This window comes from Streptomyces sp. M92, assembly GCF_028473745.1.
Classification (GTDB): domain Bacteria; phylum Actinomycetota; class Actinomycetes; order Streptomycetales; family Streptomycetaceae; genus Streptomyces.
Genome location: NZ_CP101137.1, coordinates 5,408,074 through 5,633,865, shown reverse-complemented (window position 1 = coordinate 5,633,865; position 225,792 = coordinate 5,408,074). Strand labels below are relative to the sequence as shown.

Annotated in this window: 201 protein-coding genes and 26 pseudogenes (2 of these 227 cut by a window edge); 120 read left to right on the top strand and 107 right to left on the bottom strand. The window is 70.1% G+C overall.

Annotation, left to right across the window (positions count from 1 at the left end):
- The 7 genes from M6G08_RS25465 to M6G08_RS25435 form a co-directional block, all read right to left on the bottom strand.
- Positions 1-183, bottom strand: the 5' portion of a protein-coding gene (locus tag M6G08_RS25465; RefSeq protein WP_272589476.1) for a hypothetical protein. Its footprint begins 54 nt before the window's first position; the window shows 183 of its 237 coding nt (coding positions 1-183); it begins with the start codon at positions 181-183; its stop codon lies beyond the left edge, outside the window.
- A gap of 183 nt (positions 184-366) precedes the next feature.
- Positions 367-2,160, bottom strand: coding sequence for a carbohydrate-binding protein (locus tag M6G08_RS25460; RefSeq protein WP_272589475.1), 1,794 nt, complete (start codon positions 2,158-2,160; stop codon positions 367-369).
- Positions 2,161-2,415: 255 nt separating this feature from the next.
- Positions 2,416-3,441 carry a LacI family DNA-binding transcriptional regulator gene (locus M6G08_RS25455; protein ID WP_272589474.1) on the bottom strand — a complete coding sequence of 342 codons (1,026 nt, stop codon included), beginning with the start codon at positions 3,439-3,441 and terminating at the stop codon, positions 2,416-2,418.
- Positions 3,442-3,615: 174 nt separating this feature from the next.
- Positions 3,616-4,434, bottom strand: coding sequence for a carbohydrate ABC transporter permease (locus M6G08_RS25450; RefSeq protein WP_272589473.1), 819 nt, complete (start codon positions 4,432-4,434; stop codon positions 3,616-3,618).
- Entirely contained in the window at positions 4,431-5,408 is a 978-nt protein-coding gene (locus M6G08_RS25445) for a carbohydrate ABC transporter permease (protein WP_272589472.1), read from the bottom strand. The genes M6G08_RS25450 and M6G08_RS25445 overlap by 4 nt, the downstream gene beginning before the upstream one ends.
- Before the next feature lie 86 nt (positions 5,409-5,494).
- Positions 5,495-6,742: a sugar ABC transporter substrate-binding protein gene (locus M6G08_RS25440; RefSeq protein WP_272589471.1), complete on the bottom strand. Its 1,248-nt coding sequence runs from the start codon at positions 6,740-6,742 to the stop codon at positions 5,495-5,497.
- Between the two features lie 96 nt (positions 6,743-6,838).
- Complete coding sequence (locus M6G08_RS25435) at positions 6,839-8,815, bottom strand: glycoside hydrolase family 127 protein (protein WP_272589470.1); 1,977 nt, start codon at positions 8,813-8,815, stop codon at positions 6,839-6,841.
- Between the two features lie 310 nt (positions 8,816-9,125).
- Here M6G08_RS25435 and M6G08_RS25430 point away from each other — a divergent pair, with 310 nt between their 5' ends.
- From M6G08_RS25430 to M6G08_RS25405, 6 genes are all read left to right on the top strand, one after another.
- Positions 9,126-10,145 carry a LacI family DNA-binding transcriptional regulator gene (locus M6G08_RS25430; protein WP_272589469.1) on the top strand — a complete coding sequence of 340 codons (1,020 nt, stop codon included), beginning with the start codon at positions 9,126-9,128 and terminating at the stop codon, positions 10,143-10,145.
- 1,332 nt (positions 10,146-11,477) lie between these two features.
- Complete coding sequence (locus M6G08_RS25425) at positions 11,478-13,295, top strand: sensor histidine kinase (RefSeq protein WP_272589468.1); 1,818 nt, start codon at positions 11,478-11,480, stop codon at positions 13,293-13,295.
- On the top strand, positions 13,286-13,930 hold the full coding sequence (locus tag M6G08_RS25420) for a response regulator transcription factor (RefSeq protein WP_272589467.1): 645 nt from the start codon (positions 13,286-13,288) through the stop codon (positions 13,928-13,930). Before M6G08_RS25425 ends, M6G08_RS25420 begins: the two co-directional genes overlap by 10 nt.
- 442 nt (positions 13,931-14,372) lie before the next feature.
- The gene (locus tag M6G08_RS25415; RefSeq protein ID WP_272589466.1) at positions 14,373-14,801 is read left to right on the top strand and encodes a hypothetical protein; all 429 of its coding nucleotides are present in this window, start codon (positions 14,373-14,375) and stop codon (positions 14,799-14,801) included.
- 85 nt (positions 14,802-14,886) lie between these two features.
- Positions 14,887-15,336 (top strand): hypothetical protein, encoded by a 450-nt coding sequence (locus M6G08_RS25410; protein ID WP_272589465.1) that lies wholly within the window; start codon positions 14,887-14,889, stop codon positions 15,334-15,336.
- Positions 15,337-15,479: 143 nt separating this feature from the next.
- Complete coding sequence (locus tag M6G08_RS25405) at positions 15,480-16,238, top strand: transposase family protein (protein WP_272589464.1); 759 nt, start codon at positions 15,480-15,482, stop codon at positions 16,236-16,238.
- Positions 16,239-16,281: 43 nt separating this feature from the next.
- Here the strand turns inward: M6G08_RS25405 and M6G08_RS25400 are convergent, their stop codons facing one another.
- Complete coding sequence (locus tag M6G08_RS25400; RefSeq protein WP_272589463.1) at positions 16,282-17,352, bottom strand: methyltransferase; 1,071 nt, start codon at positions 17,350-17,352, stop codon at positions 16,282-16,284.
- Positions 17,353-17,670: 318 nt separating this feature from the next.
- Here M6G08_RS25400 and M6G08_RS25395 point away from each other — a divergent pair, with 318 nt between their 5' ends.
- The 3 genes from M6G08_RS25395 to M6G08_RS25385 all read left to right on the top strand — a co-directional run bounded on the left by M6G08_RS25395 (position 17,671) and on the right by M6G08_RS25385 (position 19,996).
- On the top strand, positions 17,671-18,204 hold the full coding sequence (locus M6G08_RS25395; protein ID WP_272589462.1) for a hypothetical protein: 534 nt from the start codon (positions 17,671-17,673) through the stop codon (positions 18,202-18,204).
- A 2-nt stretch (positions 18,205-18,206) separates the two neighbouring features.
- Positions 18,207-19,316 (top strand): LuxR family transcriptional regulator, encoded by a 1,110-nt coding sequence (locus tag M6G08_RS25390; RefSeq protein ID WP_272589461.1) that lies wholly within the window; start codon positions 18,207-18,209, stop codon positions 19,314-19,316.
- A gap of 134 nt (positions 19,317-19,450) precedes the next feature.
- Entirely contained in the window at positions 19,451-19,996 is a 546-nt protein-coding gene (locus tag M6G08_RS25385; protein WP_272589460.1) for an alpha/beta fold hydrolase, read from the top strand.
- 95 nt (positions 19,997-20,091) lie between these two features.
- Here the strand turns inward: M6G08_RS25385 and M6G08_RS25380 are convergent, their stop codons facing one another.
- Entirely contained in the window at positions 20,092-20,721 is a 630-nt protein-coding gene (locus tag M6G08_RS25380) for a class I SAM-dependent methyltransferase (protein WP_272589459.1), read from the bottom strand.
- 36 nt (positions 20,722-20,757) lie between these two features.
- Between M6G08_RS25380 and M6G08_RS25375 the strand changes: the two are divergent.
- The 4 genes and pseudogenes from M6G08_RS25375 (at position 20,758) to M6G08_RS25365 (ending at position 25,162) form a co-directional block, all read left to right on the top strand.
- A pseudogene (locus M6G08_RS25375) lies at positions 20,758-21,669 on the top strand (IS5 family transposase).
- A 63-nt stretch (positions 21,670-21,732) separates the two neighbouring features.
- The gene (locus M6G08_RS25370) at positions 21,733-22,401 is read left to right on the top strand and encodes a phosphotransferase (protein WP_272589457.1); all 669 of its coding nucleotides are present in this window, start codon (positions 21,733-21,735) and stop codon (positions 22,399-22,401) included.
- Positions 22,402-22,425: 24 nt separating this feature from the next.
- Positions 22,426-22,685 (top strand): annotated as a pseudogene (locus tag M6G08_RS35895) (helix-turn-helix domain-containing protein); the annotation flags it as partial.
- A gap of 791 nt (positions 22,686-23,476) precedes the next feature.
- On the top strand, positions 23,477-25,162 hold the full coding sequence (locus tag M6G08_RS25365; protein ID WP_272589456.1) for an ISAzo13 family transposase: 1,686 nt from the start codon (positions 23,477-23,479) through the stop codon (positions 25,160-25,162).
- A 27-nt stretch (positions 25,163-25,189) separates the two neighbouring features.
- On the opposite strand, the gene M6G08_RS25360 is transcribed toward M6G08_RS25365, so the two are convergent.
- The 10 genes and pseudogenes from M6G08_RS25360 to M6G08_RS25315 all read right to left on the bottom strand — a co-directional run bounded on the left by M6G08_RS25360 (position 25,190) and on the right by M6G08_RS25315 (position 33,250).
- Positions 25,190-26,052 (bottom strand): IS5 family transposase gene (locus tag M6G08_RS25360; RefSeq protein WP_272589455.1). Its coding sequence is split into 2 segments (ribosomal slippage): positions 25,190-25,693 and positions 25,696-26,052, totalling 861 coding nucleotides; the frame shifts between segments, so codons are not numbered across the junction.
- A gap of 656 nt (positions 26,053-26,708) precedes the next feature.
- Entirely contained in the window at positions 26,709-26,861 is a 153-nt protein-coding gene (locus M6G08_RS25355) for a hypothetical protein (protein ID WP_272589454.1), read from the bottom strand.
- Positions 26,862-27,210: 349 nt separating this feature from the next.
- Positions 27,211-28,325, bottom strand: a pseudogene (locus M6G08_RS25350) (IS110 family RNA-guided transposase).
- A gap of 453 nt (positions 28,326-28,778) precedes the next feature.
- Positions 28,779-29,912, bottom strand: coding sequence for a phosphoenolpyruvate carboxykinase (ATP) (locus tag M6G08_RS25345; RefSeq protein WP_272589453.1), 1,134 nt, complete (start codon positions 29,910-29,912; stop codon positions 28,779-28,781).
- Positions 29,909-30,409: a Rossmann-fold NAD(P)-binding domain-containing protein gene (locus M6G08_RS25340; RefSeq protein ID WP_336299015.1), complete on the bottom strand. Its 501-nt coding sequence runs from the start codon at positions 30,407-30,409 to the stop codon at positions 29,909-29,911. Before M6G08_RS25340 ends, M6G08_RS25345 begins: the two co-directional genes overlap by 4 nt.
- Positions 30,313-30,834, bottom strand: a complete 522-nt coding sequence (locus M6G08_RS25335) for a lactate/malate family dehydrogenase (RefSeq protein WP_272589451.1) — start codon at positions 30,832-30,834, stop codon at positions 30,313-30,315. Before M6G08_RS25335 ends, M6G08_RS25340 begins: the two co-directional genes overlap by 97 nt.
- Complete coding sequence (locus M6G08_RS25330) at positions 30,831-31,031, bottom strand: hypothetical protein (protein WP_272589450.1); 201 nt, start codon at positions 31,029-31,031, stop codon at positions 30,831-30,833. The genes M6G08_RS25335 and M6G08_RS25330 overlap by 4 nt, the downstream gene beginning before the upstream one ends.
- Positions 31,028-31,651 (bottom strand): type I-E CRISPR-associated protein Cse2/CasB, encoded by a 624-nt coding sequence (casB, locus tag M6G08_RS25325; protein WP_272589449.1) that lies wholly within the window; start codon positions 31,649-31,651, stop codon positions 31,028-31,030. Before casB ends, M6G08_RS25330 begins: the two co-directional genes overlap by 4 nt.
- A gap of 193 nt (positions 31,652-31,844) precedes the next feature.
- On the bottom strand, positions 31,845-32,888 hold the full coding sequence (casA, locus tag M6G08_RS25320; RefSeq protein WP_272589448.1) for a type I-E CRISPR-associated protein Cse1/CasA: 1,044 nt from the start codon (positions 32,886-32,888) through the stop codon (positions 31,845-31,847).
- Complete coding sequence (locus M6G08_RS25315) at positions 32,885-33,250, bottom strand: type I-E CRISPR-associated protein Cse1/CasA (RefSeq protein WP_272589447.1); 366 nt, start codon at positions 33,248-33,250, stop codon at positions 32,885-32,887. Before M6G08_RS25315 ends, casA begins: the two co-directional genes overlap by 4 nt.
- Positions 33,251-33,254: 4 nt before the next feature.
- Here M6G08_RS25315 and M6G08_RS25310 point away from each other — a divergent pair.
- Positions 33,255-33,431: pseudogene (locus tag M6G08_RS25310) on the top strand (IS110 family transposase); the annotation flags it as partial.
- Positions 33,432-33,469: 38 nt separating this feature from the next.
- On the opposite strand, the gene M6G08_RS25305 reads toward M6G08_RS25310, so the two are convergent.
- A complete protein-coding gene (locus tag M6G08_RS25305; RefSeq protein WP_272589446.1) occupies positions 33,470-34,594 on the bottom strand; it encodes a hypothetical protein in 1,125 nt (374 codons plus the stop codon).
- Positions 34,575-34,865 (bottom strand): annotated as a pseudogene (locus M6G08_RS25300) (hypothetical protein); the annotation flags it as partial. The gene M6G08_RS25305 and the pseudogene M6G08_RS25300, both read right to left, overlap by 20 nt.
- A gap of 780 nt (positions 34,866-35,645) precedes the next feature.
- Between M6G08_RS25300 and uppS the strand changes: the two are divergent.
- A complete protein-coding gene (gene uppS, locus M6G08_RS25295) occupies positions 35,646-36,356 on the top strand; it encodes a polyprenyl diphosphate synthase (protein ID WP_272591424.1) in 711 nt (236 codons plus the stop codon).
- The gene (locus tag M6G08_RS25290) at positions 36,353-37,828 is read left to right on the top strand and encodes an oxygenase MpaB family protein (RefSeq protein WP_272589445.1); all 1,476 of its coding nucleotides are present in this window, start codon (positions 36,353-36,355) and stop codon (positions 37,826-37,828) included. Before uppS ends, M6G08_RS25290 begins: the two co-directional genes overlap by 4 nt.
- A 14-nt stretch (positions 37,829-37,842) precedes the next feature.
- Here the strand turns inward: M6G08_RS25290 and M6G08_RS25285 are convergent, their stop codons facing one another.
- Positions 37,843-39,528 carry an ISAzo13 family transposase gene (locus M6G08_RS25285; protein ID WP_272589444.1) on the bottom strand — a complete coding sequence of 562 codons (1,686 nt, stop codon included), beginning with the start codon at positions 39,526-39,528 and terminating at the stop codon, positions 37,843-37,845.
- A gap of 150 nt (positions 39,529-39,678) precedes the next feature.
- On the opposite strand from M6G08_RS25285, the gene M6G08_RS25280 reads away from it, so the two are divergent.
- From M6G08_RS25280 to M6G08_RS25270, 3 genes are all read left to right on the top strand, one after another.
- Positions 39,679-40,269: a hypothetical protein gene (locus M6G08_RS25280; protein ID WP_272589443.1), complete on the top strand. Its 591-nt coding sequence runs from the start codon at positions 39,679-39,681 to the stop codon at positions 40,267-40,269.
- Positions 40,270-40,324: 55 nt separating this feature from the next.
- Positions 40,325-41,095 carry a transposase gene (locus M6G08_RS25275; protein ID WP_272589442.1) on the top strand — a complete coding sequence of 257 codons (771 nt, stop codon included), beginning with the start codon at positions 40,325-40,327 and terminating at the stop codon, positions 41,093-41,095.
- A 504-nt stretch (positions 41,096-41,599) separates the two neighbouring features.
- Entirely contained in the window at positions 41,600-41,860 is a 261-nt protein-coding gene (locus tag M6G08_RS25270; protein WP_272589441.1) for a hypothetical protein, read from the top strand.
- 8 nt (positions 41,861-41,868) lie between these two features.
- Here M6G08_RS25270 and M6G08_RS25265 read toward each other — a convergent pair.
- Positions 41,869-42,240, bottom strand: a pseudogene (locus M6G08_RS25265) (DUF6233 domain-containing protein); the annotation flags it as partial.
- 164 nt (positions 42,241-42,404) lie between these two features.
- On the opposite strand from M6G08_RS25265, the gene M6G08_RS25260 reads away from it, so the two are divergent.
- Positions 42,405-43,100, top strand: a complete 696-nt coding sequence (locus M6G08_RS25260) for a hypothetical protein (protein ID WP_272589440.1) — start codon at positions 42,405-42,407, stop codon at positions 43,098-43,100.
- Positions 43,101-43,416: 316 nt separating this feature from the next.
- Here M6G08_RS25260 and M6G08_RS25255 read toward each other — a convergent pair whose 3' ends face one another.
- The gene (locus M6G08_RS25255) at positions 43,417-43,914 is read right to left on the bottom strand and encodes a peptidylprolyl isomerase (protein WP_272589439.1); all 498 of its coding nucleotides are present in this window, start codon (positions 43,912-43,914) and stop codon (positions 43,417-43,419) included.
- A 265-nt stretch (positions 43,915-44,179) separates the two neighbouring features.
- Positions 44,180-45,532, bottom strand: coding sequence for a DUF2254 domain-containing protein (locus tag M6G08_RS25250; RefSeq protein ID WP_272589438.1), 1,353 nt, complete (start codon positions 45,530-45,532; stop codon positions 44,180-44,182).
- A gap of 356 nt (positions 45,533-45,888) precedes the next feature.
- Here M6G08_RS25250 and M6G08_RS25245 point away from each other — a divergent pair, with 356 nt between their 5' ends.
- Complete coding sequence (locus M6G08_RS25245; protein ID WP_272589437.1) at positions 45,889-46,422, top strand: PepSY domain-containing protein; 534 nt, start codon at positions 45,889-45,891, stop codon at positions 46,420-46,422.
- A gap of 124 nt (positions 46,423-46,546) precedes the next feature.
- Here the strand turns inward: M6G08_RS25245 and M6G08_RS25240 are convergent, their stop codons facing one another.
- On the bottom strand, positions 46,547-46,792 hold the full coding sequence (locus tag M6G08_RS25240; RefSeq protein WP_272589436.1) for a YrhK family protein: 246 nt from the start codon (positions 46,790-46,792) through the stop codon (positions 46,547-46,549).
- Between the two features lie 291 nt (positions 46,793-47,083).
- On the opposite strand from M6G08_RS25240, the gene M6G08_RS25235 reads away from it, so the two are divergent.
- Entirely contained in the window at positions 47,084-47,650 is a 567-nt protein-coding gene (locus M6G08_RS25235; RefSeq protein ID WP_272589435.1) for a DUF2238 domain-containing protein, read from the top strand.
- Positions 47,651-47,803: 153 nt separating this feature from the next.
- On the opposite strand, the gene M6G08_RS25230 is transcribed toward M6G08_RS25235, so the two are convergent.
- The 3 genes and pseudogenes from M6G08_RS25230 to M6G08_RS25220 form a co-directional block, all read right to left on the bottom strand.
- Entirely contained in the window at positions 47,804-48,331 is a 528-nt protein-coding gene (locus M6G08_RS25230; RefSeq protein ID WP_272589434.1) for a copper chaperone PCu(A)C, read from the bottom strand.
- A 224-nt stretch (positions 48,332-48,555) separates the two neighbouring features.
- Positions 48,556-49,522 (bottom strand): annotated as a pseudogene (locus M6G08_RS25225) (MMPL family transporter); the annotation flags it as partial.
- Between the two features lie 40 nt (positions 49,523-49,562).
- A pseudogene (locus M6G08_RS25220) lies at positions 49,563-50,376 on the bottom strand (IS3 family transposase); the annotation flags it as partial.
- 205 nt (positions 50,377-50,581) lie between these two features.
- Between M6G08_RS25220 and M6G08_RS25215 the strand changes: the two are divergent.
- On the top strand, positions 50,582-51,364 hold the full coding sequence (locus M6G08_RS25215; RefSeq protein ID WP_272589433.1) for a transposase family protein: 783 nt from the start codon (positions 50,582-50,584) through the stop codon (positions 51,362-51,364).
- A 118-nt stretch (positions 51,365-51,482) separates the two neighbouring features.
- Here the strand turns inward: M6G08_RS25215 and M6G08_RS25210 are convergent, their stop codons facing one another.
- Positions 51,483-51,698 (bottom strand): hypothetical protein, encoded by a 216-nt coding sequence (locus tag M6G08_RS25210; RefSeq protein ID WP_272589432.1) that lies wholly within the window; start codon positions 51,696-51,698, stop codon positions 51,483-51,485.
- Positions 51,699-51,789: 91 nt separating this feature from the next.
- On the opposite strand from M6G08_RS25210, the gene M6G08_RS25205 reads away from it, so the two are divergent.
- The gene (locus M6G08_RS25205; RefSeq protein WP_272589431.1) at positions 51,790-52,881 is read left to right on the top strand and encodes an IS630 family transposase; all 1,092 of its coding nucleotides are present in this window, start codon (positions 51,790-51,792) and stop codon (positions 52,879-52,881) included.
- A 4-nt stretch (positions 52,882-52,885) separates the two neighbouring features.
- Here M6G08_RS25205 and M6G08_RS25200 read toward each other — a convergent pair whose 3' ends face one another.
- Positions 52,886-53,743 (bottom strand): nucleotidyltransferase domain-containing protein, encoded by an 858-nt coding sequence (locus M6G08_RS25200; protein WP_272589430.1) that lies wholly within the window; start codon positions 53,741-53,743, stop codon positions 52,886-52,888.
- 456 nt (positions 53,744-54,199) lie between these two features.
- On the opposite strand from M6G08_RS25200, the gene M6G08_RS25195 reads away from it, so the two are divergent.
- The 3 genes from M6G08_RS25195 to M6G08_RS25185 all read left to right on the top strand — a co-directional run bounded on the left by M6G08_RS25195 (position 54,200) and on the right by M6G08_RS25185 (position 56,742).
- Positions 54,200-55,159 carry an SEC-C metal-binding domain-containing protein gene (locus M6G08_RS25195; RefSeq protein ID WP_272589429.1) on the top strand — a complete coding sequence of 320 codons (960 nt, stop codon included), beginning with the start codon at positions 54,200-54,202 and terminating at the stop codon, positions 55,157-55,159.
- Between the two features lie 178 nt (positions 55,160-55,337).
- Entirely contained in the window at positions 55,338-55,694 is a 357-nt protein-coding gene (locus tag M6G08_RS25190) for a hypothetical protein (protein ID WP_272589428.1), read from the top strand.
- Between the two features lie 142 nt (positions 55,695-55,836).
- Positions 55,837-56,742, top strand: coding sequence for a hypothetical protein (locus M6G08_RS25185; protein ID WP_272589427.1), 906 nt, complete (start codon positions 55,837-55,839; stop codon positions 56,740-56,742).
- 670 nt (positions 56,743-57,412) lie between these two features.
- On the opposite strand, the gene M6G08_RS25180 is transcribed toward M6G08_RS25185, so the two are convergent.
- From M6G08_RS25180 to M6G08_RS25145, 7 genes and pseudogenes are all read right to left on the bottom strand, one after another.
- Complete coding sequence (locus M6G08_RS25180; RefSeq protein WP_272589426.1) at positions 57,413-57,931, bottom strand: hypothetical protein; 519 nt, start codon at positions 57,929-57,931, stop codon at positions 57,413-57,415.
- Between the two features lie 68 nt (positions 57,932-57,999).
- Positions 58,000-58,509, bottom strand: coding sequence for a hypothetical protein (locus M6G08_RS25175; RefSeq protein ID WP_272589425.1), 510 nt, complete (start codon positions 58,507-58,509; stop codon positions 58,000-58,002).
- A gap of 280 nt (positions 58,510-58,789) precedes the next feature.
- The gene (locus tag M6G08_RS25170) at positions 58,790-59,635 is read right to left on the bottom strand and encodes a hypothetical protein (protein ID WP_272589424.1); all 846 of its coding nucleotides are present in this window, start codon (positions 59,633-59,635) and stop codon (positions 58,790-58,792) included.
- A 138-nt stretch (positions 59,636-59,773) separates the two neighbouring features.
- Positions 59,774-60,858 (bottom strand): IS630 family transposase gene (locus M6G08_RS36055; protein ID WP_443048936.1). Its coding sequence is split into 2 segments (ribosomal slippage): positions 59,774-60,411 and positions 60,411-60,858, totalling 1,086 coding nucleotides; the frame shifts between segments, so codons are not numbered across the junction.
- A gap of 55 nt (positions 60,859-60,913) precedes the next feature.
- Positions 60,914-61,770, bottom strand: a protein-coding gene (locus M6G08_RS25155) for an IS5 family transposase (RefSeq protein ID WP_272589422.1) whose coding sequence is annotated in 2 segments (ribosomal slippage) — positions 60,914-61,402 and positions 61,405-61,770 — 855 coding nt in all. Because the reading frame shifts where the segments join, the coding sequence is not laid out codon by codon here.
- A 385-nt stretch (positions 61,771-62,155) separates the two neighbouring features.
- A complete protein-coding gene (locus M6G08_RS25150) occupies positions 62,156-62,524 on the bottom strand; it encodes an RHS repeat-associated core domain-containing protein (protein ID WP_272589421.1) in 369 nt (122 codons plus the stop codon).
- An 851-nt stretch (positions 62,525-63,375) separates the two neighbouring features.
- Positions 63,376-66,328 (bottom strand): annotated as a pseudogene (locus M6G08_RS25145) (RHS repeat-associated core domain-containing protein).
- Positions 66,329-66,947: 619 nt separating this feature from the next.
- Between M6G08_RS25145 and M6G08_RS25140 the strand changes: the two are divergent.
- From M6G08_RS25140 to M6G08_RS25120, 5 genes are all read left to right on the top strand, one after another.
- The gene (locus M6G08_RS25140; protein WP_272589420.1) at positions 66,948-68,507 is read left to right on the top strand and encodes a PH domain-containing protein; all 1,560 of its coding nucleotides are present in this window, start codon (positions 66,948-66,950) and stop codon (positions 68,505-68,507) included.
- Between the two features lie 104 nt (positions 68,508-68,611).
- Complete coding sequence (locus tag M6G08_RS25135; protein ID WP_272589419.1) at positions 68,612-68,980, top strand: hypothetical protein; 369 nt, start codon at positions 68,612-68,614, stop codon at positions 68,978-68,980.
- A 3-nt stretch (positions 68,981-68,983) separates the two neighbouring features.
- A complete protein-coding gene (locus tag M6G08_RS25130) occupies positions 68,984-69,226 on the top strand; it encodes a hypothetical protein (RefSeq protein ID WP_272589418.1) in 243 nt (80 codons plus the stop codon).
- 294 nt (positions 69,227-69,520) lie between these two features.
- Positions 69,521-72,208 (top strand): DNRLRE domain-containing protein, encoded by a 2,688-nt coding sequence (locus M6G08_RS25125; RefSeq protein WP_272589417.1) that lies wholly within the window; start codon positions 69,521-69,523, stop codon positions 72,206-72,208.
- A gap of 13 nt (positions 72,209-72,221) precedes the next feature.
- Positions 72,222-72,551, top strand: coding sequence for a hypothetical protein (locus M6G08_RS25120; RefSeq protein WP_272589416.1), 330 nt, complete (start codon positions 72,222-72,224; stop codon positions 72,549-72,551).
- A gap of 649 nt (positions 72,552-73,200) precedes the next feature.
- On the opposite strand, the gene M6G08_RS25115 is transcribed toward M6G08_RS25120, so the two are convergent.
- Both M6G08_RS25115 and M6G08_RS25110 read right to left on the bottom strand, forming a co-directional pair.
- Entirely contained in the window at positions 73,201-74,247 is a 1,047-nt protein-coding gene (locus tag M6G08_RS25115) for a methyltransferase (RefSeq protein WP_383147286.1), read from the bottom strand.
- A 78-nt stretch (positions 74,248-74,325) separates the two neighbouring features.
- Positions 74,326-75,186 carry a helix-turn-helix domain-containing protein gene (locus tag M6G08_RS25110; RefSeq protein ID WP_272589415.1) on the bottom strand — a complete coding sequence of 287 codons (861 nt, stop codon included), beginning with the start codon at positions 75,184-75,186 and terminating at the stop codon, positions 74,326-74,328.
- Positions 75,187-75,307: 121 nt separating this feature from the next.
- Between M6G08_RS25110 and M6G08_RS25105 the strand changes: the two are divergent.
- The 3 genes and pseudogenes from M6G08_RS25105 to M6G08_RS25095 form a co-directional block, all read left to right on the top strand.
- Positions 75,308-75,742: pseudogene (locus M6G08_RS25105) on the top strand (IS5 family transposase); the annotation flags it as partial.
- A gap of 367 nt (positions 75,743-76,109) precedes the next feature.
- Entirely contained in the window at positions 76,110-76,343 is a 234-nt protein-coding gene (locus tag M6G08_RS25100; RefSeq protein WP_272589414.1) for a DUF5133 domain-containing protein, read from the top strand.
- 51 nt (positions 76,344-76,394) lie between these two features.
- Positions 76,395-76,574 (top strand): hypothetical protein, encoded by a 180-nt coding sequence (locus tag M6G08_RS25095; protein WP_272589413.1) that lies wholly within the window; start codon positions 76,395-76,397, stop codon positions 76,572-76,574.
- A gap of 25 nt (positions 76,575-76,599) precedes the next feature.
- On the opposite strand, the gene M6G08_RS25090 is transcribed toward M6G08_RS25095, so the two are convergent.
- The 5 genes and pseudogenes from M6G08_RS25090 to M6G08_RS25065 form a co-directional block, all read right to left on the bottom strand.
- Entirely contained in the window at positions 76,600-76,845 is a 246-nt protein-coding gene (locus tag M6G08_RS25090) for an ANTAR domain-containing protein (RefSeq protein ID WP_272589412.1), read from the bottom strand.
- Positions 76,846-77,091: 246 nt separating this feature from the next.
- Positions 77,092-77,295 (bottom strand): cold-shock protein, encoded by a 204-nt coding sequence (locus M6G08_RS25085; RefSeq protein ID WP_272589411.1) that lies wholly within the window; start codon positions 77,293-77,295, stop codon positions 77,092-77,094.
- 762 nt (positions 77,296-78,057) lie between these two features.
- Positions 78,058-78,231, bottom strand: a pseudogene (locus M6G08_RS25080) (telomere-protecting terminal protein Tpg); the annotation flags it as partial.
- Positions 78,232-79,316, bottom strand: a protein-coding gene (locus M6G08_RS36050) for an IS630 family transposase (protein WP_443048933.1) whose coding sequence is annotated in 2 segments (ribosomal slippage) — positions 78,232-78,869 and positions 78,869-79,316 — 1,086 coding nt in all. Because the reading frame shifts where the segments join, the coding sequence is not laid out codon by codon here.
- A 276-nt stretch (positions 79,317-79,592) separates the two neighbouring features.
- Positions 79,593-80,408 carry an alpha/beta fold hydrolase gene (locus tag M6G08_RS25065; protein WP_272589408.1) on the bottom strand — a complete coding sequence of 272 codons (816 nt, stop codon included), beginning with the start codon at positions 80,406-80,408 and terminating at the stop codon, positions 79,593-79,595.
- 153 nt (positions 80,409-80,561) lie between these two features.
- Between M6G08_RS25065 and M6G08_RS25060 the strand changes: the two genes are divergently transcribed.
- Positions 80,562-81,017, top strand: a complete 456-nt coding sequence (locus M6G08_RS25060) for a MarR family winged helix-turn-helix transcriptional regulator (RefSeq protein WP_272589407.1) — start codon at positions 80,562-80,564, stop codon at positions 81,015-81,017.
- 28 nt (positions 81,018-81,045) lie between these two features.
- Entirely contained in the window at positions 81,046-81,810 is a 765-nt protein-coding gene (locus tag M6G08_RS25055; RefSeq protein ID WP_272589406.1) for a class I SAM-dependent methyltransferase, read from the top strand.
- Here the strand turns inward: M6G08_RS25055 and M6G08_RS25050 are convergent.
- On the bottom strand, positions 81,726-82,124 hold the full coding sequence (locus M6G08_RS25050; RefSeq protein ID WP_272589405.1) for an Lrp/AsnC ligand binding domain-containing protein: 399 nt from the start codon (positions 82,122-82,124) through the stop codon (positions 81,726-81,728). The genes M6G08_RS25055 and M6G08_RS25050 overlap by 85 nt on opposite strands.
- 161 nt (positions 82,125-82,285) lie before the next feature.
- On the opposite strand from M6G08_RS25050, the gene M6G08_RS25045 reads away from it, so the two are divergent.
- The 3 genes from M6G08_RS25045 to M6G08_RS25035 all read left to right on the top strand — a co-directional run bounded on the left by M6G08_RS25045 (position 82,286) and on the right by M6G08_RS25035 (position 84,853).
- Entirely contained in the window at positions 82,286-83,869 is a 1,584-nt protein-coding gene (locus M6G08_RS25045; RefSeq protein ID WP_272589404.1) for an ISL3 family transposase, read from the top strand.
- Positions 83,870-83,951: 82 nt separating this feature from the next.
- Complete coding sequence (locus tag M6G08_RS25040; RefSeq protein WP_272589403.1) at positions 83,952-84,368, top strand: DUF4259 domain-containing protein; 417 nt, start codon at positions 83,952-83,954, stop codon at positions 84,366-84,368.
- A 335-nt stretch (positions 84,369-84,703) separates the two neighbouring features.
- Positions 84,704-84,853 carry a hypothetical protein gene (locus M6G08_RS25035; RefSeq protein WP_272589402.1) on the top strand — a complete coding sequence of 50 codons (150 nt, stop codon included), beginning with the start codon at positions 84,704-84,706 and terminating at the stop codon, positions 84,851-84,853.
- 189 nt (positions 84,854-85,042) lie between these two features.
- On the opposite strand, the gene M6G08_RS25030 is transcribed toward M6G08_RS25035, so the two are convergent.
- Complete coding sequence (locus M6G08_RS25030) at positions 85,043-85,651, bottom strand: GNAT family N-acetyltransferase (protein WP_272589401.1); 609 nt, start codon at positions 85,649-85,651, stop codon at positions 85,043-85,045.
- A gap of 159 nt (positions 85,652-85,810) precedes the next feature.
- Positions 85,811-86,581 (bottom strand): methyltransferase domain-containing protein, encoded by a 771-nt coding sequence (locus M6G08_RS25025; RefSeq protein WP_272589400.1) that lies wholly within the window; start codon positions 86,579-86,581, stop codon positions 85,811-85,813.
- 28 nt (positions 86,582-86,609) lie between these two features.
- On the opposite strand from M6G08_RS25025, the gene M6G08_RS25020 reads away from it, so the two are divergent.
- The 3 genes and pseudogenes from M6G08_RS25020 to M6G08_RS25010 form a co-directional block, all read left to right on the top strand.
- Complete coding sequence (locus tag M6G08_RS25020; RefSeq protein ID WP_272591422.1) at positions 86,610-87,080, top strand: MerR family transcriptional regulator; 471 nt, start codon at positions 86,610-86,612, stop codon at positions 87,078-87,080.
- 435 nt (positions 87,081-87,515) lie between these two features.
- On the top strand, positions 87,516-88,031 hold the full coding sequence (locus M6G08_RS25015) for a hypothetical protein (RefSeq protein ID WP_272589399.1): 516 nt from the start codon (positions 87,516-87,518) through the stop codon (positions 88,029-88,031).
- An 18-nt stretch (positions 88,032-88,049) separates the two neighbouring features.
- Positions 88,050-88,426 (top strand): annotated as a pseudogene (locus tag M6G08_RS25010) (transposase); the annotation flags it as partial.
- Here the strand turns inward: M6G08_RS25010 and M6G08_RS36045 are convergent.
- Positions 88,307-88,621: a hypothetical protein gene (locus M6G08_RS36045; protein WP_443048931.1), complete on the bottom strand. Its 315-nt coding sequence runs from the start codon at positions 88,619-88,621 to the stop codon at positions 88,307-88,309. The pseudogene M6G08_RS25010 and the gene M6G08_RS36045 sit on opposite strands and share 120 nt — an antisense overlap.
- Positions 88,622-88,894: 273 nt before the next feature.
- Here M6G08_RS36045 and M6G08_RS25005 point away from each other — a divergent pair, with 273 nt between their 5' ends.
- A complete protein-coding gene (locus tag M6G08_RS25005; protein ID WP_272589398.1) occupies positions 88,895-89,518 on the top strand; it encodes a hypothetical protein in 624 nt (207 codons plus the stop codon).
- Between the two features lie 22 nt (positions 89,519-89,540).
- On the opposite strand, the pseudogene M6G08_RS25000 reads toward M6G08_RS25005, so the two are convergent.
- A pseudogene (locus tag M6G08_RS25000) lies at positions 89,541-89,738 on the bottom strand (IS630 family transposase); the annotation flags it as partial.
- Between M6G08_RS25000 and M6G08_RS24995 the strand changes: the two are divergent.
- On the top strand, positions 89,716-90,144 hold the full coding sequence (locus M6G08_RS24995; RefSeq protein WP_272589397.1) for an Imm49 family immunity protein: 429 nt from the start codon (positions 89,716-89,718) through the stop codon (positions 90,142-90,144). The pseudogene M6G08_RS25000 and the gene M6G08_RS24995 sit on opposite strands and share 23 nt — an antisense overlap.
- 214 nt (positions 90,145-90,358) lie before the next feature.
- Here M6G08_RS24995 and M6G08_RS24990 read toward each other — a convergent pair whose 3' ends face one another.
- Complete coding sequence (locus tag M6G08_RS24990) at positions 90,359-91,060, bottom strand: class I SAM-dependent methyltransferase (protein ID WP_272589396.1); 702 nt, start codon at positions 91,058-91,060, stop codon at positions 90,359-90,361.
- A 119-nt stretch (positions 91,061-91,179) separates the two neighbouring features.
- Entirely contained in the window at positions 91,180-91,722 is a 543-nt protein-coding gene (locus M6G08_RS24985; RefSeq protein WP_336299014.1) for a glycine-rich domain-containing protein, read from the bottom strand.
- 635 nt (positions 91,723-92,357) lie between these two features.
- Between M6G08_RS24985 and M6G08_RS35890 the strand changes: the two genes are divergently transcribed.
- The 4 genes and pseudogenes from M6G08_RS35890 to M6G08_RS24970 all read left to right on the top strand — a co-directional run.
- Positions 92,358-92,864, top strand: coding sequence for a hypothetical protein (locus tag M6G08_RS35890; RefSeq protein ID WP_336299013.1), 507 nt, complete (start codon positions 92,358-92,360; stop codon positions 92,862-92,864).
- Positions 92,865-92,960: 96 nt separating this feature from the next.
- The gene (locus M6G08_RS35885; RefSeq protein WP_336299012.1) at positions 92,961-93,152 is read left to right on the top strand and encodes a hypothetical protein; all 192 of its coding nucleotides are present in this window, start codon (positions 92,961-92,963) and stop codon (positions 93,150-93,152) included.
- An 84-nt stretch (positions 93,153-93,236) separates the two neighbouring features.
- Entirely contained in the window at positions 93,237-93,650 is a 414-nt protein-coding gene (locus M6G08_RS24975) for a hypothetical protein (RefSeq protein WP_272589395.1), read from the top strand.
- Between the two features lie 127 nt (positions 93,651-93,777).
- A pseudogene (locus M6G08_RS24970) lies at positions 93,778-94,260 on the top strand (DUF4158 domain-containing protein); the annotation flags it as partial.
- A 181-nt stretch (positions 94,261-94,441) separates the two neighbouring features.
- Here the strand turns inward: M6G08_RS24970 and M6G08_RS24965 are convergent.
- Positions 94,442-95,965, bottom strand: a complete 1,524-nt coding sequence (locus M6G08_RS24965) for an MFS transporter (RefSeq protein ID WP_272589393.1) — start codon at positions 95,963-95,965, stop codon at positions 94,442-94,444.
- Between the two features lie 103 nt (positions 95,966-96,068).
- Between M6G08_RS24965 and M6G08_RS24960 the strand changes: the two genes are divergently transcribed.
- The 3 genes from M6G08_RS24960 to M6G08_RS24950 all read left to right on the top strand — a co-directional run bounded on the left by M6G08_RS24960 (position 96,069) and on the right by M6G08_RS24950 (position 98,263).
- Complete coding sequence (locus M6G08_RS24960) at positions 96,069-96,941, top strand: helix-turn-helix transcriptional regulator (protein WP_272589392.1); 873 nt, start codon at positions 96,069-96,071, stop codon at positions 96,939-96,941.
- A 415-nt stretch (positions 96,942-97,356) separates the two neighbouring features.
- Complete coding sequence (locus tag M6G08_RS24955) at positions 97,357-97,713, top strand: SUKH-4 family immunity protein (protein WP_272589391.1); 357 nt, start codon at positions 97,357-97,359, stop codon at positions 97,711-97,713.
- A gap of 154 nt (positions 97,714-97,867) precedes the next feature.
- Positions 97,868-98,263, top strand: a complete 396-nt coding sequence (locus tag M6G08_RS24950; protein WP_272589390.1) for a VOC family protein — start codon at positions 97,868-97,870, stop codon at positions 98,261-98,263.
- Between the two features lie 122 nt (positions 98,264-98,385).
- Here the strand turns inward: M6G08_RS24950 and M6G08_RS24945 are convergent, their stop codons facing one another.
- Positions 98,386-99,375, bottom strand: a complete 990-nt coding sequence (locus tag M6G08_RS24945) for a tyrosine-type recombinase/integrase (protein ID WP_272589389.1) — start codon at positions 99,373-99,375, stop codon at positions 98,386-98,388.
- Between the two features lie 3 nt (positions 99,376-99,378).
- Between M6G08_RS24945 and M6G08_RS24940 the strand changes: the two genes are divergently transcribed.
- From M6G08_RS24940 to M6G08_RS24930, 3 genes are all read left to right on the top strand, one after another.
- Complete coding sequence (locus M6G08_RS24940; RefSeq protein WP_272589388.1) at positions 99,379-99,945, top strand: hypothetical protein; 567 nt, start codon at positions 99,379-99,381, stop codon at positions 99,943-99,945.
- 176 nt (positions 99,946-100,121) lie between these two features.
- On the top strand, positions 100,122-100,400 hold the full coding sequence (locus M6G08_RS24935; protein ID WP_272589387.1) for a hypothetical protein: 279 nt from the start codon (positions 100,122-100,124) through the stop codon (positions 100,398-100,400).
- A 179-nt stretch (positions 100,401-100,579) separates the two neighbouring features.
- Positions 100,580-101,095 carry a GNAT family N-acetyltransferase gene (locus M6G08_RS24930; RefSeq protein ID WP_272589386.1) on the top strand — a complete coding sequence of 172 codons (516 nt, stop codon included), beginning with the start codon at positions 100,580-100,582 and terminating at the stop codon, positions 101,093-101,095.
- Between the two features lie 232 nt (positions 101,096-101,327).
- Here the strand turns inward: M6G08_RS24930 and M6G08_RS24925 are convergent, their stop codons facing one another.
- Positions 101,328-101,870, bottom strand: a complete 543-nt coding sequence (locus M6G08_RS24925; RefSeq protein ID WP_272589385.1) for an MOSC domain-containing protein — start codon at positions 101,868-101,870, stop codon at positions 101,328-101,330.
- A 352-nt stretch (positions 101,871-102,222) separates the two neighbouring features.
- Between M6G08_RS24925 and M6G08_RS24920 the strand changes: the two genes are divergently transcribed.
- Both M6G08_RS24920 and M6G08_RS24915 read left to right on the top strand, forming a co-directional pair.
- Positions 102,223-102,462 (top strand): antitoxin MazE7, encoded by a 240-nt coding sequence (locus tag M6G08_RS24920; RefSeq protein ID WP_073732278.1) that lies wholly within the window; start codon positions 102,223-102,225, stop codon positions 102,460-102,462.
- 3 nt (positions 102,463-102,465) lie between these two features.
- A complete protein-coding gene (locus M6G08_RS24915; protein WP_272589384.1) occupies positions 102,466-102,852 on the top strand; it encodes a toxin Doc in 387 nt (128 codons plus the stop codon).
- 344 nt (positions 102,853-103,196) lie between these two features.
- Here M6G08_RS24915 and M6G08_RS24910 read toward each other — a convergent pair whose 3' ends face one another.
- The 3 genes from M6G08_RS24910 to M6G08_RS24900 form a co-directional block, all read right to left on the bottom strand.
- Positions 103,197-103,334: a hypothetical protein gene (locus tag M6G08_RS24910; protein WP_272589383.1), complete on the bottom strand. Its 138-nt coding sequence runs from the start codon at positions 103,332-103,334 to the stop codon at positions 103,197-103,199.
- A gap of 241 nt (positions 103,335-103,575) precedes the next feature.
- A complete protein-coding gene (locus M6G08_RS24905) occupies positions 103,576-103,770 on the bottom strand; it encodes a hypothetical protein (protein WP_272589382.1) in 195 nt (64 codons plus the stop codon).
- 287 nt (positions 103,771-104,057) lie between these two features.
- Entirely contained in the window at positions 104,058-104,432 is a 375-nt protein-coding gene (locus M6G08_RS24900) for an RHS repeat-associated core domain-containing protein (protein WP_443048924.1), read from the bottom strand.
- On the opposite strand from M6G08_RS24900, the gene M6G08_RS24895 reads away from it, so the two are divergent.
- The gene (locus tag M6G08_RS24895; protein WP_272589381.1) at positions 104,431-105,051 is read left to right on the top strand and encodes a hypothetical protein; all 621 of its coding nucleotides are present in this window, start codon (positions 104,431-104,433) and stop codon (positions 105,049-105,051) included. The two genes, M6G08_RS24900 and M6G08_RS24895, sit on opposite strands and share 2 nt — an antisense overlap.
- Here the strand turns inward: M6G08_RS24895 and M6G08_RS24890 are convergent.
- Both M6G08_RS24890 and M6G08_RS24885 read right to left on the bottom strand, forming a co-directional pair.
- Positions 105,023-105,277, bottom strand: a complete 255-nt coding sequence (locus M6G08_RS24890; protein ID WP_272589380.1) for a site-specific integrase — start codon at positions 105,275-105,277, stop codon at positions 105,023-105,025. The two genes, M6G08_RS24895 and M6G08_RS24890, sit on opposite strands and share 29 nt — an antisense overlap.
- Before the next feature lie 75 nt (positions 105,278-105,352).
- A complete protein-coding gene (locus M6G08_RS24885) occupies positions 105,353-105,520 on the bottom strand; it encodes a hypothetical protein (RefSeq protein ID WP_272589379.1) in 168 nt (55 codons plus the stop codon).
- 65 nt (positions 105,521-105,585) lie between these two features.
- Here M6G08_RS24885 and M6G08_RS35880 point away from each other — a divergent pair, with 65 nt between their 5' ends.
- Positions 105,586-105,831 (top strand): hypothetical protein, encoded by a 246-nt coding sequence (locus tag M6G08_RS35880; protein ID WP_336299011.1) that lies wholly within the window; start codon positions 105,586-105,588, stop codon positions 105,829-105,831.
- A 394-nt stretch (positions 105,832-106,225) separates the two neighbouring features.
- Here the strand turns inward: M6G08_RS35880 and M6G08_RS24875 are convergent, their stop codons facing one another.
- The gene (locus tag M6G08_RS24875; RefSeq protein WP_272589378.1) at positions 106,226-106,960 is read right to left on the bottom strand and encodes a dienelactone hydrolase family protein; all 735 of its coding nucleotides are present in this window, start codon (positions 106,958-106,960) and stop codon (positions 106,226-106,228) included.
- Positions 106,961-107,333: 373 nt separating this feature from the next.
- Between M6G08_RS24875 and M6G08_RS24870 the strand changes: the two are divergent.
- The 3 genes and pseudogenes from M6G08_RS24870 to M6G08_RS24860 form a co-directional block, all read left to right on the top strand.
- A pseudogene (locus M6G08_RS24870) lies at positions 107,334-107,510 on the top strand (murein biosynthesis integral membrane protein MurJ); the annotation flags it as partial.
- A 407-nt stretch (positions 107,511-107,917) separates the two neighbouring features.
- Positions 107,918-108,118 (top strand): hypothetical protein, encoded by a 201-nt coding sequence (locus tag M6G08_RS24865; protein ID WP_272589377.1) that lies wholly within the window; start codon positions 107,918-107,920, stop codon positions 108,116-108,118.
- A 93-nt stretch (positions 108,119-108,211) separates the two neighbouring features.
- A protein-coding gene (locus tag M6G08_RS24860) for an IS630 family transposase (RefSeq protein ID WP_443048923.1) occupies positions 108,212-109,308 on the top strand; the annotation gives its coding sequence in 2 pieces (ribosomal slippage) (positions 108,212-108,242 and positions 108,242-109,308; 1,098 coding nt in all).
- Here the strand turns inward: M6G08_RS24860 and M6G08_RS24855 are convergent.
- Positions 109,285-109,836 (bottom strand): hypothetical protein, encoded by a 552-nt coding sequence (locus M6G08_RS24855; protein ID WP_272589376.1) that lies wholly within the window; start codon positions 109,834-109,836, stop codon positions 109,285-109,287. The genes M6G08_RS24860 and M6G08_RS24855 overlap by 24 nt on opposite strands.
- A gap of 540 nt (positions 109,837-110,376) precedes the next feature.
- Between M6G08_RS24855 and M6G08_RS24850 the strand changes: the two genes are divergently transcribed.
- Complete coding sequence (locus M6G08_RS24850) at positions 110,377-110,904, top strand: hypothetical protein (protein WP_272589375.1); 528 nt, start codon at positions 110,377-110,379, stop codon at positions 110,902-110,904.
- 478 nt (positions 110,905-111,382) lie between these two features.
- Here the strand turns inward: M6G08_RS24850 and M6G08_RS24845 are convergent, their stop codons facing one another.
- Together M6G08_RS24845 and M6G08_RS24840 are read right to left on the bottom strand one after the other, a co-directional pair.
- Positions 111,383-111,598: a 3'-5' exonuclease family protein gene (locus M6G08_RS24845; protein ID WP_272589374.1), complete on the bottom strand. Its 216-nt coding sequence runs from the start codon at positions 111,596-111,598 to the stop codon at positions 111,383-111,385.
- A 369-nt stretch (positions 111,599-111,967) separates the two neighbouring features.
- A complete protein-coding gene (locus tag M6G08_RS24840; RefSeq protein WP_272589373.1) occupies positions 111,968-112,594 on the bottom strand; it encodes a TetR/AcrR family transcriptional regulator in 627 nt (208 codons plus the stop codon).
- A gap of 99 nt (positions 112,595-112,693) precedes the next feature.
- On the opposite strand from M6G08_RS24840, the gene M6G08_RS24835 reads away from it, so the two are divergent.
- Positions 112,694-113,347: a CatB-related O-acetyltransferase gene (locus M6G08_RS24835; protein WP_272589372.1), complete on the top strand. Its 654-nt coding sequence runs from the start codon at positions 112,694-112,696 to the stop codon at positions 113,345-113,347.
- 54 nt (positions 113,348-113,401) lie between these two features.
- Positions 113,402-114,593, top strand: a pseudogene (locus M6G08_RS24830) (macrolide family glycosyltransferase).
- Positions 114,594-114,881: 288 nt separating this feature from the next.
- On the opposite strand, the pseudogene M6G08_RS24825 reads toward M6G08_RS24830, so the two are convergent.
- Positions 114,882-115,318: pseudogene (locus M6G08_RS24825) on the bottom strand (Tn3 family transposase).
- A gap of 191 nt (positions 115,319-115,509) precedes the next feature.
- Entirely contained in the window at positions 115,510-116,439 is a 930-nt protein-coding gene (locus M6G08_RS24820; RefSeq protein ID WP_272589371.1) for an ADP-ribosylglycohydrolase family protein, read from the bottom strand.
- 419 nt (positions 116,440-116,858) lie between these two features.
- Between M6G08_RS24820 and M6G08_RS24815 the strand changes: the two genes are divergently transcribed.
- The 3 genes from M6G08_RS24815 (at position 116,859) to M6G08_RS24805 (ending at position 118,663) form a co-directional block, all read left to right on the top strand.
- Entirely contained in the window at positions 116,859-117,167 is a 309-nt protein-coding gene (locus M6G08_RS24815; protein WP_272589370.1) for a hypothetical protein, read from the top strand.
- A 5-nt stretch (positions 117,168-117,172) separates the two neighbouring features.
- Positions 117,173-117,463, top strand: coding sequence for a hypothetical protein (locus tag M6G08_RS24810; protein ID WP_272589369.1), 291 nt, complete (start codon positions 117,173-117,175; stop codon positions 117,461-117,463).
- An 816-nt stretch (positions 117,464-118,279) separates the two neighbouring features.
- Positions 118,280-118,663 carry a hypothetical protein gene (locus M6G08_RS24805; RefSeq protein ID WP_272589368.1) on the top strand — a complete coding sequence of 128 codons (384 nt, stop codon included), beginning with the start codon at positions 118,280-118,282 and terminating at the stop codon, positions 118,661-118,663.
- 122 nt (positions 118,664-118,785) lie between these two features.
- Here M6G08_RS24805 and M6G08_RS24800 read toward each other — a convergent pair whose 3' ends face one another.
- Both M6G08_RS24800 and M6G08_RS24790 read right to left on the bottom strand, forming a co-directional pair.
- Positions 118,786-119,349 carry a TlpA family protein disulfide reductase gene (locus M6G08_RS24800; protein ID WP_272589367.1) on the bottom strand — a complete coding sequence of 188 codons (564 nt, stop codon included), beginning with the start codon at positions 119,347-119,349 and terminating at the stop codon, positions 118,786-118,788.
- 1,135 nt (positions 119,350-120,484) lie between these two features.
- Positions 120,485-123,454: an nSTAND1 domain-containing NTPase gene (locus tag M6G08_RS24790; RefSeq protein WP_336299033.1), complete on the bottom strand. Its 2,970-nt coding sequence runs from the start codon at positions 123,452-123,454 to the stop codon at positions 120,485-120,487.
- A 202-nt stretch (positions 123,455-123,656) separates the two neighbouring features.
- On the opposite strand from M6G08_RS24790, the gene M6G08_RS24785 reads away from it, so the two are divergent.
- On the top strand, positions 123,657-124,055 hold the full coding sequence (locus M6G08_RS24785) for a peptidase inhibitor family I36 protein (RefSeq protein ID WP_272589365.1): 399 nt from the start codon (positions 123,657-123,659) through the stop codon (positions 124,053-124,055).
- Positions 124,056-124,613: 558 nt separating this feature from the next.
- A complete protein-coding gene (locus M6G08_RS24780) occupies positions 124,614-125,741 on the top strand; it encodes a glycoside hydrolase family 183 protein (RefSeq protein WP_272589364.1) in 1,128 nt (375 codons plus the stop codon).
- A 587-nt stretch (positions 125,742-126,328) separates the two neighbouring features.
- On the opposite strand, the pseudogene M6G08_RS24775 reads toward M6G08_RS24780, so the two are convergent.
- Positions 126,329-127,187 (bottom strand): annotated as a pseudogene (locus M6G08_RS24775) (IS5 family transposase).
- 92 nt (positions 127,188-127,279) lie between these two features.
- Here M6G08_RS24775 and M6G08_RS24770 point away from each other — a divergent pair.
- The 3 genes and pseudogenes from M6G08_RS24770 to M6G08_RS24760 all read left to right on the top strand — a co-directional run bounded on the left by M6G08_RS24770 (position 127,280) and on the right by M6G08_RS24760 (position 130,724).
- On the top strand, positions 127,280-128,371 hold the full coding sequence (locus M6G08_RS24770) for an IS630 family transposase (protein ID WP_272589363.1): 1,092 nt from the start codon (positions 127,280-127,282) through the stop codon (positions 128,369-128,371).
- A gap of 38 nt (positions 128,372-128,409) precedes the next feature.
- Positions 128,410-128,770 (top strand): annotated as a pseudogene (locus M6G08_RS24765) (helix-turn-helix domain-containing protein); the annotation flags it as partial.
- A gap of 1,261 nt (positions 128,771-130,031) precedes the next feature.
- Positions 130,032-130,724 (top strand): DUF4097 family beta strand repeat-containing protein, encoded by a 693-nt coding sequence (locus M6G08_RS24760; RefSeq protein ID WP_272589362.1) that lies wholly within the window; start codon positions 130,032-130,034, stop codon positions 130,722-130,724.
- Positions 130,725-131,148: 424 nt separating this feature from the next.
- On the opposite strand, the gene M6G08_RS24755 is transcribed toward M6G08_RS24760, so the two are convergent.
- From M6G08_RS24755 to M6G08_RS24745, 3 genes and pseudogenes are all read right to left on the bottom strand, one after another.
- Positions 131,149-132,150 carry a Gfo/Idh/MocA family protein gene (locus M6G08_RS24755; RefSeq protein WP_272589361.1) on the bottom strand — a complete coding sequence of 334 codons (1,002 nt, stop codon included), beginning with the start codon at positions 132,148-132,150 and terminating at the stop codon, positions 131,149-131,151.
- Between the two features lie 308 nt (positions 132,151-132,458).
- Entirely contained in the window at positions 132,459-134,258 is a 1,800-nt protein-coding gene (locus M6G08_RS24750; RefSeq protein ID WP_443049007.1) for an IS481 family transposase, read from the bottom strand.
- A gap of 708 nt (positions 134,259-134,966) precedes the next feature.
- Positions 134,967-135,304: pseudogene (locus M6G08_RS24745) on the bottom strand (transposase); the annotation flags it as partial.
- On the opposite strand from M6G08_RS24745, the pseudogene M6G08_RS24740 reads away from it, so the two are divergent.
- Both M6G08_RS24740 and M6G08_RS24735 read left to right on the top strand, forming a co-directional pair.
- Positions 135,292-135,792: pseudogene (locus tag M6G08_RS24740) on the top strand (IS5 family transposase); the annotation flags it as partial. The pseudogenes M6G08_RS24745 and M6G08_RS24740 overlap by 13 nt on opposite strands.
- A gap of 71 nt (positions 135,793-135,863) precedes the next feature.
- A complete protein-coding gene (locus M6G08_RS24735) occupies positions 135,864-136,160 on the top strand; it encodes a hypothetical protein (RefSeq protein ID WP_272589360.1) in 297 nt (98 codons plus the stop codon).
- Between the two features lie 615 nt (positions 136,161-136,775).
- Here the strand turns inward: M6G08_RS24735 and M6G08_RS24730 are convergent.
- From M6G08_RS24730 to M6G08_RS24715, 4 genes are read right to left on the bottom strand one after another with little or no spacing between them, the layout of a single operon-like run.
- The gene (locus M6G08_RS24730; protein ID WP_272589359.1) at positions 136,776-138,173 is read right to left on the bottom strand and encodes an NAD(P)/FAD-dependent oxidoreductase; all 1,398 of its coding nucleotides are present in this window, start codon (positions 138,171-138,173) and stop codon (positions 136,776-136,778) included.
- Positions 138,166-139,368 carry an MAB_1171c family putative transporter gene (locus tag M6G08_RS24725; protein WP_272589358.1) on the bottom strand — a complete coding sequence of 401 codons (1,203 nt, stop codon included), beginning with the start codon at positions 139,366-139,368 and terminating at the stop codon, positions 138,166-138,168. Before M6G08_RS24725 ends, M6G08_RS24730 begins: the two co-directional genes overlap by 8 nt.
- Positions 139,365-139,973 carry a toxin gene (locus M6G08_RS24720; protein WP_272589357.1) on the bottom strand — a complete coding sequence of 203 codons (609 nt, stop codon included), beginning with the start codon at positions 139,971-139,973 and terminating at the stop codon, positions 139,365-139,367. Before M6G08_RS24720 ends, M6G08_RS24725 begins: the two co-directional genes overlap by 4 nt.
- A complete protein-coding gene (locus M6G08_RS24715; RefSeq protein ID WP_272589356.1) occupies positions 139,970-140,575 on the bottom strand; it encodes a hypothetical protein in 606 nt (201 codons plus the stop codon). Before M6G08_RS24715 ends, M6G08_RS24720 begins: the two co-directional genes overlap by 4 nt.
- 659 nt (positions 140,576-141,234) lie before the next feature.
- Between M6G08_RS24715 and M6G08_RS24710 the strand changes: the two genes are divergently transcribed.
- The 3 genes and pseudogenes from M6G08_RS24710 to M6G08_RS24700 form a co-directional block, all read left to right on the top strand.
- Positions 141,235-141,525, top strand: coding sequence for a hypothetical protein (locus M6G08_RS24710; protein ID WP_272589355.1), 291 nt, complete (start codon positions 141,235-141,237; stop codon positions 141,523-141,525).
- An 83-nt stretch (positions 141,526-141,608) separates the two neighbouring features.
- Positions 141,609-142,438: pseudogene (locus M6G08_RS24705) on the top strand (IS5 family transposase).
- Between the two features lie 49 nt (positions 142,439-142,487).
- Positions 142,488-142,894, top strand: a pseudogene (locus tag M6G08_RS24700) (transposase family protein); the annotation flags it as partial.
- Between the two features lie 61 nt (positions 142,895-142,955).
- Here M6G08_RS24700 and M6G08_RS24695 read toward each other — a convergent pair.
- The 3 genes and pseudogenes from M6G08_RS24695 to M6G08_RS24685 all read right to left on the bottom strand — a co-directional run bounded on the left by M6G08_RS24695 (position 142,956) and on the right by M6G08_RS24685 (position 144,335).
- The gene (locus M6G08_RS24695; RefSeq protein WP_272589354.1) at positions 142,956-143,591 is read right to left on the bottom strand and encodes an HAD-IA family hydrolase; all 636 of its coding nucleotides are present in this window, start codon (positions 143,589-143,591) and stop codon (positions 142,956-142,958) included.
- Between the two features lie 74 nt (positions 143,592-143,665).
- A pseudogene (locus M6G08_RS24690) lies at positions 143,666-143,764 on the bottom strand (alpha/beta hydrolase); the annotation flags it as partial.
- A 157-nt stretch (positions 143,765-143,921) separates the two neighbouring features.
- Positions 143,922-144,335, bottom strand: a complete 414-nt coding sequence (locus M6G08_RS24685) for a MerR family transcriptional regulator (protein ID WP_272589353.1) — start codon at positions 144,333-144,335, stop codon at positions 143,922-143,924.
- 409 nt (positions 144,336-144,744) lie between these two features.
- Between M6G08_RS24685 and M6G08_RS24680 the strand changes: the two genes are divergently transcribed.
- A complete protein-coding gene (locus M6G08_RS24680) occupies positions 144,745-146,250 on the top strand; it encodes a SulP family inorganic anion transporter (protein ID WP_272589352.1) in 1,506 nt (501 codons plus the stop codon).
- Positions 146,251-146,402: 152 nt separating this feature from the next.
- Here the strand turns inward: M6G08_RS24680 and M6G08_RS24675 are convergent, their stop codons facing one another.
- Positions 146,403-147,176: a polysaccharide deacetylase family protein gene (locus tag M6G08_RS24675; RefSeq protein WP_272589351.1), complete on the bottom strand. Its 774-nt coding sequence runs from the start codon at positions 147,174-147,176 to the stop codon at positions 146,403-146,405.
- A gap of 261 nt (positions 147,177-147,437) precedes the next feature.
- Here M6G08_RS24675 and M6G08_RS24670 point away from each other — a divergent pair, with 261 nt between their 5' ends.
- The 4 genes from M6G08_RS24670 to M6G08_RS24655 all read left to right on the top strand — a co-directional run bounded on the left by M6G08_RS24670 (position 147,438) and on the right by M6G08_RS24655 (position 150,453).
- A complete protein-coding gene (locus M6G08_RS24670; RefSeq protein WP_272589350.1) occupies positions 147,438-147,944 on the top strand; it encodes a DUF2617 family protein in 507 nt (168 codons plus the stop codon).
- Positions 147,941-148,342, top strand: a complete 402-nt coding sequence (locus tag M6G08_RS24665) for a DUF4247 domain-containing protein (RefSeq protein WP_272589349.1) — start codon at positions 147,941-147,943, stop codon at positions 148,340-148,342. Before M6G08_RS24670 ends, M6G08_RS24665 begins: the two co-directional genes overlap by 4 nt.
- A gap of 64 nt (positions 148,343-148,406) precedes the next feature.
- Entirely contained in the window at positions 148,407-148,844 is a 438-nt protein-coding gene (locus M6G08_RS24660; protein ID WP_272589348.1) for a DUF350 domain-containing protein, read from the top strand.
- Positions 148,845-148,854: 10 nt separating this feature from the next.
- Positions 148,855-150,453, top strand: coding sequence for a polyamine aminopropyltransferase (locus M6G08_RS24655; protein ID WP_336299009.1), 1,599 nt, complete (start codon positions 148,855-148,857; stop codon positions 150,451-150,453).
- Here M6G08_RS24655 and M6G08_RS24650 read toward each other — a convergent pair.
- From M6G08_RS24650 to M6G08_RS24635, 3 genes are all read right to left on the bottom strand, one after another.
- Positions 150,447-151,232 (bottom strand): formylglycine-generating enzyme family protein, encoded by a 786-nt coding sequence (locus M6G08_RS24650; protein WP_272589347.1) that lies wholly within the window; start codon positions 151,230-151,232, stop codon positions 150,447-150,449. The two genes, M6G08_RS24655 and M6G08_RS24650, sit on opposite strands and share 7 nt — an antisense overlap.
- 982 nt (positions 151,233-152,214) lie before the next feature.
- Positions 152,215-152,880: a maleylpyruvate isomerase family mycothiol-dependent enzyme gene (locus M6G08_RS24640; RefSeq protein WP_272589346.1), complete on the bottom strand. Its 666-nt coding sequence runs from the start codon at positions 152,878-152,880 to the stop codon at positions 152,215-152,217.
- A 190-nt stretch (positions 152,881-153,070) separates the two neighbouring features.
- Complete coding sequence (locus M6G08_RS24635) at positions 153,071-154,720, bottom strand: family 20 glycosylhydrolase (protein ID WP_272589345.1); 1,650 nt, start codon at positions 154,718-154,720, stop codon at positions 153,071-153,073.
- A gap of 289 nt (positions 154,721-155,009) precedes the next feature.
- Here M6G08_RS24635 and M6G08_RS24630 point away from each other — a divergent pair, with 289 nt between their 5' ends.
- Positions 155,010-156,278 carry a glycoside hydrolase family 1 protein gene (locus M6G08_RS24630; RefSeq protein WP_272589344.1) on the top strand — a complete coding sequence of 423 codons (1,269 nt, stop codon included), beginning with the start codon at positions 155,010-155,012 and terminating at the stop codon, positions 156,276-156,278.
- 10 nt (positions 156,279-156,288) lie between these two features.
- Positions 156,289-156,867 carry a TetR/AcrR family transcriptional regulator gene (locus tag M6G08_RS24625; protein ID WP_272589343.1) on the top strand — a complete coding sequence of 193 codons (579 nt, stop codon included), beginning with the start codon at positions 156,289-156,291 and terminating at the stop codon, positions 156,865-156,867.
- Positions 156,868-156,913: 46 nt separating this feature from the next.
- Here the strand turns inward: M6G08_RS24625 and M6G08_RS24620 are convergent, their stop codons facing one another.
- Both M6G08_RS24620 and M6G08_RS24615 read right to left on the bottom strand, forming a co-directional pair.
- Positions 156,914-158,134, bottom strand: a complete 1,221-nt coding sequence (locus M6G08_RS24620; protein ID WP_272589342.1) for a serine hydrolase domain-containing protein — start codon at positions 158,132-158,134, stop codon at positions 156,914-156,916.
- The gene (locus M6G08_RS24615; protein WP_272589341.1) at positions 158,131-160,461 is read right to left on the bottom strand and encodes a glycoside hydrolase family 3 C-terminal domain-containing protein; all 2,331 of its coding nucleotides are present in this window, start codon (positions 160,459-160,461) and stop codon (positions 158,131-158,133) included. Before M6G08_RS24615 ends, M6G08_RS24620 begins: the two co-directional genes overlap by 4 nt.
- Positions 160,462-160,695: 234 nt before the next feature.
- Between M6G08_RS24615 and M6G08_RS24610 the strand changes: the two genes are divergently transcribed.
- Positions 160,696-161,613 carry an SGNH/GDSL hydrolase family protein gene (locus M6G08_RS24610; RefSeq protein ID WP_272589340.1) on the top strand — a complete coding sequence of 306 codons (918 nt, stop codon included), beginning with the start codon at positions 160,696-160,698 and terminating at the stop codon, positions 161,611-161,613.
- Here the strand turns inward: M6G08_RS24610 and M6G08_RS24605 are convergent.
- The gene (locus M6G08_RS24605; protein ID WP_272589339.1) at positions 161,603-162,262 is read right to left on the bottom strand and encodes a TetR/AcrR family transcriptional regulator; all 660 of its coding nucleotides are present in this window, start codon (positions 162,260-162,262) and stop codon (positions 161,603-161,605) included. The genes M6G08_RS24610 and M6G08_RS24605 overlap by 11 nt on opposite strands.
- 203 nt (positions 162,263-162,465) lie before the next feature.
- Here M6G08_RS24605 and M6G08_RS24600 point away from each other — a divergent pair, with 203 nt between their 5' ends.
- Genes M6G08_RS24600 through M6G08_RS24585 form a run of 4 tightly spaced genes read left to right on the top strand, consistent with a single transcriptional unit; the run spans position 162,466 to position 167,651 of the window.
- Positions 162,466-163,995: an ABC transporter substrate-binding protein gene (locus tag M6G08_RS24600; protein ID WP_272589338.1), complete on the top strand. Its 1,530-nt coding sequence runs from the start codon at positions 162,466-162,468 to the stop codon at positions 163,993-163,995.
- Positions 163,996-164,029: 34 nt separating this feature from the next.
- On the top strand, positions 164,030-164,971 hold the full coding sequence (locus M6G08_RS24595; protein ID WP_272589337.1) for an ABC transporter permease: 942 nt from the start codon (positions 164,030-164,032) through the stop codon (positions 164,969-164,971).
- Positions 164,968-166,797, top strand: a complete 1,830-nt coding sequence (locus M6G08_RS24590; RefSeq protein WP_272589336.1) for a dipeptide/oligopeptide/nickel ABC transporter permease/ATP-binding protein — start codon at positions 164,968-164,970, stop codon at positions 166,795-166,797. Before M6G08_RS24595 ends, M6G08_RS24590 begins: the two co-directional genes overlap by 4 nt.
- Positions 166,794-167,651, top strand: a complete 858-nt coding sequence (locus M6G08_RS24585) for an ABC transporter ATP-binding protein (protein WP_272589335.1) — start codon at positions 166,794-166,796, stop codon at positions 167,649-167,651. The genes M6G08_RS24590 and M6G08_RS24585 overlap by 4 nt, the downstream gene beginning before the upstream one ends.
- 32 nt (positions 167,652-167,683) lie before the next feature.
- Here the strand turns inward: M6G08_RS24585 and M6G08_RS24580 are convergent, their stop codons facing one another.
- Entirely contained in the window at positions 167,684-168,799 is a 1,116-nt protein-coding gene (locus M6G08_RS24580) for a MerR family transcriptional regulator (RefSeq protein WP_272589334.1), read from the bottom strand.
- Between the two features lie 197 nt (positions 168,800-168,996).
- Here M6G08_RS24580 and M6G08_RS24575 point away from each other — a divergent pair, with 197 nt between their 5' ends.
- A complete protein-coding gene (locus tag M6G08_RS24575; RefSeq protein ID WP_272589333.1) occupies positions 168,997-169,971 on the top strand; it encodes an aldo/keto reductase in 975 nt (324 codons plus the stop codon).
- A gap of 22 nt (positions 169,972-169,993) precedes the next feature.
- Here the strand turns inward: M6G08_RS24575 and M6G08_RS24570 are convergent, their stop codons facing one another.
- Positions 169,994-170,284, bottom strand: a complete 291-nt coding sequence (locus M6G08_RS24570; protein WP_272589332.1) for a hypothetical protein — start codon at positions 170,282-170,284, stop codon at positions 169,994-169,996.
- Positions 170,285-170,503: 219 nt separating this feature from the next.
- On the opposite strand from M6G08_RS24570, the gene M6G08_RS24565 reads away from it, so the two are divergent.
- Positions 170,504-170,968, top strand: coding sequence for a GNAT family N-acetyltransferase (locus M6G08_RS24565; protein WP_272589331.1), 465 nt, complete (start codon positions 170,504-170,506; stop codon positions 170,966-170,968).
- On the opposite strand, the gene M6G08_RS24560 is transcribed toward M6G08_RS24565, so the two are convergent.
- The 3 genes from M6G08_RS24560 to M6G08_RS24550 are packed head-to-tail and all read right to left on the bottom strand — an operon-like array spanning position 170,936 to position 172,765.
- A complete protein-coding gene (locus M6G08_RS24560) occupies positions 170,936-171,550 on the bottom strand; it encodes an O-methyltransferase (protein WP_272589330.1) in 615 nt (204 codons plus the stop codon). The two genes, M6G08_RS24565 and M6G08_RS24560, sit on opposite strands and share 33 nt — an antisense overlap.
- Before the next feature lie 48 nt (positions 171,551-171,598).
- Entirely contained in the window at positions 171,599-172,168 is a 570-nt protein-coding gene (locus tag M6G08_RS24555) for a chloramphenicol phosphotransferase CPT family protein (protein WP_272589329.1), read from the bottom strand.
- A 33-nt stretch (positions 172,169-172,201) separates the two neighbouring features.
- The gene (locus M6G08_RS24550; RefSeq protein WP_336299008.1) at positions 172,202-172,765 is read right to left on the bottom strand and encodes a DUF6215 domain-containing protein; all 564 of its coding nucleotides are present in this window, start codon (positions 172,763-172,765) and stop codon (positions 172,202-172,204) included.
- Between M6G08_RS24550 and M6G08_RS24545 the strand changes: the two are divergent.
- The 5 genes and pseudogenes from M6G08_RS24545 to M6G08_RS24525 form a co-directional block, all read left to right on the top strand.
- Positions 172,734-172,961, top strand: a pseudogene (locus M6G08_RS24545) (MmyB family transcriptional regulator); the annotation flags it as partial. The gene M6G08_RS24550 and the pseudogene M6G08_RS24545 sit on opposite strands and share 32 nt — an antisense overlap.
- Before the next feature lie 180 nt (positions 172,962-173,141).
- On the top strand, positions 173,142-175,724 hold the full coding sequence (lanKC, locus tag M6G08_RS24540; protein ID WP_272589327.1) for a class III lanthionine synthetase LanKC: 2,583 nt from the start codon (positions 173,142-173,144) through the stop codon (positions 175,722-175,724).
- A 56-nt stretch (positions 175,725-175,780) separates the two neighbouring features.
- Complete coding sequence (gene ramS / locus M6G08_RS24535) at positions 175,781-175,909, top strand: mycelium formation morphogenetic lantipeptide SapB (protein WP_018849360.1); 129 nt, start codon at positions 175,781-175,783, stop codon at positions 175,907-175,909.
- Positions 175,910-176,069: 160 nt separating this feature from the next.
- Positions 176,070-177,782, top strand: a complete 1,713-nt coding sequence (locus tag M6G08_RS24530; RefSeq protein WP_272589326.1) for an ATP-binding cassette domain-containing protein — start codon at positions 176,070-176,072, stop codon at positions 177,780-177,782.
- A complete protein-coding gene (locus tag M6G08_RS24525; protein WP_272589325.1) occupies positions 177,779-179,575 on the top strand; it encodes an ATP-binding cassette domain-containing protein in 1,797 nt (598 codons plus the stop codon). Before M6G08_RS24530 ends, M6G08_RS24525 begins: the two co-directional genes overlap by 4 nt.
- A gap of 45 nt (positions 179,576-179,620) precedes the next feature.
- On the opposite strand, the gene M6G08_RS24520 is transcribed toward M6G08_RS24525, so the two are convergent.
- A complete protein-coding gene (locus M6G08_RS24520; RefSeq protein WP_272589324.1) occupies positions 179,621-180,220 on the bottom strand; it encodes a response regulator transcription factor in 600 nt (199 codons plus the stop codon).
- 410 nt (positions 180,221-180,630) lie between these two features.
- Complete coding sequence (locus tag M6G08_RS24515) at positions 180,631-181,167, bottom strand: hypothetical protein (RefSeq protein ID WP_272589323.1); 537 nt, start codon at positions 181,165-181,167, stop codon at positions 180,631-180,633.
- A 508-nt stretch (positions 181,168-181,675) separates the two neighbouring features.
- Here M6G08_RS24515 and M6G08_RS24510 point away from each other — a divergent pair.
- The 3 genes from M6G08_RS24510 to M6G08_RS24500 are packed head-to-tail and all read left to right on the top strand — an operon-like array spanning position 181,676 to position 185,093.
- A complete protein-coding gene (locus M6G08_RS24510; RefSeq protein WP_383139136.1) occupies positions 181,676-182,968 on the top strand; it encodes a uracil-xanthine permease family protein in 1,293 nt (430 codons plus the stop codon).
- Positions 182,965-184,386, top strand: coding sequence for an amidohydrolase family protein (locus tag M6G08_RS24505; RefSeq protein ID WP_272589321.1), 1,422 nt, complete (start codon positions 182,965-182,967; stop codon positions 184,384-184,386). The genes M6G08_RS24510 and M6G08_RS24505 overlap by 4 nt, the downstream gene beginning before the upstream one ends.
- Positions 184,383-185,093, top strand: a complete 711-nt coding sequence (locus M6G08_RS24500) for a sulfite exporter TauE/SafE family protein (RefSeq protein ID WP_272589320.1) — start codon at positions 184,383-184,385, stop codon at positions 185,091-185,093. Before M6G08_RS24505 ends, M6G08_RS24500 begins: the two co-directional genes overlap by 4 nt.
- Positions 185,094-185,113: 20 nt before the next feature.
- On the opposite strand, the gene M6G08_RS24495 is transcribed toward M6G08_RS24500, so the two are convergent.
- On the bottom strand, positions 185,114-186,154 hold the full coding sequence (locus M6G08_RS24495; RefSeq protein WP_272589319.1) for a LacI family DNA-binding transcriptional regulator: 1,041 nt from the start codon (positions 186,152-186,154) through the stop codon (positions 185,114-185,116).
- Between the two features lie 433 nt (positions 186,155-186,587).
- Here M6G08_RS24495 and M6G08_RS24490 point away from each other — a divergent pair, with 433 nt between their 5' ends.
- The 8 genes from M6G08_RS24490 to M6G08_RS24455 all read left to right on the top strand — a co-directional run bounded on the left by M6G08_RS24490 (position 186,588) and on the right by M6G08_RS24455 (position 196,359).
- Positions 186,588-186,857 (top strand): beta-N-acetylhexosaminidase family protein, encoded by a 270-nt coding sequence (locus M6G08_RS24490; RefSeq protein ID WP_272589318.1) that lies wholly within the window; start codon positions 186,588-186,590, stop codon positions 186,855-186,857.
- On the top strand, positions 186,829-187,944 hold the full coding sequence (locus M6G08_RS24485; RefSeq protein WP_272591419.1) for a beta-N-acetylglucosaminidase domain-containing protein: 1,116 nt from the start codon (positions 186,829-186,831) through the stop codon (positions 187,942-187,944). The genes M6G08_RS24490 and M6G08_RS24485 overlap by 29 nt, the downstream gene beginning before the upstream one ends.
- Positions 187,945-188,230: 286 nt before the next feature.
- Positions 188,231-189,472: a sensor histidine kinase gene (locus M6G08_RS24480; protein ID WP_272589317.1), complete on the top strand. Its 1,242-nt coding sequence runs from the start codon at positions 188,231-188,233 to the stop codon at positions 189,470-189,472.
- A complete protein-coding gene (locus M6G08_RS24475) occupies positions 189,469-190,158 on the top strand; it encodes a response regulator (RefSeq protein ID WP_272589316.1) in 690 nt (229 codons plus the stop codon). Before M6G08_RS24480 ends, M6G08_RS24475 begins: the two co-directional genes overlap by 4 nt.
- A 138-nt stretch (positions 190,159-190,296) precedes the next feature.
- Complete coding sequence (locus tag M6G08_RS24470; protein ID WP_272589315.1) at positions 190,297-191,118, top strand: ABC transporter ATP-binding protein; 822 nt, start codon at positions 190,297-190,299, stop codon at positions 191,116-191,118.
- Complete coding sequence (locus tag M6G08_RS24465; protein ID WP_272589314.1) at positions 191,115-193,634, top strand: ABC transporter permease; 2,520 nt, start codon at positions 191,115-191,117, stop codon at positions 193,632-193,634. Before M6G08_RS24470 ends, M6G08_RS24465 begins: the two co-directional genes overlap by 4 nt.
- Before the next feature lie 37 nt (positions 193,635-193,671).
- The gene (locus M6G08_RS24460) at positions 193,672-195,141 is read left to right on the top strand and encodes an MFS transporter (protein WP_272589313.1); all 1,470 of its coding nucleotides are present in this window, start codon (positions 193,672-193,674) and stop codon (positions 195,139-195,141) included.
- 3 nt (positions 195,142-195,144) lie between these two features.
- Entirely contained in the window at positions 195,145-196,359 is a 1,215-nt protein-coding gene (locus M6G08_RS24455) for an FAD-dependent monooxygenase (RefSeq protein WP_272589312.1), read from the top strand.
- A gap of 8 nt (positions 196,360-196,367) precedes the next feature.
- Here M6G08_RS24455 and M6G08_RS24450 read toward each other — a convergent pair whose 3' ends face one another.
- Positions 196,368-196,907, bottom strand: a complete 540-nt coding sequence (locus M6G08_RS24450; RefSeq protein WP_272589311.1) for a VOC family protein — start codon at positions 196,905-196,907, stop codon at positions 196,368-196,370.
- Between the two features lie 314 nt (positions 196,908-197,221).
- Between M6G08_RS24450 and M6G08_RS24445 the strand changes: the two are divergent.
- Positions 197,222-198,502: pseudogene (locus M6G08_RS24445) on the top strand (MFS transporter); the annotation flags it as partial.
- 416 nt (positions 198,503-198,918) lie between these two features.
- The gene (locus M6G08_RS24435; protein ID WP_272589310.1) at positions 198,919-200,703 is read left to right on the top strand and encodes a beta-ketoacyl-[acyl-carrier-protein] synthase family protein; all 1,785 of its coding nucleotides are present in this window, start codon (positions 198,919-198,921) and stop codon (positions 200,701-200,703) included.
- A 34-nt stretch (positions 200,704-200,737) separates the two neighbouring features.
- On the opposite strand, the gene M6G08_RS24430 is transcribed toward M6G08_RS24435, so the two are convergent.
- A complete protein-coding gene (locus M6G08_RS24430) occupies positions 200,738-201,349 on the bottom strand; it encodes a TetR/AcrR family transcriptional regulator (RefSeq protein WP_272589309.1) in 612 nt (203 codons plus the stop codon).
- Positions 201,350-201,467: 118 nt separating this feature from the next.
- On the opposite strand from M6G08_RS24430, the gene M6G08_RS24425 reads away from it, so the two are divergent.
- Entirely contained in the window at positions 201,468-202,421 is a 954-nt protein-coding gene (locus tag M6G08_RS24425; RefSeq protein ID WP_272589308.1) for an NAD(P)-dependent alcohol dehydrogenase, read from the top strand.
- Between the two features lie 424 nt (positions 202,422-202,845).
- Positions 202,846-203,772 carry an NAD-dependent protein deacetylase gene (locus M6G08_RS24420; protein WP_272589307.1) on the top strand — a complete coding sequence of 309 codons (927 nt, stop codon included), beginning with the start codon at positions 202,846-202,848 and terminating at the stop codon, positions 203,770-203,772.
- Between the two features lie 12 nt (positions 203,773-203,784).
- Here M6G08_RS24420 and M6G08_RS24415 read toward each other — a convergent pair whose 3' ends face one another.
- From M6G08_RS24415 to M6G08_RS24395, 5 genes are all read right to left on the bottom strand, one after another.
- Positions 203,785-204,669: an endonuclease/exonuclease/phosphatase family protein gene (locus M6G08_RS24415; RefSeq protein WP_383139131.1), complete on the bottom strand. Its 885-nt coding sequence runs from the start codon at positions 204,667-204,669 to the stop codon at positions 203,785-203,787.
- Between the two features lie 91 nt (positions 204,670-204,760).
- Complete coding sequence (locus M6G08_RS24410) at positions 204,761-205,774, bottom strand: DUF2891 domain-containing protein (protein ID WP_272589306.1); 1,014 nt, start codon at positions 205,772-205,774, stop codon at positions 204,761-204,763.
- Complete coding sequence (pcp, locus tag M6G08_RS24405; protein WP_272589305.1) at positions 205,774-206,424, bottom strand: pyroglutamyl-peptidase I; 651 nt, start codon at positions 206,422-206,424, stop codon at positions 205,774-205,776. Before pcp ends, M6G08_RS24410 begins: the two co-directional genes overlap by 1 nt.
- A 14-nt stretch (positions 206,425-206,438) precedes the next feature.
- Positions 206,439-207,413, bottom strand: a complete 975-nt coding sequence (locus M6G08_RS24400; protein ID WP_272589304.1) for a DUF979 domain-containing protein — start codon at positions 207,411-207,413, stop codon at positions 206,439-206,441.
- On the bottom strand, positions 207,410-208,129 hold the full coding sequence (locus M6G08_RS24395; RefSeq protein WP_073727601.1) for a DUF969 domain-containing protein: 720 nt from the start codon (positions 208,127-208,129) through the stop codon (positions 207,410-207,412). The genes M6G08_RS24400 and M6G08_RS24395 overlap by 4 nt, the downstream gene beginning before the upstream one ends.
- A 194-nt stretch (positions 208,130-208,323) precedes the next feature.
- On the opposite strand from M6G08_RS24395, the gene M6G08_RS24390 reads away from it, so the two are divergent.
- From M6G08_RS24390 to M6G08_RS24360, 7 genes are all read left to right on the top strand, one after another.
- Positions 208,324-209,076, top strand: coding sequence for a LamB/YcsF family protein (locus M6G08_RS24390; protein ID WP_272589303.1), 753 nt, complete (start codon positions 208,324-208,326; stop codon positions 209,074-209,076).
- Positions 209,073-209,735, top strand: a complete 663-nt coding sequence (locus tag M6G08_RS24385; RefSeq protein ID WP_272589302.1) for a 5-oxoprolinase subunit B family protein — start codon at positions 209,073-209,075, stop codon at positions 209,733-209,735. The genes M6G08_RS24390 and M6G08_RS24385 overlap by 4 nt, the downstream gene beginning before the upstream one ends.
- Positions 209,732-210,589: a 5-oxoprolinase subunit C family protein gene (locus tag M6G08_RS24380; RefSeq protein WP_272589301.1), complete on the top strand. Its 858-nt coding sequence runs from the start codon at positions 209,732-209,734 to the stop codon at positions 210,587-210,589. The genes M6G08_RS24385 and M6G08_RS24380 overlap by 4 nt, the downstream gene beginning before the upstream one ends.
- Positions 210,590-210,689: 100 nt before the next feature.
- Positions 210,690-211,067 (top strand): TraR/DksA family transcriptional regulator, encoded by a 378-nt coding sequence (locus tag M6G08_RS24375; RefSeq protein ID WP_272589300.1) that lies wholly within the window; start codon positions 210,690-210,692, stop codon positions 211,065-211,067.
- Positions 211,068-211,110: 43 nt separating this feature from the next.
- Positions 211,111-212,172: a P1 family peptidase gene (locus M6G08_RS24370; protein WP_272589299.1), complete on the top strand. Its 1,062-nt coding sequence runs from the start codon at positions 211,111-211,113 to the stop codon at positions 212,170-212,172.
- Between the two features lie 145 nt (positions 212,173-212,317).
- Positions 212,318-213,232 carry an AurF N-oxygenase family protein gene (locus M6G08_RS24365; RefSeq protein WP_272589298.1) on the top strand — a complete coding sequence of 305 codons (915 nt, stop codon included), beginning with the start codon at positions 212,318-212,320 and terminating at the stop codon, positions 213,230-213,232.
- A 23-nt stretch (positions 213,233-213,255) separates the two neighbouring features.
- Entirely contained in the window at positions 213,256-214,779 is a 1,524-nt protein-coding gene (locus tag M6G08_RS24360) for an FAD-dependent oxidoreductase (protein WP_272589297.1), read from the top strand.
- Between the two features lie 7 nt (positions 214,780-214,786).
- On the opposite strand, the gene M6G08_RS24355 is transcribed toward M6G08_RS24360, so the two are convergent.
- The 5 genes from M6G08_RS24355 to M6G08_RS24335 all read right to left on the bottom strand — a co-directional run bounded on the left by M6G08_RS24355 (position 214,787) and on the right by M6G08_RS24335 (position 221,355).
- A complete protein-coding gene (locus tag M6G08_RS24355) occupies positions 214,787-215,608 on the bottom strand; it encodes a siderophore-interacting protein (RefSeq protein ID WP_272589296.1) in 822 nt (273 codons plus the stop codon).
- Between the two features lie 23 nt (positions 215,609-215,631).
- Positions 215,632-217,191, bottom strand: coding sequence for an APC family permease (locus M6G08_RS24350; RefSeq protein WP_272589295.1), 1,560 nt, complete (start codon positions 217,189-217,191; stop codon positions 215,632-215,634).
- Between the two features lie 280 nt (positions 217,192-217,471).
- Positions 217,472-218,482, bottom strand: coding sequence for an MASE1 domain-containing protein (locus M6G08_RS24345; RefSeq protein ID WP_272589294.1), 1,011 nt, complete (start codon positions 218,480-218,482; stop codon positions 217,472-217,474).
- 52 nt (positions 218,483-218,534) lie between these two features.
- On the bottom strand, positions 218,535-219,365 hold the full coding sequence (locus tag M6G08_RS24340; protein WP_272589293.1) for a PP2C family protein-serine/threonine phosphatase: 831 nt from the start codon (positions 219,363-219,365) through the stop codon (positions 218,535-218,537).
- 172 nt (positions 219,366-219,537) lie between these two features.
- A complete protein-coding gene (locus M6G08_RS24335) occupies positions 219,538-221,355 on the bottom strand; it encodes a glycoside hydrolase family 35 protein (RefSeq protein ID WP_272589292.1) in 1,818 nt (605 codons plus the stop codon).
- A gap of 167 nt (positions 221,356-221,522) precedes the next feature.
- Between M6G08_RS24335 and M6G08_RS24330 the strand changes: the two genes are divergently transcribed.
- Positions 221,523-222,563, top strand: coding sequence for a LacI family DNA-binding transcriptional regulator (locus M6G08_RS24330; RefSeq protein ID WP_272589291.1), 1,041 nt, complete (start codon positions 221,523-221,525; stop codon positions 222,561-222,563).
- 282 nt (positions 222,564-222,845) lie between these two features.
- Here the strand turns inward: M6G08_RS24330 and M6G08_RS24325 are convergent, their stop codons facing one another.
- Positions 222,846-225,792, bottom strand: the 3' portion of a protein-coding gene (locus tag M6G08_RS24325; RefSeq protein ID WP_272589290.1) for an endo-alpha-N-acetylgalactosaminidase family protein. 1,046 nt of this gene lie beyond the right edge of the window; 2,947 of the gene's 3,993 nt are visible here — the last part of the coding sequence; the start codon falls outside the window, past its right edge; its stop codon occupies positions 222,846-222,848.

The window sequence follows — 225,792 nt, the reverse complement described above, 5'->3', positions numbered from 1 at the left end:
GCCGGCGGCGAGCAGCTTGTGGGCGAGTTCGGTGACGTCGTCGCCGAACGCCGCGTACAGGCCCTCGTTCTCCACGGCGTATGCCGTGTGGGGAATCGGAGGAGCGATCGCGTCGACCGCGGCCTTGGTGATGGAGACGACCTCCGGTCGCAGGCCGGCGATCCGCCGGGCCAGGGTGCTCACGAATGCGCGTTCCTGGGCTCTGTGGGGGACCCGGGGCGCGGCATCAGATGCCAGAAACCTCAGTTACCTCATATGACTTAAGTCACTCCTGTGGTGGTCGGCGGGAAGAGGCCGTGAAGCGTCTCCCCGCCGGCTCGTGAACCGGCGGGGAGACGCTTCACGGACATGGCCGGGCGTTCGGGGTCACTGGAGGGTGATGTTGTCCAGTTCGGCGTAGCCGATGCCGCCCGCGAAGCCCGGGGAGCCCTTGGCCAGCCGGATCATGTTGTAGCCCGCGCGCAGGTTGACGTTCACGGTGGCGGTCCCGGTGGGCTTGCCCCAGCCGGAGCTCGTCGGCGGGTAGGTGACGGTGGACCAGGCGCCGCCGTTGTACGCGAGTCCGTGCGTGGCGTTGGCGCCGGTGGCGTTGGCGTACTTGATGCTCATCGAGTACGTGCGCGCGGTCGGCACGTGCACGAGGAAGTCGACGAAGCTCTGGTCGCGCATGTCGGCGGAGTTGTCGATCTGCCCGACGTAGCTGCCGTTCGACGCGGAGCTGGAGCTGTGGGTGTTGGCGTTGACGACGGTGGCGTTCTCCGCCTCGTAGGTCTGCTGCCAGGTGGGCGTGCCGGAGGTGGGGGTGACCAGCAACTGGTACGCCACGACCGCGTTCATGCCGCTGACGGGGACGGTGATGCTGCCGTCGGAGGCCACGGTGTACGTCTGGGTGGAGACGGTGACCGGTGCGGACTGGTTGGTGTGGCGGCCGGTGTCGTTGGTACGGGACAGCGTCACGTTCACCTGGGATCCGAGGGCGCCGACGCCGTTGATTTTCACCGTGTTGTCACCGCTGTCGCCACCGAAGACGACGTTGACCTGCTTGCGGCTGGCGTCGTAGGAGGCCACTCCGTCGAGCCAGGACTGCGGCACGGTCTCGACGATGTTGCCGGACTGGTCGCCGTACCACTTGTAGGCCCAGTAGGACGCCGTGGGCTGGTCGTTGTGGAGCAGACCGTTCATGGTGCCGGCCTCGTACCAGTAGGCCCGCTCGGCGTCGTGCACGCCCGCGCGTTCGAACTCGGCCATGTAGTGCACGGCCACGCTGGGCTGGTCGACCTGGCTGGGCGAGGCGTACTCGTTGATGGAGATGGGGCGGTGCGACAGGCCGAGGGAGGATTCGACGGCCCGGAAGTCGTCGACGTTGGCCTGGACGGTCTGCCAGCCGCTGTTGGTGCCGAGCTGGTGCCACACCATGACGTCGGGCAGGGTGCCGGTGTCCCTGGCGTGCTTCATGAAGGCGTACATCCAGTCGTGGTCGTACTCGGCGGTGCCGGGACCCGCGATGGGCGTCTTGGTGTCGATGCCGCGGATGATCTCGTAGCTGCGGGTCCACATGTCGTGGAAGGAGCCCTCGGTGTCGTCGAGTCTGCCCTCCCAGGTCCAGTCCGGCTCGTTCCAGATCTCGTAGCCGGCGATGTTGGTGGTCGTGGTGGCCGCCATCCGCTCCTGGATCATGGTGGTGAGCTTGGACTCCCAGTCCGCCCAGCTGACCCAGTTGTAGGGGAAGGCGCTGAAGATGTCGGAGAGTCGCAGGTACTGCTGACCGCCGGCGGAGGTGACCTTGTCCGCGACCTCGAGTCCGTCGCAGCACGGGGTGGTGGCGCCGTTGCCGAGCTGCTGGTTGCCGGGCGGAGGCTGCGTGAGGGTGTTCAGGTGCAGGGGGTAGAGCCGGCTCAGTGAGGGCGCGGTGGCTCCTTCGTCGACGCCGTAGAGGCCGCCCGCGGCGACGTGGGTGACCGGGCGGACGGTCGTGCCCACGTTCACGGTGAGGGTGTTGCCGGCCGCGTGAGCGGGGGCTGCCACCACGCTGCCGGCGGCGATGACGGCGATCCCGACGGTGGCGTGTGCGACGGCGCGACGCAGACGGGAGGATCTGCCGGTGGTCGGAGTGGACTCACGGAAGGGGCCGGAAGACAACCGGCGGTGTGGCCAGAACATGGCGGGCCTTTCGGGTGGGGGGCCGATATGAGGAAGCGCTTCCTCACCAGGGCGCGTCCCACGTCTGAGGGGAAGGGGTGTGGGACGCAGCTGTGCGTGGCGCGGGCTCACGGAGGAGCATGCCGGGAATCGCGTTGCGGAAGCGCTGTGTTGCGCCGATGTTTCACCCGGCGTCCGAGTCGCGTCAACAGGTCGGGTGCGGTGAATTGCCAAAAAATTCGCGGGAGTTGAGGAAGCGCTTCCTCGACTGGGCGGTCAGGCCCCGGCCGACGCGGCCGCGGTGGAGCTCCTGACCAGGACCGCGCACCGGTGCAGCCGGACGCCGCCGCCGACCGGCCTGCCGTCGATCATGTCGAAGAGGTCGCGGACCGCCGCGGCTCCCAGGGTGTGCAGGTTCATGTCGACGGTGGTGAGCGGCGGGTCGCTCTCCAGGGCGAAGATGGGCCAGTTGTCGAAGCCCGTGATCGCGACGTCCTGCGGGACCCGCAGGCCGGCGCCACGCAGTGCCTCGGCGACACCCGTGGCGATCTGGTCGGAACCGCAGACGATCGCGTCCACGTCGGGAGCCTTCGCGAGCAGCCGTTCGGCGAGCACCCTGCCGGACCGCTGGGACCACTGCCCGTGCAGCACCTCGTGCGCGAGGGGCAGCCCGGCCTCACGCAGCGCAGCCGCGATGCCCCGGCCGCGTTCCCGGACCGCCCGTGCCTCCTCGGGACCGGTGATGACGGCGATCCGGCGCCGGCCGCCGGCCAGGGCGTGCTCGGCGACCTCGCGGGCCCCGCCCTGGTCGTCCGGGACGTGGACGACGTCCGCGGCGACGCCGGTCTCCCCGTAGACGTAGACCACCGGCTGCTCCAGGAGCCGTGCGACCCGCGGGGTCGGGGTGTTGTTGTCGCCCACGACGAGGACGCCGTCGACCTGCCGCTCCGCGAAGCGCTCGACGATCCGGCGCAGTCTGGCCCGGTCGCCCCGCGCATCACTGACGGTCATGCTCAGGTCGATCTCGCTCAGCGCCTCCTCCGCGCCCAGCAGGATGGGCAGCACGAAACGCTGCGCGTCACTGTCCACCACGACCAGCCCGACCGTCCCGGTACGTCCGCTCATCAGGCTGCGCGCGATCCGGTTGGGCGTGTACGCGAGTTCGCGGGCGGCCTGGAGTACCCGGGCACGTGCCTCATCGGAGACCCGGGCCTGGCCGTTGATCGCCTTGGAGGCCGTCGTCAGGGACACCCCGGCGCGGCGAGCCACTTCGGACAGAGTCGTCGAACGCCCAGACTGCATGCGCTGATTCTGGCAGCCGTCCGGGCACATCGGTGTGCCGGGTGACCGCGCGGCCGCGTTGCGGTTCGGCGTGGGACGTCGCCGGTCCGTCGTTGAGCGGCCCCGCGGCAGGTCATGGGGGCCGGCCCCGAGGCAGGTCCCGCGTGAGCGGCACAGTTGGCGACAGTACGGGTATCAGTCCTTGACCGCCCCCGCGGTCACGCCCGCCGCCACATAGCGCTGCGCCAGGACGAGCAGGACCGCGGCGGGCACGGACGCGACGACCGCGGTGGCCATGATGGCGTTCCACTCCTGGTTGTTGTTGCCGATGTACTGGTAGATGCCGAGGGTGATCGGGCGCATCTCACCGCCGCCGTCGAGCGTGCTCGCGAAGACGAAGTCGGACCAGGCCCACAGGAAGCTGAAGAGTGAGACCGTGACGACGGCGTTGCGGCTGACGGGCAGGACCACCGACCAGAAGGTGCGCCAGGTGCCGGCTCCGTCGACGCGGGCGGCGGCGAGGAGTTCACCGGGCAGTCCCGACATGAACGCGGTGAAGATCATCACGCCGAACGGGACGGAGATGGTCGAGTCGGCGATGATCAGCCCCCACCAGGAGTTGAGCAGACCGAGGTCGAGGAAGACGCCGTAGAAGCCCATCGCCATGACGATGCCCGGGATCATCTGCGCGATCAGCAGGGCGAGGCCGAGCACTCCGCTGCCCGGGGGACGCAGCTTGGCCAGCGCGAAGCCCGCCGGGGCGGCCAGGACCAGGGTCAGCGCGACCGTGCCGAGACCGATGAGCAGGCTGGTGCCGAGGTAGGGCAGCTGGTCGTCGAGGACGGCACGGTAGCCCTCGAAGGTGGGGCGCAGGGGCAGCAGGTCGGGCGGTGACTTGCGCATGTCGCTCTGCGGAGTGAGGGAGACGTTGACCATCCAGTACACCGGGAAGAGCATCACTGCGGTGAGCAGGAGGCCGACGACGGTGCGGTGGCGGGAGCGGCGGGCGGTCATGCTTCCTGCTTCCTCTGGACGCGGATGTAGAGCAGACCGAAGACGAGGGCGATCAGGATGAGCAGGTTGCCCACCGCCGCGCCGGCCCCGAACTTCGGCATCAGGGTGCCGAAGCCGAGCTGGTACGACCAGGTGGCCAGGGTGGACGAGGAGTCGCCCGGGCCACCCTTGGTCATGATCCAGATCAGGTCGAACACCTTGAGCGTGTAGACGAGTCCCAGCAACAGGGTGATCGCCGAGACCGGACGCAGCAGCGGAAAGGTGATGCGCCAGAACTGCTGCCAGCCGCTCGCGCCGTCCAGGGCGGCGGCCTCGTACAGCTCGGCGGGGATGTTCTGCAGGCCGCTGTAGAGGATGACCAGGTTGAACGGGATGCCGATCCAGATGTTGGCGATGATGACCGAGGCCAGCGACCAGTCCGGAGAGGCGAGCCAGTCCACCGGACCGACGCCCACCAGGCTCAGCGCGTAGTTGGTCACGCCCGACTCGCTGTTGAACATCCACGACCAGGTCGACGCCGACACGATCAGCGGCAGCAGCCACGGGATCAGGAACAGCGCCCGCAGAGTGCCGGACAGCCGGAACCCGCGGTTGAAGAAGACCGCGAGGGCGAGGCCCGCGGTGTACTGGCAGGCGATCGACACGAGGGTGAACACCATGGTGTGCGTGAGCGCCGGCCCGAAGGTCGGGTCGTCCAGCACGGTGCGGAAGTTGTCCAGCCCGGAGAACGGGGCGTCACCGGAGACGAACGATCTGACGGTGTAGTCCCGCAGGCTCAGGTCGAGGTTGCGGTACAGGGGATACAGGTAGAACGCGGCGAGGTAGAGCGCCAGCGGTGCGAGGAAGGCCAGCGCGGTGAGCCGGCTCGTGCGGCGCTGCCGCCGCTGTTGTGCCGAACCGGTCGTCACGGGACCGGTGGCGGTCGTCCCGGTTCGGGGCCACCGGTGGGGGCGGTCGGCGCGGGTGATGGTCATGCGGTCTCCTGAGTACGGGGGCCGGCCGGGGCACCGTGGTCACGGGAGGCGGCGCCCCGGAGGCGTTGCCGTGCGCCCTGTCGGTGTCAGCCCTGGCCCTTGCCCGCGGCCTCCTGTGCCTGCGACAGCGCTTCCTTCGGGCCTTGACCGCCGGAGAGGGCGCTCTGCACGGCCGTCCACATCGCTTCGGAGATGACCGGGTACTCGGTGCCGAGTCCGTCACTGGTGCGGCCGCGGGCCGCGGCCACCGCGGTGACCCACGGCTCCAGCTTGGCGTCGGCCTCGACCTGCTGCTTCTGCGCCTCCTCGGTCGGCGCGACGTACGTCAGGGTGGTGTCCGTCTTCAGCAGGTTGGCGGAGCTGGTCAGACAGGTGACGATCTTGCTGCTGGTCTCGTAGCGCGCCGTGTCCTCCTGCACGGGGACGGTGACGAACTCACCGCCGGTCGGCACGGGCGCCGAGCCGCCGTGCCGGCCAGGGATGCTGATGACCCCGTACTCGAAGCCGGCCTTCTCCGCGTTGCCGAGCTGCCAGGTGCCGTTCTCGGCGAACGCGTAGTCACCGGTGGCGAACTCCTGCCAGCTGGTGGTCTGGGTGTTCTGCAGGACACTCTTCGGCGCGTACCCGCTGTCGACCCACTGCTTCCACAGGGACAGCGCCGCCTCGCCCTCCGGGGAGTCCAGCTCGGTCAGGTCACCGCCGGCGCCCCAGAACCACGGCAGGAACTGGAAGCTGCCCTCCTCGGTGTTGATGGCGGAGAAGGTGATGCCCTTCATGCCCTTGTCCTTGACCTTCTTCAGCGCCGCCGTCAGCGAGTCCCAGTCCTTGACCGAGGCCGGGTCGACACCGGCCGCGTCCAGGACCTCCTTGTTGTAGTACAGCGCGAGAGTGTTGGCGCCGATCGGAGTGCCGTAGGCGGCTCCGTCGATGGTGCCGGCGCCCAGGATGTTCTCCTGGACCGCCCCGGTCTCCAGGCCGACGTCGGTGACCTTGTTGAGGATCCCCGCCTCCACCAGCGTCGACACGACCGGGTTGTCCACCAGCATGACGTCCGGGGCGTTGCCCTGCTGCGCGGCGAGCAGCGCCTTGTTGCCGAGGTCCGTGGTGTCGTACGCGGTGCGCTCGACCTCGACCCCGACCTCCTTGCCGCACTGCTCGACGAGCTTTCCCCACTGGGAGGAGGTATCGAACTGGGGATACGGGTCCCAGAACGTGTAGGTTCCGGAGCCGCCGGATTCGGCGTCGGAGGAGCCGGCCCCGCCTCCGCAGGCGGCGACGGTGCCGAGCGCCGCGATGACGGCGACAGCGATCGGAAGGCGGCGGGTCTTTCTCATGGTGACCTCGTTGTCTTGGCGGAGGAGCTGGCGAAGGAGCGACGTGCTGAGACAAGAGCGGTGCGGGCAAGCGCCAGGTTCGAAGCGACGGGCGGCTCAGAGCGTGGGGATCCACACGCGCATGGAGCTGTCCTGGCGGTTGGCCCAGGCGTAGTAGGGCACGGCGGTGAGTTCGACCGGTTCGTCGCTGTGACCGGGGTCGGCACCGTCGGCGTTCACGTACGGCCACCAGCCCGGGTCGCCGATGGTCCGGCGCCGGCCCGCGGCCACGACCGTGGTGACGCCGCCGAGCAGGTCGGGTCGGTGCTTGACGGCGAGCGGCCGGGTGGTGTCGAGGACGATGTCGTCCAGGACGCCACCGGGGTGGTCGACTCCTTCCAGGCAGTACACGAGAGGCCCGCGTTCGATCGCGACGCATCCCCGGACGGCGTCCACGCGCGGGTCGGCCACCGTCAGCCGGGCTTCCAGGGTGAGTTCGAGGACCACCCGGTCACCGGGGGACCACGTGCGTTCCAGCCGCAGCCAGCCGTCGGTGACGGATGCGTCGGTCGCGTCGAGGACCGTGTCCCCGCAGCGCACGCGGTACTCGGCGCACCACTGCGGAACGCGCAGCGAAAGGGTCCAGGGCTCGTCGGCCGGCGTCTCCTCGACGGTGAGGGTGACCGTGCCCTGCCACGGATAGTCGGTCTCCGAGCGCACCACGACCGGCGCGCCCCGCACCTCGCCGGCGTAGCTGCCGGTGACGTACTGGTGGATCTGCAGGCCGCGGTCGTCGCTGGAGGCGAGGTAGTGCTCCAGGGAGGCGAGCAACCGCATCACGTTCGGCGGGCAGCAGGCGCAGCGGAACCAGCGTGTGCGGCGGGCGGACTGGTCTCCGCCGGTGTCGGTGTGGCCGTCGCGGACCTGGAGCGGGTTGACGTACAGCCAGCGCTCGCCGTCCAGCGCGACGCCGGCCAGGAAGCCGTTGTAGAGCGTGCGCTCGACGAGGTCGGAGTAGCGGGCCTCGCCCGTGAGCAGGGCCATCCGCCAGCTCCACTGGACGGAGGCGATGGCGGCGCAGGTCTCGCAGTAGGCGCGCTCGTTGGGCAGCTCATAGGGGTCGCCGAAGTCCTCCTCGTCGTGGTGGGCACCCAGTCCGCCGGTGATGTGGGTCTTGGTGCGGGTCATGGCGTCCCACAGCCGCCGCGCGGCGACACGCAGTCCTTCGTCGCCTGTTTCCGTCGCCAGGTCGGTGACGGCGGCCAGCAGGTAGAGCTGGCGCACGGCATGGCCTTCCACATCGGTGGCCTCACGGACCGGGACGCGGTCCTGGCAGTACGCCTCGCCGCCGAGCAGACCGTGGCCGAAGCGGTCGACGAAGTATCCGGCGAGGTCGAGGTAGCGGCGTTCGCCGGTCTCGCGGTACAGCTCGACCAGGGCGGTCTCGATCTCGGGGTGGCCGTCGACGCCGTCGATGGGCTTGCCGCTGCCGGGCGGACCGAAGACGGTGTCGATGTGGTCGGCGAACTTCACCGCTACCGCGAGGAGATCGGGACGACCGGTGCTCCGGTGGTGGGCCACGGCCGCCTGGATCAAGTGTCCGGCGCAGTAGAGTTCGTGGCCCCAGCGGAGGTCCTGGTAGCGCTGGCCGCCTTCGAGCAGCTCGAACCAGGTGTTCAGGTAGCCGTCGGGCTGCTGGGCCTCGGCGACGAGGGAGACGATGCGCTCCACGTCGTCCGCGAGCCGGTCGTCGTCGGCGGAGCTGGGCTGGGCGAGCTGCCAGGAAGCGGCCTCCAGCCACTTGTAGACGTCCGAGTCCACGAACGGATAGGCGCCCTGGAACCTGCCGTCGGCCAGGCCCGCCACGATCCGGAGATTGCGCAGATTGCCCGCCGACTCCAGCAGGGCAGGACCCTGGGGGATCGAGGTGCGGGCGTTCACCTGACGGCGGGTGTGCCAGAAACCGGCGAGGACCCGGGCGTCGGCGGGGGTGAGCAGGGCCCTGGCGCCCGGACCGGGACGTATCGGGCCGACGGGGACTGCGGCCCGTTCGAAAGGGCGGGACGGGGGTGCGACACGACCAGGGCTGGGCATGGCTCTCCGGAAAGTAGTGAGGAAAAGATCTCCGGCATGCTCGGTGTGTACGGCGTCCCGGAGAGGGGCTGACGGGCTGTGGCGGGCTGAGTTCGGCAGAGCCCGGCGACCGTCTCGACCTGTCCCGGGCAAACCTGAGCAATCGTTTTCCTAGCGGAAACCTAGGAAGGGCATGCGGCAGAGTCAAGGGGTGTGCAGCGAGTATCGTGGGGATTGGCAGGAGACTGGCCAGGGATTACAGGAGGCTGGCCAGGGATTAATGGCCGTGTCAGGATGCTGGAGCACAGGTCAGGAAGGAAAAGGTTTGCGCGTGACCGCTGAAGCAGATTCCCCACCGGCCGGGAGAGCGCGGCTCGCAGACGTGGCCAAGCTCGCGGGCGTGAGTGTCGGGACGGCGTCGAAGGCCCTGAGCGGAAGCGGCCGGATGCGGCCCGAGACCCGCCAGCGGGTCCTGGACGCCGTCGCGACGCTCGGCTTCCGGCCCAACCCGCAGGCACAGAGCCTGCACACGGGCCGCAGCTGGACGGTCGGCCTGATGACCACGGACGGCATCGGCCGCTTCAGTACACCGGTGCTACTCGGGGCGGAGGACGCCCTCGGCGCGGGCAAGATCTCCGTGCTGCTGTGCGACACCCGCGGTGACGGCATCCGCGAGCAGCATCACCTGCGCAACCTCGTGGACCGCCGGGTCGACGGCATCATCGTGACCGGCCGGCGAACCGACCCCCGCCCGCCGCTGAAGGGAGTGGCACCCATCCCGACCGTCTACGCCCTCTCTCCCTCCACCGACCCGGAGGACATCTCCGTCGTCTCCGACGAGCTCAGCGGGGTGACCCTGGCCATCGAGCACCTGCTGGCGACCGGCCGTACCCGCATCGCCCACCTCACCGGGCCGGCCCATCACGCCGCCGCGCAGAACCGGGCCCGGCACGCCAGTGAACTGCTCGCGGCCGCCGGTCTCGAACTGTCGACGACCCGCGTGCACTTCGGCGAGTGGAGCGAGGCGTGGGGGAGACGCGCCGCCGAGGCGGTCCTGCGCACCGCGCCCGACACGGACGCCTTCTTCTGCGGCAACGACCAGATCGCCCGGGGCGTGACGGACACCTTGCGCGAAGGCGGTGTGGATGTCCCCCGCGAGGTCGCCGTCGCCGGTTACGACAACTGGGACACCATGGCGCTGGCCAGCCGACCGCCCCTCACCACGATCGACACCAACCTCGCCGAAATCGGCAGACAGGCAGCACTGCGGCTACTGAGTGCCATCGACTCCGAGCGCGAGTCAGGCGTGCACACGGTTCCGTGCCGGCTCGTGGTCCGCGATTCGACCTGAGTGGCCGTTCTCGATGGCCCGAAGAGAGAGTGGGACTCGTCGGCGCCCACTCACTTCGGTCCAGCTTCCGATGCGGTGGTCCGGGCTGCCATGCCTGGCCTTCTCGACCAGCGTGCAGCCGCTCTTGTGATGGAACGGAGCAAGCTGCCCCGCATGTACGCAAGAGCTGAATCCCGCGGCGCCGGGCACGGTGGCTTCGCGACCGTTCTTGCGACGGCCGTGGAAGAGTCCTCAACGCCGGTCACGAGTGCGCAAGGAGCGACTCCGTGCAGCCCGTCCAGGTTGAGCTGAGCGCCGGTTCGGACGAAGTCGTCCGGCTGTGTTCGGGTCATGCAGGTGCGAGGGACTGGTGGCACGGTTGTGCGGTGCCATCCCGGACGGGGGGCTCACTCGTGAGATTGTCGACCGAAGTGTCCAGTCACAGGCATGGCGACCGCCGTTGCGGGATGCTGCCTGCCACCGAGCTACAGGATGTGTCCCCACAGGGAACCTTGCCGCCGATCAGGCGCCATCACAGTTCAGACCGCCCGAGCAGCCCGGTGCCATCCACTCAGCACGTCACCACGTGGGAGGCGAACCATCATGACGACCCGACAGAGCAGTACCTCCTGCGGCACGGATCCGCCGGTTCGGCGCGAGGTCGTCCTGGGCGTGGAGGCCCACGGCGAGGTTCACGTCGCCGCCGTGGTCTCCTCGCTCGGGAAGATCTTAGGCACAGAGCCCTTTCCGGCCACGGCGGCTGGCTACCCGCGCTTGCTCGTCTGGCCCGAAAGCGGGGGACGGCGCGCCGGTCGGCGTGGAGGGCACTGGTTCATTCGGAGCGGGCCAGTCCCGGTACCTGCTGGTTCAGCACGTCCAGGTACTTGAAGGGAACCGGTCCGACCGCACGGCCCGCCGTCGGCTCGGCAAGTCGGACCCGCTCGGCGCTCAGGCCGCAGCGCGAGCCGTGCTCAGCGGTCGCGCCCAGGCCCGGGTGTGTGCAGCGCCTGGAACGAACACCACATCCCAGGAGAAAACTTGCATTCACCTGGCGTTTTTGACTTGTTTCCGTACGGGCGGCGTGATTCGGCATGTTTCGGAGGGGCATGAAGGATGGCGAACCGGAGACAATCGCCGCGGTGACGGCCGCGACGGCCCGCTGGTGCGCCGGTTCCCTGTCGGCCCGACCACCCCCGGGTCACCGCGACGACCCCACCGTATGCAGCGGTGCACGGGGCGGCATCAGGGCCAGCCCTCAGTTCGCGGGACCCGAGTCCGGGGCCGGCAAGGCGGTCGTGCGTGCCCGGCCTGATATGAGCCACGGCGGCTGACGCGCTGCCTATGGTCGTGGCCGTGGAGGGGAGCCGGAGGGGAACCGACTTCCGCTTGCCGCTGCTGGGCTGGGCGACGGTCGCGTTCGCGGTGGGCGGCTGCGGGGCGTGGGCCTACGGGAAGGCCGGGGCGTCGGGGGCGGATCTCGTACGTGATGTGGCGGTGGGGTGGTCGTACGCGGGGGCTGGGCTGGTCGCCTGGTGGCGGCGGCCCGCCAATCCGACCGGGCGGCTCATGCTGGCCGAAGGGCTGACCTGGTTCTGCGGCAATCTGCAGGGCTCCGGGGTGCCGCTGCTGTTCGCTCTTGGTTCCTGGGGAGAGGCGCTGAACCTGGCGGTGCTGGGGCACTTGCTACTCGCCTTTCCCGACGGGCGGCTCGCCGCGACCCTGGACCGGTTCGTGGTCGCGGCCGGATACGGGCTGGTAGCCGTCGGCGGGCTGGTGCGGGTGACCTTGTACGACCCGGCCGTCAGCGGCTCCGCCACCTATCTTTCCTGTGCTGACTGCGGGCCGGACGCCAACGCCCTGCTCCTGCGCTCTGATCCGGGGCTGTTCCACGCCGTCGACCTCGGCTACCGCTGGGCGGGGGCGCTTCTCACCGTCGTATGCCTCGGAGCGCTCGTACGCCGCTGGCGGCTGAGCTGCCCGGCGCGGCGCCGCGTCCTCGTACCGGCCTGGGCGGCGATCGTCGTCGCCGTGGCCTTCTTTGCCTGGGAGGTGCTCTACGTCCTGGCCCCGAACGCCCTGGGCTCCGCCAACGCGGTGCTGACCTGGCCGTCGGACGCGAGTCAGATCGCCGTGCCGTTCGCCTTCCTCACCGGTCTGCTGCACATGCGGCTGAGGCGCGCTTTCGTCGGAAATCTCGTCATCGAGGTCGGTACGGACCCGACACCGCGGCAGATGCAGGACGCACTCGCACGGGTGCTCGGCGATCCTGCGCTGCGGCTGGGTTTGCGTCGCTCGCCGGACAGCCTGGTGAGCGAGGACGCGCCGGTCGGGTATCTCGATCCCGAGGGGCGGCCGGTGCCGTTGCCGCGTCCCGGCAGCGGGCTGAGTGCCACTTGGGTCGGGGATGCGGCGGGCGCACCGGCGGCCGTGCTGGTGCATGATGCCGCGCTCGACGAGGACGAGACGTTGATGTCCGCCATCAGCGGCACGGTCCGGCTGTGGCTGCTCGGCAGCCGTCTCCGCTCGGAGGTCGCCACCCGCGCGGAGGAGGCCAGAGCCTTCCAAACCCGTCTGCTGCGGGCTGCGTACGACGAGCGGCAGCGGCTGGAACGCGATCTGCACGACGGCGCCCAGACGCGGCTGCTCTTCGGCCTGATGGCGCTGCGCCGGCTGGACGCCGGACTGTCCCGGGGGCGGGGGCCCGACCCCGCCCTGCGCCAGACGGTGGCCGAGGCCGACCGGGCGCTCAGGCAGGCGCTCGACGAGCTGCGCGACCTGGCCCGCGGCATTCACCCTGCCGTCCTCACCCGTGAGGGGCTGGGCCCGGCCGTGACCGCCCTCGCCGAACAGGCGGAGATTCCGGTCCTCGTGATGGTGGAACCCGGCCGGTTCGCACCGCTGACGGAGTCCACTGCCTACTTTGTCGTCGCCGAGGCCGTCGCCAACGCGGCGAAGCATGCGAAGGCCGACGTCGTGAGCGTTTCCGGACGGCGGGACGGGGACCGGCTGGTGGTCGAGGTTGCCGACGACGGGGTCGGCGGGGCCGCTCCGGCGGGCGGCACGGGGCTGCGCGGTCTCGCCGACCGGGTCGCCGCGGCCGGCGGCACGCTGGAGGTGACCAGCTCTCCCGGCAGGGGGACGCGGGTACGGGCGGAGCTGCCGTGCGAGTGATCGTGGCCGATGACTCCCTGCTCTTGCGCGAGGGCCTCGTACGGCTGCTGCGGGAAGCCGGCCTCGGCGTTGTCGGCCAGGCGGGCAACCCGGACGACCTGGTCGCCCTGGTAGCCGACGCGCGCCCCGACGTGGCACTCGTGGACATTCGGATGCCGCCCACCCACACCGACGAGGGAGTCCGGGCCGCGGCGCGGATACGTGCCCGCTTCCCGGATGTCGGAGTGTTGCTGCTCTCCCAATACGTGGACACCAGCGGCGTGGTCCGGGCGCTGTCCCGGGAGCCGGAAAGCTTTGGATATCTCCTCAAGGACCGCATCGCCGACCTGGATGAACTCACCGAAGCCGTCAAACGGGTGGCGGCGGGAGAGCCCTTCATCGACCCGGAAGTAGTTCAGCGCCTCCTCGGCCGACGACGCACGGCCGATGCCCTGGAGACACTCACCCGGCGCGAGCGGGAGGTGCTGGCGCTGATGGCGGAGGGACGCTCCAACGAGTCGATCACCCAGCGGCTGGGCGTCGGCGACAAGACCGTAGAGACGCACGTCCGCAACATTTTCATCAAACTCGGCCTGGAACCCGATCCCGAGGGCCACCGGCGCGTTCTGGCCGTGCTCGCTTATCTCCAGGCGTAACGCCCGGACCGCTCCATGAGGCCGGGCGTAAGTCGGTTTTCCCTTTTCCTCGGTGTGCCCTCCACGGCCACGACGACGGGAGCGCCGTCGGACGGCCTCGGCCGTCGCCACGCGGAACCGGCCGAGCGTGCGGGTCGGTCGTCCTGGGTCGGTGGCTGGTGGCTGGTGGCCGGTGGCCGGTGGCCGGTTTGTTCTCAGGGCCAGCCATGATGTGGTCCGGGCTGTCGTTGCGTACGTTGTGGTCGTCGCGGTGCACAGGGCCCGTCCGGGCCGGAAGCGAGTCCGGCGGCCGGCTCGGCGTCGCTTCTCCCGCCGTGGCCTATGCGCCGAATCATCGCTTCCAATCAGTCCGGATTCTCAGCCAGCCCCTGGCATGTGCACGCAACTGCAAGCCCAAAGCAAGCTCAGAGCCAAGAATCGTCAACAGACAGAGGAGTCAGGCATGACCGAGCGCGTACGCGCAACCGTGGTCACGATTGCCGCCCTGCTGGGACTGACCGCCGGTATCACCGTGACCGCCGAGGCCGCCGCCGACGCTCCGGCTGCGGCCGACAGCACCCGGCCCATCGGCATCAGCACCAACTACGCCTGGCTGCGGGGCGAGATCTTCTGGGACGGCACCGCGCAGGCGGCGGTGTATCTCAAGATCCACGACACCCCCCAGCTCACCTCCAACTCCTGGGCCCGCGTCGCCTACAAGTCGTACTACAACGGTGCCTGGCACCAGAAGTACGCCGACGATCCGTTCCTGTCGGTGGGCAACGGGGGCACCGACGACCGGGCCTACCAGATCCCCGGCCCGGTCAAGGACGTCTGGGTGGACCTCTGCTCCAAGCGCAACGGCACGACGTACTGCACCGGCTGGAAGTAACGCCGCCGGGCGGCGCCCCGTCCGCTCCGACGGGGCGCCGCCCGGCGTCTTCGCCCTTACGCCCGAAACCCGAGAGGAGTCGCTCATGTACAAGCGTCTGCGTGCGGCGGCGGTCGCCACCGGCGTCCTGCTCGCTCTGGCCACCGGCACTGCCGCGGCCGCCCAAGCGGCCTCCCCGGCACCCACGGCAGCGTCGGCGTCCGCGTCCGCAGCCGGCGCCCGGAACGTCGCCATCAGCACCAACTACGCATGGCTGCGGGGCACCATAACCTGGGACTCCCGCAGAGCCGTATTTGACGGCACCATCCACGACACCCCCCAGCTCGCGTCACATTCCTGGTTCCGGATCGCCTTCAAGGAGTACGTCAGCGGTACCTGGCGCCAGCGGTACTTCGACGACCCCTCCATGGCGGTGAGCAACGGCGGTTCCCGCACCGACAGCTGGGGTGTCGTCACTCACCAGGGCGTGAAGGATTTCTGGCTCGACCTGTGCTCCAAGCGCAACGGCGAGACCTACTGCACTGGCTGGAAGTGACGTCCACGCAGAGCATCGTTGCGGCGCGAACGACACCAGGCCGAGCTGGCGTCCCGTCCGCGGAAGCGCGCCACGACGTGCACACCTGCTGGTTCGGTGTCGACCGCTCCACAATCACTCGTGCCATCGCAGAGGTGCGGCCCTTGCTCGCCGAGCGAGGGTGTACGGTCAGCCAGGGTGTGCGGCTGCGGACCCTGGCCGAGGTCATCGACCATGTCGGTGCCGACGTGAAGAAGACCGGGATCATCGACGGCACCGAGGTTCGCGTCCGCCGCCCGGCCGCCGGACGCGAGGACCGCGACAAGTTCATCTCCGGCAAGAACAAGCAGAACGCGGTCAAGATCATGGTCGTCACGGACGGGGACGGCCGCGTGCTCTTCTGCGGCCCGGCCAAGCCCGGCAGCTGCGTAGACATCACCCGCGCCCGCCAGTCGTGTCTGGTCAGGCTTCTGGCCGACGGACCCGCGGTGGAGATCCTCGCCGACGTCGGCTACCAGGGCCTGGGCGCCCAGACCGGCGGCCGGGTGATCACACCACACCGTAAGTTCGAGAAGAACGCCCCCGACTGGTACGAGGAGATGTACGAGCGCGAGCGCAAGGCGCACTCATCACGGCGTATCCGCGTCGAGCACGGCATCGCCCACCTCAAGAACCGGCGGGCACTGGCCCGCCACCTCGGAGGCCGCGAGCACATGAGCGACACTATCGAAGCCATCACCAGCTTGCTGTCCCACCAGCAGACAGCCGATGAGTCCCAATCACCGCGGCCCCGTCGGGCCCGGGCGGTGCGGTGCTCGTCCTCGGCGCCAGCGTCGGCGTCGTGTTCGTCGCCCACCGCCGCAAGACGGGCGCCGAGGCCTGACCGATCCGGCGAGATACGACCGGAGTCCCTTTGTCTGTAGCTCACGGGCACAGGCTCTTGCGCGCCCCCGGATCCGGGGGCGCCTACGGCTTGGCGGCGTACAGAACGTTGAACGGGTCCTCCGCCGAGGACCGGACCACGCTGCTGAAACCCGCCTCGGCGCACAGCCCGCGAACGACCGCCTCGGGCATGCCGCACGTTCCGAGGCCGACTCCGCCGTTCGAGAGAGACGTGGTCATGCAGTAGAAGACGCTGAGTCCGTAGAACATCGATGCAACAGGACCCACATTGTCCTGAGGGCGGTCGTGGCAGTTGATCTCGAGCATCAGGTAGTCGCCGTCATCCTTGACCGCGGCCCTGACAGCGGCAAGGAGTCGCTTCGGTTCCGCCGAGTCGTGAATGACGTCGAAGGTGGTGACGAGGTCGTAGCGCTCGGGTAGTCCCTGGGTGGCATCGACCGTCTCGAAGGTCACGCGGTCGGCGACACCGGCCTCGGCCGCGTCCGTCCGGGCACGTTCCACCTGGGCCGGGAAGATGTCGAACCCCGTGAAACGCGAACGGGGAAACGCCTTGGCGAGCACGATCAAGGCACGGCCCGCACCGCACCCCACGTCCGCAACGTCGATTCCCCGTTCCAGCCTCTCGATGATGTGCGGAAAGGTGCTGAGCCAGTCGTCGACCATCACGCTCTCGAACCAGCTGCCCGTGAAACGGCTCATGCCGTCCCACAGGATGTCCGGATATTCGCTCTGCCGTACGCCTCCTCCATCCCGGAACGCCTCGGTCAGTCGTTCGTACGGTGCCAGGGCGGCGGGCATCATCTGGTAGACGCCGCCGAGGAACATGGGCCCTGACTCGTCGGCCAGGGCGGGGGCGTGCTCGGCGGGGAGGGCGAAGCGCCCGGACTCCGGTTCTTCCAGATACCCTGCGGCGGTGAGGCCTCGCAGCCACTCGCGTACGTAGCGTTCATTGAGGTCGAGACGGTCCGCGAGCTCCTGGCTGCCTGCGGGGCCGTTTGCTGCCAGATTCTTGAACAGGCCCAACCGGTCGCCCAGATGGCACAAACCGGTGGTCAAGGCCCCGCTGAGGTCTCCGAGCGCCTTTTCCATGAAGGCTTCGGCCTTCGCGTCGTTCCATTCGCTCTGTGCCGCCACGATGCCCCTTATGAAATGACCGCGACCGCGGAGTGCGACCGGCCGGAAAAGCAAAGCACTGGGGCTCTCCCTTGCGGTGCCGCCACAACGGGAGGGGACAGCCGGGCCGGATCACCTCACCCGATCCGAGCAATGACGTGCAGGAACCCAGGGCTCGTCCGTGCCCAGCGACCCCGCAGCGGTGTCCTGAGACAGCCAAGAGGTACGCAGTCCGCCGGAAGACCCTGGCCGGGTGGCTCGGCGCAGGGCTCCGGCGCGACCTGCGCTCAGCGCAGCGCGTACGCTGCCCACAGGGACTCGTTGCTCGCGGGAGTACTCATGACCGCCGTTGATCCACGTGTGCAGGGGAGAGAGGCGTACGAGCGGCTGGCGTGGCGGGACGCGTATGAGCAGCTGTCGGCCGCCGAGCAGCAGGCCCCGCTGACGGCCGATGATCTGGTCCGGATGGCGCGGGCGGCATACCTGATCGGGTCCGTCGACGCTGCGACCGAGACTTGGGAGGGTGCCCACCACGCATTCCTGGCCCAGGGGGACGCGGCACCGGCCGTACGGTGTGCCTTCTGGATCGGGCTCACGCTCGTCCTCCAAGGCGAGCGGACATGCGGCGGTGGATGGCTGGCACGGGCGCGGCACATGCTTGAGGACACGTCGCTGGACTGCGTGGAGCAGGGGTATCTGCGCATCCCTGCGGCCCTTCGGACGCTGGATGGTGGCGAGCCCGAGGCCGCGCGCCGCTTGTTCGCGGAGGTCACCGAGATCGCCGACCGGTTCGACGACGCCGATCTCCGGGCGTTCGGAGGGTTGGGCAGGGCCAGGCGCTGGTCGCGCAGGGCCGGGCGGCGGAGGGCCTGACGATGCTGGACGAGACGATGGTGGCGGTGACAACCGGGGAGGTGTCGCCGGTGGCCGCCGGAATCATCTACTGTGCCGTGATCCTCGCCTGCCGCGGGCTCTTCGACCTGCGTCGCATGCAGGAGTGGACGTCCGCGCTGAGCCGTTGGTGCGCCACGCAGCAGGACCTCAAGCCATACCGTGGCCAGTGCCTGGTGCACCGTTCGGAGATCATGCAGTTGCGCGGCGAATGGGCCGACGCGATGGACGAGGCCCGGCAGGCGTGTGAGCACCTGTCCAGCCTGCCTGGAGACCCGGTGATGGGCATGGCGCTCTACCAGCGTGCCGAGCTGTTCCGGTTGCGCGGTGACTTCTCCCGGGCCGAAGGCTGCTACCGAGAGGCCATCGACCGGGGACACGCGGTGCAGCCGGGTCTGGCGCTGCTCCGGCTGGCGCAGGGCCGCCTCGCAGACGCCGCCGCCGCGATCCGCCGGGCGGTCGGGGAGACCGAGGGGGCGGAGGAGCGACCCAGGTTGCTGGCCGGCTGTGTGGAGATCGAGCTCGCTGCCGGAGCCGTCGCGGACGCCGAGACCGCGGTGGTCGAGCTCGAAGGGATTTCCGCCGGGTTCGACTCGCCGTATCTGCGGGCGGTGGTCGCCTACGCGCGCGGGTCCGTCCTCCTTGCCGCCGGTGAACCGGAGGCCGCGTGCGTCCTCCTGCGCCGTGCGCGGGCCGACTGGCATGAAGTCGGCGCCTCGTACGAAGGGGCACGGGTGCGGGTGCGGATGGCGCACGCGTGCCGTCGGATCGGCGACCACGACACGGCCGGGATGGAGCTGGAAGCCGCCCGCCGAGTCTTCGAGCGGCTGGGCGCGCTACCGGAGCTGGAACAGGTGAGGCAGCTCATGGCTCGGGCGGCAAGAGCCCCCTGTCCGAGTCCTGGAGGCTTGACCCCTCGCGAGGTCGAGGTACTGCGCCTGGTCGCGACCGGTGCGTCGAACCATGAGATCGCGGACAGGCTGGTCATCAGCGACAAGACGGTCGCCCGGCACGTGAGCAACATGTTCGCCAAGCTGGGCGTCTCCTCGCGGGCGGCCGCCACGGCGTACGCCTACGAGCACGACCTCGTGTAGGCCCTGGCCGCCTGCACAGAAATACCCACACGGAGAGTGCCGGCCGAGTTGGTCGACGTGACCGATGCGGACGCCCTCGCCGGGAGCGGACTCTTACCCCATGGACTTGGCAGGCCATGAGGAAGGAGACCGTCATGAGCACCCGACACAGGACGGCACGACCAGAGCGGTCCGCCGGTCAGCAGGCGCGCGACCTGCTCGTCGCCGCCATGCCGCTCACGGAGCGACGCCTTCAACTGACCACGGTGTCCACCGCGGTCCTGGAAGGCGGCGACGGTTCGTCCGTGGTGCTGCTGCACGGCCAGGGTGAGTTCGGCGCTGTCTGGATCAGGGTGATCACCGACCTCGCCAGGAGTCACAGGGTGATCGTTCCCGACCTGCCCGGCCACGGTGAATCGGTCGTGAACGACGGCCGGATCGACAACGAAACGGTTCTGACCTGGCTCGGTGAACTGATCGACCAGACCTGCCCTGGAGAGCCGCCCGTATTGGTCGGCCACCTGCTGGGTGGCGCGATCGCCGCGCGGTACGCGGTGCGCCACGGCGATCACCTCTCCCACCTGGTAAGGGCTTCCGCGGCATCGCCACCAGATACGAGAAGACCGCCACTTCCTACGAAGCGGCGGTCACCCTCGCATCGTTCCTGCTCTGGGCAAGATCCGTTTGAAGACGGACCCTAAGGCCTGTCTGACAATTCCCGTCGTGTCAGCAAGTGTCCGCCGAGCTGGCAGTCCGGAGGTGCGCCGACCGTCTGGCGGGTAGCGCCAGGCAGGACCTACGAGTGGCGGGCCAGCAGGTGGGCGTCGAGGAAGCCCCGTTCGGAGGCCGGATCGTGAAGCAGCCGGGCGAAGGGAACGAGCCCGGCATCGGCCAGCAGTTCGGCGAGGCGATCCGTCGGCCAGCTGTAGGCAGGTGCCACCTTGTGGTCGAACCGGATCGGCTCCGGTCCGTCGGTCCCGAAGAAGGAGACCAGGAGCAGGCCACCCGGCGCCAGGACGCGTACCTGCTCGGCGAGCAGCTCCGGCAGTTCTGCCGGAGGGGTATGGATCGTCGAGTAGTGGGCCAGTACGCCACCGAGCGCGCCGTCCTCGATCGGCAGGGATTCCATCCGCGCCTCCTGGAAGCGCAGCGCCGGATGGGCCCGCCGGGCGTGGTCGACCATGCCGGGGGAGAGGTCGAGTCCAAAGGCGTCCAGGCCCAGTTCGTGCAGCATGGCCGTCAGATGTCCGGGCCCGCACCCGACGTCCGCTGCCCGCAGGTTGCCCGTCGCGCGCACCAGTTCGGCGAAGGTGCCGATCATGGCCCGGGCGAACGGCTGAGTCTCCAGCCGGCCTGCGAACAGCGATGCGTACAGCTCGACGACTCCGTCGTAGGCCGCCCTGATCTCGTCCTGATGATTCGCCACGGGCAGGACTCTATAGCCGGTCTGATAATTGATCTTGTGGCAGGTCGAGGTGAGTTGACGGATGCGGCATGGGGGCGAATGGAGCCCCTGTTGCCGCAGGTGGACGGACGCGGCCGTCCGTGGCGTGATCACCGGCAGGTGGTCAACGGGGTGCTGTGGAGGCTGCGGACCGGGGCTCCTTGGCGCGACCTGCCCGAGCGGTACGGGCCGTGGCAGACCGTCTACGAGCGGTTCGCCCGCTGGGAGGCTGATGGCACCTGGGCGAAGCTGCTGGAGCACGTCCAGGTCCGTGACGACGCGGTGGGCCGGGTGGGGTGGACCGTCGCTGTCGACTCCACGGTAAACCGGGCCCACCAGCACGCCGCGGGCGCCCGTAAAAGGGGGACACGGACGGGGATGAACTGGAAGATCCGGGCCGCTCGCAGACGCGCCAGGCCCTCGGCCGGTCCCGGGGCGGGCTGACCACCAAGGTCCACCTCGCCGTCGACGGCCGGGGTCTGCCGCTGTCGATCGTGCTCACACCCGGAAACGCCAACGACGCCACTGCGTTCGCCGAGGTCCTCGACAAGATCCGCACCCCGCGCGCTGGCACGGGCCGCCCGCGCACGACACCGGACCGCGTGCTGGGTGACAAGGCCTACTCCAGCAGGGCCATCCGCCATCTGCTGCGGCGTCGGGGTATCGCCGCCACGATCCCCGAGCGCCGCGACCAGGTGGCCAACCGCCGACGCCGGGGGCGCCTCGGTGGCCGGCCACCCGCCTTCGACAAGGAGATCTACCGCGACCGCAACGTGGTCGAACGATGCTTCGCCCGCCTCAAGCAGTTCCGTGCGATCGCAACCAGGTTCGACAAGCTCGCAGACCACTACCGCGCGGGGGTTGTCCTGGCCTCCCTGATCCTCTGGCTCCGTGAAGCGGCCAGGTGATCATTTGTCAGACAGGCTCTAGTGCCGCGTCAGGCAACGTTTGCCCTGTTGGCTAGGGCCGGACCGTCAATGCAGACTGCACCGCATGGAGTTGATCGCGCAGGGCCGGGATGCTGATGTGTATGCGCTGGATGAGTCCAGGGTGCTGCGGCGGTACCGGCGCGGGGGGCCCACTGGTCTGGAGTCACGCTTGATGACGCATCTTGCGGCATGTGGGTATCCGGTGCCGCGGGTATACGAGAGTACCGACACGGACATGGTTCTTGAGCGGCTGGCCGGGCCGACGATGCTGGACGTGCTGGTCCGGTGTCCGTGGCGGGTGGGCTCTCTCGGCCGGGAGCTGGGCCGTCTGCATGATCGGCTGCACGCGGTGCCGGCACCGGAGTGGCTGCCCAAGCGGTTCGGCACGGCGGATGGCGACCGGGTGCTGCATTTGGACCTGCATCCAGGCAACGTCATTGTGACCCGGAGGGGACCGGTAGTGATCGACTGGCGCAATGCGGGCGCTGGTGATCCGGCTGCCGATGTGGCGATGACCATGGTGACCGTGGGCAGTGCGGACGTGCCGGGATTCGTTGCTCGTCTCGGGCGGGGGCTGTTGCTGCGCGGTATCCGCAGTGGCTGCCGGACCGACCCGGCCGGACGGACGCAGGAGGTGGTCCGGGTGAAGCTGGATGACCCGAATCTGACGCCAACGGAGGCGGCGTGGTTGCGGCGGCATGCCGGTGTCGGCGATGGACCTGGTGTGGGCTGAACGGATAGGTCAGGCTGCTGATCTGTGGCGGAGCGGGTGCGGGTACGCGAGATCGACGATGACGAGGGCGGACGGCTGCTGCGGACCATCCGCCGGGTACTGGGTCGGCGGTGACCTGGCGGCGGGCCCAGATGGTCCTGCTGTCCGCGCAGGGCATGCCGGTGGTGAAGATTGCCGAGGTGTCGTTCACCAGCGCGGACCAGGTCCAGGTCCGGGATGTGATCCACAACTTCAACGCCGACGGCTTCGAGCCGCTGTATCCGAAGTACGAGGGCGGCCGTCCGACTTGGAGAGGCAGCCGGGTACTACGGGGCAGAAATCATCACCTACGGATAACGTATTTATGCCGTAGGTCGTCACTCCGTAATCTTGCTGTGGATTCGGAAACGGCTTCCCGGCTCCACAGCTTTCCTTCATGGCAATTACGCCGATGAATGGATGACGTTAATGGGCGAGGCAGTAAGAGGAGTGCGCATCTTTTCCGCGATCCTGAGCGGAGGAGGGGTATGCGCGTGTATCAGGAACATTGACGGGCGACGCTGCACCAGTCGTGCTGGGCGCGATCGCCGCAGCGAGCGGGCTGGTCCTGGCGGTATTCGCCTTTAAGGCACACCGGAAGACGCGCTCCTGAAATCTGGGTGCGACCAGCATGGAGGAAAAAAATCGCTCCGTCACCGGACTCTCTGCAGCAAGGTGACTAAATTACTGCGAGATCTCAATGGTGTCTTTCTAGGGTTCCTCATAGTTGCGGCGCTGTTCCTGATCATCTTCTCGCTCAATTCCCTCGACGTAATGCCCGTCTGGTGGAGCGCCTCGTGTCGTCTGGTGCACGACATGGCAGTGCCCTGCAACGTGGTGAGGCTGGGCAGCGGATTAAGGTCTGCCCGCGCGCCGGAGGGCCGTCCGGCAGATCACGATCGTCGCGTACGTCGAGGTGTAGGCCTCCCGATCACCGATGCGGCGCCCCGGAACACCTGGTGGTTCGGGGCGCTGCGGCATCGCGTCCCACGGGACCCACTGAGGGCTTGCAGAGAATCAAGGTGTTGCTTCCCGTTATGCAGCTCGTTGTTGCGGTATGAGCGTCTCCGACGAGGTTCGCGGTCAACTCGCTGCGAGGTTCGAAGTATTGTTCCCGCACCTCGACGAGCGGCAGCGGCGGCTGATGATGGGGGCCGAGGCCCGGATCCTGGGTCACGGCGGTATCCGGGCGGTCGCGCGGGCGGCCCGGGTCAGCGAGACGACGGTGCGTAAGGGAGTGGACGAGCTGGAGGCCGGCGAGGAACCCCTGGGCCGGGTACGCAGGCCCGGTGGTGGCCGGAAGAGGTCCGCGGATCTTGATCCGGGACTGCGGACTGCGCTGCTGGCACTGGTGGAACCCGACGAGCGGGGCGATCCCATGTCGCCGCTGCGCTGGACGGTGAAGCCGACCAGGAGCCTGGCGGCCGCGCTCACCGGTCAGGGGCACCAAGTGAGCGCGGACACGGTCGGTGACCTGCTGCGGGAAGAGGGCTTCAGCCTGCAGGCCGGCGCCAAGACCATCGAGGGCAGACAGCACCCGGACCGCGACGCCCAGTTCCGCTACATCAACGAGCAGGCCAGAGGGCACATGGGGGCCGGCCGGCCGGTGATCAGCGTGGATTCGAAGAAGAAGGAACTCATCGGCGACTACAAGAACTCGGGCCGCCGGTGGCGGCCTGCCAGTGAGCCGGTGCTGGTCAAGACGCACGACTTCCTGGACCGGCAGGGACCGGGCAAGGCGATTCCCTACGGGATCTATGACATCGCCGCGAACACCGGCTGGGTCACCGTGGGCACTGATCATGACACCGCCGCGTTTGCTGTCGCCTCCGTCCGCCGCTGGTGGCAGGCCCGGGGGCGGCACGACTATCCGGCCGCCACCCGACTGCTGATCACCGCGGACGCGGGCGGGTCCAACGGCTATCGCACCCGCGCCTGGAAGACCGAACTTGCCGCCCTGGCCGCCCAGACGGGCATGGCCATCACGGTCTGCCACATGCCGCCGGGCACCTCAAAGTGGAACAAGATCGAGCACCGGCTGTTCTCCGACATCTCCATGAACTGGGGCGGCCGACCGCTGACCAGCCACGACGTTGTCGTGAACAGCATCGCGGCGACCACCACCCGCACCGGGCTGACCGTCCACGCCGAACTCGACCCGGGCACTTATGACACCGGCATCAAGGTCACCGACAGCGATATCGACGCTCTGCCCATGCACCGGCACCGTTTCCACGGCGACTGGAACTACACCCTCCATCCCCCACCTCGCGATACCACCAGCGCAGCCGAGTCCCCGCAGCCGGCTGGCGGCCCGTCCCCGCAGCCTTGCACCGGGTGCCTACGCGACTCGGAGCTGACCGGCATGCCCGAACCTGCGCTGGACGAACTTGTCGACCAACTGACCCAGAAACTAGACGAGTCACGTGAGCAAGGACGGCTCCGGCAGCGAGGAGGCGAACGCATCCGTTCTCGGGGCGCTGGGGCCAAAGACAAGCTGACCACCGCCGACAGAGTCCTGGCCACCGTGCTCTACCTGCGCAAACTCGGCACCCGCGACCTGCTTGCCCAGCTCTTCGGAGTCAACCCCAGCACCCTCACCAGGGCCGTTCACCAAGTCCAGCCCCTCCTGGCCGGACACGGCTGCACCATTCCGCCCTCCACGGCCAGGTTCCGGACGCCTGCTGACGTCACCGCGTTCCTCGCCAACAGCAGCACCACGAAGATCAAACCAGCATGTTGATTCTCTGCGAGCCCTTAGGGTCCGTCTTCAAACGGATCTTGCCCAGAGCAGGAACGATGCGAGGGTGACCGCCGCTTCGTAGGAAGTGGCGGTCTTCTCGTATCTGGTGGCGATGCCGCGGAAGCCCTTGAGCCGGTTGAAGCAGCGCTCGATCACGTTGCGCCGCCGGTAGGTCTCCCGGGCGAACCCTGGCGGTCGGCCGCCGCGGCTCCCGCGCCTCAGCCGGTGCCGTCGCTGGTCGATCTTCTCGGGGATGGTGTTCGCGATGCCGCGTTTCCGCAGGTAGGCACGGAAGCCGCGGGAGCTGTAAGCCTCCTCTGCGATGACCTGGTCGGTCCTGCACCGCGGCCGGCCCGGGCCGGTGCGGGGAACACGGATCCGTTCCAGCAGAGGACGTGCGCAGACGCTGTCGTGGCGTTGGCCGGGCGTCACCAGGACCGCGAGTGGTCGGCCCTTGCCGTCACAGGCGAGGTGGATCTTGGTGGTCAGTCCGCCTCGGGATCGGCCGAGGGCGTGATCGTCCGGTTCGTCCTGCTGATGCCGCCCCCTTTTCGGCCGGTGGCGGCGGCGTGCTGGTGGGCGCGGACGATGGTGGAGTCGATCTGGACCAGCCAGTCGATGTCGCCGGCCGCATCGGCGTGGGCTTGGATCTGCTGCGGGGCCCGTGTGAAGACTCCGTCGAGGGCGTAGCGGCGGAAGCGGGTGTACACGGTCTTCCACGGCCCGTAGCGTTCCGGCAGGTCACGCCAGGAGATCCCAGTGCGGATCTTGTAGACCATCCCGTTGATGACCTGCCGGTCCTCCACGCGGGGCCGACCCGTCGCGGCCCGGGGTATCAGCGGAGCGAGTAACTCCCACTCCTGGTCAGTGAGTTCATGACGACGTACCACGACACCATGATCCACCACCCGGCTGATCTCTGAAGACGGACCCTAGCTATAGGTAGAGCGCATACCCGGTGCCCCTCTTGTAGGACGACCCCACGGTGGAGCAGTACGCGTACGACCAGCTGTAGTTGCTTGCGTAGGCTCCCATGACCCACTGGCCGTTGTTGCACTGGGCCACTGCCGCGTAGGGGCCTCCGGAACACCGAACGCCGTAGGTGTTCACGTCCGACCAGGGGGCACTACATGCCTGCGCGGCTGCGCTTGCTGTACCCCCACCGGCCACCAGTGCGCCGGTTGTCAGCATCGCGGCGCTGAAGGTCATGGCCAGAAAGCGTTTCATGTTTCCCCCTTGGTTCACAGTCAGCGAAGCCTTCCTCCGCAGACCTGCACGAGTGTGCTGGACTACGCAGGAAGGAGTGAGCCACTTATCAGCCAGTCTGTCCCGGCTCGGCAGGACCCTCGCTTCCCGCCGACGGCAGCACGGTGCCGCGCAGGCGGAGACGTCCTCAGATACGCGTGCCCCGGGAGAACTTGACCGGCTGTGCCAGCGTGCGGCATGGGCGCTGGTGACGGCAGTGGACGGCGTGCGCGGCTTACCGTGCCCACCACGGCAGCGGCCCTGCGGCGGGCACTTCTCGCACCTGTCGCACCCGGTGCCGTTACTGCTGCCGGCTGACCCGCTGTTCCACGGCGGGCAGGTGCTCGAGCGCGACGTCGACCAGGGCGGCCAGGACGACGTGCTTGGGCTGCCGGGTGGGTAAGTACAGTTCCTCGAGGGCCGCGGCGAGCGCGTCGGCGGACTTCTTCGTCATGCAGGAGGGCCGCAGGTCCATCGGCGTGCCTTGGCCCGCCCAGGCCAGCAGGGACGGGTCCCGCGTTGCTCGCTCTACATCCACAGGGCGCCTTCCTGGCCGGGCTCGAAGTGCTCCAGGTCCTCGGAACGAACTCGTAGACGTTACGGCTGCGGAAGTGGTCCTCGAACAGACCTTGGTGCACCGGGCGCCGCCGCAAGGTGATCAGCGCGATCGGCCAGTTCGTTGAGCCTTTTGCGGCGGGTTTCGTCACTCAGGTCGTAGCGCTCCCGGCCGATCCGGGGGGTGCCTCTATGTCGTTCGTCAAGGCATCCCTGTCGGGTCTCGGGTAGTTCGGGGTTGCTGGGGGTTATGCGGCGAGCTCGACGTCCTTTGGTGTCCGGGGTTCGTAGAAGGTGCCGTCGCGGAGCACGGCGAACAGGACGCTGATGCGCTGGCGGGCGAGGCGGAGGAGGGCCTGAGTGTGGGTCTTGCCGCGGGCTCGCTGGCGGTCGTAGTAGGTGCGAGAGGCAGGGTCGGCGTTCATGCAGGCGAAGGTGGACAGGAACATTGCCCGTTTGAGCTGCCGATTGCCGCCTCGGAGTGCGTGTTCGCCGTGGATCGAGGTTCCCGACTGCTTCGTGGTGGGGGCGAGGCCGGCGTAGGAGGCGAGGTGGGCGGGGAAGCTGGTGCCATCGCCGACGGTGACCAGCAGGACTGCGGCGGTCCTGACGCCGACGCCGGGCATCGATGTCAGGACCTGGGAAAGAGGGTGAGCCTCCAGCAGGGTGTTCATCTGGGCTTCCATCGCCCGGCGCTGGGTGTGGACGGCGGCGAGCGAGGCGGCCAGGGAGGGCACGACGATGTCGAGGGTGCCGGTGCCGGGGACGACGACAGTCTGCTCGTCGAGCGCGTCGAAGACGTCGTCGATCAGCCGGGTTGCCATGCGGGGGCTTTCGGGCGGATCAGTTCCACGAGTCTGCGGCGGCCGGCTTTGCGGAGGGCGGCCGGGGAACCGTAGCGCTCCAGGAGCCAGGTGACGGCCTGGTGGTCGAGGCGTGGGCCCAGGACGCGTTCCAGGCTGGCATGGAACTGGGTGAGCAGGCCGCGTATCCGGTTGGACGTGCGGGTGGCCTCGGAGACGAGGTCCTGGTCGAAGCCGACGAGGACCGTGAGTTCGGCGGTGATCTCGTCGGGCAGCTCCAGGGATCGCAGGGGGTGTGCGGCATGGCCCGGGCAGGTAGGCGACCTGGCAGCCCGCGTCCCGGGCGACGGTCAGTGGCAGGGCGCCGATCGAGGCGGGCTGGTCGACGATCGACGATCACCAGGACGGTGCCGAACTTCGCGGCCAGTTTGTCGAAGACGGCCCGCAGCTTCGGCTCGCTGTTGGGCAGCTGCTTGTCGAAGACCTTCTTCCCGGCCGGGGTGAGCACTCTTGCCGACGTCCAGGCCCAGGAACACGCCCACGTCTTCGGTGTCGGACATCGCGCCCTTCCCAGGGGTGTCGAACGTGCCGGCCTCGGCATCGGTGTCGTACTCGCGCATCCACGTTATGTAAGACCTACCGCCCGGGAGCTGTCCGGCATTGCGCCGGACCGGACGGTGGCCGGACCTCTGATCAGCGACTCCGACGGCGCCTCCCGGGCCCGGTGACACCACCCCCCAGGTCATCGACTTCGACAGGGGGACACAGTCATGCCGGACCCGGAGGCCAGCGGCCCTCTTGCAGGACCGCGAAGAACATAACGGGGGCCAGACCACCCGGTCATCTCCCCGACGCTCGTGCAGCAGCACCAGGGATATGGCGATCGCCGCGCCGGACAGTTCCCTCACCCACCCCTTGGTCCACAGTCCCGCCGACAACTGGACGTACAGGTAGCCCCGGCGGCTGCAGGCTCAGCCGCCGGGGCTACCGGTGCGATAGCGGGAGTGGTCAGGTCACAGGTCCCCCGCCAGCTTGGCGAGGAAGTCGGCGTTTGCCTGGATGTCGTGGCTCAGCGTGATCTGGTGGTGCGGGAGGGCGGCGAGCCGGTCGGCGACGGTGGCGCGGGCCAGGTCGCTGCCGCCGCCGTTGATGCCCGAGGCGAGGCCGAAGTGGTCGGGGTAGCGGTCCTCGGTGGCCCCGCTCATGAAGTCGTCCTCGCCGAGGGTGCGGTCGCCGTCGATCACGGCCGGGTCCGACGCGGGGTCGATGCGGGGGAACAGCAGGGCTGCCGCGCGTCCGCCGGTGGCGAGCTGCATGCCGAACCAGGTGGCGAACTGGTCGGGGAAGACCTGGACTTTCTGCTCCCGCTTGCCTCCCGGCTCCCACAGGGGCTCGCGGCGGCCGGCCAGGAGAGCGTCGGTGACGTCCTGGTGCTGGGTCGGGTGGAGCTGCTCCCCGGCCTGGAGCCGGTCGCGGACGATGTCGTACAGGCCGAGGGCGTCGAGCAGGCCGAGGCCGATGGCTGCTGCCGACGGCCAGGGCAGGACGCGCAGGTCGTCGCTGATGGCCTTGACGAACACCCGGTCGTTGGCGAGGAGCTGGGCGCCGCGGCTGGCCAGCAGCAGGGCCGTGGTGGTCTTGCCTGCGCCCTTGGAGCCGAAGGTGAGCAGGGCCCGCTCGCCCTGGACGACGGCGGAGGCGTGCAGGAGGGTCCAGCCGTCGCGCAGCAGGGCCGCGCGGATCATCTCCCGGGCGATCCGGGCGGTGGCCAGTGCCAGCGGTTCGGCGGTGCGGCCGGAGAAGGCGGCGTGGCCGCCGAGCTGCTCGGAGCGGTAGGTCAGCCCTTCGTCCTGGCAGACGCCGGTGATGGTGCCGGTGCTGTCCCGGGCGAGCAGCAGCCGGACCTTGGCGTAGGTGACCTCGTCGTGGGGGCAGGAGCCGACCAGCGCGCCGAGGTCCGTGTACGCCTTCTCGTCGAGGTCGGCCGTGACCAGCGGCCCGGCGCAGACGCTGCTGGCGAGGGCCTCGAAGGCGTTCCACCACGGTCCGAAGTAGCGGCGGGCCCAGTCGGTGACGAAGGCGGTGTTGCTGAGCACGGTCACGCTCGCGTCCGCGGCCTGCAGCCGGGTGGCGGTGGGGGTACTCACGTCGTCTCCAGAGGGGTTGAGGATGAGGCAGGACGGCCGAGCGCCTGGTAGGCGCCACGGAGCTTGGCGGTGGTGGCGACCAGTTGCGCGTCTTCGCCCGCATCCAGGGCAGGCAGGCACGCTACGGGCTGGCCGGAGGTGAAGCGCAACGGAATTCCGAGCCAGTCACCGCGGTGGTGGCAGGTCAGTTCCTCGGTGCCGTCGACCAGGCCGAGGGCCTTGCGCAGGGTGGAGAGCACGGCGCCGGCGGGACCGGAGCGGGTCCGGCCGACCCCGGCGCTGATCCGTCCGGGTCGGGTGCGCAGTTCTGCGCGTACCTCCGTCAGGGGGATGTCGGCGGGTGTGCCGTTGACGGTGGTCGACGAGGCGCACACCACGGCGCCGTCGCCGTGTTCGCCGATCACGTGCCCGCGCACGGCCGCGGCCGGGACGTCGAGGAGGCGGGCGAGGGTGAGCCGGTAGCGGGCGGAGTCGAGGTTCGAGCCGATGCCGTACACGCGCGGGCAGCCGGGGTCTCGGCGAACAGCCGGGTCATCAGGTCCACGGGGTTGGTGACCACCAGCACGGTGCCCTGGTAGCCGCGCAGGCTGGTGGCGAGCGCCCGGATGGCGGGGGCGTTCGCCGTCGCGCCGGCCATGCGCACGTTGGCGGTGTTCGTGTTGGTGAAGGCGGCGCGCACGGCGACGATGACGGCCGTGGAGTCGGCCAGACCCCGGACTTCGCAGGCTTCGACCCGTGTCGGGGAGGCCGTGGTGTGGCGCATGTCGTCGAGGTCGGTGGCGAGCGCCGCCGCCTGGTCCAGGACGCGGGAGGCGACCAACAGCCGCCCGGGCAGGCCGGAGGCCAGCAGGGTGGCGACCACCGTCTGGCCGACCGCTCCGGCACCGGTCACGCCGACCGTGTCGACTGGTGCCGGCGTCATACGGCGATCCCCTGCACGTGGCCCAGAGCCCGGTCCCAGACCGTCCCGGTCCCGCCTGCGGCGGCCGGGGCGGCGCTGATCCGGTCGACCATCCGGCACAACTCCGCCGCCCGGCCCACCAAAGTCGTGCCCTGGCGGGGCAGCGGCAGTTCGACGGGCACCGACTGCAGGGCGCTCAGGTCCAGGTACAGGGTCATCGGGTGGTCTCCTCGGTCGGGTCGGCGGGGTCGGTGGTGGGGGTGGCGGTGCGGAAGTAGCTCCCCAGCCAGCGGGTGGCGATGCGGTCCCGGCTGCGGTTGAACCAGGCGAGGTCTTCCAGGAGGACCGCCCAGTCGACCGGGATGCCGCCGGCCACCAGCTGGCGGGTCATGGCGGGCAGGTAGGGGTGGACGGCGTCGCTGGACTGGCGGGCCATCAGGTGCAGGGCGCACTCGGCGGAGTTCTCCTTCACGACGCCCTGGGCGACGGCCTGCCCGAGGGAGGCGCCCAGGTTCGGGCGCTCGTACCACGGTCCGGGCGTGTGCCGGCCGGGGGCGGTGTCGCGGGCCGAGCGGGGGCGTGCGGCGATCAGCGAGGCCACCGCGTAGTGGGCCCGCCGGATATCGCCCTGGTGCGGGTCGTCGTGGTCACGCAGCCACGGCACCAGGTAGCGGTGCAGGTAGGTGCACTGCTGAACCGGCAGCCCGAGGCCGCGCCGCAGGGCGGCACGGGCCTGCGTGGAGGCGCACAGCTGGTACACGTAGGCGACGAACCGGTCCGAGGAACGAAGGGCCGAGGAGGCCGGCGAAGCAGACGCCGCCGGCACGGAATCAGTCATGAGACATCCCTGATCCAGACAAGGGGGTGGTGGGAGGGAGCGCCGACCGAGTCGGCGCGGGGCGCGACCGGACGGGTTCAGCCAGTTGCGGACGGCTGCAGCAGTGCGAGAAGGAGACCGCGGGCGCGGTGCCGGGCGCGCGCCACCCGGATGTCCGCGCGGTTGGCCTGGCCGATGGCCTCGTCGAGCGCGGTCAGGGCCGCGTCGACGAACGGTTTACCGACCCGGTCCGTGGTACGGCCGGGCTCAGTGAGATGCCAGAACTCCCACTCGGCGACCGGCCAGTACCTCGTGAGTGCGGCAGCGGCCCACGGGCCGGGCTTGCGGGCATCCAGCTTGATCTTGGCCTTCGGCGACAGGTCGACGCTCGCGTCGGTGGCGATCTTCCAGGCGATCCTGCGGCGAAGTCCAGCCGGTCACCGGTCTGCTCCGCTGCCGTGTGGCAGCGCTTGACCAGGTAGGCCATCTGAGCGTCGTTCTCCTCCTGCCACTGCAGGATCTGCGGACTGGTCGCCCTGAACCAGACGCTGTCCTTCTGCTGGCCGTTCTGGTCGAAGCCGTAGGCGCGCACCCGCAACGGGGACAGCAGCCGGCGGGGCAGGTGCTCGAGCGGCGGGGGACGCCGGGCGTCCTGACGGCTGTCCTTCAGCAGCAGCGAATCCAGATCCCGCCACAGGGCCCGGGCACCGTCGGCCTCCCGCGGCTGGAAGTCGCCGTCCCTGCGCCGGTCGAGGACCTGGTACGGGTCACGCACCCGGTGCGGCGGCTCGTGCGTCGACCAGGTCAGGTAGGCGTCGGTCACCGTCCGGCCGTCCTCGGCGGGCACGAGGAGCGCGGCGTGGCGGAACCGGCCGGTCAGCATCCGGCCCGGCCACGTCAGCGGCGGCAACGGCTGAAGCGGAGAGGGCAGATCCTCCTCCCACGGGCACGCGTCCGGCGTCTCCCACGCGGCGTCGCTGTCAGGGCGCGGGACGGCCAGCACGAGCGTGGTGAACAGATCAGAGGCCCAGGGAAAGTAGGAGACGGACTTGCGCAGCGGGGCCGCGTCCCCGCTGCCTGCCCGGTGCTCGGTGATCCTGCGGGGCGTGCACTGACCGGACGGCCCGTAGTACAGCTGGGCGATCAGATGCCAGGCGGCCTCGGCGGCCGGCACCGCAACCGGCGCCGTGTCGGTGAAATGCCCGAACAAAACGGCCCCGTTGACTCCCGTGGGGCGGCCCATCACCAGCTTGTTCACCCCGGACGGGTTCGGCCCCCCTTCGCGTCCACGCACTCGGCGCGCAGCCGCGGATCCTGCAAAAACGGCCGCTCGGCATCGAACAGATCGAACCGTCCCGCCAGGTCCTCGCGGTCGAAATAGGCGTCCACCGCCCGCGGATCGAACCGGCCGTCCTTCAAAACCCGTTCCCGCAGATCGAGCCAGTCGTCAATGTCCTCCGCGGCGTCCGGATCATCAAGCGTGTCCGCGCCATCGGCAGCGATCCTCGCCGCGATCGGCGCCAGGATCCGCATCAACCCCGACGCCGCAGGCGGCAACCCCGACGCCGCAGGCGGCACCGGAACCTCTAGGTCCTCGATCTCATGAGCCCGCGTGAACAACTCGTCTGCGTTCGCAGCCCTCCACGATCCCGCCTCCCGGACCTACTACGACCGCTGCCGAGCCCGCGGCAAAACCCACACCCAGGCCCTCCTCCGCCTCGCCCGCCACCGCATCAGCGTCCTGTTCGCCATGCTCCGCGACGGAACCTTCTACCAGCCGAGGAACCCCCGCATCGCTTGACGAAAGGCATAGAGGCACCCCCCGGCCCTTGGGTGCGCCTATGCGGCATCCGCGGGGAAGTCCTCTCCCGGGAGGACGATTTCCTCTCCGAAGTCCCCTTCGCTGAGGCCCTCCGCTCCCGTCATCGCGGCGCCGAACCCGCCCAGCATCTCCTCGATGTCCAGCTCGGTCGCGCCGGCCGGGGCCCTGAGCGTCTGGCCCTCGGTCATCCGCACCACCAGGCCAAGCTTCTTCACCTCGGCGTTCTCGGCGAGCTCGGCGAGGTCGACGTACACCTCGGTCAGCTCGCCGTTCTTGAGCGTGAAGTCGGCCGTTACCTCGGCGTCGGGGATCTCCTTGAGGTCCGCGTCCGTGGGCAGTTCCATGCCCGGCGGCAGTTTCTTCGCAAGCGGATGGATCTCGTCGAAGAGCTCCCCGATCAATGTACGGAAGGGAGCGGTGGCAGTGATGCGCTCGGCACCGTCCTCGCTGTCGGCGGTCTCGAAGTCGACCTCGCGGGCGACGGTCTTCCGGAGCGCGTCCAGCAGTTGCTTCTGTGTCTTGTCGTCGAGGGTGGGCTCCGTGCCGGGCTCGGCGGTGGTCTCCGCCATCTCCTTGGTGTTGATCTTCACCCACTCGCCGTCGAGCGCCTTCTTGAGTCCGCTCGCCTCCGGGGGCAGGTCCTCCGCCGACGGCACGGGGGCGCCCATGGCCTCGCCGAGGAGCTCCGCGTCGGAACGGATGTACGTGTAGTCTCCGACGACCCGGTACTCGACGATGTCGCCCCCGTGGGCGCGGACCCTCATGGACATTCCGACGAAATCCTTCTCACCGGACTCGTCGATCGGCTTCTTCGACTGCGCCGTCACACTGATCTTCGCGTCACTGAGCAGATCGGCGACCTCGTCGGGGATCTCCTCGCCGGGCTCCGGGTTCGACGAGGCGTCCAATGCCTTCAGGCTCTGGGCGTCGGTGTCGAGGTCGAGTTCGAAGGAGATCGTCTTCTCCTTGCCGAGCTCGCCGAACGCCTGGTCGAGTTTCTGTCCCGCGGAGATCTGCTCCACGGTGCCGCAGGCGGCCGAACCCGCGAGGACGGCGCCGACGACTGCCGTGGCGGTCAGGGTCTTGCGTATGGCGGTGATGATGGTCTCCTCGTCAGTGCGATCACGTGTGATCGTCGGCAAGACTTCTGACGGCGCCCGATGGTTGCACTGTCCGCCCCACGCGAGGCGAACCAGTGATGGGCTCCGCGCCGGGGCGACTCCGAGGACGGAACGTCCGGCGGTAGGTATCCGGTGGACCGCCCACGGTGCGGGCGAAGTGGCGGCGCAGGGTGGTGGCGGTGCTCATGCCCGTGGCCGTGGTGTCGACGGTCTCGTCGGTCTCCAGCAATTCCTGGGCGTGTCAGATGCGTTGGGTGTGGAGCCACAGCAGCAGAGTGGTCGTACCAGTCACCGCCGGACGGCTCCGCGGCGGTGCGGCGGTGCGGCGGTGCCGCGGTGCGGCGCATGAGCGTGAATTCACCGGTACGCCTGAGTGCGAAGCGACAGTCCAGACGGCCGGTCCGTCCCGACCGGCGTCCTCGGCAGGAGGCGACCGGTCCCGTCAGGCGGGGCCAGACTCTCGGCCGCCAGCTGAAGGAAGCGATCAGGTACGACGTCGGCAGCGGGCCGCGGCGCACTGCTGGTCCTGAGGCATGCGGGAGCACCGACGGCGAGTGCTCCGCCTCCCGTACCGCTCAATGCGGCAAGCCCGGTGAGGGCCGGGTGGCCGCCGGGCGTCCACGCCCTTCCCGGTCGATCCGCCGCGTTCCCCTGCCTGACGTGGGCAGCACTCACGTCCGCCGGTCCGTCGACGCGGTCCGGTGCCTCCGCGTCCGTCGGCGGGTGGTGGCGGTTCGGCGGTGCGGATGCCTCGGCGGTCGCCGTCACCAGAGGACTCGGATACGGAGACTCGGACGTACGACCCAAGGGTGATGAACATCCCGTACGGGACTGTCGGGGTCTGTGCCGCTGCCAGACTTCCGGCAGGGAACACGCCGGTCGGAGGCGTGGGCGAGGCGGGGTGGGTGTGAACGAGCACAGCGCGGCCGGAATTGCCGCTCCAGGTGTGGTGGCGTCGTCGGGCGCAGTGGCCCGCAGCGGTCTGCCCGGTGGACGCCGCTCGCCGGGGAGCCGCGCAGGGCAGGGGGACGGGCCGGCCGAGGGAGAACACGGCAACGGCCCTGCGCGCACGGTGCCCCGGCACGTGGCATGTGTGATGGACGGGAACGGGCGGTGGGCCCAGCGGCGCGCACTGCCGCGCTCGGCCGGTCACCAGGCCGCCGAAGCCACCGTCATCGAGGTCATCGAGGCGGCCAGGTCCGCGGGCGTCGAATGGCTCACCCTGTACGCCTTCTCCACCGAGAACTGGAACCGGCCCGGCGCGGAGGTCGACTTCCTGATGGGCCTGGTCCGCCGGGTAGTGCGCAAGCACGCGCCCTTCCTGCTCGCCCGCGGCGTCCGCTGCCGCTTCCTGGGGGTCACCGACCCGCGCATCCCCCGCGAACTGGCTCAAGACTTCGAAGACCTGACGACATTGACCGGCGGCAACCGAGGCATGACGCTGACCGTGGCCTTCGACCACGGCGGTCGCCGGGACATCGTCGAGGCCGCCCGGTCGCTCATCCGGAACGGGACGCCGGCGGACGAGGTGACCGAGGGCCTCTTCGCCCGGCATCTGCCGTTCCCGGATACCCCGGACGTGGACCTGGTCATCCGTACGTCCGGCGAGCAGCGCATCTCCAACTTCATGCTCTGGAAGGTCGCCTACGCCGAGTGGACCTTCCCCGAGGTGCTCTGGCCGGACTTCCGGGCCCCCGACTTCCTGCACTGCCTGCACACCTACCGGCGCCGCGACCGCCGCTTCGGCAGTCTGCCTCCCCAGACGAACGGAGACCCACGATGACCACGGGCACGATCCCCGCCGACGCTCCGCACCCCGACGAGGAGCCGCCCTTGTTCGGCCCCGGAACGCAGTTCCACGCCTTCTTCGACGACCCGCGCTGGGCACTCGCCATGATCCGCGCGACGGTGTTGGAGGCGGCCCACCCGCAGATCGGCGCGGCCCTCCTCGACAACTCCACCTTCATGGCCCATCCCTGGCGCAGGCTCCGCAACACCTTCCTCAGCATGCGGCGCATGTACAGCGGCGACCCCGTGGTACGTGAGCGGGAGGCCGCCCGGCTCAACCGGCTGCACGCGCGCATGAGCGGCACGGACCCCCGCGGCCGGGCCTACGACGCGATGGACCGCGCCACTCGCGCCTGGGTGATCGCCACCCTGTTCGAGAGCGCCGTGACGATGTGCCGGCTGAGCGGCCAGCCCCTTGAGCAGCGCACGATGGAACGGATGTACGCCGAGTACCGTGCGTTCCTCGCCGCACTCGACGGTGACGCCACCGTACTCCCCGAGGAACTCCACGACTTCTGGGCCTACTTCGACCGCGTCGTGGAGGAGGAGCTGGAGAACACCGAGGCGGCCCGCATCATCCTGTACCGGCTCTTCGACCATCTGCCCGTCCCGGCGCTGCTCGACGGAGCGCCGACCGTGTGGGCGGCGGGCCGGGCCGTCGCCGGGCCGCTCTTCGGCGCGATCACCGTGGCCTCGCTCCCCGAGACGTACCGGCGCCGGGCCGGCCTACCGGAGATGCCCGGCGCCGACACCCTCATGCGGGGTGCCTACCTCGCCGCCGGACTGGCCCGCTTCCTGCCCGAGGGCTGGCTCAACGCGCAGAACATCATCGACTTGCTGACGCTGTCGACCGGTAGCGACGACCCCCGCGCCCGGACCGTCGCCGCCCTGCGCAGTCGTACGAAACGCGCGTCGGCCCTGCTCCGCCTGATCATCCCGCTGGGCGGAGTGCCTGATCCGGGCCAGGCGTCCGCGCACACGGGCGAGGGCCGACGCTCGGCGGAGGAGTTCTTCCACCAGGTGCTGGACCAGACCGGCGACGGCCACCTCGACTGGCCGGACCTCGCGGCAATGGCCCGGGAACTGTCGACGCGCCTGGACCTAGACGAACCGGAGGAGACGCGACTCTACGACGCCTTCGCCGCCTGGTGGCACGAACTTCAGGAAGCCCTCGACACGGACGGTGACGGCCGGGTCAGCGCCGACGAGTACGCCGCCGCCGTCCCCTCCCTCGCCGGGCCCGCGCTGATCCGCGTCGCCGAGGTGCTTTTCGACGCGGCCGACGAGGACGGCAACGGCACCATCGACGCGGACGAGTACCGGGCGCTCTTCCGTACCGCCTTTCACCGCGACCTCGCCACCGGCGAAGGGACCTACGGCCGGAGCGCCTTCGTAGGCGATTTCGTCTCCTTCATGTCGGCGCGCCGCACGAGTACTCCTTACGATCCCCTCTTCACGGATGCCTAAGGGCTCGCAGAGAATCAACATGCTGGTTTGATCTTCGTGGTGCTGCTGTTGGCGAGGAACGCGGTGACGTCAGCAGGCGTCCGGAACCTGGCCGTGGAGGGCGGAATGGTGCAGCCGTGTCCGGCCAGGAGGGGCTGGACTTGGTGAACGGCCCTGGTGAGGGTGCTGGGGTTGACTCCGAAGAGCTGGGCAAGCAGGTCGCGGGTGCCGAGTTTGCGCAGGTAGAGCACGGTGGCCAGGACTCTGTCGGCGGTGGTCAGCTTGTCTTTGGCCCCAGCGCCCCGAGAACGGATGCGTTCGCCTCCTCGCTGCCGGAGCCGTCCTTGCTCACGTGACTCGTCTAGTTTCTGGGTCAGTTGGTCGACAAGTTCGTCCAGCGCAGGTTCGGGCATGCCGGTCAGCTCCGAGTCGCGTAGGCACCCGGTGCAAGGCTGCGGGGACGGGCCGCCAGCCGGCTGCGGGGACTCGGCTGCGCTGGTGGTATCGCGAGGTGGGGGATGGAGGGTGTAGTTCCAGTCGCCGTGGAAACGGTGCCGGTGCATGGGCAGAGCGTCGATATCGCTGTCGGTGACCTTGATGCCGGTGTCATAAGTGCCCGGGTCGAGTTCGGCGTGGACGGTCAGCCCGGTGCGGGTGGTGGTCGCCGCGATGCTGTTCACGACAACGTCGTGGCTGGTCAGCGGTCGGCCGCCCCAGTTCATGGAGATGTCGGAGAACAGCCGGTGCTCGATCTTGTTCCACTTTGAGGTGCCCGGCGGCATGTGGCAGACCGTGATGGCCATGCCCGTCTGGGCGGCCAGGGCGGCAAGTTCGGTCTTCCAGGCGCGGGTGCGATAGCCGTTGGACCCGCCCGCGTCCGCGGTGATCAGCAGTCGGGTGGCGGCCGGATAGTCGTGCCGCCCCCGGGCCTGCCACCAGCGGCGGACGGAGGCGACAGCAAACGCGGCGGTGTCATGATCAGTGCCCACGGTGACCCAGCCGGTGTTCGCGGCGATGTCATAGATCCCGTAGGGAATCGCCTTGCCCGGTCCCTGCCGGTCCAGGAAGTCGTGCGTCTTGACCAGCACCGGCTCACTGGCAGGCCGCCACCGGCGGCCCGAGTTCTTGTAGTCGCCGATGAGTTCCTTCTTCTTCGAATCCACGCTGATCACCGGCCGGCCGGCCCCCATGTGCCCTCTGGCCTGCTCGTTGATGTAGCGGAACTGGGCGTCGCGGTCCGGGTGCTGTCTGCCCTCGATGGTCTTGGCGCCGGCCTGCAGGCTGAAGCCCTCTTCCCGCAGCAGGTCACCGACCGTGTCCGCGCTCACTTGGTGCCCCTGACCGGTGAGCGCGGCCGCCAGGCTCCTGGTCGACTTCACCGTCCAGCGCAGCGGCGACATGGGATCGCCCCGCTCGTCGGGTTCCACCAGTGCCAGCAGCGCAGTCCGCAGTCCCGGATCAAGATCCGCGGACCTCTTCCGGCCACCACCGGGCCTGCGTACCCGGCCCAGGGGTTCCTCGCCGGCCTCCAGCTCGTCCACTCCCTTACGCACCGTCGTCTCGCTGACCCGGGCCGCCCGCGCGACCGCCCGGATACCGCCGTGACCCAGGATCCGGGCCTCGGCCCCCATCATCAGCCGCCGCTGCCGCTCGTCGAGGTGCGGGAACAATACTTCGAACCTCGCAGCGAGTTGACCGCGAACCTCGTCGGAGACGCTCATACCGCAACAACGAGCTGCATAACGGGAAGCAACACCTTGATTCTCTGCAAGCCCTAAGGGCTGTCCCGTAACTACGGCCCAGAGCTGCCCCCAGGGACTCCGCAGCTTGCACCTGGGGCCGGCGGCCGCAGGTGTGTCATTGTTGCGATCATGGGTGACTCGAGGGCGTATCCCCTGTTCAGGAGCGTCAGCGCAGCGGACACGCTCGTGCTGGCACAGCGTCTGTGGTCGCTGATGGAGAGGCGGGCTGCGGTTGCTGAGCTGACCGCTGAGCTGCAAACGGTCGAGGATGTGTGGAGGATGGTGGGGGTACTGCCAAGGGCTCAGTACACCGCGCAGGGCGTGCCATTCGACTCGCGCCAGTGGACTCATGAGTACCGGGCGGACACGTTGCCCAGGGGTTCCCGCGAGCTCCTCGCGTTGCTGCCGTTGCGTGTGGACGAGGAGGTGGCGGTTGGTGAGGGCCTGGAAGATGTCTTCGTCCAGGCCCTGGGCCGTGGCCCTGCCTCGATCTACTGGGACGGCAACTGGCCGGACGGACCGGAACTTGGTCTCGAGGCGTACGCGACGTACGAGGCAGTCGAAGTCGCGTTCAACAGTCTCGATATTGACCTGGTGATTCCCGCCGATGAGCACACGGTGTTCGTGCACCTTTCCAAGCTAGGGAACCTCCCCCGAGCGGAGTGGCTGGCGAGACAGCTCGGTGTGGAGGTGCTTGGGGAATCTGTGCCGGGCAGGTGATCGGGGCAATGGACAGCCGCACCGTGGCTGGCCGGCATCATGCGACGATCTGTTTGTGGCTGGTGTGATCACGGCGTCGAAGCCGTCCTGGATAGCCCCGTTCACCGGGCTGAGCCCGCGCTGCTTCGCCAAGTTGGTGACCGTGGCGCGCCGCGAGACTGCGGATGTTCCGCGGCGCGGCCGGCCGTGGGGCTTGCCGCTGGAGGAACGGGTGCTGCTGGTCGCGGCCTACTGGCGGACCAACCTGACGCTACGCCAGCTTGCCCCGCTCCTCGGGGTCTCGAAGTCGGCGGCCGACCGGATCATCGACCACCTCGGGCCGAAGCTCGCGCTCCAGCCACGCCAGCGGTTCGCGAAGAACACCGTACTGATCGTGGACGGCACCCTCGTGCCGACCCGCGACCACAGCGTGGCGGAGCAGTCGAAGAACCACCGCTATTCGACCAACCACCAGGTCGTGATCGACGCTGTCACCCGGCTCGTGGTCGTGGTCGGCCGACCGCTGCCCGGCAACCGCAACGACTGCCGGGCATGGTCCGAGTCAGGCGCGAAGGACGCCGTTGGTAGGACCCTGACTATGGCGGACGGCGGCTACCCGGGCACGGGCCTGCTGATGCCGCACCGTCGCGCGAACGGCCAGACCGAACTCCCCGCCTGGCAGCAGGAACACAACCGCTCCCACAAACAGGTCAGAGGCCGCATCGAGCACACCTTCGCCCGAATGAAGGGCTGGAAGATCCTGCGCGACTGCCGCCTGAAGGGTCACGGCGTCCACCACGCCATGCTCGGGATCGCACGCCTCCACAACCTCGCCCTCACAGGCTGATTGGAACACGCCGCTCGGCAACCATCGCGCCCTCACCGCCGCGGAGAATCATTACGGGACAGCCCTTCGCGTATCCGCGGGGGGTCGGATGTTCATGCACGCGATGCCCTGTCCAACGACGCTGCGGCGCCTCAGTCACCTGCACCGGAGCAATGCAGGTGAAGCCGTCCAGCGGCTGCTCCCGCGCGCCTACGATGCAGCCGTGCGGAACACCAAGGCGTTCAAGGAAGCCGTTGCCCAGACGCTCACCGAGCTGGCCCACCGAGGGGTGACGCTCGCGCCGGCGACGGTGGAGGACACGATCGAGAAGAACATCAGCACAGTGGCCGAACGGCTCCGGATCCAGACGCGCTCCGCCTGGCGGTACTTCGACGCCGCCGCCCTCGCCGACCGCCTCGCGCAGAGCCAGGCCTCCTACGAGGAGAGCAGCAGCGAGAAGGGCGTCGGGCAGGCCCCGATGCCGCCGATCGACAACACCCCGAGCTCGCCCTGGTCCTCGCCGGGGTGCCGGACTCCCTGGCCCAGACCGGCGGCGACCTGTACGCGGTCATCATCAACGTCGCCGTCAACGCCTGGTTGGCCGGCCACATCCACGGCGAGGACGGCTGCACCGGCTGCGACGGCAGCCGCGGCCCGGCCGGACACGACTGGGAAGCGAGGATGCGCACCATCACCGAGCTGCAGCCCAACGTCACCAAGTGGTTCGACCGCGACGTGTGGACCCGCGCTGTCAACGACGCCGGTTACACCGTCGCCCGCCGCTGACCTGCTGCTCAGGTCTCTTCGAAGCCGTGGTCGAAGCCCTTGAGGACGGGGTCCAGTTCCGTGGCCGCGCCACACAGCGAGCACAGCCGCACCCCCGGCTGCTCGGCTGCGTCCAGCGCCCGCTCCAGCGGCAGCACCGGCGCCCCGGCCGGCGCCTCTTCGCAGTCGACGGCGTGCACGACACCGCCCCGGCCGGGACCGCGCCCGCCGGCCTTCACCAGCACCCAGCCGGACGGACGGCGCGGCCCCAGCGCCTCCAGGACGGGCAAGGGCCGCTCCAGGTACTCGGTGGGCACGGCGTCGTACGAGACGCCGTCCACGGGCCGCACATGCTGCGGTGCGCGCACCCAGACCCGGTACTCGGCAGGCTCCACCGTGTCCTCGAACTGGTGAAGGTGCGGTATTCCGATCCTGCGCTATTCCTCGGGTTCTGTGCAGGCGGCCAGGTAGGGGCGACTGCGACCTCGCCAATCAGTCTGGATTTGGCACCCCGTACGCTCGTTCGTCATCGGACCGACGCAGACTGGCGAGGGAGTAGGAGCGCATGACGGGGGACAAGGACTCGCACGGGCTTGCGGCTGGAGCCGACCGAGCGGCCCAGCCTGCCGAGAACGCCCACGCCCGACTCCGTACGGGACCCATTCACTGGCTCCTGTTCAACAGCACGTGCGTTGCGGCCTTGGTGAGCCTGGTGTGGCTCGCGCCGGTGATCCCGCTGCCGGGCCTGCTACGTGGCGCGGCCTTCCTCGTCTCTGCGCTGCTGATACCCCTGGCGCTGGTCCTGGTGCCGGCCCTCTTGCTCCGCCACATCCCTCACAAGAAGCCGCCGAAACTGGCCATAGTCGCGCTCATCGTTGCCGTCGTTGCCTCAGTCGTGCTGGCAGTCATCACTCGCCAGGCCGGCAATGAGCGGGCGCTGCAAGAGAGGGGCCGGTGGGCGGAGGCCGTCGTGATCGAGGTCGAGAACCGCAAGACGGACAAGTGCACGCTCCGCACCCGCGACGGCCGAAAGATCTCACCTCAGCTGTCGGAGGGCGACGGCTGCGAAGCGGATTGGGTCGAGCCAGGCGACAAGCTGCGTGTGCTGTACGACCCCAAGGGTGCAGCCGGTCCGGTGGAGGACGTGGACGGGGAGTTGGAACCCGACTCGTACCGAGGGGCGGTCGGCGGCCTGGCAGCGCTGATCACCGTGGCAGGCACGTTGGGCTGTACACGGCTGAATCGGCGGGGCAACGAGTAGGACGGGGACACCTCTCCATTTCGCCCACGGACGGCGCTGTAACCACGCGATTACGCTCGTTTAACTGGTGAAGGTGCAGTATTCCGACGCTGCGCTATTCCTCGGGTTCCGTGCGGATGCCGACTTCCCTGCCGCTGGCCAGCGGCAGGGAAGTACCACGCGCGCCTCCTGGGTCGCCTGAGGTTGCAGCGGTGGCCAGGGAGCCGACCCGTCCACGCCCTCACCGGGCGACGCTGCCGGTACCGCGGTCGCGTGCTGGCTCGCGCCCTTGGTATGACCAGTCGATTCTGAGCGCACCACCGACTGATCCGGGGATTCAGAGCTGTCCGCTGTCGTCGATGACGATCTTCGCTGAGGTTTTGCCGGCTGGGGAGGAACCAAACGTCTCAACCTTCTTGACCACCTCCATGCCCTCGATGACCTTCCCGAACACGACGTGCTTGTTGTCGAGCCAGGATGTCTTCACGGTGGTGATGAAGAATTGGGAGTCGTTCGTGTCCGGCCCCGCGTTGGCCATCGACAGCATCCCTGGCTCGGTGTGCTTGTACAGGAAGTTCTCGTCTTCGAACCTCTTGCCGTAGATGCTCTTGCCGCCGGTGCCGTTGCCCTTCGTGAAGTCCCCGCCCTGCAGCATGAAATCGGGGATCACGCGATGGAAGGTACTGCCCTTGTAGCCGAACCCCTTCTCACCCGTACACAGCGCGCGGAAGTTCTCCGCCGTCTTGGGAACGTCGTGGACGAACAGCTCGAAGGTGATCCGGCCGAGCCGTTTGCCGTCGGCGGAGACGTCGAAGAAGACCCTGGGAAGTGACATATTCGGCATGGTGAAAGTGTGTCATCTTCGGTGAAGCCGGAGCGGGTATTGACGCGACGGCGTGCCGGAGTCCAGGGCGAAGTCCACTCGCGTGGAACCCGGGCCCAGGCGTACCCGTCACCTCGGCCAGGACGGGAATTAAGCCCGTTTTACTGGTGAAGAGGCGGTATTCCAGTGGTGCGCTATTCCTGGTTGTCGCGGTGGGCGAAGAGTGCTGGGAGGCTGTAAGCGGGTAGGCGGGTGGCGGCGGTGTCTGGCTGGCTGGTCAGGGGATGGGGCCGTGTGCCTGTTGCTTGGCCAGTGCCTGTCCGATGAGACGGGTCAGTTCGGTCAGCTGGAGACGTTCGGTGGGGTGGAAGTCTTGGGCGTCGATGGTGGCGCGCAGCCGGGTGAGTGCGGAGTGAACGGGAGGCTGGTGGGCGGGGGTGCTGGTCCAGGCGAGTTCGCGCAGCAGCATGGCGATGCGGGCGAGGACGGCGGGTTCGGCGGCGCCATAGCGCATGGGCTGGGTTACTGCCAGGTCGAGCAGGTCTTCCAGGTTCGGTCGTTGTAGCACGACTCTGACCTGTTGGTCGTTGTCGAGCAGCAGGCAGGGGCCAAGGTGGTGTTGTGTCAGTTCGCACAGCAGTGCGGAGGAGTGGGAGAGGGCGTGGACGGCGGTCGTGGGGTCGTTGACGCCTGGGGAGAGTGCTTTGGCGGCGATGTCGGTGAGCTGCCGCAGGCTGAATGCGATGTCCTGGTGGTCGGTGCGTTCGGGGCCGGTGGTCACGGCTTTGGTGGCTGCTTCGGTCAGGCGTGCCCGTGTCTCGGGGGTGAATCGCTCACTGGTGCGTGGCCAGGCGGCGCCCATGGGTGTGCCGGTGATCAGAGAGGTTCCGGGGTGGCGGTCGATGAGCAGGATGGCGTCGGCTGCTACGGCAGCGTTGAGTAGGGCTTCCTCGTCCACGGAGGTCAGGAAGCCGGACGTGCCGGCCGTGAGGGTCAAGGCGTTCGGGGGCGGTCTGTGAGGGTCGCCCTGGTGGGCTCCGGCAGCGAGGTCCCTGTGTGGCGCGCCCTCCCTGTGGGGCAGGAGCCGCTGAATGGTGCGGTCGGCGGCGGAGTGGACGCTGCTCATCATCGTCTCGACGCGGATCTCGCGTGCCAGGTGTGACAGGAAGAGCACGAGACCGAGGACGCTGGCCAGGGTGAGAAACAAGGCCACCGTGACCGACATCTGAGGGACGAAGCCGCTCCGCTCGTCCTCGCCGGTGCGTACGGTGCGAAGCACGGTCAGGGCATAGGTGAACGTGGCGAGGAAGAGCGCCAGAGTCGTCTGGACGTACGGGTCCGCGGTGAAGGTCCGCAACAGGCGCGGGGAGAACTGGCTGCTGGCCAGTTGCAGTGTCAGCACGGTGAGCGAGAACGTCAGTGCCGTGACGGTGACCAGAGAGCCGGCGATCACCTCCAGCACCGAGCGTGCCGCGTCTGCATTGCCGCCGAACAGGTAGTCACTCAGCCATGGCGGAATGTCGCGCTGAAATCGTTCATCCAGCCGCGGCAGGCCCACGCCTGCGACGACGGCGAGGACGACGCCCAGCGTCGGCAGAGGCCATAGCTGCGCGCGGAGCGTGTCACGCATCAGTGCGGAGTGTGCGTGGCGGCAGCCCGGCCTGGCGGGCTGTTGAGGCAGGAAGGGTGAACGACCGCTTAAGTGTCAACACGATCTTACGTTATATACCGCACTAAATGGTGCAAAGCTGGAGCACTGCCGAGTGCTGTATGGCCCCAGCGTCGGAAGGTGCTCGTGCTGGCGGCTTTGCCTATTTCGCGGGTTCGGCCTACCGGCTGCGTTCGTCTGAAATGTTGCTGTTGTGAGACTTGGTGTTTTGGTCTGTTCGGTCGGGTCAGTCGGCCTGCATGAGAGTGACAGGTGTGATGCGGGACGAGGGTGGATGGGTGTGGCGACGGCTCGCTGTGGCTCTGTGCGTGCCAGTCATGGCCTTGTCGCTGCTTGCGGGCTGCGGCCGGGAGGATCCGCTGAATGAGCCCGCCGAGCGGTTCGAGATGGTGGAGGTCGACTATGCGCGTGCGGTTCGGCTGTCCGTGGCCGAGGTGAGCGCCGGAGAGCTGGTGGCTCTGGAACTGAAGAAGCCTGAGTCGGTGTCGCCAGTGTGGGAGAGCCGGGTCGCGGAGCAGGATGGACAGCTGCGGACGGTCCGGCTGGGTGCCACCCGGGGCGAGGTGCTGGGCACGAGTGCCGGTCCCGACCTGACGGACTCCGAGCGGCAGGACCTCGTGCAATTGCTGGAGCAGACTCGGGTCCTGCCGGACCAGGCAGCCCGTGAAGCGGCCGATACGCCGAACAGCGAGGTCGTCACTGCCATCGAACTGGAGCGGCAGGACGACCGGCCGGTCTGGTTGGTCAGCGTCCTCGGGGTTGGCGATGCTGCGGCGATGGTCCACGTGGTGGACGCGAGAACCGGCGAGATCCTTGACCGTCGCCGGCCTGACGTGAGCGCGGGTACATGAGACGGGCAGCGCGCTGGCACGTTCCGGCGGAGGCGCTCAGAGGGCCCCACCGTCCTCACACGCAGCATCGACTCCGCGTCTCAGCAGGCGGCTCCCAAGGTATTGGCGGCAGGCCGTCGGTCACCTACTGCCCGTGCGAGGTGGTGGCCTGCTGCCGTGACCGGCGCTCGTGCCGGACGAACGCCTCACCGATGGTGCCCACGAGCATGCCGAGCGAGCCGAGCACAAACAGCCACAGAGCGATTCGTTCCAGGCTGGGAAAGAGGAAGAACACACTGCCGACAAGGAATGTCGTGTTGCCGAAGCCGCCAATGACCAAGTGGAGGAACGGGAAGTCCTGAAGCAGGTACCGTTCGAGTCGGGTCAGCAAGTGGTCACCTTTCCAGCGCCGGGTCGCCAGTAGCTCCGTGAGGTAACGGGGTACCGTTCGCAACAACGGCGAAACACTCGGATGCCGTCTCATCGCCGTACGCAGCTCCTATGCCAGGAAGCGAAGCACCTCGCCCCGGCGGTCCGTGCGGGGAGCCGCCGGCACAACCCCTGTCGTTCTCCGTCCCGCTGACCGGCGCGACGGCGTACGACAGACGCGGGGCCCTCGATGTCTGTGACGTGGCGAGGTTCTCGGGTCTGTGCAGAATGAGAGAGCATGGTGGCTCGGAGCGTGACGTGGCTGGCTGTCCTGGTGCTGGCCTGCAGTGCCGTCGTGGTGGGAGCCCTGGGCGAAGCGTTCTCCGCAGTCCGTTTCCTTTCCGGCGTCGTACTCCTTGTCGTCGTGACGAGGCTGCGGGTGCCGGCGCCCTTTGAGGCGGTCTTCTCAGCCGTCGTGACGGTCGCTTTCTGGTGCGATGTCGGTCGCTGGTACCACCGGGTTCCGGAATTGGACACGGTGGTGCATTTCCTGCTCACCGGAGCAGGCTCCGTAGTCGCCTTCTTCGCCCTGCTCAGGGGCGCGGGACCGGAGCTGAGGCAGGCTGCCGCGAATACTCCGCGTTGGACGCTGACCCTTCTGGTCGGCATGGCCGGGACCAGCGCCGCCACTCTGTGGGAACTCTATGAGTGGGTTGCGGAGCAGGTCTCGCCGGAAACCATGCAGGTCGGTTACGGCGACACCGTCGCCGACCTGGCCGTGGGCGTCACGGGCTCGCTTTTGGCCGGCGCGCTGTTCGCCGGGTCTTCCCGCACCGTCCTGGCGCCCGCATCGTCTGCGACGCGCGGAAGGGGCTGCTGACGATGCGGGCGGGACGAAGAGGAACGCAGAGCGGGGAAAGGACCGATAAGGGCAGGGAGCCGGCACACGGTCTGCTGCAAGCGGACTGGCCTGGACCTCGACGGTAAGGTTCGGCGGCCTCCTGGCAGATGGCTCCGCGCACGCGTGCGCGGCTTATCCGGTCGGGGATGTGCTTCCGTCGTAGACGGGAACTTGCGACTGGATGTTGAAGGTAGCTGTCCCGGCGTCTTCGAAGCGCATGGTGAACTGCATGAAGTCGCCTCCTCTGATCTGCCGACGCACGTCGCGCAGCACCAGGTGGCTCTTGCCCGACTCCAGCTCTACGAGCTTGTTCGCCGGCAGTTCCACCCCGCCGGGCAGCGGTTTCCCGTCTGAGCTGACGATGTCCACCGAGGCTGCGTTCGGCGTGCTGGCGCCCACCAGCTTGTCGTCCTCGCCGCCCTTGTTGTAGAGCCAGACATACGCGGGGACGTCGTCTCCCGGCTGCCACGGTTCGCCTTGCGGCTCCGCCACGTGTGCGTAGCGGATCATGATGTCGCCGACACGGCCGTTCTGGCCCGGCGCCTCCCAGTCCGGGAGCGAGAAGTCGTCATCCCCGCCGCATCCGCTCGCGGTCAACGCGACGGCAAGAGCGGTCGCCGCAAGGACGTACCGGCCGCGCGCCGCGAAGAGAACTGACATGATCGCTCCTTCTCACCGACCCAGCGCTTCCACCTTGCGTACCTCAGGGGATCCGGGCAAACGGTGCAGAGCTGATCGGGGGAAATGCGGCCCTTGGTGATGGAGGCCGGGTGCGCGCCTGCCGCCGCGATCCGCTTGACCGCGGCGCAGTCGCTGACGTCGTCGTCCAGCGCCGCCTCCAAGATGCCGACGAGGGACGCTTCGGCGGACGAGGACAGGACATATAGCAGGGCGGGCACGAAGGTGACCGCGATCAGCACGGCGACGGCGACCGTACTCGCCGCGGCGAGGCCCATCTTGGTGAGGATCGGAATGTCGACGACCACGAGGCCGGCCAGCGTGATGATGACCGTGAGCCCGGCGAAGACGACGGCCGAACCGGCCGTGCCGGTCGCAACACCCGCTGCCTCCTGGGGACGCGGCCCTCGGTGATCTCGGCGCGGTAGCGGGAAACGACGAACAGGGTGTAGTCGATGCCGACCGCGAGGCCGATCATCATGGCCAGCGTCCCGGTCGTGGCGGACAGCCCGAGGGCGCTGCCGAGCGCGGCGATGGCGGAGGTGCCGACGGCGACGCCGATCAGGGCCGTGAGCAGTGGCATGCCTGCGGCGATCAGCGAGCCGAAGGTGAGGAACAGGACGACGGCGGAGATCAGCACGCCGATCTGCTCGCCGGTGCCGGTCATGGTCTGCTCGACCATGACCGCGTCCCCGCCCGCCTCGACGGTCAGTGCGCCCTCGCGGGCCTGGTCGGTGGCCGCGGTGAGCGCGTCGCGGGCCTCGTCGGTGAGGTCGGACGCGGCTATCTCGTAGGTCACCACGGTGTAGTCGGTACGGCCGTCCGCGCTGACCGAGCCGGCCGTGAACGGGTCGGCGACGCCGATACCTGGGGCGCCCTGCCGAGTTCGCCGGCGAGCGCACCGATCGCTGCTTTCTCGGCCTCGATGGTCCCGCCCTCGGGCACGTGGACCACCACACGGGCGGTGGCGCCGTCGGTGCCGGAGTCCGGGAACTTCTCCTCGAGCAGGTCGAACGTTTTCTGCGACTCGGTGCCCGGCATCGAGGACCGGTCGGGCGGCGGTGCGGGCGCGGCCGCGGCACCGACGCCGCAGACGATCAGTACCCACAGCAGGGTGACGAGGCCGCGGCGCCGGAAGGCGAAGCGGCCGAGCATGTACCGGAAGGCAGCCAACGGGAAACGGGCCTTGACCCGGAATCTTGGACACGGGGTATGCGGCTTGTGCCAGCGTAGTTGGTGTGAGTTGGAGGGCGTCCTCGAAGGCGATCGGTGATCGTTGTGCGAGGCGGGAGTGTCGGCGGCGGGTGTTGTAGCGGTGGAGCCATCGGAAGGCGTCGAGGCGGGCCTCGCGCTCGTTGGGCCAGCTCTTCCGTCCTTGCAGGGTCTCGCGTTTGAAGGTGGCGTTGAAGGACTCGGCGAGTGCGTTGTCGGCGCTGGGCCCGACCGCGCTCATGTTTCGCCGAGCCCCTGCTGACCTGCAGGCTTGGGCGAATGCCCTGCTCGTGTACTGGGCTCCGTGGGCGGTATGCATGACCGCCCACGGTGAGGCTGCCGCGGGTTTGTTCGGCGGCGGCCAGGGCGTCGGTGACGAGGTCGGTGCGCATGTGGTCCGCGATCGCCCAGCCGGCCAGGCGGCGTGAGGCGAGGTCGATCACGGTGGCCAGGTAGAGGAACTTCCTGGCGTCCATGGGGAGATAGGTGATGTCACCGACGTACTTCGTGTTCGGCTTGCGTGCCGTGAAGTCGCGGCCGATCAGGTCCGGGGCCGTCGCCGCGGCCGGGTCCGCGATCGTGGTGCGGTGCCTGCGGCGCAAGCGCACGCCTGCCAGGCCGATGATGCGCATCACGCGCGCGATCCGCTTGTGGTTGACGCGCTCGCCCGCCTCGCGGAGTTCAGTGGTGATCCCGGGGAGGCCGTGGGTGCCGTCCGACTCGCGGTGCGCGGCCCGTATCCGTGCGGCGAGAGCGGCGTCGGCCGCTTGCCGGGCGGCCCGGTCCGCGGCCGTGCGGCGCCGGTAGAACGAGCTCGTGCACGGTAAGCGGTGAGACGTCGGGCCTCTGATCGTCGATCATGGCCATGTGGTGGGGAACGCATCTCGTGCAGCGATCATCAGCGACCGGAGGATCACGGGCCTGTCGGCCGGCGTGATCGCTGAACTGGTCGCCGAGCTTGGCCCGTTGTGGCACGAACGGCACCAGGCCGAGCTTGCGTCCCGTCCGCGGAAGCGCGCTGTGGGCGCCGGAGCGAAGCACCGGTTGGTGTTCGTCGACCGGCTTCTGGCCACGCTCGTGCACCTCCGGCATGCCACCACGCACGACGTGCTCGCCTGCTGGTTCGGTGTCGACCGCTCCACCATCACTCGTGCCATCGGCGAGGTTCGACCCCTGCTCGCCGAGCGAGGGTGTACCGTCAGCCAGGGTGTGCGGCTGCGGACCCTGGCCGAGGTCATCGACCACCTCGGAACCAGTGAGAAGACCGGCATCATCGACGGCACCGAGATTCGGGTCCGCCGCCCGGCCGCCGGACACAAGGACCGCGACAAGTTCATCTCCGGCAAGAACAAGCAGAACGCGGTCAAGACCATGGTCGTCACGGACGGGGACGGCCGCCTGCTCTTCTGCAGCCCGATCAAGCCCGGCAGCTGCGCAGACATTACCCACGCCCGCCAGTCAGGGCTGGTCAGGCTCCTGGCCGACGGACCCGCGGTGGAGATCCTCGCCGACGCTGGCTACCAGGGCCTGGGCGCCCAGACCGGCGGCCGGGTGATCACACCACCACACCGCAAGTTCAAGAAGAACGCCCCCGACTGGTACGAGGAGATGTACGAGCGCCAGCGCAAGGCGCACTCATCACGGCGTATCCGTGTCGAGCACGGCATCGCCCATCTCAAGAACTGGCGGGCCCTGGCCCGCCACCTCGGCCGCCGCGAGCACATGAGCGACACCGTCCAAGCCATCGCCGGCCTGCTGTCCCACCAGCAGACAGCGGACCTGAACCTGACACGACAGATGTGACCACGGCCCAGACCGGAGTCCGTGACGTCTCACCGCTTACCGTGCACGAGCTCGTTACGTCTTCCACGGCACAGTCACGGCCGCAGCGATCCGGCTCTGGCTCCGCCCCTGAGCGGGCTCACTCCTTCTGAGTCGACGCCCGGGAAAACAGCAGCAGCGCGACAAACAAGACCACGGGATAGACGCCCGCGCTCCACGGTTGCGGCACGATATTCCAGGCGGCAACCGCCACAACTGCAAGCAGAACCCAGCTCACGACCAGCCACGGACGCTTAGCCAGCGTCCCACCCACGAAGGCCCAACGGCTTCGGGAACTATCCCCCATCGATCCCATGACCAGACCCTAGCCCCCGCGGGGAGCAACCATCCAAGATCCGCCGGACAGTGCCTAGTGACCTGAGTCGGAGATCTATCGTTGGTTGGGTATGAGTCGTCCGGGTCCGAAGATTCCGCCGTTGTCGGTGACCGATGCCCAGCGGGCGGTGCTGGAGGGCTGGGTGCGGCGTCGTTCGACGGCCCAGGCTCTGGCTCAGCGGTCGCGGATCGTGCTGGAGTGTCCCGAGGGGCACTCGATCATGGAGGTGTCCCGGCGTCTGCAGATTGCTCCGGACACGGTCCGCACCTGGCGACGCCGCTTCCTCGAACGGGGCCTGGACGGCTTGTGTGACGACCCGCGGCCCGGTGTCCCGCGAAAGATCACCGACGCGGACGTCGAGCGGGTCATCGTCAAGACGCTGGAGGAGAAGCCGAAGAACGCCACCCACTGGTCGACGAGGTCGATGGCGGCGGCCACGGGAATGTCGCAGTCGACCATCTCGAGGATCTGGCGGGCGTTCGCCCTGGCCCCGCACCGCTCGCAGACGTTCAAGCTGTCCACCGACCCCTTGTTCATCGACAAGGTCCGCGATGTCGTCGGCCTCTACCTCGATCCGCCGGAGAAGGCCCTGGTGCTCTGCGTGGACGAGAAGTCGCAGATCCAGGTTCTCGACCGCTCTCAGCCGGTGTTGCCGATGATGCCCGGCGTTCCTGAACGCCGCAGCCACGACTACGTCCGCGCCGGCACCACCACCCTGTTCGCCGCCCTGGAAGTGGCGACCGGCAAGGTCATCGGCTCGCTTCATCGCCGCCACCGGGCCGCGGAGTTCAAGAAGTTTCTCGCCAAACTCGACAAGGAAGTACCGGCCGGCCTTCAGGTGCATCTGATCCTGGACAACTACGCGACCCACAAGACACCCGGCATCAAGAAGTGGCTGCTGGCGCATCCACGGTTCCACCTGCACTTCACACCAACCAGCGCGTCCTGGCTGAACCTGGTGGAGCGGTGGTTCGCTGAGCTGACCCAGAAGAAACTCAAGCGCGGCGTCCACCGCTCCGTCCAGGCCCTCGAACGCGACATCAGGTCCTGGCTCGCCGACTGGAACGAACATCCCAGGCCCTTCGTCTGGACGAAGACCGCCGACGAGATCCTCGACAAAGTCGCCGCCTACTGCCGACGAATCTCTGACTCAGATCACTAGCGGGTCAGGGGCCTGGCAGAGCGCTGCGGTCGGTGACTGTGATGTGCACGGCGTGCAGAGGCTGGGCTCGGGTGGGTCGGACGACTTCGATCCACTCCGTGACGTCTTCGAGGAGGTAGGTGAGCCGGCCGTGGCACTTCCAGCCGAGGCCGATCCCGAGTACAGGGCTCGGGGCGGTGTGGTGGCTGTGCAGGGGTTCACCGTGGAGGTGTACGGCATGCATGTCGCAGCCGTGTGTTTCGGCGTGTGCAAGGGCTGCGGCCGCGGCTCTGCGCAGAGGGCTGATCGCGGTCCAGCGCGTGAGGGCGCGCTGGGCCAGCGGGTGTGCGGGGTCGCAAGGGGTGAGCTCCAGCTGGTTTATGGTCACCGCACCTGTGTCGACCATGGCGGCAAGGTCGGCACGGACCGGGAGTGGAATCCACCGGTCGAGGCCGTCGAAGGCGGCGATCATATGGTCGCGTGGGGCTCGGCCGGCCGATGGATCGGGGGTAAGGGCAGCCAGGCGTTCGCGTGCCGCATCAACGGGCTCACCAGCGCGCCACAGGAGAGTCAGAGCGATGCCTTCTTTTTCCAGGTACTTTCGCTGCCGCAGTTGGAGCTGGATGCCGCGCGACCGTCCTTTCAGCGCACGCTTCATCGGGGCCGACGGGTCGCGCCCGTATGACAGAGCATGGACGAACTCGGCGGTCAGTCGATCGTCTGTACGGTGCTCGACAACGACATCGACATCGGACGGTTCCAGTGCCCCGCGGGCATAAGAACCGAAGACATACACCTCGTCGACCAGGTCGAGAGGCCAGCTTCCGGCTTGCAGGCGGTCGAGCATTTCTGTCAGCAACTGCGTTGCACGCGCGCGTTTCAAAGCGCCCCCCCCATGAGGCAACTGGCAGCGAAACTTCGACTGTAGGGGGTCACAGCGGCACACAGGAGGCATTGGACCGTCCTGCCTCCGGCAGGACGGCCGTGTGCGGCATCCCTTGAGTTCCGCAGTCACCGGTCAGTGGCGGCTGGCCTCCTTCGTCTGACGGCTACGGCCTGCTGCCCGGGCCCCCGCGAGACGGCATGAACAGGCGTCCTGTGGGTCCGCAGGCGGTTGCTGGATGAGACGCTTCAGGACTCGCCGGGTTGTCTGGCCGCGCGAAGCAGCAACCGGGCATGCCGGATGCGGGAGAATCCTCGTCAGCCAGCCGGACGCGGTCGCTGCCGGGCATGATGATGATTGGCTTGTTGGAGGGGCGGCACGCCGAGCGTGTGCCGCTTTCACGGGGGGAGAAGGATGAGGCGTACTCCGCAGAGCACAGTCGAGTTGCCGCGTCGCATGAAGCACCTGTCGGTCGACCGTCGCGGCTATCCAGTGATTGCCACGGTCGACCGCAGTCCGCAGGAGGTGAACTTCGGGTCGATCAACGAGCGGCGCAAGCTGGCTCTGGCCACGTTCGACTGGTGCGCCGTATGCGGTATGCCCTTCGCGGACGAGTTGCGCTGGCAGATGGTGTTCCAGGAAGGACCACTCCCGACCGCGATCGCTGGGGAGGCACCGGTGCACGAGGTGTGCGCGCTGTATGCGGCTCAGGTGTGTCCTTACCTGTTCTCGCCTCAGTCCCGTCTCGGGGACGAGTTCCGCAAGGGATCGGTGCGGGACGCCGTCGTGCGGTTTGTGGGCTTCGAGTCCACCAGGGCAGTGATCGCTCATGAGTCGGGCCTGCAGCCGGGCGTCTACACCCTGCACTTCGAACACCAGGGTCAGGCAGACGAGTTCTCCTACCACTCCCCTGATGAGCTTCGGGACCGGTTCGCCAAGACCCTGGCCAGCGAACAGGATCTGCCCGTGAGCGACGCGGAGGGAGTACTGATCCGCCTGTTCAACCGCCTCGACGACGAAGGTGAGGGAGACGTTGTCACCGGGGCGGCGCTGATCGCCGGTGCTGCTTTCGCCAAGGACATCTTCAAGGTGCAGGGTATGAAAGCCTTCGCCAGCAAGGAGTACCCGACCGTTGCGGGGTTGCTGCTGAAGGGTAGTGACCAGGAGATCCTCGAATTCTGCCGCAGCGCGCAGGACGAGGCATTCGGCGCGGTGGGCCCTTGGGTTGTCGAGCGGGCCGGTGCCCTTCCCTTGCCGCTTCAGCGGTGGCGAAAGCGCGGCGCGTCCATGGTGCGCCGCAGCGCTCCTCAACGACCGACGGGCCCTGGACGCAGCGTGGCCAAGAATGCCGCATGTCCGTGCGGCTCCGGACGCAAAGCACGACGGTGCCACCCCGCTGGCTTCCCCGTCAGTTGACCGCCACAAGCGCAGCCTGCAGCAACCACCGCACGACACATTTGACCGGCTTGCGCACAAGGTCACACCTGAGACCTTACGAAATGCGGGACAGTTGCGGCACGCCCGGGCGGGCGAGCCTGCGTGTCCCCCATATCAGGTGCGGCGTTAGGCGCAGCAACTGAGGAGAGGAGTGCGTGTGTCGTACGGATATGGTGGCGGCCCTGACTGGCCGATGATTCAGGCACGACGTCGCGCCGAGCAGGAGGCGAACTCCGCCCGCGGCGAGGCTGTCGGCCACCGGGCTGCCGCTGGCAGGTGGGAGGCGGCCTTCGAGACCCTGGCCGACCAGGTGCGCAAGGCCGTGGAACGGATCGGTGCAGAACACAGGGACGGTGGTCAGTGTGGCTGCCCGTCGTGCTGGGAGGCGCTCATCGACCGGCTCGCCAAACAGGCTCAGGGAAGCGAACGCCGGCCCAGTGGGACCACCGCCGACACTGCAACGTTTTCGCTCTCCGACCTGTTCGGCGGTGCGGGGACACAGCATCGTCCGTGAAGGAAGGCGGGGGGGCAGCCTGCGACCTCTCCAGGTCGGCCGCCTCCCCGCCCGGCGGACTGTCTCCCCCAAGCTTCATCACACAGTGGATGCGAGCGAAACCCCGGGCGCTTGATGGCCCAGTGGTCCTATCGTCTCGGCCATGGAACCAGAACAGTTGAAAAGTTCATCTCAACGATGGATGAATGCCGCACTTGCGGCCTTTGCCGAGGGCCCCGAGAGCTACGACTTCGCCGTTCACCACGCTGGAGTCGCGACAGAGCACCTGCTCAAGGCTTACCTCGCCGGGATCCACCCAGCTCTGATTGTCGATGGTCGGCATTTCGACTCGTTGCTTCATGCCACGGGCTTGGGCTCCCGTGCGGCTCCACTGTCCAAGATCAAGACCATCGGTCTGGCCGACGCCCACGAGCGGGTACTCAAACTTCTTCCCAGGAAGATCCAAATCGACAAGAAGGCTCTGGAACCGCTGGCGGACGCCCGCAACGGAGTCGCTCACAGTGCGATACACGACTCGTCACAAGCCGAAGTGGTGTTCACCATCTGCCTGCGCCTGGCCGACCCCGTCCTGGAAGAGCTGAAGGTCGATCCGGCCAGCTACTGGGGACCTTATCGGGTTCTTCACGACAAGCTGGTCGATGAGCAAGTACGACAGGAACGCGTCGCTGCAGAAGCTCTGCTCGTCAAGGCCCGCTCACTGTTCGAACAGCGTTTCGGGCACATGCCGCGCAAAGAGCGCGATGTGGTCCTGGCCACGATCACCAGCAAGTCGATGATCATGATGAGCCGGGAGGCACCGAAAACGTGCCCAGCCTGCGGAGCTCAGGGCTGGGTGGCTGGTGAGGTGAATGTCCAAGGCTTCCCTGGCCAGGAAGGGGTGTACCTCATCCCTTACGGGTTCCGCTGCGCAGCATGCGACCTCGAAGTGGACGGCAAACTGCTCCCTCACTTGGGCGACCTGGACGAGGACATCCTCCTGGACGACGATCCCTACGACTACCTGGGGGACAAACCGCCAGTGGACGAAGAGACGTACGGGGGCCGATGAGCCACCTCGTCTGACGGCACTTCGCAGGTTCTGTGCTCCGTAGTCATCAGTCGGCCACAGTCCGACGGCGCGCATGAGTCACCAGTCGTTGAGGCCTGAGCGGAGAGAAGCCGGTCGCCTCACTCCGCGTGCGTCCGCAGCTGAGGGCGAGCAGCAGTAGCCGGCGGGCGACCTCCAGGCGGCCCAGGCCACCGCGGTCAAGGCGGCGCTCGGAGCCTGCACCCTGGCATACGAGCCCTCCTTCACCGCCACTCCCCTGGCAGCCGCGCTGCGGGCGCGGCAGGGCAGAGGCCTCCCGCACAGTGCTGCAGGGTGGCCGCTACGGTTTTGGAAAGCACAGATGCCCTGATCGCCGAAGCCCATCCAAGCCCGACGTTGGTGCCGCGCGAGGGTTTGAAGGAATAAGACGTCATCCTGCTACCGGCCGCCCCGGAGACAGTGGTCTTCGTGCACATTTCCACCCTGACACCGCCGCACTGCATCAAGATCAGCGCTCCTCTGCTCTGCTTCACCACCGGCGTGACGCCCGTACTTCCCGTCCTGCTGCGGGAAGACGCTGACGGCCGCATCGCGGCCACCGACTTCACCAAAACGTTCACGGACGTCCTGGTTACAAACCTGCCGGACAGCTCCGACGCGTTGAGGGTGAAGGACGAGATCTCGCGGGAAGTCAGTTGTCACACCAAGCACTCATGCGGTCGGCGACCTGAGCGGTGTGGAGCGCAAGGGCGTCGCCGAGCGATCGTGCTGCATCTACTGGAAAGTAGGCGTCCAGGAGGCCGTAGAGCGGTGCGTCAAGGGACAGTCCCCCCTGTACGTCCCGCGTGGGACGGTAGTGCACCAGGGTGTTCCTGAACCCTCTGTGCGCCTGAAGGATGAGATCGCTCATCGGAGCATCGACGATGCCCTTCAGAAGCGCTCGGTCCGGCGGGCGGAGCCCAGATCCGTACTGGTTGTCGAGCTTGCGAAGGCTGGAGAGGACGTGATGAAGAGTGATGTAGCGCAGCTTGAACAGTGTTGTCGCCGAGGAAGGGTTGGTGTCGTCAGCGAGGAGGACGACAAGGGTGTTCAGCGCACATGTCATGGCAGTCAGGGAGGCCTTGATCTCCTCCCGGAGGGCGGGATCGAAGCTTCGTCGGTAGTGCTTCTCGGCACGCACCTTGCTCTCCGTGCGGTCCGTTGTCTGCATCGCGTCGAGGGCAGGCTGGTCCTGCCAGGGCAGGCCCTCTGCCGCCGCGCCGATGTACCTGCCCTGTTCTACAGCATGGCATGCAGCCTGGGACCGAGATCATCCGCGTTCTTGAAAACCTGCGGGGGGAACGCAAGGAAGAAGCTGGCTGTGTGAGAGGTCGAGAAAAGCCTGCCGCGAAAGCGCCACAGGACGAGATCCCTCTCCAGCGGCCGAGCCAGCGGCAACCACGTGTTGCCGAGGAACTCTTGACGATGTTCCTCGATGATGCGCCGGAAGTCGGCGCCGACATCATCAAGTTCCTTGTACTTGTCGTCGTAGTGCTTGACCGATTGCCGAGCGCGCTCGATGGCGGGCGCACAGTCGTAGGCGAGGGCGTCCGCGAGGTCGGGAGCGACCTGACGAAGTGCCCGGTAGGACTCGTGGATGATCAGGCACATGTAGTTGTGCATGCAGAAGACCGGGACGACAGCCTGGGCGGGGGCGACCGTGACGCTGTGGGCGAAGCGTCGCAGGAACATGATGTCCTCGGCAATCAGGGCCAGGGCGATGTCGTCGCCGGGGGCTGTTGTCGTCATGGCTCTGCTCTCTCCGGGTGCTCGGGGCGGTGTCGCCTCCTGTCGTACGGAACCGGTCCCAATCTGATGTCAACGAGGGGCCGGGCAGGTGCTGACGGCATGGTGTCAGCAGTCGGCGCCGGGCACATCAGGTTTTGGCTCCGCAGACCAGCGCGGTGCCGGAAGACACGTACCGCCGGGCGGCGAACGACCGCAGAGCTGGGACCGGCGGTGGCGATGGCCTCTGGGAGCGGACCTGTCGACAGCCAGCGGCACACCCTGCGGTCCTCCGACTCGCCGTTCATTGGTGTCCCGTCATCTCCTGCAGTGGTGGCGCACTGTGCTGTTGACGATCATGACGGTGTGACGGGGCCACGCCCGGGGCAGGCGGGGTCACAGCCGACTCAGGGAGAGCGGGCCGGCCTTCGAGGTGGGCCCGGTAGGCGGCGGAGAGGTCCTCCAGGTCCTTGCGGCGCGCACGGTGCAGGTCGATGGGTTCCTGCAGGCTGGTGTCGAGCAGCTGCACCCCGCCGTGGAAGGCGTGGAAGCCGATCGACTCCCACAAGGCGGCGATCTTAGCCTTGGCGGTGGCGCGGTCGGCGTCACTCACCTCGTCCCGGTTGTCGGGCCATTCGGCCATACCGGGCTCAGCCGCGACCGCGCAGCAGCCACCGGACAGGCGGCGGATGGCCTCGGCGGCGAACACCGGGCCCAAGCCGAAGCCGCGCCAGTGACGGGCCAGGAGCACGCGGTCCAGGATGAGCAGATCCCCCACCGGACAGTCGATGGTCTCCTGGAAAGCGTCGGAATACTCGCCGTCGTCAAAGACGGTGGCCGCGATGCTCTCCAGGTCTCCCGACTGGGCGTCCGCGACCATCCAGCGATCCGCACCGGTGTAGTCACGCAGCCGCCAAAGACGCAGCCAGCCGGCCTCGCTACCGTTGTCGATGAGCTGCTGGCACGCGTCGGTGCAGCCGCCGCCAGCGCATTCCTCCTCCTCATCGTGGTAGGCGCGGATGGAGACCCGCCAGTGCTCGAGGGTGTCCTCGTCCTCGTAGGGCACAGCAGGGTGCACGTGGCTGTAGACCAGCCGCAGTTGGGCCGGCTCACCGGGAAGTTCGCTGGCTGGTCGGCACGCAAGACTCATGAGGGTAGAGGTTAGCCGTCGCCACTGACAGTTGGTCCGCCGTCGTCGGCTGTGGCCTGGGCGCGGATCGCAGCGCACGGAACGACGTCACCGGTCGCGTGACCCTACTGCTGAGACAGCGGGTCGGCCTAAAAGGTCCTACTGACCTTTCCGTTGAGTTGTCGTGTTGAGTGTGAGACCGGTTTCGGCGAGGCAACCCTCGATGAGGTCGGTGCGTCGTTGGATGCGGCGCAGGCCACTGCGGACAGCTTGGACAAGGTGGTCGCGATCGCGGAAGACGACGTTGGCGGTAGTGCTGCGCCGGAGCAACGACCAGATGCCCTCGACCGGATTGAGGTCGGGTGCATAGCTGGGCAGCTGGACGATGGTGAGCCAGTCATGCTCTGCCGCGTACTCACGTAATCGGCTGCAGCGATGAACATTCAGGTTGTCCCAGATCACCAGGATGGGACCGCCGAGCTGGAGGTGGGCCCGCACGAGAAGATCACGGTAGTCCTGCCAGGTGAAGCCGCGATGGGCCCCTTGGTGATGGCCCTGGACGCGAGGACGGTAGATCAGACGGCTGCGTTCGCCGGCCTTGAAGCACACCAGTGCGGCCATCGTGATGCGGCCGCGGGAAGCGCCGTTGAATCGAACCACGGGTGTGCTCCCCCTGGGTGCCCAGGTGCGTGCACGGTGCGACGTCATCGAGACAGCGGCTTCGTCCTCGAAGACCAGCCATGCCCCGAGCGCCGCCGCGGTGGCTTTGCCCGGGGCCAGATCTCCTTCACCCAGCCGGACACCGCCGCAGCGTCCCGTTCGACCGCCCGCCGGGCAGGCTGCTGACAGGACCAGCCGTGCCGCCGCAACAACTCCCACACTCCGCGGATCGACAACGACACTCCCAACTGGTCGGCAATCAGCAGCCGCACCCGCGAGAGCGTCCACCGCTCATCCGCCCAGCCCTGAGCCATCGCGCCTTCCAGCAACAGCGGCTCGAGCACGGCGAAGTCACTGTGGCCGAGCTTCGGCCGCTTGGCCGGGCTCGACGGGCGCAGGGCCTGTCGCCCTCCCTCGCGCCAGGAGCGGCGCCACCGTTCCACCGACCGGACGCTGACCCGCAGTTCTTTCGCGATCACCGTGTTCTTCTCACCCCGCACAAAGCCATCGGCAGCCAGCATGCGCACCCGCTCCCGCGCGGCCTGGCCCTGCGGAGTGAGACCACCACCCTGCGCATATCTCATGGCCACGGCACCGCAAGGATCTAGCGATGTCAGCCCCGACAACTGAGCGGAAAGGTCAGTAACAAAGGCGTTGGACGTGGCGGTGGGTGATCAGGCAGACGGCGAGGTCGAGGAATGCTTCGTGGATGTCGTCGCGTCGTTCCCAGCGGATGCGCAGGCGGCGGAAGCCGTGGAGCCAGGCGATCGTGCGCTCGACGACGTAGCGGAAGATGCCCAGGCCGGTGCCGTGCGGCTCGCCCCGTCTCGCGATCACGGGGCGGATGCCGCGCTGCCGGAGCAGGCGGCGGTACTTGTCGTGGTCGTAGCCGCGGTCGGCCAGTAGTGCGTCGGGGCGTCGGCGGGGTCTGCCGACCCGGCCCGCGACGGCGGGAATCTTGTCGAGCAGCGGCTCGAGCTGGGTGACATCGTTGCGGTTGCCGCCGGTCGGCGACACCGCGAGCGGGATGCCCTGTCCGTCGACGATGAGGTGGTGCTTGCTGCCCGGCCGTGCGCGGCCGACCGGGCTGGGCCCGCTTTTGGGCCCCTGCGTGCGGCCCGCACGTGCGAGGAGTCGATCACCGCCCGCTCCCAGTCCAGCCGGCCCTTCGACCGCAGCTCGTTCAGCATCAGCTGGTGGAGCCGGTCCCAGACGCCGGCCTCGTTCCAGGCCGCCAGGCGCCGCCAGCAGGTCATGCCCGAGCCGAAGCCGAGCTCCTGGGGCAGGTACTCCCACTGGATGCCGGTGTGCAGGACGAAAAGGATCCCGCACAGGGCCTGGCGGCCCGGCACCCGCGGTCTGCCCTCGGCCTTCTTCGGACCCGGCTTCGGCAGCAACGGCTCGACCAGCGACCACAGTTCATCCGACACGACCCACGGCCGCGACTGACGGTTTCCCACACCCAGACATACGGGCAGAGAGGCCGAGAGTCTCATGATCAGCAGCTTTTGTTAGAGCCAGTAAGGCGCTCGGCCATGATCTTCGGCCGAGCGCCTCCGTGTTCACTCCCCGCTCAAGGACGCCGTCCACCTGCAGCACGCAGGGTCACACCTCACGGATCGGGAGTCAGAACTTGCCCTTACGGCCGGCGAGTACGGCAAAGACTGCCAGGAGCACTCCACATGCCACGGCGATCGCCCCGAGCACCATCGGAACGGCGTCACCGGTCGCGACTCCCGCGATACATCCACTCAAACCTCCCACCATCAGAATGATGGAAAAGATCCGCACAGCGCGTACAGCGTCCGTCATCGGGGCGTCGCTCGCTGTCATTCGTACGTCACTCCCCTGTAGATGGTCTGGTTGGCGTCTGATTGAACGTCATCCGTAGGTGATGATGTCGGCTCCGTAGTAGCCCGCGACGCCTCCCAACGCACAACTGCCGACCACGGCGGCACCGGCGCCAACCGCGCTGCCAACTCCGGCACCAACCACTCCTCCGACCGCAGCGGCGTACTGGATGGTTCCGGTTGATGCGGCTGCACCGACGCCCGACACGCAACCAGACACGACGCCGAAGATTTCACCACCGGTGTCCAGAATGTCCGAGAAGCTGAACAAGCCGGTGGGGTCGGTCCGGTTGACCGGGTCGCCGGCGGCGTAGAAGTAGGGGTTGGTTTCCTGGCCGGAGGGGTCGGGCTGGGTGAAGCGGCCGAAGTGGGGTCGCAGTAGCGGTGGCCCATCTTGCACAGGCCCGTCGGGTCGACGTACGCACCCGCGTAGCGGTGGGGCTGGGGGACGTTCTCGGTGGTGGTGCCTCGGGGCGTGCCCGTCGGACCGTAGGCGTAGGTGTGCGTCCGCTTGCCGGTGTCGTCGACGAGGCCGAGGACGTTGCCGGTGGCGTCGGTGAGGTAGTAGTAGGACTTCCCCCCCCAGTCGTCATGGAGTTCAGCGTGCCCGAAGGCTCGCGGATGAATCCGATGTCGACACCGTTCGTGGTCGTGGACGCGAGACCCAGTGCGGTGTGGTGGAACCACGTCGAGCCGAGCTTGGTGCGCTCGTAGTTGCTGGTGCCGGCGTGGACCAGGTCGTAGGTCTTGCCGCCCGCGGTGACGCCGGCGAGCTGGCTGTAGTCGGTCCGGGATTCGCCCGTGCGGGGGGCGTTGCCAGCTGCGCCGGTTTCGTTGCCGAGTTTTTCGTAGGACCAGCCGGTGGTGGAGCCGTTCTTGCCGGTCAGCTCGGAGACATCGTTGTAGATATAGGTGGTGCCGCCGGGGCAGGTGTTCTTGCTGCCGTCCTGGCTGGTGAGGTTGTGCGCCTAACGCAGCGTCAGCCCCGTCCACATGGGTGGGCGGGGCTGATCGCCAAGTGTGGTCGAGGGACGTCCACCTTCGCAGTCGCTCGTGCTATTGAGCGGGCGAGTGGGCGCTAAGGGCTACGAGCGGTTGCGACGGGCCATGCTGATTAACACCCAGACTACGACCAGTGCGATGATCGCAACGATCGCCCAAGTGGCCACTCCGCCTAGGCCCTTATAGCCCAAGGCGATGCCGTCTGCTGCTGTCTCCACTGGGAAGCCTCCTCAGCTAGTTGGAACTGTTTCAACTGGTCGCGCTGCTGTACAAGCGATTGACTCCTTCACCCACTGCCATACCGCCGACAGCGCAGGGAGCGGCACCCGCTCCTCCGGTGAAGTAGGTGCACCCTGCTGTGAAAGCCTTGTCGGCCGCGAAACTAAGTGCGGTACCTGCCGCCTCTTTGTACTGCCCGCTCGAAACCTGGCTTGCAAATTGCCCGACCGCCACGATGTCGCTGGCAACGCCAACCTTCTTCATCGCGCTGCTTGCGAAACTTATCAGCGACAACCCGCTGGGGTCCGTGTTGTTGATCGGATCGCCGCCCGCGTACATGTACGCGTTCTTCTCCTGGCCGGAGGGGTCGGGCTGGGTGAAGCGGCCGAGAGTGGGGTCGTAGTAGCGGTGGCCCATCTTGTACAGGCCCGTCGGGTCGACGTACGCACCCGCGTAGCGGTACGGCTGGGGGACGGCCTCGGTCGGCGTGGTGCGGGGAAGGCCGGTGGGGCCGTAGGCGTAGGTGTGGGTGCGCTTGCCGGTGTCGTCGGCGAGGCCGAAGACGTTGCCGGTGGCGTCGGTGAGGTAGTAGTAGGACTTCCCCCCAGTCGTCATGGAGTTCAAGGTGCCCGCCGGTTCGCGGATGAATCCGGTGTCGACGCCGTTCGTGGTGGTGGAGGCGAGTCCGAGGGCGGTGTGGTGGAACCAGGTGGAGCCGAGTTTGGTGCGTTCGGCGTTGGTGGTGCCGGCGTGGACCAGGTCGTAGGTCTTGCCACCGGTGGTGATGCCGGACAGCTGGCTGTAGTCCGTGCAGGACTCGCCCGTGCGGGGTGTGTTGCCGGCTGCGGCGGTTTCGTTGCCGCGCTTGTCGTAGGACCAGCCGGTGGTGGAGCCGTTCTTGCCGGTCAGCTCGGAGGCGTCGTTGTAGGTGTAGGTGGTGGCGCCGGGGCAGGTGTTCTTGCTGCCGTCTCGGCTGGTGAGGTTGCCGGCCTTGTCCCAGCAGTACAGCCACGACGCCTTGCGCGCACCCGCCGCGTCGGCCTCGAGAGCGTAGGAGAGGCGGTCCTGGGAGTCGTAGGTGTAGCTGGTCTTGAGCTTGGTGAGGTTGTCGGTGCGGGAGCGGATCTTGGTGGTGTCCTTGCCCGCGCTCGCGTAGCTGTAGGAGAGGTCGACGAAGGTCTGCGTGCCCGAGGTGGTCTTGATCCGCTCGGGGCGGCCGTTGTCGTCGATGGTCAGGGGTCTGGGTGGTGCCGCCGGGGTAGACCGTCTTGGTGCGCTTGTCGTTGTTGTTGTAGTCAAAGTCGGTCTTCTTGCCGTCCGGCGCGGTGAGGTGGTCGAGGCGGCCGGCCTTGTCCCAGGTGTAGTCCGTGGTGCCGGTCGGGTCGGTGTAGAAGTCGACGTCCCCGCCGGGGGTATAGGCGAGCGCGGTCTGGGCGCCGTTCTGCAGGGTACGGACGCTTTCGCGGTTGAGCTTGTCGTAGTCCCACTTCGTAGTGCCCGAGGCGTCCGTGCGGGACTTGACGTTGCCGTCGCCGTCGTAGGAGTAGGTGACGGTGAAGTTCGTCGAGGAGACTTCGCGGACGCGGTCGCGGGAGTCGTAGCCGTAGACGGTGGTGATGCCGCGGCCGTCCTTGACCGTCTCGACCCGGCCCAGCGCGTCGTAGGTGTAGGTCGTCTCCCCCAGCGGCGCCGGCGGCTTCACCTTGATCAGGTTGCCCTGGTCGTCGTAGGTGAAGGAGGTGACCTTGCCGTTGCCGTCCTTGGCCGTGCAGCGCTGGCCCTCGAAACCGCCGCAGGTCGGGGTGTCCTTGTTGTAGGTGTACTCCCGGTTCGCGCCGGCGGTGCCGGATGTGGTGACCGACAGGGTGTTGCCGTTGGTGTCGTACTTGAAGGTGTCCTTGCGGCCGTTGGCTCCGGTCATGCCGCTGGGCAGGTCGGTGCCGGCGATCGTCTGGTAGGCGCTCACCGAGGCCGTCGCGCCCATCGGCAGCTTCTGGGAAACGGGGTTGTTGCGGTCGTCCCAGCCATAGGTGGTGGTGTTGCCGCCGGTGCCGTCGCTGCCGGTACCCATCGCGTCGACAGCAGTCTGGGTCAGGTGATTCTTGTAGGTGGCGTGACGGGAATGGCCGAGCGGGTCGGTGACCTTGGTGACCTCACCGTCAGCGTTGTGGACGTACTTGGTGGCATCGCCGTCGGGGTCGGTGACCGTCGTCGTGCCCGCATCCGACGGGGTCGCAGCCGTGTAGTCGTAGCGCCAGGTCGGGCCGGTGTGGCCGCTGCCCGACGGGCCGGTGGCGCGTTGCATGGACGTGACGCGGTTGTGGCTGTCGTAGGTGAAGAGGGTGACGGTGCCTTCGGGGGTGGTCACCTTCGTCAGGCGGCGGGAGGAGTCGTACTCGTAGGCGGCGGCCTTGCCGGCGGTGTCCGTCACCTTGGTGAGGTTTCCGGCCGCGTCGAGGTCGAGGACGGCGGTGCGGCCGGTGTGGTCCTTGGCCTGCCACTGGTTCGGGTAGGTCTTGACCAGGTCGATCCAGTGGCCCGTGCGGGTCTCGGTGAGTTTGTAGCCCTTGTGCTCGCTGCCTTCGTCGTGCTGGTCGACGGTGATCGTGCCGTCGTTCTTGTCGGTGACCTTGGTCAGGGTGCCGTGCTCGTTGTAGGTGTCCTTGGTGCCGGACTTGCGGTCGGTGAGGGTGTAGGTGCCGTCCGCGTTCCTCTTCAGGTCCTTCGAGTAGCCCGTCGGCGCCTGGTAGGTGCCGTCCGCGTTGGCGGTGAAGCGCAGCAGGTTCCCGGTGGCATCGAAGACGTCCACCTCGCCGTCGCCGACCTGGAGGTAGCGTTCGTAGGCCTGCCACCAGCGCTGCGACACCTTCCCCCACGGGGCCTCGAGGGAGTTGTAGGTGCGGGTCAGCTGCAGCTTCTGACCGACGCCGGCGATGTCGAAGTCGGTCGCGGCGAGCACCAGGTTGCCGATGGAGACGTTCACCCGCGCCACCAGGGCGTCGTTCAGGCGGGTGTCGAGGATCCGGTGCCAGGGCTGCGGTCAGAGCCGGGCAGGGCACGCATCATTGACCTCGATGAGCGCGTCGCCGGGTAGACGAACAGTGTGCCCGCGCACCCTCGTCGCCGGACGTGCCGCACACCAGGCCCTGCGGCACGTCCGGCAGCCGCTTCCACCGGTCGCGGTGCGAGTCGCAGACGTAGCCGGCCCTCTCGGGAAGCTGGAGGTTGTCCCTCCACCACATGATCGATTGACTCTGGCCAGTCAACCAACTCGGCTTTGTACCTCGGCGCACGTGGGCTCACGGGGCTGCTCGAGTGGACGGCTGGGTTTGTTCCCAGGTGGCGCTCTGTAGCGATCGCGCTTCGCGAACCGCTGGGCGGTACGCCCGGGTGGTTCGGACCAGCTCCGCAGGCCTGCTATGAGTCGGGCATCGCGGCACGTGACCAGTAGGCCGTACTTTGGTAGGGCCCGCGTCACCTCCCGGGGCTTTGGGCCGTTCTCTCACCACACGTCCTCGGTCCACCCCCGGCAGCCTCAAGGACCGGAACACTGCCGGGTGCCGTTCAAGCGTCGGTGGTGGCATCGGTGGCACGCTGCACGCATGACTGCTGGCGAGGAAGTGATCTGCCGTCCCCCGCGTACCCGGCCCTTGTGGGTGTTCGTCGGGCTGGGCGCGGCCGGTGCTGTCCTGGCTGCGGGACGCCTGGTGTACTCGGGCGAGTTCGTGGACTGGTGGGTGGGCGGCGGACTGCTGGCCGCTGTGGTGGGTGTCGCGTTCCTCCACGCTGTCACCCTGGAGGTGAGAGCGGATGCGTACGGCGTGCACACCGGCTCGCGGCTGCGCCGCCGCAGAAGCGTGTCGTGGCGCGACATCGCCGATCTGCGCGTCCACATCCAGTACGGGCGGCACGGGGAGGAGTACTTCCGCGTCGGCATGGTGGGGCGCAATGGCCGCACCCGACGGCTTCCCCTGCCGCTGTCCGTATCCCGGCAGGACCGGGCGGACTTCGAGGCGACGCTGGACGCGTTGCGGACGCTTCACCGTCGGCACGGGGAGCCGGAGTCTGACCATCTCGCTGTGATCTCCAAGCGCACCAGCGGGCGCGGGGTCGCTGTGCCGTTGGTCCTGTGCGTGCTGTTGCTCGCGGGCGCGGGGCTGGCTGCGTGGTTCGTGCCCGTCACCGGGGCGACGAAGGAGGCGTGGACGTCGGCCGTCCCGTGTCACGCTGGGACGGCGTCCACCGAGAGTCGAGAGTGCCTGACCACCGAGGACGCCGTGATCGCGTGGACCGAGGTGGGCGGGGCGAAGCAGCCTAGCCGGCTGTACTTCGCCAGCGGCCGGCCCGTGGACCGGATCACGGTTTCCCGCGAGGGAGCTCAGGGATTTCGAGCCGGTGACCGCGTCGAACTCACCTGGTGGCGCGGTCAGGTGAGGGTGGTCGCGGGCAACCGACACGTCTGGCGCGAGCACTTCACCAGCGCCGGTTCGGTGGCCGTCATCGCGGCTACGCTCGCCCTCGTCGCCGGCTGGCCGGCCGCCCGGCTCCTGGTGCACCGGCGCGGGCGGCGGCTTGCCGACGACGAGGTGCTGCCGTCGGTGCTGCCGTTCCTCGGCGCTCTGGGCGCCACGGCCCTGTGGCTGCTGCCGCTCTGCTACCTCCACCCCCTGGGGCCGCCGGCCTCCACCGGTTTCCTCGTCTGGGCGGCTGCGGGGACGCTCGCCACGTCGGGCCTGTTCGTCCTGGCCTGGCGCGCGACCCGGGTCCGAACACCCCTCGAAGCGGCATCCGGGGCCTCGCCTCGGGAGCCCGCTGCCGCAGACGTGTTCCTCGCCGCCCGCTTCCTGGAGAGCACCGACTACAACCCGAACCACTTCGGCACCCACATCGTGCTCGGCGACAACCCGCCGGCGGTCGTTCCGCACCCCGGCCCGGGACGGTTCGCGGCGCGACCGATCCCGGTGCAGCGGCTCACGCTCCAGGGCGTACGGCGACTGCGCGGCGGCGACGGCGAAGCCGTTCCCCGCAGCTGGCACGTCGCCGAACTCGACGACGCGGGCGAACCGGTCCGCCTCGCCGCCGCCCCCGCCGACCTGATCCGCATCATCCGGGCACTGAACGCCACACGAGCATCCCAGAAAACCACGCTTACCGAGGCCTGACGAGAACTACGCTAAGGGAAACCGGACACCCGGGGGGTACGGGTCGCATCGCTGCGTGGGGCAGAGACGGCGCGTCTGGTCCTCTCCGACCTCGATCTGCCGGGGTGCCTGTCGCCAAAACCCTGCACCTGAACCAACTTCGCCTGGAGGGCACCTGCACCTTCGACAAGAGCCCGCCCGTAGTGCACTGGCGACACTGGCCACCCGCGCGGTTCACCGAGCGCCGCGTCCTGACCGAAGAACTCCACCGGCGTGCCAGCCAGCCCGAAGCGATGCGAGGCTGGAACTACACCGTCCAGTCCACCGAGTGGATCATCGCGCAGGGCATCCTCCACGTGACCAACGCCGTCGCCCAGGGCGCCGACATCGTCCTCATCGACCGCGCCGCCCATGACGCCGTCGCCTACTTCGAGGCCGCGATGGCGTTCCGGGCCGAGACGCCGCCCCGGCTCTCGAACGCGAACGCCTTCTGACCCTTGCTTGCCTCCACGCAGCTGCCCAAGTACGACCTGCTCTTCGCGGCCGTGCTCGACGAGACCGTGCCCGTCGGCACCGGTCACGACTACGACGCCGGATTCCGGCGCCTCGTCGACGACCGCGTGCACATTCCCCTCGCCTCATGGAGCGGCGCCCCGCTGCGGCTTCCGCTCCCGCACAACGAGTGGGTGCGGCGCGATCGTGGGCAATGCGGCCGCCGGCGGTGGGCTGCGGCGTCCTGATCGTCATGGCCACCAGCGCGTGTTGCCACAGCTTCACAGCCCCGGCCTGACTCCGGGGAGCACTGCGGCACCGAGAGCCACGTCCCGCATCGCTGCAAGTCGTCGTTTGTCACGGTCTGTTGTCGGGCGGCCCAGTGTCACTCAGAGCGTTACATCTGTCCTACTCAACGCCTGAAGTGGGCATTTTTGTAGGACATGTGTTTCTATTACACCACTCAAAGATCATTTGCAGCTCGATCCGCCGGGGGGAACAACATCGGCGGGCCGCGTGCTGCGACCATGGAAAGTACACACATGAGAACCACCTGGCATGCCGCCGGCATAGCCATGCTGACCGCCACAGCCGTGCTCCTGGCCACGCCGAACGTCGCCGTCGCAGCCGGCGGAACCAGCCCTGCGGACGCGGAGGCGGAGCGTGCCGTCTCTGGGCTGCTGGAGGCGGTCGACCAGCTCAGAACCCACCCGGTCAAGGAGGCCGAGAGCGTCGAAGCGGCACAGACCGCCGCACGGATGCAGGACCACCGGGTCGAGGTCCTGCAGATGCGCACGGAGACTGACACCGTATTCGCCAACTCCGACGGCACCCTTACCCGAGAGACATCCGTAGCGCCCGTCCGGATGCTCAAGGACGGACGCTGGACGGACGTCGACGTGGACCTTCGACGCGAGGCCGACGGTGACATCGTCGCCAAAGCCCATCCGCGGGGGCTTTCCCTCGCCGGAAAGGGCGGCGCCCTGGCGCCCTCGCTGCGCAGCGCCGCGGCGGCACCGCGGACGCAGGCCCGCGACCTGGTCACCCTGGGCAGCGGCGACCACAGGATCGCCGTCCAGTGGAAGGGCGGCCTGCCCGCCCCACGGCTGTCCGGCAACACCGCCACCTACGAGAACGCCGTTCCCGGCGGTGACCTGGTCGTCGAGGCCACCCGCACCGGTTTCGAGCAATTCCTCCAACTGCGGCGGGCCCCGCGCGGCGGCGCGCCCCTGGTGCTGCCGATCGTGCTGCCCGAGGGTATGACCGCCAAGTCCGGCACTGACGGCGGCGTCGACTTTGTGGACGACTCCGGCGAGACCGTCGCGACGATGCCGGCACCCACGATGTGGGACAGTCAGGTCGATCCGCGCTCCGGGGAGCACGTCAACCGCAAGCGGGTCGCCATGGACGTCACCCAGTCCGGCACCACCGTACAGCTCACCCTGCACCCGGGCGCCGACTGGCTCACCGCCCCCAGCACGCAGTACCCCGTCACGGTCGACCCGGCGACGGAGGCCCTCGACGTCCTCTTCGACACCTTCGTGCAGGGCGGCGACACCACCGACCAATCCGCGAGCACCGACCTGAAGGTGGGCTGGCCCGGCGATCTCGAGGGCACCACCAAGCGCGTCGCGCGGTCCTTCCTGACCTTCCGCACCGCGAACTTCGCCGACGCACTGGTGTCCAAGGCGTCACTGAAACTGTGGAACTACCACTCCTGGTCCTGCGCAAAGCGCAGCTGGGAGGTGTGGGCGGCGGGGGCCGCCGACACCAACACCCGGTGGACCAAGCAACCGACGATGACGGAGAAGATCGCAACCTCCACCGAGACCAAGTCCGCGACCTGCAACAACGCGGGCTGGGTCACGGCCGACATCACCAAGCTCGCGCAGACTTGGTCCTCCGCCCAGGCGGAGACCGGATCCCTGGCGTTGAAGGCCGCCGACGAATCCGACCCGTACGGCTGGAAGCGGTTCTACTCCGCCAACGCCGTCAACGAGGACCAGATCCCCACCCTGGAAGTGACCTACAACTACCGCCCCTACAACGGGGTCAACCTCCAGGCCGGCCCACCCTTCATCTCCTCCGGCGGCATCTTCCGGGTGAACACCACCACGCCGGTCCTCCGCTTCTCCACCGTGGACACCAACGGCAAGGACGAGGTCACCGGCACCTACGAGATCACCGACACCGCGACCGGCAAGGTGGTCACCACCGTCAACGCCGTCCCGGTGCCGGCCAACAGCACCTCGCAGGTGAAGGTCCCCGCGGGCAAGCTCTTGTCGGGCCACACGTACAGCCTCCGGACCACCGCTTACGACGGCACTCACTACGCCAACGGCTGGTCCGACCCGGTCCGCTTCACTGTCGACACCGCGTGGAAGCCGACAGCAGCGGAGAACGCCCTCGGCCTGGCGAACACGTACTCCGACGCCGCCGACGTCACCGCCGCGACCTCGTCGGACTCCACCTACGCGTCCATCGCGGTCACCGAAGACAACGTGGTCTCCGTCCCCTGGGACGGCACGAACAACGCCATCGACATCCGCAACGACCTCATGCCCAACAAGCTGACCATCCCCGCGGCCGGCACCAAGGGTACCCAGGTCGGCGGCAACGTCGTCTACACGTCGACCGGCCCGGTCGAGACCGTCGTACAGCCCACCGTCGACGGCGGATCGCGCACGCTGAACATTCTGAAGAACGGCAGCGCGCCGCACGACTACGAGACCGGCTTCACCATGCCCGCGGGGATGAAGGCCGTCACGCACGACGATGGCTCGGTCTCGCTCTACGCAGCGGGTGACGAGAATGCCGGGAAAGCCCCCGCATCGAACACCGCCGGCTTCTTCGACGCCCCCTGGGCCAAGGACGCCGTCGGCAATGACGTGCCGACCAGCTACAAAGTCGTGGGCAACAAGCTCGTCCAGCACGTCGACTTCGACACAAGCAGCTCGTTCCCCATCGTGATCGACCCCTCTTGGTGGTCCACCACGAGGAAGATCGCCAAGTGCGCGCTGGCGGTGTCCGGCTTTATCTTCACCTTCACGCCCGCGGGCAGCTCCAAGCGCGTACTGACCGCCGTGAAGCTGGTGAAGAAGATCGGGGTCAAGAAAACCGCGAAACTCATCCAGACCTATGCCAAGCGCCGCAAGCTGACCTCGGCGCACCGCAAGGCCGTCGCGGCGCTGCTGGGCATTCCGGCCCTGAAGAAGGCCTGCAAGTTCTGATCATGGAGGACCAGTGATTGCGATAGCGGCGGTCCTCGCGGACATCGTCCTGATCCTGACGCACCGCGCACGCGCCTCGCCGGAGTCGGCGAAGTACACGCCGTGGCCCTACATGGCCGTGGGCCTGGCGGGATGCGCGGCAGGCTGGCTCGCCATCGGGCGGCCGGATACGGCCTGGGACGACCTGTTCCTGACGCTGATCTGCGGCGTGGTCGTCACCTCCGAGGCCGCACATGCGACACGGACCCTGTCCGGGCGGACGTGGGCGGGCTGGGCGACAGCCTTTGTGAGTGGAGCGGCAGCGGCCACCTGGCTCCTGCCGGACCCTCTGCCGTTCACCTGACACCCCGCCTCGGCCACTGGGCCAGGCAGGCCCCGCACCGGCGGCCGGCCCCGGTAAACCGGGGCCGGCCGCCGGTCTGCGTGGGGGCCAGGCCACAACGGATTCCCTCGTCTCCAACGGCCAGCGGGGCCGGACGCGCGCCAGGAATGCCGGAGCGGGCCGTACGTAGCGGGCGTCGGACGCGTTCCCCTGCCCCCTCCCGGGGCTGGCCGCTCTGCGCCACCCGATGCCCGAACCGGGCACCGTCGCCCCCGAAGCCCTGCTACGACGACGCCTGTGAACAGGTGACGGAGCAGCGCAGGCAGGACGCCTCGCGTCTGGAAACCGCTAGTGATGCCCTCAAGCCGGACCCACTTGTGCTGACGCTCGAGGGCCTGACGGCGCCAGTCCCACCAGCACGCGTCGGGCTTATCGGAGCTTCTCCACCTGGCCGCCGCATAGCCCGCCTGCTGGATGCCGCACCGCGGGGCCGACGGCCCTGGCGCGAACTCGGCTCTACTGCTCGTGCGGACGGCGGCACCCGGAACGTTGGCCCGCCGCCCTGCAGACGGCCACGGCCGTTTGCGGCACCACCGCCGCCGGTCCAGTGGGCGCCCGGGGGCCGTGTCCTGCAGGTCAGTCGGCCCCCTGCCCCGCTGGGTGCTCGTGGTCAGCAGGCCGTGGTCTCGATCAGGTAGAAGGGGGCCGCCTCCACCAGCGGCGTCGCCGACACGATGGACAGTCCCGCGCGGTGACACACCTCTTCGAAGTCCTTGCGGGTACGTTCCCTCCCGCCCAGGTTCACCAGCATGTTGAGGTCGCTGAGGTAAGTGATCCCGCCGTCTGCGGCGTGCGCGGCGGCACCGGAACCGACGACTTCGGGAAGCACCGGCTCCACGATCAGGACGTGGCCGCCGGGCGGTAGTACCTCGCGGCAGTGGCCGAGGATCGTGACCGCCTGATCGTCCGACCAGTCGTGCAGGACGCTCTTGATCAGGTATAGGTCCGAGCCGCCGGGCACGGAGCGGAAGAAGTCGCCCGCGGCCAGGGAGCAGCGGTCGGCCACTCCGTGCCGGTCAAGCGTCTTCGGTGCCTGGGCCAGGCCGTCCTTGGTGTCGTGGAGGACGCCCGTGAGCGCCGGGTGCGCGGCGAGTATGCCGGCCAGGACGCTTCCGTCGCCGCCGCCAATGTCGGTGACCGAAGTGAAGCGGCTGAAGTCGTAGGCGTGCGGCAGCACGGCGGCCGTCTCCTCGGAGGCCTGGCTCATCGCCGCGTTGAAGTCAGCGGACAGCTGGGGGTGTCGGCCGAGAAAGCTGAAGAAGTCGGTGCCGAAGACGGCGTCGAAGGCGATGCCGCCGGTGCGGACGCTGCTGTCCAGGCCGTCCCACGCCCGCACGATTGCCGGGTCGGTGAACATCCGGACGAACGAGACGAGCGAGTCGGGGCGGCTGGAATCGAGAAGGGCGCCGGCAGCAGTCACTGAGAACGTGTCGGGTTCGTGCTCCTCCATCAGGCCCAGGCCGGCGAGGGCGCGCAACAGCCTCGTCATGGGTTGGTACTCGGCTCCTGCATCGGCGGCTATCTCGCTGGCCGGCCGCCGGCCGTCGCCGATCAGGTCGAAGACTCCGAGCCGCAATGCGGCGCGCAAGGTCTGCGAGGCCATGCTGCCGAAGGCGAGTTGGACGATCAGACCTCGGTCGGCCGTGGCCTCTTGCATAGCAGCTGTGCTTATGGTGCTCACGGGATGGCTTCCTTCCTCGTCGGGATGGGTGGCTCTGGTGTTCGTGGGTGCGGGTCAGAGGTCGGCCAGGGCAGCGGGCGTGCACCCGGCGAAGGCGAGGACGTCGCGGTGGAGGTGGGACTGGTCGGTGTATCCGTGCGCCTGGGCGATGTCCGCGGCGTTGCCACCCGCGCGGAGGGATTGGGCGGCCTGGTCGAAGCGGACGAGCATGGCGGCGCGCTTGGGTGTGAGGCCGATCTGGGCATTGAACCGGGACCACAGCCGCTTGCGGCTCCACCCGCAGGACGCGGCGAGGTCGTTGACTCGTACCCGGCCCCCGTGCGCCACAATGGTGTCCCACACTCCGGCGACCTCGGGTGCCAGTGACGGGCCCTGGGGGGCCCGGCGGGTGAGGAACTCGCTGACCAGCGTGAAACGTTCCTGCCACGTGGTAGCGGCGGCCACTTGTTCACGGAGCTGCCGTTCCTGCCGCCCCCACAGGTCTTCCAGGCCGACGACCGCCCCTTTCAGTTCGTGCGGCGACACGCCCAGCAGCGCGTAGGCGACGCCGGGCGACAGGCACATCTCGATGCACTCGACGTACCGGCCGTGGATCTGTGTGGGACCGGGCGACAACGACGCGACTAGGCTGGGATGAGGGTTCGGGCTCGTCGAGGGTCGTTGCGCGATGCCGCCTTCGACCGTGAACGGGTCGTTCCCCAGGCCGATGACGACGACCACAGCAGGCTGGGGCAGCACCCGCAGGTCCAGTGCCTGGCCGACGCGATCCCGGAAGCCGACCATCCGGACACCGGGAACGTTAGGCGCGCCGCCGGGCCGCACTACTTCCCACCCGCTGTCGGCTGCACGGTCGCCCTCGGAACCATGGCCCGCGGCCACGGCTCCGGCCCCGGCATCCACTTCGTCGCTGCGCATGCCCCCCACCCTGACGGACCCGGGCCGCCCCGTCTTGGAAAAAAGTTCCGCGGGCCGACGCGCGGAGCCCCAAACGGCCACCAGGGGGCATCCTTCGGATCGACGGATCGTTGGGTGATGTGTGATTTTGGCTGACGCTCAGTGGGCGAGGATCGAGCCGTTGCTGCCGGACCGGACTCCGAAGCGGGGAGGACGGTGGCGGGATCACCGGCGGGTGATCGACGCGATCGCCTTCAAGTACCGCACCCGTACGCCGTGGACGGCCCTGCCTGAGCACTTCGGGTCATGGAAAGGCGTCCACAATCGGCTACGGAAGTGGGCCGCCGACGGCACCTGGGAAAAGGTCTTCACCGCTCTGCTCGCCCAGGCCGACGCCGAAGGGGACCTCGACTGGATCGTCGCGGTCGACTCCACCGTCCTCCGCGCTCACCACCATGCCGCTGGCGCCCGCCGAGGGGCCCTGGCCGACGAGCCCGTCCATCATGCCCTCGGACGGTCCCGCGGCGGTCTGACCACCAAGATCCACCTCGCTGCCGACGGCCGCTGCCGACCCCTTTTTCAGCCATGGCGGCCGCGTCGAAGTAGCGCCAGGCGGACCGCACGTGGATGCCGAGCCGCGCGGCCACCATGGTCATGTTCTTCTCGATGGTGTCCTCAACGGTCGTCGGTGCGAACTTCACGCCCCGGCGGGCCAGCTCGGTGAGCGTCTGGGCAACGGCTTCTTTGAAGGCCTTCGTGTTCCGCACCACCACATCGTCGGCGGGCTGGAGCAGCCGCCAGGCCGCTTCGCCCGTACTCGACTGCCGGCAAAGCCAGCCCCTGGGCGGCTGCTTGGCGGGCCGGGAGTGCGAGGCGGGAAACCGGGGTATCCGGGTGCACGGCCCTGAGCCAAATGTGCGCCGGTGCGGAAGGACGGTTCTGTAATGCTGATGGCCCACCCCGCGGTGCTGCGGGATCTGATCGACCAGTACGAGGCCCTCGCCGCCGTGGGCGCCGCCGACGCGGACAGCGCGCAGGTGCGTCAGCGCCTGGACGACGTCGCTTACACACTGTGTGTGTCCACCGGCACCCGGAACATCGACGCGGCCCTGATCGCCGCACGGCATCAGTTGCCCGGCGCCCGCCCTCTGGACGACTCGGTGCTGAACGCCGGCTGATCCGCTAGCCTTCCCCGCTGCCCCCTGACCTCGAGGAAACGGACACCCCACGTGGACGCCACCGTCACCAGCGCCGCGCCGATCTACGACCTGCTGATCGCCGAACGCGGCGACGTCGTCGCCGACGCGGCGCGCGTCGCCGAGCAGACCCGGCTCGAGGCGGCCGACACCCTCGACTTCGGCCTCCCGGGCAGCGGCGAGGACAGCGACACCGACGCTGACGCCGCGTAGGGGCAGGCCGGGCTGCGGGCCGCCGTCATCCGCGGCGGCGGCCGCGCAGGATCTGTCCAAGAGCTCGGCGTATCGGTGGGGGCAGCGGGTGGCCGGCGGTGGTGGCGACCAGTTGCTCGGCCACGGTGCGCAGCTTGATGTTGTTGTGCTGGGAGACGGCCACCAGGACCTCCCACGCCTCGCCGGGAGTGAAGTGGCCGATCGCCATCACCATGCCGCGGGCCTGGTCTATCACCGGCCGGTACGTTATCGCCTCACGTAGCTGCGCCACTTCTGTGCACGCTGAAGCTCCGTGGCGCTCTCGTTTCCCGCCTGTTGCTCGGGTGGCCACGGCGCGTCCTGCTTGCGCGGCTGGGTCGTCACAGTGCCTACGAATCCACCCACGGTCAGCGTCTTATGCGCGCCACGTTCCTCTTCGTCCGCCCGACGCGCGCACCCGTTGGCCGAGCCGGGGCGGCGCGAAAGCGGGAGGCGGCTGCCCGGGACGCAGCCGCCTGGTGGTCATCGCTTCGCCCGGTCAGCGACGGACAATGTTCTGCGCCTGCGGCCCCTTCTGGCCCTGTCCCACCTCGAAGGTGACGTGCTCGCCCTCCGTCAGCTCGCGGAACCCGCTGCCCTTGATTTCGGAGTAGTGCGCGAAGACGTCCGCACCCCCGTCGTCCTGCGCGATGAAGCCGTAACCCTTCTCGCTGTTGAACCACTTCACGGTGCCGCTGGCCATACTGTCGATCCTTCGTTCATGCGGTGAGAACAGCCCAGTTATCTGGGCATGCTCCAACCCCTGGCAGCAGGAGCCGCAACGTTGTACCCCGCACTGTCCTGCTTATCCGACCGACGACACACCCAGACCCGAGACAACCACCACCAGCCGGCTCCTGCAGGCCATCGCATGCGCACCTACGGCCAACGGGTCGCGGACGAAGACGGCCCCGACGCCGGGCGCGGAGTCGGAGCCGTCCACGACGCGGGCCCCGTCGTGGGGCGAGCGGGACCCGCACATGATGCCCAACGCACCCGGCGACAGGCCGTTACGCCGCCGAACGAGCGAAGCACCACACACCGCCGCCCGCCTGGTGCTCGCTCGACGAGAATCGGAGCCGACCAGCGTGAACTACGGGGTCGAGGTTGACGATGCCGTGTCGGCACTCGGCCGTGGCCGTTGAACCGGGTGACAGGCAGGTGCTGACCATGTCTCTCGGTGCCCTACCCGCCTCGGGATGGGGCCGCGGGTAGGTGCCCGCCCTGTCATGGCAGGTGGCCCCTGGTTCTCTCCATCGCGGATCGGGGGCTATCGACGCAGGAAATGACAGGCTCGTTCCCACGGCGGGTAACCGACGCGCAGCGACGTCGTTGAGTACGGCATCGCGTGCATGAGCCTCCCGCCCTCCCCGTGCGGATCGCGCGAGCTAGCCGCGGACCACTCATCGGTTCGGGGATCGCGGCTGTTCGGCGCGCGGCTGCTACCGCTCGAACTCAAGGTGCTCGTGAAGCGCACCTCCTCGAGGGAGCTGGCGCGGCGGCCGCCGCCGTCCTGAAAGTAGACCTCCTTGAGTGCTTCGGCCGCGATCTCTTAAAAGTGCTGGTCGGTGGCGCCGGCCTTCTGGGCGTGGCGTGCGGCGTACTGCGGGGCAGGGACGGCCTGGTGCCTTAAGAGGTCCTACTGACCTTTCCGTTGAGTTGTCGTGTTGAGTGTGAGACCGGTTTCGGCGAGGCAACCCTCGATGAGGTCGGTGCGTCGTTGGATGCGGCGCAGGCCACTGCGGACAGCTTGGACAAGGTGGTCGCGATCGCGGAAGACGACGTTGGCGGTAGTGCTGCGCCGGAGCAACGACCAGATGCCCTCGACCGGATTGAGGTCGGGTGCATAGCTGGGCAGCTGGACGATGGTGAGCCAGTCATGCTCTGCCGCGTACTCACGTAATCGGCTGCAGCGATGAACGTTCAGGTTGTCCCAGATCACCAGGATGGGACCGCCGAGCTGGAGGTGGGCCCGCACGAGAAGATCACGGTAGTCCTGCCAGGTGAAGCCGCGATGGGCCCCTTGGTGATGGCCCTGGACGCGAGGACGGTAGATCAGACGGCTGCGTTCGCCGGCCTTGAAGCACACCAGTGCGGCCATCGTGATGCGGCCGCGGGAAGCGCCGTTGAATCGAACCACGGGTGTGCTCCCCCTGGGTGCCCAGGTGCGTGCACGGTGCGACGTCATCGAGACAGCGGCTTCGTCCTCGAAGACCAGCCATGCCCCGAGCGCCGCCGCGGTGGCTTTGCCCGGGGCCAGATCTCCTTCACCCAGCCGGACACCGCCGCAGCGTCCCGTTCGACCGCCCGCCGGGCAGGCTGCTGACAGGACCAGCCGTGCCGCCGCAACAACTCCCACACTCCGCGGATCGACAACGACACTCCCAACTGGTCGGCAATCAGCAGCCGCACCCGCGAGAGCGTCCACCGCTCATCCGCCCAGCCCTGAGCCATCGCGCCTTCCAGCAACAGCGGCTCGAGCACGGCGAAGTCACTGTGGCCGAGCTTCGGCCGCTTGGCCGGGCCCGACGGGCGCAGGGCCTGTCGCCCTCCCTCGCGCCAGGAGCGGCGCCACCGTTCCACCGACCGGACGCTGACCCGCAGTTCTTTCGCGATCACCGTGTTCTTCTCACCCCGCACAAAGCCATCGGCGGCCAGCATGCGCACCCGCTCCCGCGCGGCCTGACCCTGCGGAGTGAGACCACCACCCTGCGCATATCTCATGGCCACGGCATACCGCAAGGATCTAGCGATGTCAGCCCCGACAACTGAGCGGAAAGGTCAGTAGGACCTCTTAAGACCCCACAGGGACGCTCTTCGGCAGAGAGCCGCAGCAGGACCGCCGACCGCGAGGCGCGCATCACCCCCACGCGGACGACACCACTCCGGGTGTCCGCTGTCCTCGATCCCTCTGCTCAAGGGAGCAGCATCATGACCCGGGGCAACGTTCCCGCGCCTGTCCAGCCGCCTCGCCGGCCGCCGCTGCCCGGGAGCCTCCGGTCAGGCCGGGCCAGGAGCCAATGTCCGGAGGAAGTCCAGCAGGACGCGGTTGAAGCATTCTGGCTGCTCAGCGCCCGGGAGGTGCCCGGCACCATCGATGACGCTCAGTACGGAGTGCGGGGCGAGGTGGCTGATGGCTTCGGCGTCTGTGACCGGTGTGTAGACGTCATCGGCGCCGACGACGATCAGCACCGGGCATCGCACGGCGGCGAGCGTGTCACGGTAGTCAGGGCGCTCGGCCCGGCCCCGCAGGGCAGCCGCGGCACCACGGAGGTCGGTGGCGCGCATCATGCCGAGGACGTGTGCGGCGACGGTCGGCAGTGCGGTGACGTTGTAGGCGGCCAGCATCTTGTCGATGACGTCGTCCGCGTAGTCGGCCATGCCGTTGGCGAGCAAGTGGTCGGCCAGGTGGTTGCGAAATGTCTTGCCGTCGGGTGTCTCAGCGGGTGCCGAGGTGTCCGACAGGACGAGAGCACGTATGCGGCGGGCGTAGTGGCGGTGCATCTCCATGGCGATCTGCCCTCCCATCGAGACGCCGCCGATCACGGCCTGATCGATGGCGAGCAGGTCCAAGAGGCCGATGAGGTCGTCTGCGAAGTCGGACAGATACACCGTTCCGGGAGTGACGTCGCTGTCGCCGCATCCGCGCAGGTCCGGGGTGATGACGCGGTAACCGGCCGCGGCCAGCGCTTTGCTCTGCGGGGCCCACAGCGTGCGGTTGAAGGGGTGCCCGTGGATCAGTAGAACCGCCGGCCCCGTCACGGGGCCGTGGTCGTCGTAGTGGAGCGTGGCTCCGTTCACCGTTGCGTGGCTCATCGAGCCTCCTTGTGTGGATTGTTGGGGCTTTCGCGGCACAGCACGACCCTGGTATTTGCTTCGCCAAGCAAATAAGGTGACGACGTGATGTCTGAGCCACAGAGTTCCCGAGAGCCGCGTCCCGCCGACGATGCGCAGGACGACCGATGGTGCATGGCGATACGACTGCTGGGGCGCGTGGAGAAGCAGTTGGACGAGGCCTTGCAGCGCGAGCACGGCTTGCCGCTGTCGGAGTACCGGGCCCTGTGTGCGCTGAGTCGTACGGAGACCGGTTCCGCCCTGCGGATGGGGGAGTTGGCCGATCGGATCGGGCTCAAGGACAGCACGGTGACGCGTCTGGTCGGCCGGTTGGAGGGGCGAGGACTTGCGAAGCGATCGTCCGGGGCCGGTGACGGGCGGACGGTCACCACCAGCATCACGTCGGCGGGCAGGCTGCGTTACGCGGCGGTGACCCCCATGTACCGGGCTGCTCTCGGGGACGCTTTGGAGGACGCCCTGGCCAACGTGTACCTCCGCGATCTCGCCGCCTGGGTTCTGACGGGCGAGTCGGCCGTGCACGGTGCGTCCGCTCTCCAGAACACGGACAGGGGTGCAGCTTCCACGACCTGATCGATCCGTTTTCAATGAAAGGACATGTATGGCCACCGCTGCCGATCATTACGAAAGCCTGCTCGCCGAGCACTACACCTGGATGCTCGGCGGCGACATCGAGGAAGCAGCGGCGGCACAAGCCGACCTCTTCCGCGAGTTGGGGCTGACAGCACCGGTACAGGAGGGAGCCGCCGCCGTGGACCTCGGCTGCGGCCCGGGCCCGCAGACTCTCGCCCTGGCGTCTCTCGGTTTCGCTTCCGTGACCGCGGTGGACACCAGCGCACGTCTCCTGGAAGAGCTGACGGAGTTTGCCAGGAACTCCGGTCACGCCCAGGCCGTCTGCACCGTGCACGAGGACCTCCGCGGAGCCCTGCCTCGTCTCGCTTCCCCGGACTCTCTCGCCGTCGTCGCGTGCATGGGCGACACCCTCCCGCACCTGCCCAGCAGCCAGGACGTGCAGGAACTGGTCACGGACGTGGCCAAGGCACTGCACCCTGGGGGAAGCTTCGTGGCCACTTACCGGGACCTGACCCGCGAACTCCACGGTCCGGAGCGGTTCATCCCGGTCCGCAGCACCGGTGACCGGATCCTCACCTGCTTCCTCGACTACCAGGGCGAGGACACCGTCCTGGTGCACGACCTGGTCCACACCCGCCATCCCGACGGTTGGAAGCTGAAGACCAGCAGCTACCCCAAGCTCCGTCTGTCTCCCCAGTGGCTCACCGATCAGTGCCGCGCGGGCGGACTTGACGTACGGCGCCACGCCGCCGGCCCTCGTGGTCTGTACGTCCTGCACGCCGTCAAGCAGTGACAAGGCTCCGGTCCGCCCACAGCAGCACGTCCTGAGGGGCTGTCGCGTGCGGGTTCGTCTTCTCCCGGCGACTCCGCACGCCACCCCGGGTCCCGCGTTCTCGCGCGTTTCTCCGACGCGTCACGGCAGCGGTGGGACGACCGTTTCCGGTCGTGCTGGAAGACCACCGAACTGCGGAAGCTGACGATCTCCCGCCGGTCGCTGAGCCGGTCGATGAGGAAGCTGTGCAGCTCGTCCACGTCCGGGACGGCGACATGGATGATCAAGTCATCACCGCCGGTCAGAACGTAGGCGGCGAGACCGCCTCGCCTCATGTGCCGAAGCGGCTCCTCCCCGTGGCTTCGTTCATCTCCAGGGGTTCTGGCTCGCATTCCGTGAGACGACACGCTGAGTGACAACTGACGCTCGGATCAACCTCCCGGAGGTTGCCTGAAAATGGTCAGTACCGACCGCGGGCGGCCGACAGTTCAGCGTCGTGGAAGAGACATCGCTCCGACCGGAGAGGCTGTTGTTCCCGGCGATCGTGGATCTAGCGGTGCTCTCGGTGGACGTGAAAAACGAAGCTGTACACGTCGAGGCCCGCAGTACGGCGGCCGAGGCGGTGTGTCCGAGCTGCGGGAGCCATTCAAGCCGAATACACAGCTCCTACCTGCGCTTTCCCGCCGATGTCCCCAGCGCGGGGCGGCGGGTGGTTCTCTGCCTGTGGGTCCGCCGGTTGTTCTGCCGGAATGTTGCGTGCGGACGGCTGGCGTTTGTCGAGCAGCTACCGGGCCTGACCCGGCGGCACAGCCGGTGGACCGAGCGCCTGCGTTCGACGCTGGCCGCGGTCGGCCTCGCCCTGGCCGGCTCGGCCGGCGCCCGGATGGCGCGAGTCTTCGGAGTGTCGGTCAGCCGCAGCACGGTGTTGCGGCTGCTCACGGCCTTGCCGGAGCCGGAGGCGCCGTCCCCACGGGAGGTCGGCGTCGATGAGTACGCGACGCGCAAGGGCCGCGTCTACGGCACCGTTCTGGTCGATTGCGAGACCCGTCGGCCGGTGGACCTGCTGCCCGACCGGGAGGCATCCAACCTGGCCGAGTGGCTGGCGAAGCACCCCGGGATCGAGGTGATCTGCCGGGACCGGGCTCCCTTCTTCGCGGAAGGCGCCACGGCCGGGGCATCCCAGGCGATCCAGGTCGCTGACCGGTGGCACCTGTGGCACAACCTCGGCGAGGCCGCCGAGGGGGCCGTCTCCCACCACCGCCAGTGCCTGCGGGCCCTCGTCCTCGAGCCGGCCGGAAAGGATACCGATGATCCCACTCCGCCCGAAGGGAGTACCCACCTCACCGTGGAAGAGCGACCGTTCGCCAACCGCATCCGGGCCAGAACACGCCACCGGCCACGCCCTGCTGGAAGTCGGCCACAGCCGCCGCTCCATCGGGCGTCGACTCCATATGACCCACCGCACCGTCAAGAGCCTCGCCGACGCGGCCAGGCCGGGAGACCTCTTCCGCCGCCAGTGGCAGCGCAACCGAACCTCCGTCCTCGACGAGTACAAGCCCTACCTGGACGACCGCTGGGACGAGGGCTGCACCAACGCCTGGAAGCTCTGGGAAGATCGTTCCCTTGGGTTACCGAGGGAAGTTACGGCAGAGTCAGCGCCTACCTGCGGGAAATGCGCACCTCACCGCGATCGGTCACCGCACAGCCGCCGGCACCCCGCGTGGTGACGAGATGGATTCTCAGCCGCCCGGAATCCCTCACCGAGATCGAACAGCTCCGGCTCAAGGCCGTCCTGGCCAACTGCCCCGAACTCGACGCTCTGACCGGTCACGTCCGGTCCTTCGCCCGGATGCTGACCGAGCGCCAGGGCGAACGGCTCCCACAATGGCTCGACGCCGTCCGCCAAGACGACCTTCCCAGCCTCCACACTCTCGCGGCAGGCATCGACCGAGACCGCGACGCGGTCATCGCCGGACTCACCCTGCCCTGGAACTCCGGCGTCGTCGAAGGACACGTCAACAGGATCAAGATGCTCAGGCGCCAGATGTTCGGACGTGCCGGCTTCGCACTGCTCCGCTAGCGAGTCCTCCTCGCCCCATGACCGATGTCAGAGGCGCCTGGAATCCTGCCTCCATCCGAGACAGCCATACCAGGAGCCATGCATGGGAACGTGGGGAACCGGGCCGTTCGACAGCGACCTCGCCGCAGACTTCGTCGATGAACTTGAGGGACTCACCCACCAGCAGGTTATCGACGTGCTTGAGCGGGCATTCCAACGAGTCACCAGCTCAGGAGCACGCACCGATGGCGGAGACGGCGCCGAAGCCGTTGCCGCTGGTGCCCTCGTCGCCAGCACCATCCCGGACAGCCTCATCGCGATCGATCCAGAGGACGGTCCAAGGGGACCGCTGCCCAAACTATCGGCATCACTCCACGCGTTGGCCAGGCTCGCACTGGACCGGGTACTCCAGGACGGATCAGAAATGGCGACGGGGTGGGTGGACAGTGCCGACGCCGACCAGTGGCGCCAGGAAGTGCAACGGATCCTCCAGGCACTCGAAGAAGCAACTGGTCACTAATCGGAACCGCGTCACGAAAAGCGAGCCAGAACCCTGCGACGTGAACAGAGCCACTGGGTTCGACGGAGATCCGACGCCTGCAGCTGACGGATCTCAATCGGTCGGCCGGACGCCTCATCGCTCGCCGTCGCGGAGGCGAGCACACCGTCTACCTGGACGAGCTGACCCTGGAGCTTCTTAACGACTGCCTCCGCGAACGCTACGAGCGTTGGCCTCGCAGCACCAACGCGCATCTGTTCGTCACGCAGGTCACCGCCCTCGCCCCAGAGGGGCCACCGGGTGCCAATTACGGCATTCATCCGATCCTCCATCAGCTCAGGCGTCAGCCACAGAAGTTGAGGATCGATCGGGTCCTCGACGAGGCGCACGAGACTGCCGACCCGGTCCACCTGATGCGTGTCTTCGGGATCGCACCCGACACCGCGACGAAGTACGTCAAGGCCGTCCACCCGCACCGCTTCATCAAGGACAACACCCAGGCGTGACGAACCGGCTGGTTCGCGGCCCCGCTTGTCACTTGGGCCCGCCTGCGTGGGCCAGCACGTTGCCGGCCAACTCCTTGGGGGACAGCTCGCCGTCCAGGAACACGGTGTCGCGGCGTGCGGCCGCTCGGGGTTATGGCAGTTCAGGAAGCCCGCGAGGGCCGCGTAGCGCTCTCACTGGGACGCCCTGGCTCACACTTGCGGATCTCGGTACGAAGGGCGAGGAAAGAACTCAGGGGCCTGGTGCCGCCAGGTCAGTAGTGGCCCGGAGCGGCCCCTGGTGATCGGGGCGGCGTTGGTGATGTGGAAGCCGGTGGCGCGGGCTACAGCCGTGCTGGCTGCGTTGTCGGGGTTGATACGCAAGATGACCTGCTGCAGGGCCAGGGCCTGGTAGGCGTAGTCGGTCATCAGCCGTACCGCGCGGGTGGCCAGGTGCTGCCGCCGATAACGGATGCCGACGGCGTAGGCCAGTTCGGCGTACGGGCCGCCCTGCGAGGGCGAGTCGGGGCCGACGACGAACAGCAGGATCTCGCCGAGCGCGGTATGCCCGTCGCTGGTGATGGCCAACTGGATGCTGCGGCCCTCGGCACGGCGGGTGCGGGCCTGGTCCAGGTAGGCGCGGGCGGCGGCCAGATCGAACGGGTGGTGCAGGGGCGTCCACCGGTCGACCTGGGGTTCGTCGAACAACTCCACCATCACCGGCGCATCTGTATCATCCCACTCCCGCAACTGCAGCCCCAGGCCGGTGATGCTCACGGCGGCAGGCAGACAGCCGTTGGCAGTGGGTGCGGGATCGGTCATCCTTGCTCTCCTTCGTCGTGGCACGTACGTGCGCCGGTGGGGTGGTGTAGTGCCAGGCGGCGGAGCGAAGCAGGCGCGCAGGCCGTCAAGGCCGACGAGGACGGTAGAGCCCTCGTGGCCAGCGACGCTCAAGCTCATCCGCGGGTGGCCGCACAGCTCCTAGGCGGAGGCGGCGGCCACGAAGAACGGAATGGCGATGAGAAAGCGGTCAGCCTCGGCGCGCCGGCGCTGCTCGGCGAGCCACTCATCGGCCTGATCACGGCCGACGGCGCCGCTCGTGCAGGCTGACTTGGCGAGCCTGGTGAGCAGCGACAGCATCGCGGGTTCCGTGAACACGCTGGTGTGCACCTCGACGGTGACGTCGTCGAAGCCGCCGTCCAGGAGCAGATTGCGGTATTGGCGGCCAGCGCGGGGCGTGCCCAGGAGGTCGGCGCGGGCGTGCACCATCGTGCGGGTGAGCGCCGCGTCGTCCGAGTCGATCATGATGGTGTCCCAGTCCTGACCGACCAGGACGATCCTGCCGCCCGGGCAGAGGACGCGCCGCGCCTCCGCCACCGCGCGCCCTGGTTCCTGAAGGACGTGGAAAACCTTGTCGGCGCGGTAGCCGCGCACGCTTCCGTCAGCGAACGGCAGATCGTCCGCCCCCGCCTTCCGGAACTCGGCCGCCGACCATCGTTGCCGGGCCGCGGCCAGCATCCACGAGTCGGGGTCCACGCCCACTGCGTGGACGCCGCGTTCGGCCAGCTCGGCGACGGCGCGTCCGGCGCCGCAGCCGACGTCCACGACAGTCGAGCCCGGGACGAGAGACAGCAGTTCATAGGAGCGGGCCCGCAGCCGGGTAGCGCTCGGTATCTGGTCCGCCGCGTCGAGGACGGCCAGCAGGGCCTGGGTGTCGCGGCGCTCTTCTACCACTTCCTGGTTTTTGGACATGGACGCCAATCTGCTACTTAATGTCGGCATGAAGTCAAGCGACGACAGCGCCGTCGGTGCGATGAGCATCGGCGCCCTTGCGGCACGGTTCGGGCTGGCCACGCATGTCCTGCGGCATTGGGAGTCGAAGGGCCTGCTGCACCCCGGACGGGACGCGGGCGGGCGCCGCCGCTACGGTGCGGACGACCTCACCCGCGTGGCGATAATCCTCCTTTCCAAGGAGGCCGGCCTCGGCCTGGACACCATCAGGAGCCTGTCCGCCACTGTCGACCGCGCCACCCGGCAAAAGGTCCTGCGTGCCGAGGCCGAGGAGCTCCGATCAAGAATCGCGGCGGCCCAGGTCTCATTGGAGCTCATCGAGGGCGGCCTGAACTGCGCGCACGAGGATGTCACCCAGTGCCCGAACTACCAGCGGCTCATCGCCGAGCGGGTCGGCTCCCAAGTGCCGGCGCACGGGCGGGCGCGAGACGGTAACCCGCCTGTTTCGCGGGACGATTGAGCACGGATCAGCCGGGGAGCTAATGATCACGACCGTGGCACCAATCTCATGAGACGACACAACTAAGCGGGGCCGAAACCCACTGGCAGCCAGGAACCCGCTCACGCTGTCCAAGCCAGTTGGAGGCCCGGAACCCGCGGGCTACTCTGCCTCCAGGAGCTCAGCCACCCTCCGGTTCCCCAGGTTTTCCCTCCAGGAATCCACGAACCCGTCGACTTGGCGCCCTGCCGACTTCGACCACATGGTCCGGCTCGGTCGGGTCCGCTCCCCACAGTAGATGCAGCCACAGCCATCGGAGGCGCCTGGGAATAGAGGGCTCTGGCACAGGCATTGAGGTGGGAGAACGCTCACTGCAGCCCCACCCCTGCGGGCTGGACCGCAGGTCATGCGTTGGACTGCGCAGCGGTGTCAGTGCCATCGCATATGTTGCGCAGCATGATGCATTGGATACATGGCCCGCTCGGCTGGATGCACGGTCAGATCCCAAACGGTGAGGAGACCAACGTCGTCTTCTTCCGGAGAATGTCGTTGGACGCGATCACGCGAGGACTCCTCAGCCAGCGTCACCGGCCCCTTGCCTACGGCAAGGGTGCTGACTGGAGCCTAATGATGCACGACATGCTCAGCTGGGACGATGGCGATTACAGCAGCACGAACTATGGTCAACTGTGCCAGCCTGGCGGTGAACTCGCCGTGTTCGTGACTGAGCCGTGCCTGGCGAAAGGCCACCGTCCCCACTTCGAGCACTACCGTGATGGGCGCCTCCACACGTGGGTCAGCTTCGAGGACCTCGGCCACGGAGCAGGGGAGGAGCCTGACTTCCTGCTCCCTGCTCTCATAGAGGCCCACTTGGTCGGCCCCGCTGCAGACCTCGATCGCAAGAACGTTGAGGAACGCGCCGTGGAGGCGATCACACGTTTCCTCTCCCTCCCTGAGTTGGAATTGCCGTGAACCGGTTGCCCTCGGCAGCCCACGGGCCAGCTTCTGACCTCCATGCCGGGCACCGGGGCCAAGACCGAAGCCCGCATCCTGATCGAAGCCGGCGACCGTATCCCCTTCCCAATCGCTGGCCATCTCGCCGCCTACGCCAGGATCGCACCAGCAACTTGGAGCTCGGGCTCCGCGATCTGCGGTGAACAACCGTCCCGGGAGGGGAAACAAGCAGATCAGACGGGCACTATTTCTCTCTGCGTTCGCCGCCTCAGCGACCCGGCGTCGCGGATCTGCTAAGACAAGAAGATCGCCCAGTCCAGGGCAAGCCCCACCGCCAGGCCCTGCTCTGCTTCGCCAGACGCCGGGCAGACGTCCTGTTCGCCATGCTTCGTGACGGGTCCTTCTACGAACCGTCCGTCGACGACGTCGCTCGGGTCTGGTTGTCTATGAGCGGGCGACGCCCCGGCAAGATTCGTCAACGCCATGTGCGCTGATGTGGGGGCGTCGATCCGGTGACAGAACCATCGTGAAGCAACGGCGTACAGCAGCGTCAGATGGCCGAACAAGTGCACAGCGCGGCGATGGCGCCTGGAGAACTGCACGATCACACGGGTGTCACCGTTGACAGGCTCGACAGCAGACAGGAGGCCACCGCCCTCGGCGGAACGCTTCGGCGCAGGCAGTGGTACCCGTGTCGTTCGGGTGATAAATCTCGCGACTGACACACCAGTTGGTGACGTCATGACAGTTGAAGTCGCCGTCTCCTTGGAGAGCCTTGACCACCTTGTTGATGCCCTCCTGCGAGTCACAGGCCCGCTTCCCTTCAAAGTCATGGCATATGCTCCGCCTGCCTGCACGCAAGGGCAGACGGAGGGGCGTTCATGAATGACTTCTGGAGTGCCGGTTCGCAGACCAGGAACGGAGAGTGGGCTGGTGAGGAGGGAAGGACGCCGTTTCCGGAAGACGTGAACGGTACGTCTGACGGCGGGGCCGGGCTGGGGCGCATGCTGTCGTGCCTGGGGATTGTCGTGCTCGTCTTGGCGGTGTTGGTTGGAGGGATCGTCTGGCTGTTCCAGGACGCGCTGTTCCATCCGTTCGGCGACGCCCGGGCATGCAAGGGAAGCGACGTACAGTTGCCAGGCGTGATCCGCGCCGGTGGCGCATCGATCCCTGCCGGCGCCTCCGACGTCCACTACTTCACCCGGAACGGCAGCGCTGAGGTCACCTTCGTGAGTCGCCAGATACCAGACTACCTTCACCGTGCCGGCATCCTCCCGGACGGCGAGCGCTTGTTCGATGAGGAATACGGCACCAAAGCGGTCGCCGACGACGAGATCGAGCCGCCCGGTGGTCTGTGCGGCTCTCCCCTGCGTGGCCCCGTCTGGATCTACCATTCCACGAGCGCCACCGGGTCCAGCGTCAACGTCATGGTCGAGCGCTCTCCTGCGGCCAACGACTCCTTCCGCTTCCCGGCCCGCGCCGTGGTCACCTACAACCTCCCCTGACGCGCACGGCGGAAAGTCGCGGTTACTGACTTTGTTGGCGTGGTGTCGTCAAGGTAAGGCCGGTTCCGGCGAGGCAGCCATCAATGACGTTGCTGCGGTACTGGATCTGGCGGAGGCCCTGTCTGAGGGCCCGCATCAAGTGGTCGGGATCGGCGAAGGCGGTGTTGAGCTGGCTGCTGCGTCGCAGCAGTGACCAGATGCCTTCGACAGGGTCGGTCTCCACCCGGGCCGACCTCGCCGAGACGGACGCGCTGTGCGCGTACCTGACCGTCGTGCACGGGCGCTGTCCCGGCGCATTTCCCGGGCCCGTCCCGGTGGACAAGCCCGACACGGAAGCGCGGGCCCGGGCCGCCGAACGGCTCGACGAGGCCGGCGCCCTGAACGCGGACCAGCGGCTGCTGCGCGTCCTGCTCGACGACGACCGGCCCGTCTTCGAGCAGGCCATGGCCGAAAGGCTCCTGGAGCACCGCGCGGGCGTGGGCCCCGGCCCCGGCCCCGCTCCCCTCACCCTGCTGACGGTCGGGGCCGCCGCAGTGGCCGCGCTCGCCTCCCTCGCGCACGGATGGCAGCTAGGCATCCGGTCCGCCTACCTGCCCGACTCCCTCCTGCGCACCCCGCAGCACTGACGAAGCAGTCACCCGGTGCGGGACACCGGGCCGGGAAAAGCCTCCGTGATGTGCCCGGCGTGCCGGATGCCCTGTTCAGTCCCCGGAGAATGCCGGACGCCGTCTTCGACCACGTACGAGGGCCTCGGACGCGCGCCGCTCCGCCTGTCGGGGCTCGTGGCCGAGCCCGTCCCGGGGAACCCGGTGAGCACCGGCCGTGCAGGCGCCGAAGCCTCTATGCGGCGGGCCGGTCCGTGCGGAAGGCGGTCACCAGGAGTGCGTCGGCGGCGCGCGGTCCCGTCCCGCCGGGCAGCGTCTCCGTGCTGATCCGGGTGAATGCCGCCTCGTCGAGGAGTTTGGTCCACACCTGCTCCTGGAGCACCCAGCGGCGCATGGTGGCTCCCTCTCCGTCCGGGGTCCTGGCGCCGATCTCGGTGTGCTGCACATCCGGGTGTGCGGGCGCGCCGCCGAGGTGATGGGCGAGGGTGGAGAACACCAGCCGCCCGCCTGGGCGCAGCGCCGAGGCCGCTGCCGGCAGCAGTTCGCGCGGCTCGGTGAAGTCGACGGCGCCGAAGACGCTGTAGAGCACGTCGTAGGTGCCGGTCGCGGCGTGCAGGTGCCCGGTGACGTCGCAGTGGACCAGACGGAGCCGTGGCGCGAGATGGCCGTAGAGGTCGCCGGCCATGGCGTGCTGGGCGGGTGAGGCGTCGACGGCGACGACGTGTGCGGGCCGGTGGTGGACGGCCAGGTGCGCGGCGTGCCGGGCGGTACCGGCGCCGAGGTCTGCGACGCGGCGGCCGGTGAGGTCGCCGAGGACCGCGGCTCCGGGGCCGCTGTCCTGGCCCCAGCTCCAGGAGAAGCGGTCGGGCACGGCGCGGTCGGTGGCGTGACGGGTGCGGCCGTAGTGGTGCCAGAGGTCTGCGGTGGAGGTGGTCATCCCGCCCATCCTGGCGGGCGGCGCCCGCCGGCGGGCTCGTTCGGCTCGTTCTCACCCGGGAGTGTGCCGTAGGTCCCGGTCGGGCGGCCGGGGCCTGCGGACATCACCGTGCGGGGTGCTCAGTGCGAGTCGCTGCCCGGGTGGCAGGGGCCGCACGTGGCGGTGTCCGCCCACAGGGGCAGGTCGACGTTCCAGCCGTCGGCGGCGATCTGATCGGCCGTCCGCAGCACCGGGCCGTCGTCCTTGAAGTCGACCTCGGGGACATGGTGCAGGAAGTGCCCCTCGTTGAAGCGCTCGCACAGCTCGAAGTAGCTGACGGTGTCGAGGACGACGGTGTGGACGCCGATGTCGACGAGCGTGCTCGGGGCGAGCCCGAGGCCTTCACCCCGGTGCCGCATCGCGGTCAGCAGGTAGGCGTAGCCCTGGTCGAGGACCCGGGCCGCCGTCACGGAGTCGTAGGGGTGGTCCCGCATGAGGAGCGCGACCTGCTTGTCCCACTGGGCGGCCGGCACGACCTCGCGGGCACGGCGGACGGTGCCGGTCGTCGGTCGGTGGCCACAGGGAGTCCGGCGGCGGTTGCCATGGTTCCTCCGGTGGACGGTGCCCCGCTGCTCGGGGCGACGTACCCAGCACAGCGCGACCGGCGGCCGCCCCGTGGTCATCTGCCGTGCGGTGCAACGCGTTTGCACGGTGTGCAAGCGGTCTCGACGCCGGTCCGCGGCGCCGCCTACCGTGGGACGCCCCCGGCAGTGCGGCGTGGGAGGTCCAGTGCCCGTAGACCCGCTCTGGAACAGCACGACGGCACGCCAGTTGACCGAGCAGCGACGTCCCCGTGCCCTGATCCGGCTCGGGCACGAGCACCGGTCATGGACGCAGGCTCATCTGGGTGAGCGGATCGGCTGTTCGGCGGCAAGGGTGTCCCGGCTCGAACGCCGCTCGCGCGTGACCGACTTGGTGCTCGTGCACCTGGCGGCGGCCGAGATCGGCGTGCCCCGACCGCGGCGGCCGAGGTCGGCGTGCCCCGACACATCCTGATGAGTTCTCTGGCACCACCGTCCACGGCGGTACCGGCCGGCACTAGAGTGACGGCCAGTCCGCGTGACGCCGAGGAGGACCCCATGCGCCGCCGCACGCTGCTCACCGCCACGGCGGCCGCCGGACCGGCCGCCCTGCTCACGGGACTGGACGAAGCGCTTGCCGCGACCCCGGCGCCGACGAGCGGCCTGGGACACTGGACGGCCGCCTGGCCGCCGCCCGGGAGCTGTACGACAAGGGCCTGCACGGCCGACTCCTGGCCGTGCTGCCCGGCCTCATCGCGGACGGGTACCGCGCCGCCGCCTCCCGCCGGAACCTCGATCAGGCACGGCTGTCCTCGGTCTACACCCTCGCGTCCTCGGTTCTCAGCAAGATCGGTTCGTACGAGCGGGCGCGGCTCACCGCGGACCGAGCCCGTACCTGGGCAGAGGCGTCCGGGTCCCCGCTGGCGGCCGCGGCCGCCGCCCGGGAGCTGGCGATCGTGCTGCGCCACCAGGACCGCCACGGTGAGGCCCAGCGCCTCATGACGTCGGCGGCCGCCGACGTGGAAGCGACCGGCCTGCGTACGGACGCCTCGGCCGCCGCGTACGCGCAGATGCTGTGCACGCTGGCCTACACCGCCGCGCGGGGCGGACAGCGGGCCGAGGCACTGGCGATGGTCGAAGAAGCACGTCGCTCTGCCCGACGGCTGCCCGGCACGCCCCCACCGGGCCGCCTGTTCCCCGTCGGCCCGGCCGCCGTCGACCTGTACGAGGTAGGCGTGCACTAGGCGCTCGGCGACGCCGGCGCCGCGCTGGAGGCGGGTAAGGACCTACGGCCCGACCAGTTCCCGACCGCCGAGCGCAAGGCGAGGCTGGGTACGGACATGGCACGGGCCTGGTGGGCGTGGAACCGGCCCGAGCAGACCGCCCGCGCGCTCCTGGACGCGCACCGGGCGAGCCCGGGAGAGGTCCGCGACCGGCCCGCGATCCGCAGCATCGTCAACGAGCTGGCCGAGCGGCATCCGCGTACCACGGGCGTGCGAGAGCTCCAGGCCGCCGTGGTGTCGACGGGCTGACCACCCCGCCGCCGCTCGGAGCCGAGCGAAGCACCGATCGACGGCCACGACCCCGGTCGGCAACTGAACTGGCTGAAACTGGACATGAGACACCGCGGCGCCCCCTACTCCCCCGTCGCCGCCCTCGCAGTTCTCCATGCGGCCCGCGGTGACGCCGAAGCCGCTGAGAGCGTCGCCGGCCGGATCCCGGATCCGCGGCGCCGCGCAGCCGCGTTGAGCGCGGTCGCCCGCCACTTCACCCGTATCCCGGTCCGCCCCCTGCCAGGCACCGACCCCGCCCGCACGGATCCGTTCACCCGCACCATCCAGCACCTCGCGCTGACCGTGACCCCCTCCGCTTCGGCAGACAGGAGGACGGCTGTCCACTTCCTCTCACAGGCGCTGAACACCTCCGGCTGGTACCACGGCCTGCCGGTACTGGCTCAGGTCGAACCGACGGCGATATCCCCCGTCCGGGACATCTTGCTCGTACATACCCGCGCCGCACTGGACCGCTGACATTCGAGGTGACGGCGGAACATGCACGCCTATGACAGGCCGACGGGGCAGGGCTCCCTCGGATGTGATTACGGCCTCGGGAACATCGGTACAACGGTTATCGGTGAGAACGATCACGGTTCGGCTCGTGCCGGTGGAATTCCTGAGTGATGAGCAGGCCGAGGCGTACGGGACGTTCGCCGAGGAGCCGCTCCACCCCGGGCTGGAGCGGTTCTTCTTCCTGGGCGACGTGGCCGGGACCTGATCGCCCTGCGGCGGACGGAGCATCACCGGCTCGGCTTCGCGCTCCAGATGTGCACGGTGCGGCACGTCGGCCTGTTCCTGGAGGACCCGCTCGCCGCGCCGTGGCCGGTGGTCGGGCACTGGCCGCGCAGCTCGGCATCGAGGACCCATCGGTGGTCAGGCGGCACGCCGAACGGCATCGGACGCTGTACGACCACGCGTGGGAGATCCGGGACGCCTACGGCAACCATCCCTACGAGGACGCCGAGTGGGCCGGCGGTTCCGTACGTTCCTGCACGGGCGGGCGTGGACGCACGCCGAGGGCCCGAAGGCGCTGTACGACCACGCGGTGGGCTGGCCGCGCCGTCACCGGGTCCTGCTGCCCGGGTGTCCGTGCTGGCGTTCTACCTCACGTGGCAAGTCCTTCGGCAGCGAGATTCAGGGCGTAGGCAGGCGTCGGCTCAGAGATCGCCCGGACAAGTCCTCCAGGCATTCGCGGGCTCGGATCCGCCCGCCTCACCGGTTGAGGTGAGGCGGGCGGATCCGGGGGCAGGGCCGCACCGGCCGGTTCATGCCTTGCCCGCCAGTTGTTGCTGCTCGGGCTCGTCGAAGCTGCTCCCGCCGGGGTCGTCGGCCGTCGGCTTGGAGAGCCAACGCAGGGTGGCGGCCCCGAGCGCGGCATGCAGCAGAGCGGCCACCAGGACGGCGGCGTGCAGGCCGGTGACAAAGGCGCTCTTCGCGTCCTGAAGCGCCGCAGGCACGAGGTCCGGCAGGTGGCGCGTCTCCTCCAGGGTGGGGGCGAGGTCCGGCCCCTGGAGGCGGAAGACCAGGGCGGCGAGCGACCCGAGGATCGCGATGCCGAGGGCGTTGCCGATCTCGTTGCTGGTCTCCGCGATCGCGCCGGCCGAACCCGCACGCTCCGCGGGGACCGCGCCGACGGCGGTGTCGGCGACCACGCTGAAGGAGATGCCGTAGCCGACTCCGGCGATCATGGTCGAGGCGACGTACCAGCCGACGCCACCGGTGACGGTGGTGGGCAGGAGCAGAAGCAGGCCGCCGGCGATGGTGAAGTGGCAGATGATGAGCGCGCTCTTCTTGCCGATACGGTCGACGAAGGCGGGGGTGACGATGCAGGTGATGGTGAGGACCGCCGCTCCGGGGAGCGCGAGCAGTGCCGCGTGCAGGACGCTCAGGCCCAGGACGGACTGAAGGTAGATGCCGGACAGGTAGGCCGCCGCCGACCATGCCGCCAGCGGCAGCAGCCCGGTGATGATCGCGATCGTGAAGGTGCGGTCACGGAACAGGGAGAAGTCGATCAGCGGGTGCTCGAGATGCCGCTGGCGGAGCGCGAAGAACGTCAGGATCGCAAGGCCGAGCAGCCCGGTCACGGCCGGCAGGACCGTGAAGCCGTCTGCGGCCAGGTGCTTGATGCCGTAGATCGTGAGCAGCAGGCCCCCGGCGGAGGCCACGACGCTGAGCAGGTCGACGCGGCCGGTCCGGGTCGCCCGTACCTCGCGCAGCAGGACCGGCGCGAGCACCAGGAAGACGGCGATGACGGGCAGGTTGACCAGGAAGACCGAGCCCCACCAGAACTGTCCGAGCAGCGCGCCTCCGACGACCGGACCGATGGCGAATCCGGCCGCGAACGCGGCGGCGAAGACCCCGATCGCCCGGGCGCGCTGCTTCGGGTCGGGGAACAGTTCGCTGAGCACCGCGAGCGCGGAGGGCAGCAGGGTCGCGCCGGCCACGCCCATGAGGGCCCGGCAGGCGATGAGAAGCTCCGGGGTCGGCGCGAACGCCGCCCCGGCGGATCCGGCACCGAACACGGCCGCGCCGATCATCAGCAGCTTCAGACGGCCGTAGCGGTCACCGATGCTACCGAAGGCGACCAGCAGGGAACCGACGGCGAAGCCATAGATGTCCAGCATCCACAACGCCTGGCCGGCGGTGGGCGAGATGGCCTCGGTGATGCTCGGCATCGCCAGGAAAAGGATCGAACCGTCCATCGAGACCAGCAGGACCGGGCCGAGGATCACCACGAGCCCGAGCCAGGCCCGCAGGCCGGGTGAGGGGTGTGCATGCTGTTGAGTCATGCCCTCGACGGTCCGGCACCGTGAGTGCAGCAGCCATCCCCGTGCTGTGGGTACACCCGACAGGTGCACCCACAAGCCCTGCCCGCGTCTTACGCTCGAACGCATGGAGAGCCTCGGAACGTTCCTGAAGAGCCGCCGCGACCGGGTCACCCCGGCCGAGATCGGCCTGCGCACCTACGGCACCTCCCGCCGCGTTCCCGGCCTCAGGCGTGAAGAGCTCGCCCAGCTCGCCGGAGTGAGCGCGGGCTATTACACGCGCCTGGAGCAGGGGCAGGCCGACACGGCATCCGAGCAGGTGCTGGACGCGCTGGCCCGCGTGCTCAGGCTCGACCAGGTGGAGACCGTCCACCTGCACAACCTCGCCCGACAGTCCGCGAAGCCCGGCCTGAGCCAACCGCTTCCCGAGGAACCGCACCCGCGCGTCCTCACACTCCTGAAGTCGCTCGGCGAGGCCCTCCCCGCGATCGTCCTCGGCAGGCGCGGGGACGTGCTCGCCTGGAACCGCACCGGGCACGCACTCTTCGCCGAGCACATCTCCTACGAGGCGCCACGGGACCCGGAGCAGCGTCCGTCGATTCCCCGCATGTTCTTCCTCGACCCCCACACCCGGGCCATGTACCGCAACTGGCACGAGCTGGCCCGCGTCCACGTCGCCTACCTGCGGCTCACCGCGGGCCGGTACCCGACCGACGCCCGGCTCGCTGGCCTGATCGGGGAACTCACCATGCACAGCGACGACTTCGCGACGATGTGGGCCACCGGCGACGTCGCCGACTGCACCGTCGGCTCCATGCACCTGCGACACCCCACCGTCGGTACCGTGAACGTGGACTACCAGGTGTGGCTCCAGCCCGACAGCCCCGACCACCGGGTCGAGGTCTACACCGCGAACGACCCGGCCTCGTCCGATGCGCTTCGGGTCCTGACCCAGCAAGTCAGCCGGGCCGACGAACCGGAGCCGCTCCGACAGAGTTGACCCGGCCGTACCGAGCGTTCGCCGTGCGCCGAACGGCCACTCCCGTAAGACGCCCGGAAGGGGTGGGCGTCGTAAGGGAGTTGGCGTGCCGGGTGTGCGCCGGTGCGCCGGGGGCCAGGAAACGGCCTGTTCCCGTCTGCGCGGGAGTTCCTCGGCGGCCGCGTCCCGCTCCTCGCGGCAGCCGGCGCACCGCGAGGAGGCCGAGCGCGAAGGTGAGCGCGGCGGCGACGCCGATCGCCGCGTGCAGCCCGGTGACGAAAGCGTCCTCGGCCCGCTCCGCGTCCTCGGCGGTCCGGCCTGGGGTACCCAGCGTCGTGCCGAGGGTGTCCGCGCGGCCGGGGCCGAGGAGCCGGAAGAGGAACGCGGCGAGCGAGCCGAGCAGGGAGATACACCCTTAGCAGGCGACACGTAATTGTTGATCAGCATCACACCGAGTCAGGTACTCGCCGGCTCCGGTCTTACCTGCGTTACATACTTCCCTCGCTCCGCCGACAGCCACAGGCGAAGCGAGGTCGCGAGCTTCCTGTCAGGTGTCGGCCTGCCAGAAAGTTCGTTCCTCTCCAGCCGCCTCGACCTCGAGGACGAGTCCCTGGAAACGAGCGACGGCAACCCGACCCTGAAGACCGCGTTCGAGGCAGACGGCGCCCAATGCCCACCCGAATCCGAAGGGTGGGAGATCCTGGGCGACCTCAACTACGCAACGATCGCCATCGCCCCGAGCGATGTAGGTGATACCGGTCAACGCGTGAAGCCTCCGGGCTCCGGGAAGTGATCTTCACAGACCGGTTCCCACCAGGGGCTCCTCGCGTATCCGATGCCAGGTCGAGCCCGTCTGACGGCCCTGGTCAGCCAGGAAGATCGCGGGTCTGTCGGACGGGCGGCGTGGCCAATACCCTGAGTCCCGTCCGCACTACCCGGGGAGAGCCATGACAAGCAGGTTCACTGAGCTGGCCGTCGACTGCCACGATCCGGAGAGGCTCGCGGCCTTCTGGTGCGAGGTCCTGGACTTCAAGGTGATCGACCGGAGCGAGGGCAAGGTCGAGATCGGCTCCTGGGTGCCGACCGTCGAGGATGTCCGGGCCCGTCAGATGCCGCCCACCCTGCTGTTCATCCAGGTACCCGAGGGCAAGACCGTGAAGAACCGGCTTCACCTCGACGTCAGCCCGATCGACGGCAGCACCGAGGACGAGGTGACCAGATTACTCGGCCTCGGCGCCACCAAGACGGATGTGGGCCAGGGGCCGGACCGAAACTGGGTGGTCATGGCAGACCCGGAGGGCAACGAGTTCTGCGTCCTACGCACCCTGGCACCGCAGACCTAGACCGCGAGCGGGCACTCGACCCCCATCACACACCGCAACCGTCACGTTGCCGAGAAGACCTCAGCAGGAACACACCTGGCTCCACTCACCAGCCGCGTGCGCCGTCCGGCGCCGCACGACAGTCAGGTGAGGCCGGCGGTGGCGTTGTCCTCCCAGCCGTCGACCCGCTGAAAGTAGCCGTTCATCGAGCGGGAGCGCCGGGCCCACCCGCCCTGGTCGGCAATCGCCACGGCGTCTTTGCCCTTCTTGCGGGAGGCCGTGGCCAGACCGATGCGCAGGGAGTGACCGGTCCAGGCAAGCGAGATTCCGGCACGGGCGCTGATCCGCTTCACGGCCCGGGTGACGGAGTCGGGGACCATGCCGCCGGTGACGTTGCCGTGCCGGTCGACGCCGACGAACGCGGGGGCGTCGGGCTGCGACCAGCGCGGCTCGGCCTCGGTGGCGAGGCGGGCCCGGTACGCCTTCCACGCCTCCACCGGGCAAATCTCCGGGTCCTGCTGGTAGTTGACGTTCGCGTCGCGGACGCTGTGCTTGGTCTTGCCGGTGAGCACCGACACGACCAGGCCGCGCGGTGTCAGGGTGACGTCCCCGGCGAGGAGGCCGGCGGGGTCCTGAGCACGCGAGGCGTAGTGGAAGCCGGTCAGGACGAGCGCCTTGTCCCGGGACCCGGCGAGATTGTCCGGGCAGGCCCTCGCCACACGGTACAGGTCGGGGACCTCCGCCGCGGCGGCCTGGCCCCGGCCGCGCCGCTCCCCCGTCTTCAGCAGCTCCACGGCGGCCGCCTCCAGCGTCGCCCGCGCCTGCGCCTGGTCGTCCCGACCCACCTCCGCACCGCGGCGGCGCAGTTCGACTACGGCCCCGGCGAGGATCGTGCTCGCCGACGAGGGCGCGTAGCCCTTGCCGTCCGCCCGGCCCCGGTCCAGCAGCCACACGACGAACGCCACGAACGCGCTGCGCGTGGCCTGCAGTTCGGGAAATCCCTGCGCCGCGCAGAACCGCGTCCAGACCTTCCACGCCTTCGCGTACGTGTCCGTCGTGTTGGCCGGTCGCAGTCGCCGCTGCACCTGGTCCGCGAAGTCCTCCGCGTCCGCGAGACGCCGTGCGACCTCCACGCCGTGGCGCTGCGCCCACTGGACGACCAGAGGGAGATCACGATCGAGGGCGCGGACCGGGACTTCACCGAGAAGCTCGTCGCACTCGCCGCAGAGCACCACGCGGAGCTGACCGTCGCCGCCGTCGACACCGCCTGGACCGTCGAGCGCGCCAAGCGCTATCTGCGCTCGCTGACCGCCGGCGCCCGCCGGTTCGCCGAGATGATCGTCGTCGACGGCGACGGTTATGTCGACGCGGACCAACTGCGCTCCGCTCTCGGCAAACTCAACGGTCCGACCGTCGCCCTGTCCCGGGCCGTCCCGCGCGGCGTGCGCGAGGGCTGGTGGCCCGAGGGCGTCAGCGCACCCATCACTCCGGTCTACGATCCGGACATCACGAGCTGGCAGAAGGTCATCGCCTACGAGATGACCAGTGAAAGCGTCCCCGTCTTCCGCTCCGCCTTCTCCGCCCTGAAGACCGGGCACACAGCGGCCCCCGCGTCACCGGAGCCGCCCCCCCATGGAGCGGGGAGGCGCCGTCCGCCTTCGCCGTACCACCCGGATGGGACGCCGCCGACTACGTACCGCTGATCACGCTCGACGAGGGCGGCGTCCACGCAGGGCCCGACACCGGCAGCGAGCGTCAGCGGGACAAATGAGGCAGGTCGAAGGGGGGATGCCCGTCTAACTCCCCCCGCTCCCGCACAGTCGGCGCGGCCCGTCACCCCGGCGGGCCATGACAACCGCCTTGCAGGAGTGATGCCGCCATGCCCGCCCTCGTCTCCCTCGCCCTCGACCGGGGCCTGGACCTTCTCGGCACGGCCCTGGGCCAGTGGCTGCTCGCCGTACTCCTGGCCGCTGCCGCCGTGGGCAGAGTGCTGTACCGACGGAGCCGGGCCACTCCCGCGGAGCCGGCCCGCGTCCGCCGCTTCACCCTGCTGCGCACCGAGGACGTCGGTGGCGCGCCAGTGCGGTACGAGACCACCCGGCCGACCGGAACCAAGATCACTCCTTGGATTCACAGCGCCAGCGCCTCTACGAACTGACGGACGTGCAGCTTGAGGACGGAACCTACGCGGCCGAGCCTCTCGACCAGGTCTGACCGGCGGGTGCCGACGGCCCAGCTCCCGTAACGACGCGTCGTGCGGCCGTCTCCCCCTCGTAGCCCTCGGTCTTGCCCTCCGCGCGAAGGTGCGTTCATGATCGTCATATGGGTAGGCCATCGGTGACTCTGGGCGAGATCGTTGTGGACGACTGGCCAGCCGTCCACTCGTGGGCGTCTCTGCCACGGGTGTGCCGCTATCAGTCCTGGGGGCCGAACACAGAAGTCCAGACCCAGGAGTTCGTGTTTTCCGCGGTCACGGCCTGGTCGGACACCCCTCAGCGCCGGTTCCCGTTCGTCGCTCGCGTCGAACGGGATGTGGTGGGCATGGGTGAACTGCACGTCCGCAGCCATAAGCAGCGCCAGGGCGAGATCTCGTACGTCGTACATCCCCGAGTGTGGGGGCAGGGCATCGGCACGGAAATCGGTCGGCAGCTGCTCGCCTACGGGTTCGACGAGCTGGGGCTTCATCGGGTCTATGCGACCTGTGACCCGCGGAATCACGGCTCCTGCCGAGTGCTGTCCAAGATCGGTATGACGCTTGAGGGACACCTGCGCCACACGGCGCTGCTCCGTGACGGTTGGCGAGACTCCATGCTCTTCAGCAGCCTCGAAGGGGAATGGCGCGCCCCTGTGTAGCCCGCAGGCGGGGCGCTTCCGCTTCTCGGTTCTGGCACGCGTCTTGGGGAGTCGGGGCACGCGTCCTTCCGGCCCCCTCCTCGTACGGCGAGCACGATGACGACCATGAGCCCTGCCGCCGCGTCCGCCATCAGTACGAGAAGCAGGAGACAGCATGCGGTGAGGAGGCCTTCTCCGCTCGACGGCTGCTTGCCGACAGGTTCGGGACACGGATCCAACCCCGGCGAGCTGATCAGACCCGGTCCAGGGGTCGGTGCGGACCGCTGGGAAGTTCGATCGCGACATCGTCGCCGGGGCGCACCACTCCGCTTTCCTTCACGACGCTCATGATTCCGGCTTTGCGTACGATGTTCCCGGCCTCGTCGCGGCTGACGACCCGCTTCAGCAGCCCGTCCTGGAAGGTGTCGATCTGCAGGCAGGGATTGCGGAGGCCGGTGACTTCCAGGACCGCGGAGTCGCCGACGCGCAGCAGTGTGCCGACGGGCAGGCCGAGCAGGTCGATGCCGCGCGTGGTGATGTTCTCGCCGAGTTCTCCGGGCGCCACTTTGAATCCTTCGTCGCCGACCTCGTCGAAGAGCTCTTCGTGAATGAGGTGGACCTGGCGCAGATTCGGCTGGGTGGGGTCCTGCGCGACGCGCGAGCGGTGCTTGACCGTCACACCGGCGTGTACGTCCCCCTCCACGCCGAGCCCGGCGAGCAGTCTGACACTGTCCCGGTTCGGCTTGGTGAACGAGTACTCCCCGTTGCTGCTGACCGCCGTAACTCTCCCGCTCATACCTCGAAACCCCCTCGTCGGTAACGGTGTCCGCCCCCGAGCCTAGCCCTGGCCGACTCGGTGACGGCGCCGCGGGGGTCGGTGACCTTCGCCAGGTCGCCGGCCGCCGTGTACCAGCACAGGTGCCCGGGCGTTCCGCAGGACCCAGGCCCTCTGCTCGACAGCCCGACCGCACCTTCACGACCTCGGGCCCTCACTGCTGACACCAAGTGGTCGGTCAGCGTCACGGCTGGCCCGAGTGCCAGGGGGCACCCGGCCGGCGGAAGTGATGGAAGCGATCAGGAACCCGCTGGTCAGAGCAGTATCCTCAGGTGGCTGGCCTGGGCGTGGTCTCACGCGGCTTACTCGACGCATGGCTGGCATCGAGATCGACGACACCACCGCGGACGCGCTGCGGGCCCTGGCCGACGCCGCGGGACTGCCGCTGGACGCCTACCTCGCGCAGGTCGCCGAGGAGAAGCGGCGCGAGCGCGCGCTGGCCGAGGGCGCGGAGATCTTCCGGCAGGTCACCGGCGACCCGGAAACGGCCGCTGCGTTCGACGCCGAGTACGGTGGCTCTGCGCCGGCCCGGACCGCCCCGCGGGCGGCCTGACCTGTGCCTGCCGAGTACTACGTCGACTACCGGTGGTTCCTGGAACGCCAGGCTGAGCTGCTGGACGATCTCGCCGTCAACGACTACTCCGTCTTCGTCGGCCTGGCCGCCCGGCACAAGGTCGACCCGCCCCGTCACGACCAGCACCACCCGGACGCCTTCTGGCGTGCGGCAGTAATGCTGGAGGAGTGCGTCGTGCTCCGGCCGCTGCCCGCCCGCAACGAGCTGTACGGCTTCGGCGTGGCCGTGGCGTACCTCGGAATGCACGGGGAGCGGGTGAACACCAAGTTCGAGGCCTGGCGGGACCTGATCGCCGACATCACCGCCCTGCGACTCGACTCGTTCGCCGTCGCCGAACGGCTGCGCTCACTGCGCCTACCGACGGCCTGACCTCGCTGTCGCCTCCCCCATCCACACCCACGGTTTCCACGGGCGGTCAAGGCAAAGGCCAAGCAGAGCAAAAGGCTGGGAAGCCCTGTCCCCAACCGAACGTGATCCCTTGACTCCCGCTGGCTTCATGGCCGATGGGTGCGCGGTGGCGTCGGTGCCGGGGATGCCGGAAGAGCGGGAGGCGGCTGCCCGCGTCGGGTGGAGGGCTTGCGGGAAGAAGTCGCTCGGTTGGCCGAGGTGTTGGAGGCTGCGAAGATCGAGCTGGACCGGGAGTGATCGCGCGGGAGCAACTGGTCAAGGCCCTGGCAACTTACAGTCCCTCATCCGTACGTGATTGGGTACGCTCACGTGCACGCCGACACCGTGGCTTCGGCGGCGGCGGTGAAGACCGGGTCGGCGAGGGCGGCGACGACCGCGCTCGCCGGGGCGCCCTTCTTGGACCGGCGGATAGAGGGTGAGCCTCGACCCTTGCTCCTGGACACACGAGATGCCGTTCTCAGATCCTCAGGAACCAGTGTCTCGTGTGTCCAACATCAGAGGTCAAGGCCCGTCATCAGCAGGCCGACCGAAGCCTGTCCGACGACCGATTCCCCCGGTTGACGCAACCCTCCGCAGCGTAGGGGTAGGGGTTGGCTTCCTGGCCGGTGGGCCGGGCGGATGAAATGGTCGAGATGGCCTGCCTGGCCCGCGCCGCCAGGACCCGAGCCCGGTTCCCACTCTCTCCTACAGAGATTTCCCTTTCCTCGAGGCGCGCCACGTGATGAAGGTCAGCACGACCGACGCGGCGGCGCCGACGACTCCGAGGGTAAGCGCAACCGCCTTATTGATTCCGTCTGCCATGGACCCAGTCACCAGCATGGTGATGCTGGCCACATAGCCCACTGCAATGAATATCTGAAACTTCACCTTCATACTCACAAATACTTTCCCATCCTTCAGCGATATGCCCAAAATTCAATCTTCGAGTATGCGACTGCCGCATCGTGTCACCAGTCGCCCTGGTGACACGATGCGGCACACTTGAAATGACCGCTCACACGCCAGCCTGTGCTTACACGATCAATTCCCCACCGAAATACCCGATGGCTCCCCCCGTGACGCAGCCAACCGCTCCTGCTGCGACGCCCCCCACGCCGCCCCCAGGACGGTGCCTGCGGTTATGAAGCCCGACTGTGCAGCTGCCTGAATACCCGAGTAGCAACCACTCAGTGCTCCGAAAAACTACTGCCCGTGTCGAGGAACTCATCAAAGCTGAAGAGCCCGGTGGGGTCGGTTCGGTTGACGGGGTCGCCTTCGGCGTACAGGTAGGGATTGTCTTCCTGTCCGCTCGGGTCGGGCTGGGTGAAGCGGCCGAGGGTGGGGTCGTAGTAGCGGTGGCCCATCTTGTACAGGCCCGTCGGGTCGACGTACGCACCCGCGTAGCGGTACGGCTGGGGGACAGCCTCCGTCGGCGTCGTGCGCGGCAGGCCGGTGGGGCCGTAGGCGTAGCTGTGGGTGCGCTTGCCCGCGTCGTCGGCGAGGCCGAGGACGTTGCCGGTGGCGTCGGTGAGGTAGTAGTAGGACTTCCCCCCAGTCGTCATGGAGTTCAAGGTGCCCGCCGGTTCGCGGATGAATCCGGTGTCGACGCCGTTCGTGGGTTCTCTTGCGGTGGCAGGATGCCTGATCACGGATGAGCACCCGGGAGATCCCATGAACGATCAAGGCACCCCTGGCTCGGCAGAAGGCTTCAGTGTCTTCGCCGTCGACGCCGACTGGCCGGAGTCCCGGCAGGTCACGGGGCACGGCCACAACCGAGTCACCGGCGAGATACATGTGTACCTGTGGTTCGGCTCCCCGTGCTTCGACCCCGAGGTCGAGCATGTCACGGTCTTGAGCGCCTCCTTTGGCGATGCGGAGGCCGGCGAGGCCTTGGCGCGAGCTTTCGAGGACTACTGCCACGCTGGCGAGGATCCCCCGGCCAGCCTGCCGGCCTCCGAACCCGTCACTGTCACCACGGACGGGAAACCCACGACGTTCGAACTCTGGCGCAACAGCAACAACCGTTACTGGGTCGCACGGGGACGCGTCGAAGGCACTGAAGTGGTCCTGTCCGGCTCCGGGGCCGAACCCAGCGGGCTCAGCCTGGTCCGCGTGAGTGACCTGACCTCGTTCTCGAACCCGTACGCGTCCCTCACGGGTGATTTCCCGCCTTCGGCATGAGAGCGGCCAGGTCGCGGTGGCCGGCGTACTGGGCGATCTGGTCGATGGTCCAGTCGGCGCGGGCCAGGTCGGTCAGCCGCGGATGCCGCAAGGGGTGGTTGGACAGTGGGGCAGCGCCGGCGTCGCGGGTAATGCGCTCGACCGTTCTCCACCAGATCCAAGGCCCCGGCGGGGCGCCGTATTTGTGGTTCGAGACGGAGCGGAACAGCGACCGGTCGGTCGGCACCGACCATCCCGCGGCGCTCGGTGAGGTACGCCACGAAGAGCTGGGACGACCTGGTACCGAGGGCCACTTTCGGGCTCACTGGGACTCGGTGATCTCCGCCCGCAGGTGGATCAGGCGGTGCGCGAGTTCGAAGTCCTCGACGTCGAGCTGGACGACATCGTTTGCCGCAGCGATGGCACCCGTGGCTTTCGGGTCCTGCCCCGTCGCTGGGTCGGGGAACGGCCGTTCGCCCGGTGCCTGCACAGCCGACGCCTGGTCCGGGACTGCGAACGCCGCACCGGCACCGGCGAAGCCGCCTCCTGTGGTCGATGACCATGCTCATGAGCCGCCGCCTGGCCGCCCGGCGCCAGGGCCCTGATCCGATGCGGGCGGGCAGCGTGAACCTGCCCGGCTTCCCCTCCATCAGCCAGCCCCGCTCCACCAGCCGTTCCAGCCGTGCTCTGGCGCCTTCGACGCGAAAGGCGGACGCACTGTCCCAGCTCAGCACCACCGCCGCCCGCCGAGCACCGAGCCCATCACCTCCCGCGTCGACCGCAGCAGCCGTCAACGCCTGACAGTCCGGCGGCAAGTCCTTCACCTCACTGGCGTGTCGCCGGTGAGGCACCGACCGGCGCGGTCCGACCGGCCCCCGCCCCGACACCTCACCGGTCACGTCGACGTGTGCCTCCTCCTCGGAGAGCGCCTCCAGATACTGCTCCAGCGATCACTCGGCGTCGGCGCACCTCTTCCGCGTCCGCCAGAACCGCCCGCACCCGTTCCAACTCGGCTTCGAGTCGCTGCACCTGCGCGGCTGCGGCCTTCTGCCGCGCTTCCGGGAACCGCCCGCATCGACGGCATCCGCCACCCCACGACATCTCGCGCGGCAGCGGGACGAGACTCCCGCCGCAGTAGCTGCTTCATGCTCGACCAGCGGAAGACGTCACGCGAGGTGCGGAAGAGAACGGCCTCTCAGCCGTTGCGCAGGGTGCGGTCCAAGAGAGGCAGCAGTCGGTCCCAGTGGCGCTTCAGCCCGGAGGCGCTGAAAGCGTCGGTGTCGGACATGGTGAAGCCGTGGACGGTGCCGGGGTAGATCTCGGAGGTGTAGCTGACACCTGCGGCGTCCAGGGCCTGGTTGAGCTTGCCGAGGGCCTCGGGTGTCAGGTCGCCTTCGGCGTGACCGAGGTGGACCTGGGCGGTGAGCTTGGAGAAGAGTTCGGGCCCGTCGACGCCCACGGGGCCGTGGAACGCGGCGACAGCCGCGATCTGGCCGGAGTGGGCCGCGGCGGTGCGCATCGCCAGGAGGCCGCCGATGCAGTAGCCGGTCACCGCGACCGGACCGGCGCTGACCTCGGGTTGGCTGGTGAGGAACCTGAGAAAGGCCTCGGCGTCGCTCAGAACACGTTCGGCGGTGTGCGCCTCGATCAAGGGCATCAGCTGGGCGAAGACCGCGGGTCGGGCCGCTTCTCCGATGTGCTCGGGAAGCTCGACCACCGGTGCCGGGCCGTGCCGGTAGAAGAAGTTGGGGACGAGTACGTAGTACCCGTGCCCGGCCAGTTCGCGGGCCATCTCCCGCAGCACGGGCCGGATGCCGAAGCCGTCCGCGTACATCAGCACCCCCCGGTGCCGCTCGCCGCGGTCGGGGAAGGCGGCGAAGGCATCGGCCTGCCCGTCCGCGGTGGGAATCCGCAACGTCTTGGTGTGCATGAATTTTCCTGTCGTGGTTGATGTGGCGAGCCTGTGATCAACACGACGGAGGCGGAGCCCGCGCAGCGGCGCGGGATCCGCGATCGGGCAGCGGGGCCGCATCGGCCCGTACGGCGCTCAGAAGAGCACCGGGTCACCAATCCGTGTGTGGCGCGATGCCGTCCCGGTAGTCATCCCCACAGCATAGTCCACAGCCTGACCATCCAGTACGACAACATGACCACCGAGCATGGAGCGCAGCCCCGACCACACCCCCACGCCCCCACACCCTCAGCGCCCGGTCGGCTGCAGAGCACTGGAGCGGCTGACGAGTAACGAGTACGTCGCGGAACTGCCGGGGTCCTGTCGGCATGTTCGCCGCCTGTCTGGGGCTGGGCTGATGACGGTTCCCGACCGGGTGGAGGACATCACCGCCGCCCAGGTGCGGCTGCTGGGGATCGGAACGACCGCGGGCATCGCCGTCCAGGCCCTGGCGCTGATCCCGTTCGCCCGGGCGGCCGGTTTCCGGTTCCGGCCGTGGTTCGACTGGTGGGGAACCGGCCTGGGCAAGCCGCGTGCGGGTGCGTCCCCAGTTCGAGGAGGCGCTGCGGACCGCACGATCAAGGCGCACGCCCCGCACTGTCGGGTCATCCTGACGGTGTACGAGATGAAGCGACTCGGCCCCGACGCCGCCGAACTCACCGCACTCGCCGACCACCTCACCACCCACGGCCTCATCCTGGATGATGCTCGCCGGGCCCCTGCCCGGCCTCCACGATCCCACCGGACCAGGCAAGCTGCCGTTCGCACTCTGCGCCGCGATGGCGGTGCCCGAGTGGGAGAACACCCGCGGGTCGACGCCGGAAGGGCTCGACACCGCCTCCGCAAGGGCAAGCACGGCGGCCGGCCCCCGGCCATCACCGACGACATGCTCCACACTGTGTTGCGCCGCAGGGCGACGGCGAGTCCGTCGAGCAGATGCAGCCCGACCTGATCATCCCCACGGGCAAACGCAAGGGACAGAACCCTTCGGTCGCCAGCATCTACTGGGCGCTCGCGGAACACGCCAAGCGTGAGGCGTACCCCGAAGCCGTCGCCCAGGCCCACGCCGACTACGCAGCCCTCCGAACCGGCGAACTCCCCGGCCCACGGACGGCGATGCTGGAACCCGCTCGGTGACGCGGTGCCGCGTCAGCCGCGACCGCTACTGACTTTGGAGGCGTGTTGTCGTCGAGGGCTGACGGGACATGATCGTCGCGGTATGCGCTTTGTATGAGGTATCCGCAGGGTGGCGGACTGGCCCTGAACGGCAGGCGTTTCGTGAGCGGATCCAGATGGAGACCGCCGAACGGTTCGGTGCCGGCGCCACCAACGCGGAGGTCGCCAAGGACTTACCGGTGAGCGTGCGTTCGGTCCAGCGGTGGCGCCGGGCCGGGCGGGAGGCCGGCACGGACGGTCTTCGGTCAGTGGGACCGGTGTCGCTGCCCAAGCTGAGCGAGGTGCTGTTCGCCGTACTGGAGCAGGAGCTGGACAAGGGACCGGTCGCGCACGGCTGGCCGGACCAGACCTGGACGCTGGCCAGGATCAAGACCTTGATCGGGCGGCGGTTCCACACGTCGTTCACGCTCCCGGGTATCGCCCAAACGCTGCGTCGCCACGGCTGGAGTCACCAGGTCCCGGCCCGACGAGCGACCGAGCGGGACGGCGTAGCTGTGGGCGGGTGGGTGAAGGAGACCTTCCGGCACGTGGAAGCACCGCGGCGGCGCTCGACGCCTACCTTGTCTTTGAGGACGAGACCGGCCGGCTTCTCGATGACGCCGCCGACCGCCCGTACACGGTCCCGCTGTGGTGACATCCCGGTCGACACGGTGAGGGGCCGCTCCCAGAGCCGGATCCCGATCGCTGCCCTGGCCTGCTACAAACCCGGCGCGCGCTCGCGGCTCGTCTACCGGCCCACGGTCCACCCGGACCACAAGGCGGGCGGACGACGCAGCTTCGCGTGGACCCACTACCGCAATCTGCTCATCGCGGCCCACCAGCGGCTAGGCAGGCCGATCGTCCTGGTCTGGGACAATTGCAATGTCCACCGCGACCGCCGCTTACGCGCGTTCATCGACGCCCAGGACTGGGTCACCGTCTACCACCTGCCTCCGTACGCGCCGCAGCGCAGTCCGGCCGACGGAATCCGGTCCCTGCTCCGCAGGCGCTGCCAGGCCAACACCGGCTTCACCGACCTCGCCCACCTGATGCGCGCCCTCCGGCAGGGGCTGCGCCAAGTCCAGTACCGGCCTGACCTCATCGACGGATGCCTTGCTGGCACCGGCCTCGCCCTGACGAGGCCACGCCTACAGGGGGGAGCTCATACGTGAGGTTGGGGCAGCGCCATCTGCTCGGCGTAGTTCTCCGGTTGCCAGAACAGCGTAGGCAGCGCCGAGGAAGAGCACGCCTGGGATGGCAAGCACGGTGCGCTGATCGCTCTCCAGGACGTCCTGGTAGCGGCTCTGGGAGATCTCGACCGTGCCGCGCGCATGGGGCGTCGTGTCGAACGCGACATAACGGCCATCCCTGACCTCGGCCGACTGCAGGTTCCCTTCCGTTGCCATGCTGAAGACCAACAGCACCACACCCCACAGGGCCAACGCTCCGAGTGTCATCTGCACCTTGCCGGGCAGGCACCGGAAGGCCAGCCAAATCGCATGTTTGTCCGCACCCGTCAGGATCAGTCGCACCAGAGCAGATTCAAAGGTCAAGAAGAGCGATACGAGTATCGCGGCCGCCAACCATCTCACGCCTGTGAGCGGCAAAGCCCCGGGCAGCCACGTGAGCGTGGCCAGCAACAAGAGCATGGCGCCCAGCCCGGCCGCCACACCACCGTGCAGCTTGAAAGTCCACCCCATGCTTCACAGAGTGTCACAGAGGCCGGTCGAAGTCGTGTCTGGCCATCGCCTCCGAGGTCAGGGGTACCACGATCCGAGGTGGCGACCTGCCGGCCGACCATCCGAGCCAAGCCGGTGACTGGGAAGCCGCCTGGTTCTGTTTCTGCTACGCGCCGCTGCCCCTGTGGGGGCCGCTGCTGGGCGTGCTGACCGTCGCGCACTGGGAACGCCGTTCCGTGGCCGAGAACGCACCACGGCAGCGTGAGACCGCCGTCGGCTTCCGATGCTCACGCCGGAGGCCAGGTCCATGGGTGAGTACTGCCGAGAACCCGCTTCGGGAAGCAGCCTCTGCCGGCGGATTACTGACTTCGCCTCGTCGTGGTGAATAAGCCCTGGACGCCGCCTGACCTCAGGCCCGCGGGTTCGGCGACCTCCGAGCCTTTCCGGGGCGGTAGTCACGAACCAGCCATCTTTGGCAAAGAAACAACTTTCAGGCATGCTTCGATGTCCCGCCTGATGTAGCCACTCGATCATGCTTTGGTAGAGGAGACACATCACTTCATGCGCATAGCAAGCAGAACGGCGGGACTCGCAACTGGTGCAGTACTCACGTCGGCGTTGCTCTCCGCGGCAACCACTCCAGCAACCGCTTACGACCCGGACCCGAGTTACACGGTGTCTTACCGAGACACGGACAACTGCCCCTGCACGCTCACTGATCCGATCGACAACACGTACTTCAAATGGGACCCCAACGGTTACGCCACTAAAGTGGAGCTGCGTGGCACGTCCACAAATCCAGGTTCCGCTCCTCCGTACCTGGGCAAGGTCGAGTTCCACCCATATGACGAGAAGCTGTGGATTTACGACACACGCAACGACGGTGACACGTTCTACGTGCGCATCACATATCGGACCAGTGTCGACAAAGCGGTGACCCTGGGGTCCTATTCAGCAGGCGGCACGAGCGCGACGGTCGACACAAAGGTCTACGACCTCGACATTCCCGAAGGCGAGCATCTGAACATCTGGGTGTACGACGACGCGAACGGCAACGATCAAATCATCACCGCGATCGGCACGCCGTAGTCCGGCGCCGCACTACTGCCCTGATCGGCGCCAGGATCTGAGCCGCTGCGGCTGGCGATGACGTAGCCGCGGGGTCGTTACACGCTCCCCGGCCGCTCGTACCTGTCGCACGCCATTCGGACGCCCTCTCACCGGCGGCCGCCGCCAGCACCGCCCCCACATCAGCACACCCTGGCAGGGTGCGCTGATGATGGGCGTCGTTGGCGCCGTCGTCGGTCTGGTCCAAGCACCACTCAACCGAGCGGCGGCCCGAAGGTCCGTCTATCGCGGTCAGTGACGCCTGCTCTGTGACCGCTCGCGAGCAGGTGACCGTCCAGAGCCCTGAACTGCGGCCCCCGCGCCGGCTCCGGGGTAGGGTCGCAGTTCGACTGATCGTGCGGGACTGCATGGCCTGCTCTGCAGGCTCCCTCGCGGGTGAACGCTGGCTTCCGGGAGAACTGCTGCCGGTGGCGGAGCGTCGTGCCGACCAAGGAAGCGATCAACGAAACGCATGTGTCCGAGCCTGGCCTGGTTGGTCGTGGTCGACGTCGCCGCCGCGGATGATGAGACAGCATTTGTTGAACAGCCCGGTGAGCGCGGGCAGCGGCTCGGCGAAGCCCAGGGCCGACGCAACCCGCTCCGGCGTGATGCCGTGCACCGCGACAGCGGCCGGCTCCTTAGGGGTGCTCGGCTGCACGTACTCGTCGAAGACCACGCTGCCGCGGCGTTCGACGGCGGCGGTCCAGACACGCGTACGCGTGTCTGGACCGCGTACGCGTCCTGAAGCCCGGTGGTCTCCACGTCGACCGCCAGGAGCGTCTCGTCGGCGAGCAGGCGCCGGGCCCGGTGGCTCACCTCCTCGCGCTCGCGCGGCCAGGTCGCCGGCGCCGCAGGGCCCGCACGGCGTCGTGCAGGTCGTGGTGGGCTTCGTGGGTGGGTCTCGTGGGTGGGTCTCGCGGGGCCCGTCAGGGCCTGGGCAGCGGCAGGCCGGGCGGGTGCGGGTGCCGCAGGTGCTGCCCGCCGTCGTAGGTGAGCCCTCAGCCGCGCTCTTGGTTGCGCTTGCGTTCGCTTCCTGTCTCCTCGATCACACGCTCTCTTCCCGACGGACGGAGAAGGCACCCGCGGCAGCCGCCAGAACTGCCGCCTCCGCGGCCCGTTTCGGCAGTTGCGGGTCCGGATCGGTACGCAGGAGCACCAGCTGGTGGTAGAGCGGCGCCGTGGCGGCGATCAGCAGGCTCCGCGCGTCCGTGTGCTGTGCGGGGAGTTCACCGCGCTCGACGGCGCGCTCGACGAGGATCTCGCACTGGGCGTACCGGTCCGTCCACAACTGGGTCTGGGCTCGCGCGGCCTGCTGGGAGTGGAACGAGGCGGCCATCAGGGCGACGGCGAGCGACGGCTGTACGACCAGGGATTCCTGGATCTCCTGGTTGAGGGCCGTCAGATCGCCGCGCAGCGAGCCGGTGTCCGGCGGCTGCCAGTCGATCTCGCCGGCGGCGTCGATGACGTCGACGAGCAGGCCGCCGACATCGCGCCAGCGCCGGTAGACCGTGGCGCGGTGCACTCCGGCGCGCGTCGCGACACCCTCCATCGTGAGTCTTTCGTGACCGCCTTCAGCGAGTTCGGCGCGCACCGCATCGAGAACCTGGGCGCGGATGCGGGCGGTGCGACCGCCCGGACGGCGGTCCGACGTCGCGTCCAGTGGGTCTGTCATCGGTAATCAGTATCCGGTTGATCAAGGCGGCAGGGCTGTGCCAGCATCTTAACGCGACAGTTGTCGCCCTAGGTTCACCAGAGAGGAACCGCCTCCTCGATGCCGCCCGTTCCCGCTGACCCCACCGTGCTCCACCCGATGCCCGAGCACCCGCGCGTGGTCCTGCTCAAGCCGCTGGTGAAGTCGCCGCTGATCGAGGTCGGTGACTTCACCTACTACGACGATCCGGACGACCCGACCGCATTCGAGACGCGCAACGTCCTGTACCACTACGGCCCCGAGCGGCTTGTCATCGGCAAGTACTGCGCGTTGGGGACGGGCACCCGGTTCATCATGAACGGCGCCAACCACCGCATGGACGGTCCTTCCACCTTCCCGTTCCCCACGATGGAGGGCTCCTGGGCCGAGCACTTCGACCTGATCACCGACCTGCCCGGCCGGGGCGACACAGTTGTCGGCAACGACGTGTGGTTCGGCCACGGCGCCACCGTCATGCCCGGTGTACGCATCGGCCACGGCGCGATCATCGCCACCGGCGCCGTGGTCACCGGAGACGTCCCCGACTACGGCATCGTCGGCGGCAACCCCGCCCGGCTCATCCGCACCCGCTACGACGCCGCGGACATCGCCCGGCTCCTCGCCGTGGCGTGGTGGGACTGGCCCGTGCAGCACATCACCAGGCATGTACGGACGATCATGTCGGGGACCGTCGCCGACCTGGAGGAGGCCGCCGCGCAGATCGACCAGCCCTGACTCGCGTCCTCGCCACACCACCGCTCCCGTCCCGCGCCAGTAACGAGTGATCCCATGTCCCGTCCCCGCGCCCATATCGCGACGGTCGGCGTCCCCATCGTCAGCCATGTCCTGCCCAGCCTCGCGCTCATCCGTGAGCTGGTGGACCGCGGGCACCGGGTCACCTACGCCAACGACCCGTTCGTGGCCGACCGGATCGAATCCGCCGGCGCGGAGCCGGTGCCGTGCACCTCCACGTTGCCCGTCGAGGACAACGGCTGGCCTGCCGATCCCATCGCAGCGGCGATCCTCTTCCTCGACGACGCCGTCCAGGCGCTCCGCAACTGCGCGCCGTCTACGACGACGATCCGGCCGACCTGTACCTCTACGCCATAGGCGCCTATGCCGCGCGCGCCCTCGCCGAAGCCCAGTGCCGTCCCTTCGTGCAGCTGTCCCCGACGTTCGTCGGCTGGGACGGCTACCAGGAGGAAGTCGCGGCTCACCTGCGGAAGCTGCCGGACGCCGACGCGTACCGGGACAGGTTCGCACGGTGGCTCGCCGACTGCGGTGCGACCACCACGGACGTGGACACGTTCTCCGGCCCGCCCGAGCCCTCGCCCCCTTCCCGAGAGCGATGCAGCCGCACGCCGATCGAGTCGACACCGACACGGTGACCTTCGTCGGCCCCTGCTTCGCCACCCGAGCGGACACGGACGGCTGGACCCGCCCGGCGATGGCGGACAACGTGCTGCTGGTCTCGCTCGGCTCGGCGTACCCGCGCCAGCCCGCGTTATAGCGCCAGTGCATCGCCGCCTTCGGCGACCTGCCCGGCTGGCACGTCGTACTCCAGATCGGCGAGTACACCGACCCCGAGGACCTCGGCACCATCCCGCCCAACGTCGAGGTGCGCTCCTGGGTCCCGTAGCGGGCGATCCTGGAACAGGCCGACGCCTTCGTCACCCACGCCGGCATGGGCGGCTGCGGCGAAGGGCTCCTCGCCGGCGTTCCCGTGATCGCCGTGCCGCAGGGAGCCGAGCGGTTCATGAACGCCGACCGGCTCGTGGAACTCGGCGTCGCCCGCCGTGTGGACACCGCTGACGCCATTGCCGAGACCCTTCGCGCGGCGCTGAACGACCTGGTCACGGATCCGGAACGCGTCGACCGGTCCCACCAGTTGCAGGCCGCCGTCCGGGCCGAGGGCGGCACCCAGCGCGCCGCTGACCTCATCGAGAACACGCTGAACGCCGCCGAGGGCCCCGCGCTCTGAAGCGCTGCCGCTTCCGTTTCCCCGGCTGACGCCGTCCTCATCCGAGGACTTGTACCCGCAGGGCAAGCGCGGGGAGATCACCGTCAGGGGCGGGGCGGCGGAGCGGATCCGGAAGACACGAGCGCAGCGGCGCACCCGCCCGGCCACACCTCCACCGTGCGCCCGGTTCTGGTCAGGTGGATGCCGTGGCGCCCCGGCCCTCAGAAGTACGCGGGCCGGGCACCGTCGCTCCTGGGGGCAAGTCAGGCCCAGGGCGAGGCGGCTGTTCATGTCCAGATCGAACCTGCCCTACGGGTTCACGTGCGTCCAGAACAGGGGCGACAGCACCCGCCGGTCCGCATCGGTGAGCGTGTCGGCCCACTTCGGGTCGGCGAGGACCTGCTGCATCAGCAACGTGTTGACGTGGACCGGGGCGGACCGGAGCAGGCGGAGGGCGAGCATGGACGCCTGCTGGGATTCCTTGTCCTGCCCGGCGAGGTCGCCGTCCTTGCCGTAGAAGAGGTCCTTGTTCGCGCTGCTCCGGTTCTCCACGACCTGCAAGCCCTCGTGGATCTCCTGCCGCAGCTCGACGTCGGCGAGGTAGTCGCAGAAAAAGCCGTCCGCACCGCGCGGCCCAGTTCCTCGATCGCGCGGTAGGTGGGGTGCTTGGGCCCGCCGCGGGTGAAGCGGCGCAGGACCTGCTCGGCCTCCGCCGTGCCCAGGCGCGGGGCGGTGGTGTACTTCACGATCTGGTCATACTGCTGCCGGACCAGATCGGGGTGCCGGTAAGAAGGCTGTCACCAGCCGCAAACGGCGACAATCAGTCCGCTGACCTGGAGGGTCGGGGTTTATGGGCATGACCCGGCGTCGATTCCGTCGTGCGCTGGCGTTTGCTGATCTCGCACACCAATCGGTCGGTTGATGAGCAAGAACCGGTTCAGCCTCCGAGTCGGTGCGTGAGGTGCAGCAGGTCTGGCAGGTGCAGCACTCTTCCGTCGCATCCTGGGAGCAGGACATGGAGCGGCCGGGTCCAGTGGGCGGGGATCGCATCCAGCCCGTAGTACGCCCCCGCGAGGCCTCCGGTCACTGCGGCGACGGTGTCCGTGTCGCCGCCGAGGTCGATCGCCGCGCGTATCGCGTCTTCGAAGCTGGTGGTGGTACGCAGGGCCCAGACGGCGGAGCCCAGGCAGGGCCAGACGGCACCGTTGAACTCGGTGGCCTGATCGGGATGCCAGTCGGGCGCGAGGACCGTGGCGTAGCGGCCGCGGTGGTCGGCGTGGACAAGAGCCAGTACGTCCGGAAGCGCGGTGAGGGGGTCGGTGTCCTCGAACGTGACGCGGATGAGTTCGTGGAAGATCGCGGTGCCTTCCCAGGCCGCGCGGTCCCCGTGGGTGAGGGCAGCGATGCGGCGGGCCGCGTCCATGGTGGCTTCTTGGCCGGCGGCCGCGAAGTGGACCGCTGAGGTCGATGCCCGCATCAAGGAGCCGTTTCCGGCTGCTCGCTGGTTGACCTGGAAATGGATCGCGGCGGCGAGGTCCCAGGGCATGCCATTGGTCAGGACGTCTTCGGTCTGCAGGCCGATGTCCTTCGGCTCTGCTGCTGCCCACCGCTGGAAGCGGGCGAAGATGTCCGGCAGATCCAGTCCGCCCCGCTCCACCAGGGACTCCGCGACCAGGACGGCCATCTGAGTGTCGTCAGTGGCCTCGCCGGGGTCCCAGCCACCGCCTCCGCTCATCTCGCCACCGGCACCAGGCGCGGGAAACCGCGCGGAGAATGCTCCCGGGGGACCGAACTCGAAGGGGCCGCCCAGGGCGTCACCCACCGCTGAGCCGACGACCGCGCCGGCGGCCCGCTGTATCCGCTTCATTCGCGCAGGTTATCTGCGCCGTCTCGTCAGCCGCGCGGGCGCTATTCCGTCTTCGGCTCCCTGAGCCATCGGCGGCGACCGAGTCTCGTCCTACGGAGGTGACTGCGGTGATGAAAGCAGGGGGCTCACCGATCTGTGCGGCTCAGCACCGACTGCTCGACGTCCGCGGCGGTACGAGGGCGGGGAACCGTCGAGCCTGCAGCACGACGTTCCCGAGATCGCGGTCTCGGGGACGTCGTCGGCTCGGCTTGGTGGGCACCTACCCGGCCCAGACGACGGGCTGATCGAGACGCCCGTGTCGAGAAGGATGAGCAACGCACATGCCAGCAGCAGAAGCAGCAGGGCTGGGCCTGGAAGACAGACTGCTTCTTGCCTCGTTTCCTCCTCACCTGACCTCGCCGCTGCGACAGACTGCCGCCATGAACCATCAGGAAGCTCGCGAGGAACTGGCTGAGGCGGTCGCCGACATCAAGCACACGGCCCTGCGCGTCGACCGCCACCTATGGCCGGACATCGGCACACCGGACCTGACACTGGCAGTGGAGGACCTGCTGTGCTCGACCGCGCCGGACGAGCAGGAGGGCATGGCTCGGCGTGTGTCGGAGGCATTCGTCGTGCACCCCGGCCAGCTGTACGCGCACGGGATCGACAACCTCTCGTTCGGCACCGCGATTCTCTCGCTGCGGCTGGCGCTGGCCCACTTGGACGCCGCGCAGTGCCCGAAGTAGGGACCGTGTCGTCGCGCCGCCCGCCCCGGGAGCCTGTGGGCTGGGACCTGTTCGGGGATCCGGTATACCGGCAGAGGCAAGCCGGGCCGCTGCTGCCGTCGTACACGAGCGAGACGCTGCCCGCATACCTGTACACGTCGAAACAGATCCGCGCGGAAGGGCTGGAGCCGAGCGGTCCTCCCGTCGGGATACTGTCGTGGACCCCGCAGGGCTCGTACGCGCCGGCTCAGTGCCCGGTGTGGGACATCCGCAAGGCGATCAGGACGTTCGACCCGGACCAGGACGGTTTGCTGTGAGTGGTACGGACCGCGACACGTGGCCCGGATCGAAGCGCGGCACGCGCCCGTGAGGTCGCGCAGCCGGTTCTGCAGAAGGTCGTGCTGGTCGATCACCTCGGCTCGGAACCGAGTGCGGACACCGCGCAGAGGGCCGAGGCGCTCGGACTCGGGGACGTCGTCGCTGAAGTACACCGCCGTTTGCGGCTGGTGACAGGGTTCTCACCAGCCCTCCAACTCGACCGCGCGGCGTACGAAGTCGACCACCATCTGCGGGTACTCCTTCGGCTTCTGGAAGCGCCCCATCCGCTGATACGATTTCAGTGTCGGCAGCAGCTCGAGCTGATGTTCAGTCGAGTCCAGCCGCTCGGCCGCCCACGCCGCCTCCTCCCGAGTCGGCGTGAAGAACAGATGAGCTCATGCGTGGTGATCAGCCGCTTGAACCGCGGATACGCGGTCCGCTCGATCGAGGCCACAGTCCCACCCCGGATGCAGACGACGGCCAACATCACCACTCACGACACTCGGCCAAACAGGTGACGGCTGGCCCGCCCCACAACCTCAGGATCAACTACTGGCGGCTTTGACGCTTATCTCGGGGGCACCCCGACACGACGGGAATGGGGAAAGATGCAGCAGGCATGGGCCCCTCGCGATCGTCGAGCTTCGACACCCCAATGATCACGAAGTCCGTACCTGCTCCGCTGCGCCCCCCAACCGGTCATGTCCCGGACCAGCCACACGACTTCGGCACTTGATCAAGCCTTGCCCCACGGCGGGGCGATCGATCCTGGTCAGACCCCCTATGAATACCGCGTGTACCGGAGGTTGTGATCCATGCAGGTGGAAGACGTCATGGATTTCCTGGTCGATCGCAGGGCACCCGGCGTCGTCCCGGGCTACATCTCCGAGCAACTCCTGTCCATGTCGTGGATCCTCCGTCCCGACGACGTGGCAGCCGTGATCGAGGTGGCGAAGCGGTGGCTGATGTCGGACGACCAATTCCGAGTGGCTGTCGCGATCGGCTTGGAGAACGAGACGTACCTGGCCGACTCCTGGGAGGAGATCTCCGATCTGGCAGAGCCCATGAAGGAAAGGTTCCCCTCGATGGCGGCCGACGTGGACGCGTGGATGGCGCGAGCCGAACCCGCCTACGAGAGGCGGAAGGAGGGCACCTTCTTCGAGCAGGGTCGGCGCGGCAGCGCGGCACCTGACCGGTAGCGCGCTTTGCCAAGCCGCCCACGCACGCAGGGCGGGGCAGCCGTCAGCGCTGGCTGCCGAGCCGGCACAGAGCCCCCGACCGGCACAGGCCGCAGCCGTGCTCGGAGAGGGGGTCGACGATTCTACTTCTCCTCAAGCAGAGGATCGATCATCTTATGTAGGGCGACGTCATCGACTCCACCGAACGCCCTGGCCGCTATATTTTCGCTTCGATCCAAGACAATTGTTGCCGGAAGTCCCTTAAGGCTAACCGTACCCCTGGGGAAACCCGAAAGAATGGTCTTCCCTTTCGGGTCATACAGGCTCGGATATGAGATGCTGAAATTCTCTTCGAATGCCTTTGGTGCGGTCTTCCCGCTGTCCCGGGTGTTGATGCCGACAAATGCGACACCCTTCCCCTTCATTTCCTTGGCAACCTTGGTGAGGTACGGGGCTTCGGCCCGGCAAGGCGGGCACCAGGAACCCCAGACGTTGATCACGACAACCTCGCCTCGGAAGTCTGCGATGTCGAGCGGCTCACCTTGCAGAGTCTCGCCCTTGATCGTGCCGACAGGCTGCCGCTCCCCCTTGGCCGCGGTCGCAATGCCATCCGGGCCAGCCACGAAGTTCGTGTTACCTCCGCTCCCGGGCCCCTCGTTGGCACAGGCGGACAGAGACAGTGAACCAAGAGCGATGAGCACGGTCATCACGATTACACGTGCACGGGGAACGGGCCTGAAAGTCATGCGGTGAGCTTCCCATGAGCCAGGGAAGCGGGAGGCACTGCCCTACGCGTCTCCACGGGGCCGCTGTCGGCGACCTTGGTCGTAGTGGGTTGCAGAGGCCGTACCTGACGGCCGACGCCGCCTCGCTCCCGCCGCCCGCCGCGGACTCGCCCATCTCGCCCGCATGGCCGGCGACTTCCCCACCGCCCTGACCACCGCCCAAGCCCTGGGCTGGGAAGGCCGCCCCCACCGCGTCCGAGGCGACATCTGGTGGCCCCACGGCGACACGGACCGTGCCGCCCTCGCGTACGCCGCCGCTGGACGATGCGCTGGAAGGCACCGCTAAACGCGTTCCAGATCGCCTTCGAAGGCCGACTCACCCCCACCAGCCACTGACCCTCAACAACCAAGATCAACCGTTGACTGGACACACCCCTGCTTGGGTGTTCAGAAAACTGAACACCCAAGCACTACCTGCGGCGCAGATGCTCCCCAAGGGCAAAGCACCTGCGCTACCGCGCCCGCTGGCGCGGGACGGCCGCTCATCCGCCTCCGTCCTCGCGATCAGCCGGTCATCTCCACCGTGCCGCCTCACGGCTGGGAAGAGTGCATGGCCGGAACACTGCCTCTCCACCAGTTAAACGAGCGTAATTGCGTGGTTGCAGCGCCCTCCGTGGGCGAGATGGAGAGGTGTCCCCGTCCTACTCGTTGCCCCGCTGATTCAGCCGTGCACAGCCCAACGTGCCTGCCGCGATGATCAGCGCTGCGAGGCCGCCGACCGCCCCTCGGTACGAGCCGGGTTCCAGCTCCCCGTCCACGTTCTCCACCGGACCGGCCGCACCCTCCCCCTGGACGTCGTGGACCTGCCGATCCAGGTCTTCCCTCGCCGGCGGCGCTGGTACCGAGACGAGGCCGACGTGATCGTGACCACGAAGCGTATAAACCAACGAGACCGGCTTCCACGGACCTGCGGCGTCGGTGCCATCGGGGACCTGGACGACTTCAATCCACCGGGCTCCGCCACAGCGCCCTCACCCACGACACCGGGGGCGGCGCCTGCGCCACGACAGGACCCCGTCGCACGTCGCCGGACGTGATCCCCGTCGGCCGCTCCACGTCACGTGCGGCGCGGGCAGGGCGGAGCGTAGTCGAGGCTGGGAAAGTGGCGGGCCCATTGGGCGCGGCTGATGGTGTGGTGGATGTGGTCGCAGGCGTCGGCGAGGGCCCGGTCGATGTCGGTGTACCAGATCTGGACGCTGTGGTGGGCGGTCACGGTCAGGAACGTGCCGTCTGCCTCGAGATAGCGGACTTCCTTGACCGTTCCGCGAAGGCTGGTCAGGTGGGCCAGAGGGACGGGACGCGCGCGGTCGGTCACGTCCCAGACGTTCACCACGCCGTCGATGCCGACGGTCGCCGCCGTGCGGCCGTGGGAGGCGAAGGCCACGCCGGTGACGATATCCGCGTGCCTCGCCAGCTCGCCCAGCTCGCGGCGGCGGGGAAGTGCGCTGATGTCCCACAGCTTTGCCGTGCGGTCGTCGCTCCCACTCAGCAGCGTACGGCCGTCCGGGCTGTAGGCGAGGGCATCGACGAAGTGTTCGTGCCCCTTGAGGACGGCGACGGAGGTGGCGTGGTGCGGGTCGGTCACGTCCCAGATGCGGACGTGGTGGTCGTTGGAGCCCGAGGCCAGGGTCTTTCCGTCCGGGCTGAAGACCACGGGTTTGACGTCACCGTCGTGCCCGGTGAGCTTGTCCAGCAGGCGGGGGTGGGCCGGGTCGGCGATGTCCCAGAGGCGGATGGTGTCGTCATAGCTGCCGGTGGCGGCCACGAGACCGTCGTGGCGCACTGCGACGGAGTAGACGTAGCCGGTGTGTTCCGTGGGCCGCTTCGACAGCACCCTGGGGTTGAGCGGGTCGGTCACGTCCCACAGCCAGAGCGTGCGGTTGCTGTCCACACCGAGCAGTGTGTCGCCGTCCCGGGTGAACTGGATCGGGCCCAGGCCAACACCGTCGGTGGTACCGAGCCGGCGGGGCTGCCGTGGGTTCTCCATGTCCCACAGGACGACCTGCGAACCGTCGGCCATGGCCAGCGTGCGGCCGTCGGCGGGCACGGCCGGTGTGTGCCCGACTGGTTTCGGGTCGGTCGTTGTGGGATCGGTCGACGCAATGGACAGGGAGCTGAGCAGGGCGTTCCCCGTACGGTCCTGCTGTGTCTGCCGGTAGGCGGCCAGTGCGATCTGGACGGCCAGTGACGGGTTGTGCGGGCTGAGGCGCACGGCTTCGTCGGCGGCCCGGAGGGCCACGGCCTCATTGCGCTGCTGGGTGACGGTGTTCTGCGCCTGTACAGCGAAACCGGCGGCGGCCACGGCGCACACGAGCAGGACGACCAGGGCTCCGGCCAGCCTGCGCAGTCGGCGCAGGCGTTGGCGGCCGCGCTCTTGCGTCTGCTGTGCCGCCGCCTCGCTGGCATCGAGAAAGGCGCGTTCCCGGGCGGTCAGGGCGTGTGACGGGAGGTCCTTCACGGCGGCGAGGCGTACACCGCGGTACAGGATGTCGGGGTCGTGGTCCAGGGACTCCCAGAGGGTGGTGGCCTCGGTGAGCGCGCGTTGCAGACGTTCCTGGCCGCGGTCCTCCTCCAGCCAGTCACCCAGCCGCGGCCAGCAGCGGATCAGCGCCTCGTGTGCGATCTCCACGTGGTCGCCGTCGGCGGTCAGCAGTCTGGCCCGGGTCGCTTGTTCGAGGACGAACTCGGTATCGGGACCGCCGTCGAGTTCCTGGCGGGGCACAGGGCGTTTGGTGTCCTCGGTGCCCTCCCCCAGCGCGATGAGCCGCATGAACAGCCGCCGTGCGGCCCTCTGCCGGGTTTCGCTCAGGGCGCTGTACAGCTTCTCGGCGGTCTGGGTGAGGGCACCTTCGAAGCCGCCCGCCGCGCGGTAGCCGGCCAGGGTGAGAGCGTTGCCCCGCCGTCGCTTCCAGGTCTCCAGCAGAGCGTGCGAGAGCAGGGGCAGCGCACCCGGCCGGCCGTGGGCGTCGGCGGTGAGGGTCGTCAGCAGGGCACTTTCGACGGTGAGCCGAAAGCGGGCGGCGGGCCCTATGATCGCCGCCCTCAGTTCCTCGACCGTCATCGGGCCGACGGGATGGTGGGCGTGGGGCAGGGCGTCGACGAGACCGGGCAGCCGCGTGCAGTGTGTGTAGAAGTCGGACCGCACGGCGATGGCGACCCGGGTTCGGCTGTCGGGGACCTGTGCCGCGTGCACGAGCGCGGCGACGAACCGCTCCCGTTCCCGCACGTCGCGGCAGAGGGTGAACACCTCTTCGAACTGGTCCACGAGCACGAGCAGTTCGTCCGCCGCGGAGCCTGTCTCTTCCTGCCCGGCGAGGATCTGCCGCACCATCCGGTGGAAGGTGCGCGGCTCGGCCATGAGTCCGGCGTGCACCGAGTCGGGGGCGGCGCCGACGCGGGTCGAGAGCCGGGCCGCGCATTCCGCCAGCGGATGCGGGCCAGGTGTGAAGGCCAGTGGGGAAACACCGGGAAAGGCGGGAAGCACACCCGCGCGCAGCACCGATGACTTGCCGGATCCTGACGCCCCGAACAACACGAGGAGCCGCTTCTCCTTCAAATGTTCGACCAGTGTGTTGGTCAGTTTCTCGCGTCCGAAGAAGACACCGGAGTCTACCTCCCCGAACGGGAACAGACCGACATAGGGCGGCTTGGCGCCGTTCCTCTGCCGGCCCTCCGCGCAGGTCTCGGCAGAGGAGTCCGTTCCGGTGCACGCGTCGGCCGTCCGTTGCCAGATCAGCTTCCATTCCCGCTCGTCACCGCCGCAGGCACGGACGTAGGCGAGGGTGACGGCCAGGCTGGGCAGCTGGCGGCCCGCCGCGGCCGAGGACAACGTGGCGATCCCATAGTGCGCGTTCCGTGCGAGGTCCCGGTAGGTGGGACGGCCGGCCTGCTCCCGCAGTTTCCGCAAACGCGCCGCGAATTCGAACAGAGGACCATTGTCCGGGTCCAGAGGGCTCTCTCCCCGTGGCACACACTCACCTTCCCTCTCCCGGTCACACCGATTGTTCGGTATCCGTTTGTTCAGCATCGGCGGACCGGCCTCGAACAACAGATTAGCGGCTACAAACGGTGCATCAGGTCCCGCACCGAGGACCGGACAACGAGCGGAAAAGAGAAATCCCATGAAGAAGCGTGTGCTGGGAGATCCCATGGACAGTGTCGAGAAGCGACGGGAAACAGCAGTCCGTCCTGCCAGTGGCGCTGCGTGGAAGAGGCTGACCACCGGGCTCGTGGCTGTCGCTGCGGCTGCCGCGACGCTCATCATGCCCGCGACCACCGCCGCGACCGCGTCGGAGACCCGCGTCGTGGGCGCCCAGGGCGTGTACTACTACACCGGGAGCGATGTCCGGGCCAGGGCTTGGGGCGACTGCCGCGACGGCTGGACCTGCTTCTTCACCGAGTACGACGGCGGGGGAGCCATGTGGCGGGTGCCCAGCTGCGGCCGGCACGTCGTCCCCGCCGCCTTCAACGACCAGCTCACCTCCGGCTGGAACCGCACCCCCACCACCATCGACCTGTACCTGAACAGCAACTTCACCGGGTTCATGGGCGGCGTACCGGGCCACTGGCAGGGCCAACTGGCCCCGTCCGACAACGACCGGACCAGCTCCGTCGACGCCCGCTGCTGAAGCAGGAGCACGGAACATGAGGTGTACGGGTCCGGGATCGCATCCCGGACCCGTACACCTGCCTCGGGGCAGCCCGGCGCCCAGGCGCCGCGGCGGGTGGGTGAGCACTTCCCGCCGGCATGCCGATGCCGCGGACGGCCCTGTTCACCAGCGTCCCAAGGCGCTTGTGGCAGATGCGGTGACGGCGGGTCCACCGCCGTCTGGATCTACGACGCCTGCCTCGACTGCCGACGGCACTGTCCCGTAGGCACCCCGAACCCCGCACCCCCGAAAGCCGGTACCCGGTGCCACGTGCTGGGATCCGTAGGGGCTGATGCGCCCCACAGCCGGACGCTCCGACCCGCGGCGTGGTCAGCGGCGGCCAGAAAGGCCGATCACGCCGCAGGCCCAGCTCCCGCACGGCCCGCCACGGCTGCCTGACAGTCGGCTGAGGAAACGGCCGGGACATGCAAGACACGGACAGCCGCTGCGGGCACCGCCCGGCGTATGCCCTCACGGCCACCGTGGTCACGCCGCCCACTGCTCCTCCCTCTTGATTCCCTCCACCAAGGAGTGTTCATGCACGACAGCACACCGCGCAGCGCCCCCCGCCCGCCCCAGGCCCTCATCCGACCGGTCCACCTCAGCCGGGCCGGTTTCCTCCGAGCGGCCGCCACGGCGGTCGTCGCGGGCGTACCCCAGCTCCGCACGCCGGCCCACGCGGCGACAGGCCCCCTCCACGTCTCCAAGATCGCCGACCTCACCGGTCCCGGTCTCACCACCCGGTTCCGGATGGAGGCCACCGACCTGGGCGTGCCTGTACGGACACCCGACGGCCGGCTCCTGTTCGTCTTCGGCGACACCTTCGAGGAAGCCAAGGTCGGCGGCGGGTGGTGGCGCTCGCCCGTGGCGCTGTACGGGCGCTTCGACGGGCCCGGCCGACCGGTCGTCTGGACCGGCGCGGTGGGTGGACGGCACGCCCGGCAGCTGTGCCCGTACGACCACGACAACCCCGAGTACTCCACCGTGCTGCCCTCCGACGTGATCACCCTCGGTGACACGATCTACCTGCACGTCATGATGAACAAAGGGCCTGGCAACGTGGTACGCACCGAGATCTGGCGGTCGGACGACTCGGGCGCAACCTGGAGCCCCACCGGTGCCGTGTTCCCCCCAAACCTGCACGACGGCATGTTCCAGCTGCTCACCTGGGCCCTCGGCGACGACGGCTACGTCTACGTCCTGTCCACCGGGTTCCAGCGGGACAAGCCGGTCATCCTGCACCGGGTCCGCCTCGACCGGCTGACAGACCCCGGAGCCTACGAACCGTGGGGACGGGCCCTCGACGGCTGCTGGGCCTGGGGCAACCCGCCCACACCCGTCCTGGACGGCGCGTTCGGCGAGCTGTGCCTGCGGCTGCTCGACGGCCGGTGGATCCTGACCTGGTTCAACCAGGGCGACTACCGGATCGAGGGCCTGGTCGCGGACCACCTCACCGCGGACCTGCGCACCGCCCACCGCCGCACCCTGCTGTGGGGCACGTCCTGGGGCGACGAGGACGACACCCACGTCGCGCAGTTGTACGGCGGCTACGTCATTCCCGGGTCAACGCTCAACGACCTACACCTGGCCGTGAGCCAATGGAACACCCAGGCGGGATGGCCCTACCGCGTCATGCAATTCCGCGTACGTGGGTTTGCTCTCTGACCGGGGATCCCAGCAGAGGTCCATCCATCCCCGGGCCTCCTTTCGTCGCGACTCGCAGCAGCGTGATGGGACGCGGGATGTGAGCACGCGAACCGAACATGCGGGCAGGCCCCCAGCGACGCACCCCCGGAGCCCCTCCGATGCGAAGCTTCGCGCCGGGCGAAAGATCTCACCACTCGGCTATCTTCTCCCCAGTGTGACCATGCCGAACCGAGTAGCCGTCCTGTCCGACAGACCTCCGCGGCTCCGGCGCCCTGGACGACAACGCCGAAAAGGGAAGTGATGGTCCCCTGTCTTCCTATGCGAGCAGAGGCGCCGGATCACCCGCTCCCGCCGGGTGGGCCTCCAGGCCGCCGCCGACTTCGGCAAGGGGACGGACGCCCGGCCCGCGTGGGTGAAGGCCGCCTGGCCCCGGGAACTTGGCCGCGCAGTTTGCGGCGGCGGCCGGCGGCGTTGGACTGCTGGACCAGGGCCTCGCGCACGGCAGGCCACAGCACTGTCGCGTGGGGGTGCAGTCGTCGGCATGCCACTGGAAGGAGAAGTCGAACCGGAGCCGGGCACCGGCGAGCGGGTGTTAGGGTCCGTCTTCAAACGGATCTTGCCCAGAGCAGGAACGAGGCAGGATTGACCGCTGCTTCGTAGGAAGTGGCGGTCTTCTCGTATCGAGTGGCGATGCCGCGGAAGCCCTTGAGGCGGTTGAAGCAGCGCTCAACGACGTTGCGGCCACGGTAGAGATGCCGGTCGAATGCCGGTGGTCGGCCGCCGTGGCGTCCGCGGTTGTGACGGTGCCGTCGCTGGTCGGTCTTCTCCGGGATGGTGTGTGCGATGCCGCGTTTGCGCAGGTAGGTGCGGAAGCCGCGGGAGCTGTAGGCCTTGTCCGCGATGACCTGGTCGGGCCTGCAGCGTGGTCGTCCAACGCCGGTTCGTGGGACGTGGATGCGTTCGAGGAGCGGGCGTGCGCAGATGCTGTTGTGCCGTTGGCCGGGTGTCAGCAGGATGGCGAGGGGCCGGCCGCGGCGTCGCAGGCGAGGTGGATTTTGGTGGTCAGTCCGCCTCGGGACCGGCCGAGGGCGTGATCGTCCGGTTCGTCCGGCCGGTGGTTCCCCCTTTTCGGCCGGTGGCGGCAGCGTGCTGGTGGGCACGGGCGATGGTGGAGTCGATCTGCACCAGCCAGTCGATGTCGCCGGCCGCGTCCGCTTCGGCTTGGACCTGCTGAAGCGCTCGGGCGAACACGCCGTCCAGGGCGTAGCGGCGGAAGCGGGTGTAGACCGTCTTCCACGGCCCGTAGCGTTCCGGCAGGTCCCGCCAGGAGATACCGGTGCGGATCTTGTAGACCATCCTGTTGATGACCTGCCGGTCCGACACACGCGGACGTCCCGTGGCGGCCCGCGGTATCAGTGGAGCGAGTAACTCCCATTCCGCATCTGTGAGTTCATGGCGGCGTATCACCCCACCATGATCCACCACCCTAGTGATCTTTGCAGACGGACCCTGGTCTTCTGAGTCAGGAGTTCTATTCAGATGTGTAGGGTTGCCTGGTGGCGCGTACTGGGCGGCCGAAGGCCGAGTTGATCCTGTCGGATGAGGAGCGGGCTGCGCTGGAGGGGTGGGTGCGGCGCCGTTCCACCCCGCAGGCGTGGGCTTTGCGGTGCCGGATCATCCTGGCCTGCGCGACCGGCGCGTCCAACAAGGACGTGGCCGCACAGCTCGGTTCGACACCGCATGCGGTGGGCCGCTGGCGGAAGCGGTTCGTTGAACACCGGATCGCCGGGCTGGGTGACATGCCGCGGTCCGGCGGGCCCCGGGCGGTCACCGACGAGCAGGTCGCCGCGGTGGTGAAGCGGACACTGGAATCCGCGCCGAAGAACGCCACGCACTGGTCGACGCGGGCGATAGCCACGGAGATGGGTCTGTCGCAGTCGACCGTGTCGCGGATCTGGCGGGCCTTCGGCCTGCAGCCACACCGTACCGAGACGTTCAAGCTGTCGACGGACCCGTACTTCGTCGACAAGGTCCACGACGTGGTCGGCCTCTATCTGGACCCGCCCGAGCGGGCCTTGGTGTTCTGTGTCGACGAGAAGTCGCAGATCCAGGCCCTGGACCGGTCTCAGCCGGTGCTGCCGACGATGCCCGGTGTCCCGCAGCGGGTCACCCACGACTGCGTGCGCGCGGGCACCACCACATTGTTCGCCGCGCTGGAGGTGGCCACGGGGAAGGTGATCGGCTCCCTGCACCGCCGGCACCGGGCCGAGGAGTTCAAGAAGTTTCTGATCAAACTCGACCAGGAGATACCGGCGGACCTGGACGTGCACCTGGTGCTGGACAACTACGCCACCCACAAGACACCGGCGATCAGAACCTGGCTGCTGGCGCACCCACGCTTCCACCTGCGCTTCACGCCCACCGGCTCGTCCTGGCTCAACCTGGTCGAGCGGTGGTTCGCCGAGCTGACGAACAAGCAGATACGGCGAGACGTCCACAAAAGCGTCCAGGCGTTGGAGAAGGACATCCCGACCTGGATCGCCGCATGGAACACCGATCCCAAGCCCTACGTCTGGACGAAGACCGCAGACGAGATCCTCGAACGCCTCGCCAGCTATCTGAATCGAATTCAAAGCGTGGTGTTGTAGGGGCTGCCGCCTCATGATCCCTAAGGTATGCCGACCGCATGAGGTATGCGCAAGGGGGCGGACTGACCGATGAACGGCGGGTCTTCCGCGAGAGGTTGCGGATGGAGGCGGCCGAGCGGTTCGCCCAGGGCGACGAGAACTCGGTCATTGCGCACGACCTGCGGGTCAGCGTCCGATCGGTTCAGCGCTGGCGCAGAGCCTGGTCGCAGAACGGGCCCTGGGCCCTGGCCTCCAAGGGCCCGGCATCACTGCCGCTGCTGAGCGACGAGCTGTTCGCCGTGCTCGAGCGGGAGTTGACCAAGGGGGCCGGTCGCGCACGGCTGGCCGGACCAGACCTGGACCCTGTCGCGGATCAAGACACTGATCGGGCGCCGGTTCCATAAGAGCTACACCGTGCAAAGGGCCATCGCGAGCTCGGCCTGGATCCGGTCGACTTCCTCGCGCAACCCCTCCACACGACGACGAGCGACAAGCTCGTGCTGTTCCAGCAGTCCGACAACCGACGGCATTCGCGACCTCCACGGGAGCGACGAAGCGTCGATCCATCACTCCCACACCGTCACCGCCCCTACCCTGACCAGCGAAAACACAGTCGTCAGACTCGGAAAGACAACAGCCTCTCAGGCACAGCACACACTGCCACACCTGCACAGACAGACGCCCAAACAACAGAAGCCACAAACCCCACCCGCCACAACCCGGCCGCGCCCGCACCACAGCCGCCCCCGGACCGGCACGAAGAACCCCGACCCACTCCGCCCCAGAGCCTGCACCGCCCCTACCCAAGCGCCGGCCCACTGCCACCAGCACCACAAGCCGACGAACCTCACCATCACAAACCAGACGAATCCCACCGACCAACCCCCCAGCCAGTGACGGCGAGAATGCCGGCGGGCATGCCCGTGGGCACGGACGACGGCGGAACCGATCCCTACCAGCCAGCCGATACCGCCGACCGCGCCGACGTGGACCTGCACCCGCTGCAGGCCCGGATGAACACCCCGCCCAAAACGCAGCGACAAAAACACGCGCACACGCTCACCCACAGCCCGCCAGCATTCCGCCAGGTCACACCAGGCGACCCTGGCACAAACCCTGCAGACCATCACACCGACGACCTGCCGACCCTCCCCGCAAAGCCGCCCAGCCCCGACCCGGGACATCAGCACAGCAAGTAACCCCCACCCTGACCAGCCAGTCCATGACAGTTCATGACGACGTACCACGACACCACGACTCGCCACCCCCGACGATCTGCGAAGACGCACCCCCGCCCCATGGAAGCAGGCCCCAGGGCCAACCGAGCACTGCCGGTACAAGCACCGCACCCCCGGCCGGATCTGCCGGTGTGACACCCGCGCAGGCAAGCGGCAGCCGGCGGCATCCGGCTGCTGGCCCCGCACAGCCCCACGCACCGGGCAGGGCGCGCCCGTGGCCCCAAGCTCTGCCACTCGCCCTCAAGGCTCGGAGCGCCATAGCATTCAATCCCAATCCATTGCAACGAACGAGACAGGGGGTTGCATTAGCTTAGTATCCATTGCAACTTTTTATGGACTTTGACCTGCACAGTCACTCTCCATGTGCGACGCCCGAATTGCGATAACCATGAACGCAACGTAGCGTTTTCTTCATCAGAAACACAGGCCCGAAGGAGTGCCCGATGCAGCCGGACAAGAGCAAGACGCAGAAGTTCGACACCCCCGCCCCCGTCACGGCCGTCGTCGGCATCCCCGCCGGGCACATCCGGTTCATCGCCGCCGACCGGACCGACACAACCGTCGAGATCCTGCCCGCCGACGCCTCCAGGAGCCGCGACGTGAAGGCCGCTGGACAGACCACGGTCGCTTACGCCGACGGTGTCCTGCACATCGACGCCTCGGCGGCCAGAAACCGGCTCCTCGGCGCCACCGGAGCTCTCGAGGTGACCGTCCAGCTGCCCGCCGGCTCCCGCGTGGAGGCCAAGGCCGCCAGCGCCGCACTGAGAGGCGTCGGACGTCTCGGCGACGTCGTCTTCGAGAGCGCACACGGTGCGGTCAAGCTCGACGAAGCCGCGCACACCCGTCTCTCCCTACTCGCCGGCGACATCACCGTCCACCGCCTGAGCGGCCCCTCCGAGATCAGCACCCACAAGGGCGACCTGCGCGTGACCGAGGCCGTGCGCGGCAAGATCACCCTGCACACCGAGCACGGCGACATCACCGTCGGCACCGCCCGCGGCACCTCCGCCACCCTCGACGCCGCCACCAACCACGGCCGTATCGACAACACCCTCACCAACACCGACGGTCCCGATGCCGCTCTCGCCCTCCACGCCACCACCGCCTACGGCAACATCACCGCCCGCAGCCTGTAGAAACCCCCGGCACCAAGAACGACGCCACCACAAAACCACCACCTGGAAAAGACGCAAGGAAGCAGTCCCGGCCGCTTTCGGTCCGGCCGCCTCCTTCGCACGGATCACGGCCCCCGCAGCGGTGCCGCAACTCTCTCCAGCTTCGCAGCACCGCTGCCGGCCATGACAATGCCCCCGACCGCCGCCAACACGATCACCACCCTCCCGTCCACCCTGCTGCACACAGAACCCCACCCCTGCCTCACCTACGCCAACAGACACAGCGCCCGGTAGCCGGAGCACTCGCAGACCGCGTGCACGGCGACCACCGCCTACCCCTCCCCGGCCGGCGTCACCGCGCACATCCCACACCCGCCCCCAAACCCGCCGACCCACCCCGACACCCCAGACCCCACCCACCCACACCACCACCCCCTCCCCCACCTCAAGCCCCCTCGGTGACGCCCCAGCCTTCGGAGAGCCGCAGGCTCACGTCGAGGACGTGCAGGGAGAAGTCGGCCGACAAGAAGGGCTGCCCGCCGGCCAGGGCGGCCCGCGCCATGTCGGCGATCCCCGCCCCGGCGGTGAGATCGTGCGTGTCGTCGTAACGGTGGCTGACCGGCGGGACGGCGAACGGGATCTGCTCGGCCTCGGCCAGGTAACCGTTGGTCTTGCCGCTCTCCATGACATTGCGGCGCCGCAGGACCGGCGAGGACGCCTGCCACACGTCCCGCACCGACAAGGTCCCCTGGTCGCCGATGATCGTGAGCGTCATGCCGACGGGCGCCACCCAGCCGGTGCTGATCCGACAGACGGCGCCGTTGGCGAACTCCAGGAAACCGAAGGAGGTGTCCGGCGCCACCTTGGTCAACTCGGGCCACTTGTCGTCTAGCAACAGCGCGGTATGCCCCGCCATCCGCACCACCGGACCGAACATGGCGACGAGCCAGCCCAGTTGGTACCCGGCGTGCTCCATCACGCAACCGTTGGGCACCTCGTCCCAGTACGGCCACGGCACGCCGCGGCGGCTGCGCCACTCGCTGTACGGCATGAACGCCAGGGCGCCCATGTCGAGGTTGCCGTGCGCGAGACGCGGTGTGCCGATGAGGCCGTCACCGACCGCCTTGAAGAGCGTCTGCGCCGCCTGGCTGAAGACAGTCGAAGGGGCACTGGACAGCAGCAGCCCGCGTTCCTTGGCCAGTTCGACCAGTTCGGTGGCCTGCTCCAGGACGGGAGCCAGCGGCTTCTCCGAGTAGACGTACTTCCCGGCCAGCAGTGTCGCCTTGGTGACGGCGTAGTGCTGGCTCACCGGCGTCAGGTTGGCCACGATGGCGACGCCGGGATCGGCCAGGACCGCCTCCAGGTCCGCGTACAGTCGGCCGCCGAACTCGCCGACGAACGTCCGGGCGCGGTCGGCATCGATGTCGAAGGCGCCTTCGAGGGCCAACGTCCTCGACCTCATCTCGGTCGATGGGCAGACCGGCAAAGACGATCTCAACGAACATCGCGCTCCTCCCCTCCGGCCCGGCGAACCATACCGGTCACGGCACTAGGAGCTGTTCGAGGTTCGGATCTTCGTGACGCTCGCTGATGGGCTCGGTGGGGCTGGTAGAACTCGGGTGTGGCGCGTTTTGATGTGACGGATGCCGAGTGGGAGTTCGTCGAGGGTGTTACAGCAGCTTTGTCAAGGGTGCCTTATGTCGGGTCCCAGTTGATGCCTGACGTTCGGGTCTCACCTGATGCTTGACGGTGGGCCTAGACAACATCGGAAATTTTGTGGGGCTTGTTGGCTTTCACGTTACGGACCGGGACGTCGGTGGTGCGCCGGATGACTCGGATCTGGCCGTCGAGGTCGACGGTGATCGTGGTGTCCGAGACGTGGACGGTCACGGTCTGGCCTGCGTAGGGGCGGCCGAGGGAGACGGTCTGGCGGCAGACCATGACCGTGCCCACCGCGCTGACCTTCCGCTGCACCCGGACCGGCTCGACACGGGGCCGGGGCAGCGGGCCGGCAGGCCGCAGACCCCGCAGCCTGCGGACTTCCTCGCCGGTCAGCGGGTTGGGCCGCACTCGCAGCAGTTCCCGTGAGGACGGATCGAAGAACGACAGCGTCTCGTCGTCGATGCGGACACCCACCTGGCGGCCGCCGAGGATCTCCGCCGCCAGCACCTGGTGGCCGCCCAGGCCCACCAGGCCGCTGTTGTTCACGACCCGGTCCACCTCGAACGCGGCCCCGTCACTGTCACCGGCGGGAAGCGGCGGAGGGCCGGCCGCACGACCGCCCCGGGCCGCCAGCCGCCCCAGATCCACCACCGACAGATGCGACCGCACCGTCTTGATCCGCGCCCCCGCGATCAGCACATGGATCACTTGCGTGTCCGCCCAGAACGTCACCGTCAGCCCCGCCCGCGACGGACCCAGCCAGAACTGCTTGCCCGCGACCTGCAGATTCCCACTCGCCGGCACCACCCGCTCGAACTCCACCGCCCCTGCCTCATCCACCCGCATCACGCCGGGAACGGGGACAGGGGCAGGCTCGGCCTCGACCGGAGCCCGGTCCGCGGCCGGCGTCCGCTGCTGCGGCACCCGCCCCAGCACCCCAGGCACCCGCAGCCCCAGCACGGCCCGCTCCTCCTCGGGCACCGGGGCGAACCGGTCAGCAGGAGACTGCATGTCCAGGGCCTGATGCGGCCGCACCGAGTTGTACTCCCGAACCCACGCGTCCAGCACCGCCTGGGCCTCTTCGACACTCTCGAAAGCCGGGCAGTCATCCAGGAGTTCACGCCGCAGCGTCTGATGGAAACGCTCGACCTTGCCCGTCGTGGTCGGCGAGGCCGGCTGGGTCAACCGGTGCGCGATCCCGTTCTCCCGGCAGATCCGGTCGAACAGCACCTCACCCCCGTGCCCGAACCGGTCGGTGAACTGCTTGCCGTTGTCGGTCAGCACCTCCTCCGGCACCCCGAACTCCTCCAACGCCCCGGCGAACGCCGAACAGACCGCCCGGCCCGTCGCCCGCTCCACCACCGACGCGATCACGCAGTACCGGGAATGGTCATCCACCCCGGTCACGACCTTTGCCTCGGACAACTCACCCGTCACCGGGTCGACGAGCATCACCCCGCCCACGATGTCCATCTGCCACAACTGCATCGGACGGTCCCGCTGCCAACGCTTGTAATCCGACCGCTTCCGGCGCCGAACCCCCGGCTCCACCAACCCATGCCGGACCAGAATCCGATACACGGTCATCCGCGACGGCACCGGCGTCACGTTCCCGGACCGCTCCAGCACGAACGCGATCCGCCGCGGACCCCACCGGGGATGCTCCCGCCGCAGCTCACAGACGGCAGCCTCCACCTCGGCAGAGGCCTGATGCGGACACGACGACGGCCTACGCGAACGGTCAGCCAACCCAGCCAGGCCCGAGGCCTGATACCGGGTCTTCCACCCGCTGACCGTCTGCCTGGACACCCCGAGCGACGCGGCGACCTCCGTCACCGTCGCGCCCGCCAGCACCGCAAGCACAGCCTGGTATCTCTGCTCGACAACCGACAACTCCACCAGCGCCAATCCCGGCCTCCTGCCACACGCCGCAACGACGTGCACAGAAAAGCCGATCACGGCCACCGTCAACCATCAGCTGGGATCGAAGTGTCAAGCATCTACCGGGACCGGACAGTCAAGGGTGCCTTACTCATGGAGCAACTTTCCCTACAAGAACAAGGCCCTGCGCACGGCGCGGGGCCGCGGCGCCTGGCGCGGCCGACACATATCTACGCCCGGTCCACGCAGGCGGCTCGGGCCGCCTGTGGGCCGTGTGAGGGCGGCCGAGGGCGACAAACGACGACAACCAGAGAAGGGATCGGCCGAGGTTAAGGCGGGCGGCACCGAGTGCGCTCCAGGTCGAGGTTCTGCCGCACCACTTCCTCCGCAACAAGTCTCGCCTTCTCCGCCCACGGAGAGGGAAGACTCCGGGCATGAATCGGTGGGGAAAGTGGATTGCGGCCTCGGCGTTGGCCGGCGTCGTGGCAGCGGCACTGACGACGTTGGCGGCGCGCTCGTCGTGGGGGTGGGACTTCGCCGCACGGTGCGTGACGTTCTCGGTCGTCTACCTGATCTGCCAGCCACTCTGGGCACGGTCCCGTCGCCGTGCGGAGGAGCGGGAAGCGCGACACCAGCGGGAGATCGCAGAAGCACGGAGTGCACGCGAGCCCCGCTAGGTCCTGGTGGAAGTTCGGATCGTGTGGCTGAAGCGATGTACTTCAGCCACATGATTGATCCTCGGAGGTGAAGTCCTGCCTCGAAGCTCTCGGGAGATTTGTCGTACCGAGTGGCGAGTCCGCGCCAGATCTTGGTCTTCTGAAGCAGCGCTCGACAGTGTTGCGCTGGCGGTACCGCTGCGCGTCGAAGGCCACGGGGCGGCCGCCGGCCGAGCCCTTCCTCCGCCGGTTCGCGGCCTGATCGGTCTTCTCCGGGATGACTGCGGTGATCCCGCGTCCGCGCAGGTAGACGCGGTTAGCCCTGGAGGAGTAGGCCCGATCGGCGGCCACCGCACCGGGCCGGGTGCGAACCGCCCGGCGGGGTCGGCCATGAGCCTGACGACCACGGGCTGGGCCGGTCCCGGGGCGGATTCACCACGAAGATTCACCTTGCATGCGAGCAGGGCCAGAAGCCGTTGGCGCTACTGGTCACGGCAGGTCAGCGAGGTGACAGCCCGCAGTTCGAGCCGGTCCTCGAATCGATCCGGGTGCCCAGGCCCGGTGGTGGGCGCCCCAGACGCAGACCACTGCGGGTGCGGGGCGACAAGGCGTACTCCTCGCGCGCCAATCGCGCCTACCTGCACAGACGTGGAATCCGGTGCACGATCCCGGAGCCGGCCGATCAGATCCGCAACCGCAACCGCAAGCGCCGTGACAGCGGTGGTGGCCGTCCGCCGGCCTTCGACCGGCAGGACTACAAGGCCCGTCACGCGGTCGAGTGCGGAATCAGCCGCCTCAAGCAGCACCGGGCTGTCGCGACCCGATTCGACAAGCTCGCTGTCCGCTTCGAGGCCGCGGTCCAGACCGCCGTGATCGGCCAATGGCTGTGAACCACCAGCCGGGCAGCGGGCCGTGCCATCCTGACCACCGGAAACGACAGCACACGCACTGGGGAGGGCCCGTGGCCGCCGACTACTACTGCGCCGACAGCGAGAACGGCGACCACATCAACGACCCGTCCGAGGACGCCCTCCTCATGCTCATCAGCGATCTCAACGGCAGCGACAACACCTTTGTCGTGATCCAGCCCGACGAGGACGATCCCGTCTGGTTCGCCTCCGTCGCCGTGCTGGACCAGGGCGGCTACGAGATCGTCCGCCGCGACACCATCCGCCGCGAGCACGACGTCACCGTCGAGACCACCATCGACCGGATCGCGGGCGACCTCACCAAATGGCTGGCTACCCGCGCTACTTAAAACACGGCCTAGACGACGTGTTCGCCTACGCCGCGGCCGAGAACATCACGTCGCGCATTGACGGGACCGAAACCCAAGACCCCAGCCCGAATGCCCGCTCTCCGGGAAGGCGGACGTTCGCCTCCGCCAAGCGCAAGCTGAACACGATCAAGACCACCACGACCAGCGACCACCAGGGACGCACTCTGCGGTCCGCCGTACGGCCCGCCGCTTGCACGACCAAACGGCGGTCCGCACCGAGAGCATCGCCGAGTGGTTCCGGATGCATCCGGCGGTGAAGGCCGAGGTCGACGGCGGGTACCGCAGTCTGGCCAACGAGTTTCCCGACCAGGTCGGCGCGTCCCCCGAGGAAGCCGAAGGACATCGACAACGCGCCCCTCACTCAAGCCTGCGGATGGCGCGAGTTGCGACGCCGGCAATCCTCTCGTCGGATCTGTGTCGAGCACGCCAATGCCGAACTCTGCCAGTGGTACCCACAACGGCGGTACACCGGGCGCCGCGAGATCTACGACGCCACGAGTCAAAACCCCCAGGCACACCGCCCAATTCTCAATCGCGGGGCACCCCGTAAGCCATACCAGGAGGCCCTTGGGCCCCCGTGGTAAGGGAGTGGTGCTACAAGGTTGCGTTCTTGCGTTCGCTCTCGGCCAGCGGAGGCGCCTGCAGGTGCGGCTTCTTCGGTCCGAAGAGCATGGGAATAAGCATGTCAGGCGAGAACAGTCGGGTGGCAGGCTTCTCCATGCTCATCACGTCGAGTAGGGCACTGAGGGCGCGGGGGTTGCGGGCGCCGGTCGCCACAGCTTGGTCGACGAACCGGGCGAGCATGCGCTCGGTCCATGCGGGTGAGGCGTCGCTGGCGCCCGGATAGCGGGCATCTTGCCCGACAGCAAGGTCCCAGGCTGCGGCAACGGGCCTGGTCGCGGCATGCTGCAGGCGTCGACTGGTGCCGGGCGCGGTGACACTGGTGGTGCGCAGCACGGTGCCGATGGCGAGGGCACTCTGTGCGGCGGCAGTGATGCCGTGTCCGTATACGGGGTTGTATCCGGCGATTGCGTCCCCGATCACGGTGAAGCCGTCGGGCCAGGAACGCATCTTCTCGTAGTAGCGGCGTTGGTTGGCGGTGCTGCGGGTGGTGCTGACGTCACCGATCGGGTCGGCGTCCTTGATCAGTTCTCCGATGACGGGATCGCCCAAGGTGAGAGCGAAGTCGGTGAAGGCGTCAGGGTCTCTGGTTGGCTCGCCGCCGCGAGTGCCGGAAAGGGTGACGATCCAGCGACCGCCCTCAACGGGCAGAATGATGCCGCCACGGCCGGGCGCCTTGGCCGGGTTGGCCTGGACGTTGACCAGTGGGAATGGCGCATCGGCGGTGGTGCCGGGGGCATGGTAGAGGCGGGTGGCATATGTGACTCCGGCGTTCACCTCGCGTTCGGTGACTCGGGGCAGTCCCAGATCCTCAAGCCATCGAGGGGCTTGGGAACCACGTCCGGTGGCGTCGATCACCAGGTCGGCGGTCAGGACTTCCTCCTGGTGGCCCTCGGTCCGTATGCGGACCCCCGTCACACGGCTCCTGTCGCCGGTCAGGCTGAGGGCCGTAGTGCTCTGCCGGACGGTGAGGCGCGTATCGGGAAGAACTCGGTCACGTATCACGGAGTCGAGCAGGTCGCGCGAGCACACAAGGTTCCGGTGATGCGTGGAGGTGAAACGGCGGAACCAGACCTCGTTGGGGGCTCGGGAGACCATGTCGCCCATAATGTGCACGAGACGTGCTCCGCGGGTGACGACTTGGTCGACCAGGCCGGGCAGCAGTTGATCGAAGGCCACCACACCGCCGTACCACACGAGATGTGCGTGACGTGCTTGGGGAACACCCCGGCGCGGAGCCGAACCCTCGGGGAACTGATCGCGTTCGACGAGTGTCACATCTGCGTGGTCGAGGAGGGCGGTGGCTGCGAACAGGCCGCTGACACTCCCCCCGATAACGACAGCGGTGGGTCTGCGAGTGGGATCAGGCATGAGCGTCTACGCTTTCTGTGGTGACCACCCGCTGTCGGATGGCGTCGACGGTGCGCGGCTGGCGGAAGGCACGGGCGATTGCTTCGATGTCGTCCAGGCCGCTGTCGATGCGTGCGGAACTGGCGGCGCGATCATCGTCGGCGTCAGCCGCGGGTGTGAGGAAGGCCTCGAGAGCGGCGCGAACGGCGATGGCTCCGGCGATACCACGGGCGCGCTCGTCACGGTGACCTGCAGCGCGCGCTTCGTCGAATGCGCACCGCAGCAATTCTGCGTCAACATGTGGCGCGAGACGCAACAAGCCATCGTGGATGCGCTGTTGGCGCTGCAGCAGGCGCAGGTCGAGCGGCGCGAAGCGTCCGACGCGGGCGCGGGCTGCGGATGGTGCAACTCTCCGGATCGCCCGCGCGAGCGGTCGCAGCCGCCGGTAGGTGCGCTGGTCCCGTATCCACTTCTGCAGGAATGGGCCTCCCTGGGGGAGGATGAATCCGATGCCGACGAGACTCGCGTCGAGGATCGCGAACGGCGGCGCGAGCCGGGTGGACAGCCAATCCCAGTTCACCCCGGCCCAGCGCGCGCCGACGGCCGCCAGTTTCGCGACGTCGAAGACGAGCCCGAAGGCGTAGCCGGCCTGGAGGAAGACGAGACCGGCCTTCAGCCAGGCGTCTGTGACCTTCGAGATCCACTTCCAGATCATGTAGGCGGCCACGAGCGCGGAGACCATGTGCGCCGCCAGGTACAGCAGGATGTGCTCGCGCATCCACGGCTCAGTCGCGTAGTACGTGTCCAGGTCGTAGATGCGTTCAGCGGGTACGTCCGCGAGAAGGTAGGTGGCCCACAAGGCGACGACGATGCCGGTGTAGATCAGCCAAATCCGGCGGATCCTGGCACGACGGCGCGGTGAGGGCTCGTCCCGCCAGGTGATGACCATGGTCAGGCAGGAGCCGCAGAAGGCGGTCAGGAGCGAATACACCCAGGGTGCCGCGATGTTCGGCACCCCCGTAACGGTGTTGATTTGGTGGATGCTCGCGGGTGCTACCGACAGGAATACTGCGGAGGCGAGCAGTAGCAGCAAGCTGGTGGCCCGTACGTCCGGGTCTTTCCAGGCCCGGACGAACGTGGGGGTTTTCAGGCTGAGGGCGAGGATCAGCAGGACAGCGGGCAGGGCGTAGGGGATGTGGAGGCTGCTGAGACTCATCGCCGTATCTGCCCGTTGCGGTTGAACAGCGACAGCTGGATGCGGCCCTCGAGAGTGGTAGCGCTGACGGGTCCCTGCGCGTACCGGCCCGGAATCCAGGTGCGTAGCTCCCGACCGAAGAGCAGACCGAATGTCTCCGCGTCCTGCTCGTGCCTGTCCGCCGAGTCGGCACGCGCCGCGATGTCCAGTGTTTCGGTCGGATCGCTCCAGGTCGCCAGGAACTGCTCAACCGCCGTACGCACTGCGGCATCGATCCGGTCGGAGCCGAGAGCGCGGGCAGCAGCGGCCGAGAGACCGGCGATGTTGTGCCCGCAGTCGCCCTGTTCTTCGTGCCACAGCTCATGCCCCAGGATGACCAGCTGAGACTCGGGCGGGGTGCGCTCCTCGACGACAATGACAGACCGGTCGCCGCAGTCCAGTCTGAGCCCGGAGACAGGAATGTCATCGGGGATAGCACGGAACACCAGCTGGACGGGCCGGCCGCGACGCATGCTCATGGCACGGCAGAACTCCTCCATGACCACGCGTGGGTCCGCGGGCGGCTGGATCCGCTTGGACGCCTCCGCTTTCAGGTCGGCCAGCAGTAACTTCATCGCCCTGGTCATCGGCGATTGTCCTCTCCCTCTTCGGGCAGAACCGATCGGAAGACTCCCTCCAGGAGCCGCTCCAGCTGACGTCGCGTCATGGACCCGTGCGCCCTCAGGTCCGTCCCCCGTACCCCGTACCGGTCCAGCAAGGCCTGAACCGGATCGGACTCCAGCCTTCGCAGGGTCGACAGCAGGACACGATTGAGAGTCTCGTCGGCCGGAGCGGTGAAGAACGCCTCTCCGCCTTCGATGTCGAAGAACTTCACCAGTCCGTGCAGGAATTCGAGATTGGGCACCTTCTTGCCGTCGCAGATCTGGCGGGCCCATATTTCCGAAACCCCGAGACGCAGGTGCAGTTCACTGGCCAGGTCCGACATGCGTCTGCCCGTGGCCCGCAGGTAGGCCGTGGCCAGGGTGCTGATACGAGCACGGGCCCGATCGTTGACGGTGTCGGCCGGCAAGGAACCTCCGGCCAGCAGCACCCGAACGGCGTCTTCCGGCAAAGCGGTTTGTGCCGCGAGCTTCGCCGGATCGAGAAGGTCCGTACGGTCTAGGCCATGCTCCGTGATCAGCGCTTCGAGTCGCTCGAGCGTCTCATACAGCGGCGGGACTGGTTCCACCTGTGAGCTCCCGGGGTGTGAGATCCACGGCTGTGGTGCACATGGCACCTTACGCCGGAACCTCAACCGCACTCAACGATCGTTTACTGACCATATCTGATCGTTGACACCCTGCGTTGGCGCGTAGCAACATCGTGGACAGCGGAGGCGACTCGCTCGGCTACGGTGCGTGTCCTCTTGCGTTCCTTGCCCTGCCCAGAACCACAACTCAAGGACTGCCACTGAGATCCACCAGGTATGTCTAGATCTCGGACCCGGCTACACGACGCGGCTGTCGCCGACGGTTGGACCCGACACTGCTCGGCGCCTCACCTCTTCGTCGTGCTACCGATAGCCCGGTTGGGAGCCGGCCTCTGGGCGTCACCTGTCGGCACCCTCCACCCTAACCAACGAGTACAGAACCCGTTGGTGAACCACAGCAGCGCATTCGCGCGGACGGCTCCGGGAATGTGCCGCTCGAGTCCTTACAACCTTCATAGATCTCCCAGGAGAGATGCATGTTCACGGTCGCTCGGACACCGGCAGCGACCACCAGCCCAAACACGCGCGACGCCGACGATCCCGAAAAGTGAGAGCGAGCCGCCCGGAGCAAGGCGGACACCCTCTCTTGACCGGGCGTCTCGCCCACGAGCACCGTAACGGAGCATTGAGGGAACCCGTTGACCACACCGCACCTGAAAGCCAACACCTTTACCAGCACCGACGTCGACCAGCTCCAGACTCTGATGACGGGCCTCGTTGCCACGTGCGCGGCCATCGGGCTTCAGCGTGACACCGAGGGCCAGTGGCGGCCTGCTGCCCCCGACTGCGACGGGGCGTTCGACAACGCCCGCGAAGTCATAGAGGACCTCTCCCGCACGCTGAACCGGACCCGTCGCGCCATTCGAAGGGTCGACCTCGAGGCACGTGCGCGGCACCGGCTGACGTCCGGCACGACCAGCATGCAGTAACCCATAAGACAGCATCTGATCTTGATAGTTGGCGTTCTGGGATGTTTTTATGACGGATGGTATTAACGGTTGTTGCACCGGGTGTGAATGCTCGTCGTCCGTACCGCAGTGATGTGTCCGATGCCCGCTGGGCTCTGATCGAGCCGGTCTTCATGGCCTGGCGGGCGAGACGGACCGGACCGGACCGGGTATGGCAGCCCGGGTCCACGGGCTGCGGGAGAGCGTCAACGCCATCCTGTACGTCAACCGCGCCGGCATCCCGTGGGGGTACCCGCCGCACGACTTCCCGCCGTACGAGACCGTCTACGACTACTACGCGAAGTGGGAAGCCGACGGCACCATCCAGCAGGTCCACGACCTGTTACGCGACAAGACCCGCCAATTCCATGGCCGCAGCGTGCAGCCCACTGCGGCCGTGGTGGACGCGCAGAGCGTGAAGACCTCGACAGGCGTCGCCGAGACCAGCCAGGGCATCGACGCCGGCAAGAAGATCAAAGGACGCAAGCGACAATGTGAACACCGACATGCTCGGCCTGGTCTTGGCTGTCTTGGTCACCGCCGCGAACGTGCACGACACCACCGGCGGCAAGCTCCTGCTCGACAACCTGGCCGCAGCACAATCCCAGCGTGTCCAAGGTCTGGGCCGACGGCGGTTACCAGAACAGCATCTTCAACCACGGCGCCCGGCTGGGCATCGATGTCGAGGTGGTACAGAGGCCACGGGTAGCGGGGTTCGAGCCGCTGCTGAAACGGTGGGTGCTCAAGCGGACCTTCGGCTGGCTGATGCAGCACCGCCGTCTCGCGCGGAATTACGGAGCCCCCCGAGAGATCGAGGGCAATGATCCACTGGGCGATGGCTAACAGAATGGCCCGCCAACTGACCGGAGAATCCACACCAACCTGGCGAATCTAAACGGACATCCCACGTACATCCGCGTGAACCTTGATCAGATGCTCTCTAATGCGCGGTCCTTGCCCGTCCTGGCCTGCGGCTTCGGACCCTGGCGGATGCTCGCCTACGCCCAGGCCGAGGGCATCGAGCTGCGGCTGGATGCCACCGAGATCCAGGTCCGCCGGCCCGCAGCCGGCCGCGGAGGGCGCCGGACGTTCGTCAGGGCAAGAAGAAGCAGAACACGATGAAGGCCACTGTCGTCGCCGACCTTCAGGGCCGCACTCTCTGGACCGACGCCCTGCGGCCAGGGCGGATGCACGATGCGACCGCCACACCGCAATGAAGCTGGACGACGGCTGCCTCGGTCTCCGGCGTGACCACCCCGGCCAGGCGATCACACCGCCCCGAAAACCGAACAAGATCGCCTTGCCGCACATACACGCCGCCAGAGAAGAGGCCCGGCACCGACACTCATCGTACGCGCCGGCGCGGAGGGCTTCCGCGGGGGCTCACCAAAGCGGCGCCGTCCGCAAGCCACTCACCGGTCGAGCAGCCCGGCCAGAGCCCCTCGCAGATCGTCGACGGCACGGAAGAGCACCGCGGTCATCCCCAGCTCACGTGCCGCCTCGACGTTCTCCTCCCGGTCGTCGACGAAAAGACATCGGTCAGCGCGGGCACCGGCCTGCTTCGCCGCCATTTCATAGATGCGACGGTCCGGCTTGGCGACACCGACGAGCGAGCTGTTGACCACGCTGTCCGCGAGGTCGGCCAGCCCGAGCGCGGTCAGGTCTTCGTCGAGCCACACAGTCGCGTTCGTGACGAGGACGACCGGACAATGCCTGCGGACCTGACCGAGAAGGCTCACCACCGCCTCATCCGCCCAGAAGTCAGCTTCGGTGAACGCCTTGGCCAGTGCACGGGCGTCACTCAGCGAGGCGCGGGCCCCGAGACCGCGCACGATCGACTGCGCCCACTCGTCCCTGGTGATCTGTCCGAGCAGCAGCGGCAAGTCGTTCTCCGGCGCGTAACCAATGGCCGTCGTGATGCCCTGCGGCAGGCCCGCTGCCGCCTCCAGGCGCTCCACCTCCGAGGTGTCATAGAAGCGGATCACCCCGTCGAGGTCGCACAAGACGGCGTCGAAGGGCGGTTCGGAAGCTTCTGTCGCGGTCCCCATGCTGTAGGGATATCACTGCGGTGATCACAAACGACCACGAACAGCAGCCGTGGGTTCCGGTACGTCCGCCGGCTTCATTTCAGGTGCCGGGTGAAGAACCCGGCCGCCGCTCCCCCCGCGAACATCGGGACGCCGGTGTGCCCGCCCATGTCGGCGTGCAGCGTCTCCTCCTCTTCGTACTGGTCCCCGCACGACTCGACGGGCGTCCTGGGAGGGTTGGACGCACCGAGCGGGACAGCGCGGCCCGTTCGCGGTGCTGGTCCGGCCCGTCGCCCATCGACGACCGGTCCGATCGGAGTCGCTCGGGTGACTGCCGGGCCGGCCCCGGTCCTAGACGCGGGCGTCCGGAGTCTTCCGGGCCAGGCGGGCGGCCAGGGTGGCCGCGAAGTCCTCGGCGCGGGCCAACTGGACCCGCAGTCTCTCCACCTGTTCGGCGGCGGCCTGCTGGTACGTGCCAACGCGCTCCAACAGGGCCTCGTGCTCGTCGCCGTCGAGAACGCCGTCGCCGTCCAGACGGTCGGTGGCGTCCAGCAGGTCACGCATCTGCTCCAGGGTGAAACCGAGCGGCTTCATCCGGCGGATGACCATGAGCCGGGCCACGTCGGTCTCGGTGTAGAGGCGGAAGCCGCCCTGGGAGCGGGCGGAGGGGATGACCAGGCCGGTCTCCTCGTAGTGCCGGATGGTGCGCAGGGACAGCTCCGTCCGCGCGGCGACCTCGCCGATCTGCATGTGCTTGTCGTCCACGCCCGTGTCCCTGGCCCTTCCCGTCGTGGCGGGCCGCGTCCCGTGCGACCCCACCGACCTCTACTCTAACGTTAGGGTAGAGTTGTCGACGGTGAGGGCGGCCCGGCCGTCCTGCCGCTGCCGTTTCCGGGGCCGACGACGCCCCCGGCGAAGACCCGATTGTCGCAGGAGTGAGCGTGCGCGAGCCCATGACGCCCATCGCCGCCGCCTGCCCGCCGTGATCCTTCGCCCGCGGATGTGAGCCGTCCGGCCGCCCGTGCGCGCCACGCCGCCTCTCGTCCCTCCCCCTTCCGACCCACCGGCCCGCTCCGCGGGTCGTCCGCGGGGTGCCGGTCCGGCCCCTGCTCGCCCTTGCCGCACGCCCGGCCTGCCGCCGGCGTGCGCCCGAGCACGACAGGTACGCATCTCCTTGTCTTCTGCTGCTGTGACTCCCGCGGCGCGCCTGCGCGGCCTGCGCCCCGACTGGCTGAACAACCCGAAGGTCTGGCGCACCGAGGTCCTGGCCGGCCTGGTCGTCGCGCTGGCCCTGATCCCTGAGGCGATCTCGTTCTCGATCATCGCCGGTGTCGACCCGGCGGTCGGCTTGTTCGCCTCGTTCACCATGGCCGTGACGATCTCGATCGTCGGCGGCCGCCGGGCGATGATCTCCGCCGCCACCGGCGCGGTCGCGCTCGTCATCGCGCCCGTCAACCGCGAGCACGGCCTTGGCTACCTGGTCGCGACCGTCATCCTGGCAGGCGTCTTCCAGATCGTCCTGGGTGCGGTGGGCGTGGCCAAGCTCATGCGGTTCGTGCCTCGCTCCGTGATGACCGGCTTCGTCAACGCCCTCGCCATCATGATCTTCATGGCGCAGGTGCCGGAGATGCACGACGTGCCCTGGCCGGTGTACCCGCTGATCGTCGGCGGTCTCGCGCTCATGGTGTTCTTCCCGAGGGTCACCAAGGTGATCCCGGCCCCGCTCGTGTCGATCGTCATCCTCACCGTCATCACGGTGGCGGCCGGGATCGCGGTGCCCACCGTCGGCGACAAGGGCGAGCTGCCGTCCTCGCTTCCGGTGCCGGGCCTGCCGGACGTGCCCTTCACCCTGGACACCCTGACGACCATCGCCCCCTACGCCCTCGCCATGGCGCTGGTCGGCCTGATGGAGTCGCTGATGACCGCGAAGCTGGTCGACGACATCACCGACACCCACTCCTCCAAGACGCGCGAGTCCGTCGGGCAGGGCATCGCCAACATCGTCACCGGCTTCTTCGGCGGCATGGGCGGCTGCGCCATGATCGGCCAGACCATGATCAACGTGAAGGTCTCCGGCGCCCGTACCCGGGTCTCCACATTCCTGGCGGGTTCGTTCCTGATGGTCCTGTGCATCGCCTTCGGGCCCGTCGTCTCGGACATCCCCATGGCCGCCCTGGTCGCCGTCATGGTCATGGTCGCCTTCGGTACCTTCGACTGGCACTCCATCGCGCCCAAGACCCTCAAGCGGATGCCCACCGGTGAGATCGCCGTCATGGTCATCACCGTGATCGTCGTGGTCGCCACCGACAACCTGGCCATCGGGGTCGTGGTCGGCTCCCTCACCGCCATGGTCATCTTCGCCAGGCGCGTCGCGCATCTCGCCCAGGTGACCGCCGTCACCGACCCCGACGGCGGCACGGTCGTCTACCGGGTGACCGGCGAGCTGTTCTTCGCCTCCTCCAACGACCTCGTCGGCCAGTTCGACTACGCGGGCGACCCGGAGAAGGTCGTCATCGACCTCTCCTCCGCCCACATCTGGGACGCCTCCTCCGTCGCCGCACTCGACGCCATCGAGACCAAGTACGCCCAGCGCGGCAAGACGGTGGAGATCACCGGCCTGAACGACCCCAGCGCCGACCTCCACGGCAAGCTCACCGGCGAACTCACCGGCAGCCACTGACGCCGGCGCCCTACGAACACCCCACAGGACCCCGGCCCGATCGGCCGGGGTCCGCTGCTTGCCCGACGCGGCCGAACCCACGGCAGGCGTGCTCACCCCGCCCGCCCTGCCGGTGGTGAGCGGGCACCGAGAGGGCGGGGCGGCGGAACGCGTCAGCGGACCGGAAAGCCGAACGCGTATCCCTGCTCCTTGAGCCAGGGGAGGACCCGGCGCAGGGCTTCGACGGTCTGTGCGCGGTCGCCCCCGGCGTCGTGGAAGAGGATCGTCGGGCCGTTGCGCAGCTCGCGCTGGACGGTGGCGACGATGGCGTCCGTGCCGGGCCGTTCGAAGTCCTTGGTGTCGACGTTCCAGCCCAGCGGACGCATACCCCGGGATGCGGCCAGTTTGCGGCTGTAGGGGGTGAAGGCGCCGCCGGGGGCCCGGTAGTACATCGGCCGTACACCCCCGGACGCCTCGGTGATCATGCGCTCCGCGTCGAGGATCTCCTTGGACTGGTACGCCTCGGACTTCCTGTCCATGGCGGTGTCGTGCGACACCGAGTGGTCGCACAGCCGGTGCCCGGCCGCGACGACGTCCTTCACGAGACCCGGGTGGGCCTGGGCCTGCGTACCCGTCATGCAGAACGTGGCCTTGACCCCGTACTCACGCAACAGGCCGAGCACTTGAGGCGTCCACGCGGGGTCGGGGCCGTCGTCGATGGTGATGTTGACACCCCTCGCTCCCTCGTCGGAGGCGTGCGCGATGGCCGGGTCGACCGGGTCGGCGGCACTGCCCGGCGTGGCCGGCGCGGTCGCCTCCGGTGCCGCCGCGCCCGCGGGCCCGGCCTGCGCCGTCCACACCGAGGCGCCGACCGCGAGGACCGTCACTCCGAGCGCCGCCCCGACCACTTTGCCGTACCAGGCCCGTCCGCCACCGTGCCGCGCCATGTCCGTCCCGCCTTCGCGTAGTTCCTCGCCCCCGGTCCCGTCGGGACCACATGGCAGGACGGCATCCCGCGGCCGCGGGATGCGTCCGTTACCGATCACGGACAATTCCGGAAGAGTTCACGGACAACCGGCCGGCCCGAGCGGTGACCGCGGTCGCGGTGGTTCGGCGAGCACCTGTCGCGAGCACCCCGCCGTTCGGACGCCCGAGGACCCGTGTGCCATACTCAGCGCCGCTCGTAGCAAAATCGGACCGGGGGCCGCATGCGCACACTGTCACTGCAAGCCCCCTATCTGGACACGGACGCGGACCAGCTCTGTTTCTCACTGGACCTGGGCGAGCGGCCTGCGCTCGCCGAACGCGAAGCGCTCGTGGGGGGACTGACCGTACGCATGCGCCTGCTCGGCGCCTCGCACCAGGTGTTCGCCGGACCCGTACGGGAGACCGTGGCGTGCCTGCCGGGTGCCGCCCGAGGGCTGCCGGCCGGACTCACCCGGCAACTGCCGGGCTGGACCTACGACTTCAGCGCCACCACGGCGCGTCTCGACCCTGTCGAGTTCAGCGCGCGGGTGGCGAGGATCCTCCACCGGGCGGCGGACGCGAAGCACAGCCTGTGCGGCACTTTCCCGGGTTCGCCGGAGGCGGTGACGGCGGTGGTCGTCGAGGCGTCCGACGAGGCGTCACGTCCCCCACTGGTCTGGCACACCTGGCACACGTACCCGCAGAACGGGCAGATCGTATCGACGCGCACTCGACTGGAGGCCCGATGAACAGCGCCCGACTCGTCCGCGCAGCGGTGGCGGCCGCTCTGCTCACCGTTTCGCTCGCGGGTTGTTCCAGCGACGGGGACGACGGGGTTCCCCGCTCCTGGATCCGCGACCAGTACACCTCCAGCGGGTCCCGGTGGCTCGACAACGACAGCGGCCCGGCTCGGGTCGCCGACGCGATCGACGACCAGCGCGAGGCGCTCGACCGGTCTTCCGGGGGCGGCATGCAGTTCCTGCGCTACGGCGACGACATGGTGACCGTCTCTCCGTACCAGGGCGGCAGCATGATCGAGATCGAGGACTACCGCAACGGTTACCGCCGCCACCAGCAGCACCTCGTCAACTGGCCCAACCCGAACAGTCAGAGTTACCGCGGCGGCGGTCCGGGCGAAGGCAAGTGAGTCCCGTGCCGGCCAGGCAGCACCGCCTCCCCGCTCCGACGACGCTCTCCAGAAAGGCATCCCTGTGACCGAGATCTTCGAGTCGGCCGGTCAGGCCCTGCTCTACGGAGTCGTGGGCCTGGTCGTGATGGCCGTCGGCTTCGTCGCCCTCGACCTTGTCACGCCCGGCAAGCTCTTCCACGTGGTGTGGCGGGACCGCAACCGCGGCGCGGCCGTGCTGCTGGGCAGCCAGTCCGTAGCGGTGGGCCTGGTCGTCATGGAGGCCATCCGGGCGAGCGAGTCGGAGGAGGGACTGGGTCAGGGCCTGTTCAGCACGCTCCTGTACGGCTTGGCCGGTGTGCTGGTGATGACACTGGTCGGCATCGTGATCGGCAAGCTCGCGCCGGGCCAGATGGGCGCGGTCGCCCTGGAGGACGTCGGGGACCGCCCGCACCCGGCCGCCTGGGTGCAGGCCGGCATGTACCTGGGCACCGCCTTCATGGTCGGCGCGGCCCTCTCCTAGAACGGCTCCCATGAGTTCCACCACCCTGGACGACCGCGACACCACGGCCACCTCCCGCCCCCCGGGGACTCCTCCGCCCCGGGGGGCGCGGTTCCTTCTGCTGCTCGCCGTCTTCCTCTGCGCCGCCTGCGGCCTCGTCTACGAACTGGCGCTGACCGCGCTGGGCAGCTATCTGGTCGGCAACTCGGTGCTCCAGACCTCCGTGGTCATCTCCGTGATGGTCTTCGCCATGGGTGTGGGCTCGCTGGCGGCCAAACCGCTGCGGCGCCGCGCGGTCGTCGCGTTCGCGGTGCTGGAAGGCGCCCTGGCGCTGATCGGCGGCCTGTCCGTGCTGGCCCTGTACGCGGCCTTCGCCTGGCTGCAGCTCTACATGCCCGCGATGGTCGTGGTGTCCCTGGTGATCGGCATTCTGATCGGCGCCGAGATCCCGCTCCTGATGACCCTTCTTCAGCGGATCCGCCGGCAGGAGGCGAGCAGTGCCGTCGCCGACATGTTCGCCGTCGACTACATCGGTGCCCTCGTCGGCGGCCTGTGCTTCCCGCTGCTCCTGCTGCCGACCTTCGGCCAGTTGCAGGGTGCACTGGTGGTCGGCTCGGTCAACGCGGTCGCCGGCGTCGTCGTCGTGGTGTTCATCTTCCGCCGCGAGATCCGCCGCATGGTGAAGGCCGGTCTGCTGGCGGGCGTCACCGCGGTGCTGGCCGTGCTCTGCACGACGTACGCGTTCGCGGACGACCTGGAGATCACCGCGCGTCAGCACATGTACGCCGACCCCGTCGTGCACGCCGAGACCACCCAGTACCAGGACATCGTGATCACCCGGTCCACCGCCTTCACCGGGGACCCCGACATCCGGCTGTTCCTGAACGGCGATCTCCAGTTCAGCTCCGTCGACGAGTACCGCTACCACGAGTCCCTCGTCCACCCCACGCTGTCGGGCCGTCGCTCCAACGTGCTGATCATGGGTGGCGGTGACGGGCTCGCGCTGCGCGAGGTGCTGCGGTACGAGGACGTCCGGCACGTCACCCTCGTCGAACTCGACCCTGCCATGACCCGGTTGGCACGGGACTACGGGCCGCTGCGCGAGCTCAACCGGGAGGCGCTGGACGACCCGCGGACCGAGGTGGTGAACGCCGACGCGTTCAACTGGCTGCGCGGTGCCCGGCAGCAATACGACGCGGTCGTCATCGACTTCCCCGACCCCGACTCGGCATCGATGGCCAAGCTGTACTCGGTGGAGTTCTACCATCTGCTCGGCCGGGTCCTCACTCCGCAGGCCAAGGTGATGGTGCAGAGCGGATCGCCGTTCTTCGCGCCCAAGACGTACTGGTCGATCGCGAAGACGATCGAGGAGGCGGGGTACTCGACCACGGAGTTCCAGGTCGATGTGCCGAGCTTCGGCAACTGGGGGTTCGTGCTGGCCGCCCGCGGCGGCGAAGCACCCGAGCTGCGGCTCGCCGCGGACGCTCCCGAGCTGCGGTACCTGGACGACGCGGTGCTGGAAGCGGCGACCGTGTTCCCCGTCGACCGTCGCCGCACCGACGTACGGCCGAGCACCCTGATGGATCCCGCGGTGCTCGAATACGTCCTGGACGAGTGGCGCGATTACTGACTCCCGCAGGCCGGCCGGGCCGGTGCCGCCAGGCGGAAGCCCACGCCGATCGCCGCGAGGTCCGGCTCGTAGGCGCCGTGCCGGCGGGCGCACCGGGCCAGGTCCCGGTCGTGGCGGAACGAGCCGCCCCGGGTGACGTGCCGGTCGAAGGCCCAGTCCTCGGTGCCCGGCACCTCGGCGGGTGCGCCGGGGTAGGGCGCGTAGAGGGTCGAGGTCCACTCGTCGGCGTTGCCCGCCATGTCGAGCACTCCGAAGGGGCCGGCTCCCTCGGGGAACGAGCCGACCGGCGTCGTGGTGCCGATGCCGAGGTCCACGAGATTGGCCAGTCCGGTGCGGTACTCCTCGCCCCACGGGAACTCCCGGCCGTCGTCGCCCCGCGCGGCGCGCTCCCACTCGTCCTCCGTGGGCAGCCGCACGCCGAGGCCGATGCGGTTCCCGAGCCACCGGCAGAAGGCGGTCGCCGCCTCCCATGAGATCCCGATGACGGGGTGGTCCGCCGGCGTCGCCGGGACCGGCCGGCCGGAGGCCGCGGCGAAGGGTGTCCACTGGCCGACGGTGACGGGCGTGCGGGCGATCCGGAAGGCCGGAACGTGGATCTCCGCACGCGGGACCTCCTTCCTGTACCAGTCCACCGGCACCCCGGTGTCCGCGTAACGGCGGGCCACCGCCGCGACTTCGTCGCCCGGCGTACCCCGGCGCAGCGTTCCGGCCGGGACCTCGACCCAGTCCACCTGCTCCACCCGCACGGCTCCTCCCCCGCTTGAACGGACCACTCCCATGATCGCCTCGGTGGCGGTGGCGGGCTTCGGCCGCTGGTCCCGGTCCGACCGGGACCTTGGAACGAGGACCTCGCTGCGGCCCGCCGCCCCGCTCGAGGATTGGCTGAAGCGTGACCGTTGTCGCCCTGCTGTAGGTACGGCGAGCGGCCGGAGTGGGTACTGCCCCGCCTCACGCAGACGTGGGAGGTTCACGCATGTGCGCATCATCGACGGAACTCCCGGGGGGATCGTGGAGCACGAGCGGTTCACCTGCCGTGCTCTCCGGAACGCGTTCGCCGGCGCCGCCCTGTCCCCCGACGAGAGCGCCGAGGCGGAGACGGCCGAGGAGGCGACCACGCTCAGCACGGCGGCTCCCCTGCCCGCCGCGGACCACGTCGCCCTGATGAAGTTCGTCTACGGGCGTGCCGGTGCCGGCAAGGATGCCGAACGCACCTTTCGGACCGAGAGGTTCGTCAAGCGGCTCCTGGACGAGGCGGACGACCGCATCCAGCTCTGCGGCGTCGCCCCTTGCGACCCCTACAAGATCAACTGGCCTCGCCCACGACGAAGCCGCCGGGCTCGCCCTCACCCTCGTCCGCGCCGCCCCGGCCGTCGTGCGCGGCGAATGCCCCGCCGCCCGCTCCCCTCGGACAGGCACCTCACCATGCCGCTCCCCCAGCTCCGCCCACACCGGCGAGAAGCCGTCGATGCGCACATCCGTGGTGTCGGGGAAGGCCCGTCCTCGCCGCGCAGGGAGGAGAGCCCGACCACCGGGCCCGTGCGGCCTCCCTCGCGCCACGCGGCCTCGGTCTGGGTCGGCAGGTACCCAGCGAGGGGACGAGCACCAGCACACGGTCGGCACGGAGCTCTTCGGCGCTCCGGACGGCCACGAGGCTCTTGCCCGACCCGTCGCCGTGATCACCTGGGTCCGGAGTCCTCACGGCGGAACCGGAACTGGTCGACTGGGTAAGGCCGTCCGACAAGGTGAGGGTGCAGGCTGCCCTCACGCCGTCCCGCAACGCTCACGCAGACGCTCGACACCCTCGCCTTCCAGGTCGTCGAGATGGGCCGCGCGTCCGGTCATGGCCATCGTCAGGGCCAGGGTGCTGCCGGACACGACGGCCCCGGCTCCCGTCTCGAACGGACCGTCGTTCGCGACGAGCCGCAGGCCGGTGATGCGTCCCTTGGCGACGACGACCTGATCCGACCCTCGGTAGTACTCGGCGACCCGGGTGAGCGCCCGGGTCGGGTGGTCGCGACGCATGCCCAGGGGACGCCGGATGTCCTCCGCGTGCACGATCGTCTCGCCGAGCATGGCCACGGCGGGGAGGGGAGGCTTGGTCCTGCTGGGGACGGCACGCCGGAACCGGTCCAGTGTTTCGGCGGGGGTCGCGCCGAGCTGTTCGGCCAGCCGTATCGCCACCTGTTGGTCGAAGTCGAACCGGCAGCGGATCACGCCCGCGAGCCAGCGCACGGCATTGAGGCTCGCCCCCGCGGTGAGGTGCGCCAGTACCTCTCGCACCGTCAGCCCGGCGCACAGCGACGGGGTCGTCCACTGGTCGTCGGGCAAGCCGGCGAGGTCGGCTGCCAGCGCCGCTCGCTCCGTATGGATCCATGACCAGACCTCGGCCCTCGGATTGCGGTCCGCTGCCAGTGCCGAACCAGTCATGCGGGCGGATCTCCTGTCACCAGTCGTGCTCCGGGTCACACCTGGTCCGGAAGTGTGCTCGTCCGGACCGGGTGTTCGGACAGGAGACTCTCCCACCGGAGCAAACTCATCGGTGGGTGCCGAGCGGGCGGCCGGTGTGGGCGGTGTGGGCCTCCCCTACGCCTGGTCCTGCCGGCCCCGGTCAGACCGCTCAGGGACGGTCCGTCGGTTCTGCGAGATCAGCGGGAGCGGCCGGGTCCGGCCAGGGGATCTCGGTGGAGGCCAGGTAGGAGAGACCGCGCTCGCGCCAGAGTCCGCCGTGGCGGGCGAGGACGTCGCGGTGGCTGTCCCAGTCCGGGCTGCGGCCGGTCCACGCGGTGTGGGCGAGGCAGGCCAGGCGCGGCAGCAACAGGGTGGTCAGGTCGTCGAAGCCCTGGATCGACTCGCCGAAGACCGTGGCCGTGATCCCCGCGATCCGGTCCTCCGGGATCGGGTACGCGGCGGGATCCCAGGCGGCGGTGTGGCGCACGTCGCGGGGCCGGTACGCGGGGAAGCCCAGGCGGGCCGCGGTATCCGCCTGTCCGGGCGGCACGATGTCCGGGGCGTACCGGCGGTCGAGGTAGAGGTGGGACTGGGGGGAGAGCAGGACGCGTCCGCCGCCGTCCAGGACTCGGGCGAGGTCGTGGTCGGTGGGCGCGAAGAACGTCTTGAGGGCCGCGACGACGGCCAGGGTGTAGCCGGCCGCGAGCAGGTCGGGGCGGAGGTCCAGTTCCTCCTGGGTGTCGGGCAGGTCCATCATGGGCACATCCACCCAGAACTGGGCGACGTCCTCCGGCGTCACGCCCGCGCGTGACGCCTCCTGCCAGGCCAGGGGACGCTTGCCGGCCGCCCGTACCAGGGCGCGCAGTTCCCGTACGGCGAGGGTGAAGCTGTCCGCGGTCATGCCCAGCGCCTCGTCGCCGCCTATGTGCACGTAGGGTCCGTCGGTCAGCCGGCACACCTCGGTGAGGACGGAGGCGACCAGTGAGTGGGTCGCGGGGTCCGCGAGGTCGAGCGGCGGGACGTAGGGGAAGCGGCCCTCGAGGCCTTCGGGCGCGGGCGCGGCGGGCAGTCCGGGCACGGCTTCGCGCAGGGCGGCGCAGTGGCCGGGCAGGTCGATCTCCGGGACGACGGTGACGAAGCGCTCGGCCGCGTAGTCCTGGAGGGCGCGGTAGTCCTCGGCGGAGTAGAACCGCCGGTCCGGGCCGTCCGGCGAAGTGGCCGCCATGGTGCCGGTCCGGTCGGGCAGGGGCAGACGCCAGCCCTCGTTGTCGGTCAGGTGCAGGTGCAGGACGTTCAGTTTGTAGAGCGCGGCGAGGTCGATGATCCGGCGGAGTTCGGCCGGCGTGAGGTAGCAGCGCGCCGGGTCGACCATGAGGCCGCGCCACGCGTACCGCGGTGCGTCCGCCAGCTCTCCGCACCGGACGCGGGCCGACGCGGCGGCGATGAGCTGCAGCGCGGTGGTGGCGGCACGGAAGACCCCCTCGGGAGTGGCCGCCCGGCAGATGATGCCGTCCTCGGTGACCGTGAGGCGGTAGGACTCGTCGCCGGGCGGCGTGGTGCCGCTCGGTGAGAGGCCGGCGGGCGGTGGCGGGGCCGGCTCGGCGGTGTCCAGGACGAGTTCGAGGGTGCGGGCGGCGGTCCCGGCCTCCTCCGGGGACAGCAGGCGGTCGCCGAGGTGCGGAGCGAGGAGCGCGCGGACCGTGCGGGCGACGGCGGTGAGCCGGTGGCCGGCGGCGACGCGCCAGGGTCCGGAACGGTCCAGCTCCCCGCCGGTGCCGGCTTCCGGCCGCACCGCGGCCCCCGGGACGACTGCGTCCATGTCTTCTCCTCCACGCCTCTCGTGCGGTGAGTGGGACGGCCCGCGGACGGCAGCGGCGGTCACCGGCCGGTGCGGCACCCTCCGGACCGGACCCGCGGGCCCGGCGCCCGGTCAGGTGGGCGTGGGCCGCGGGGACGGCGGCCGTTCCGGAGGGTTCCTGTCCGGTGCGTCTTCCTGCCGGAGCGGCGTCGCCTGTACGCTAACACGAAAACCGATCGATGAACGCTTTTCACGGAGTCCGGCCCCGCCCCCGCGCGCCCGCCGGGCTCCGAGGCGGAAGGAACCCCGTATGACACCCACGACCGGGCCCGGTCTCGTGCTGCCGCGCGGCTTCCTCATGGGAGCCTCCACCTCCGCCCACCAGGTCGAGGGGAACAACGTCTCCAGCGACTGGTGGGCCATGGAGAACCGGTCCGACAGCTCCGTCGCCGAGCTCAGCGGTGACGCGGCCGACAGCTTCCACCGCTGGCCGCAGGACATGGACCTGCTGAGCGGACTCGGTTTCAACGCCTACCGGTTCGGTGTCGAGTGGGCGCGCGTGGAGCCGGAGCGCGGGCGGATCTCCCGCGCCGCCGTGGCGCACTACCGGGCCATGGTGCGCGGCGCCCTGGACCGCGGGCTGACGCCGGTGGTGACACTGCACCACTTCACTTCGCCGCGCTGGTTCAGCGAACTCGGCGGCTGGTCCTCGCCCGAGTCGGCCGAGCTCTTCGCCGCGTACGCCGCCGTGGCCGCCGAGGTGCTGTCGGCCGGCGTGCGCCATGTGGCCACGATCAACGAACCGAACATGGTCGCCCTGATGCACACGCTGCTGCGCACCGCGGACCGTACGCCGGGCAGGGGCGGTGACTCGGGGGCGGTCGCCTTCGACCCCGGCTCACTGGAGCCGGACGCCGGCGTGACCCGTGCGCTGGTCCGCGCGCACCGGGCGGCGTTCTCCGCCCTCAAGGCCGCCGATCCGGACCTGCGGGTGGGGTGGACGGTCGCCAACCAGGTCTACCAGGCGGAGCCGGGTGCCGAGGAGGTCGCCGCCGCGTACGCCGGACCGCGGGAGAACGTGTTCCTGGAGGCCGCCCGTGAGGACGACTGGATCGGCGTACAGGCGTACACACGGCACCGGATCGGCCCGGACGGCCCCCTGCCCGTGCCGCCGGGCGCCGAGACGACGCTGACCGGATGGGAGGTGTACCCCGAGGCCCTGGGAGAGGCGGTGCGGCACACCGCGTCCGTCGTCGGTCCCGGTGTGCCCATCCTGGTCACCGAGAACGGCATCGCCACCGACGACGACGCGTTGCGCGTCTCCTACACCAGCAGGGCGCTGGCGAGCCTGGCCGCCGCCCTGCGCGACGGCGTGGACGTCCGCGGCTATCTGCACTGGAGCGCCCTGGACAACTACGAGTGGGGCTCCTACCGGCCGAGGTTCGGGCTGATCGCCGTCGATCCGCGGACCTTCGCCCGCCGGCCCAAGGAGTCGGCCCGCTGGCTGGGTTCGGTGGCCCGTTCGGGGCGCCTGCCGGACACCCCCGCCGCGGCGGCCGGCGTCGCCCACGCGGGTTAGGCTGACCGGCATGGCGAAACGGGGCCCGTACGAGAAGGGCGAGGCGAAGCGCGGCGAGATCCTGCACGCGGCGCTGGAGATCTTCGCGGCCGAGGGATACCGGGGCACCTCGCTGCGCAAGGTGGCCGCCCGGTGCAATCTCAGCCTGCCCGGACTGATGCACTACTTCGGCTCCAAGGAGGACCTGCTCACCCAGGTGCTGCGTATGCGCGACGAGACCGCCCGCCGGCGGCAGGACGAGCGCACCAGTCCCGAGAGCTACCGGGAGATCATCCGTGAGGGTGCCCGGACCCCCGGTCTCGTGGAGTTGTTCGTGTCCATGGCGGCGGCGGCCAGCGACCCGGAGCACCCGGCGCACGCGCACTTCGCCGAGCGCTACCCGGTGCTGCGGGAACGGGTGGCCGGGTACGTGCGCAAGCGGATGGACGAAGGCTCCATGACGACCGTCGTTCCGCCCGAGCGGCTGGCGGTGCTGCTGCTGGCGGTGGCCGACGGCATCCAGTTGCAGTGGCTCATCGACCGGTCCACCGACATGGAGCAGCCGATCGACGACGTGATGCGTCTGCTCGCCCGGGACCGGGAGGACTGAGCGCGGCCGGCGGGGCCCGTGTCAGGCGCGGCCGACGGGGCCCGTGTCAGGCGCGGCCGGCCGCGGCCGAGGCCTCCCGGACCGCCTCGGTCCACGGCAGCCATCGCGGGTCCGGACCGGCCGAGGGCTCCCAGGACATGGCCGTGCAGACGTAGCCGACCGCCAGACGGTTCTCGGGATGCGCCATGCCCAGCCGTCCACCCGCTCCGGCATGGCCGAAGGAGCCCTCGCCCAGGAGCGGTTCACCGGGGCGGGGGAGCTCGAAGCCGAGGCCGAAGCGGGACCTGTCCGGTCCGTCGAACCGGAGCAGCGGGCCGGGCGGCGGAAGGTGATCGGTGTGTGGAGCGCGGGCCCGGTCGACCGTGGCCGCGGACAACAGCCGTACGCCGTCGACCTCGCCGACGAGCGCCGCGTACAGCCGTGCCAGCGACCGGGCGTCACCGATGCCGCCCGCCGCGGGGATCTCGGCGGCCCTCCCCCGGCGCGTGTCGAACGCCGCCACGGCAGCGGCCAGTTCACGGGTCGATGCGCGCAGGAAACGGGCCGGCCGGTCGTCGGGGGTGAGGCCGAGGCGGCCGATCGCCGCGTCGATCTGCTCGGCGCCCGGCGCGGGCCGGAGGGCGGACTGCCGGACGAACCGGTGCTCGGCCGACCGCGGCAGGCCCATCCACAGGTCCAGCCCGAGTGGTCCGGCCACCTCGCGGGCGAAGTAGGTTCCGATGCTCGCGCCCGCCACCCGGCGGACCACCTCGCCGACCAGGTGGCCTTGGGTGAGGGTGTGGTAGAGGTACGCCGTTCCGGGTTCCCACAGCGGCCGCATCGCCGCCAGGCCGCGGACGCGGGCGTTCCAGTCGAGCAGCCCCGGCAGCCCGGTGCCCGCCGGGTCGTCGGTGAAGGCGGGCAGCCCCGCGCGGTGGGCGAGCAGGTCGGCCACGGTGGTGTGCGCCTTGCCCGCCGCGCGGAACTCCGGCCAGTAGCGGGCGACGGGCGCCGCCAGGTCGAGCCGGCCGCGCTGGGCGAGGAGATGGGCACAGGTGGCCGTCATCGCTTTGGAGACGGACATCAGCACGGTGACCGAGTTTGGACCGAAGAGCCGTCCGGCCGGGTCCGCCGTGGATCTGGTCCACAGGTCGACCACCGGCCGGCCCGCGTGGTGGACGGCCAGTTGAGCGGAGCCGGGGTCGTCCGCCTGTGCGTGGGCGAAGGCTTCGCGCACCGCCTCCCAGCCCGGCCGCACGCGGCCGCGCACCGCCGCTTCGGCGGTCACGCGGAGGTGCCGTGCGAAGCCGCGTCGGCTTCGACGGCCAGGTCTGCCACGTCCTCGGGCGTCACCGGACTCTGCGGGAACTCGGAGATCACGTCGAGCGGCATGCCGGCGAGGAAGCGCCGCATCACCGGGTCGTCCATGGCGCCCGGTCCGGCATCGCCGCCCCGCGCACGCGCGAACCGTCGCGCCAGCAGCGGCCCGCCCACGGGATGCCGCAGCCACTCCGCGAGCGAGTTACGCCCGGTCAGCGGCAGCCGTGAGGGATCTCCGTCCAGGACCACCTCCGCCGACTGCCGTATGTCGCGGGACGAGGAGCCTACGTCGATGCGGTGGACACCGCCCTCGACCCGCCATCCGCCCTCGCGCGCGCTGTAGTGGGCCAGGTCGGCGCGAGCCAGTACCACCACGGCCTCCCGGCTCTCCCCCGGGGCCGGGGACACCGAGGCGAAGCCGCGCAGTTCCCTCGGGGGCCTGGCGACCTCGGAGTCCGCCGGTCCCGCGCTGTAGACCTGGACCACCTCCCGGCCGGTCCGGTCACCGGTGTTGGTGACGGTCACCGTCACGGTGACCGCCGCACCGTCCTCACTCACCTTCGCACGCAGGCCGGAGTAGGCGAACGTCGTGTAGGACAGCCCGTGGCCGAACGGGAAGGCGACCTCACGGCCGGTGGCATCGTAGCCGCGGTATCCGACGAACACGCCCTCGCCGTAGCGGACCCGGCCCTCCTCTCCGGGGAAGGACAGGTGGCTGGGGCAGTCCGCGAGGCGCAGCGGGATCGTCTCGGCCAGCTTCCCGGACGGATTGACCTCACCGAACAGCACCCGGGCCAGGGCGCCCCCGCCGGCCTGGCCGAGCAGCCAGCCCTCCACCACGGCGGGGACCGTCTCGTGCCAGGGCGACGTACGCACCACTCCCCCGTTGGACAGCACCACGCACACGCGGTCGTTGACGGCGCGGACGCGCTCCAGCAGGCGCAGTTGGCCGGCGGGCAGGTCGATGTGGGCGCGGTCGAAGCCCTCCGACTCGTCCTGTGCGGCCAGACCGGCGAAGAGCACCACGGTGTCGCTCTCGGCGGCCAGCCGCACCGCTTCGTCGGCCGCGGCTCCGCCCGTGTCCCCGTCGCCGGACAGGGCGTAGCCCGGGGCGAACTCCACGCGGGCGCCGTCGGCGAGCCGCCGCAGGCACTCCAAGGGAGTGTCGAGGCGGGTGGGTGTCACCTGGGAGCTGCCGGCGCCCTGGTAGCGAGGGGTGCGGGCCAGCTCGCCGATGACGGCCACGGTGCCCGAGGAGCGGTCGAGGGGCAGCAGCCCGGTGTCGTTCTTCAGCAGCACCACGCACCGGTCGGCGGCCTCGCCGGCCAGCCTGTGGTGTTCCTCCGCGGAGAACCGGCCGTCCGCCGGCGCGCCGTCCGTCCGCCTGCGCTCCGCGGCCCGCCGGGCGAAGCGGACCAGGCGGTCGACCGCCGTGTCCAGCACGGACTCGTCGAGGTCGCCGTCGTCCACCGCGGCGACGACGTCCCGGTCGGTGCGCCCGCCGGTGCCCGGCATCTGGAGGTCGAGACCGGCGCGCAGCGCGGCGACCCGGTCACGGACGGCTCCCCAGTCGGACATCACGATGCCGTCGAAGCCCCACTCGGTGCGCAGGATGTCGGTGAGCAGCCGCGTGTTCTCCGACAACGGGACACCGTTGACCGCGTTGTACGAGGCCATGACGGACCACGGGCGGTCGCGGCGGACGATGCGTTCGAAGGCGCGCAGGTAGATCTCGCGCAGGGGGCGCTCGTCCACGTCGGCGCTCACGCGCATGCGGTCGGTCTCCTGGTTGTTGGCCGCGTAGTGCTTGAGCGCCGCGCCGACACCCGCCTCCTGCAGCCCGCGGACCATCGCGCCGCCGAGTTCGGCGGTGAGCAGCGGGTCTTCCGAGAAGTACTCGAAGTTGCGTCCGCACAGCGGCGACCGCTTGATGTTGATTCCCGGCCCGAGCACCACGTGCACGCCGTGCGCGGACGCCTCGGCGGCGATCGCTCCGGCGACGCGGCGGACGAGCTGCGGGTCCCAGCCGCTGCCCAGGGCCACGGCCGGCGGGAAGCAGGTCGCGGGTGCGGCGCTGTGCAGGTCGAACTGGCCGCCGTCGCCGCTCTCCTTCGGCAGCCGCAGACCGTGGGGGCCGTCGGACAGGGTGACGGCGGGGACGCCGGCCGCGGCGAGCCCCGTCGTGACGAAGTCGCCCGCACCGCTGGTCAGGGAGGCCTTGTCGGCCGTGGAGAGGGACGGCGTGGACGGGTGGCGCTCGGTCGCACGCGCGCCGGTCGGGATCTGCTGGGTCATACGCGCACCTATTCGGCTCGGGTGATGCAGGCGAGTACGGGTCAACCGGGAGTCCGGATCGGGAGAGGCGCAAAAAACGTAAGTTGATCGGTTTTTACTGTCAAGGGTTGCCTACTTGCCGGTAGCCGGACGGCGCGGGCGACGGGAAGCGGTGCCGCGCGGCCTATTGACGACCAGAAACCGATCACCGTACGGTTTTCGAACTTCCCCGCACCGCCGAACAGAGGAACCGCCATGCCTCCCTCCAGCCGGCCGCCCGGCGCACGCCCCGGAAGACGCACGACACAGCGCGCGACCACCGTCACCGCGGCCCTGACCGCACTGGTCTGCGCGGCCACGGCCGCCTCCGCGGCACCCGCACCGCCGCCGGCGGAAGGGCAGGGCACCTCCGAGGTGCGCTACGTGGCGCTCGGCGACTCCTTCAGCTCCGGACTCGGGATCCCCGAACCGACCGACTCGGCCTGCGGACGCTCCTCGGCCAACTACCCCACCGTGGTCGCCCGGGCGACGGAGGCCGCCTCCTTCACCGACGTGACCTGCGCGGGCGCCGCCACCAGCCACATGACGTCGCCTCAGGACTCCGTCCCGCCGCAGCTCGACGCCCTGCGCCCCGACACCACTCTGGTGACGCTGGGCATCGGCGGCAACGACCTCGACCTGACCGGTGTCATCACGCGGTGCGTGCTTCTGGGTTACCTAGCCCCGCAGGGTGCACCGTGCAAGCAGAGCTACACACTTCTCGGAACCGACGAGATCGGCTCCCGTATCGAGGCCGTCGCACCACGCCTCGACGCCGTCCTCGACGAGATCCGCGTCCGCTCCCCGCAGGCCCGGGTCCTCCTGGTCGGGTACCCGGCGATCTTCCCGGACGACGGCTCCGCGTGCCGGGAGACGGTCGCGCTCGCCGAGGGCGACTTCCCCTGGCTCCGGGACAGGACGAAGCAGCTCAACACCGTGCTGGCACGGCAGGCCTCACTGCACGGCGCCGGTTTCGCCGACGCCTACGGTCCCTCGGTCGGACACGACGTGTGCAGGCCGGCGGGCGTGCGGTGGATCGAGCCGGAGGAGACCGCGGCGGCGGCCGGATTCCACCCCAACGCCGCCGGGCACCGGAGTACGGCCGATGCAGTTCTCGCCGCCCTCACCGGTTGACGCCGGTTCCGGACCCGCCCTCCTCGGGCCGGAGTCCGACGCGGACCAGGTAGTCACGGACCAGGTCCTCCATGTCCACGGCTTCCGGCTCCAGCAGCCACTGCGTCTGCAAGCCGTCCATCAGGGCCAGCAACTGCCGGGCGGCGACCGCGGGCTCGGGGGTCGTCGGCGGATCGCCAGGCGTGCTCAACGCCTCGACGAGGACGGTCAGTTCCTCCCGCAGGACCCGGTAGCGCTCCCGGAAGTAGTGGTGGGCCGGGTGCTCCGGATCGGTGGCCTCGGCGGACAGCTTGGCGTAGAGCGCCACGAGGCCCGGGGTCGAGGCGTTGCGGGCGATCAGCCCGACCAGTGCGCGCAGCCGCTCGGCCGGGTCCGGTTCGGGCGCGCCGGGATGGGTGATGCCGGGAAACACCGACTGCGCGTCGATCCGGTCGCGACGGCCCAGTACCGCGGTCAGCAACGACTCCTTGCCGGGGAAGTGGTGCAGAACACCGGCGTGGGTCAGCCCCGCGTGGGCGGCGATGTCCCGCAGCGACACGGCGTTGAACCCCGACCGGGAGAACAGTTCGGTGGCGGAGTCCAGGATGCGGGCCCGCGTCCGCTCGCCCTTGGAAAGGCGACGCGGGTCGGCCTCGGGTCGTGCGCTCACTTCAGCGGGCTCCTGCCATCGGCTCCGGTGCGTCACGGGAGTGCCCCGGCATCCCCGCTTCGATCCCGGAAGTTACCAGTCGGCCGGCCCGGCCGGACGCCTTCCTCCGACAAAAACCTACCAACTGGTTAGTTCTGCGGCTAAGCTCACCGCCCATCTCGTCCGGGACGTCCCTCCCCGGCCCTCCACACGGAGCGATCCTCATGACCAGAAGCACCCGAACCGGGGCCGCGGCCGCCTGTCTGGCGGCGGCCCTCGCCGTCGCGGGATGCAGCGGCGCCGGCACCACGGGCAGCGGTTCGTCGACGCTGAACATCGCCACCATGACGTTCCCGCAGAGCCTCGACCCCGCCCAGGCCGTCGGCAGCGCCCTGCCGTTCTTCCAGGCGACGTACGACACCCTCGTCAAGCGCGAGCCGGACGGTGAGTTCCGGCCCATGCTCGCCACCGCCTGGAAGTACAACGCCGACCGCACCGAACTCGCCCTCACCCTGCGCGAGGACGTGAAGTTCGCCGACGGCACCGCCTTCGACGCCGCGGCCGTCAAGGCGAACATGGAGCGCTTCAAGAAGGGTGGCGGGGCCGACGCCAAGTGGCTGAAGGACCTGGAGGCGGTGGAGATGAAGGACGCCTCCCACGCCACTCTCCAGCTGAAGCAGCCCAATCCCGCCATGCTCTTCTACCTGAGCGACGCGGCGGGACTGATGGCCAACCCGGCCGCGTTCGGCAAGGGCGACAGCCTCAAGACGACCCCCGACGGCACCGGCCCCTACCGCCTGGACACGGCGAAGACCACGATCGGCACCAAGTGGGTCTACCAGCGCAATCCCGACTACTGGGGCGAGGCGCTGCCGTACGAGACACTGACGATGAGCTTCTTCGACAACGAGACGGCGATCGTCAACGGCCTGAAGACCGGCCAGGTGAACGCGGCCCTCCTGCAGAGCGCCGACCAGCAGATCAGCATCGAGGCCGATCCGCGGATGAAGACGACGAAGCAGGAGTTCGACTTCCAGGGACTGTTGCTCTTCGACCGGGGCGGAGCACTGACGCCCGCGCTCAAGGACGCCCGCGTCCGCCAGGCGCTCAACCTCGCCGTCGACCGCGAGACGATGCTCCGGGCCATCCGCCAGAACCGCGGCGAGATCACCTCGCAGGTCTTCGGCCCCGACACCCGGGGATACGCGGAGGAACTGGACACGTACTACGCCCACGACCCGGACCGGGCCAGGGAACTGCTGCGGGCGGCCGGCCACGGCGACGGATTCACGCTGAAGCTTCCCCGGATCTCCGCCATCGTCAACGACGCGCTCGCCGCCTCGCTGGCCGCCGACTTCGAGGCCGTCGGGGTGAAGCTGGTCTGGGACGACCTCGACGGTGCCTCGGCGGTGCGGAAGGTGTTCACCGACCGGGCGTACTCCGGCATGGTCATGAACATCGGCCAGTCCTCGTCGGACTGGGTCGTGGTCGACGAACTCGTCAACCCGGGTGCCTTCAACATGTTCGGCACCACCGACGCCACCGTGCGGGAACTGGTCGCTCGCGTCCAGTCCGGCACCGCCGAACAGGCCGGGACCGCCGTGCGATCCCTCAACGAGCACCTGGTGGAGCAAGGGTGGTTCGTGCCCTTCTACCGGATGAGTTACCTGCACGTCTCGGACGGCACGGTGACCGTCCGCCCGCAGTCCGGCATGGCCGTCCCGTCGATCTACAACTACTCCCCCGCCAAGTGACCCGCCCCGGCGCCCGTCACGGATACCGAGTGCCATGCTGACCTTCATCGCCCGCCGGACGGCGTCCGGTGCCCTGCTCCTGGTCGTCATCTCGCTGCTCACCTACGTGCTGCTGTCGGTCCCCGACACCGACATCGGCCGGCAGCTCCTCGGCCAGAGCGCCGACCAGGCCTCCGTCGACGCCAAGAACGCCGCCCTGGGCCTGGACCGGCCGGTACTGGAGCAGTACGCGGACTGGCTCACCCACGCCGTGCGCGGCGACCTCGGCACCTCGTGGTTCACCAGTGAGGACGTCGCCACGGCGGTCTGGGGCAGGCTGCCGGTCACCGCCAGCCTGATGGTCGGCGTCACGCTCGTCACCACGACGGTGTCCTTCCTGCTCGGTGTCTGGGCGGGGGTGCGGCGCGGCGCCGTCGACCGGTTCGTCCAGGTGCTGGGTGTCGTGGGCTACGCGCTGCCCGGCTTCCTGGTCACCCTCGTCCTCGTGCTGGTCTTCGCGGTCCGGCTGAACTGGTTCCCGGCCATCGGCTACATCCCGTTCGCCGAATCGCCCGGCGGCTGGCTGTCCACCATCGCCCTCCCGGTGCTGTCCCTGTCGGTGGCTTCCGTGGCCGGCGTCTCCCAGCAGGTGCGCGGCGCGGTGATCGACGTCCTGCGCCAGGACTACGTCCGTACCCTGCGCGCCCGCGGCCTGCCCCCGTCCCGCATCGTCTTCCGGCACGTCCTGCGCAACGCCTCCGCACCGGCCCTGTCGGTACTCGGCATGCAGTTCGTGGGACTGCTGGGCGGCGCGGTCGTCGTGGAGCAGATCTTCGGTCTGCCCGGCATCGGCAGCATGACCGTCACCTACACCACCCGCGGCGACATCCCCGTGATCATGGCGCTGGTCATGCTCACCGTGGTCGGTGTCGTCCTGATCAACCTTCTGGTCGACATCGTGATCGGCTGGCTCAACCCGAAGGCGAGGGCCGCATGAGCGAGAACCTTCCGGCCGGACCGCCCGCGACCGCCACGGACCGTCCCGGCGGCGCGGCGCGGGCGGCGGGCCGCCGGGCGACGCCCGGTCGCCGCGTCCTGCGGCGGCTGTCGCGCAACCCGCTCGGCGCCGGGTCGGCCGCCGTGCTCCTGCTGCTCGTCGCCGCGGTCCTGCTGGCGCCGTGGCTGGCGCCCCAGGACCCCTCGGCCGCGTCCCTCGGCAACGCCTTCGCCGGCCCCGGCGGCGCCCATCCGCTGGGCACGGACTCCGCGGGCCGCGACATCCTCTCCCGCGTCCTGTACGGCGGGCGCAACACCCTCGGCGGAGCGGTGATCGCCCTCGGCATCGCCCTCGCCCTCGGCGTGCCGGCCGGTCTGTACGCGGGCTACCGCGGGGGCAGGTTCGACTCCGCCGCCAACTGGGCGGTCGACCTGGTCATGGCGCTGCCCGCCATGGTGGTGCTCCTGGCCTCCCGCGCCATCCTCGGCCCCAACGTGTGGGCCCTGATGGTCGTACTGGGGGTGCTCGCGGCACCGAGCTTCCACCGTCTGGTGCGCGGTGTCGTCGCGGGCGTGCGCAAGGAGCTGTACATCGATGCCGCCAGGGTCTCCGGGCTGTCCGACGCGCGTATCGTGTCCCGGCACGTGCTGATCGTGGTCCGCGGCCCGGTCATCATCCAGGTGGCCCTCGTCGCCGGCGTCGCGATCGGCCTCCAGGCCGGTCTGGAGTTCCTCGGCATCGGCAGCGGCTCGTCGGCCACCTGGGGCGCCATGCTCAACGAGGCGTTCCAGAACATCCAGCGCGCGCCCCTGCTGATGCTGTGGCCGGGGCTCGCCCTGGGCCTGACCAACGGCGCGCTCGTCCTGTTCGCGTCGGCCCTGCGCGACGGGCTGGAGGACCACTCCGGGCAGCCGTCCGCACGGCCCCGGCCCGTACGCCGCACAACGCCCGCGCCGGCTCCTACCGGGGAACGCTCCCCGGACGGCCGGGCCGAACTGCTGTCGGTGCGCGGACTCACCGTCGCCTACGCGCAGCCGGACGGTACCGACAAGCAGGTCGTGCACGGAGTCGACCTGGACGTGCGCGCCGGGGAGATCGTGGGGCTCGTCGGTGAGTCCGGCTCCGGCAAGACCCAGACGGCCTTCGCCGTGCTCGGCATCCTGCCCGACGGCGGACGGATCGCGGGCGGCAGCGTCCTCGTCGGCGGAGCCGAACTGGTCGGCCTGCCCGAACGCGAGCGCCGGGCCCTGCGCGGCCGCACCGCCGCCTACGTCCCGCAGGAGCCGATGAGCAACCTCGATCCCGCGTTCACCGTCGGCAGCCAGCTCTTGGAACCCATGCGCCATCTTCTCGGCCTCTCGCGCAGGGACGCGGCCCGGCGTGCCCTGGAACTGCTGCGCCTGGTGGAGATCCCCGACCCCGAGCGCACGCTGCGGCTGTACCCGCACCAGATCTCCGGTGGCATGGCCCAGCGAGTGCTCATCGCCGGCGCGATGTCCTGCGATCCCGGGCTCCTCATCGCCGACGAACCCACCACGGCGCTCGACGTACGGGTCCAGGCGGACATCCTGGACCTGCTGCGCCGGCTGCAGCGGGACCGCGGGCTCGGCGTCCTCCTGGTCACCCACGACCTGGGAGTGGTGGCCGACCTGTGCGACCGCGTCGCCGTGATGAACGGCGGCCGGATCGTGGAGACCGGCACCGCCGAGCAGGTCCTCCACTCCCCCCAGGACGCCTACACCCGGACCCTGCTCGACGCCGTCCTCGACGACGCCCCGGCACGGGACCGCCGACAGCCCCGAAAGGCGAGGAGCACAGCCGTATGAACGCAGCAGAGGCCACCGAGCCCGCCGCTCCCGCGGCGCCCCTCCTGAGCGTGAGGGACCTGCGGGTCTCGTACCCCGGACGGAGCCGGCGTGCCCCGCACACCGAGGTGCTCAGGGGCGTGTCCCTCGACGTCCGGCCGGGTGAGACCCTCGGCCTGGTCGGGGAGTCCGGGTCGGGCAAGACCACCATCGGCCGCGCCGTCCTCGGCCTGGTGCCGGTGCGGTCCGGCACGATCACCTTCGACGGGGAGCCCGTGCACACGGCCGGCCGCTCCCGCCGCCGCGCGCTGAGCCGGGACCTCCAGGTCGTCTTCCAGGATCCGTACACCTCCCTGAACCCCTCGCTCACCGTCGGGGACACCCTGGCCGAACCCCTGATCGCGCACGGGACGAGTCCGCACGAGGCCCGCGACCGGGTCCGCGGCCTGCTCGACCGGGTCCACCTGCCTGCGGACGCCGCCCACCGGCTGCCCCGCGAGTTCTCCGGGGGCCAGCGGCAGCGCGTCGCCATCGCCCGTGCCCTGGCCCTGCGCCCCCGGCTCGTCATCTGCGACGAGCCGGTCTCCGCACTCGACCTGACGACCCGAAGAGCGGTGCTCGACCTGCTGCTGGACATCCAGGAGGAGACGGGCACGGCGTACCTCTTCGTCACGCACGACCTGTCCGTGGTCCGCTTCATGAGCCACCGGGTGGCGGTGATCCACCGCGGCGAGATCGTGGAGACGGGCGGCGCCACCGACGTCACCGGGGCGCCGCGGCACGCCTACACGCGGGCACTGATGCTGTCGGCCCCGGTGGCGAACGTCGCGGCGCAGCGCCGGCGCCGGGAGGCGGCGAAACGTCTCACCGGGTGAGGCGGCGAGCGTCCGGCTGTCCGGCCGCCGGTTCACGTGACGAGAAGGCGCAGGCCGAGCTCTGTGGCGTCGAGGGCGACGACGTCCCGGTTGCGCTCGGCCCACCGGCCGGAGGAGAGGTCGTCGCGGAGGCCGTCCACCGCCCGCTGCTCCGCCTGAGGCCCGACCCGGGTCCACACGGACACCGCGCGGCGTACCTGTTCGTCCAGGTACGCCTCGGGCCGGCGCCAGTGGGCTTCGAAGAAGCCGTCGGCGCAGTCCCAGGGAACGAGCACCGGTTCCGCACGACCGTCGATCGCGCGGGCCAGGTCGGCCAGTGAGGGCCTGTCGGTGAGGAGGCCGCCGAACTCGGGCAGGTAGTCGCGGGTGAGCCAGAAGCGGTCGCGCCAGCCGGTGCTGCCGGCGTCGTAGGTGAACACCACCACCCGGCGGGCCACGCGGCGCATCTCCCGCAGACCGGCGACCGGGTCCGGCCAGTGGTGAACGGTGCTGACCGCCATCGCCGCGTCGAACGACTGGTCCTCGAAGGGCAGGCGCTCCGCGGCGGCGGCCACGCAGGGCGCCGAGCCCGCCGGGCGCTGCGCGCGCATGACGGCCGACGGTTCGACCGCCGTCACGTCACGGTCGGGAGGCTCGTAGGAGCCGGTGCCGGCCCCGACGTTCAGCACGGTCCGCGCGTCCCCGAGCGCGTCCCAGATCCTCTCGGCGATCCGCGGTTCGGTGCGCCGCGTCGCCGGGTACGCGGATCCGATGACGTCGTACAACTGCGCTCCGAACACTTTCAGTTGTTCCTCCGGCGTCGTGTTCATCCCCATGGCCCGTGCCTCCAGTTCCCTGTCGATGGCCGTCACGGCGGCAGCGGCCTGATCGCGCCGGTCCAGCAGCAGACCGCGCAAACGGCGCAGGTGCGCCACCGCGTCGGTGGCGGGGTCGTCGACCAGGTCCGCGATCTCGCGCAGCCCGAATCCCAGGCGCCGGTAGGCGAGCACCTGCCGCAGTCGCTCCACGTCGCCCGCCGCGTAGGCCCGGTATCCGGAGGCGGTGCGCGCGGACGGCCGTACGAGGCCGATCTCGTCGTAGTGGTGCAGCGTGCGGACGCTGACGCCGGCCAGTCCGGCCACGCGTCCCACGGTCAGGTGCGCTTCCATGCCGGGGACTATGCGGCATGACGCCACGTGAGGGTCAAGCACTCCCAGGCCGGACCGGGCTGCGGCCGGCGCGGATCGGTCCGGTTTTCCGGTGGCCCAACGGGCCGGGACACCGGTCCGTTGTCCTTCTACGGTGGAGCCGTTCCTGTCCGAGCCCGCACGTCTTCGGCGTGCGGGCACGAAGCGAGGTGACACCGTTGCTCCGACGCCGAGTCGGGGGCCCGTCGGGCCCCGTCGTCAGCGCCTTGTGCCTGGGCGCACTGCCCTTCGGCACCACCGTGGACGAGAAGACGTCCTTCGCCATTCTCGACCGGTTCACCGAGGCCGGCGGCGATCTCGTCGACACCGCCGACAACTACGCGTTCTGGGTCCCCGGCGGGAGTGGGGACGAGAGCGAGAGCACCGTCGGCCGGTGGCTGGCGAGCCGCCGCATGCACGACAAGGTCGTGATCTCCACCAAGGCGGGGGCCCGGCCGACCGTGCCCGGCAGCGGTCTGGAGACGGCCGAGGGGCTGTCCGCACCGGTACTGCGCAAGGCGGCGGAAGACAGCCTGCGACGCCTGGGCACCGATCGCCTCGACCTGTACTGGACACACATCGAGGACCGGTCCGTCCCCCTGGAGGAGACACTCGGGGCGCTCGAGGAACTGGTCGGCGGCGGCAAGGTGGCGGTGCTCGGCTGCTCCAACCACGCCACCTGGCGGACCGAGCGGGCCCGCGCGATCGCCCGGACCAACGGCTGGACCGCGTACACCTGCGTCCAGCAGCGCTACTCCTACCTCCAGCCGCGCTTCGACATCGGACTGCCGGAGAGCGGGCACGTCCATGTGACCGCCGAGCTCCTCGACTACGTGCGCAGTGAGCCGGACCTGACGCTGATGGCCTACTCGTCGCTGCTCTCGGGCGCGTACACACGGCCCGACAAGTCCTTGCCGGCCGCCTACCACCACCCCGGGACCGGGCAGCGCCTGGCCGTTCTGCGGGAGGTGGCCGCCGAGCTGGGGGCCACGGCCAACCAGGTGGTACTGGCCTGGCTGCTCGGGGGTGACCCGCCGGTGATCCCGATCGTGGGGGTGAGCTCCGTCGCGCAACTGGACGAAGTACTGGGCGCGGTGGAGCTGGAGCTGCCCGGGGAGAGCAGGGCGCGGCTCGACCACGCCGCGACGGGCTGAGGGGCCGTGCGCCCGCCGCCCCTCAGCCCGGCCGCCCCTTGGCCCTCCCCGCCTCGGAGTCCCGCCCGTTGGTGCGCCGGGCCGCGCCTACGGCCTGCGCCAGGCGTCGCACGGCGTCGGGCACGGCCCGGTCAGCGAGATTGCCGTAGCCGAGGACCAGGGTCGGGCCGGCGGAGTCCGAGGTCCGCACCATGCGGTAGTCGTCGAGGTCCGCGAGCCGCACGTCGCGCCGTGCGGCCTCCTCGACGACGGCGGGCGCCGGGCAGCCCGTCAGGGACAGCAGCAGATGGAAGCCGGCCGCGGCGCCGGACACCCGGAACCCGGGCAGCGACTCGGTGAGTTCGCGCAGGAGGTGGTCGCGTCGGCGTTTGTAGTTCGAGGAAGGTCCCCCCCCAGGCCGGGTCCGTCCGATCGTCCGCCACGTCGGTCGCTGCTACCGACCGGCCCGCGTCGGCCGGGCGGCGGGCGCGGCGCTCGGCAGGGGCGGAACAATGCCTCCACCGCGTGGGGCCCGGTCTGCGAAACTGTGCGGATGAACGTCAGACTCGCCGAAGCGCAAGACGTCCCGGGTTTCCTCGCGTTGGCGGGGCAGGTGGAGCACTGGTTCGGTCCGATGGTCGGTGAGGCCGGCTTCCACGCGGCGGTGCGGGACCACATCCGCCGGTCGGAGGCGCTCGTGGCCGGCCCCGCCGGCTCGCCCCCGCTCGGCGCCATGCTGTTCGGCCCGACGGCACCGGCCTACCACGTGCACTGGCTCGTCGTGTCCGAGCAGGCGCGCGGCACGGGCGTCGGCCGCGCGCTCATGGAGGACGCGATGCGCCGGTGGGTGCGCGGCCCCGGCACGGTCGAGGTGGTCACCTTCGGCAGCGACCACCCCGGGGCACAGGTGAGCGGTGCGCGCGTCTTCTACGAGCGTCTCGGATTCGTCCCCGCGGAGGCCGCCGCCCCGGGGCCCGAGGGCGGTTCACGGCAGGTCTTCCGCCGCACGGTCTCCTGAGGCACCGAGCGGGTACGGGCGGCGTGCCGCGACAACCGCGGAAGTGAACGGTGTGGTGAGCACTTCGGTGGCCCGCAGCGCTGGATGAGCGAGATAGAAGAGGCGGAGCTCGTCCACTTCGCCACGGAAGCGGGGCGGCCAGTGGGACGAGGGCGTGAAGTCGTCCAGGATCAGCAGGCCGCCCGGAGCGAGCAGTCCGACGACGCCCTCGGGGTCGTCCAGCTTGCCTCCGCCGTCGCAGAAGAAGACGTCGAAGGGGGCGTGCCGTTCGAGCAGTCGCCAGTCCCCGGTGAGAACGCTGACGCGGTCGTCGTCCGCGAAGACTCCGGCCGCCCGGCGGGCCGGCTCCTCGTCACGCTCGACGGTGATCAGGCGGGCGCCGGCGCCCAGACCGCTGTGCAGCCACGCGGTCCCCACTCCGAAGCCGGTGCCGCTCTCGGCGACGACCCCGTGCGGCTTCGAGGCAGCGGCAAGGCCGAGCAGTCTACCCACTTCCGGGATGCAGCTCTGCTCGAACCCCGCCTCGGCAGCGGCACGTCGCGCCGCTGCCACGCGGGACGGGACCGCACGTCCTTGCGTCATCGCGGGTCTCCTTTCCCGTCTTCTCCGTCATGTCGGCGCAGCACGGCCTCAGGTCCGGCACCGGCTCGGCAGACAGCGTTCGCGCAGGCGGGTGAAGGCGGTGGGGACGGGACGGCCGGGAAGGAAGTCCTTGATCCGCTCGGCGCATTCCCGCGGGGTCGCCGTGCCGGTGTCGCATTCCAGGTCGTAGTCGCCGTGCGCGTGCACCAGGTCGTACTGGAGCTCGGCGAGGCCCTTGGGCCGGTCGCCTCGGGCCTGCTCGCGGCGGACCAGTTCGTCGAGCGGGCAGCGGACACCGACGAACAGGACGTCCTGGGGACGCAGCACCGTGAGGCAGTCGAGCAGGCGCCAGGGCTCACTGAGGACGTGGTCGACCACGACGTTGTTGCCCACCTCGGCCATGGCCGCGATCGAGCGGTGAAAGCCCTGCCTGGTGCGCCGCAGGGCGGCGTCGAGTTCCTCGGGGCCGAGGGCTCGCTTGGTGCGCATCGCGTTGAAGCTGTCCACGGCGAGGTGGAAGTAGACGCCGTCGTCCAGGACGTCGAGCAGTTCCCGGGCGATGCTCGACTTCCCGGAGCTGGAAGTGCCGTTGAGGAAGATGACCTGACCGGACGCCATGCGCCTCATGGTCCCATGGTGGTGCGCGGCGGTTCAGGCGGCCGGTCCGGACACCGTCGGCAGGACCTCCTCGGCGATGTCGACGAGAACACCGTCGTCCGGGGGGAACCCCGACGTGCTCCAGACGGTGATGTCGTGGCAGCCGCCCCGGTCCTTCCCGTCGAGGGCCACCGACAGGCTCCTGGCCAGGGGCCCTTGTTCCACCGAACCGCTCGATCCGCCGCTTCCGAGATCGATGGTGATCCCCATGGTGTGGTCCGAGGAGAGGACCGCGGGCCGGCCGAGGACCTCGAGCTGCTCGTAGTCCTGCTCGCCGCCGGTTTCCAGCACCCTGACGTACTGGGCGATCGACAGGTCGTCGTAGGTGGCCGAGACGTTCACGGTGTACGTGTCGAACGCGACCTCGGCCTCCGGCCGGGCGACCTTCCCGTCCGTCAGGGGCGCCGTGCCGATGCTGCCGGACGCCGCGGTCGCGGTCTCCGAGGGGGTTCCGAGGAGCTGGGCCGGGTCCGGCCGGTTGAGCGCGGCATCCTCGGCCCGCCCGGAGCGCGCCCCGAGCGTCGGCCAGAGCGCCGAGTTCCGCGCTCTGTGGGACAAGCACGAGGTCGGTGTCCGCCCCAGGCACGTGAAACGCTTCGTCCATCCGGAGGCCGGCGCCCTGGAACTGAACTGCCAGACCCTTCTCGACCCGGAGCCGTCGCACCGCCTGGTCGTCTACACCGCGGCCCCGGGCAGCGAGAGCCACGACCGGCTGCGCCTCCTCGCGGTGATCGGCCCGCAGGCCATGCGCTGACCCGCTGCGGGGCAAGGACCGGGAACTCGTGGCAGCGCGCTCGCACACGTGATCGGAGCACGAACGTGTCTGCAGTTACCTATGAGTTCCGCACACCGGACAGGTGACAGCTGTGACTGTCCCCGGCGAGGCGGCCCGTGACAGCGTCTTACCCGGCACCGACCGGTGGAGGGAGAAGGCGTGAACAAGGGCTACGCCGTGTACTGCGACGCAGACCCGCACTTCTACGACGCGCCGCACCGTGCCACTCCCGGCACGGCGACCGCCGGCACCCGGTACGCGGCGGCCGACCTGCCGGTGCCGCCGGGATGGCGGCGCACCGAGATCGGCGACTGGCTCGCACTGCGCCCCGTGGACGCCGTACTGCCGGGGCAGGGCTGGAAGCTCCACGTGTCCGCCTGCCTGGACAACGCCGAGTCCGTACTGGCGCGGGTGCGGGAGTACTGCCTCGACCGCGGCGTCGCGTTCAAGTTCGTGCCGAGCCGCTACCTGCTGCACCAGCGCAACGCCAAGTACGCGGACCGGTCGGGCAGCGGGAAGTTCATCACGTTGTACCCGGCGGACGAGGGCCGCTTCGAGCGGGTCGTGGGCGAGCTGGCCGCCTTGCTGGACGGCGAGCCGGGCCCGCGGATCCTGAGCGACCTGCGCATCGGCGGCGGCCCGGTGCACGTGCGCTACGGCAGCTTCACCCGCCGGAACTGCTACGACGATCAGGGGGAGCTGCGCCCGGCCATCGCCGACCCCTCCGGCGAGCTGGTGCCCGACGTCCGCGGGCCGGTGTTCCGCGTGCCCGACTGGGTGTGTGTCCCCGCCTTCCTGAAACCGCACCTCGACGCGCGGGCGACGGTCACGATGGCCGACGTCCCGTACACCGTCGAGTCGGCGATCCACTTCTCGAACGGCGGCGGTGTCTACCGGGCCCGGGACACCCGTACCGGCGAGGCGGTTGTCCTGAAGGAGGCCCGTCCGTACGCCGGGCTGGCGGCGGACGGCGCGGACGCGGTGGCTCGGCTGGACCGCGAGCAGCGGGCGCTCGAGCGGTTGTCGGGGCTGGACTGCACCCCCGAGGTGCGGGACCGCTTCGCCGTGGGCGAGCACCATTTCCTGGTTCTGGAGTACCTGGACGGCAAGCCCCTCAACACCTTCTTCGCCCGGCGCCACCCGCTCATCGAGGCGGACCCGGACGAGCGCCGGCTGGCCGAGTACACCGAGTGGGCGCTCGACGTGCACGGCCAGGTGGAGCGGGCCGTCTCACAGGTGCACGCGCGGGGCGTGGTCTTCAACGACCTGCACCTGTTCAACATCATGGTCCGCGACGACGGACGGGTGGCCCTGCTCGACTTCGAGGCCGCGCACCACGTCGAGGAGCCGGGCCGCCAGACGGTCGCCCACCCCGGGTTCGTCGCTCCTGCGGGCCGGCGGGGCACCGCCGTGGACCGGTACGCGCTGGCCTGTCTGCGCCTGGCCCTCTTCCTGCCCCTGACGAGCCTCCTGGCCCTGGACCGGCGCAAGGCGGAACACCTCGCGGATCTGGTCGCACGGCAGTTCCCCGTGGAGCGCGCGTTCCTGGACGCGGCGGTCGACGAGATCACCGGCGCGTCCGGCGCGTCACCGGCCGCCCGCGGTACGGGGCGTCGGTTCGTCCCCGTGCCGCCCGGCGACTGGCCCCGCAGCCGGGACTCGATGACGGCGGCCATCCGCACGTCGGCCACGCCCGCGCGCGACGACCGTCTCTACCCGGGGGACGTCGCCCAGTTCGCCACCGCGGGCGGCGGGCTCTCATTCGGTCACGGAGCGGCCGGGGTGCTGTACGCCCTGGCCGAGAGCGGGGCCGAGCGCGACGAGAACGCGGAGCAGTGGCTGCTCGACCGGACGAAGGAGCCGCCCTCGGGGATGCCGCTCGGCTTCCACGACGGGATCGCCGGCACCGCGTGGGTCCTGGACCGTCTCGGTCACCGGGCGAGGTCGCTGGAGCTCGCGCGGCTCCTGGCCGAGCAGTCCCTGGACCGTCTCGCCACGGACCTGCACAGCGGGACCGCCGGGATCGGACTGGCGCTGGACTCCCTGGCCGACCGCACCGGCGACACCGCCCTGCGCGACGCGGCGACGCGGTGCGTCGAACTCGGTGCCCGCCACTGCTCGGACGACGCACCGGGCCGCCGGAGCCGGGCCGGGCTGCTGTACGGCGCGACCGGCAGCGCCCTGTTGTTCCTGCGCCGGTACGAGCGCACGGGCGACGCCGGCCTGCTCGATCTCGCGCGCGACGCACTGCGCCGCGACCTCTCGCACTGCGTGCGCGGCGCGGGAGGAGCCCTGCAGGTGGACGAGGGCTGGCGCACCATGCCGTATCTCGGCGCCGGGAGCGTGGGCATCGGCATGGTGCTCGACGACTACCTCGCGCACCGTGCCGACGAGCGGTTCGAGCGGGCGCGGGACGAGATCGTACGCGCGGCGCAGGCCATGTTCTACGCCCAGCCGGGGCTGTACCGGGGGGTGGCCGGCATGGTGCTCTTCCTGGGGCGCACGACCGCCACCGGACCGGGGACCGGTCCCGCGGCGGTCCGGCGGCAGCTCGACGCGCTGGCCTGGCACGCCATGTCGTACCGCGACCACCTCGCCTTCCCGGGCGAGCAGATGATGCGCCTGTCCATGGACCTGTCCACCGGGACGGCCGGATGTCTGCTGGCCGTCGCCTCCGTCCACGGCGACCGGCCCGCCGGTCTGCCGTTCCTCCCACCGCCGCGGGACCAGCGGCGCCCATGAGCCGGCCCCGCCGGGGCCGTGGAGAGAACACCCGTTGTCGTACGGAAGGAAGAGACATGAACCTGTTCGAGCTGCAGTCGCTGGAGACCCCGAAGGAAGAGGCCATGGGCGACGTGGAGACCGGCAGCCGCGCGAGCCTGCTGCTCTGCGGTGACAGCAGCCTCAGCGTGACGACGTGTAACTGACGCCGTCCGGACCAGCTGACACGGTGAGCGCGGCACGCCGCGCTCACCGTGTCGCGCCCCGTGCGGCGCCGACCAGGAGAGGGGCAGACCGGTGGGAAGCGCTCCGGTCCCGGGCCGTTCGCGTCCGGTGGACGAGGCGCCCGGCACCGATCCCGGGCGCGTGCCCGAACTTCTGGTACTGGGATGCTCGGTGGCCGCGGCCGCCGCCGCCGTCGCCCAGCCCCTGGTCATCGGCCGCACCCTTGACCTGCTGCTGGGCGCGGGCCACGCCGCTGCCTGGATCGCGGCGAGCGTCGCACTGCTGGTCGGGGAGATCCTGCTCGACTGTCTCACCGCGTTCCTGACCGGCCGGTGCACCGCCGACTGGACCGCCGCCGTCCGCTCCCGCGCACTGCGCGGACTCCTGCACGCCGTGCCGGACACGGCCCGCGCGCACGCTCCCGGGGACGTCGCGACCCGGCTCACCCTCAACGCCTCCGACGCGGGTGCCGCACCGGCGGCCGGGGCGGCACTGGTGGCCTCCCTCGTCACACCGGCCGGCGCCCTGGTCGCGCTGGCCGTCGTCGACGTGTGGGTCGCCGCCTGCGTCCTCGTCGGGTTGCCGGCCCTGGCCCTGCTGCTGAAGGCGTTCGCGCGCGACACCGGGGTGTCGGTCGGGGCCTACCAGCGGGTGCAGTCGGACATCGCTGCCCGGCTGCTGGAGGCCGTGGAGGGCGCGGAGACCATCGCCGCCGCGGGCACCGCCCCCCGTGAACGCGACCGCGTGCTGAGCCCGTTGGCCGAACTGGGTGCGCTCGGTGAGCGCATGTGGAGACTGCACGGGCGGGCGCTGGCCACCGGTGGTGTCCTCGTTCCGCTGCTGACCGTGGCCGCCGCCGCCGTGGGCGGCCTCCGGCTCGGCGCGGGCGTGCTCAGTGCCGGCGAACTGCTGGCGGTGATCCGGTACGCCCAACTGGCCGCGGGGATCGGCGGCGCGGCCACGCTGGTCGGCGCGGTGGCCCGGGGCCGCGCGGCGCGGGAGCGCACCCGGGCCCTGGAGGAACTGCCCGCGCTGTCCTACGGAACCCGCACGCTCTCCCCGGGAGGACCCGGGACGCTGGAGCTGCGCGGGGTGCGGGTCTCACGAGGCGGTGTGGAAGTCCTGCGGGTGGACCGGGTTACGGTGCCGGGCGGCCGGACCGCCGCGGTCGTGGGCCGCAGCGGCTCCGGCAAGTCGGTCCTGGCCGCGGTGGCCGGCCGGCTGACCGATCCCGACCGGGGGCGGATCCTGCTGGACGGCACGCCTCTCGACGCGCTGACCCGGCCGAGTCTCCGCGCCGAGGTGGGCTTCGCCTTCGCCCGTCCGGAACTGGGCGACCGCACCGTCGCGGAGGCGGTGGCCGCCGGCCCTCGCGCCGTCTCGCCCCACCAGGTCCGGGCGGCCGTCCGCCTCGCCGGTGCCGACGCCTTCGTACACCGGCTGCCGCAGGGGTACGACACACCGCTCACCGACGCGCCGCTGTCCGGCGGTGAGTACCAGCGCCTGGGGCTGGCGCGGGCGTTCGCGCACGCGGGCCGGGTGCTGGTCATGGACGACGCCACCTCCAGTCTCGACACCGCCACGGAGCACGCGGTGGAACAGGCTCAGCGGAACTCCCCCTCCGTCGTCACCCGCCTGGTCGTCACGCACCGCCCGTCGGTGGCGGCGCGGGCGGATCTGGTGATCTGGCTGGAGGACGGACGGGTCCGGGCGGTCGGCCCCCATCGGCGGTTGTGGCGGGAGGCCGCCTACCGGGCGGTGTTCGGTGCGCCGGAGGAGGACGGCGGAGCGTCCGTCGGCGAAGGGCCCGCTCAGGGGCGGACCGGCGCGCTGCGCGGAGAGGCACGACCGTGACGCCCGCCGTGGAACGGAAGGACACGGCGGGCTCCCCCCGGGGCTCGGGAGCCGAGCGCGGGCTCGGGCCGTCCGCCCGTCGTTTCCTCGCCGAACGCAAGGGCGTGCTCGCGCGGCTCGCGGCGTGGTCGGTGGCGGAGTCGGTGCAGACCTTCCTGGTCGGCTACGGCGTGGCGCAGGCCCTCGACCGCGGCTTCCTCGCCGGTGACACCGCCGCGGGCCTCGGCTGGCTGGCGGTCGCCGCCTGTGCGGTGCTGCTGGGGGCCCCGGTGATCAGAGGGGTCTTCGCCGAGCTGGCCGGGCTGACGGAACCGCTGCGGGACCGTCTGGTGCGCCGCGCGGTGGACCGGACGCTGGCCCGCGCCCTGTCCCGGCCCGAGGGCGGGGACCGCGCGGCCGTCTCGCGGCTCACCAACCAGGTGGAGATGGTGCGGGACAGCTTCGCCGGTCTCGTGCTCACCCTGCGCTCCTTCGTCTTCACGGCGGCCGGGGCGCTGGCCGGGCTGCTCTCGTTGCACCCGGCTCTGGTGCTGGTCGTCGTGCCACCGCTGGCCGCGGGCGTGGCCCTGTTCCTGTTGACGCTGCGTCCGATGGCGGCGGCCCAGCGGCGGGCCCTCGCCGCGGACGAGGCGCTGGGCGACCACGCCGCGCGAGTCCGGAAGGAGCTGCGCGACGTCACCGCCTGCGGAATCCTGCCGGAGACGTCGCGGGACGGAGAACGCCTCGTCGCACGTGCCGCGGTGACCTCCCGTGTCCTCGCCCGCTGGGCCGCGGTACGGGCCCTGGCGCTCGGGGCCGCGGCACAGCTGCCCGTGCTGCTCCTGCTGGTGACCGTGCCGTGGCTGCTCGCGCGGGGTGTCACCACGGGCGCTCTGCTGGGGGCGTTCACCTACCTCGCGCAGGCGCTGCTGCCCGCGGTGCACTCCCTGGTGACCGCCATCGGCGCGGCGGGGAGCAGGCTGCTCGTCGTCCTCGAGCGGTTCACCGGCCCGGAGGCGAGCCCGCCCGTCGCCGACGCGCCCCCGCTGGGGTGGCGGGCGGGCACCCCGCGCCCTCCGGCTCCGGCACGGTCGCGGGCGGCCCCCGCGGTGGAGCTGTGCTCGGTGACCGTGCGGTACGGCGCTCGGGCGGAGCCGGTGCTCGACGCGCTGGATCTGCGCGTGGAGGAGGGCGAGCACGTGGCCGTCGTCGGTCCCAGCGGCATCGGCAAGTCGACCCTCACCCGGCTGGTCGCCGGCCTGTGCGTGCCGCGGGCCGGCACCGTGCGGGTCGCGGGCAGGGAGGTCGCCGGCCGGCCCCCGGCGGAGCTCCGCTCGCTGCGGGTCCTGGCCCCCCAGCAGGCGTACGTGTTCACCGGCACGGTGCGCGACAACCTGACGTACCTGCGGCCCGGCGCTTCCCGGGCCGCCATCGAGGCCGCCGTCCTGGACGTCGGCGCCGCGCCCCTCGTCGAGCGGCTGGGCGGGCTCGACGCGGGGCTGCGGCCCGACGAGCTGTCGCAGGGCGAGCGCCAGCTGCTCGTACTGGCGCGCGCGCATCTGTCCACGGCCCGGCTGCTCCTGCTCGACGAGGCGACCTGCCACCTGGACGCCGCGTCGGAGGAGCGCGCCGAGAGGGCGCTCGCACGACGCCCGGGAACCCTGCTCGTCGTGGCCCACCGCATGTCCTCGGCGGTCCGGGCCGACCGCGTCCTCCTCCTGGACGGCGTCCGGGCGGCGTTCGGCACGCACGAGGAACTGCTCGGGCGCTCCCCCCTCTACCGCGATCTGGTGGGCCACTGGAGCCGTACCTGAGCGTGCGAGGGGGGCGGGCGGGGTGATGGTTCACCCCGCCCGCCGTCACAGCCAGCCGGCGCTCTGGACGATGCGGATCGCGTCCACGCGGTTGCGTGCCCCGACCTTCCGGATCGCGCCGGCCATGTAGTTGCGGACGGTTCCCCGGGACAGGTGCAGGCCCACGGCGATCTCGGCGACGGACGAGCCCCGTGCGGCCTCGGCCAGGACGCTCAGTTCGCGGGCCGTCAGCGGCATCTCCGACGCCCGCAGCAGCGCCACCGTGAGCCGCTCGTCGAGGAAGCTCTCCCCCTTGGCCACCGTGTGCACGGCGTCGACCAGCCGCCGCGCGGGCGCGTCCTTGTCCACGAAGCCGAGCACGCCCGCGTCGAAGGCCCTGCGCAGCACCCCCGGCCGCTCGGGCGCGGCGAGGACGACGAGGCGCGTCCCGCACCGGTTCCAGAAGGACGCGCGGGCCACTTCCTCCCGCGGTCCCTCCAGACAGTCCCCGTCGACCACGCAGACGTCCACGGGCAAGTCGTGGTCGTCAGGTTCGTCGCCGCGGGCCGGCGTGGACGACACCTCGAGTCCGTCGGCGGACCGCAGCAACTGCACCAACGCCGACCGCAACAGCGCGGCGTCGTGCACCACGAGAACACGGACCATGTAGAACCCCCTGCCTTCCCCGGTCGCCCCCGCGGGCCACCGGGCTCGTCCCCCAGTCCCCAGCCGTCTGCCCCTGGGCACCGCCCAAGAAGCACGGTGTCCGGCCGCGTCGGGGTGGAAGCGATGCCAACGCGCCGTTCTCGGCGCCCGGAAGGCGGCCCCGGGCGACACCGGATGCGGCTGGAACACGTCCGTGGCACACCGGGCTCTCCCGGCGCGTCCGACGGGCGGGGTGCGCGTTGGCTGCTCCCGTCGGGTGCCGTCGCGGCGGGTACCCGGCGGGCGGGGCGGCGCTGCGCGGCCGGGCCGTGGTTACCGGAGCGTCACAGACTCAAAACAAGCGAAGTGAATGTGGCTCGAACGGCCCGCCCGCCCGGGCCTGTGGAGCATGTGCCGGTCCGGCCGCCGGGTCACTCGATGAGCGCGTCCGCGGCGATGACCACGAGCCCGATCAACATGTCCGCGACTCCTGCCCGGCAGGAGGCCGGCCAGCCGAGCCCGGCGGTGCGGGCCGCCGAGACTCCCAGGCCGAACAGGGCGACGGTGTTGAACAGCAGGGCCACTTCGGCGGCCGTGCCCTCGCTCCACCACTGGGCCAGCGCGCCGAGCAGGAGCAGCACGGTGGGCAGCACGGCGGCGACCAACGGCCACTCGGCGAGCATCGCCCGCGTCCTGCCGAGCCTCGCCGCTGCTTCCCTGGCGGCACGCTGGGCGATGACGTGCGCGTATCCGTGGGCGGCGCCCGCGGCCAGCGCGGTCAGGAGTACCCACAGCGCGTCCTGGCCGGGATCGGCCTCCTCCCCCGGCACGTCGAGCGCGGCCACCAGGGCGCTGGCCAGTACCAGACCGTAGATGCCCCGGAACAGCCACCGCTCCGCCGGCCGGGGCCGCCGGCCACCTCTCGGTGCGGTGGCCTCGGGTGGGACGTGGTCGGCGCGGTCGGGCATCGCATCGCCTCGGTACGGGGGGGACACTGGGTCGCTCCATGCTCACCCGGCACGCCCCCGGGGGTCGTGATGCCACGCGGGCCGGACACTCACCGGTGACCGCCGCTCGGACATCGGACGATGCGCGTGGGCGTCGTCCGGCCGGGCGGCCAGGCCCTTGACGGTGGCTGGACGGCCCTCCATACTGACGGCCAAATCGATTTGGCCAAATCGATTTGGCTCCCCGTCCGGGGCCGGATCGCGGCTGAAACCCGAGCGTTGTGCCCGTACGCCCGAACGGAGCCCGAGCGTGTCCGATCCCCGCAAGAGCCGGCCCGGAGCCGGCCAACCATCCGTACCCGGCCCGACGACGGCCACCCAGCCGCCCGCCCGCCCGGCCGGCCTGTCGGCCACCGCCGATCCCACCGAGACCGATCACCCCAAAGGGGCGGGTACCGGCGAGGCCCTGGCCGGGACCGGCGCCCGGCCGGCGCCCCACCCGGTCGACGAGTCGCGTCCGCTCCCGCGGATCGTGCTCTTCGGCATCCAGCACGTCCTCGTCATGGCCGCGACCCCGATCTCGGCGATGTTCCTGATGAGCGCCACCCTCGGACTCGGCGCCGAACTGACCGTCCAGCTGCTCTCCGCCGCCTTCGTGCTGTCCGGCGTCGGATCGCTGATCCAGTCGCTGGGGCCCTGGAAGTTCGGGCCGCGGCTGCCCTTCGTCATGCTGCCGGGCGGGGCGCCGCTCATCCTGTTCCTCTCGATCGCCGACCAGCACGGGCTGCGTACCGCCACCGGCGCGGTGATCCTCACGGCGGCCTTCTACTTCGTCGTGCTGCCGGTCTTCTCCAGGCTGCTGAGGTTCTTCCCCGCCCTGGTCATCGGCACCATGATCGTCATCGTGGGCGTCAACCTGGTGAAGGTCGGTGCGGTACTCGTCACCGGACGGCCCGGCACACCCGGCTTCGCCGAACCCTCCAACCTCGGCCTCGGCATGGCGACGATCGGGTTCACCGTCGCCTTCTACCTGGTCTTCACCGGCATCCTGCGCCAGCTCGCCGTGATGATGGGCCTGCTCGCCGGCACCGCGCTCGCCGGTGTCCTGGGCGCGATCGACGCCGGGAGCGCCGGGGGCGGCGGTCTGTTGAGCGTGCCGGAGCCGATGCCGTTCGGCTCGCCGGTCTTCAACCTCGTCGCCGCGCTGCCGCTGATGCTCTACAGCCTGGCCTCCATGGCCGAGGCCACGGGGCAGACCGTCATCAACGCCGAGGCCGTCGGCAAGGACATCGACGCGCGGACCGACGTCCCCAAGACCGTCCGCGGTGACGCCTTCACCTCCCTTTTGGGCGGCTGCTTCGGACTGCCGCTCATGGTCACCAGCGGGGAGAACATCGGCATCGTCCGCGTCACCGGCGTCCGCAGCCGGTTCGTCACCGCCGCGGCCGGGGTCGTCCTCATCGTGATCGGGTTCCTCGCGCCCGTCAGCCGCGCGATCAGCGTGATCCCGTCCGCGGTCGTCGGCGGCACCGCCATGGTCGTCTTCGCCGTCATCACCGTGCTCGGCATCCAGATGCTGGGCCGCTCCGACCTGGACAGGCACACCAGCACGTTCATCTGCGCCGTCGCCCTGGCCCTGGGGCTGCTGCCGATCCTCGTGCCCGGGGTGTACGGCGGGTTCCCGCCTAACGTCCGCATCCTCCTGGAGAGCGGCGTCGCCGTCGGCGCGTTCGTCGCCGCCGTCCTCAACATCCTCTTCCACCACGTCCGTCCGGGCGTCGCCGCCCGGCTGACCGCAACACGCACAGAAAGCGACCGATGACCCACTCCGAACGCGATCTCCTCGCCGCTCCCGGCCCGCTGCTCCTCGTGCCGGACAGACTCCTGCTGCCCGAAGGGCCGGTCGACGGCTGGTCCGTCGTGGTCCGCGACGGCCGCTTCGAGGCCGTCGGTCCGGCGGACGAGGTGCGGCGCGCCCACCCCGGGCTGCGGGCCGTGCGGTTGCCCGGCCGGCTGCTGATGCCCGGTTTCGTCGACGCCCACCACCACCTGACGCAGAGTTTCGGCGCCGCGCTCGCCTTCGGTGAGCCGTCGGAGATCTTCCGCCGGGTCTGGGTGCCGCTGGAGGGCGCGCTGGACGAGGAGTCGGCGTACACGGCGGCCAAGCTGGCCGCGCTGGAGGCGCTGCGCGGGGGCTTCACCACCGTCGCCGACGCCGGCACCCGCGCCGGGGTGGACGTCGACGTGGTCGCCTCGGCGGCGCGCGACGCCGGGATCCGCTGTGTCCTCGGCCTGGTCTGCAACGACGCCGACGAGACCGGCGGCGGTGACGGCTCCGTGGCCGTCCTGGAACGGGCCGAGAAGCATCTCGCCCGTTACGACGGCGACCCGATCGTCCACGCGTCCCTGGCCGTCTCCATCCCCGAGGCGGCCACCGAGGGGACCCTGCGGGCGACCGCCCGCCTGGCCGCCGAGGCCGGGGCCGTCGTACAGATCCACGTCAACGAGCACCTGGCGGGCGTGGAACGCTCCCTCGTACGGCACGGGTCGCGGCCCCTGGAGCACCTGCACGCCGTCGGGGCGCTCGGCCCGCAGCTGCTCGCCGCGCACGCCACGCTCCTCACGCCGCGCGAGCTGACCCTGCTCGCCGACACCGGCACCGCCGTCAGCTACAACCCGGTGGCCAGCGCGTGGAAGGGCAACGCGGTCGCGCCCGCCACCGCGATGGCCGAACGCGGCATCCGCTTCGGGCTCGGCACCGACGGCACCCGCGGCGACGGCTTCCGGCTCGCGGAGGCCGCCGAGTTCGCCCAGCGACTGGCGTACGGTCTCGTCAACGGGGACTCCTCGTGCGGTGCCGGCTGGACCTGGCTGGAGCACGCCACCCGCGGCGGTGCGGACGCCGTCGGTCTCGGTGCCCGCACCGGCACCATCGCCCCGGGCATGGCGGCCGACTTCCTCCTCGTCGACGTCGACACCCCGGAACTGGCGCTCTCCTGGGACCTGCCCTGGGAGCTCGTCCGGCGCGGCAACCGGGATCAGATAGCGGCCGTCTTCGTCGCCGGGCGGCTGCGTCTGTGGCACGGCATGCCCGTCGACTGGGACGGTCCCGCACTGGTGCGGCGCGCGGCCGAACTCGCCCGCGCCGCCGTGGACCGGGCGGACGTGACCCGGGTGCACCCCACCTCCTCGGCGGCACGCGCGCTGCACCGGGCAGGGGAACGGGGCGCGGCACGGTGACGTTCGCGACCCTGGCGGTGCTCGCCGTCACGGTGGCCGTGGCCGCCTTCGTCCAGGGCAGCAGCGGCCTCGGCTTCGCGCTGATCGTCGCCCCCGTGGCCGGCATCATCGACCCCCACCTGGTCCCGGTCTTCGTCCTGGCGTCGATGATCCCGCTCAACCTGTACGTCGCCTGGCGGGAACGGGCCTCGCTCGATCTGCGCGGCGCGGGCTGGATCACCGGTGCGCGGCTCGCCGCCACCCCGGCCGGGCTGGCGGTGCTCTGGCTGATCCCGGAACGCAGCCTCGGTGTGTTCGTCGGCGTGGCCACCGTGCTCGCGGCCGTCGTGAGCCTGGCCGCGCCCGCGTTCACGCCCGGCCGGGCCGCCTATGTCGGCGCGGGCGCGGTGACCGGGCTGACCGAGACCGCGACCGGCGTCGGCGGGCCGCCGCTGGCGCTGGTCTACCAGCACCGGCCGCCCGCCGAACTGCGCTCCACCGTCGCCGCCTGCTTCCTGGTCGGGGAAGTGGCCTCCCTGGCCCTGCTGTTCGGCACGGGGAAGGCAGAGACCGCTGAGCTCGGCCAGGCCGTCGTACTGCTGCCGGCGATCGCCGTGGGCGCGTGGCTCAGCCGGCTGGTGCACCATCGGCTGGACGCCCGCAGGACGCGGCTGTTCGTCCTGGTCTTCGCACTGGTCTCGGGGCTTGTCCTGATGCTGGGAGTGTGACGGCCCGGTACCGCCCGGGTTCAGGCCCGGGCGGTACGCAGCGACGACGCGCGGGCGATCACCCGCGGTTCGGGGGACACCGCCACCGAGGGCGCGGCGGTGTCGCCGCGCAGCCGCCCCAGCAGCAGTTCCACGGCGTCCGAGGCCGCACGGTCCAGGTGCAGGTCGACCGCGGTGAGCGGTGGTTCGCAGGTGCGGGCGCGCAGGCCGTCGTAGCGGGTGACGACCATGACGTCGTCCGGTACGGCACGTCCGCTGTCGCGGATCGCCCGGACGGCGCCCACCGCGAAGGCGTCGACCAGCGCGCAGACGGCGTCGGTGCCGGGGTGCTCGGCGAGCAGGGCGGCGCAGCACTCGTACCCGGCCTGCTCACCGCCCGACTCCGGCACCCTCGCCACGACCGGCGTCCAGCCGTGCTCCCTCGCGCGCGCCTCGTAGGCGGCGACCGCTTCCACGGACGAGTGCCGGGAGCCTGCACCCACGATCAGCGCCGGGCGGACGGCGCCCTGCTCGCGCAGGTGGTCCAGGAGCAGGTCCGCGACCAAGTGGCCGCGCAGGTCGACGTACGGGGCGTTCTCCTCGGGCGACACGGGCCGGCCGAGCGCCACGTACGGCAGTCCGCGCTCGCGCAGTTGGGCGGCGGCCGCGTCCTCGACGTCCGGTTCCACCACGATGGCCCCGTCGATGTCGACGGAGTACAGCGCCGAACCCGACTGCACGGGCGGCACGAGCACGAGGGCGTAGTCATGCAGGAGGGCGCTCTCCGCCGCCGCGGCGGCGACCTCCATGTAGAACCCGAGCCGGGACGGCCCGCCCGCCACGGCGAACGGCATCGAGGAGGCGAGCGCGATGGCCTTCGCCTGCCCGCGCCGCAGCCGCTGCGCCCGCAGATTGGGCCGGTAACCGAGCTCCGTCGCGACCTGCCGGATGCGCTCGCGGGTGCGGGGGTCGACCTTGCCCAGCCCGTTGAGGGCGTGCGACACGGTGGTGCGGGAGACCCCGGCGGCGCGTGCGACGTCCGTGATCGTGGGCGGCCTCGGACCCGAGGCGGACGGAGCCATGTGGAACGGACACCCCTCACCGGCAGTTGTGGCTGACCCAGCCATCTTCGCCGATCAGCCTACGGCCACTGGTCGCGGGTGGGCGGGCGGTCGCAGGGGCCCCCTCCCCTGCGGTCCGAGTGCGCGTCGGGGCCGTCCGCAGTCCGGTGAAAAGCCCGATTCGCAGCCGGCCGGGGCCGGCCGCGGCCGCGGGTCGGGGTGGGTTCGGCGAAGGGCGCGTCCGGCTGGGCGCGGCCGGTTGCGGGTGTTGGCCAGAGTAAATGGCGCCACCAAAGAGGTCTAGACTCTACACCTCTTACACCTTTACTCACTGATCCCCCATCGTCACTCAGGACAAGGGAACTTGTTGGCCCAGACCAAGCCTGGAGAGTCCATGCATAGACGCGCGAGCACCATGACATCGGTCAGTCTCTGCTTCGCACTCGCAAGTACCATGGCACTCGAGACCCTGCCGGCCGCCGCCGCGGCCCCCCACCCCCGCGCGGCGTCCGGTGTGCCGCCCGTCTCACCGACCCCGCAGTCCCTCACTCCCGCAGGTGAGGAAGCCGTCGTGACCGGCCGGGTGATCATCGTGGCCGACGAGAACACCGACGCGGCCGCCCGGGACCGGCTCGTGAGGGAACTGGAGACACACGGCGCCGCCGGTCAACGACTTCGGCAACACCAGCGGGCGGCTGCTCCTCGCCCCGTACGCCAAGCGTGAGGCAGGCCTGTCCGAGCACCTGTCCGGCATCGTGGCCAACCCCATGAACCAGCCGTACGCCAGCAAGGTGGCCGTCTTCGGCACGGCGGGCTTCACCTGGAACGACCGCGCCTACGACCCGGGGAAGAACTGGCGCAGCGCCATGGCCTACCTCGCGGGCGGCGACCGCGAGGCCACCGAGGCCCTGCTCGTCTTCGGCGACCTCGAACACATGGCCCCGACCTTCGGCGCCACCCCCTGGCAGCCCCAGACCCCCGAACTCGCCCGCCGCGTCGGGCGGTTCTGGACGGCGTGGGGCCAGGGGGAGCGGACCTCGTCGGTCGAGTCCCTGCGCACCTACGCGCAGGCCGTCGAACGGGCTCCGGCCACCATCCGCGGCGGCGCCGTGGAGAAGGGCTTCACCGCCGACGCCGCCCCGTGGCTGGACGCCACGGAGCTGTGGGGCACGGCGATGGTGAGGATGCTCGACGCCCTCGCGGCCCGGCAGGCCGGCGACAAGGAGACCTCCGACCGGCTGCTGGCCGAGTCCGACGAACCGCAGCGGCAGGCGCGTGCCGTGCGGACCGACCCACCGCGCAACTCCTGGGGACCGGTGCAGCCCAAGGTCGGTGACGGCGTGCTCGACACGTTCCTCTTCCAGGCCGGGCTCCGGCTCCAGCTGTGGGACTCCGCGGGCGGCACGGAGAACCTGGCGCTGAAGGGGACGGCGTCGGCGTCCAGCGTGGAGCAGGGCCTCGACCGGCTGGCCCCGCGTCACGTCAACGACGGCTCCATGGGCACCCGCTGGGCCTCCGGCTACTCGGACGAGGAGTGGGTGCAGGTCGAGCTCGCCGCCCCCGCGAAGGTGGCCGCGGTGACCGTCGCGTGGGAGCGCGCGTGCGCGACGGAGTACGCCGTCCAGACCTCCACGGACGGCGTGACCTGGAAGACGGTGTCCACGCAGCGCCCGCGCGAGTGCGGCAACGACGTCGTACGCCTCGCCGGCGACGAGGCCGTCAGCCATGTCCGCGTCCAGGGCGTCGACCGGAAGACGACGTGGGGCTACTCGGTCCACGAACTGGGAATCTTCGGGACCTCGGTCTCCTGATCTCTTCTGTTCTCTCCTGATCTCTCCTGTATCTCTTCCGATGCGCAGGATGCCGCCGGTGCGGGCACGTCACGTGTGCCCGCACCGGCCGCGCGCCTCCCCGACGGCTCGTGGCCCACCCCCTACCCGGGTATCACACCGGGTTTCGCTCCCCAGGGTGACGCCCCGCAGCGCACCGCCTTCCTAGCCTTCTTGTCGTGTGGCCGGCGGACGACTTCCTCGGCAGCGCCCGCTTCGCGCCGGCGGCGTGAACGGCTGCGTACTCGACGCGCATAAGGTGATGCCCATGACGTCAGTGGAGGAGGAACGCCCGCGCGCGCTGCTCGCGGGCGCCTCGCGCCGGTGGGTGCGGCTGCTGCCGTGGGGTGTGGCGTTCGTGCTCTGCGTCGCCCTGCTCCCCACCACCATCCAGGTCCTCACCGCCGACTACGGCCTGAACGGCGGCCTCGCGAGCGCGCTGGCCGTCGCGCAGGCGGCGCCGCTGCTGCTCGCCGTCGTGCGCCCGCTGCGTGCCTGGTACGTGGTCTTCGCCGCGGATGTCGCCGGGGCGCTCGCCCTGCTCACCGTCGACTTCGAGGAGCGGCTCCTGTGGCCGTTCCCGCCCATGGAGATCGTCGGGTACGTCGGCCTCTGCCTCGCCCTGGGCCTGCGCGAGCGGCGCCGGACGCTGCTGCTGGTGTGGCTGGCGACGGCGGGCGCGAACGTCGGCCTGGGGTTCGCCGCACGGCACGGCACCGATGCCATGACCCTGCTGCTGACCATCCTCGGCGGCATCACGCTCCTGCTCGCCGCCGCGCTCCGCGAGCGGTACGAGGCGCAGCGCAGGCTGGCCGAGCAGGAGACGATCAGCGAGGCCGAGCGCGGCCGCCGGACGCTGCTGGAGGAGCGCGCCCGCATCGCGCGCGAGCTGCACGACGTGGTGGCGCACCACATGTCCGTGATCACGGTGCAGGCGGACACCGCGGCGTACCGTCTCGAGCGGCTGCCCCCGAACGCGCAGGAGGAGTTCACGTCCATCGCGGCGACCGCGCGCGAGTCCCTCGGTGAGATGCGGCGGCTGCTGGGCGTGCTGCGGAGCGAGGAGGCGCACGGCGAGCTCGCGCCCCAGCCGGGCCTGACGCGGATCGGTCAGCTGGTGGAGGCGACGGTGCGGGCGGGCGTGCCGGTGGAATTCACCCCCTGCGACGCCGACGTGTCCGAGACGGTGGGCCTCTCGGCTTACCGCATCGTCCAGGAGGCCCTGGCGAACGTGGTGCGGCACGCGCCGGGCGCTCCGACGCGGGTGTCGGTGTCGGCGTCCGCCGCCGAGGACGGTGCGCGGCTCACCGTCCTCGTCGTCAACGGGCCGCCGCCCGAGCCCTCCGCCGCGCCGCTCGAGGAGGGCGGCACCGGTCACGGCCTCGTCGGCATGCGCGAGCGGGTCCGGCTCGTCGGCGGCACCCTCGACACGGGACCGCTGCCGGACGGCGGTTTCCGGGTGGCCGCCCTGCTCCCCCTCGACGAACTCGATGAAAAGGACCCCACGTGACCACGCGCGTCATCATCGTCGACGACCAGGCCATGGTGCGGGCGGGTTTCGCCGCACTGCTGGCCGCCCAGAGCGACATCGACGTGGTGGGTGAGGCCCCCGACGGCGCGCAGGGCGTCGAGCTGAGCCGCCGCACCCGTCCCGACGTCGTGCTGATGGATGTCCGCATGCCCGAGATGGACGGCCTGGAGGCCGCGCGCCGCATCCTCGGGCCCCCGCCGGGCGGCGCAGGTGCGGCGGGTGAGCACCGGCCGCGTGTCCTGATGCTCACCACGTTCGACGTCGACGACTACGTCTACGAGGCGCTTCGGGCCGGTGCGAGCGGCTTCCTGCTCAAGGACGCCCCGCCGGCCGACCTCATCGCGGCGGTACGCGTCGTCGCCTCCGGCGACGCGCTGCTCGCACCCTCCGTGACGCGCCGGCTCATCGCGGACTTCGCCCGGCAACGTCCCGCCACCAGGGGCAGGCCCACGCTGCGGCTGAAGGCCCTGACGGAGCGCGAGACCGAGGTCCTCACCCTGGTGGCCCGCGGCCGGTCCAACGCGGAGATCGCCCAGGAGCTGGTACTGGCCGAGCAGACGGTGAAGACACATGTGAGCCGCGTCCTCACCAAGCTCGACCTGCGCGACCGGGCGCAGGCGGTGGTCTTCGCGTACGAGTCGGGGCTGGTGGCACCGGGCGAGTAGGCCGCTCCCCGCCCCTGTCTCTCCTCCACCCCCTACCGTGGTAGCACCTCCATGTTGGCTCCCGGGTGTGACGCCCGGAGCGCAGCCGTCCTCGCACTCTTGATCCCGTCAGCACGGAAGATCACGAGAGGGCCGAAGATGAGGCTGCGCAGCACCAAGAGGCAGAAGGCGGACGACCGACCGGAGGAGGAGCCGGCCGCCACCCCCGGTCTCGCCGTCGAACTGCGCGGGGTCCGGCGGCAGTACGGCAGGGGCGCGGGCACCGTGCACGCGCTGGCGGGAGTCGACCTCGCCCTCCCGCGCGGCACTTTCACCGCCGTCATGGGCCCGTCCGGGTCCGGCAAGTCCACCTTCCTGCAATGCGCCGCCGGGCTCGACCGGCCGTCGGCGGGTTCCGTGCGCCTCGGCGGTACGGAGATCACCGGCATGAGCGAGAACGAACTGACCGAGTTGCGCCGCAGCCGCCTCGGCTTCGTCTTCCAGGCGTTCAACCTGCTGCCGTCGCTCACCGTGGAACAGAACGTCCTGCTCCCCATGCGCCTCGCCGGGCAGCGTCAGGACCGCGCCCGTGCCGCGGCAGTGCTGGCTCAGGTCGGCCTCGCCGACAAGGCGCGGCGCCGGCCCGGCGAGCTCTCCGGAGGTCAGCAGCAGCGCGTGGCCGTCGCCCGCGCCCTGGTCACCGCCCCCGACGTGGTGTTCGCGGACGAGCCCACCGGCGCCCTCGACACCGGCACCGCCGCCGAGGTCCTCGGCCTGCTCCGGCAGGCGGTGGACACCCTCGGCGCCACCGTCGTCATGGTCACCCACGACCCGGCCGCGGCCGCCTGGGCCGACCGTGTGCTGTTCCTCGCCGACGGCGCCTTCGCCGACCACCTCGAGCGCGGCTCGGCGGAGCAGATCGCGGCGCGGATGACGGCGCTCACCGGCCGTGCCCGGGCGATGGCGGGGGCGGCGGCATGAGGAAGTTCGCTCCCAACGGCCTCGCTCGCGCGGCCGTGCGCTTCAAGCCCGCCTCGTTCGCGGGCACGTTCGTCGCGCTGATGATGTCGGCGCTGATCGTCGCGGCCTGCGGCGTCCTGCTGGAGACCAGCCTGAGGGCGTCGGTGCCGGCGGAGCGGTACGCGAACGCGCCGGTCGTCGTGGCGGCCGACCAGTCGGCGCGGATCGTCGCCGACACCATCGACGGTCCCGAGGAGACCGCGTACCCGCTGCCGGACACCGCCCGCGTGGACGCGGGGCTGGCGGCGAGGGCCGCCGAGGTGCCGGGTGCGGCCACCGCCGTCCCGGACTTCACCTTCCCGGTGCACCGGGGCACCACCTCGTCGAGCGCGCTCACCGGCCACGGCTGGGGCGCGCACACCTTCACCGGCAGCGAGCTGACCGACGGCGCCGCGCCGCAGACGGGCGAGGTCGTCCTCGGCGCCGACGCGGCCCGCGCGGCCGGGGCCGGCGTCGGCGACACCGTCACGCTGGAAACGGCCGACGGCCGCGCCGGCTTCCGGGTGTCCGGACTGGCCGAGGCCGGGCCGGGCGACACCGCGGAGGAAGGGGTGGGCGGCGGGGCCACGGCCTGGTTCGCCGACGCCGAGGCGTCCGTGCTGGCCGGGCACCCCGGCAAGGCCGACGCCATCGCCGTCACGGCCGACGACGGCGCCGACCCGGACGCCCTGGCCGCCGCCGTCGAGAAGTCCCTCGCGGGCTCCGGCGCGGGGGTGCTCACCGGCGACGACCGCGGCGAGGTCGAGGACCACGGCCTGGCCTACGCCAAGGAGACGCTCTTCGCGGTCGGCGGCTCCTTCGGCGGGATCGCAACCCTGGTCGCGGTCTTCACCGCGGCCGGAACGGTCGCCCTCTCCGTCGGCCAGCGCTCCCGCGAGTTCGCGCTGCTGCGCGCCGTCGGTGCCACGCCGCGGCAGATCCGTCGCGCGGTCGCCGCCGAGGCGCTGCTGGTCGCCCCGCTCGCCGGGGTGCTCGGCTGCCTGCCCGGCATCGGGCTCGCGCACTGGTGGTTCGGGCAGATGCAGGACCGCGGGGCCGTCCCGGAGGCGGTCGAACTGCACGTCTCCGGGTTCCCCCTGCTCGCGGCCGTAGGGGTCGGCCTGCTCACCGCGCTCGGCGCGGGCTGGGCGGCCGGGCGCAGGCCCGCGCGGATCAAGCCGGGCCAGGCGCTGGCCGAGGCCTCGGTGGAACGGCTGCGGCCGGGCGTCGTCCGCACCGTCCTCGGACTGGGCGCCGTCGGCGGCGGCTCGGCGCTCGCCGGCGTCGCCGCCTCCGCCGCCGGTTCCGACGCGGCCAACGCCTCCCTCGGCGTCGTCATGCTCTTCATGCTCGCCGTCGCCCTGCTCGGCCCGGTCCTGGCGCGGCTGTGCGCGGCGCTCTTCGGCATGCTGCTGCGCGGCGGCGGCGCCTCCGCGTCGCTGGCCGCCGCCAACTCCCGCACCAACGCCCGTCGGCTGGCCTCCGCGATCACGCCGATCGTGCTGGCGATGGCCTTCGCCTCGACGCTCGTCTTCATGCACACGAGCGAGAGCCACGTCGCCTCGCGGCAACTCCGCGAGGGCATCACGGCAGACCATGTGGTCACGAACCCGGCGGGCCTGCCCGCCGACGCCGCCGACCGTGCCGCCCGCACACCCGGCGTCGACGCGGCGGTGAGCCTGCTCGACACGCAGGTACTGGTGCCCGTCGAGGGCGGCGGCGAGACGTCGCTGCAGGGGACCGCGACCCAGGGCGTCTCGGGCTCCGGCGCCGAGCTCGCCCAGGTGCAGGACCTGGACGTGCGCGGCGGCAGCCTGGACCGGGTGGGTGAGGGCCGTATCGCCATCGACAGGACGCTCGCCACCGCGGCCGACGTCGAGCTCGGCGACAAGCTGCCGCTCTACCTGCCCGACGGCACGAAGGCCGCCCCGGAAGTCGTCGCGGTCTACGGCCGCGGTCTGGGTCTGCCGGCGGTGACGATGGACCGCGCCTCGCTGGACGGGCACGTCACGTCGGCCTTCGCGGACACGCTGCTGGTCAGCGGCGGCGACGCCGGACCGCTCGCCGCGCTCGGCGAGGTCACCGACGCCTCCGGGTACGCCGTCGCGCAGAACGTGGACCGGGAGTTCGGCGCCTGGGCCAACTACATGATGGCCGCCGTCCTGGGCGGCTTCGCCGCCGTCGCCGCCGTCAACACCCTGGTGATGACGGTCCTGGACCGCCGGCGCGAACTGGCCGTGCTCCGCCTCGTCGGCTCCACCCGCCGCCAGGTGATGCGCATGCTCGGCTGGGAGAGCCTGCTGGTGTCGGCGGCGGGCGTGGCCCTGGGCACCGCGATCGCCATGATCACACTGACCCCGATGATGCGCGGCCTGACCGGCGAACTCCCGTACGTGCCCCCGTTGCTGTACGCCACGTTCGCCGCGGCCGCGGTGTCCCTCGGCCTCGTCGCCGTGTCCCTCCCGGCCCGCGCGGCACTGCGTGACCCGAATGTCTGAGACCGCCCGCGGCAGCACCTCCGACAAGGAGCCAGCCATGCAGCAGAGCAGGACCGGAAGCACTGATCCCGCACGTACGGAGGCCGGACGGCACACGAGGTGGAGCGGACGGCTCGTCGGCCTCGTGGCCGTCCTGGCCCTGGTGAACTTCGTGGTCGACTCGGCCGTCACCGCGCCGCTGGTCGTCCTCCCGGAGATGCTCGACCATTTCGGCACCGACCAGGCGGCGTGGCTCAACGCCACCGCGATGCTGGCGGGTGTGATGTGGGCGCCCCTGCTCGGGAAGGCCGCCGACCTCCACGGCAGGCGCAGGGTACTGGTCCTGGCGCTGCTCCTCAGCTGCGCGGGGGCCCTGCTGTGTGCCGTGGCTCCCAGCCTCTGGCTGTTCGTGCCGGGGCGCGTGCTGCAGGGGGCGTCCCTGGCCACGGTCTTCCTCTCCGTGGCGATGGTCCGTGGCCTCTGCGCGCCCCGCATCGCGATGGTCGTCGTGGGCATCGTGACGTCGGGCTCCGCGGTCCTCAACATCGCGTCGCGTTTCGTCATCGAGGACCTGGCCGAGCGGTTCGGCTTCCAGATCCTGTTCTTCGTGTCGGCCCTCGTCGCGGCCTCGATGGCGGTCTGTGTGCACCACGTACTCCCCGAGACCCCGGTCAGGACGCCGGGGCGGCTCGACGTCGGTGGTGCCCTCCTGCTCGGCGGTGGTCTCGTCGGCGTCCTCGGCTACGTCAGTCTCGGCTCGGACCTCGGCTGGCTCGCCGCGGGACCGCTGGCCCTCCTCGTGGGCGGCGTCGGGGCACTGGCCAGGTGGTTCCTGGTCTCCAGCCGGAAGCCCGATGCCCTGATCGACGTCAGGAACCTCGGTGGCCCCTTGGTGCTCACGCTCCTCGTGGTCTTCCTCGCCGCGGGTTCGTACCAGAGCGTGCTGCAGCTCATCCCCCTCATCGGTGATGTGTCGGCGGATCAACGGCTCGGGTACGGACTGGCCGGCCAAGGATCCGTGGCGCTGCTCCTCGCGGCGCCGGGACTCGGCGTCACGCTCGGGGGCCCGTCGGCGGGATGGCTCGCCGCACGCGTCGGACCGGCCCGGACCCTCGCCGGCGCCATCGTGCTCGGAACGGTCGTGACCGTCGGGATGTTCGCCGGGGTGTCCCGGCTTCCCGTCGCGCTCTGCTGCGGCTTCCTGCTGGGTGTCACGGTCGGAGCGCTCGGGACGTCCGGATTCAACATGGCGGGGAGCCTGGCTTCCCCCGAACGGCAGGGCATCGTCTCCAGCCTGGTCATGGTCATGGTCTCGATCGGTTCGGTGGTCCTGAACTTCGTGGGTGCCGCCGTGCTCGGGTCGACGTCGGTGGTCGTCGACGGGGAGACGACGAACTCGGCCACGGGTGTGTTCGGTTACGTCGCGATCGCTTCCGTCGCGTTCGCGGCCGCCGCGGTGCTGGCCGTGATGCTCGTACGAAGCACCACCCGCCTCAGCCCCGCACTTCATCTCGGCAAGGAGAGCTGACACATGGCCATGAAAACAGCGACGAAGGGCACCGTCCTGGTGTCCGGAGCGAGCATCGCGGGCCCCGCCGTGGCGTTCTGGCTGCGCCGCTACGGGTTCGCGGTGACGGTGGTGGAGAAGTCCGCCGGACTGCGCGCCGGCGGGTACCCGGTCGACGTGCGCGGCACCGCCGTGGAGGTGGCCCGCCGGATGGGAATCCTGCCGCAACTCCGGGAAGCGCATGTCGAGTCGCGCCGGGTGACCTTCCTCGACGCCGACGGCAGCGAGGCGGCGGTGGTCCACCCCCAGGTGGTGGCCGGCGGTGTCGAGGGACGTGACGTCGAGGTGCGTCGCGGCGATCTGGCCCGAGCCCTGTACGGGGCCGTCCGTGACGAGGTGGAGTTCGTGTTCGACGACTCCGTCGAAGCGCTCACGGAGCACGAGCACGGCGTCGACGTCACCTTCCGCAGCGGCGTCCGGCGCAGCTTCGACCTGGTTCTGGGCGCGGACGGCCTGCACTCGCGCACCCGGGAGCTGGTGTACGGCTCCGAGCAGCGGTTCCACCACTATCTCGGGTACTGCTTCACCGTCTTCACCATGCCCAACAGCTTCGGTCTCTCCCACGAGGTGCTCATGTGGAACACCCCCGGCAGGGCCGCGGCGCTCTACGCCGTCGAGGACGCCGACGAGGTGCACGCCTTCCTGAACTTCGCGGGCCCGGAGCCCGGGTACGAGGTGCTCCGTGACCCCGAGGCCCAGCGTGATCTCGTGGCCACCACGTTCCACGACGCCGGATGGGAGATCCCTGGCATGGTCGCCGCCATGCGCCGCGCGAGCGACCCGTTCTTCGACACCGTGAGCCAGGTCCGCATGCCGCGCTGGTCCAGTGGCCGGACCGCGCTCGTGGGCGACGCCGCCTACGCCCCGTCGTTCCTGACCGGGCAGGGGTCCAGCCTCGCCCTCGTCGGCGCCTACGTGCTCGCCGCCTCGCTGGCCGCGCATCGCGACCACACCGCGGCCTTCGCCGCCTACGAGCGGGACCTGCGCGGATTCGTCGAGCTGAACCAGGCACAGGTCGCGGACGGCGACGCGGCGCTCTTCCCCACCACCGCCGCGTCCCTCGACAGGCGCAACGCCAGACTCCGCGCCCTCACCGCCGCGCCGCCGGCCACCGGGCGCCGGGCGCACACCGCCCTCGCACTGCCCGACCCCGTCCAGGACGGCCCCAGGGCCCGCTGACCCCCTCGTCACCGCGCCGGACCGCGCTCCGGGGTGCCGGCCGGCGCGGTCCGAGCAGACCGGTCACCCGCGGTGGCCAGGCGGCGCAGCAGCTCCTCTTCCGAGACGTCTTCGATGTGGGTCAGGAAGACCCACATGTGCCCAGAGGGGTCCCTGAGGACCACGGTGCGATCCCCGTGGAACATGTCCGTCGGCGGCTGGAGGATCTCGGCACCCGCGGCCTCCGCACGTCGTGCCAGGCTGTCGACGTCCGACACGAAGACGTGCAGCGTCACCGACGTGCCCCCGCCGAGCGCGGCCGGTGAGAGGAAGCGGCCGAGCTCCGCTCCGTCCGCACCGGCGTCTCCCAGCATCAGGGACGAGCGTCCGACGGTGATCTCGGCATGGAGGATGCCGCCGCCGGGAGCCTCGATCCGGAACTCCTCGTGGGCGTCGAACGCCTGCTTGTAGAAGTCGATCGCGGCGGCCGCGTCGTCGACCATGATGTGCGGAATCACTGCGTACCGGTAGCGGTCGGGAATCTCGACGGGGGCTGTGTGCTCTGCCATGGCGAATCTCCTCGGACGGTGCCGGCGGTCGGTTCCCGCGGCTCTGGAACGAACCTAGAAGCTCAAGTCCGCTCGAGGTCAAGCGGCCACGGGGGTGGGCGGGTTAGGGTGTGCGCCGAGAGTGACCGGGAGGAGCGGAGCATGGTCGGTCGTCCGAGCACGCGTTGACGTTCGAGGCCGTGAGCGGCCTGTCATCGCGTGCTGCTCGTATCACGCGGCACAGCGAGCCTTCCTCTCCCGCTGCCTGAAACGGCCGGCGCACCTGCCGTGCCTCGGCAGGCGGGGCTCGTCTTCGGTCTCCCGAGGGGTCCTCCGTGCCGTGCGCTTCCTCCACCTCGTCCGAATCCGGCCGGTCTCCCGCGTCACGTCTGTGGCGGGACGGCGGCTTCCGCATGCTCTGGCTCGGCCAGACGTCCTCCCAGCTGGGTGAGCACGCGACGCTGGTGATTCTGCCGCTCTTCGCCGTCCTGACGCTCGATGCCGGTGCCGGTCAGCTGGGTGTGCTGCGGGCGGTGGGGCAGGCGCCGGTCCTGCTGCTGTCGCTCTTCGCCGGCGCGTGCGTGGACAGGTGGCGGACCCGCACGGTGATGGTCCTGACGGACGCGGGGCGGGCGCTGGCGCTGGGCGCGGCCGCCGTAGCCGCCCTCCTCGGCGCGCTCGGTCTGCCGGCGCTGCTCGTGGTGGCCTTCGCCGTCGGCGCTCTCTCCGTGTTCTTCGACGTGGCGTACCAGGCGTCGCTGGTCCGGCTGGTGCGGCGCGACCAGCTGGTGCGCGGCAACAGCGCGCTGGAGGGCAGCCGGTCCGCCGCGCAGACCGGCGGTCCCGCCCTCGGCGGCGCGTTGGTGTCCGCGCTGTCGGCGCCGGTGGCCGCCGCTTCCGGCGCCGTCTTCTTCGCGCTGTCGTTCCTGTCGATCCGGCGGATCGGCCGCCACGAGTCCGTCCCGGGGCGCCCGGAAGGTCCTGCCCGGGTCCGGCTGCGCGTCCGTGAGGGCCTCCGCTTCGTCGCGGGGGACCCCCGGCTGCGGGCCGTCTGCCTGGCGTCGGCCGCGTTCCAGCTCTTCTTCTCGGCCGTGATGACCGTCTATCTCCTGCACCTGCCTCGGGAGCTGCACCTCTCGGGCACCTCCATGGGCCTGGCACTCGCGGCGACGGGGCCGGGCGCGCTGCTGGGGTCGCTGCTGGCCGCCCGGCTGCCCGGCCGTTTCGGGCACGGTGCCGTCCTCGTCTCCGCGGCGGCGATCGGTGACGGCGTCTTCCTGCTCGTACCCGCGCTGCACGGCGGTTCCGCCCTGACGGTTCCCGCGCTCGTCGCGGTCAACTTCGTTTTCGGGGCCTTCGGTCAGCTGGTGAACGTCACGGTGATGGCCGTGCGGCAGGCCGTCACTCCGGACGGGATGCAGGGACGCACCGCCGCGACGATCACCTTCGTCGGCATGGGGCTGACCCCGCTCGGCTCGCTGCTCGGCGGCTGTCTCGCCGAGTCATGGGGGACGCGCGCCGGCCTGCTGGCCGCCGCGGCCGGCATGCTGCTGTCGCCGGCGCTCATGGCCCTGTCCCCACTCGCCCGCGTGGGACGGACGCTTCCCGGGGCGCCCGTCGCCTGGAGGGGAGGCGGGAAGCAGGGCGGAGGTCGCCGCTGTGGCCGCCGAGACCGGTGCCGCCCCCACGCAGGTCGCGCTCCCCATTCCCGGCACCGCCCGGATCGACCACCTCGAGGAGAACCTCGCCACCGAGCGTCTGCACCTGACACCGGCTCATCGCACGCGGCTGGACCGACTGGCGAAGGCCTCCGTCTAGGACGGACCACGTGACGTTTCGCACAGGCCCGGTCGGTCGGGTCAACTCCCCTGCCACATCTGCGACTTGCCCGATGTGTCACGCGTCACCCGGCCGGTATAACGGAGCAAAACGGACATGTCCTGAGTTCAACAATGGCCGGTTCGCACTTCGTACAGAACACTCATAAGCGCTTCCAGTACGACAGTTCGGACCAAAGAGAGCATGCTCGGACATGACCCACTGCCCCGAAACGCCTGAAGTACCGATACGCCCCTACCCGGTCACCGCCGCCGAGGTCGTCCCCGGCGACCTGCTCGCCCGGTCCCCCGAGGACGCCGCCGAGAACCGGTGGTACGTGGTCACGCACACCCAGCCCGCCTCCCCCGAGGTGATCCTGGTCGCGCTGCGGCCGCCGCTGGGCGGGGTGGACCGCGAGGAGGAGCTGCGGCGCGAGCAGCGGGTGACCGTCGCCGGGCGGCGGCTCGACGTGTCCGCGGTGCCGCTGGTGAGCTCGCCCGCCCTGGACGACGTGGAATTCCACGACGGGGACCGGCTGACCCGCCTCCGGGCCGTCGATCCCCAGGCCCGGCAGGTGACGTACGTCCGCCGCTGGGGCACCTGGCACCGGGACTCGGAACAGGACGCCGACGACGGCGTGACCGACGCCGACGTGCGCCGGTGGGCCGCCGGGGCCGACCGGGAGGGCGACGTCGTACGGCACGAGCCGCGCCCCGTGCCGGAGGCCCGGGCGGCCGGAGGGCGGCGCGTCGTCGTCACCGGGCTCGGCGCCGTCACCCCGCTGGGCGTCGGCACGGGCGAGTTGTGGCACGGGCTGCTCGAAGGGCGGCACGGCATACGGGAGTTGGCGGACGAGGAGTTCGAAGGGCTGCCGGTGCGGATCGCCGGGACCGTGCCGGTGGACCCGGCGGAGCTGCTGCCCCGGCAGGCGGCGCGCCGGATGAACCGCGCCGCCCAGTTCGCCGTGCTGGCCGCGCGCGAGGCCTGGGCCGACGCCGGCTACCAGGGCGGCGGCACCCGCGAGAGCGGGCTCGACCCGGAGCGGATCGGAGTGAGCCTCGGCGCCATCCTCGGGGACGCGTCCGTGCTCGTCGGCGGGGACCGCAAGCTGCGGGAGAAGGGGCCGCGCGGCGTCTCCCCGCTCACCACACCCATGACGGTTCCCTCGCAGGCGGCCTCGCAGGTCTCGCTCGACCTGCACATCACCGGCGAGGCGCGCACCGTCACCAGCGCGTGCGCCTCCGGTACCGAGGCGATCGGGCAGGCCGTCGACCGCATCCGGTACGGCCGGGTCGACGTGGCCCTCGCGGGCGGTGCCGAGGCGGTGGTCACACCGGCGATCATGGCGTCCTTCGCCGCCATGCGGGCGCTGGCGGAGGGGGACCCGTCGGCGGGTTCGCCCTCGCACCCGTTCGCCAAGGACCGTGACGGCTTCGTCAACGCGGAGGGGGCGGGGATACTCGTCCTGGAGTCCGAGGAGCACGCCCGTGCCCGCGGGGCGCGCATCTACTGCGAGGCGGCCGGCTGGGGGCTGTCCGCCGACGCCCACCACGTCGCGGCGCCGGATCCGTCCGGCGACGGCATCGCGCTCGCGCTGCGGCGGGCGGTACGGGACGCCGGGGCCCGCCTCGAGGACGTCGTCCACGTCAACGCGCACGCCACGGCCACGGTGGACGGCGATCTCGCCGAGGCACGGGCCGTACGCGGCGTGCTGGGGCGACGCGAGGTGCCGGTCACGGCACTCAAGGGCCACCTGGGACACCTCCAGGGCGCCGCGGGCGGGGTCGAGGCCGTCGCCGCGGTGCTCACGCTCCACCACGGGGTGGTGCCTCCCACGGTCGGCTGCGCCGAGGTCGACGACGCGGTCGACCTGGACCTCGTACGCGGCGAGCCGCGGACCCTGCCGGGCGCGGGCGACCTCGTCCTGAGCAACTCCTTCGGCTTCGGCGGCCACAACGCGGTACTGGCTCTGCGCCGGGTGGGCCGACCGGCGGCGTAGGGCAGGGGCCGGGCGCCTCCCCCGGCCGCGGGGCCTACGACGCCGGAGCGTGCAGGTGTGCCAGGCCGAGGCCGGTCGGCGGCGGCAACGCTCCCCGTGCGGGGCCGGCGCGGAACGCGTCGAGGAGCAGCCCGACGAGCCGCCTGGACGCGGCCTCGGGGTCGGGGGTCCCGGACAGCGCGCTGTTGGCGAGCAACACCACGGTGAGGTCGGACGGGTGGAAGTCCGGCCGCAGCTTCCCGGCCGCCTGCGCCCGTCGCACGAGGGTCGCGAAGCCGCGCTCCCCGTCCAGGCGGCGGCGCGAGTGGTCCGCGGCCCGCTCCGGGAAGGCACCGAGGAAGGCGGTGGTGAAGCCCCGCTCAGCGGCCTGCAGGGCGCAGATCCTCTCGATCACGTGGCAGAAGCCGCGCCACGGGTCGGGGTCGTCCAGCGCCTCGTCCAGTGCGGCCGTGCAGGCCTCCACCTGCTCGGCGAACACCTCCCGGACCAGGGCCTCGCGGGTCGGGAAGCGCCGGTAGAGCGTGGCCACGCCCACGTTCGCCCTCCGGGCGATGACCGACATCGGCACATCCACACCGTCCCGGGTGAAGACCTCCTGGGCGGCTTCGAGGATCTGCTGCCGGTTGCGCCGCGCGTCGGCGCGCAACCGAGAGGATTTCCCGTCGATCCCTCTCACCTCCGGCACAAGTGGACGTCAGCCTCCACTTCTCATCGTACGTTCGACGGCGAGAGCCATGACGAACGAGGTGCGGACAGTGTCGGAGATGATGCGAGCGGTGATGTACGACCGCTTCGGCGGTCCCGAGGTGCTCTACGTGGGGAAGGCGCCCAAGCCCGCGCCGGGACCCGGTGAAGTGCTGGTGAGGGTCCGGGCGACCAGCGTCAACGGTGGTGAGCTGCTGGCCCGTGCGGGCCGGGTGCGCCTGGTGACGGGACGGCGGTTCCCGCAGCGGACGGGACTCGACTTCGCCGGGGAGGTCGTGGCGCTCGGGGCGGCCGTCACCGGGCCCGCCGTGGGCGACCGCGTGTGGGGCATCATGCCCCGCGCCTCCGGCTTCGGCAGCGCCGCCGAGTACGTGGCCGTCCGCCCGCGTCAGCTGGGCCGGGTCCCCGACGGGCTCGACCTGGTCGAGGCGGCGGCGCTGCCCGCGGGCACCACGGCGATCACGGCGCTGCGCGACAAGGCACGGCTGCGCCCCGGCGAGCGCCTTCTCGTCCGCGGCGCCGCGGGCGGCGTCGGCCATGTCGCCGTCCAGCTGGGCAAGATGACGGGGGCACACGTGACCGGGCTGGCCCGCGCGGACAACCTCGCCCTCGTCCGCGGCCTCGGCGCCGACGAGGCCCACGACTACCGTGCCACCGGCCCGGCCGGCCTCGGGCGGTACGACGTGGTGCTCGACACCGTGGGAAAGGACCTCGCCGCCCACCGCCGACTGCTCACTCCCGGCGGCCGCATGGTGTCCATCGCCTTCGACATCGAGCGCCCGGTCGCCTCCCTCGGCTACCTCCTGGCCAGTGCCGTACACGGCCGCCGCCGGGTGCGCTTCTTCAGCGGCGATCCGAGGACCGCGCTCTTCAACGACCTCGCGGCCCACGTGACGGACGGCGCGGTCCGCCCGGTCGTGGACACCGTGTTCCCGCTCGAGGAGATCGGGGCGGCCCACCGGGCGCTGGAAGCGGGAGGCGTGCGGGGAAAGTTCGTCGTGCGGATCGACTGACGGGTCACGCCGATCTGAGGAGATTGTTGTAAAGGCGCCTGAGGTGTTTGGCCACCGGGCACCTCGCGCCGTCCGCCTCGCACTGGCGGCAGGTCCGAAGGTGGGTCTCGTAGTCCTCGCGCGCCTGCCCGAGACGGTCGTACGACGAATCCATCGGCTTCTTTCTGTGTTCGTCCGCACACCCGGGGTCACGAGCGCACGGAAACGGGGAGCCGCCTCGACGGGTTCCGTGAGGGGTGTAGACCAACTGTGATCTTGTTACTTGCAGTACAGCAAGCCGAGCCGATCATCGTGCCCGCGCGGACCGTCCGGCGGTGCCCCGGGGACGGTCCGATCGCGCAGCCGAAGGCGGAAGGCGGCGCCGTTCGCCTCGCCGCCGTTCCGCCGGGCCCTGCGCGGGCCGCCCGTTACGTACCCTTGCCGCATGCGCATGCGCCCCACTCTGAGCTGGACCCCCGCCGAGGACCTGCCCCCGGGCACCACGGACCTGCGGCCGGTCGCCGACGTCGTGGGAGCCGGCGGGGTGCTCGTGCTGAGCGGTGCCGGTATCTCGACGGAGTCGGGGATTCCCGACTACCGGGGCGAGGGCGGGAGTCTGAGCCGGCACACTCCGATGACGTACCAGGACTTCACCGCCCATCCCCGGGCCCGGCGCCGGTACTGGGCGCGCAGCCACCTCGGCTGGCGCACCTTCGGCCGCGCCCGCCCCAACGCCGGGCACCGTGCCGTGGCCGCTTTCGGACGGCGGGGCCTGCTCTGCGGCGTCATCACCCAGAACGTCGACGGCCTGCACCAGGCGGCCGGCAGCGAGGACGTCGTGGAACTCCACGGCAGCCTGGACCGCGTCGTCTGCCTGACCTGCGGCACCTTCAGCCCGCGCCGGGAACTCGCCCGTCGGCTCGAGGAGGCCAATCCGGGCTTCGACCCGGTGGCCGCGGGCATCAACCCGGACGGTGACGCCGACCTCACCGACGAACAGGTCGGGGACTTCCGGGTGGTGCCCTGCACGGTATGCGGCGGCGTCCTCAAACCGGACGTCGTCTTCTTCGGCGAGAACGTCCCGCCGGAGCGCGTCGAGCACTGTCGGACGCTGGTGCGCAAGGCGGCCTCGCTGCTGGTTCTGGGCTCGTCGCTGACGGTGATGTCCGGGCTGCGCTTCGTCCGTCAGGCGGCCGAGGCCGGGAAGCCGGTGCTGATCGTCAACCGCGACCCGACCCGGGGCGACCGGCACGCGCTCACCCGGGTCTCGGTCCCCCTGGGTGCGGCCCTCACCACCGTGGCGGACCGGCTGGGCATCCCCGCCGACGGCGACGGACACGGCCCTCGGCGGGCTGCCCCGTCCGCGTCGTAGTCCCCGGCCGGTTCAGGCGTCCCGGGCCGGGACCACGTCCGTGTGCAGCAGGTGGTGGTCCGAGTACGTGGTGGGGTGCACGCGCTGTCCGACCGAGCCGATGCCGCGCAGGAAGACGTAGTCGAACCGGCTGTTCCAGTCGGTGGTCGGCTCGCACGGGGCGGCGGCGGGAGCCGGGCGGCACTCGGCGTCCGAGCCGGCGGCCAGTGCCCACAGCGGGGAGAGTTCGGAGGCGTCCGGCACGGCGTTGAAGTCGCCCAGTACGATCGCGCGGTCGTGGCGCTCGACGGCCGCGGCGAGCACCCCGGTCTGGTGTGCCCGGACCGGCTGCTGGCGCCGGTGGGCGAGGTGGGTGTTGAAGACCCGCACCGGGTGGCCGCCCACCACGGTGGTGACCGCCATGTACCCGCGGTCCTCGGAACCGCCGTCGGGGTACTCCACGCTGACCCGGTCGGTCATCGGTGACGCGGACAGGATCGCCTGCCCGAAGGCTCCCGGGTTCCACGGCGTTCCTCCGCAACGGCTGCGCTTGCGCAGGACGGTCCCGTACTCGACGTGGTACGCCAGCCCGTAGAGGCTCCGCAGGTAGGCCCGGATCTGCTCGACGTCGCGCACGCACGCTTCCTGGAGGCCGATGACCTGCGGTGCGTAGGTGGCGATGTCCGCCGCCCGGTCGACGTTGCTGACCTCGCAGGGGTTGCAGATGTTCCACGTCATGACGCGGTTCGCCACGACGCCGTCGGCGGCGCCGGCGGGCAGCGGCCTGGCCAGGAACGCTCCGACCGGTGCGCTGGGACCGAGGAGCACGAGACAGGCCACGGTCATGACGCCCGCGAGCAACCGCGTCCCCCTCACGAACACCGCCGCCCCCCTTCCCCTCACCGTGGCACCACGCATGGCATCCGACGTCTGCACGCAGGAGCCTACGGGAACGGGGCGGCGGCATCCCGAGCAGGTGCGCGCCGACGCCGCGGCGTCGCGCAGCTGATCAGCGGGCACCGACGGGGTCGAGGGCGAGTGCCGCGAACGTCGCCAGCCAGTGGTCGGTGGTGAAGTCGCCGCGCTCCACCGCGGGCAGGCCCGCCGCGAGGTGAGCGTCGGCCGCCTCGTCCAGGCGGCCGCGGACGGGCCCCTCGGGCAGGGCGTCGGCCAGGGAACGCAGGGCGGCCGCCCTGCTGAGGGTCAGGCCCAGCAGGTGGCCGATCTGCGGGTCGGCGTGGTCGGAGACCACGGGCACATCGAGCAACGGACACGGGGCGCCGGAACGCAGCGCGGGCAGGAAGCGGTCGAGCCACGCCTCGAACCCGTCCTTCGGCAGCACCCGGCGCATGGCGTCCGCCTCGGTCAGCGCCGGGGACACGAAGTCCTGACCGGACGGTTCCCAGTGCGCGGGCGCGTCGTGGTCGTCGGCGAACCAGGTGAGGAGGCGTTCGCGCACGGCGCGGTCGGTCGCCGGCGACAGTGCGCCCGAGTCGAGCGCGAGGCCGAGCGCGAAGGCGCTGTTGGGGTGGTTCCCGTGGCGTACGGGGTAGGTGGCCTTGGGCAGCCAGTCGGCCAGCAGCCCGTCGACGGCGGCGACGGCCGGCTCCAGCGCGTCGGCCCAGCGGGCGCCGGACTCGTTCTTCAGGGCCCGGCACTCCGCCGCGAGGACGAGCAGCCACGCCCATCCGTAGGGCCGCTCGAAGGACGGGCGGTCGCGGAGGTAGGCGGCTTCGGCGGCGGCGTTGCCGGGGGTGAGGTGCCGGTCGAGTACGGCGACGGCCCGTGCGGTCTCCGGCAGTGCGGGTGTCCCGCCGTGGCGGCGCAGCAGGCGGACGAGCAGCCAGTGCATGTGGACCGAGGAGTGCCAGTCGTAGGCGCCGTAGAAGGCCGGATGCAGGGAGCGGGGCGCGAGGTGCTCGTCGGGCGAGGTGATCAGGTGGGCGGGGAAGTTGGGGTACTCGCGGGTGATGTTGGCGAGGGCGAGCCGGGCGAAGGGCGCGGCGTGGGTGCTCAGCGGCATCAGTGGGTGGCTCCTTCGGTGACCTTGAGGTCCTGCCCGGCCGGGGTGCGAGCGGCGGCGGACAGGAGGGCGCGCAGGCCGTGGGCGACGGTGGCGGGCGGCAGGGACGGCGCGGTGCCGTCGGTGACCTGTGCCGGCGCCCAGGGCACGTGGACGAAACCGCCCCGCGCGTGCGGGAACTCGCTGGCGATGAGGTGGCCGAGGCCGTAGGCCACGTGGTTGCAGACGAAGGTGCCGGCCGTGTTGGAGACGGCTGCGGGGACGCCGGCCTCCCGCATCGCGGCGACGCAGGCCTTGACGGGGAGGGTGGAGAAGTAGGCGGCCGGGCCGCCTTGGACGACGGGTTCGTCGACGGGCTGCCGGCCCGCGTTGTCGGGGATGCGCGCGTCGTCGACGTTGAGGCCGACGCGTTCGACGGTGACGCCGGGGCGTCCGCCCGCCTGCCCCAGGCAGAGCACCAGGTCGGGGGTGTGGGCGCGGACGGCGTCGCCCAGGACGTCGAGGGACTCGCCGAAGACGCAGGGCAGTTCGGCGGCTCTGACGTCGAGCCCGGCGGGCGGTTCGGCGGCCACCAGGGACGCCGCCTGCCAGGACGGGTTCACGCTCTCTCCGCCGAAGGGGGCGAAGCCGGTGATGAGTACGCGGGTCATGGTTGTTCCTTGGCTCAGAAGGCGAAGAGGGCCATGATCACGGTGCAGCAGCCGAGCAGCGCGATGCCCGTCGGCAGCTGTGCCTTGATCGGCCCGTACTGGTCCTTCAGTTCGAGCAGCGTGGCCGGGACGATGTTGAAGTTGGCGGCCATCGGGGTGCACAGCGTGCCGGCGAAACCGGCCAGCATGCCGATCGCCAGGACGGCGGGCTCGTTGCCGTGCATCTGCTGGATGAGGATGGGCCAGCCGATCGCCGCGGTCATCACGGGGAACGCGGCGAAGGCGTTGCCCATGATCACGGTGAACAGGAACATGCCGACGCAGTACGCGATCACCGCGAGGTACTTGGAGTCCTCCGGCAGGACGTCGTTGACGATCCTGCCGACCTGGTCGCCCACGCCCGCGGCGGCGAAGATGGAGCCGAGCACGGCGAGGAGCTGGGGCAGCAGCAGGGCGGAGCCCATCGCCTCCAGCATGGAGCGGCCGGAGTGGAGCGGGACGGTCACCTTCTTCTCGCCGGTGATCAGCATGCCGACGACGAGCGCGGCGACGCAGCCGAGGCCGAGCCCCAGGAGCGTGGCCTTGCCGGACTCGAACAGGCCGGACTCGTCCAGTACGGAGGCGCAGACGATGGCGACGAGCGGGATGGTCAGCGCGGGGACGAAGATCTTGTTGCCGAGCCGGGCGGCGGACGCCTCGCGCTGTGCGCCGGTGGTGGTGACCGGGACGCCCTTGCCGAGGAAGTTGAACCCGGCGAGCACGATCAGGGTCAGGACGGCGACGCCGAGCGGTTCGGCGGGCAGGGTCCAGCCGCCGTTGCCGGCCGTGGCGCCCGCGACGCCGGTGCCGTAGGGGAAGGTGAGTCCGAGCAGGCCCCAGAACGCGGCGGACGTCCAGCGCTTGGGGTTGCTGCGGTCGCCGGCCATCTGGACGGCCATGACGACGAAGACCAGGCCTATCAGCCAGTACAGCCATTCGACTTTGATCACTTGTCGGCCCCCTCGGGAAGCGGCAGGTCGTGCTCGGCGGCGGCGACGGCCATCTCGCGCTCCAGTTGCTTGTCCATGAGCAGCAGCCGGGCACCGTGGATGACGAAGGCGCAGACCGCGAGCGGGATCGCCCACAGGGCCAGCTGGGTCGGCTCGATCTCCTGGTGGTACGTGGAGTTCACGAAGCCGGTGATCAGCAGGATGGAGCCGATGGCGATGAAGCAGTCCTCGCCGAAGAAGACGCCGACGGTGTCGGCCGACGCGGAGTAGGAGCGCACCTTCTCGCGCAGCCGGCCGGGCAGCTTCGCCCCCGTGGAGCGTTCGGCGGCCGCCTCGGCCATCGGGGCCACGAGGGGGCGTACGGTCTGCGCCGGGCCGCCGATGCTGTTCAGCCCGAAGGCCGCGGTGACCTGCCGGACCAGCAGGTAGACGGTGAGGAAGCGGCCGGCGCTGAGCTTGCCGAGGCGGCCGATGAGGTTGCGGGCCTGCTCGCGCAGGCCGTAGCGCTCCAGCAGGCCGATCACCGGGAGCACGATGGCGTAGACGGTGACCGAGCGGCTGTCGGCGAAGGACCGGCCGAAGGCCGCGAGGACCTCCAGCGGGTTCATCTTGCCGAGCAGTCCGGTGACGATACCGGCGACGCCCACCACGAGGACGGGGTTGCGGCGCGTGACGAATCCGAGGATCACCACGACCACACCGAGTAGAACGATCATTCGGTGGCCTTCTTCAGGCATGAGGGGGCAGGGCGCGCATCCGAGACAAACGGAACCGACGCTTCATCGGTCCGGACCATAGCCCCAGATGCGTGGCAGATGCACGGACACTAGCGATCGTTCAACGATCTAACAAGAGTCGACCGATCATCGATCCCTTGTCGGATCGTTCAACGATCGTCTAGGTTCGAGGTGTGATCGACCTCAACGCAGATCTCGGTGAGGGCTTCGGCCGCTGGACCCTCACCGACGACGACGCCCTCCTGTCCGTCGTCACCAGCGCCAACGTCGCCTGCGGCTTCCACGCCGGCGACCCCTCCGTGATGCGCCGCGTCTGCGACCTCGCCGCCGAACGCGGGGTGCGGATCGGAGCCCAGGTCTCCTACCGCGACCTGGCCGGCTTCGGACGGCGCGCCATGGACGTACCCGCCGGGGAACTGGCGGCCGAGGTGGCGTACCAGATCGGCGCGCTCCGGGTCTTCGCCGAGGCCGCCGGGGCGGAGGTGGCGTACGTGAAGCCGCACGGCGCGCTCTACAACCGCACCGTCCACGACGCCGAGCAGGCCCGTGCCGTCGCGGCCGGCGTACGGCTCGCGGGCGGCGCGCTGCCCGTGCTCGGCCTCCCCGGCTCACTGCTGCTCACCGCCGCCGCGGAGGCCGGACTCACGGGCGTGCCCGAGGCCTTCGCGGACCGCGCCTACACCCCGCGGGGCACCCTCGTGTCCCGGCGCGAGCCGGACGCGGTGGTGACGGACGAGGACGCCGTGGTCCGGCGGGCGCTCGCCTTCGCGGTGCACGGCTCGGTGGAGGCCGTGGACGGTACGACCGTCCAGGTCACCCCGCGGTCGCTGTGCGTGCACGGCGACACTCCGGGCGCCGCGAGGATCGCGGCGCGGGTCCGCGGGGAGCTGGAGGCGGCCGGGGTCCCGATCGGGGCCTTCGCATGACGTGGAACCCGGCCCTCACGACGCGCCCCGTCGGCCGGCACGCCCTCCTCGTCGAACTGCCCGACGCCGGGCGCACCGCCGCCTTCCACGCCGAGGTGCTGCGCCGCCGGGCCGCCGGGGCGCTGCCGCCCGTCGAGGAAGTGGTGCCGGGAGCGCGGACCGTGCTGCTGGACGGTGTCCGGGACCCGGAGGCGCTGGCCCGTGTGCTCGGCGGCTGGGAGGTGCCGCCCGCCGCCGCCGACCACGGGGACGTCGTGGAGATCCCGGTGCGCTACGACGGGCCGGACCTCGCCGACGTGGCGGCCCTGTGGGGTGTCGCGACGGAAGAGGTCGCCGCACTCCACGCCGCCCGGGCCTACCGCGTCGCGTTCTGCGGCTTCGCCCCCGGCTTCGGCTACCTCACCGGGCTGCCCGAGGAGCTGCACGTGCCCCGCCGGGCCACGCCCAGGACCCGGGTACCGGCCGGCGCGGTCGCCCTCGCCGGGCCCTACAGCGCCGTCTACCCGCGTGCCACACCGGGCGGCTGGCAGCTGATCGGCACCATGCCCGACCCCGGGCCGCTGTGGGACCCGGGGCGGGAGCGGGCGGCGCTGCTCGCGCCGGGGACGCGCGTCCGGTTCGTCGTGGCGGACACCGCTCGCGGGGTGGCCGCGGCATGACGGCTCAGCTCACCGTCGTACGGGCCGGCGCACTCACCACGGTCCAGGACGCGGGCCGGCACGGCCACGCCCACCTGGGGGTGCCCCGCTCCGGAGCCTTGGACGAGCCCGCGATGCGGCTCGCCAACCGGCTGCTGGGCAACGACCGGGACGCGGCCGTCCTGGAGACCACGCTGACCGGCTGTGCCCTGCGGCCCGATGGCGCCGTCACCGTCGTGGCCGGCGGCGCCCCCTGCGCCGTCACCGTGGACGGGCGCCCCGCGCCCTGGGGCGTCCCGGTGCGGGTGCCGGCTGGTGCGGTCCTGAACGTGGGGACGGCGGCGGCGGGTGTGCGCTCGTACGTGGCGGTGGCGGGAGGCGTCACCGTCGAACCCGTCCTCGGCAGCCGCTCGACGGACCTCCTGTCGGGGCTGGGCCCCGAGCCGCTGCGGGACGGCGCCGTCGTCCCGGTGGGCACCCCGGCGTCCCCCGTCGCCGTACCCGTGGCCGCCCCCTGGCCCGCGCCCCCCGCCGAGCTGGTCCTGCCGGTGCGGCTGGGGCCCCGCGCCGACTGGTTCTCCCCGGGCGCCCTGCGCGTCCTCACCTCGGCGACCTACCGCGTCTCCCCGCACAGCAACCGCATCGGCCTGCGCACGGAGGGACCGGCGCTCGAACGGGTGTCGGAGGGAGAACTGCCCAGCGAGGGCATGGTCCTGGGCGCGGTGCAGGTTCCGCCCGACGGACGTCCGGTGATCTTCCTGCACGACCACCCGACGACCGGGGGCTACCCCGTCGTCGCGGTCGTCGCGCCGGGCGCCCTCGCCGCGGCGGCCCAGGCCGTGGCCGGGACGCCGGTGCGCTTCACGCTCGGCTGACCGGCGCGCGGGCGCGCCGGGCGGTCCGCGTCCGGACAATGGGGGTGAGGTCGGCGAAGACGCCGACCGTGCCGGACGCCACCGTGGAGGCAGGACGACCATGACCGACGACCCGCCGGCCGACGGCACCCCCGCGGCCGACGAGGAGTCGCGCCGTCGGCTCACCGAGCAGGCAGCGGTACTCCGCCGTCAGATCGCCGCGGCCCCGGCGCGGGACGAGGCGCTGCGGGCCGACTGCCTGCTGGACGCGGCGGACGCCGGCGCGGCGGCCGAGGCGCTGGAGCGGCACCGCAAGGAGACGCACGAGGCACGCGAACTGCTCGCCCGGACCGAGGCGGCCCTGGCCCGCCTGGACTCCGGCGACTTCGGGCGCTGCGCGCGGTGCGGCGAGGCCATCGCCCCCGAGCGCCTGCACGCCTTCCCCCACCTCGAACGGTGCCTGAGCTGCGAGGCGGAAAGCCGAGCGAAGTCCCGCTGACACCGCTCGGCAGGCCGGGTGACGCGACGAGTAGCGTCCCCGCATGGAACAACCGCCCCTCCCCCAGCGCCCGTCCGTTCCCGCCCGGCCCCGCTCCCGGGACCTCGGCATCGTCATCGGAACGGCCGCCCCCGGACCCCACAACGCCATCACGGACGTGCCCGGCGTCCGCGTCGGGCACAGCACCGTGCGCCGCGAGCCCGACGTGCACAGCGGAGTCACCGCCGTCGTACCCGATCCCGTAGGCCCCCGGACGCCCCTGCCGGCCGGGGTGTTCACCGGAAACGGCTACGGCAAGCTCATCGGCACCACTCAACTCGCCGAACTCGGCACGCTGGAGACCCCGGTGCTGCTCACCTCCACCCTGTCGGCCTTCCGCGTCGCCGACGCGCTCGTCGGCTGGATGCTCGAGCGGCCCGGGTGCGGGGAGGTGCTGAGCCTGAACCCCGTGGTGGGCGAGTGCAACGACGGCCTGCTGTCCGACATCCGCGCCCGGCCGGTGCGGGAGGAGCACGTACGGGCGGCGCTCGACACCGCTTCCGGCGGGCCGGTGGACGAAGGGTGCGTCGGCGCGGGCACGGGCACGGTGGCGCTGGGCTTCAAGGCCGGCATCGGCACCGCCTCACGCGTCACGGACCTGGCGGGCCGCCGCCGCACCGCCGGCGTCCTGGTGCAGGCCAACTTCGGCGGCACGCTGCGGGTCCTCGGCCGCGCCCTCACCCCGTCATCCCTGGGTTCCGGTACTCCGGTGCCCGGCCCGGACGCCGGTTCGTGCATGATCGTGGTGGCCACGGACGCACCGCTGGACGCCCGGCAGCTCACCCGTGTCGCGCGGCGCGCGGTGTTCGCGCTGGCCCGCACGGGCGCGGCGTACAGCCACGGCAGCGGGGACTACGCCGTCGCCTTCGGCACGGGCTCCCCCACGGCCGGACCGGTGGCGGACGCCGAACTCGGCCCGCTCTTCGAGGCCGTGCTCGACGGTGTCGAGGAAGCGGTGCTCAACTCCCTGCTCGCGGCCACCACGACCACCGGCTTCGGGGGACGGACGGCACCCGCGCTCCCGGCGGACCGACTGCTCGCGACCCTCGCCGCTCCGCCCCGCTGACCGGTGGCCGCGCACGTTCCCGTTACCAGTGGGTAGTCACACGGCGACCCTTGCTATAAAGTCCGTCAACAAGGAGACTGCGTTACCGACGGTAATAGCAGCGCTGGGCGAGGACCGTCCCCGACTCGACTCGAGGAGCCCCTGCATGGCCATCCACCTCTCGCGGCCAAGGACCAAGAGCCACACCCCGGACGAGAGCATCGCGCGGCGGCTGCTCGACTCGTCCGCGCAGCTCTCGTACGACCCCCTCACCGAGGTCGACTGGGAGACCCCGCTCGACGAGGGCTTCCACGGGGCCAGCCCGGAGTGGAGCACCCTCTACGGGACGCGGTACTGGGACGAGCTGACCGACGCCCAGCGCAAGGCCCTCACCCGCCAGGAAGCCGCGTCCGTGGCCAGCACCGGGATCTGGTTCGAGATGATCCTCCAGCAGATGGTGCTGCGGGACATCTACGCGAAGGACCCGACGGACGACACCTTCCAGTGGGCCCTGACCGAGATAGCCGACGAGTGCCGCCACTCGATCATGTTCGCCCGCGGGGCCAAGAAGCTCGGGGCGCCGGCCTACCGGCCGCACCGCGTGGCGGTCGAACTCGGCAGGCTCTTCAAGACCGTCGCGTTCGGCGAGGCGGCCTACGCGGCGATCCTGGTCGCCGAGGAGGTCCTCGACGTGATGCAGCGGGACTGGATGCGCGACGAGCGGGTGGTGCCGTTCGTCCGCACCATCAACAACATCCACGTCGTGGAGGAGTCGCGGCACATGAAGTTCGCCCGCGACGAGACGCGCAAGCACCTCGCGCGCGCCGGACGGATACGCGTGCGGATCCACGCCCTGCTCATCGCGGTGGCCGCGTACGTCATCGTGACCAGCATGGTGAACCGGAAGGTGTACGCCAACGCCGGGCTGGACGAGGAGCGCGCGCTCCGCGAGGCGAAGGCCAACGAGCACCACAAGGCGATGATGCGCTCCAGCTGCTCGGGGCTGATGACGTTCCTGAGTTCGGTGGGCCTGCTCACCAAGCCCGCGCTGTTCTTCTACAAGCGCGCCCACCTCATCTGACGACCACCCGGCGAGCGGACGACATGACCTTCGCGATCACCCAGAACTGCTGCACCGACGCCGCCTGCGTGGCCGTCTGCCCGGTCAACTGCATCCACCCCGCCCCCGGGGAACGGGACTTCGGTGCCACGGAGATGCTGTACATCGACCCGGCCGCCTGCATCGACTGCGGCGCCTGCGCCGACGCCTGCCCGGTGGACGCCGTCCGTCCGGCCGAGGAGCTGACGCCGGCGCAGCAGCCGTACGCCGCGATCAACGCCGCCTACTTCGAGCGGTCCGGGCAGCCGGGACCGCGGGAGGCGGTGGACCACGGGCCGAACTTCCACGCCTGGGGCACGCCGGAGTTCGAGCGTGTGCTGCCCGCCGACTTCGCGCCGCTGCGGGTGGCGATCGTCGGCACCGGGCCGGCCGGGATGTACGCCGCGGAGGACCTGCTGCTGCACACCCGCTCCGAGGTCACCCTCGTCGACCGGCTCCCCGCGCCCGGCGGACTGATCCGGTACGGCGTGGCGCCCGACCACCTGGCGACGAAGCGGATCGGCGAGACCTTCGCCCGCTTCCACACGCACCCCCGGGTGCGCATGCACCTCGGCCTCGACGTGGGCACCCACGTCACGGCCGCCGAACTCGCCGCGCACCACGACGCGGTGATCTACGCGGTGGGCGCGGCCACCGACCGGCGCCTGGGCATACCCGGCGAGGACCTGCCCGGCAGCATCGCCGCGACCGGGTTCGTGGCCTGGTACAACGCCCACCCGGAGGTCGCCCCGGACGCCGTCGCCCTCTCCGCGGACCGGGTCGTCGTGGTCGGGAACGGCAACGTCGCCCTCGACGTCGCCCGCATCCTGGCCTGCGACCCCGGGGCCCTGACCGGCACGGCCGTCGCCGGCCACGCGCTGGAGGAACTGCGCCGCAGCAAGGTGCGCGAGGTGGTGCTCCTCGGACGCCGGGGCCCGGAGCACGCCGCCTGCACCGGGACCGAACTCCTCGCCCTCAAGAACCTCCCGGGCGTCGACCTGGTCGTGGACGACCACGATCCGCGCGTCGGCGCGGCGATCGACGCGGCCGCAGCGGCGGAGAAGGCCGCGCTGTTCCGGGACGTGCCGCGCGAGGCCGTCGACTGGTCCGCGCCGCCGGACCCGTCCGGGCGGCGGCGCCGCATCGTCTTCCGCTTCCACTCCGAGCCACTGGAGATGCGCGGCGACGAGAGCCTCAGGGCCGTGCGGACCACCGGAGGCGCCGGTGAGCAGGAGATCGCCGCGGGTCTGGCGCTGCGGGCCGTCGGTTACCGCGGGGTGCCGCAGCCGGGGCTGCCCTTCGACGAGGGTTCGGGGACCGTGCCGCACGAGCGAGGACGGGTGACCGGCCTGCCCGGCACCTACGTGGTGGGCTGGATCAAGCGCGGGCCGTCGGGCGGCATCGGCGCGAACCGCCGGTGCGCGGCCGAGACGGTGGGCACGCTGCTCGCCGACGCGGTCGCGGGCCGGCTGCCGGCGCCCACCGGCGGCGCGCGGACGTTCCGCCGTCTCGCGCACCGCCGCCGCTGAGTCCGTCTCAGGCGGCCTGCGCCGACGTCTCGTGCCGCCAGAAGCCCGAGAATGTGATGCGCTCCTTGGGCAGGCCGAGGCGGTGCAGGTGCTTGCGCCCCTCGGTGGCCAGGGTCGACTCGCCGACGACGAAGGCGTAGCCCGCCGGGCTGACGGAGCCGATCCTCCGTACCTCGTCGAGTGCCGCGGCGCCGGGCACCGAGGCTCCGTCGCGGCGCACGACCCAGGTGACGGTGACTTCGGCCGGGGCGTCGAGGAGACGCCTGTCGCCGTCGGTGGGCACTTCCTGGATGAGCCGTCCCACGGTGTCCCGCGGCAGTGAGCGCAGGATCGACGCGGTGGCGGGCAGGCCGGTCTCGTCAGCCACCACGACGATCTCCGCGGCGTCGCGCGGGCGGTCGAACAGGACGCCCTGGTCGAGGACGGCGAGGGCGTCACCGGGGCGGGCGGCGCAGGCCCAGACGGCCGCTCTGCCCTCGACGGCGCCGGTGGCGTCGCGGTGCACCACGAAGTCGATGTCCATCTCCGCCGTGTCCCGGCGGAAGTCGGCCACGGAGTAGTTGGCGCAGTGCGGCCGCTCCTCCTCGGGGATCTCCAGGTACGGCTGCCACCACCGGGTGCCCGTGAACTCCGGCAGCCGCAGGCGGCGCTGGTGGGGCAGCTGGAGGAACAGGCGGAACCAGTGGTCGTAGCCCAGCCACGGGAACTCGCCGAGGTCCGCTCCGGTGACGGTCACCCGGTGCATCGACGGCGAGACGCGCTCGGTGCGCACGACGCGGGCACGGAACATCCTGGGATTCTGCGGCACCAGCCGCCGGACCTTCGCCATGAGAGAAGGTTAGCCTAAGCTAACTAGCTCTCGGCGATCAGTGCGGGAGTCGACCTCGTGAGCACCTCGCCGCGGAAGAAGGCCGGGCTGCGCCGGCTCATCACCGCCATGACGACCACGCCGAGCAGGAGCAGGCCCACGCCGATGACGAAGACCGAGCCGACGCCGAGGACGGACGATCCGCTGCCGTAGGCGGGGTCCCACATGTCGACGAGGGTCTTGGTGAAGACGGCCGCGAGCAGCACTCCGCCGAGCACCGGGCAGATCCCCTTGAACAGCAGATCACGGCCGGACCGCAGGAGGTCGGCACGGAAGTACCAGGCGCAGGCGAAGGCCGTCAGGGCGTAGTAGAAGCAGATCATCAGGCCGAGCGCGTAGATGGTGTCGACCAGGACGTGCTCACTGACCAGGGTCATCACCGTGTAGAAGACGCCGGTGGCGACACCGGCGGTCACCGTGGCCCGGCCCGGCGTGCGGAAGCGGGGGTGCACCTCGGCGTAGGAGGCGGGCAGCGCCTCGTACGCCGACATGGCGAGCACCGTACGGGCCACCGGGATGAAGGTCGTCTGCAGACTGGCGGCGGCCGACGCCAGCACCGCGACGAACAGCAGCACGCCCAGGGCCGGTCCCATGACCGGGCCGGCGAGCGCGGCGAAGACGTTGTCCGAGGTCTCGGGGTTGGCCAGTCCGAGGCCCTGGTCGCCGGAGCCCACGACCATCTGTGCGGCGACTCCGGTAGCCAGGTAGGAGCCGACGAGCACCACCATGGCGACGAGCGCCGCGCGGCCCGGCGTACGGCTGCTGCCGCTGGTCTCCTCGTTGGCCGTCAGGCAGGCGTCCCAGCCCCAGTACATGAAGATCGACAGCGAGAGCCCGGCCGTGAAGGCGGCGAAGGACTGGATGGCGAAGGGGTTCAGCCAGGACCAGGAGAACTCGGTGGAGGTGGGGAACCGCGCGTCGCCCGCCTTGCTGAAGGCCATGGCGACGAACACGGCCAGCACCAGCAACTGCAGGGCGACAAGTGCGTACTGCAGGCCCTTGGTCGCCGTCATGCCGCGGTAGCTGATCACGGTGGCGATCGCGATGAGCGCCAGGCAGGTCACGATGTGCACGGCCTTGTTGTCGTCGAGCGCCGCCACCGATTCGCTTCCGGTGACCTCTCCGGCGAGCAGCCAGAAGTACGAGGTGGCGACCCCGGCCAGGTTCGACAGCACGATGATCGTGGCGATGACCAGGCCCCAGCCGCACATCCAGCCCACCCGCGGGCCGAAGGCCTTCACCGTCCAGGTGAAGGAGGTGCCGCAGTCGGGCATGGCCCGGTTCAGCTCGCGGTAGGCGAAGGCGACGAGCAGCATCGGCAGGAAGCCGGCGAGGAACACGGCCGGCATCTGCACGCCGACCTCACCGGCGGTGGAGCCGAGGGTGGAGGTGAGGCAGTAGACGGGGGCCACCGTGGAGACACCGATGACGGCGCTGCCCAGCAGCCCCACGGAGTTGCCGCTGAGGCCCTTGGCCCGCACGCCGTCTGCGGTGGCTCCGTCGCCCGTGTCGTCGGCCCCGGGCCTTACGTCCAGCTGAGTCATGAACGAGACGTTAAATCCTGCGGTTTCCGTGGTTCCGGTTCTTGGCGCCCCTCCCCCGCCAGTACGTTGCGCCATGGTTTCCCGGGCCATGATCGGCATTCAACCTTTAGTTCAAAGATTGATAAGCGGCTGCGGCCACTGATCTCGGCAGTCGGGCGGGGACTGTCCGATATCCGGTTATCGCAGCACTGGCTGATTCCCGGCGTCCTGACTTTTCCATGCGATCTGCGTCACATTCCGCGACGCCCCGGGACGGGTGCCCGTCCGGGGGCGCCTGCCCCTACCCCCCCGACGCCCCGGACGGGCCGCCTGACCCGGTGTGCCGGGACGGGCCGGGAGGCGTTCCGGCGCTCAGGTGCTGCAGCGCCTCGACCAGTTCCTGGCAGGCGCGCTCCACCGAGCGCCGGGTGTGCAGCTGCTCGCTGATGACGGCGGAGAGCAGCAGCGCGGTGAGGGCCATGGTGCCGTTGAACGCCTGCAGCTTCACCATCACCTCGACGTCGGTCAGCCGCCCGAAGGAGCCCGCGTCGTCGCTGGCCGCGACGGTCGTCACGACGGAGGCGAAGAGGGCACACGGCATGCTGCCGGCCAGCTGGAAGCGGAGCGCGGCCCAGATCAGCAGCGGATACACCAGGAACAGCATGCTGACCCGGCTGTAGGCGGCCAGCGGCACCACCGCGCCCGCGGCCACCACGAGCACCGCCGCCTCCGCCCACCGGCCGCGCGGAGGCGCGCGGCGACCTCGGTGGAGCAGGAGCAGCAGCGGGGTGACGAGGACGACGCCCATGGCGTCCCCCACCCACCAGGCCAGCCAGACGAACCAGACGTGGCCCGCGGGCAGCTTGTCCCCGAGGGCGAGCATGCCGACGCCCGCTCCCGAACTGATCAGCATGGCGGCCAGCGCCCCGAGGAAGACGAGTGCCACACCGTCGCGGATGCGGGCCAGGTCCGTGCGGAAGCCGACGGCGCGCAGCATCAGGTACGCGCAGACCGGGGCAACCGTGTTCCCGGCCACCACACCGATGGCGGCCGGCCCCGGAGGGGTGATGGAGGCGACGACCAGCAGGGCACCGACGGCGATGCCCGGTACGCACGCCGGACCGAACAGCAGCAGGCAGGTCACCGCCACTCCGGTGGGCGGCCAGATGGGCGTGACCACGGCGCCCTCCGCGACCAGCTGCTGCATGAGCCCGAGCCGTCCCGCCGCGTAGTAGCAGACGGCGACGAGCAGGGTCCCGAGAGCGAGGACGACCGGCCGGGGCCACGCGCGAATACCCACCACAGCAGCCATCAGACACCGCCCGCGCCGCGTCGGCGAGGCGGGAGGCCCCCCGTACGCCGCCCTATGGGGTAACGGCGCGCGCGTCGTGCCCCACGACGAGGACGGCCGCGTCGTCGTCGTGGCCGACCAGCTCGGCGTTCTTCAGCACGGCCGACGCGAGCGCGGGGGCGTCCATGCCGGCGACGGCCGCGATGCCCGCCAGCCGGACGACCCTCTCGAGGCCTTCGTCGACACTCAGCGCGGGTCCCTCGACCACTCCGTCGGTGAGCAGCACGAAGACTCCGCCCAGGGCGAGCCGGTACCGGGTCACCGGATACTCGACACCACTCACCACCCCCAGCGGCGGTCCACCTTCGTCGTCGGACACCCCCGCCCTCCCGTCGGCCGTGGCCCAGACGCAGGGGATGTGGCCGGCCCGGGCGCTCTCCATCACCCCGGTGGCCGGGTCGAACCGCATGAAGGTGCAGGTGGCGAAGAGGTCCTTGCCCAGGGAGAGGACGAGGTCGTTGGTGCGGGCGAGGAGGTCGCCGGGTTCACCGGTCACGGAGGCCAGGGCGCGCAGGCCGGCCCGGACCTGGCCCATGAACGCCGCCGCGTCGATGGCGTGCCCCTGCACGTCGCCGACGGAGAGGCCGAACCTGCCGTCGGGGAGCATGAAGGCGTCGTACCAGTCGCCGCCCACGTTGAGCCCGGCGTAGGCGGGCGCGTACCGGGCGGCGAGGTGGAAGCCGGGGACCGCGGGCAGGTCCGCGGGGAGCATGTCGCGTTGCAGGGCGATGGCGAGTTCCACCTGGGAGCGCCGCAGCTCGGCGAGCTCCCTCGCCCGTGTGGTCAGCGTGGCGAGACGGTCCAGGAGCTCTTCGCCGTCAGATGCCGGACGCTTGCGGAACATCGGCCGCTCCGGGATCGCGCACGGACCGGGCGGCTCCGACGGTTTGCTCTCCCCGCATCATCCGTTCCGCCCGTCCCTCGCCGGAGGGCACCTCCCTGTGCCCCGGACACGGCAAGTCTCCCACCTGCCGGCGACGCGGGCACACCGAGCGGGCCCGGCCGGGTCCGGGGGTTCAGTCGAAGGTCTCGACGTACTCCTGCGGCGGACCGAGTTCGGGGCGCTCGCGCAGTTCCAGGCGGTCGCCCGCCCGTTCCAGTTCGAGGACGGTGAGGGTGTTGTCGCCGGCGGTGGTGAGGGGGGCGGGCAGGTAGAGCGTGACCTGCGGTCCCGTGTTCCAGTAGCGGCCGAGCAGGAATCCGTTGATCCAGACGAAGCCCTTGTGGAAGCCGGGGAGGGCGAGGAAGGTGTCGGCCGCTCCGTCGGCGGTGAAGGTGGCCGTGGCGAATCCCGCCCGGCGGCCCGGCACGCCCGGGTCCGACGTCGGCGCGGTCGCGGAGAGCTCCGAGGCGGCGGTGGCCCGGTCGAGGTCGTCGGCGGTCCACTCGTCGAGGGGCAGCGGGCGCATGGTCCAGCGGTGCACCCGGCGGCGGTCGATCCGGACCCCGCCGAGGATGCCCTTGCCCTGTCCGAGGAGCGGGCCGTAGTTGATGCGGCCCTGGTTCTCGACCAGGAGTTCGAGGCGGACGGCCCGGCCCGCCCCGTCGAGTGTGAGGGTGCCCGTCTCGCGGTCGAGGATTCCGGCGGGTGCTCCGTCGACGAAGACCTGCGCCCGGTCGTGCAGCCCGGACACGCCCAGCTCGACCCGGCCGCACGGCAGGACGGGGTGCGCCCGGTAGAGGACGAGCCCGCGGGACAGGCCCAGTTCCCCGAAGGTGAGCGGGTCGGAGGCGTGCACGGCCTCGCCGACGGCTTCGAGCGCCCGGAGCAGGGGCGGTCCCGGGGTGACGGGCAGGGTGCGGGCGGGCAGGAGCGCGGGCGGTTCGGGCAGCGGCCGCGGCGGGCGGTCGGTCACGGTCAGCAGCAGCTGGCGCATCCGGTGGAACTTGTCGGTCAGGACACCGTGCTCGGCGATCGGCGCGTCGGAGTCGTAGCTGGTGACCGTGGGCTGGAGGGTGCCGTCCGCGTGGTTGGCGCCCGCCCACAGGCCGAAGTTGGTGCCGCCGTGCGCGGGGTAGAGGCTGACGGAGCCGCCCTCGGCGAGGATCTCGGACAGAGTGGCCACCGCGCTCTCGGACGACCGGGTGTGGTGCTTCTCGCCCCAGTGGTCGAACCAGCCGTTCCAGAACTCCGCGCACACGAACGGCTCCCCGTCGCGGCGCGAGCGCAGCAGCCGGGCGGCCTCGGCGGCGCGCGAGCCGAAGGTGGCCGCCGCCAGCACGCCGGGGAGGGAGCCGCCGTCCTGCATCAGCCCGGTCGGGCCGTCGGCGGTGTAGCACAGTTCGGTGATGCCCCGCGCGGTCAGGGCGTCGTGCACCCACCGGAGGTAGGTGTGGTCGTCGCCGTAGCTGCCGTACTCGTTCTCGACCTGGACGGCGACGACGGGTCCGCCGTGGGCGGCCTGGAGGCCGGCGATCCGGGGCACGAGGACGTCGAACCAGCGGGCGACCTCGTCGAGGTAGGGGGTGTACGAGGAACGCAGGCGCATGCCGGGCCGGTCGGTGAGCCAGGCGGGCAGGCCGCCGTTGTCCCACTCGGCGCAGATGTAGGGTCCGGGGCGCAGGATCACGTCGAGCCCGGTGTCCGAGGCGAGGGCCGCGAAGCGCTCGACGTCCCGCCAGCCGTCGAAGCGGGGCTCCCCCGGCCGGCGCTCGTGGAAGTTCCAGGCGACGTAGGTGTCCACCGTGTTCAGGCCCATCGCCGCGAGACGCGCCAGGCGGTCGGCCCACTGGCGCGGGTGCACCCGGAAGTAGTGCAGCGAACCGGCCAGGACTCGGTGCGGCCGTCCGGCGCGCAGCAGACGGCCGTCCGGGCGGGTCAGCAGGGCGGGCACGGTCCCTCCTCGTGGCCGCGCGGGCTGGTGGGTGCGCGGGTGGGCCGCGCGCCTCCCGCCCCCGTGGCCGGAACTATGGCACAGAATGTTATCGATGCCAATTCCTCGTCGCCCGCGGTCCGGACCCGCCCGGTATCATCCGGAGCGCTCACACGAGAGAGGACCCCATGGAGACGGCGAAGGGTGCGGGGGCCGCCGGACGGGCGCCCGGTATGACGGACGTGGCCCGGGTGGCGGGGGTCTCCGCGCAGACCGTGTCGCGCGCGCTGTCCGGCCACCCCAATGTCCGCGCCGAGACGCGCGCCAAGGTGCTCGCCGCCGTCGAACAGCTCGGCTACCGCAAGAACAGCGCGGCGGGGGCGCTCTCCTCCGGACGCAGCCGGACCGTCGGCGTGGTGACGCTGCAGACGACGTTCTACTCGCGGGTCACCCTGACCTTCGGCATCGAGCAGGCGGCCCGCGCGGCCGGCTGGTCGGTGGTCACGGCCTCCACCGAGTCGCTCGACACCTCCGTCGTCGAGGCGGCGCTGGCCAGGCTCGCGGACCAGGGCGTCGAGGGCGTCGTCCTCGCCATCCCGCTGATCCACGTCAGCCCGCGCATCGAGCAGCTGACCCGGTCGCTGCCGACCGTGACCGTGGACGGTTCCCGCACCGCCGCCTCGGAGGTGGTGGCCGTCGACCAGGTGGAGGCGGCCCGGCTGGCCACGCGTCACCTGCTCGACCTCGGCCACGAGACGGTCTGGCACGTGGCGGGCCCCGACGCCTGGCTGGACGCGCAGAGCCGGCTCAAGGGCTGGCAGGAGACGCTACAGGCCGAGGGCCGCGGTGTCCCACCCGTCCTCACCGGCGACTGGACGCCGTCGTCGGGTTACCGCAACGGCCTGGTCCTGGCCCGGATCCCCGAGGTGACCGCCGTCTTCGCCGCCAGTGACGAGATGGCCTTCGGCGTCATCCGGGCCCTGCACGAGTCGGGCCGCGAGGTGCCCCGGGACGTCTCGGTCGTCGGGGTCGACGACATCGACCTGGCCGCGTACTGCTCCCCGTCGCTGACGACCGTCTCGCAGTCCTTCACGGACATGGGCGCGCTGGCGTTCCGTCACCTGCTGCGGCGCATGGAGGATCCGGCGGCCGGACCCGAACCTGCCTCGGTGGAGCCGAGACTGGTCGTACGCGCCAGCACCGCCCCGGCCGCCGGCGGGGCCGGCTGAGGCGGGGCGGTGCGCGCGGTGACCGTCGGGACTGTTGTCCGGCGGACATGCCGCGGACGCGGGGACCGGGAACGCCCTCGCCCACTGCCTGGAGGGCGTGGCAGGTGCCGCCCCGGCCGCGTTGCCGTCGGTCGCCGGTCGCCGGTCGCCGGTCGCCGACTCCAGTGGGGCCCCGTCGCGTCGGCGCGCGCCTCCGCCTCGCAGCCGGACGCACCGGTTCCCGCTCACCCGCACTGCCGAGGCCCCGCCGGCTCTCCGCGGGCTGATCCGCCGGACCGGACCCTACGGCCGCGTGCCCGGCGGGAAGCCGGAGGGCGGGTCGGCCGGGGTGCCGTGGACGCGCAGTTCGGCGGCGGCCGCGAACGGTTGCCCGTTGAGTGCGTTCAGCGCGGTGAACCGGACGTAGGAGGCCCGTACCGGGTCGAAGGAGACGCGCTGGATGTCCCGCGCGTCCACGAGCGACCCCTCGGCCACCGTCGTCCACTCCTGGCCGTCGTCGGACACGGCGACTTCGTAGTCCCCGACCCGGCCGTTCGGTCCTCCGCTCTGCCGGCCGAGGTAGCCGAGGCCGTTCACCTCGGCCTCCCCGCCCAGCTCCAGGGCCACCCAGTGCGGGTAGGGCGCGACCGTGTCCGTGTAGTCGGTGTGCCAGATGGTGGCGGGGTCGCCGTCGAGCACGTTGCCGACCGGGCCCTCCCCGCTGCCGGAGGAGCGGTTCTCCGAGTCGGCGGTCGCCGTCATCGAGGCCGGGGACAGCACGGGTACGTCGGAGACGGCGGCCCCGGCGCGCGCGGTGACGGTCTTGGTGACGCCGGACTCGTCGTAGACGGCCGTCGCCTTCCAGCCGGCCGTGGTGCCCGCGGCATCCTCGGTCGGGGTGAGCAGCCAGTCGGTCGTGACCGTCTCGCCGGGGGCGACCGAGTCGAAGAGGTTGCCGTCCTCCTCCTTCACCTCGACGGTCCAGCCGGCGGGGACGTCGTCCAGGCTCACGGCCACGTCGCGCGCGTCGGTCGCCTCGTGGTTGGTGAACGTCGTCCGGTACTCGCCGGGCGAGCCCGGGCTGAGGTCGGCGTCGGCCGGAGCCGTCAGCCGGGCGCAGGCCGGGCCGCCGTCCACCGGTCCGAGGTCCTCGACCCGGAAGTCGTCGAGGACGAAGTCCGTGCCCGCGGCCCCGCCGAGTTTGCGCAGGCCGACCCAGGTGTCGCCGCAGCCGGCGACGATCTCCCTGGTGTACGTGGCGGTGTCCAGGGCGGGTTCGAAGGTCTCCCGGGTGATCTCCCTGGCCTCGGTCTTCCCGTCGCCGACGGTGTCCGCACCGGTCACCCAGGCCCATTGCCCCGGGACGTTGGTCTGGTAGCGGAAGGACACGGCGTACTTGTGTCCGGCCTCGAAGGGCACGGTCGCGGGGACCGTGCGGTACACCAGCCCGGTGTTCTCCGCGTGCGACTTGAGCGAGTGCCCGCCGCCGACCACGTCGTCGACCGCCTTGCCGTCGAGGGTGCCTTCGTCGTACGGCGCGTGGCTGTTCTTCCACTTCTTCTGGCTGTAGGGGGCGTGCAGTTCGCTGATGCTGGTGCGGGGGTCGGTGACGCCGCCGGCGTCGCCCTTGACGAACGGTCCCCAGCCGGGCTGGTTGCCCTCGAAGTCGTCCTGCGCGATCACTCCGCTGTCACGCGGCGGCGGCGCGGTGGTGTCGGGCATGACCCGCAGATCGTCGAGGACGACGGCGGCCGTTCCGGCTTCGGCGGCGACGGCGACGGTGACCTCGCCGTTCGCGGGGGCGGTGAAGGCCACGGAGGCCCGCTGGGAGTAGGTGTCCCGCTTCTCGTCGGCGGCCGTCCAGTTGCGCGCCGGGGTGATGTCGAAGGTGTTCTCGGCCTCCTCGCCGGCTCCGGCCACGCTCAGGGTGGTGGCGCGTCGGTGTCCGGCGGCGATCTCCACGTCGGCGCTGAGCGTGTACCGCTTGCCGGGCGTCAGGTCGTCCACCCGCTGGGATATACGGGAGTCCTCGGTGCCCAGCCGGGTGACGTTGTCGCCGTTGTCGGCCCGCTCGATCGTCGCGCCGCCGCGCGGGTGCCAGGCGTCCAGGTCGCCCGCGTTGAAGCCCGGGTCGTCGAGGCCGGTGCCCGCGCCGTAGCGCGGGTCGGCGTGCGGTGCCTCGCCGCCGCGGGGCACCAGCACGTACGGCCGGTCCGCCTCGGTGGTCAGTGTCACCCGGCCGTCACGGGCGCGGACCCGGGTGGGGTCGGAGCGGCCCTGGTCGGTCAGCTCGTACAACGTGAAGTCCTCAGTCCCGGCGAACTGCCGGGTGAGGTCGAAGGTGTGCGTGCCGCCAGAAGCGCTGTAGTGGTACATCTTGTCGGCGTCGCTCGGTGACGAGGTGCCGTCCTTCTTGCCGGCGCGGCCCCAGGGCAGCAGGTAGGTGTCGTCGTCGAGGACCACCGCGTCGCCCATGGTGATCCGGCGCTCGTCCCCGTCGGTCCTGGTGACGGCGACGTCGCCGGTCAGGCGTGCGCTCCTGCCGAAGTCCCAGTCCATCACCCGGTAGTGCTGGAGGAACTTCGTGGGCAGGTTGTCGGTCCAGATGTTGCGGTAGAAGGTGTTCCAGTCGTCCTGCCCGGTCCAGCCCTCGAACTCCTTGATGCTGGTGCCGCCCAGCAGCGGGTCGACGTTCCACACGTCGCGGTCGGAGTTGGCGATGAAGCGCACGATGTTGGAGTTGATGCCCTTGTTGGTGGCGCCGCCGTAGTTCTTGTCGCTCGCCCAGTGGGACCAGATGGAGGTTCCCTCGAACTTGTACGCCCACTCGGTGGTGACCTCGAAGCCCATCTCGCGCAGCTCGGAGGCGAGTTCGTCGGCCAGCCAGCCGCTGGAGTAGTACACGTCGATGTAGACGCTCTTGAGCTGGGGGTAGTCCTCGCGCAGCTGCCGGAAGCGGTCCAGGACGGCGCCGCTGCCCAGGTCGGTGCGCTGGTCGATGTGGTAGGCCTGGTTGAGCCAGTTCCAGCCCAGCCCCTGGCCCTTGATCAGCACGTCGCTGAAGTTCTTCGCCTGGGGGTAGGCCTCGGTCGCGTTGACGTGCACGGCGAAGTCGGCGTTGTAGCGGGCGCCTTCGCGGATCAGCTCGTTGAGTTCGGCGCGGCCGCCCGCCCGGACGTTCTCGTTGCCGCCGTAGTCCGGGTGCCCGGAGTCGTGGCCCTCTCCGGCGTAGCCCTTCTCCAGGACCCAC

What these genes read in the sequence shown, in the direction of transcription:
- M6G08_RS25460 (WP_272589475.1), bottom strand. Translation starts at nt 2,160, where the DNA reads ATGTTCTGGCCACACCGCCGGTTGTCTTCCGGCCCCTTCCGTGAGTCC.
- M6G08_RS25455 (WP_272589474.1), bottom strand. Translation starts at nt 3,441, where the DNA reads ATGCAGTCTGGGCGTTCGACGACTCTGTCCGAAGTGGCTCGCCGCGCC.
- M6G08_RS25450 (WP_272589473.1), bottom strand. Translation starts at nt 4,434, where the DNA reads ATGACCGCCCGCCGCTCCCGCCACCGCACCGTCGTCGGCCTCCTGCTC.
- M6G08_RS25445 (WP_272589472.1), bottom strand. Translation starts at nt 5,408, where the DNA reads ATGACCATCACCCGCGCCGACCGCCCCCACCGGTGGCCCCGAACCGGG.
- M6G08_RS25440 (WP_272589471.1), bottom strand. Translation starts at nt 6,742, where the DNA reads ATGAGAAAGACCCGCCGCCTTCCGATCGCTGTCGCCGTCATCGCGGCG.
- M6G08_RS25435 (WP_272589470.1), bottom strand. Translation starts at nt 8,815, where the DNA reads ATGCCCAGCCCTGGTCGTGTCGCACCCCCGTCCCGCCCTTTCGAACGG.
- M6G08_RS25415 (WP_272589466.1), top strand. Translation starts at nt 14,373, where the DNA reads ATGACCGAGCGCGTACGCGCAACCGTGGTCACGATTGCCGCCCTGCTG.
- M6G08_RS25410 (WP_272589465.1), top strand. Translation starts at nt 14,887, where the DNA reads ATGTACAAGCGTCTGCGTGCGGCGGCGGTCGCCACCGGCGTCCTGCTC.
- M6G08_RS25395 (WP_272589462.1), top strand. Translation starts at nt 17,671, where the DNA reads ATGACCGCCGTTGATCCACGTGTGCAGGGGAGAGAGGCGTACGAGCGG.
- M6G08_RS25390 (WP_272589461.1), top strand. Translation starts at nt 18,207, where the DNA reads ATGCTGGACGAGACGATGGTGGCGGTGACAACCGGGGAGGTGTCGCCG.
- M6G08_RS25385 (WP_272589460.1), top strand. Translation starts at nt 19,451, where the DNA reads ATGAGCACCCGACACAGGACGGCACGACCAGAGCGGTCCGCCGGTCAG.
- M6G08_RS25370 (WP_272589457.1), top strand. Translation starts at nt 21,733, where the DNA reads ATGGAGTTGATCGCGCAGGGCCGGGATGCTGATGTGTATGCGCTGGAT.
- M6G08_RS25365 (WP_272589456.1), top strand. Translation starts at nt 23,477, where the DNA reads ATGAGCGTCTCCGACGAGGTTCGCGGTCAACTCGCTGCGAGGTTCGAA.
- M6G08_RS25355 (WP_272589454.1), bottom strand. Translation starts at nt 26,861, where the DNA reads ATGACGAAGAAGTCCGCCGACGCGCTCGCCGCGGCCCTCGAGGAACTG.
- M6G08_RS25335 (WP_272589451.1), bottom strand. Translation starts at nt 30,834, where the DNA reads ATGACGCCGGCACCAGTCGACACGGTCGGCGTGACCGGTGCCGGAGCG.
- M6G08_RS25330 (WP_272589450.1), bottom strand. Translation starts at nt 31,031, where the DNA reads ATGACCCTGTACCTGGACCTGAGCGCCCTGCAGTCGGTGCCCGTCGAA.
- casB (WP_272589449.1), bottom strand. Translation starts at nt 31,651, where the DNA reads ATGACTGATTCCGTGCCGGCGGCGTCTGCTTCGCCGGCCTCCTCGGCC.
- M6G08_RS25290 (WP_272589445.1), top strand. Translation starts at nt 36,353, where the DNA reads ATGACCACGGGCACGATCCCCGCCGACGCTCCGCACCCCGACGAGGAG.
- M6G08_RS25285 (WP_272589444.1), bottom strand. Translation starts at nt 39,528, where the DNA reads ATGAGCGTCTCCGACGAGGTTCGCGGTCAACTCGCTGCGAGGTTCGAA.
- M6G08_RS25280 (WP_272589443.1), top strand. Translation starts at nt 39,679, where the DNA reads ATGGGTGACTCGAGGGCGTATCCCCTGTTCAGGAGCGTCAGCGCAGCG.
- M6G08_RS25260 (WP_272589440.1), top strand. Translation starts at nt 42,405, where the DNA reads ATGACGGGGGACAAGGACTCGCACGGGCTTGCGGCTGGAGCCGACCGA.
- M6G08_RS25255 (WP_272589439.1), bottom strand. Translation starts at nt 43,914, where the DNA reads ATGTCACTTCCCAGGGTCTTCTTCGACGTCTCCGCCGACGGCAAACGG.
- M6G08_RS25250 (WP_272589438.1), bottom strand. Translation starts at nt 45,532, where the DNA reads ATGCGTGACACGCTCCGCGCGCAGCTATGGCCTCTGCCGACGCTGGGC.
- M6G08_RS25245 (WP_272589437.1), top strand. Translation starts at nt 45,889, where the DNA reads ATGGCCTTGTCGCTGCTTGCGGGCTGCGGCCGGGAGGATCCGCTGAAT.
- M6G08_RS25230 (WP_272589434.1), bottom strand. Translation starts at nt 48,331, where the DNA reads ATGTCAGTTCTCTTCGCGGCGCGCGGCCGGTACGTCCTTGCGGCGACC.
- M6G08_RS25210 (WP_272589432.1), bottom strand. Translation starts at nt 51,698, where the DNA reads ATGGGATCGATGGGGGATAGTTCCCGAAGCCGTTGGGCCTTCGTGGGT.
- M6G08_RS25205 (WP_272589431.1), top strand. Translation starts at nt 51,790, where the DNA reads ATGAGTCGTCCGGGTCCGAAGATTCCGCCGTTGTCGGTGACCGATGCC.
- M6G08_RS25195 (WP_272589429.1), top strand. Translation starts at nt 54,200, where the DNA reads ATGAAGCACCTGTCGGTCGACCGTCGCGGCTATCCAGTGATTGCCACG.
- M6G08_RS25185 (WP_272589427.1), top strand. Translation starts at nt 55,837, where the DNA reads ATGGAACCAGAACAGTTGAAAAGTTCATCTCAACGATGGATGAATGCC.
- M6G08_RS25180 (WP_272589426.1), bottom strand. Translation starts at nt 57,931, where the DNA reads ATGCAGACAACGGACCGCACGGAGAGCAAGGTGCGTGCCGAGAAGCAC.
- M6G08_RS25175 (WP_272589425.1), bottom strand. Translation starts at nt 58,509, where the DNA reads ATGACGACAACAGCCCCCGGCGACGACATCGCCCTGGCCCTGATTGCC.
- M6G08_RS25170 (WP_272589424.1), bottom strand. Translation starts at nt 59,635, where the DNA reads ATGAGTCTTGCGTGCCGACCAGCCAGCGAACTTCCCGGTGAGCCGGCC.
- M6G08_RS25140 (WP_272589420.1), top strand. Translation starts at nt 66,948, where the DNA reads ATGACTGCTGGCGAGGAAGTGATCTGCCGTCCCCCGCGTACCCGGCCC.
- M6G08_RS25125 (WP_272589417.1), top strand. Translation starts at nt 69,521, where the DNA reads ATGAGAACCACCTGGCATGCCGCCGGCATAGCCATGCTGACCGCCACA.
- M6G08_RS25115 (WP_383147286.1), bottom strand. Translation starts at nt 74,247, where the DNA reads ATGCAAGAGGCCACGGCCGACCGAGGTCTGATCGTCCAACTCGCCTTC.
- M6G08_RS25110 (WP_272589415.1), bottom strand. Translation starts at nt 75,186, where the DNA reads ATGCGCAGCGACGAAGTGGATGCCGGGGCCGGAGCCGTGGCCGCGGGC.
- M6G08_RS25100 (WP_272589414.1), top strand. Translation starts at nt 76,110, where the DNA reads ATGCTGATGGCCCACCCCGCGGTGCTGCGGGATCTGATCGACCAGTAC.
- M6G08_RS25085 (WP_272589411.1), bottom strand. Translation starts at nt 77,295, where the DNA reads ATGGCCAGCGGCACCGTGAAGTGGTTCAACAGCGAGAAGGGTTACGGC.
- M6G08_RS25065 (WP_272589408.1), bottom strand. Translation starts at nt 80,408, where the DNA reads ATGAGCCACGCAACGGTGAACGGAGCCACGCTCCACTACGACGACCAC.
- M6G08_RS25060 (WP_272589407.1), top strand. Translation starts at nt 80,562, where the DNA reads ATGGCGATACGACTGCTGGGGCGCGTGGAGAAGCAGTTGGACGAGGCC.
- M6G08_RS25055 (WP_272589406.1), top strand. Translation starts at nt 81,046, where the DNA reads ATGGCCACCGCTGCCGATCATTACGAAAGCCTGCTCGCCGAGCACTAC.
- M6G08_RS25050 (WP_272589405.1), bottom strand. Translation starts at nt 82,124, where the DNA reads ATGAGGCGAGGCGGTCTCGCCGCCTACGTTCTGACCGGCGGTGATGAC.
- M6G08_RS25040 (WP_272589403.1), top strand. Translation starts at nt 83,952, where the DNA reads ATGGGAACGTGGGGAACCGGGCCGTTCGACAGCGACCTCGCCGCAGAC.
- M6G08_RS25030 (WP_272589401.1), bottom strand. Translation starts at nt 85,651, where the DNA reads ATGACCGATCCCGCACCCACTGCCAACGGCTGTCTGCCTGCCGCCGTG.
- M6G08_RS25025 (WP_272589400.1), bottom strand. Translation starts at nt 86,581, where the DNA reads ATGTCCAAAAACCAGGAAGTGGTAGAAGAGCGCCGCGACACCCAGGCC.
- M6G08_RS25020 (WP_272591422.1), top strand. Translation starts at nt 86,610, where the DNA reads ATGAAGTCAAGCGACGACAGCGCCGTCGGTGCGATGAGCATCGGCGCC.
- M6G08_RS25015 (WP_272589399.1), top strand. Translation starts at nt 87,516, where the DNA reads ATGATGCATTGGATACATGGCCCGCTCGGCTGGATGCACGGTCAGATC.
- M6G08_RS25005 (WP_272589398.1), top strand. Translation starts at nt 88,895, where the DNA reads ATGAATGACTTCTGGAGTGCCGGTTCGCAGACCAGGAACGGAGAGTGG.
- M6G08_RS24995 (WP_272589397.1), top strand. Translation starts at nt 89,716, where the DNA reads ATGCCTTCGACAGGGTCGGTCTCCACCCGGGCCGACCTCGCCGAGACG.
- M6G08_RS24990 (WP_272589396.1), bottom strand. Translation starts at nt 91,060, where the DNA reads ATGACCACCTCCACCGCAGACCTCTGGCACCACTACGGCCGCACCCGT.
- M6G08_RS24985 (WP_336299014.1), bottom strand. Translation starts at nt 91,722, where the DNA reads ATGACCACGGGGCGGCCGCCGGTCGCGCTGTGCTGGGTACGTCGCCCC.
- M6G08_RS35885 (WP_336299012.1), top strand. Translation starts at nt 92,961, where the DNA reads ATGGCACGGGCCTGGTGGGCGTGGAACCGGCCCGAGCAGACCGCCCGC.
- M6G08_RS24975 (WP_272589395.1), top strand. Translation starts at nt 93,237, where the DNA reads ATGAGACACCGCGGCGCCCCCTACTCCCCCGTCGCCGCCCTCGCAGTT.
- M6G08_RS24965 (WP_272589393.1), bottom strand. Translation starts at nt 95,965, where the DNA reads ATGACTCAACAGCATGCACACCCCTCACCCGGCCTGCGGGCCTGGCTC.
- M6G08_RS24960 (WP_272589392.1), top strand. Translation starts at nt 96,069, where the DNA reads ATGGAGAGCCTCGGAACGTTCCTGAAGAGCCGCCGCGACCGGGTCACC.
- M6G08_RS24950 (WP_272589390.1), top strand. Translation starts at nt 97,868, where the DNA reads ATGACAAGCAGGTTCACTGAGCTGGCCGTCGACTGCCACGATCCGGAG.
- M6G08_RS24935 (WP_272589387.1), top strand. Translation starts at nt 100,122, where the DNA reads ATGCCCGCCCTCGTCTCCCTCGCCCTCGACCGGGGCCTGGACCTTCTC.
- M6G08_RS24925 (WP_272589385.1), bottom strand. Translation starts at nt 101,870, where the DNA reads ATGAGCGGGAGAGTTACGGCGGTCAGCAGCAACGGGGAGTACTCGTTC.
- M6G08_RS24920 (WP_073732278.1), top strand. Translation starts at nt 102,223, where the DNA reads ATGGCTGGCATCGAGATCGACGACACCACCGCGGACGCGCTGCGGGCC.
- M6G08_RS24895 (WP_272589381.1), top strand. Translation starts at nt 104,431, where the DNA reads ATGGAGTTCAAGGTGCCCGCCGGTTCGCGGATGAATCCGGTGTCGACG.
- M6G08_RS24900 (WP_443048924.1), bottom strand. Translation starts at nt 104,432, where the DNA reads ATGACGACTGGGGGGAAGTCCTACTACTACCTCACCGACGCCACCGGC.
- M6G08_RS35880 (WP_336299011.1), top strand. Translation starts at nt 105,586, where the DNA reads ATGACCATGCTCATGAGCCGCCGCCTGGCCGCCCGGCGCCAGGGCCCT.
- M6G08_RS24875 (WP_272589378.1), bottom strand. Translation starts at nt 106,960, where the DNA reads ATGCACACCAAGACGTTGCGGATTCCCACCGCGGACGGGCAGGCCGAT.
- M6G08_RS24865 (WP_272589377.1), top strand. Translation starts at nt 107,918, where the DNA reads ATGCAGCCCGACCTGATCATCCCCACGGGCAAACGCAAGGGACAGAAC.
- M6G08_RS24855 (WP_272589376.1), bottom strand. Translation starts at nt 109,836, where the DNA reads ATGGGGTGGACTTTCAAGCTGCACGGTGGTGTGGCGGCCGGGCTGGGC.
- M6G08_RS24850 (WP_272589375.1), top strand. Translation starts at nt 110,377, where the DNA reads ATGCGCATAGCAAGCAGAACGGCGGGACTCGCAACTGGTGCAGTACTC.
- M6G08_RS24840 (WP_272589373.1), bottom strand. Translation starts at nt 112,594, where the DNA reads ATGACAGACCCACTGGACGCGACGTCGGACCGCCGTCCGGGCGGTCGC.
- M6G08_RS24835 (WP_272589372.1), top strand. Translation starts at nt 112,694, where the DNA reads ATGCCGCCCGTTCCCGCTGACCCCACCGTGCTCCACCCGATGCCCGAG.
- M6G08_RS24820 (WP_272589371.1), bottom strand. Translation starts at nt 116,439, where the DNA reads ATGAAGCGGATACAGCGGGCCGCCGGCGCGGTCGTCGGCTCAGCGGTG.
- M6G08_RS24815 (WP_272589370.1), top strand. Translation starts at nt 116,859, where the DNA reads ATGAACCATCAGGAAGCTCGCGAGGAACTGGCTGAGGCGGTCGCCGAC.
- M6G08_RS24805 (WP_272589368.1), top strand. Translation starts at nt 118,280, where the DNA reads ATGCAGGTGGAAGACGTCATGGATTTCCTGGTCGATCGCAGGGCACCC.
- M6G08_RS24800 (WP_272589367.1), bottom strand. Translation starts at nt 119,349, where the DNA reads ATGACCGTGCTCATCGCTCTTGGTTCACTGTCTCTGTCCGCCTGTGCC.
- M6G08_RS24790 (WP_336299033.1), bottom strand. Translation starts at nt 123,454, where the DNA reads ATGCTGAACAAACGGATACCGAACAATCGGTGTGACCGGGAGAGGGAA.
- M6G08_RS24780 (WP_272589364.1), top strand. Translation starts at nt 124,614, where the DNA reads ATGCACGACAGCACACCGCGCAGCGCCCCCCGCCCGCCCCAGGCCCTC.
- M6G08_RS24760 (WP_272589362.1), top strand. Translation starts at nt 130,032, where the DNA reads ATGCAGCCGGACAAGAGCAAGACGCAGAAGTTCGACACCCCCGCCCCC.
- M6G08_RS24730 (WP_272589359.1), bottom strand. Translation starts at nt 138,173, where the DNA reads ATGCCTGATCCCACTCGCAGACCCACCGCTGTCGTTATCGGGGGGAGT.
- M6G08_RS24725 (WP_272589358.1), bottom strand. Translation starts at nt 139,368, where the DNA reads ATGAGTCTCAGCAGCCTCCACATCCCCTACGCCCTGCCCGCTGTCCTG.
- M6G08_RS24720 (WP_272589357.1), bottom strand. Translation starts at nt 139,973, where the DNA reads ATGACCAGGGCGATGAAGTTACTGCTGGCCGACCTGAAAGCGGAGGCG.
- M6G08_RS24695 (WP_272589354.1), bottom strand. Translation starts at nt 143,591, where the DNA reads ATGGGGACCGCGACAGAAGCTTCCGAACCGCCCTTCGACGCCGTCTTG.
- M6G08_RS24675 (WP_272589351.1), bottom strand. Translation starts at nt 147,176, where the DNA reads ATGGCGCGGCACGGTGGCGGACGGGCCTGGTACGGCAAAGTGGTCGGG.
- M6G08_RS24670 (WP_272589350.1), top strand. Translation starts at nt 147,438, where the DNA reads ATGCGCACACTGTCACTGCAAGCCCCCTATCTGGACACGGACGCGGAC.
- M6G08_RS24665 (WP_272589349.1), top strand. Translation starts at nt 147,941, where the DNA reads ATGAACAGCGCCCGACTCGTCCGCGCAGCGGTGGCGGCCGCTCTGCTC.
- M6G08_RS24655 (WP_336299009.1), top strand. Translation starts at nt 148,855, where the DNA reads ATGAGTTCCACCACCCTGGACGACCGCGACACCACGGCCACCTCCCGC.
- M6G08_RS24650 (WP_272589347.1), bottom strand. Translation starts at nt 151,232, where the DNA reads ATGGGAGTGGTCCGTTCAAGCGGGGGAGGAGCCGTGCGGGTGGAGCAG.
- M6G08_RS24640 (WP_272589346.1), bottom strand. Translation starts at nt 152,880, where the DNA reads ATGACTGGTTCGGCACTGGCAGCGGACCGCAATCCGAGGGCCGAGGTC.
- M6G08_RS24635 (WP_272589345.1), bottom strand. Translation starts at nt 154,720, where the DNA reads ATGGACGCAGTCGTCCCGGGGGCCGCGGTGCGGCCGGAAGCCGGCACC.
- M6G08_RS24630 (WP_272589344.1), top strand. Translation starts at nt 155,010, where the DNA reads ATGACACCCACGACCGGGCCCGGTCTCGTGCTGCCGCGCGGCTTCCTC.
- M6G08_RS24625 (WP_272589343.1), top strand. Translation starts at nt 156,289, where the DNA reads ATGGCGAAACGGGGCCCGTACGAGAAGGGCGAGGCGAAGCGCGGCGAG.
- M6G08_RS24615 (WP_272589341.1), bottom strand. Translation starts at nt 160,461, where the DNA reads ATGACCCAGCAGATCCCGACCGGCGCGCGTGCGACCGAGCGCCACCCG.
- M6G08_RS24610 (WP_272589340.1), top strand. Translation starts at nt 160,696, where the DNA reads ATGCCTCCCTCCAGCCGGCCGCCCGGCGCACGCCCCGGAAGACGCACG.
- M6G08_RS24600 (WP_272589338.1), top strand. Translation starts at nt 162,466, where the DNA reads ATGACCAGAAGCACCCGAACCGGGGCCGCGGCCGCCTGTCTGGCGGCG.
- M6G08_RS24595 (WP_272589337.1), top strand. Translation starts at nt 164,030, where the DNA reads ATGCTGACCTTCATCGCCCGCCGGACGGCGTCCGGTGCCCTGCTCCTG.
- M6G08_RS24590 (WP_272589336.1), top strand. Translation starts at nt 164,968, where the DNA reads ATGAGCGAGAACCTTCCGGCCGGACCGCCCGCGACCGCCACGGACCGT.
- M6G08_RS24585 (WP_272589335.1), top strand. Translation starts at nt 166,794, where the DNA reads ATGAACGCAGCAGAGGCCACCGAGCCCGCCGCTCCCGCGGCGCCCCTC.
- M6G08_RS24580 (WP_272589334.1), bottom strand. Translation starts at nt 168,799, where the DNA reads ATGGAAGCGCACCTGACCGTGGGACGCGTGGCCGGACTGGCCGGCGTC.
- M6G08_RS24565 (WP_272589331.1), top strand. Translation starts at nt 170,504, where the DNA reads ATGAACGTCAGACTCGCCGAAGCGCAAGACGTCCCGGGTTTCCTCGCG.
- M6G08_RS24560 (WP_272589330.1), bottom strand. Translation starts at nt 171,550, where the DNA reads ATGACGCAAGGACGTGCGGTCCCGTCCCGCGTGGCAGCGGCGCGACGT.
- M6G08_RS24555 (WP_272589329.1), bottom strand. Translation starts at nt 172,168, where the DNA reads ATGGCGTCCGGTCAGGTCATCTTCCTCAACGGCACTTCCAGCTCCGGG.
- ramS (WP_018849360.1), top strand. Translation starts at nt 175,781, where the DNA reads ATGAACCTGTTCGAGCTGCAGTCGCTGGAGACCCCGAAGGAAGAGGCC.
- M6G08_RS24520 (WP_272589324.1), bottom strand. Translation starts at nt 180,220, where the DNA reads ATGGTCCGTGTTCTCGTGGTGCACGACGCCGCGCTGTTGCGGTCGGCG.
- M6G08_RS24515 (WP_272589323.1), bottom strand. Translation starts at nt 181,167, where the DNA reads ATGCCCGACCGCGCCGACCACGTCCCACCCGAGGCCACCGCACCGAGA.
- M6G08_RS24505 (WP_272589321.1), top strand. Translation starts at nt 182,965, where the DNA reads ATGACCCACTCCGAACGCGATCTCCTCGCCGCTCCCGGCCCGCTGCTC.
- M6G08_RS24495 (WP_272589319.1), bottom strand. Translation starts at nt 186,154, where the DNA reads ATGGCTCCGTCCGCCTCGGGTCCGAGGCCGCCCACGATCACGGACGTC.
- M6G08_RS24490 (WP_272589318.1), top strand. Translation starts at nt 186,588, where the DNA reads ATGGCACTCGAGACCCTGCCGGCCGCCGCCGCGGCCCCCCACCCCCGC.
- M6G08_RS24480 (WP_272589317.1), top strand. Translation starts at nt 188,231, where the DNA reads ATGACGTCAGTGGAGGAGGAACGCCCGCGCGCGCTGCTCGCGGGCGCC.
- M6G08_RS24470 (WP_272589315.1), top strand. Translation starts at nt 190,297, where the DNA reads ATGAGGCTGCGCAGCACCAAGAGGCAGAAGGCGGACGACCGACCGGAG.
- M6G08_RS24465 (WP_272589314.1), top strand. Translation starts at nt 191,115, where the DNA reads ATGAGGAAGTTCGCTCCCAACGGCCTCGCTCGCGCGGCCGTGCGCTTC.
- M6G08_RS24460 (WP_272589313.1), top strand. Translation starts at nt 193,672, where the DNA reads ATGCAGCAGAGCAGGACCGGAAGCACTGATCCCGCACGTACGGAGGCC.
- M6G08_RS24455 (WP_272589312.1), top strand. Translation starts at nt 195,145, where the DNA reads ATGGCCATGAAAACAGCGACGAAGGGCACCGTCCTGGTGTCCGGAGCG.
- M6G08_RS24450 (WP_272589311.1), bottom strand. Translation starts at nt 196,907, where the DNA reads ATGGCAGAGCACACAGCCCCCGTCGAGATTCCCGACCGCTACCGGTAC.
- M6G08_RS24435 (WP_272589310.1), top strand. Translation starts at nt 198,919, where the DNA reads ATGACCCACTGCCCCGAAACGCCTGAAGTACCGATACGCCCCTACCCG.
- M6G08_RS24425 (WP_272589308.1), top strand. Translation starts at nt 201,468, where the DNA reads ATGATGCGAGCGGTGATGTACGACCGCTTCGGCGGTCCCGAGGTGCTC.
- M6G08_RS24420 (WP_272589307.1), top strand. Translation starts at nt 202,846, where the DNA reads ATGCGCATGCGCCCCACTCTGAGCTGGACCCCCGCCGAGGACCTGCCC.
- M6G08_RS24415 (WP_383139131.1), bottom strand. Translation starts at nt 204,669, where the DNA reads ATGCGTGGTGCCACGGTGAGGGGAAGGGGGGCGGCGGTGTTCGTGAGG.
- M6G08_RS24410 (WP_272589306.1), bottom strand. Translation starts at nt 205,774, where the DNA reads ATGCCGCTGAGCACCCACGCCGCGCCCTTCGCCCGGCTCGCCCTCGCC.
- pcp (WP_272589305.1), bottom strand. Translation starts at nt 206,424, where the DNA reads ATGACCCGCGTACTCATCACCGGCTTCGCCCCCTTCGGCGGAGAGAGC.
- M6G08_RS24395 (WP_073727601.1), bottom strand. Translation starts at nt 208,129, where the DNA reads ATGATCGTTCTACTCGGTGTGGTCGTGGTGATCCTCGGATTCGTCACG.
- M6G08_RS24385 (WP_272589302.1), top strand. Translation starts at nt 209,073, where the DNA reads ATGACGTGGAACCCGGCCCTCACGACGCGCCCCGTCGGCCGGCACGCC.
- M6G08_RS24380 (WP_272589301.1), top strand. Translation starts at nt 209,732, where the DNA reads ATGACGGCTCAGCTCACCGTCGTACGGGCCGGCGCACTCACCACGGTC.
- M6G08_RS24375 (WP_272589300.1), top strand. Translation starts at nt 210,690, where the DNA reads ATGACCGACGACCCGCCGGCCGACGGCACCCCCGCGGCCGACGAGGAG.
- M6G08_RS24370 (WP_272589299.1), top strand. Translation starts at nt 211,111, where the DNA reads ATGGAACAACCGCCCCTCCCCCAGCGCCCGTCCGTTCCCGCCCGGCCC.
- M6G08_RS24365 (WP_272589298.1), top strand. Translation starts at nt 212,318, where the DNA reads ATGGCCATCCACCTCTCGCGGCCAAGGACCAAGAGCCACACCCCGGAC.
- M6G08_RS24360 (WP_272589297.1), top strand. Translation starts at nt 213,256, where the DNA reads ATGACCTTCGCGATCACCCAGAACTGCTGCACCGACGCCGCCTGCGTG.
- M6G08_RS24355 (WP_272589296.1), bottom strand. Translation starts at nt 215,608, where the DNA reads ATGGCGAAGGTCCGGCGGCTGGTGCCGCAGAATCCCAGGATGTTCCGT.
- M6G08_RS24350 (WP_272589295.1), bottom strand. Translation starts at nt 217,191, where the DNA reads ATGACTCAGCTGGACGTAAGGCCCGGGGCCGACGACACGGGCGACGGA.
- M6G08_RS24345 (WP_272589294.1), bottom strand. Translation starts at nt 218,482, where the DNA reads ATGGCTGCTGTGGTGGGTATTCGCGCGTGGCCCCGGCCGGTCGTCCTC.
- M6G08_RS24340 (WP_272589293.1), bottom strand. Translation starts at nt 219,365, where the DNA reads ATGTTCCGCAAGCGTCCGGCATCTGACGGCGAAGAGCTCCTGGACCGT.
- M6G08_RS24330 (WP_272589291.1), top strand. Translation starts at nt 221,523, where the DNA reads ATGGAGACGGCGAAGGGTGCGGGGGCCGCCGGACGGGCGCCCGGTATG.